Origin of the sequence: Pseudoalteromonas sp. SS15 (assembly GCF_049257195.1) — a bacterium.
GTDB lineage: Bacteria > Pseudomonadota > Gammaproteobacteria > Enterobacterales > Alteromonadaceae > Pseudoalteromonas.
Genome location: NZ_JBMMUD010000002.1, coordinates 354,155 through 584,840, shown reverse-complemented (window position 1 = coordinate 584,840; position 230,686 = coordinate 354,155). Strand labels below are relative to the sequence as shown.

Sequence of the window (230,686 nt, the reverse complement as noted above, 5' to 3'; positions counted from 1 at the left end):
CGCTGAATCATGCACAGGCGGAGGAGTGAGTTATGCGCTTACCGATACATCGGGCAGTTCACGATATATTGATCGCTGCTTTGTTACCTACAGTAATGAAGCGAAGCAAGCATTGCTGGGGGTAACTGAAAGTACTCTTCAGGAGTACGGTGCAGTCAGTGAACAAACCGTGTTAGAAATGTGTGCAGGCGCTGCAAAAGCTGCCAATGCAGACCTTGCTATTGCAATTTCGGGAGTCGCTGGGCCTACAGGGGGCAGTGATGAAAAACCAGTAGGTACTGTATGGTTTGGCCTATGTTTGTCGGGAAAACAGCACACTTATCATTGTGTTTTTACTGGAAATAGAGCTGAAGTTAGAGAGCAAGCTATTGTTTTTTCTTTAGAAAAGTCAATTGAGCTATTAAATTCATAAAAATATGCTTGATACTGTAATTTCATACAGTATACTTACTGGCATTACGCAAGATTGGAGAAGCAAATGAACGACAATAAACAAAAGGCACTAGATGCCGCGTTATCACAAATTGAACGCCAATTTGGTAAAGGTTCAATCATGAAACTAGGTGATAGCCAAGCGTTAGACATTGAAGCAATTTCTACAGGCTCACTAGGTATTGATATCGCATTAGGCATAGGTGGTTTACCAACTGGTCGTATTGTCGAGATTTATGGCCCTGAATCATCAGGTAAAACCACGCTTACTCTTCAAGTTATTGCAGAAGCGCAAAAGCAAGGCAAAACATGTGCATTCGTAGATGCTGAGCATGCATTAGATCCAGTCTATGCAGAAAAGCTGGGTGTTAACGTTGACGAGCTACTTGTTTCTCAGCCAGACACGGGTGAGCAAGCATTAGAAATCTGTGACATGCTAGTTCGTTCAGGTGCAGTAGATGTGGTGATTGTTGACTCGGTAGCAGCACTAACACCTAAAGCTGAAATTGAAGGTGATATGGGTGATGCACACGTAGGTCTTCAAGCGCGTCTAATGTCACAAGCTTTGCGTAAACTAACTGCAAATATCAAACGTTCAAATACGCTTTGTATCTTCATCAACCAAATTCGTATGAAGATTGGTGTAATGTTCGGTAACCCAGAAACAACGACGGGTGGTAATGCACTTAAGTTCTACTCATCAGTACGTATTGATATTCGTCGCATTGGCTCAGTGAAAGATGGCGATGAAGTAGTGGGTAACGAAACTCGAGTTAAAGTTGTTAAGAACAAAGTTGCACCGCCATTTAAGCAAGCTGAATTTATCATCATGTATGGTCAAGGTATCTCTAAAGAAGGTGAGTTAATTGACCTAGGTGTGAAGCACAAACTGGTTGAAAAATCAGGTGCATGGTACAGCTACAACGGCAGCAAAGTTGGTCAAGGTAAGTCTAACTCAATTAAATTCTTAAAAGAGAACGTTGAGATCGCTAACGAGATTGAAGGTAAGCTAAGAGATATGCTTTTACTTCAAGCGACTATCGAGCCTGAAGAAGGTGAAGATAAAGGTTTAGCGGAAGGCGCAGAGCTTTAACCACAACTAAATTCAGAATATCAAACAACATCTCCAAAGCCTGCTTAGCAGGCTTTTTTTGTTTTCATACCTCGTTGATTATCCTTACTACAGGTTGCTGGTGAATGTGCCATAGCTAAGCAACGTAAAGAAAAGTGCATAGGTAAACATCTACTCAGATTAAAGAAATTTAAAATTGGTGGTTTATCTTTTTTATAATCCCTTTAAACTTATCGTGTTTCTTATTTATAAATAAGGTTACCGTAAGTCTATGAAAGTACACCTTGGTCGTCGCGCATTTTCAGCTATGGAACTACATACTTTGTTCCATGGATATATTTACGGTGATGAAAAGCAAAAGCGTGAACAACCAAAGCATTGGCACTTCTGGTTGCCTCTGATTGCTTACTATACCGGTGCTTATAGCGATGAAATTGGCAATTTAACCCTTGATGATGTGGTAAAAATAGAGGGCGTGCATAGCTTTAAATTTGCGACACACCAGAAAATTCAATCCAGAGTGGTGCCTATTCATACTGCACTATGGCAGGCAGGATTAGAACCTTACCTAGAATTTGTGAAAAGCCAAAACGAACAGCGTTTGCTGTTTGATCTACCAGCTAAAACAGGACGTTACAGCGAAAAAGTGCGTATCTGGTTTTCTGGTGAAGGCAAGCGATTAGGATATCTACAAAAGTGCGATATCCCAAGTATCGATCAGCAAGGTCACAAAACGTCAGTGAGTAGCTTGCGTTTGAACTTCGAGCAGCAAATTCGTATTTCAGCCATTCAACACTTAAACAAACCTGCATTTCATTATTTGTTGGGCCTAAAAGATAACGACCTACTAAAAGAACCTTCACCACAGTTATTAAAGAAGATCATTGCACCCGTGCGCGTGATCAATTCATCAGTGCATTGGCAGCGCTTTTTAGAAAGGCATTGATTCCTGTTTATAGGTTAGTTTACATGTTTTAGAGATTTTCGGACCAAAGCCATGACCTACAGGTGAAAAGAGAGCTCCTTGGTGAAGGTCGTCTGATTTAAAGATTTTCGAGCTAAAGCCGTTACCAGCAGGTTAAAAGCGCTTTTGTGTAGGTCTTCACCTATGGCGACAATTTATTTAGCAATCAGGCCATCGCTAACTCTGACTTACCACCTAACCAGCGAGCTACCAGCGGCTTCACCGTTTCAGGCTGTTGCTGCATCAATGTAAAAGCCAGAGCGCGAACTTGAGGTAATAAGTGCTTATCACGAGTTAGGTCTGCCACTTTAAACTCGGCTAAGCCAGTTTGTTTAGTGCCAAGCACCTCACCTGGGCCGCGAATTTCTAAATCCCGCTCTGCAATCACAAAACCATCATTGCTGTCTCTCAGTACACCTAAGCGCTTTTGAGCCGTTACAGACAGTGGTGCATGATAGAGTAGTAGGCAATGTGATGCGATGGCACCTCGGCCAACACGGCCTCTTAGCTGGTGGAGTTGGGCTAATCCTAAGCGTTCAGGGTTTTCGATAATGATTAAACTGGCATTGGGGACGTCGACTCCAACTTCAATCACGGTTGTCGCAACTAACACATGATATTCACCAGCTTTAAAAGCTGCCATGATCTCTTGCTTTTCTTGTGGCTTCATTCGGCCATGCACTAGGGCTATTTTTAATTCTGGCAGTAATTCTTTTAATTGCGCAGCGGTGTCTTCTGCGGCTTGGCACTGTAAAACTTCAGATTCATCGATAAGCGTACAGACCCAATAAACTTGGCGCTGATCTTCTATACAGGCACTTTTCACCCTTTGTATAACTTGCTCGCGGCGTGTATCTGGCACCGCCACTGTGGTGATTGGCGTGCGCCCCGGAGGGAGTTCATCAATGACCGACGTTTCTAAGTCTGCGTAAGCGGTCATTGCTAATGTTCGCGGAATAGGCGTGGCGGTCATGACTAACTGATGCGGGTAGCAGTTATTAAATTTACCCTTTTCTCTGAGCGCTAAACGTTGATGCACACCAAAGCGGTGCTGCTCATCAATGATGATCAATGCCAGATTATGAAATTCGACTTGTTCTTGGAAAAGCGCGTGAGTACCGATCACCATCTGGGCTTTGCCAGAAGCGATATTTTCGAGTACTTGAGTACGCTCTTTGCCTTTGGTTTTGCCACCTAACCAAGCAGTTTCTACACCTAAGCTACTGAACCAATTTTTAAAACTAATGCCATGCTGCTCAGATAAAATTTCAGTTGGGGCCATTAACGCCACCTGATAACCCTTGGCAATTGCAGTTAAAGCACTGAGCGCGGCAACTAAGGTTTTACCAGAGCCCACATCACCTTGGACTAAACGCATCATAGGGTAAGGCTGCTGTAAGTCTTGTTTTATTTCTGCCACGACGCGACTTTGCGCATTGGTTGGACTAAACGGTAGCTGAGCTAAAAATTCAGGTTCGAGTTTATTCGTTGGTGGTAAGGACACCGCTTGCACCGCCTGACCTTTCTGACGAAGTTGCAATAAACTGAGGTTTTGCGCTAATAGCTCTTCAAATGCTAAACGCTGCTGCGCGGGATGCTCCCCCAATTCGAGTAAACTCAAGTCGGTATCTTGAGGTGGTCGATGAAGTTGCAATACCGCATCTTTTAAGCTCAGTTGATTAGGGCGATATTGCTGCGGTAAATATTCTTCTAAATCATATTTATCGAGTAAGTCGAGTGCTTTGTTGGCAATACTCCGAATGCTTAGCTGCTTTAACCCTTCGGTTGTAGGGTAAACCGCGGTTAGGGTTGCGAGGTTCGGATCTTGCGGCTCTGTTGGGCAACTGCGAATATTGTATTCTGGATGTGCCATTTCAAGCCCAGCACGTCCCCGTCTTACTTCTCCGAAACATCGGATGATCTTGCCGGGTGACATGGCATTCTTTTGTGCAGCATTAAAATTAAAGAATCGCAGCGTAAGCCTACCGGTTCCATCGTTAACGTGACAAACCAACATGCGACGTTTACCGAATGTAATATCACTGTGCTCAATTTCAGCTTCAATACTGACATGAGTATGGGGCATTAACTCATTAATTGTATAAGTGCGAGCGCGGTCTTCGTAGCGAAGCGGTAAATGAAATAGCATGTCTTGCACAGAGGCAATGCCTAATTTAGCTAAGCGTTCGGCAACTTTAGGCCCAACACCTTTGAGCTCAGTGATCGGGTAGTTGGCTAAATTAGGACTCGACATACTATTCCTTAATGATTTATATATGACTACTTTTGCTTGAACTTAAGCGTGTTCCAAAACGCTTCATCTGCGACAATTTCACCTTCATCATCGAGTGCAGGATAAGGTAAGCCTTTCTCCACACAACGATTCGCAATAATAGGATGGCAGCCTTCAAACAAGAGTTTGTGTTTAACCTCAGCATCTAACATATCGTTGCGATCGTAAAGGCCAGCTTCTTCACGCTGTCTTTGTGCTTCATATAAAATCAGTGCAGCAGCCACCGATACATTGAGTGATTGCACCATACCAGCCATTGGAATAACAATGTGCTTATCGGCATGGGCAAGTGCTTTGTCCGAGATGCCTAAACGTTCTTGACCCACGATCACAGCCGTTGGCTTGGTGTAATCAATTTCGCGGAAATCAACGGCTTCATCACTGAGGTTAGTTGCTAACAATTGAATGCCCGGGTTTTGTTCGCGGATCGCAGCAACCGCCTGATCAATATCATCATGCATGTGGGTCTCAACCCAGTTTTTACTGCCGCCAGAGGTGTTGTTCGTTAAGCGACGCTGATCTTGTGGCCATACAGCATGTACATGGTGGCAGCCTACAGCGTCAGCTGTGCGCACAATGGCAGATAAATTATGATGTTTATGCACTTCATCTAAACATACCGTTAAGTCGGTTTGGCGTCTGTCTAAAACCTGCTTTACGCGATGAAAACGTTTATTGTCCACGGTTACTACTCTAATTCTCAAAATTGCGTCGATTATACGTGTTTATCACGCTTAGGGCATTACTTCACGGCAAATTGGGTTTTGCAGTGAAATCAGTGTTTCTGTTGATTGAATGGCTTCTATGGTTTGTATTTTATTGATCAGCACATCTTGTAGGTGATCGATTGAACGCGCCATTACTTTAATAAAAATACTGTAGTTACCCGTGGTGTAATAAGCTTCTACAACTTCATTAAAGCCTCTTAACTGCTCAATGGTGCTCGGGTAGTCACCCGCATGTTTTAGGTTAACCCCAATAAAACAGCAAACGTCATAACCCAGTTGCTTTGGATCTATGGTGACTTGCGTACCAAGGATGATCCCCGCTTGTTTCATCTTCTCAATTCGAACATGAATGGTGCCCGAACTCACGGCAAATCGTTTTGCTAATTCGGCATAAGGTGTACGCGCATTATCCATTAATGCGTGCAAAATCGATTTATCGAGATTATCGATCTGATAATTTTCCATGCTTTTAAAGGCTCATAATTTATGAATCATTAAAATTTACCTGATTTTTTTAATGAAAAATATAGCGTAACGGTATTTTTGTTATTGGATCTTGTTTTTATGTTCAAATTTGTTGACGATGGATTTAACAGCACAGAGCGAGCTGGGTTGAGTATATCGATTCGCTTAACTAAAAAATTGAGTGTTATTGCGAAGCGGTATACCCGCCTGTGTCATCGAATATTGGGAATGAGGAACCAAATATGAAAACAAGTTATCTAGAAACACAAAAACAGATCAGTGCCGTGAAACGTTTTTTCTCGGAGCAACTAGAAAGTCAGCTTGGCTTGTTAGAAGTTCAAGCGCCTATTTTGGCTAAAGTAGGCGACGGCATTCAAGATAACTTGAGCGGTACAGAAAAAGCGGTTTCGGTGAAAGTAAAAACATTACCTGAAGCGAGTTTTGAAGTGGTGCATTCACTGGCTAAATGGAAACGCAAAACTTTAGGTGATCATGGCTTTTCTGTCGGTGAGGGGCTATACACACACATGAAAGCGCTGCGTCCTGATGAAGATAAACTATCGCCGATTCACTCTGTCTTTGTCGACCAATGGGATTGGGAAAAAATCATTTGTGCTGACAGTGAACGTTCCCTAACAAAACTAAAATCTACCGTTGAAACATTATTTTCAGCCATCAAAGCAACTGAGCAAATGGTGGCGAGCGAGTTTGGTTTAGCGCCATTCTTACCTGAAAAAATTACTTTTGTGCACAGTGAAGAATTACGTCAAATGTATCCTGACTTTACCGCTAAGCAACGCGAAAAGGCCATTGCTCAAGAATATGGTGCGGTATTCTTAATCGGCATTGGTGGTGCATTAGGTGACGGAGAAATTCATGATGTGCGTGCCCCTGACTATGATGACTGGTCTACAGCAACTTGTGATAAATATCAGGGTCTGAACGGCGATATCTTAGTTTGGAACCCAGTACTTGAAGATGCGTTTGAGATCTCCTCTATGGGTATTCGTGTTTGCCCTGAGTCGTTAAAGCGTCAGTTAGCCATCACTTCAGATGATGCGCGTTTAGAGCAAGATTGGCACCAGCAGTTGGTGGCGGGTGAGATGCCGCAAACCATAGGCGGTGGTATTGGGCAGTCGCGATTAGTGATGTTGATGCTACAAAAACAGCATATTGCACAGGTGCAAGTAGGCGTGTGGAGCGATGTATTAAAGCAGCAAGTTGAAGGTGTGTTGTAAGCTGAAAGTCACAAGCTGTAAGCTACAAGTTAGCGAATGATGAGAATTAGTCACCCTGAACTTGTTTCAGGGTCTATGACCTAAAAAATAAATTCCGAAACTAGTTCGGAATGACAAGGTTGAGCTAGTAGAGTTTCGCTTCGATTTGTAGGAGCCGGTTTATCCTGCGCTTTTTTGCGCGCAACATAAAGTCGACGCCTGCTGGTTTAGAATATATTTAAGAGTCTATTTTGAGTTAATTTGGTCGTAGTTACAGCGACATGTTTTAAAGATTGCTGGGCTAAAGCCGCGACCTACAGGTGTAAAAGGGTCGTTTGGTATGTCTTTATTAATGAACATAAGTTTATAAACCAACTAACAAAAACAAATAGAGTTTAAAACTCAATCTTTACTTCATTATCGATGAGCTTGGCTGTACACGGAGGATATTGTCTTTGTGTTTTATAAACGCGATCGAAGATATGTATCTCGACGTCACTGTTTAAGGCTTTATTAACCGTTAATTGGGTGTTGTCGAGTAAATCATGCAAGTGGTGATCTAATTCACTGAGCTGCTTTTCTAGTTGTTCAGCTTGTTGGCAATAATGTTGCTGAGTTGCCAAAATTTTCTGCATAATTTCTTTTTTCTTATCAGCATCTTTTAAATGGTCTGCTTTTTCTACCGCTTGCTGAAGAGCGTTTAGCTGCTCTTCAACGGCACTCAACTCTTTTACACATTCATCCGTTTTTTCAGTTAAATTCATTCCACTGCGGGCCAAGAAAATATTCATTTTGGTACCAGATGATGTGCCAATTTCTCCAGCAATCACTTTCTGTGCATCAATAATTTCACCACCGATTAATTTACCGTTTGGTTTGTCACCATCACCAATGGCAATAGTATCAATTGCTTTCAAGTCACAATGGTTGCTTTGTTTATGTACAATAATGTTATTTGCTTCAAGGTAAGCATATTGGCCATGAGAAATCTCAATATTCCCCCCAGCGATGAGCTTACAAGTAAGTTCTTCATCATTGTGTTGGTGATCAAGGTGACCAATAGCAGCCTGTTTTACCTCAATGTTTCCTTTTGTTTGTATTTCGGCTGATTCTACACTGCCAAGAATAGTGACATCACCTTTGGCGATAATTTTCATACCCGGCGCAACGCTTTTGCTGACGATCACACTGCCATCAAATTCAATATGGCCACTTTTAACACTGACTTCATCAATGGTAAAAACATCGTCCACTCTCAAGCCGTTATTGATTTCGCTCGGGCAACCCGACAGTGTTGCAATCAGTTGTAGAGGGTTTTTAGTTGAGATTTCGGTGCCTTCCCCGGCTGTTAATTGAAAAGTATCACCAGGCTTAGCTGGTAAGGTTTCTCCTAAAACGTTAAAACCATCAGCACCGTTTGTAGCGGGAATTTGTGTTGCTAATAGTGTTCCTTTTTCGACACTTGCTAAGGCGCCAAAGTCACGCATGTCGACGCTACCATCTTCACGAAGTTTGGGTTGTTTTAAGCGTTGCTTTAACGTGCATACATGCAGTTTTAACGTGGCAGGCTCGCCGTTGGTCGGCAATCTCCCCTGTGCAAGCATTTCTGAAACTTCATCTCCAGGCTGAGCTAGATGTTGTTTCTTGAGTAAACTCTCAAGGTAGACATTTTTGAAACCACGGGTAACGCCAGCGGCAATCAGTGCTTTTTTTGCCTCTTCGAGCGAAATGGCCTTACCGCCATAGGCGACTGTAATTGTACCAATTGCTTGCATTTTCTCTTCACAGACATCGACTTTAAATGTGGCGTCACGCTTAATGGCGACCGCTAAAATCTTTTCTGTTTGATCGCCTTTAAAATACGCCTTAATACTCTCGTGATCTACTTCACATTGCGCAAACGGCGACTGTTTTAAGGCATCAAGAATAAAGCCTTCGCTCGGAGGCGCGGCTTGAGCAATGTCCATTAAAATTTTGCCATTATGTGCAAGTTTAAACACGTTATCCACCTTATAAAGCGAAAACCTAATACTTTTGGTTAGTTAAATTTGTTTTAACTACCTCCAGATTGCTTAAAAGTAAGGCATTAGTCAAGTGTGTAAGATCAAAGGTTTGGGTGATAGCTAAACTAACAAGCAGGGAGGAAAATGAAGCTGGGGGAAAAGTAAAACTGTGGGCACAATGAAGGTGTTATGCCCACAGTCAAAGTGATTACAACGTGAAGCTAAGCTGTAAACCAGCGCCTATGTCGTTCTCACCAGATGTTTGTGCCATTAAGTCTAGGCGTACAACGCCAAATGGGCTTAATCCAAAGCCAACACTGTAGCTGTCTTCTTTATCGCCATTGAAATCGTGACGGTAACCAGCACGAATTTGTACCCAGTCAAACGCATTTAACTCTAAACCAAGACGTGCGAATTGGCTTTCTTCAGTTAGGTTTGAATGTTGAGGTGCAGTTAAATCAACATCAGCAGCAAGGGTAACGATGTCACCGTTGTAAGAGATACCTGCAATATACTCAGGCCCAACTTTGTAAGAAGGCGTGATACCTTGGCTTGTTACAGAGTCGTAGTCATTTTCGATGAGGTTTTTAGCCACAAAACCAACAGTGACTCTTTCAGTTAGCTCAGTTGCTAAGCCAATATCAAAGTTGAAGTTATTTTCTGTTTTCGTGTAATCGTTTGCATCAAAGTCGTCTTCGTCAAAGTCATTTACTTTTGATACGTAGTTAAATGAATCAACTTGTTGGAACTTAGGTGTGATACTCCAATATACTTGCTTATCAGAAACAGTAAACTGATTTGCATAGGCAAAACCTATTTCGCTAATTGCTGCACCGACAACTTGTAAGCGAGAGTTTAGCTCTTCAAGTTCTTCAGGCGTTTGTGCATTTGCAATTACATTTACATCATCACCAGAAATGAATAGGTTTGCAGTTGCATCAATATCTGTATTTGCATAAAGCGCAAAGCCACCAATGCGGCTAGGTGAAGCAAGAGCCAGCGCTAGGTTTGCTTCGATATTGATGCCACCGTTTAATTTATCTAAATCAGATGCTAGTTGTTTTCTAGCTCTATCTAATTGATCGACTGTAACATTACCGCCCGATTCAGCTAGCTCTAGTAAGTCTGAAAGTTCGTCAAAGCTATCTTGGAAAGTATCGATATGGTCACGTAATTCTTGCTCGTCTCGAACAAATACGTTAGCAGAAGGTAAGATTAAGCCGAAATCGTCAGTCTCATCAGAGTGGCGATTGATCAACGCAGGGTTAATTAACACTGAAGATAGGTAGTCTGCAGAAGCGACACCGACATTACCCATACCTTGAGAACGAGTATCAGCAGCTGAAACAGCTGCAGACGTTGCACTTGCTAAGAGTGCTAAAGCAATACGTTTTTTCATCTATGAAAACCTTGTTGTATTGAGCAGAAAAGTTACGCTTATTCTAGCAGCTTCAGCGGCATCGCATAAAAACTTTCAGTTAAAAAAATATGAAAGATTAATTGATATCAACTTTCTTAATAACTAGAGAGTAGATAGCTCAGGCTCGAACGCGAGACTGAGGGGCGGGTTGAGTTTAGCTGAAGACTTGCGAGAGCAAAGTTGGCGAGAGAAAAGTGAGCGAGATATGAGAATAAAGTTGATTGACTGCGCTGGTTTACTCAGCGCTTTTAGGCTCGGTCGCGAGATAGAATACACCGAGCCTAAAAAGCTATACGCTACCTCATGGTAACGAATTCCTCAGAACCAGTAGGGTGTATCGCCACTACAGAATCAAAATCAGCTTTCGTTGCGCCCATCTTCATTGCTACAGCAAAACCTTGGATCATTTCGTCAACCGCAAAACCAATACCGTGTAAACCAACAATTTTCTCGTCTTCGCCCACACAAACTAATTTCATTTTACAAGGCTGGCGATGTTGCGTCACAGCGGTGTACATAGCAGCAAACGTAGAAGTGTATACTTTCACATTTTCTTCACCGTGTTGCGCAATCGCTTGTGGCTCAGTTAAACCGATTGTGCCGATTGGCGGGTGGCTAAATACCACTGTTGGTACTAGTTCATAATCCATTTTGGCATTAGGCAATTCTGGGTTAAATAAACGCTCAGCCAACATACGACCTGCTTTTACGGCTACTGGCGTCAGTTCAATACCGCCTTCCATAATGTCGCCCAGTGCATAGATGCCAGGTACAGAGGTGTTTTGATATTCATCTGTTTTAATATAACCGCGTTCAGTGGTTTCAACATCAGTCGCTTGTAGATTGATTAAATCAGTCACTGGCTCGCGCCCAATCGCCCAAATAACTTGATCAACCGTATGAGTGTCGCCATTTTCTAACTGCAAGGTCACAGAGCCGTCAGCTTCTTTTGTCAGCGCTTTCGGCGTGGCATTGGTGTGGAGCGTTGGACCTTCTTTGTCCATTACCTCTGTCAGTGTTTCAACAACCAGTGGGTCGAAGTTACGAAGAGGCGCATGTTTACGAACAAATAGGTGAGTCTCAGTACCTAGACTGCTTAATACGCCTGCAAGTTCTACCGCAATGTAACCTGCGCCAATGACTGCAACGCGACGTGGCTGCTCGTCCAATTCGAAAAAGCCGTTTGAGTCGATACCGTATTCAGCGCCTGGAATATTCGGGATAGAAGGGCGACCGCCTACCGCGATAGAAATATGATCAGCCGTATAATGCTCGCCATTCACTTCGATGGTTTTGTTATCAACGAATTTAGCAAAACCGTTGATCACGGTTACGCCATTTTTTGCTAAATAACCTTCATAGCCCTTATGAATACGGCCAATATAGGCTTCGCGACTTTCTACTAACTTAGCCCAATCGAAGTTTTTAAGTTCAACATCAAAGCCATAGTCTGGTGCGTAAAGCTTAATTGCTTCAGCGACTTGCGCGCCGTGCCACATCACTTTTTTTGGTACACAACCGACGTTTACACACGTGCCGCCCATGTGTTTAGCTTCAATTAAAGCGACTTTTGCGCCACGCATTGCCGCACGGTTAGCCGATGCAATACCACCGCTACCACCGCCAATGGCAATATAATCAAAATGTTGAGCCATAAAAACTCCTTAAAAATTGGTTTTATGTTCTAAGCTTTCTGTAATAGAAAGGCGAAGTATCAAGAATATTTCAGTCTAACTTGTAATTGCGGCATTTGCCCCAATTTCAATGCTAATACGTTAAATATGTCATAAAAGAACATATTAATAGAGCAAGATTAAAGGAAAGAGTATTTATGAGTAACCCACTGATTGGTCTTGAAGGTTTGCCACCATTTTCGAAAATTCAACCAGAGCATGTAGTGCCTGCACTTAAAGCTGCAATAGAACATTGTCGTAAAACCATTGACGAAGTATTGGCAAAACAAGCATTCACTTGGCAAGGGCTGGTGGTGCCACTTGAAGAGGCAGATGACAAGCTTTCTCGTATGTGGTCGCCAGTTTCGCACATGCACTCAGTGGTTAACTCTGAAGATTTACGTAAAGCCTATGATGCGTGTTTACCGCTTATTTCAGAATACTCAACCTATGTGGGTCAGCATCAAGGTTTATATGAAGCCTATAAAGCGTTAAAAGACTCAGAAGAATTTGCATCACTGAGCATTGCTCAGCAGACCTCAATCGACAATGCATTACGCGATTTCACCTTGTCGGGCATTGCATTAGATAGCGATAAGCAAAAGCGTTATGGCGAAATTTCAGCGCGTTTATCAGAGCTTGCTGCAAAGTTTGGTAATAATGTCATGGATGCAACGCAAGCATGGCAAAAGCATATTACAGATGAAAGCGAACTTGCGGGCTTGCCTGAGTCGGCAATTGCGTTAGCGGCGCATACGGCACAAAGCAAAGAACTTGAAGGCTGGGTGTTTACTCTAGATATACCGTCTTACCTTCCTGTGATGACTTACGCTGATAACCGCGAGTTGCGTGAAGAAATGTACCGCGCATTTTGTACTCGCGCATCTGATCAAGGCCCAAATGCCGGTGAATTTGATAACTCAGAGATTATGGCTGAGGAGCTAAAGTTACGTCATGAATTAGCCCAGCTACTAGGTTTTGACAGCTTTGCAGATAAATCATTGGCAACAAAAATGGCTGAAAGTCCGGCGCAGGTTTTTGAGTTTTTAAATGATTTAGCGGCTAAGTCTAAACCACAAGCCGAGCAAGAGCTAAAAGAGCTACAAGCATTTGCCGAGTCTGAATATCAAATGACAGACTTACAAGCCTGGGATTACGGTTACTTTGGTGAGAAATTAAAGCAAGCTAAGTATGCCATTTCAGATGAGCAGCTACGTCCATACTTCCCAGCAGATACGGTATTAAAAGGCTTGTTCATCACAGTTAATAAGCTATTTGGCATTAAAGTTACTGAGCTTTCTGATTTTGATACTTATCATGAAGATGTTCGCTTCTTTGCTGTGCACGATAAAAACGATGAACTTCGCGGTCACTTTTACCTAGATTTATATGCGCGCGAACACAAACGCGGTGGCGCGTGGATGGATGACTGCATGGGTCGTAAAATTCGTGCCAATGGTGAGCTGCAAACACCGGTGGCATACTTAGTATGTAACTTCAATAAAGCCGTCGGCGACAAGCCTGCTTTATTCACTCACAACGAAGTGACCACTTTATTCCACGAGTTTGGTCATGGTATTCACCATATGTTGACGCAAATCGACGCTTCAGCGGTTGCGGGTATTAATGGTGTTGCTTGGGATGCCGTAGAATTACCAAGTCAGTTCTTAGAAAACTGGTGCTACGAAGAAGAGGCGCTGAGCTTTATCTCGGGTCACTTTGAAACTGGAGAGCCATTACCTAAAGAGTTACTTGATAAATTATTGGCTGCGAAAAACTTCCAGTCGGCCATGCAGATGTTACGTCAGTTAGAGTTTAGTTTATTCGACTTCCATATTCATGCTGATTATAAGGCCGAAGAAGGTTGTCAAATTCAGTCTACTTTAAATGAGGTGCGTAAGCGTACAGCCGTGGTTAAAGCGCCTGAGTTTAACCGTTTCCAACATGGCTTTAGTCATATTTTTGCAGGTGGCTATAGCGCGGGTTATTACTCTTACAAATGGGCGGAAGTTTTATCGGCAGACGCGTTTTCTCGTTTTGAAGAAGAAGGCGTGTTTAACCCGCAGACAGGGCAGGACTTTATGCAGAATATTCTCGAAAAAGGCGGTTCTGAAGCGCCAATGGAGCTATTCAAACGCTTTAGAGGTAGAGAACCACAAGTTGACGCATTACTCCGTCATAGTGGTATTGCGTAAAACCTTTATAGCGCGGGATAAGTCCCGCGCTCGTTTTATACCTGTTGTAGGCGGTGACTTTATGTCACGTTTGATTTTAAAAAGCGCAGGGTAAACCAGCGCCTACAATGTACCCGCAAACTTTCATCTCGTATCTCGCTAACTCAACAAAACCCGACTTAAAGTCGGTGCTACCGAAATCATAAGTGCAGGGTATAGCCTGCACAAAGATTGCAAATTTGCATAATAATTACTCAGAGTTTGATGTAGTTATAAAAATAAAAGCGTCTTCGGGCGCTTTTATGCTTTTTGGGGTTCGCAAAATTATCATCTCCAGCTATGCTATTTAAAGACATGATTTATTAAGGGAAATGGTATGAGCAGACTGGTGCTGGCTATCGATGACGACAAGTTAGTGCATAAGATCATCGAAGACGCGTTGGCTGAAAGCTGTAAATTGATCCGAGCTAAAAATGGTGATGAAGGATTGCGGTTAGCCCTTAAATATCAACCCGATATTATTCTTCTTGATGTAGAAATGCCTGGCATGAACGGCTTTGAAGTATGTGAAAAGCTAAAAAAAGCGTCACAAACCAAAGAAATTCCAGTGATGTTTCTTTCTTCTCGCACAGATATCTCTGAGCGTATGCGTGGTTATAACTCTGGTGCTGCAGACTACATAGTAAAACCTTTTAACAGAGAAGAGTTGCTTGCCAGAATCAATGTACTTGATGACTATCGTCAAGTGTCTCAGCGTCTTAAACAAGATATGGAGCAAGCGCAGATAACTGCTGAAATCGCCATGACAGACTCCGGCGATATGGGTCGGATTATGCGCTATGTTGGTCAGTCGTATCACGCCCATGATCTAGAAAGTTTATCGAGCTTTTTCTTCGAGTTCTTTGTGCCTTTACAGCTAGAAGTCGCGGTCGCATTTTGGCATCAACAAGGTGAGGTGTTTAAATCTGCTGAAGGTGCTATTCAGCCAATTGAGCAAGAGTTATTAGAGCAAAATCGTGAAGGTAGTCGTTTTGTCGACTTTGGCCGTCGTACTATCATTAATTACCCGAAGGTTTCCTTACTGATTAAGAATATGCCGACCGAAGATCCAGGCATGTACGGTCGTTACAAAGACTTGCTACCACATATTTTGGAGGCGACGAATGCCAAAATTCAAGATATGGAAGAGAGTGAGCAAGCAATCGAGCAAGTAGCGCACATAGGTCAGGTATGTGATGACATTGCACAACAATTGGTATTTTTAGATATGCATCACAGCACGCAATCTGAAAACTTTGAGCAGTTATTGCAGTCTGCACAAATCGAAAATACAGAGCAATTAAAAGCATTTTCACAACATTTTGCTTTTATGAACGAAGAGATTGATGTCATCAAACAAAAACTCGCTTTGATCACTGAAACGCGAGAAGCACTTCATACCAGTCTTAATAAGTTGAGTCAGCCTTGGAGTGAAGATCAAGTTGCCTCACAAGATGATATAGAGCTTTTTTAATTCACCTTCTTAATTAAGTATTATTGAGGATTGGTATAAATAAGCGTTTCAACGTTATAATGGGCAAGCTGTTCTATAAGGAGTTTGCCCTTGCTAATCCATACCCCCTATCCTGAAAATCGTCCTTATCTTGATGAAATCGAAAAACGCTTTGAATTAGCCAAATGGGCCGAGCAGTGTAATGCCAATGATGTGCCAAATAAAAGCTTGTTTAAGTTGCAATTTGATGAGCATGGATTGCAGTTATTCAAAAGTGATGAACCAAAATTAGGTGCCATTCGAGTTGACTTTGTAACTGGAGCCAGCGCACACCGACGCAAATTTGGCGGTGGCAAAGGTCAAGCAATTGCTAAAGCTGTGGGGCTAAATAAAGGTGCGATACCGCATGTACTTGATGCCACCGCAGGTTTAGGTCGAGATGCTTTTGTATTAGCTGCACTAGGTTGCAAAGTGACCATGCATGAGCGTCACCCTGTGGTTGCAGCATTACTCTATGATGGCCTACAGCGTGCTTACCAAGATACTGAAATAGGTGAGTGGATGAAAGCGCAAGTGGATATGGCGTTTGGTTCTAGTCATGACCTTTTAAATAGTACCTCGATTGAACCGGATGTGGTGTATCTTGATCCTATGTTTCCACATAGAGAAAAGTCGGCACTGGTGAAAAAAGAAATGCGTGTGTTCCAATCTTTAGTGGGAGACGATCACGATGCAGATGCATTACTATCCTTTGCTATGCAATTGGCGAGTAAACGCGTTGCCGTGAAACGCCCTGACTACGCGCCATTCCTCGATGAGCAAAAGCCGAGTATGCAAATCACCACTAAGAAAAACCGTTTTGATGTATACGTAAAAGCAGCAATGAAATAGAGTTTTTATTCTATATAGGAATAAGTAAAAAGTATGCTTTTTACTTAGTTCGCTCTCTTGTTGAACAAATTACATCAAACTGTCATAAAAGGGTAATACGCTAGCGCCGAAATTTGGAACAAAGGGGGTGTTATGCGTGTTTCTGTTTTTACTCGATGGCTGGCAATCTTGCTTACGTCGGCAAGTTTATTTTTGGCTGGCGTGTTGTTTTGGGCGTCGAATTTATTAAATACACTAGATCAGCAGAACACAGGATATAACCAACTCAAAAACACTGTGCTGGTGGAGTTATCAGGTAGCGTTGAAAGCTATCTTAGCAGCGGCGATAGTCAGTATTTAACTGAGTCTTCAGAGATTATCAACAAGCTCAAACAAGCATATATTGGTCAATTACCTGATGAATTAGCTTCGACCATGAGCAATAAGCTAGATGTATTAGATGCAGATATTAACGGAAAGTATCGTGCAATAGGTAAATTGTCTGGCAACGAGATGGCACTACTTGATAATGCCTTGAGGCAAATGAGTGGCTCAGCATCATCTTTAATTAGTTATGCATCTAAAGCAGATGACAGCCCTGTCAAAAAACAATATTACGCGTTAGCGTCTGATTACTTTCAAGCTGTGAACCAACTGAGTATTTTTACCTACCACTTATCAATCAACCCGGATGCGAATACGCAAACGAGCCTACAAAATACCATTTCGACTTTGCAATCTATCGCCAATAAAATCGAACGTTTAGAAAACCTAGGGGTTATGAGCGAAGTCGATGAAGATGCATTGTTTTTTGGCGAAGAAGCAGAAGACTTAGCCGATGAAATCAAATCAGAGCTTTCTAGTTGGGCGAATCGTTTTGGCAAAGACGTACAAAATACCTTTGCGCAATCACAATCTCGCCAAGCGGGTACAAAAGCACTTCGAGCAGATATTCAAACTATTATTGATATTGTGCTATCGGCTGAAAGTGACTTAAAAGTTAGCCAAGACGATTTAAAATTGAATGTTTTGGTTTTATTCAGTGTGGCAATCGGATTGTTGATTCTACTTGCTGCTGGTGTTTACTTTGTGCAGCTAAACCAAGTGCTTAATCCATTGCGACAACTCAGAGATGGTTTTGCTGATTTGATCAATTCAAATGAAATGAAACAAATTCATAGTAAAAACCCTGACACTGAAGTGGGTGAGATAGCTGGTTACTTTAATCAGCTCATTCAGCGCCAACAACTAGAAGCGCAAGAGCGCCAAGAAATGCTGACATTAGTAAATGAGTTTATGGCCCAGATGAGCGAAAGCCTGTCACAGATCAGTCAGCAATCTGAGAACACTTATAATCAAGTAGAGCAAACGCAAGGTCTGCTTCACAACATTAAAGACTTGGGCGAGCAAGCCAACGATATTAATACTCAGGTATCTGATAATGCCAATAGTACCTTTGAAGCCATGTCACACAGTGTGCAATTTGCCGATGCCATGCTAGAGGCGAGCTCTTCAACAGAGCAGCGTGTAGAGCAAGGGCAAGATAGCTTAAATGAATTATTAAAGGGTGTTTCAGACGTAGGTACTGTGGTTGAAATGATCCGTACCATTGCGGAGCAAACTAATTTATTAGCATTAAATGCAGCCATAGAATCGGCGCGAGCGGGTGAGCACGGCCGTGGGTTTGCCGTTGTTGCCGATGAAGTGAGAAAGCTAGCGCAACAAACGCAAGATTCATTGTCTGACATTCATCAGCAGTTAAACACCTTGGGTGAAAACTCTAAGAAAGTATCTGAGCAAATGGGCGCGTTATCACAAGATGCGCAAGCGCAGACTGAACATGCGCAAGAGTTAAAACGTAATTCTGAAGGGGTTGCAGAAAGTGCTCAGACAGCGAATCAAGTTGCAAGTCATGCCATGGAGCTTGCTCAACAACAAAGTGGTTTGGTGGATGATTTCAGTCAAGCTATGTTGAGTATGAAAGACCAAGTAAATAGTTCGAGCCAGCAAGTGAGTGAGATCCAGTCGAAGTTACAGCAACAAATGTTACAAGTGAGGCAAAGTCTCGGTTTGTCATAAAAAAGCGCGATGTAAAATCGCGCCTACAATCTGACTGTGTGAAGTAGGTCTCTGCTTTAGCCCGACGACATTAGCTCAGAGCAAAACCCTTGTCGCCATAAATGACGACCTACGTTGTGCATATTAATTTGGCCTGTAGGTCGGGGTTTTAGCCCGACAAAAGCAGCTCAGAGCAAAACCCTGTCGCCATAAATGACGACCTACATGTACATATTAATTTGACCTGTAGGTCGTGGCTTTAGCCCGACAAAAGCTGCTCAGAGCTAAATCTTGTCGCCATAAATGATGACCTAGACTAACTGCACTTTCTTCAGCATCACTCCTGATTTTTGCATGGTCTTTTCTATTTGCTCAATGGTCATAGGGTCACGACTCACGCCAGATTGAAACCAATTAAGTGTTTGCGCGCTATGTCTGAGTTTAGGCGTGTCATTCAATACACTATGCAAGTAGTTTTCAGCGAATAATTGATGGCTTGTAATATCATTTGAGATAGCCAGCATACCCGGATGAACATGATGCATGTGTACACCTGATTCAGGAGAATGCGCAATAAATCGAGAGGCATTGTAAGCGAGTAAACGTACCTTATTTGAAATGGTTTCTTGTATGTCGCGCATCGCAAATAAGTCATCAAGCCGATTACGATATTTCTCTAAAGACTGTGGTTCAAATAAAACGTTAGCTAATCCATTTTGCGGGGAATGTATCAATCCTTCTTTATCAGTAAGCTGATCTAAAAATAGAATATGATCGGCTTGCCTTGCCTGCGCCAGTACTTTTACATCTGGTAATGCTTTGGGCATAGTCAGAGTCGACCAGTTACTATTATTAGCAACATTCACAAGTTGCGCTTTATGAAACTGCTTATCTGTTTGAGGATCTGCAATCGCTTTAAGCAATGGCGAATTACTCGCAAGCCCCTCTGGCGCATGATAGGCAATAGTAATGTGTTTTCTGTTGATGCCTTTTGATTGTAAGCGTGTCAAACAAGCGCTGACTAATTTATGATCAACACTATAGGGGAATGCTTTTTCACTCACTTGCCCTAAGATAATGAGTACTTTATCTGTTTCAGAATGCTTGAAATTAAGCGCATCCGTTAGTTGGTTGAAGAGCATGTTGGTTTGTGCTTGCTCCAATAGTCCTGCATTTTTTAATTGTATGGTGGCAACCGCGCCATTGTGATTATTAAACACGTTGTCGAGTGCAAAGCTGGGCATACTGCTGGCTAACAATCCCATTCCTGCACCGGTGCCTTTTAAGAAAGCACGTCTTGATAGTCCTTTGTTATTTGATGGTTCCATAATATTTAAACCTTTTCGTAAATACTGAGATATTCCGGCAGCATAGTGCTTTCTTCGAGCGGAATAACCTTATGCACTTTGTAGCCATAGACCGCCATTTCTCTATGCCATGCATCTAAAGATTGCAGTCTATTTCTATGCGTTTGCGCGCTCTGCCATGAGCGACCATGTAGCAAGTTTTGCCAGTCATTAAATACCGAGACCAGATGTTTTTGTGCGGTGTGTTGCACGTCGAATATCGGCATTATGAGTTTGCCACCGGAGGGCATGTGCTGCTTTATATTGAGCATCAGGTGAGTAAACTCATTGCTTGAATAGCTGTGAGGGCCATTATAAATGGCGGCTAATTCAGCCTTAGGTGTATTTATATGATTTGCTTGAGTGAATAGCTCTGTTGGATGAATCACTCCAGTGAAATCTGCTCGTGGCAATGGTGTATATTGCTCGCTTAAGGTGTGCGTCATGGTATAAGTTGCACCATTAAAAAATGGCAAGTGATTGATTGGATCAAACTCACTATTGGGTAGACCAAAGCTGATATACCCAGAGAACCGTTGATGCTGAATTAACTCTGCCAAATATTGGCTGAAGCGCACTTGCTGATCTTGCAAACGATGCATATTAAGCAACTGTATATTGAGGTTACTGCTGGCTAAAATAGCCGACAAACGCTGGTATATCAGCGCTTCATCTTGCATGTTTGCCGCACACTTTAATGCTTGAGTGTGTATTTCAGCATCTTGATATAAGTGCAGTTGCTTTGCTAATAACGCAGTAAAATCATTAAATAAATACTTATTTAAATACAACGCATGGTAGCTATTTGATTCATTGAGCAAGGCCCTTATCCAAGGCGAAGCAAACGTATCAAGGCTGGTTAATCCGGCAGCAGCAAAACCGCTTTTTAAAAAAGCGCGTCGCGACAATGTCATCCTTTTACCCTTGTGTTAACGAGGCCGGTATGATGTTTTACCGGCCGGTTTTGATTAAATACCTAAAAAGGCACGGTTTTCAGCTGGGAGATCTTTCATTGGGATCTGCGCTGCGATCACACAAGGTTGATCATCGCGGGCATGTGCATGTTGCAGTGCACCAAGTAGATCTTCATAGGTGTTTACTCGAAGGCCAATACCGCCGTTGTATACATGCGGCATATTTTCGTACTTCCAACCATTGAGCATCACGTAATCTAATGGTGCTTTACCAGGCTCAGTAAAGAACGAACCGTCAATTAAGAACTGCTCTATCGCATATGATCCATTATCAACAATGACAATAATGGCTGGGATATTGTTTTGTACAAAGGATGAGAATGCCTGTGACACCATTTGGAATCCACCGTCACCAGTCACAATAAGCGGTCGTTTACCCGTTGCAAAATAACTACCAATGGCGGCGGGAGTGCCCTGACCAATTGAAAGCCAAATCGGGTTAGCTAAGAAGCATTGTGTATCGGTCACAGGTATATCCGCGCCCGGGAAGCTTGCCAAACAGGTATCTAAACTAATGTAATATGGCGCATGGGTGGTATTTAAGAAATCCCCGATGGCAGCAAAAATTCCATCATGCCCCAAAGTGCCTGAATATGGATCGCTGGCAAATTTGCTTTGCCATTGCTCTCGGCGTTGCTGATAACTTAATCCGGCGACACTGGGCACGGTGTTACCTTGTGAGTTAAGGGTTGGCAACGTATTGATGGCTTCTATTGCAGCGCCCAAAGAGAGTTTTGGTAGTACATGGCTGCCTACCATGGCTTTATTAAATGCCACACGGATCAGCTTCTCTTTCAGTGAGATAACCATATAACGGTGATCAATGCCAAACAAGCAACCAAGTGCAATCACACAGTCAGATGATTCAACACCTTGTGTTATGGTTGAGGGGGCTAAATCACTGTCATACACACCGCAAAACAGAGGGTGTGATTCACTTACTAAAGACTTAGACAGCAAGGTGGTATAGAAAGGCAGTCCCTGAGATTCAACAAATTGCATTGCCTCATCAATTAGACCAAATCTAACTAGTTCAGCACCCAATAACACCACAGGCTTTTGGGCATGCGCTAGTCTGTCTTCAAGGGCGCGGACAAACTGTTGCTTACCCGCAGTGTGGCGTTTTGCTGAATAGCTTAAGTTCGCAGAGAAGTGACCAATCGGCTTTTTCCACAAATCTTGAGGGATCTCGATATACACAGGACCAGATTGCTCTAACGCAGTGATCAGCAAAGCATCTATTCTATCTGCAGCACCGTCTAATTCACGGATCTCTTCAGCGGCGAGCGTCAGCTCTTTGAACACGTGTAAATCGGTTTTACCAAACCCCGTTGAGTGCGAGAATAACACATCGTATTCGGCCTCAAGGCTTAAGTCTTTATCGGTTGGACCGCCGTTGATAACCGCCAGAGGCACGCGCTCTGTTAATGCGCTGGCAATGCCGTTGGCCATACTTAACGTACCAACCCCATACGCAACTGAAACAGCACCTAAGGCGCCTTGTCGGCCATACCCGTCGGCGGCATAACCTGCTTCTAGTTCATTAACGGTATTGATGAAGTGCATGTCAGGATCGGCAACTAAGCTGTCGATAAAATCTGAACATGATGTACCCGGCACACCAAAAACATGGTGACACCCTAATTGTTTAAGTCTGAGTGTAATAAACTCAGCGACTGTATAAGACATGATATTTCCTTATTACCAAAACTTATCTTTGGCTTACTACTTTAATTGGTAAAAAATTTAAGCGTGTTTGTGAATGTATTGCACGGCCTCAAGCGCTGAGACTAACGCGCCTTGGATCCAAGAGTGATAGACAGAGCAATGCTCACCCGCGAAGCATAAGCGCTGCTCAGGTTCACGCATGAGTGCATAATAATCTTGATGATCTCTGGGGTTGAAAAAGGCATAGGCACCCGCTGAGTGAGTATGGTTACTCCAGCTCCATCGCAAGACACTTAAAATGTCATCTCGTGTGATATAGGGGTGTACTTTCTTCAGCTCGCTATAAATCAGCTCTTTAAGCTCGAAGTTATTGAGCGTATCAACACGGCGTGCGTGTTGACCCCAGGTATAAGAGGCGAGTAGGTAACTTGCCGAGTTTGATACCAAAGTATCTTTGGCGATGGCATTATCAGCTGGATACCAAGTGTGTCCTAGGCCGACATCATAGATGGTGCTACCACCATAGATCCCTTCTTTTAGCTCCCAAAAACGATTTTTTGTTCTGATCAATACTTTAGTGGCTGAATCATAGTGCACTTGTGCAAATGCACGCGCTTTCTTTGGGTTTATACTGTTATGAAAGTCGATTTTGCCCAAAACGCCAAAAGGCAGCGTACAAATAGCATAATCAGACTCTATGGTGTGTTTGTTTCTATCTCTCGACTGGTAACACACAGATACCTTATCGGCTTGATTGTTAATGTCGACGACTTTGGCTCCCGCCAGAAAATTAACTTTACCTGCAATATTTTGATAAAGACGTTGTGCGAGTAAATCCGTACCGCCGACGATTTCGTCAAAGCCTTCAAACCAAACTCGCTCAAGTTGCTCGCGCAAATGCTCTGAAAAAGCAGTATGTAGTAAGGTCGAAACCCCATAAATTGACGAGACATACTCCAGGGCTTCTGAGCTTAACCCCGCTTGTTTGAAGGCATCTTTTAGCGACATAGCATCGAGAGTTTTCAGTCTGTCAGTACTTAACTCTTTGTCATATAGGGACAGTTTTTCTTTATCCGATAAAGCATTGAGTACTTCAGTGACGGCAAGATCCCACATATCATCTACGCTCATGTTGCGCTCTTTAGGGGTCAGATCGAAGGCCTGCTTTAGGCGTTCAAAACCTTCAGCGCTCCGAGCGACTTTTTGGCCGCGGATCATCGCGTGGGCTCTGGCATTATCCTGTACAAATGGTCTTAGCTTTAAGCCCATTTCAGCGATGTAATGACGTGATAGCTGATGATGTGTTGGAATACGCATTGCGCCTAATTCGGCATAAAGCGTATCAGATTCTCGTAAGGTTCTAACGCGACCACCGATATGGCCAGGATCAGCCTCAATGATGGTCACTTTGGCACCGAGTCTTAGTAACTCGTAGGCGCTGGTTAATCCCGCAATACCACCTCCAACAATAGTAACAGAAGGCGTTTTCGGTAAACTTTGGGCAGCAAGTGCCCTGACACTTTTCAATAGCGCCATAGGCTTGCCACTATGGGCAAGAGTATTATTCATCATTAAAAAGTCCTTTTAACGATTGATTAAGTTTATTTAAAAATTAAAGTGTTAACGCTGATTTAATCGCATCTGCCAAAGCCACAGGTTGCGTGATCATAGGTAAATGACCAGACGTAATACTGTAGGTTTTTGTCGCACCTATAGATTGAGCAATCTTTTGTTGTGTCGCATAAGAGATGATTTTATCTTCTTTCGCAAACACATAGGCTTTTGGAATTGCGTCTAACTTAGTTTTGTTTAGATACACTTTGCCTTCGCCCGTGACAGCAGGTTCATCGACAGATTGTGACCAAATTTTTGCCTTAAGAGGTTGAGATTGGGTGTTGGTAAATGACGCGACATATTCAGCTTGGTTGGTGATTTTCATCCAGCCATCTTTATAGGTGACCCCTTTGAAGTAATTGTCTTCATCGTCTTTGTTTAGCAGTGCAAAAGGTTTAGCGCCTTCGATAGGCGCAACGGCACTGACATAGATTAAGTTACTGATCTCAGCCTTATTGCATGATGCGAGCGCTTCGTGAGCAACCGCGCCACCTTGGCTGTGCATAACCCAAACCTGAGGCTGGGGTAGTGCATTCGTTCGCTCACACAGTGCCTTTGCCGCGTGGTTTAAGGTAATGCTTGATGGCGTAACAGTATTATCACGTCCGGGTAAATCTAGAATATGTGATGCAATTTGTGCACTTTCCAGTTCAGTTGCAACAGGCTGCCAAGCAGAGCCTCGCAAATGTGCGCCATGAATAAATACCACAGTGGTAGCAGCTTGCTCAGCGCTTAGAGTGGCTGCAGAAAGCGGTGTTGAGTTTGACGAAATACTATTACAGGCCACTAAACTGGCTGTGGCACAAAAAGCGATAAAGGTATTTTTTAACTTCATCCTAAGTCCTTCCTAATTCTGTAAGTAAAAAACGCGGGCATCTTAGCAATAAAAAATACGAAAAATAACAGTATAAAAAATAGGGACTTTTGCTTTTTAACTGCGTTAATCGAAAAAACTCAAAAATCATTTAGGTTTGCCAAAACAGTTGAGAATTTTTATGCTAAACAGCAGGTTAACTATTCTATGACCGTGTGAAGTGAAGGTATTATACTTTTGTCGAATAAAAATAATTATTGTTTCTTGTAGTCGAACGGACTGTTTTCTTTTTACTCAAAAAGGCCTGCAATAATGTAAATATTGCGAGAGTAAGTGCACAGTTATGATTATTTATTATCTGTCAAATTAACCTTTATCTTTCTCCCACTATTGAAATATGCAGTCTTAACGAGTTTTCTTATTGGACACTGTTGAGGGGAGTTAAATAGTTTTTTTTATAAAATAATTTATTTTAAATCTCCCATTAGGTGGTATCTGAATGTAATTTTCAGTTTATTGCACACCGCAGGTATCTTTGCGTCTAATTTAGATAAGTGCTTATTTATTTTGACAGTTGCTTGAATTGACTTGGTGTTAATTGAGAGTATTTTTTGAATGCACTATAAAACGCTGATTTAGAATTAAAGCCTACTTGCATGGCAATATCTAAAACCGTTAGTTCTGACTCTAATAGCAGCTTTTGTGCAGCCACAATGCGTTTATGATTCACATAATCAAAAAAGTTTGTCGCTAAGGTTTCATTGAGTGTTTGTGAAATATAATTAGGCGACGTATGAATGAGTTTGGCAAGTTTTGGTAAAGAGAGGTTCGCATCTAAATAAAGCTGCTCCGAGGCCATCGCCGCTTCCATTTTCTGTGCGATGTTTTCTGCCATCTCAGCAGTGAGTGCTGAGCGTTTATATTTCTCAGAAGAAACATTTTCAGACTCTTTAACTTGGCTGTTTTCATTATCCACAGCTAAAGACACTTGATGTTCAACATCGACCGGCTCGGTAGAATATAGCTCTTCAAAGCCCGGTTTTTGTCTCAATCCCCAAGTGGCGATAAAGCACACCGTAATGAGCAAAACAAACTGAAAGGTATCTTGTGTAAATTCACTGGCGATAAACAAATTATCGAGTAATAAATTGATTGCAGCGAAAGCCCAAGCAATGCCTATAAACAGCAGTAAACCACTAAGCCACCTGATCTCTTTAGTTTCGGTCGAAGCAAATACCTGTTTCAATTGGTTTCTATAGTGCTGTAGACGCTTGATAATTTTAATCAGATAAAACGCTGACTGTGCAATCCAGCCCAACACCAGCACAAAAGTGGCAATCAGCAATCCGTAGATGAAGTTTCTAAACAGTGCCGATGTCTGTTCGAGTATCGCTATGTCACCCTTACCAAGCAGACTGTAATGAATCTCAGCGGGTAGCCAAAAGGTGACAAGGCTAATCAATAACCCAAGCCCAGGTAGAGCCAAATGCCTTATATCGGATTTTTCAAATCGCCAAAGTGTATTGTGTGTTAAGCCTTTTACATATAGCCAAAAGCAGGGCGCGATCAGTAATAAAGCAGGCAGTGCCAGCGTTAAGGTTGATAGCTGTAAAGCGGGTGCGAGTACTTTTAGACTTGGCTGGCAAATAACAATCGCGACGCCAATAAAACTCAAAGCGAGCGGAAAATAAGTGTGGTTTTTGTCGGTTCGAACAACCAGTAAGTTAGCGCTAAAGAATAAAACACTCAAAGTCGCAATATTAATTGCCAGTAAATTTAAATCAGCGGCTGGCATATAGTAATCCTTTTTTATCCTTACTTTACAGTTGGTTAGTTTTGTTCTTAAGGTGTTCTATTGATTTGGCGAAGTTCAAAAATGGTCTTAATCAATAGGCCAGAACGACACACTAACATTGATATTACAAGATTGTCTCAAGCAAAACGACAAACAAGGCAATGTTATGAACTTAATCACTGCAAATAAAAATCAACGAGACCCGCAGCTAGTAAACCCAAAATATCAGGCAGCGTCATCATCAGGTAAATCAAATGCAGTACACTGTGGTCAGAAAAAAAGTAATCACAAAACAAGTATTCACAAAGTAAGTCCAAGTAATTGGAAAGTAGTCAGCCTATTGTTCTTTTTAATTGGTCTGCCCGCTATACCAGCAGTTTTTATTGTCGCACTGGTCTTACTCGGCCCAGATGCAATTGCGGAGGCATCAGGTATGATTAATGCCCGTTACTTTGAACTCCCAACAGCAATTTTGGTACATGGGGTAAGCGGCATTGTTTTCTTCTTTTCATTACCTACTCAATTCTCAACTCGATTACGCATAACTCGACCTAAGATGCACAGCGTAATGGGGCGCTTTGCAGTTGTGTCTGCGTGCGTCATGGCAATATCTGGTGTGTGGATGCACCTCGTATTTTCACCAACAGATTTAGGTGCGCGTTTTATATCCTTGGTGATTGTGACCATCGCTATTTGTATTAGCTTCAGTACAGCTATTGTGTTTGCAATGAAGAAAAACATCGGCGCCCATAAAATCTGGATGACACGCGCCGTAGCCGTCACTTTAGCTGTGGTAACACCACTATTCTTGGGAGTGATTTTAAGTCTGTTTATCGATGTAAACAGCCCGATTGGAGAGCTTGCTGTCAGCATACTACACGACTACGACCGTCTAATTGGATTAGTTTTAAATCTGCTGGTGGTAGAGGTGTTAATGGCTAAAAATCGCCTTTTACCAGAGAAAAATGGAGTAAGTTAGCAATGGCATAGCTTTTGTTGATGGGTGTTAGCTTAATAAAGCGAGCATTTCCTTAATTGGCCAAATACAGTCTTTTTGTCCTTTAACCATGCAAGGTCGCTCCGCTAACCAAGCTGCTGTTCTATAAGGCGAGCAATCAATGATATTAATTTTATCGAACCAAAGTTGATGTTCTATATCGCCTTTCATTTGGTTCATCGTCCCTTGCACACTACGGTTATTGGCTTTGGTGATTGTTAGCGGGCCGAGTAATGAGGTTGCTTTTTGTAATTGCTGGTTATTTGCACCTACTTTTAGCAAGGTATTCATAAAGCTATCAGCAAAGAGAACATCTAACTTCGCAAAATCTGGTTTGGTGAGACCAATAATAAATACCGGAAAGCGGGTTTGATTATGCATCAAGAGCACACAGTTTCTGCGTTGTATGGTGAGCAAATTAGCATGCCAATCTGACAAAGGGTGAGCGCCTGGCGTGCTTAAATCAGTCAGTTTTGCATCAGAACAAGCGGATATTACTCCTTCATTGATAGGGAGCTTTGCAATGAGTTTTTGTGTACAGAACAGGTTAATCATGCGGTTGTCTTTTTGTTTCAATGACATTTGAAGTTTAGCGAAACTATGAAGGTTAATATACTCCATAAAATGTACTTAATCTGAGCCCAGGATAATAAATCTCTTAACCAAAGCTCAGGTTACTCAATAAAAAACCGCCAAAAGGCGGTTTTTCAAAGCTGGTAAAATATCAGCTTATTACTCGATATTCTGAATTTGCTCGCGCATCTGCTCAATCAATACCTTTAACTCAACCGCTGCATTGGTGATCTCTGTGTTGATTGACTTTGATGCTAGGGTGTTTGATTCACGGTTAAACTCTTGCATCATAAAGTCTAAGCGACGGCCACATGCGCCACCTTTCTTTAAGATTTTGTTTGTTTCTTTCACGTGAGACTTTAAACGGTCTAGCTCTTCAGCGACGTCTTGTTTTTGCGCAAGGTAAATAAGTTCTTGTTCAAGACGGCCTTCGTCGATGTCTGTTTTAAGTTCATCTAAACGGCTGGTTAGCTTGTCGCGTTGCCATTTAGCCACTTCTGGCATATGACCTTCAACAATCGCTACTTGCTCAATGATGGCATCAAGACGTGTTGTGATCATGGCTTCTAGGTTTTCACCTTCACTTGCACGCGCCGCTTTGAAATCTTCAACCAGTAAATCAAAACCAGCGAGTAGCTCGCTGTTTACTGTGTCTAAATCGATTTCTTCGGCTTCCATCACGCCCGGCCAGCGTAAAATATCAACTGGGTTAATAGTGCTTACTGCTTGGTCGCCATTGCTTTGTGACTGAACCCACTGGGCACTTTTAATTAACTGTTGTGCCAGAGTCTCGTTGATAGATAATTCGCCAACATGGGCTGGGTTGGCTGCAAACTTTAAGAATACTTCAACCTTGCCGCGTTGTAGGTGCTTGCGAAGGCGTTCGCGTATTACCGGCTCCATACCGCGAAATTGTTCAGGTGCTCGGATAAAGGTTTCTAGGTAACGCTGATTAACTGAGCGGATTTCCCAAACCCCTGTGCCCCATTCACCTTTAACTTCTCGGCGTGCGTAGGCGGTCATACTGTGGATCATGTAAAGATTCCTAAAATCATAAAATTAAAACCGATGGCATTATAGCTACAGGGCAGGCCAGTTTGAAGTGCAATTTCTGCCCAGTCACAAAATCATCATTTTTGTTGAGAGTAAGTTATAGCCCGAATTAACACAAATGTCCGTGGCAAGATAGCGCATGACCCTTTATAATATTGAAAATTTTGAATATAGGGGAACGTGGATGCGTCCAAGTGAAAGAACAGCAAATCAAATTAGGCCTGTGACCTTTACCCGTAACTATACTATGCACGCCGAAGGCTCTGTGCTGGTTGAGTTCGGAAACACAAAAGTACTTTGTACAGCAACGGTTGAAGCCGGTGTACCTCGCTTTATGAAAGGCCAAGGTAAAGGTTGGATCACAGCTGAATACGGTATGTTGCCACGTTCTACTCATACGCGTAATAACCGCGAAGCTGCAAAAGGCAAGCAAGGCGGCCGCACAATGGAAATTCAACGCTTAATCGCGCGTGCGCTTCGTGCTGCGGTTGATTTGAAAGCGCTTGGCGAAAACACCATTACAATTGATTGTGATGTGCTTCAGGCTGACGGTGGTACGCGTACGGCGTCTATCAGCGGTGCATGTGTTGCCTTGGTTGATGCACTGACTAACATGCGTGCGAAAGGCATGATCAACAATAACCCGCTGAAGTTTATGATTGCGGCGATTTCTGTAGGTGTTTACAAAGGCCAAGCGATTTCTGACCTTGAATACCTAGAAGATTCAGAAGCTGAAACTGATATGAATGTGATCATGACAGAAACAGGCAAGCTGATTGAAGTACAAGGTACAGCTGAGGGCGAACCGTTCTCATTTGAAGAATTAGATGAGCTGTTAGGTTTGGCGAAGCATTCAATCCGCGAAATCATCGATATTCAAAAACAAGCATTGGCATAATTTAAGTAGGGTTAAGTTGACATGAAAGCATATCAAAAAGAGTTTATTGAGTTTGCTCTAGAGAAGCAGGTGTTAAAGTTTGGTGAATTCACTTTAAAATCTGGCCGTACTAGCCCTTATTTTTTTAACGCGGGTCTGTTCAATACAGGTCGTGATCTGGCGCGTTTAGGTCGTTTTTATGCAGCAGCACTAGAAGATGCTGGCATTGAATACGATTTACTATTTGGCCCAGCGTACAAAGGTATTCCAATTGCGACAACGACAGCTGTAGCCCTTGCTGATCACTACAACAAAGACGTACCGTATTGCTTTAACCGTAAAGAAGCAAAAACCCACGGTGAAGGCGGTAGCTTAGTAGGTTCACCACTTGAAGGCCGTATCATGTTAGTTGATGACGTGATCACAGCGGGTACTGCAATTCGCGAATCAATGGAAATCATTGCTGCGGCAGGTGCTGACCTTTCAGGTGTTTTAATTGCCCTAGACCGTCAGGAAAAAGGTAAAGCTGAATTATCTGCAATTCAAGAAGTTGAACGTGATTTTGGTACACAAGTGGTATCAATCGTGAAACTTGCTGACCTAATTACTTACCTAGAAGAGCAAGGCTCAATGGGCGAGCATTTAGAAGCGGTTAAAGCGTACCGCGACCAGTACGGCGTAGCCTAATACTCGTCGTCTTTCGTCTCGTACGGGTGTTGGCTTCACATATATCGCCCAATCACATAGGAAACCTATGCTCATGGGTCTCATATGTTTGCCGCCTACGTACAATACGAAATACTTAGAGTTTGAACCTGTTCTATGTGCTGTTATAAATGCGTTTGTTTAAGAGAATAGGTACAAATATAAGATAGAAGATGCCAGTCTAAGACTGGCATTTTTTTTATTCATTTTGCCCACATTAAGTTTAAATAAAGTAATATGGCAAACCATATATTCTTCACCCAAGGTCTTGGTTTATGAGCAACAACAATAATAAACACATTCATATTTTAGGTATTTGCGGCACATTTATGGGCGGCATTGCGGCCATTGCTCAGTCTTTGGGTTATAAAGTGACAGGCTCAGACCAAAACGTTTATCCGCCTATGAGTACTCAGCTTGAAGAATTGGGTATTGAGCTCACTCAAGGTTACGATCCTAAACAGCTAGACCCTGCGCCTGATATGGTGGTGATTGGTAATGCTATGAGTCGTGGTAATGCATGCGTTGAGTATGTGTTAGAGCAAGGCTTAAATTACACCTCAGGTCCTGAGTGGCTAAAGAATCATTTACTGCGTTACAGCTGGGTATTGGCAGTGGCGGGCACACACGGTAAAACCACAACTGCGAGTATGCTGGCCTGGGTTTTAGAATATGCAGGTTTGCGCCCTGGTTTTTTAATTGGTGGCATAGTGCAAAATTTTGGGGTGTCGGCTCGCGTGAGTGACACGCCGTTTTTTGTGATTGAAGCAGATGAATACGACACAGCTTTTTTTGATAAGCGCAGCAAGTTTGTCCATTACCTGCCGCGAACGTTGATCATGAACAACCTTGAATTTGATCATGCCGATATCTTTGCTGATTTAAACGCCATTCAAACGCAGTTCCATCATCTTATTCGTACTTTACCGGGTAAAGGCAAAGCCATTTATCCGGCGGATGATATTGCCTTGCAAGAGGTGGTTGAGCGCGGCTTTTGGAGTGAACAAGAAACTTTAAAAGGCGATTGGGACTATCACTTACTCTCAGCTGACGGCTCGCAATTTGAAGTGCTTTTACATGGTGAAGTACAAGGGGTTGTGACCTGGGACGCAATTGGTGAGCACAATGTGAAAAATGCCATGATGACCATTGCAGCAGCGCGACATGTGGGCATTCCAGTTGAGGTGTCGATTGATGCCTTAGCTGAGTTTATATCACCAAAACGCCGCATGGAGTTGATCGGTGAAGTAGCAGGTATTCGTATTTACGACGACTTTGCACATCACCCAACGGCAATTAAAACCACTTTGGCAGGCTTAAAAGCCAAAGTAGGCAGTGATGAGGTCGTTGCAATTTTAGAGCCTCGTTCTAACACCATGAAAATGGGCGTACACAAACAAACCTTGTTGGCGTCACTTGAACAAGCTGATAAAGCGTATTTATTCGAACCTGAAGGGTTAGATTGGTCGTTGAAGGCCCAAGCCCAAGAAGCAGGGCGAGAGTGCGATAGCACGATTGAGTCTATTATTGAGAAGGTGTGTGCAAACGCACAGGCAGGCCAGCATATTCTTATCATGAGTAATGGTGGTTTTGCAGGTATCCATCAAAAATTATTGGCAGCGTTGCAGGCTAAATTTAGCTAGGTTGCCAACGTCGAGCTTAAAGGTTTAAAAATGAAACAGTATAAAGAGGCCATCACTCTGGCTTTTAGTGGCGCATCGGGCGCACCCTATGGTCTTCGTCTACTCGAAGTGCTGGTGGCAATGAACTACCAAGTCTATGTGCTTATTTCGAGCGCTGCGCGTGTGGTGCTTGATACCGAATCAAATATTAAGTTGTCGGGCAATGAGCAAAAATGCACTGAGCAGTTAAGTGAGCTGGTAAAAGCAGGGCCTGAGCAAGTAAAAGTATTTGGTAAAGATAACTGGTTTAGCCCAGTGGCTTCTGGTTCGGCGGCACCGAAAAAAATGGTGGTTTGTCCGTGTAGCGCAGGTTCTGTATCGGCGATTGCGGTAGGCGCATCAGATAACCTATTAGAGCGTGCGGCTGATGTGGTGATTAAAGAGCGTGGGCAACTGATTTTAGTGCCTCGCGAAACGCCATTTAGCTCAATTCACTTAGAGAATATGCACAAGCTGAGTCAGATGGGCGTGACCATCATGCCTGCGGCTCCGGGTTTTTATCATAAGCCTGAATCAATCGAAGATCTTGTCGATTTTATGGTGGCGCGAATTTTAGACCACCTTAATATCGAACATACACTCACTAAACGTTGGGGTTATGGAGACCACAAATAACATGACCATCGCATTAAATATTCAAGGCTTACGCAAAGTCTATAAAAATGGCGTCGAGGCGGTAAAAGGCATCGACTTGCAAGTAGAGCAGGGCGATTTTTTTGCGCTGCTTGGCCCTAATGGTGCAGGTAAATCAACCACCATTGGCGTCATCTCATCATTGGTAAATAAAACCGCAGGCACAGTTGAAGTCTTTGGTCATTCAATTGATACGAATTTAGAAGACGCGAAACAAGAGCTAGGTCTAGTGCCGCAAGAGTTTAACTTTTCTCAGTTCGAAACTCTGAACCAAATTTTAGTGAACCAAGCGGGTTACTATGGTGTGCCACGTAAACTTGCCCATGAGCGTGCCGAGAAATATTTAAAAAAGCTGGGTCTGTTTGATAAAAAAGACAAGCAAGCGCGTACGCTTTCGGGTGGTATGAAACGCCGCCTGATGATTGCGCGTGCATTAATGCACGAACCTAAGTTGCTTATTTTAGATGAACCAACCGCAGGTGTAGACATCGAACTACGTCGCTCAATGTGGGATTTCTTAAGGGAAATCAATGAGCAAGGGGTAACGATTATTCTGACAACTCACTACCTTGAAGAGGCGGAGTTACTGTGTAAAAACATCGCCATCATCGATCAAGGTACGATTGTTGAAAACACCACGATCAAAGCCTTACTTGCCAAGTTAGACAAAGAAACTTTTGTACTCGACTTACAGTCACCTGTGAAGCCCGTTACCTTAGAGGGTTATGAGTTCGTGATGACTGACGACCACACATTAGAGGTTGAAGTGGCAAAATCTCAGGGGTTAAATGAGGTGTTTTCACAGTTATCAGCGCAAGGTAATACCGTACTGAGTATGCGAAATAAAGCTAACCGATTAGAAGAGTTGTTTGTAAGTTTACTAGAGCAGGGGCGTGAAGCATGAGTTTAAGTCGTTATTCAGTCGCGTTAAAAAGTATTTGGATCAAAGAGTGTATTCGTTTTTTACGCATTTGGGTGCAAACTTTAGTGCCACCTGCAATCACTATGACCTTATATTTTGTGATCTTCGGTAGTTTAATCGGCTCGCGTATTGGTGAGATGGGCGGTTTTAGCTACATGGAGTTTATTGTTCCGGGTCTGATCATGATGTCGGTGATCACCAACTCTTATTCAAATGTGGCATCAAGCTTCTATTCGACTAAATTCCAAAAGAGCATTGAAGAGCTGTTAGTGGCGCCCGTTCCAAATTACATTATTGTGCTTGGTTACATGGGCGGCGGTATGGCTCGTGGCATGCTAGTAGGTTTAATCGTCACAATTGTGTCTTTGTTTTTTGTTGATATTCAAATTCATAATGTGTTTGTGATCATCGCCACTGTGGTACTGACATCGGCGGTTTTTGCGTTAGGTGGCCTTATCAACGCCGTTTATGCCAACAGCTTTGATGACATCAGTATTATCCCAACGTTTGTCCTGACGCCACTAACTTACTTAGGTGGAGTATTTTACTCTATCACGTTGTTGCCTGAGTTTTGGCAAGGTGTGTCGCAGGTAAATCCGATCATTTATATGGTGAACGCATTTAGATTTGGCTTTTTAGGTGTGTCTGATGTCAGCATTTACACCTCATTTGCGGTATTATTAGTGCTAATTACTGGTTTATTTATTACGGCACTGACATTAATTCGCCGTGGAATAGGGTTACGTCACTGATGAGTGAAGCAAATTCGAGAAGCATTGTTTCAAACCAACCTGGGCTTCATGAAAAGCTCGATGAAATAGTACAAAAGCACCTAGCGGCAGAGTTTAAAAAGCCCATTGCCGAACATACGCAAAAAGCGTTTGATGAGGTCAATGAAAAGGTTCAGGCTTTTAACGGGCCTTTGATTTTAGACTCATGCTGCGGAGTAGGTGAAAGCACTGCTAACTTAGCTAAGCTGCACCCAGATGCCTTGGTGATTGGTATCGACAAATCGTCGCACCGCTTAGATAAACATGATGTGGAATATAAGCAAACTGAATCAGGGCACTATATTTTAGTTCAGGCTGATTTAAACGACTTTTGGCGATTAGCGCTAGAAGCTGGTTGGCAGCCAACGCATCATTATTTGTTATATCCAAACCCTTGGCCTAAAGCCAAGCATATTGGTAGACGTTGGCATGGTGCCCCCGTCTTCCCATTTATTGTGAAGCTAGGCGGTATCTTAGAAGTGCGCTCTAATTGGGATATTTACGTTAAAGAGTTTGCACGTGCGCTAGAATTAGCAGGCCACCCAGTTGCCGTTGAAGCTTATGAAAGTGACACTGCCATCACGCCGTTTGAGCGTAAATACTGGGCAAGCGGGCAATCAAGTACGCGTTTAAAGTTAGATTTATCGCGCTAAGGTAATACCAATCCGCAATAACACTTAATCATTTTGAGGGATTAAACCTGATGATAGCTGCGTTAAAGATTTCTCATTTAGAACAACTAAATAACGAAATATTTGCCTTGCTACCAACAAGGTTTTCTTGCCTCAAAATAGACCACTTAGTTAAGCGGATTGGTATAGCCTATTTTCAAACTCATTAAAAAAGGGCTATCTAGCCCTTTTTTACATTGAGGCCCAAAGGTCTATGCACTTGCCTGATATGTCGCATGCTCTTCGGGGCATTTGATATGTGGCGTTGCCTTGCCAATATAACTCCCTTGTAAGTAAGTGACACCAGCTGAACTGAGTAGTTCGTACTGTATTTCGGTTTCTACATTACCGACGATCAAGTGCATTTCTCTATCTTTACATAAACGCGCTAAATGCTCGATAAAAGACAGGACTTGTTCATCACTTTCTAGGTGCGTTGAAATGGCGTCATCGAGCTTAATGGCATCAATGCTGAGTTTCATAACTCTGCTGACGGTCAATAAGCCGCTGCTCACTGAGTTCACCAAGATTTTCACGCCTTTGCTCTTTAATATATTGATGGCAACCGCCATAGCATTAAAGTTATCTAGAATATCTTGTTCATCAAGTTCGAAGGTGATTAAGCTTGGTTGCGGGTAGCGACGCAGCTCTTGTGTAATGAAATCAATTAATTGTGGATCAGAGGCATCTTGGTAGCTTAATCCAATCGACCAAGCGGTACGAGATTTTCTAAAGCGAGTTATACATTGAGAAAAAATATGTCGCGTGAGCTGCCCTTCCATGCGGGACTGTTTCATCACCTCAGAAAAAGCGTTGTCAGTAATGATACCGCCTTGCTCATCGAGTACACGGGCATTACATAAATACTGGCATATATTGTCATGATTCGGCGCGCAGCGCGGGGTAAAATAAACAACCACGCGATTTTGAGAAAAGGCATCATTAAGTGTTTTAGCCATTGCGAGGCGAGCATGTTGTAACTGTTTAGCTTCGTGCTTATCAATACTGTAAATACACACTAACTCTTTTTGCTGAACCGCTTGTCGACAAGCAACATAGGCGTTTTCTAACAGTAAAGATTTATTCCCTTCCGCTATGCCTGCATTAAGCTGAACATAAAGGTGGGGCCGATTTAATACGGGAGAACTGGCAGGAAACTGTTGTACTAAATTACTTAAAAAATGCTCGCCCCTTTCACTGTCACAAAATAACACTAACTTTGATGTTGCGAGTCGGTAAACATACACAGAGTTAGACTGAGTAGCAAAGTAACCCATTACTTTGTTCATGACCTGATCGCCCACATTCGCCCCGTAAAAACTGACGATATTTTCTAGCTCGTGTATTTCTACGATAGCGAGGCTTAAGTGCTGACTTTTGTGCTGCTTAATATCGTGCTCAAGGGCAATACGGTTGCCAAAACCTGTGCGAGGATCTGTGGTGAGTGACTTTCGATATAAGATAAAGTAAAAGCTGGCCACCAAAACAGCGATGAAAAAGAAAAAGCTGCCACTGAGAATGGCACGCGTGACGCTGGCATTGAGCTGCGCCTGAACAGAATCCATGGTTATGTCAGCACCCACCAGGTAAGTTTTACCTGTATTGCTCATATAGGGCACAAGAATTGTTTTAAAACGCCCCCACTGGTCTTCTGATATCTCAAATACGGGTTCGGTAGAGCGAAAAGCACTTTTATTTATGACTGTCGCTTCTGGGTAGGGGTCTAAAAAGCGAGTAAGCATGTTCGTTTGTACATCTTCTTTGGTGTAGCTTGATGAAGTAAAAAGTACAAAAGGCTGCTCATACACCATGCTATAGACGTACTCGACATTGAGCGTATCAGCCAAAAGCGAAAGTTGTTTGCTTAAACGTTGGTATTGTTCAGGTTGAGTTGCAGCTAAATCATCATGATATTGTTCGCCAATCAAAAGCTGTGCACTTTTAGCTGCATGTAGTAAGCGTTCATCAATATCACTAATAATGGCTGTACGTGTTGTTTCGTAGGTGTAATAAACGTAACCCACTAAGCAAGTTAGAAATATAAAAAAGCCTGCAAAGAGAATATTTGCTGGCGAGGTCCTTCTGATCATTGTTAGTCCTTATTCTAAAAAGCAAAAAAGCTTTGAAGAGTGATCATCATTTTCCACAAATATTAGGCAAATATCTGACTTAAGTCCACTTCAAGATTGCGTCTTTTACACTAGTATAGAAAGCGCGTTTAAGTTTTATAGGCGCAAAACGAGACTTTAATGAAAACTTAAAGTACAGTTAGCGGTTTAGTCATATAAGAATTATAAGGCCAATGGGGATATTTAAGTCCATCGTTGGTTTGTTTAACTAGGTAGAAACATGGGTCCTAAGCGTTGTGCTGTAGCTTCTGATGAAACTTTAATGCGTATATTTACGGTGCCGGAAGCGCCAGATTCAACTTTAAGCAAGATTGAACTGGAAATCTCCAATAATTTGGTGGGCTTTTTAAACGAGAATATTGCTGCAATTGAAAAACCTTTGCACGAAGTGGAAAAAGATTTTCAGTCGGCTGCTATTCCAGAACAGCCTATGTTTGTATCTGACTATGCTCAAGACATAATGGAGCAGCTTGTTGCGCATTCAGTGCATACGGCTTCCCCGAGTTTTATTGGGCATATGACCTCAGCACTTCCTCATTTTGTTTTACCTCTGTCAAAACTCATGGTGGGGTTAAACCAGAACCTAGTTAAAATCGAAACCTCGAAAGCATTTACGCCACTAGAACGCCAAGTATTGGGTATGATGCACCACCTTGCTTACGGTGCTGAAGAATCTTTTTATGGCAAATGGATGCACAGTGCAAAAACGTCGTTAGGTGCGTTTTGCTCAGGTGGAACCGTTGCCAATATTACCGCACTTTGGATCGCCCGAAATCGCTTATTAAAACCACAAGGTGATTTTAAAGGTATTAACAGCCAAGGCCTAGTGGCAGCTATGATGCATTATGGCTACAAAGGCTTGGCGGTTTTAGTGTCTGAACGCGGTCACTATTCACTGGGTAAAGCCGCAGATGTATTAGGCATTGGCCGCGACAATTTTATTGCCGTTAAGACCAGTGATAATAACAAGGTTGATGTTCAGGCCATGCGTGAGAAAGCGTTAGAGCTTGAAGCGCAAGGCATTAAGGTCATGGCATTAGTGGGGGTTGCTGGCACAACGGAGACAGGTAACATAGACCCATTATATGAGATGGCTGATCTAGCTCAAGAGCTAAACTGTCACTTCCATGTTGATGCAGCTTGGGGTGGCGCTACCTTATTGTCTAGCAATGCGCGTCCATTATTAGCAGGTATTGAGCGTGCGGATTCAATTACCATTGACGCACACAAACAAATGTATGTGCCTATGGGCGCAGGTATGGTGCTGTTTAAAGATCCGCATGCCACCGATGCCATCGAACATCACGCTGAATATATTCTTCGTAAGGGCTCTAAAGATTTAGGGAGTCATACGCTAGAGGGTAGCCGTCCTGGCATGGCGATGTTGGTACATGCGTGTTTACGTGTGATTGGTCGTAAAGGCTATGAAATGCTGATTGATAAAGGCATTGCGAAGGCAAAGTACTTTGCCGAGCTTATCAAACAAGATGAAGATTTTGAGCTGGTATCAGAGCCTGAGTTATGTTTATTAACTTACCGTTATGTACCTAAGGCAATTAAGCAGGCAATCGCCAATGCGAATGAAGACGAGAAAATCGACATTTATGCTGCATTAAACCGATTCACGGCAAGCATGCAAAAGCGTCAGCGTGAAGCTGGGCGCTCATTTGTCTCTCGTACACGCCTTACGCCAGCACAATACGATAATCAGCCTACGGTTGTTTTCAGAGTAGTATTAGCCAACCCATTAACTTCGGAAGCTATGCTTAAAGAAATTCTAGACGAGCAAAAGCAATTAGCGCAAACAGATCCTATCTTTAAAAAGTACTTGGCTAAGTATATTTAACTTTATATAACTGAATACTACTTATAAATTAAAGCCAACTGAATAAGTTGGCTTTTTTATACCAATACTCTTAATTTAGTGAGCTATTTTAAGGCAAGGAAAGCTTGTCGATAAGAAGGCAAAAATCTTGTAATTTAGTTACTCTAAATAAGAGATTTTTAACGCAGTTAGCGACAGCTTTAGTCACTGAAAATGATTAGGGTCTGTTGATCTTTCAAATTCAATTTTGCAGCAGTTTGATTGGTATTTAAACAAGGCAGAGCCTGTGTAGCATGGTTATTCCATGTGAATCAGGCGATAACGCAGTAGAAATACCAATCAAGCGCTGCCCGAAGGGCTCTTCTGAGCGAACTTTGTTCATTGTTGCTCGAATTGTACTTAGCCCACTAAGCATCAAACCGAGCGCCGTGATCAAAGCCCGCTCAAAAAGAGCAAAACTCGAAGAGCAAAGAACAACAGACCCTATGTATTATTGAGGATTGGTATTTTGCTGTTCAAATAGTATGCTTAGTTTAAGCGATTTTTTAACCTACTTCTGAACATGCAGTATTTAAAAACAATCATTTATGTCGACTCAGTTGAAGAGGCGTTAGATTTCTACTATCAAGCTTTTGGTTTTGCGACTACTGCGCTGACAGAAGCGGCTGATTATGGTGAGTTAGATACAGGTATGGTGACACTTGGCTTTGCCTCACACCCTTTGGCACAAGCGCAGTTTAAGCAAAGTTATATTCGTAGTCATCCAAAGCAGCCCGCACTGGGGTTTGAATTGTGTATTGAGTGTGAAAATGTGATTGAGAGTTATGATAAAGCGGTTGAAGCCGGCGCGGAGCCACTGATGCCACCAATTCACAGAGGAGAGCACACACAAGCTTATGTGCGTGCTATCGAAGGAACTTTGATTGCGTTAGTCACACAAAGCGCGTGCTAAGCCTGTAGGCTCAATTTCTACACACACGTTTTCATCGTTCCAGTTTAAGCCAAATAGTGCTTGGTCTTCGTTTAAATCTTCAACCCACTCGTCTAGTAACTCGTCTAAGTCGATAGCCATAGGCGAGTATGCTTGCCACTCGTCTTTACATTGTGCTTTTGCTTTTTCTTCACTGTCCCATAGCAAAAGGACGTCCGCATTTTCAAACTGGTTTGACTCGCAAACAACGACGCCACCATCTTCTGCGCCTAAAGCCCAAACTTGCGCTCCAAGGCGGGCTTGCTCAACAAATGTGACTAATTCTGATTCAATTTCGATTTCGCTCATCATCTTATCCTGTTTAAGCTATCAAGAATGTCTAGGATCAGTTTGTGCTACACCAGGCAAATTACTTTGTACTTGATGAAATGCCACCAAAGCTGCAAAGTCTTGCAAATTATAGAGATCACGAAACAAGATCCAATCTAGCAGGCAGTATAAACTGATCTTGAGATAACTGCTTTCTAAAAACGCTTCTTTCACACATTGTTCATTTAAATAGGCCAAAAGTGCAGCAATGCGTTCATATTGAAGGTTGAAGAAGAGTTTATTTTCAGAGGTATCAAAGCCTGAACGATGGCAAAGTAACAATTCAATTAATGAATCATTACAAGCATCGACTTGTACCAGTTGGTTCGCTTGCCACCAAGTCATTTCAGGTAGCTGCTGTTGCTCAGTTAAATAACGCATGATTAACCCCGAGTCCGCAATGTTTAATTCACCATCCGTTAGAAACGGGATTTTGCGAGTCGGATTGTGCTCAACCATGATTTGTCGATCTGCTTGCGCAAATATATCTAGACAAGTGTAAGGTAAATCAAATTGATGATACTGGGCAAACATACGAATGCGGCGTGCGTAGGGAGAGGTGTCAGAACCATACAAGTGCATAAATCGGCTCCTATCTTTTATGCTTATTGAAAAAATACCTTTGAAATAGGTATAAAAAAAGCCGCTAAAGCGGCTTTAGAATATATTGATGTTTACTCAGTTCGGCTTGTTACTTCTAGTAAATGGTAACCAAACTGAGTTTGCACAGGTCCTTGTACTTGATTAACCGGTGCAGAAAAAACTACTTTATCGAATTCTGGTACCATCATACCTGGTCCAAATTCGCCTAGCTCACCACCATCTTGGCCTGACGGACAGCTTGAGTGTTTTTTTGCAAGTTCTGCGAAGTCTGCACCTTGCTCTATTTCTGATTTCAATTCTAAGCAAAGCGCTTCGCTTTCAACTAAAATATGTCTTGCACTGGCAACTGTCATACATTCTCCATAATTCTAAATCTGAGCAATATTTACTCATAGTTTATTCTAGTATAGATAGAATTTTTTCTCGCGCAACGGTTATAGTGAATTTTCAATTGCTTGAGTTAAATTTGCCGAAAGCGGTTTAGTTCGGCTGTTAAAGCGTTGCACCGTTTTTCTGTCTGCTGAAACAAGATATTTATAGAAGTTCCACTTTGGTGAACTTGTCTCTGCATTTAGGTGCTTAAAAATAGGATTTGCATCATCACCACGAACCGCTGTGGTTGAGAGCATTGTGAATGTTACACCGTAGTTGACGTAACAGACTTCAGCGGTATCTGCTTCATCGTTTTCTTCTTGAAAGAAGTCATCGCTAGGAAAACCAATTACTACTAGGCCTTTGTCTTTATACTTTTGGTGAAGAGCCTCAAGTTCTTTAAATTGACCTGTAAAACCACAATTACTAGCCGTATTCACAATCAGCAGGGGTTTATCTTTAAATTCACAAAAATTTACTGACTCTTCAGAGTGCAGTTTTCGCATTGTGACATTCGTGAAGTCATCGCAGCTATTTGCCTGCACTGGCGTTGTTAGCAGCGCATAGCACAAAATCATTAAACTTAATAAATACTTACACATATGTTTTCCCATTTTTTATTAGACTAGTTTAAGATACGAATTCTTCGTTTACCACGATCATTGTAGAGTAAAAGTAATGAATATTCGCTATGCGCAAGCATCTGATTTAGAGGCGATAGTTGCCATTTACAACGAAACCATTGCCAGCCGTATGGTGACAGCTGACACCGAGCCCGTGACTGTTGAGTCTCGGATGGCTTGGTTTGAAAGTCATAATAAGTGCTCGCCTATTTTTGTTTGTTGCGATGGTGAAGATGTGCTTGGGTGGTTAAGTTATAAAGATTTTTATGGTCGACCGGCTTACCAGAATTGTAAAGAAATTAGTATTTATATTACTCACAAAGCTCGTGGTCAGGGGCTGGGTAAAAAACTGCTCGCATTTGCTGAAGAACATGGTCGAGAAATAGGCTTGAAAGTATTACTTGGTTTTGTATTTTCGCATAACACTCCAAGTATTAAGTTATTTAAGCAGCATAGCTATGCTGTATGGGGTGAGTTTCCTCAAGTGGCAGAAATGGATGATCAGACTTATAGTTTGACTATTCTAGGGAAGCATTTGTGAACAACACACGTATTCACAAATTTGCTCAAGTGTGAGTTTGCCCAGTCAATATGTGGTTGGCTGGAAAATAGAGTCTAAGAACAAGCTATGTCTAATAAAATACTGATAATTGATAGTAACAGTGTATTGGCCATGCGCCTTAAAGTGCTATTTGAGTTACTAGGTGGTGAAGTAGAGCATATTCATTATCGCATGTTAAATGAAGAGTTTGATTTCAACCAATATGACGTTGTTGCCATTGCGCATGGTATTCCCAGTGAATATTTAGATAGTCTATCTGTTCTTCGCGCACACCCTAAATTAATTTTACTCGCCCCTAAGCCTGACAATACAGAGCACTTGCAAGTTTTTAGTCAATTTAATCGCGCTTTACCTAATGGTATTGTGATTTATCCCTTCTTCGCTAATAAAGAAATTACCAACCTATTAGAGCGAGTCTTAGAGGTTGGCATTGATTCTCGGCTTGTATTACCAAAAGTGTTGTTGGTTGACCATTTTCACGAGCGACTTGAATCTTTGGCAACCAGTCTACGCGGCGCTCAACTCCAAGTGTTAACAGCGCATTGTAAAGAAGAAGCCTTAGAGCTTGCTAAAGACAATGATATTGACTTGCTGATCAGTGATTTTAACTTAGAGCAAGGCACAGGGCTTGAGGTATTTAATGCGCTTAAAATGGTATATCCACACTGCCGATGTCTATTGTTTACCTCTCGAGCAAATCAAGTCGATATGATGGAAGCCATTCGTCAAGGCGTTGAAGATGTGCTGATCAAACCTTTTGACGAAAGTGAACTACTGCAATCTTTGCATAAATTATGGCAAACCGAACTGCTCAAACGTCATAACCAAGAGCTGGTTGAAAGACTGCAAGACACCGTTGATGCCCTAATCGAAAGAGATAGCTTACTTCGAGTTATCTATAAACATACACCTGATCCTATCATGCTGTTTTCTCGAAATGGCAAAATCATTGAAGCGAATGATGCCTGTGGTGAACTATTAAAATTATCTCCTGAAGACTTACCAGAACATTCTATTTTCGAGCTATTTGATAAAGAGACTGCTTCAGGCCTTAAAACGGCGATCCAAGGTGTGGGGGCTCATAGACATTTTGATTTTGAGTTATTGTTACCCAGAGAAAGCGGCGCGGTGCCACTTATGGGCACTTTTACTGAGATTGACCATCATGGTGAAATGGCATTTGCGGTGATATTAAAAAATGTCACGCAACTGAAGAAAAAGCAACAATTACTAGAAGAAGCGAAAGAAGTATTAGAAGCTGAAGTACAGGCGCGTACTGCACAGTTGCAAAAAGCAAAAGATGACGCTGAAGCGGCTAACCAAAGTAAATCAGAGTTTTTAGCCAATATGTCACATGAGCTTCGTACTCCTATGCATTCCATTTTAAGTTTTGCACGCTTTGGGTTAGATAAGTTGGGTGCGGGAGAAACCCCCGTTGATAAATTAAAAAAATATTTATCTCGAATAGAAACCAGCGGTGAGCGTTTACTTTTATTACTCAATAATTTGTTAGACCTGTCAAAGCTCGATGCGGGTCATTTTCCATTTAACCCAAGTAACAATGATTTAATGGCGATCATTAAAACAGGCATCGAAGATGTCGCAGGCTCTGCAATGGAGAAGAATATTCAAATTAGAGTTAATTCTCCAGTAGATAAACTGCCGCTGTTTTGTGACCAAGAACAACTTAATCAGGTGATGCGAAACCTGCTAGGAAATGCACTTAAATTTAGCCCGAAAGACAGTGAGATAGGTGTTGCGATTACCTTAGTTGAAGAAAAGGTCAATATTGCAATCAGTGACAGTGGTGTCGGTATTCCTGAAGACGAGCTAGAGCAGGTCTTTTCTAAGTTTGTGCAAAGTAGTAAAACTAACAGTGGAGCTGGTGGAACAGGGCTTGGTTTGGCCATTTGTAAGGAGTTTATACTACTACATAAGGGTTATATTTGCGCTAAGAACAATAATAATGGCGGTGCAACTGTGATGATTGAGTTACCATTAACGAAACAAAACGAATTAATGGTTTAGCAAACTTGTTAAACCAAGACTATAACTATTCTATAGGTATCAAGAAAAGGAATAGATCATGGCATTACAAAGAATTTTAGCCGTTGATGACGAGCCGTTTAATTTAGAGATCATAGAAGAAATCTTAGAAGACTTAGACTTGCAACTGGTGACCGCAGAAAGCGGACCGGAATGTTTGGAAGTGCTGGAGTCGTTTTCCCCTCAAGTCGTTTTACTCGATGTAAGTATGCCGGGTATGGACGGCTATGAAGTCTGCCGTCAAATAAAAGCAAACCCAGCCACAAAAGATATAGTCGTTATGTTCGTCTCTGCTCGAGGCTCAGTTGAAGAGCGTATGGAAGGCTATTCTGTGGGTGCCGAAGACTACATTGTTAAGCCCTTTGCTCATGGTGAACTAAAGAGTAAACTGAGTAATTTGGGGCAGATTTTACTTGAAAAAGAAAGTCTTGAGCAACAAGTTGAGGATGCAACCAGCACTGCATTTAGCGCTATGGCGACCAGCAGCGAAATGGGGCAAATTGTTAATTACATCGAGCAAATCGGTCAAATAGACGATGTCTCTGAATTAGCACAAGCCTTGATCAGTTGTCTTTCAAGTTTTGGTCTGAATTGTAATATGGAGTTGAGAATTGACGACGATAGACAGCATTTTGCGTCATCAGGTTTATGTTCTCCGATTGTGCTGGAACTTTTCGAAATCCTCAAATCAAAAGGCCGATTACATGAGTTCCAAAACCGTATTCTGGTAAATTACGAAAATCTCAGCCTATTAATTTTGAATATGCCTGAAGATGACGAAGAAAAGCATGGCCGTATTCGAGATCATATTTGCTTTATTGTGAGTGTGACTGAGCAGCAACTTTTGTCAATTTTGACACGCAGAGAGTTACAAGAACAGCAACAAAACCTTTCAGAAGTGATTTCTATGGTGCACAGTAAGTTCACTGGGTTAATGTCGCTATTAGACGATAATCGTAAGCACAACGAAGAGGTATTTCGCTCACTGCAAGAGCAGTTTGAGAACCGTATCCCGACAATGGGCTTAGATGAAGACCAAGAAGTATTTATTTTCACTAACGTTGATGAGGCAATCCAAAACTCTGTTGCGCGTGAAGAGTCTATCACTAGAGTCAGAACGGCTTTTGCTGAAATTGAAGCAGATTTATCGTTAATTAATAAGAAGTAGTGGGGCAACCACTATTTGTTATACCAATCCTCTTAATTAAGCGATCTATTTTGAGGCAAGAAAAACGTGTCGGTAACGAGACGAAAATTTTGCTATTTAGTTGTTCTAAATAAGAAATTTTCAACGAAGTTAGCGGCAGTTTTAGTCCCTCAAAATGATTGAGTATTATTGAGGATTGGTATTAAGCATCGCGTGGTAGTCCCTTTTCAATAATGCGGATCAAGCGCAATTGTTTTCTATCTTCATTGCTCTGTTTATGCCTTTGTTGCTCTAAAGCCCATTCAATGTGCTCTTTGACCAAATCACTACTTTGATGAAGCGCAGATTCTAAAGCGTCAACGATGGTTTGATTAAATGGTGCATTACCCAAGCCAACAGCCAGGTTTCTCTGCCAACGTTCAAAACCTATTCGGCGAATTGGGCTACCTTCGGTGTTTTTCAAAAATGTATCTTCTGTCCAACTAAATAACGTCAGTAGTTCTTGATCTTTTAAGTTCTTACGTGGGGAAAAATCATCTTCTTGGGTGAGTTGTCCAAAGCGATTCCAAGGGCAAACCAGCTGACAGTCATCACACCCATATACGCGATTGCCCAGTAGAGTGCGATACTCCTCAGGAATGGGGCCTTGCAACTCGATGGTTAAATACGAAATGCACTTTCTAGCATCAACAACATAGGGTTCAACAATGGCACCAGTAGGACACAATGTTAAACAGGCGGTGCATTTTCCACAGCCTTCTTCTTCGTTTGGTTCATCAATAGGAAGGGGTAAGTCGACAAATAACTCCCCTAAAAAAAACCATGAACCAGCTTGTTTATTGATTAACAAGCTGTTTTTACCACGCCATCCAAGGCCTGCTTTTTCGGCGAGTTGGCGTTCTAATACTGGCGCTGAATCCACAAAGGGGCGAAAGCCAAACTGTCCAACTTCTTGTTCAATTTTTTGTCCAAGCTTCTTCAGTTTATTACGGATCACTTTATGGTAATCACGACCTAACGCATAGCGGCTAATATAGGCGGTTTCTTTATTTCCAAGCGCCTTTGCAAAGCTCGCTTCAGGTGGCAGATAATTCATTTTTACACTGATGATCCGCTGAGTGCCCGGGACAAGTTCAGCGGGTCTTGCCCGTTTCATTCCATGGGCGGCCATGTAACTCATTTCGCCATGATAGCCATTATCTAACCAGCGCTGCAGTTGAGCTTCGTGTTCTCTCAGATCAATGTCAGTGATCCCAACGTCGGCAAAGCCAAATTCTTTACCCCATTGCTTAATTTTTGCAGCAAGTTCAATATAATCAATCTTAGTGGCAGTCACGGAATCATAATCTTGGAAGCTAAATACACCGCTAATTTACCACAATACGCATACCTCGCCCAACAGGTACAAGCGTATGAAGCACAAGCTGCGCAAAAAATGGGACTGTCTTTATGGCAATTAATGCAACGAGCTGGTGAGGCGTTATTCAGTTTGTTTGACGTCGAGTTTGTTGATGCTGAACGAATCTTGATCTTGGCTGGAAAAGGCAATAACGCGGGAGACGCCTACTTGTTGGCCGCACATTTACAGCAAGCGGGCCGGCAGGTTGTCGTTTACAGTGTGTTTCCGACTAGTTTATTGCAAGGTGATGCGTTAAAAGCCTACCAGCATGCTAAATTATGTGAAGTAGAATTCAGTGCAGGTTGGCCTCAGCAGCAAACGTTTGATGTCATTGTGGATGGCGTATTTGGCACTGGGTTTAAAGGTGAGCTAAGTGCTCCGCTTATTTCTATTTTTGCTCAATGTGAAAAAAGCACTACAACTAAGGTGAGTATAGATGTCCCCAGCGGTGTGAATGCCAATTCATCAGAGGTTGCTATTGGCGCCTTTAAAGCAGATGTCACGCTGACCTTTATCGCGTTAAAGCAAGGCTTATTAACGGGTCAAGCGATGGCGTATTGTGGCCAACTCTATCTAGCTGAATTGGGGGTTGCAGAAGCTTTCAGCGAGCTTGTTCAGGCATCTGCAACGTATTTTAATCAACACGCGCACCTTTCGAACAGTCCAGCAAGAGCAATAGACACATACAAAAACCAATGTGGTCATGTGTTATTAATTGGTGGTGGGAAGGGGATGGCTGGTGCCATACGGCTGGCGGCAGAGGCCTGTTTACGCGCAGGGGCTGGCCTTGTCAGTGTCGCAACGCATCCAGATAATGTTGCCATGGTACTACAAGGGCGCTATGAGCTCATGGTGCATGGCGTTGAAAATAAAGCTGATTTATTGGCACTTATGGATAAAGCCGATGTCTTAGTGATAGGACCAGGACTAGGACAATCTAGTTGGGCAAAGGAGCTGTTTGATACTGCCATAGAGTTTGATGGTGAAATAGTCTTAGATGCCGATGGCTTAAACTTACTGGCAAAGCGACCAAAAAAATTACCAAGGTGCGTCATTACACCCCATGAAGGAGAGGCTAGGCGATTATTAGGTGAGCATTACAGTATGTCTGCTCGCTTCGAAGTGGCGAAATTACTCCATGAAGAATATATGGCTTCAGTGGTATTAAAGGGGCCTGGCAGTTTGATATATGATGGCAATTGCACAGCAATTAACCGCTCAGGAACGCCTGCAATGGCCAGTGCTGGGATGGGAGACGTTTTATCTGGTATGATTGCTGCTTTAATTGCACAAGGGTTAGCCCAAAACACCGCTGCTCAACTCGCGGTGTATATTCACGGATTCGCAGCGCAGATAGCTGCTAAAGACGGTGAAAAGGGGTTACTAGCCAGTGATTTATTCGTTTATATTCGACGTTTATTAGGATAAACATGCGTAATACGTTTACTTTATTGTTAGAGGATGAAACTGCAACCGTGAATATGGGTGGCAGGCTTGCTCAGGTTGTTCAACAAGGCGCGGTGATTTTTTTACATGGTGATCTCGGGGCAGGAAAAACCACTTTAACACGCGGCATTGTGCAGGGCTTAGGTCATACTGGTAAGGTTAAGAGTCCAACCTATACCCTAGTTGAGCCTTATGAATTAGCGAATTGTTCGGTATATCATTTTGACTTGTATCGTTTGGGTGACCCTGAAGAGTTGGAGTATATGGGGATCCGAGATTATTTTGCACCGACAGCGATTTGCGTGATTGAATGGCCTGAAAAGGGGCATGGGTTTATTCCAACTCCCGATTTAAATATTACTATGCAGTACCAAGGGGAGCAAAGACAGATCAGTATTGAAACTGAGTCTGAGCGAGGTATTGCGATACTAAACACACTACAAAACGATGAACAGTCTAAGAATAATTAAAATAATACAGTTAAGTCTCATCTTTTGCCTGTTACTGAGTGTATCAGCATGGGCAAAAAATAGCATTGAAGGGGTTCGGGTGTGGCCTTCACCTGAGAGTACCCGCGTTGTGCTTGATATGTCTGCCAAACCCGAATTTAGCTACTTTATGCTAAAGAACCCGCTTCGTTTAGTGGTTGATTTAGAAAACACAAAAAAGCATAACAAGCTGCCGGCAATTCCTAAAGAGCACCGTGTGTTATCTAAGCTGCGTTACAGCAAACCAAAAAGTGCGAAAAGTACCCGCCTAGTGTTCGATTTAACGCGTACTGCTCGACCTGTTATTTTTGCTTTGGCACCTACTGGGCCTTATAAAGATAGATTAGTGATAGATTTATATGGCAAGCAAAAAAGCCTAGAAGCGAACGATACAAAGAAAAAGCGGGAGCGCGTGACTGATCGAGACATTATTGTTGCGATTGATGCCGGTCACGGTGGCGAAGACCCAGGTTCTATTGGCCCTTCAGGGACCTATGAAAAAAATATAACACTCCCGATAGCTAAAAGGCTGGCGAGAATGATTGATGCAGAGCCAGGCATGCAAGCAAGGCTCACTCGCACAGGTGATTACTTTCTAAAGCTTAATACACGCACTTCAAAAGCCAGACAAAAACGTGCTGACTTTTTTGTGTCTATTCATGCCGACGCATTTACTCGACCAGAACCTAACGGCACCTCTGTATGGGTATTATCTTTAAGACGCGCGCAGTCAGAAACTGGTAAATGGCTAGAAGACCGAGAAAAGCACTCTCAATTACTAGGTGGTGCTGCTGATTTGATTAAAGACACGGCAAATGAGCGCTATCTAGCAAAAGCCTTATTAGATATGTCGATGGATCACTCTATGAAAACTGGTTTTACCGTTGCAGAAGAAGTGGTAAGAGAGCTGAAGAAAGTCTCTAAATTGCATAAGAAAACGCCTCAGTCTGCTAATTTTGGGGTTCTAAAGTCACCTGATATACCGTCTATTTTGGTTGAAACAGGATTTATCTCAAATCCAAAAGAAGAAAAAATGCTTAAAACGGCACGTCACCAAGAACGGTTAGCACGTGCAATTTTTAAGGCGATTCGCACTCATTATCAGCAAAATCCGCCAGATGACTCGCTGTTTGCCCGCTTGAAAGAAAATAAACCTATGCAACATAAAGTAAAGCGAGGTGAGTCGTTAAGCTTGTTAGCACAGCGTTATGGCACCACGGTATCGGCGCTGAAAAAAGCCAATAAACTGAGTAAAAATACCTTGTATATTGGCCAGGTATTAAAAATCCCTAAAGTGTAGACTAGCATGAGCATTGAAATTTTACCTGCCCGTTTAGCAAACCAAATTGCAGCGGGTGAAGTGGTTGAAAGGCCTGCCTCTGTTGTTAAAGAGTTAGTCGAAAATAGTATTGATGCGGGGGCGAACCGCATCACAATCGACATTGAACGCGGTGGTCACAAGCTGATCCGCATTCGTGATAATGGCCATGGTATTGTCAAAGATGAACTCACTTTGGCACTCTCTCGTCACGCAACCAGTAAATTAAAAAGCTTAGATGATCTCGAATGCATCTCATCTTTAGGATTTCGTGGAGAAGCGCTGGCTTCAATTAGTTCTGTATCGCGTCTTACTTTAAGCTCAAAGCCTGCTGAGCAAGAAACAGCTTGGCAAGCATTTGCTGAGGGGAGAGACATGGCTGTGCAAGTTCAGCCGACCGCTCACCCCAATGGCACCACCATCGAAGTTAAAGATTTATTTTTTAATACCCCAGCTCGACGTAAATTTTTACGCACCGAAAAAACCGAATTTAGTCATATTGATGAGCTGGTGAAACGCATTGCGTTAAGTCGTTTTGATGTGGCTATTACTCTGACTCACAATAAAAAAGTGGTTCGTCAATATCGTGCTCGAACGCCAGAGCAGGGGACCGACAGAGTTGCACAAGTGGCGGGTAAAGCGTTTGCAACCGACGCTGCATATATCGAATCCGGTGCAGAAGGCCTAAAATTATACGGTTGGGTATTACCGTGTGGAGATAATGGCAACTCACAATATACCTATGTAAATGGTCGTATGATGCGAGATAAACTCATTTTGCATGCGATACGCCAAGCATTTGAAGAGCAGATGGGGCAAATTGAATTGCCCGGCTTTGTGATTTATCTCGAATTAGATCCAAGACAAGTGGATGTGAATGTGCATCCGGCCAAGCATGAAGTGCGCTTTCATCAAGCGCGTTTAGTTCATGATTTTATTGTGCAAGCAGTGAAACAAGCGGTATTTATGCCAGAGCAAAGCAGCTTGAGTGCAGAGATACAACCAGGTTATGTCGAAGATGCTCAGCAGCAGAACTATCGCTCAGAGCTGACCTCCGCATCTGAGCCTCTTGTATCAGTCCCTTCAGGGTTTGATTTTACGCCTAAACCTAGCCAGTTTTCATCAAGTGCCGGGCAAAGTAGTAGGGCGAACTCAACTTCATACTCAGGGGGGCGTGCAACTGTAAACCAGAATACGACAGAGCAAACTCAGCATCAATATAATGCCAATGAGTTTTACCAAGCACTGACACCGCAAGCTCAAACTCCAGCATCTTCAGAGGCTTCTTCACTCGAAGACAATGTAGCAAATGCAGTTGGTGCAGAAGTCGACATTATGCCTTTATCAGAGGGAATGCTGTTCGTTAAAAAGCAAAATCATATTCTGTTAAGTCATTATAAGTATGCTTTATTACCTCTTTGGCTAGCTGATATTGAGCAAGATGCGGCATTGACTGGTAAAGCTTTATTGTTACCTGTTCGCGTAAATTTAGACTCTGTAAATAAACAAGCGCTCGAGAAAAACCAATCTTGGCTTACTTTGCTTGGATTTGATATTCAGCTTTTTGAAAAATGCATTATGGTTAAAAAACTGCCAATCAATGTGTATAGCATAGATGTGGCTGAGCTAATCAATCGCACGTTAGAGTGTTGTAATAAAGAATTTAGTGATATTCATCATTGGCTTGAGTGGTTGTATGAGCAAACGCCGAGTAGTTATTTTGTCAGTGATAGCTTTGCGAATTTGCAAATAAAAATACAAAACAATGCACAATGTCTTTCAGCAATACAGGCAAAAGCAGTTAAACTAGACAGTAATATGTTTAAAAAAATTTTAGAGCAAGGCGCACAGTGAGTAAGTTACCTGTCATTACCCTAATGGGGCCAACAGCTGCTGGTAAAACAGCACTGGCAATTGAGTTATGTCAGCATTTAGACACAGAAATAATTAGTGTCGATTCTGCGCTGGTATATAAAGGGATGGACATTGGTACCGCAAAACCCAATGCGCAAGAACTGGCACAAGCGCCACATAAATTGATTGATCTGATTGATCCCAAAGAGAGTTACTCGGTTGCAGAATTTAGACGTGACGCCATTGAATGTATCGATGCACTGCATGCGAAAGGTAAAGTGCCTATTTTAGTCGGTGGCACCATGATGTATTTTAAGGGATTAATAGAAGGCTTATCACCTTTGCCTGAAGCGGATGACCAAGTCCGTGCCCAGTTAGAAAAAGAAGCCAATGAGCTTGGTTGGCCTGCACTTCATGCACTTTTGACTGAGGTTGACCCAGAAGCTGCAGCCAAGATCAGCGAAAATGATTCTCAGCGAATTAATCGTGCATTAGAGGTGTATCGTTTAACAGGTAAAACCATGACAGAGTTGCAGCAACAAAAGCAGCCAGAGTTACCTTATACGTTTCATCAATTCGCCATCGCACCTTCTGACCGTAAAGTCTTACATGACAGAATCGAAAAAAGATTTAAAATAATGTTAGATCAGGGGTTTAAAAATGAAGTTTTGGCCCTATATCAGCGAGAAGACCTACATTTAGATTTACCGTCGATACGTTGTGTTGGATATCGACAAATGTGGGAACACTTAGCCGGCGAATACGATCACGATGAAATGTTATTTAAAGGAGTCGCGGCAACGAGACAACTCGCAAAGCGACAATTAACTTGGTTGAGGGGATGGCCAAATGTGACTTGGTTAGAGACTGATTCGCAAGAAAACTTGCAACGTGTTCTAACTTCGCTAAGCTATTAGTAGTTGATAAATCAAGCTGTTCGAGTTTTCTCAACAAAGAAAATATAATAACACCTAAAACGAAGGATAAGACAATGGCAAAAGGCCAATCTTTACAAGACCCATTTTTGAATGTATTACGTCGTGAACGCATTCCTGTTTCAATTTTTTTAGTTAACGGCATTAAATTACAAGGTAAGATCCAATCATTCGATCAATTCGTAATCTTACTTGAAAATACAGTGAACCAAATGGTTTACAAACACGCTATCTCAACGGTTGTGCCTGCTAGAGCAGTAAATTTCCAATCTGCACAAGGCGGTGATAACACAGATAATTCTGGTAGCGAAGAAGGTAATTATTAATTTTTTAGGAGCATAATGCTTGTTTGACCGTTATGAAGCCGGCGAACAGGCAATCTTAGTTCATATCGACTTTCAAAACGAAGGAGATCGAGAAGATCTCAGAGAGTTAGAAATGTTGGTATCTTCTGCTGGTGTTAGAAGTTTGGCGGTTGTGCAAGGCAGTCGCCAAGCACCGCATGCCAAACTGTTTGTCGGAACTGGTAAAGCAGAAGAAATTGCTGAGATTGTCAAAATCCACAATGCAGATGTCATCATCTTTAATCACCAACTCAGCCCCTCTCAAGAAAGAAACCTAGAGAGTATCTGTAAGTGTCGTGTATTAGACAGAACGACGCTGATTTTAGATATTTTTGCCCAGCGGGCACGTACTCACGAAGGTAAGCTACAAGTCGAGCTCGCCCAGCTTAGGCATATCTCAACTCGCCTGATCCGTGGTTGGACCCACTTAGAGCGCCAAAAAGGCGGAATTGGCTTACGGGGTCCGGGTGAAACTCAGCTGGAAACCGATCGCCGATTATTAAGAGAGCGTATAAAAAGTATACGTAAAAGGCTTGAGAAAGTCGCCACGGTTCGAGAGCAAGGCAGACGTGCGCGTAGTCGAAATGAAGTACCTACTGTGTCTTTAGTGGGATACACCAATGCGGGTAAATCTAGCTTATTTAATTTTGTTACTGATGCCGAGGTTTATGCCGCAGATCAGCTCTTTGCGACACTTGATCCAACGCTTAGAAAGTTAGAAATAGACGACATTGGTCCAGTTATTTTTGCTGATACGGTCGGGTTCATAAGACATTTACCACACGATTTAGTGGCCGCGTTTAAAGCGACACTGACTGAAACCCGTGAGGCAGATCTACAATTACATGTGATAGATGTTGCTGACAACAGAAGAAAAGAGAACATAGAAGAGGTACAATCGGTTCTTAAAGAGATTGAAGCAGATGAAATTCCTCAGCTTTTAGTCTATAACAAGATTGATCTCTTAGAAGATGTTAAGCCAAGAATTGATTTTAACGACGAAGGTGTGCCAATTCGAGTGTGGTTGTCAGCGCAAACTGGCGAGGGCACTGAATTACTACTAGAGGCTATCTCTAAGCTACTGGCAAAGAAAGTGTTTGCTCACACACTTTGCGTACCACCTGCGTCAGGTAAGTTACGTGGAGCGCTGTTTAATTTAAATGGCGTTAAACAAGAAAACTATGATGAGCAAGGCAATTGGCTGCTTGATGTACGTATCCCACAAGTTGATTGGGAAAGATTGAAAAAAGAACAAGGTGCAAATATCGAGCAGTTCATCGTTTCAGATTAAACAAAGACTGTTACGATTTTCTTCGCATAAAGATATAAGTCATGCGAGATATTTGTTAGATTTAACTTAATTCATTTTAGATAACAATGGAGTATAGCTATGGCCTGGAATGAGCCGGGTAAGAATGGCAATGATAACGATCCGTGGAAAAACCGCGGTGGTAAAGATCAAGGCCCACCCGATCTTGACGAAGTATTCCGTAAATTCGGCGATAAGTTTGGCGGTATTTTTGGCGGCAAACCTGGTGGTAGTAACGGTGGTTTAGGCGGTGCAGGTATTACCTTTGTATTGCTAATTGCTATCGTTGTTTGGGCTCTAAGTGGTATTTATACCGTGAAAGAAGCCGAGCGAGGCATTGTATTACAGTTCGGTAAATTCGATCGAATCGCTGAGCCAGGCTTACGCTGGAAGGCAACGTTTATTGAACAAGTGATCCCAATTGATATCGAAGCGGTTCGTTCGTTATCAGCGTCAGGTTTCATGCTGACTGAAGACGAAAACGTAGTGAGTGTTGAGTTTGAAGTTCAATATCGTGTTGTAGACCCAACTCTATATCGCTTCAGTGTGACTGATGCTGACCATAGCTTACAGCAAGCGCTTGATAGTGCACTTCGTTATGTTGTTGGTCATTCACGCATGGACCAAGTATTAACAACGGGTCGTGAAGTCGTTCGTCAACGTACATGGGACGAGCTAAATAAGATTATCGAACCATACAACCTAGGCTTAATCGTAACTGACGTGAACTTTAAAGATTCTCGTCCGCCGGCTGAAGTAAAAGATGCGTTCGATGATGCGATTGCTGCACAAGAAGATGAAGAGCGTTTTATTCGTGAAGCAGAAGCATACGAAAGAGAAATCGAGCCGCGTGCACGTGGTCAAGTTACTCGTATGACGCAAGAAGCTGAAGGTTACAAAGAGCGTATTATCCTTGAAGCACAGGGTGAAGTAGCACGGTTCGAGCAGCTTTTACCTGAGTATCAAGCGGCGAAAGAAGTTACTCGTCAGCGTCTTTATATCGATATGATGGAAGAAGTATTAGGCAACAGTAGTAAAGTGTTGGTTGATGTAAAAGGTGGTAACAACATGATGTATTTACCGCTCGATAAGATCATGCAGCGCAGTGGTCAACAAGGCGCCATGACTTTACCAAATGCGAACGACCTAAATCAATTACGCCAAACTTTAGGGCAGCAGTCACGTAATAATAGTACCGTGAATAGCGCTAGAGACCGTTTTTCAAATGACAGATATAACAACAGTGGGAGATAAGCGTTATGAGAAATTTTAGTTCTATCCTCTTAATTGTTGCCGTGTTGATGTCATTTTCATCGGTGTTTGTTGTTAAAGAAGGCCAAAGAGCGATTGTTTTACTATTCAGCAAAGTGCAAAAAGACAGTGAAGATACTGCAGTTGTATATGGCCCGGGTCTTCATTTCAAAGTGCCTTTCTTTAGCCAAGTAAAGCAGCTTGATGCGCGTATTCAAACGCTTGACGGTGCACCAGATCGTTTCGTAACAAGTGAGAAAAAAGACTTAATCGTTGACTCGTTTGTTAAATGGCGAGTGAATGATTTCAGCGCTTACTACCTGCGTGCGCGTGGTGATAAGCAATATGCTGAAACACTGCTTAAGCAAAAAGTGAATAACGGTCTGAGAACTAACTTTGGTAACCGTACAATCAAAGAGATTGTTTCTGGTGAGCGAAGTGAATTAATGGCAGAAGCATTGGTGCAAGCATCAGAGAGTGCAACTGAACTTGGTATTGAAGTCTTAGACGTTCGTGTAAAACAAATCAACCTACCTAATGAAGTCAGTGAATCAATCTTCCGTCGTATGCGTGCTGAGCGTACAGCGGTAGCTAAAGAGCACCGCTCTGAAGGTCAAGAGAAAGCTGAAACAATTCGTGCAGAAGTGGATCGTCGTGTGACGGTTATGCTTGCTGATGCTGAGCGTAATGCGCGCAGCGTACGAGGTGAAGGCGATGCAACAGCGGCTAAGATCTACGCTGATGCATACAATAAAGATGCGGAATTTTTTGGTTTCGTTCGTTCTTTAGAAGCATATAAGAAAACCTTCAATAGCAAAGGCGATGTTATGGTGCTATCACCAGACAGCGAGTTCTTTGACTATATGAAGGATGCGAAAGGCGCGAAGTAATTAAATAGCGAGAGTATTTCTTAATTAAAAAGCCCTGATTTTTTTCAGGGCTTTTTTGTTGCATTTCAAAACATTGTTTTATTCGTGTCCATAGTACAGAAAAAATACCACTTTTACGGTTATCTTCGTTGTCATTTTCTGGTAAAATCCTCGCCTAATTTTTTCTAAGTGATATTGCAATGGGTAAAAACGTCGTTGTACTAGGCACCCAATGGGGTGACGAAGGTAAAGGTAAAGTAGTTGATCTACTAACAGATAAAGCTTCTCTTGTTGTGCGTTATCAAGGTGGCCACAACGCGGGTCATACTTTGGTGATCAATGGTGAGAAAACAGTTCTACACTTAATCCCGTCAGGTATTTTACGTGACAACGTTAAGTGTGTAATTGGTAATGGTGTTGTATTAGCACCTGACGCGTTAATGAAAGAAGTAGGTATGCTTGAAGAGCGTGGCGTACCAGTTCGTGAACGTCTACTTATCAGTGAAGCATGTCCTCTGATCTTGCCTTACCACGTAGCATTAGACCAAGCGCGTGAGCTAGCGCGTGGTGAAAAAGCGATTGGTACAACTGGTCGTGGTATCGGTCCTGCATATGAAGACAAAGTGGCTCGCCGCGGTCTTCGTGTTGGTGATCTATTCAACCCAGAGCAGTTTGCTGCAAAACTTAAAGAAATTCTTGAGTACCATAACTTCACATTAGTTAACTACTACAAAGTAGACCCAGTTGACTTCCAGAAGACTTATGACGATGCAATGGCTGTTGCTGATATCCTAAAAGCAATGGTTGTAGATGTAACTGAGCTACTTGACCAAACGCGTGAAGCTGGCGACAACATCTTATTTGAAGGTGCTCAAGGTACACTTCTTGATATCGACCACGGTACATACCCATATGTAACGTCGTCAAACACAACAGCTGGTGGTGTTGCGACGGGTGCAGGTTTCGGTCCACTTAACCTAGATTACGTACTTGGTATCGTTAAAGCTTACACGACGCGTGTAGGTTCAGGTCCTTTCCCTACAGAGCTTTACGATGGTCTTGATAAGCAAGATCCAGTAGGTAAGCACTTAGGTGACAAAGGTCATGAGTTCGGCGCGACTACAGGTCGTTTACGTCGTACTGGTTGGTTTGATGCTGTTGCAATGCGTCGCGCTGTACAGATTAACTCAATTTCAGGCTTCTGTTTAACTAAACTAGACGTACTTGATGGTGTTGAAACAATCAAGATCTGTACTGGTTACCAGTTAGAAGATGGCACAGTAACAAACGTTACACCACTTGCAGCTGAAGGCTACGAGAAAGTAACTCCTGTTTACGAAGAAATGCCAGGTTGGTCTGAAAATACATTCGGTGCAACGTCAGTAGAGCAGCTTCCTGAAGCAGCTATCAACTACATCAAGCGTATCGAAGAAATCACAGGCGTACCAGTAGATATCATCTCTACAGGTCCTGACCGTATCGAAACAATGATTGTTCGTAACCCATTTGGTGCGTAATTCAATCTTGTTTAAAAAAAGCTGCTTTGGCAGCTTTTTTTGTGCCTGAATCTTTTCGTGCTGTTTAACTTTGGTATATTTATTGAATGATCTGAGCGTCATTTATATGGGTGAGTGTTTATGTTTCAAAAGCGTCATTTAATCGGCTTACTATTAGCCAGTATCAGTCAATTCTCTTTTGCACAGCCTGAAGAGCTAAAAGCCGTGCCGCTTTACACCCAAGCTGAATTAATTGAGTTAATTAAAAAGAACCAGCATTTAAAACGAGTCAAAGACGATGAATGTCAGCTCGTGCAAGATATCGAAGCACGTGCAGAAACCATGGCTTTGCCCTCGTATCAATTTTTGTATGGTGACATGCTGGCCTATGCAGTGTGTGTAGAGCGCGACGTTGAACTTGGCCTATATTATATGAAACAGGCTGCAGAGCAGGGCTTAGCGTCCGCTCTGGAGCAATTAGGCAGATATTACGATGTGGGACAGCTTGTACAAGCTGATAAGGCAATGGCCATTACTTATTTGCGTGAAGCTGCAGCGCAAGGTGATTTAAAAGCACAAATGCGTTTAGTGCGCTTATTCAATCAAGGTCATGGCAGCCCAAGAGATTATGAAGACGCTTATCGATGGTTATTTCACTCGGTAGTAGCTGACAAAAAAGTTCACAAGCAGATAGAAGTGGCATTGGCAGATCTTGCTAGTAAGATGCCTGCGAGCGTGGTTCGCAGGGCAAGGTTACCAATGTAAAATTGGTAACCTGACTCAATTTACTGTTAACTCACAGCCTCAGATTCATTTTGCAAGTATGAATCTTTCAGTACGCTCATCTTGGGTGGCTGCAGAGCAACGATTTTATCCCCGTCTTTTGGTACATACTTTTGTTCACTTACAAACGGACGAATTTCAATTTGTTCATCATCTTTGGCATTTTCTTCGATAATGAATAGGGGCAGAGCCTCTTTATTTACCTCTTGATATTTTTGCCAATCGAATTCTTCTGTGAGCTTAGTTGCGCTTATCTTGCCACCTTTTGAGATCAGACTACTGAGTTTGGCAAAGCTACCTTGTTCACCAAATAAAATTTGGCGAGATAAAAACGTTGCACTGTCCTTGTTTGCTTTGGCGTGGTTGGTTGAAGAGCGCAGTGAAAATACGCTCTGCTCATTCAATAAATGAGAAAAATACTGTACACCAAGCGCATTATGGTGACGGTTAGGCGATAGAGCTAGCACCTTATTGAGTTGCGTCATGGGTAAGTACCGTTCAGCATGCTCGGATTGTGGGTTGCCGTAATAACATTGTAGGCCGTCCATACGTGCCATTTTACAGTTTTCCCAGGCAGGATCTGATAAATGCACACTGATATTTTGTTCTTGCAAACCTTTACCTATTGCACGTGCAACATGATTAGCACCAATAATCAGCAGAGTGTTTGGACTTGGCTGGCGGACACCTAAAAACTTAGCGAAGGGGGTGGCAGTTAGGCTTTGCAGTACCACGGTGACTATGATGACAGTAAAGATCAGCGGCACGATTTTTTCGGCATCAGGAATGCCTTTTTCAATCATACTTAAAGCAAAAACAGAGCCCACTGCAGCGGCAACGATTCCTCGCGGGGCAATCCATGATAGCAGCACCCGAGATTTAAACGATAAGTCTGAATTAAACGTTGAAAGCGCAATACAAATTGGGCGTGCGACGAAAAGTACGATAGCGATAAAGACTAAGGTATTTAAACCTAGCAGCATAAGATCATTAATTTCTAGCCTTGCTGCGAGGAGGATAAACAGACTAGAGATTAAGATCATCGATAAGTCTTCTTTGAACTCTAGTACAGAATCAATTTCTAGGTCGTCTTGATTAGCCAACCAAATACCAAACACAGTGACCGCTAATAAGCCTGACTCATGGCTTAAATGGTTTGAAAGCGTAAAACTGAATAGAACGAGTGCTAAAATGCCAAACTTATGTAGTTCATAAGGCAACCACTCTTTTCTGATCAATAGGGTGGTGAGCCAACCACTGATAATACCAATGCCAAGTCCAACCCCGAGTGTTGAGAATAGGGCCCACATGGTGTGGCCAAATACCTCGCCACTGCCAACCAGACTGACAGCTTCAAAGACGAGTACCGCGAATAATGCGCCAATTGGGTCGATTACTATACCTTCCCATCTCAAGACACGGTCAATGTCTTGATTTGGTCGCATGGCATTAAGCATAGGCGCAATGACTGTTGGGCCTGTAACAACTAGCACAGCACCTAAAATAGCCGCGACGCGCCAATCTAGTTGTAAAACATAATAACCAGCTAAAGCAATAATGATAAAGGTCGCAAGCATACCTATTGAGCAGAGGTTACGAACAATTTTACCTATGCCTTTTAATTCGCGAAAATGCAGGGTAAGTGCGCCTTCAAAAAGAATAATTGCAACGGATAAAGACACGACAGGGAAGAGTAAATCACCCAGTAAAAGGTCAGGGTCGAGCTGGCCGGTAACTGGACCAAGTAATAGGCCAACTAATAAAAGAAAGAGAATAGCAGGAACTTTAAAGATCCAAGCTAACCATTGCGCAAAGACTGAAAAAACGGCAATTCCAGCAATATAAATAGCTGACATGCACTCTCCTATCATGTAGCCATACGTGAATATGACTATCTGGTTATTGTAATACCACTCCAAAAATAAAAAACTTATTAAAAGGAGCGTTATAAAACAAATATATAACGATTTACAAAGTAATTGTCAGTTAATTTTTTGGCTAAAGACACTCTGTGCTAACCAGCACAAAGCTATAAAGCCATTTAGTTAAACATAGACGTGATTAGGAGAATATGTACTTAAAATGAAGAAATAATGAAGGTGGAAAGTGGTGGAGCTAAGCAGGATCGAACTGCTGACCTCCTGCGTGCAAGGCAGGCGCTCTCCCAGCTGAGCTATAGCCCCACATTCCAGTTTGGATACGCTGAGAAATTTATATTTTTTTTATTTCTCCGTCAATACTGGTGGTAAAAAAATCACAAAGTTTTTGCACGCTTTGTTACACTGACAGTCAAAATAATAAGCATGTTAGTCAGTTTACTATGTTGAAACTCCCTTTTCTGTTCGTACTTATGACGATTTTTTTGTCTGGATGTGTAACAAAGCCTGATGAGCCTTTTAAGGTTGCAGAACAAACATTACACACACGCCTGGCTGATAACGGCTCAAAATTATTTGCCTTCATTGTGACCGTTGAGAAACAAGCTCGGGTGAAGTTAGATACTCGAAAAGAGATCTCACGTACTGAGTTTAAGATGTTTTTAAATGAAGAGCATATCGAAGACTCTCCGGCATTAAAGTTAGCCTTGGAAGAACGTGCGGTACAGCTTCTAAAAACGGCTCTAGACGAGCAGGATTATTGCCAGCAAGGTTATGATATTGAAGAGGTGTATTGGAAAGAGCGCAAGGTTCAGCTAAGAGGTCAGTGTCGTGACTGAAGTTAATAAGTTAACTGAGTTAGAGAGCTTATTTAAACAATTGAATCTCAATGCAATAAAATACCAACACCCGCCTTTAAACACGTGCCAAGATGCAGACGAACTTAATCTCAATCGGGCTGGTGAAAGAATAAAAAACCTATTTTTACGAGATAATTACGGTAAGCGACATTTTTTATTATTGGTGCCTGCTGATTACCTGGTGGACTTAAAAGCACTGTCTAAACAGCAACAGTTATCGCGACTGGGATTTGCATCATCCCAACGGTTAGCTAAATACCTAGGTGTTAAACCTGGCTGTGTTTCGGCATTAGCGGTTTTCAACGATACTGAACAAGTTGTCACTGTGTGGGTAGAATCAAGTTTATGGCAGGCAGAACAGTTTCAATGCCACCCATTTTTCAATGATCAGACTTGGGTGTTAAATAAAGCGGATTTAGAGTGCTTTTTTGAGTACACAGGTCATGCGCCTCAAGTCATAGATGTGCCTTGCTTGTAGTTTGCAAGGCATGCAATAAGCCCGAGTGAGCAACACACTAATAAACAAGCCAAAAACGCGATATAGCCATATTCTTCAAAGATAAACCCGGGTAAGAATGACCCAAGTGCGCCACCGCTGTAATAAAAAGACACATAGGCACCGTTAGTCACCGAAGCGGGTGCGGTACTAATTTTGTTTGCTAACGGCGCTGCAGTTGCGTGTATAACGAACATACAACCACAGAAAAGGGTAAAACTGATAATAAATAAGCTTAATATATGGCTTGTAAGCATGATGTGACTTACACAATATAAAATGAACATCAGGCTCAGTAGTGCCCAAGCGTTTTTAATTTTCTTATTAAGCCATGGCGTGCACGCAGATAAAATTGCTCCGACCAAATAGCCCGTGTAGATAAAACCGATTTCTTTACTATCCGTAATGCCGTATTGGCTTTGTACAATAAAGGGTAAAAAGTTCAGTAATGCGGCAAAGCAAAAAAACATGAAAAATACTGCGACGAATAGGCGTAAAAGAACAGTGTCTTTTAAATGTACTAAATGCAGCCAGAGCTTTATTTTTTGTTTAGTGCTTTCTTCTTTTTTGAGTTGTTTAGGAATGATTAACGCAAGGACAACTAAACTCACACTAACTAAGTAGAAAAAGTTCTGCCACTGCCAAAATGCGGCAAAGTTTGCAGCAAGCATCCTGCCTAAGTAACCCCCAATAATTGAACTACCAATATAAAGAGTCATATTTCTTTGTAATGCATCACCTTTAAAAGTGGTGCCGATATAACTAGTCATACCTATTAGCGCAGCAGGTAATGTAAGGCCTTGTATAAGTCTGCAAATTAATAGTCCTGAGAAGTAATCTGAATAGGCAAAAAGTAAGTTACTTGCGGCAAGGATCAATAAGGCGATACGCAAAATTGACAATGGATTGAACTGGCTCAGCATAACGCCGTAGCAAAGTGGTGCGATGGCAAGTGGCAGCATAGTCACTGTCATTAATGCGCCACTGTTTGCAATTGAAACATCATATAGCTCAGAAAAAATAGGTAACAGAGGTTGAGGGGCGTATAAGACTAAAAATGTACAGACAGAGCAAAGCAGTAATTTAAATAATGACATGGTGTCTGATACCCAAAACAGCGCAAATAAGAAACTATTGTGCTAAACCTTTATAGGCTAGTTAAATATAAAGTTAAATTGCAGAGCATGTTAATGCATGAAACGCGTTAAGTTTAAAGCTTTATCAATTAGTTGGTAATTTTTTGCGCTAAATCACACTTTATTTGCTTTACTTTAGTTAGATTGCAGTTGCACCTCTCTTTGTCGTGTCGTGCATCTGAGTTAATATATTGGGAATTGTATTTTCATGGAGTTGCAGCATGGGTTCTCTACAAGACCAATTACTAAAAGCAGGTTTAACGACTGAGCATAAAGCCAAAGTTGCTAAAACCGAAAAACGTAAAGCACAAAAGAAGAAAAAGAAAAAAGGCGCGACAAGTGATCAATCTGACTTACAAAAGCATATTGAACAAACAAAGCTTGAACAGCAGCGCAAAGCCGAAGAGCTAAATCAAGCTAAGCAAGCTGAGTTAAAAGAGCGCGAGCAAGTTGCCCGTGTTAAGCAAATTTTAGAGCACCACAACCAAGATGAAATTCGTGGTGAAGTGACATTCAACTTTACTTACGACAATAAAGTAAAAGAGTTGGATGTGAACGAGCAAACTAAACAAGCCCTATCAAAAGGCCGTTTAGCAATTTGTGTTCTTGAAGGTAAGTTTTATGTACTTCAAGACGAGCCAGCACGTAAGATCGCTGAAGTTGACGAAAAATACATTGTTTTCCATGTTGCTGACGATACAGCAGAAAGCGATGAAGACGACCCATATGCAGGTTATGAGATACCAGACGATCTAACTTGGTAAAGTCGTGATTGGGGCAAGTAAAGAATTCATATAGTCACACAAGAAGAGAAAATTATGAGTAAAGTAAAATATATGGTTTTAGGTGCAGGCATTGCGTTTACTGCATTTGCAAACAATGCAGAAGCTGCAGACGGTAAAGCGTTATACACGGCAAAAATGTGCCAAACATGTCACGGTGCTGAAGGTAAAGCGCCAATCATGGACGCTTATCCTAAAATCAATGGTCAAAACAAAACATACCTACTTAACCAAATGAAAGACATTAAATCTGGCGCGCGCGCTAATGGTATGTCTATGGCAATGAAGGCGATGGTTGCAAATGTATCTGACGCTGAGCTAGAAGCGATTGCTGATTATTTATCAAAAGTTAAGTAATCCACATTGGATTATGAAAAAACCACCGCATGTCGGTGGTTTTTATTTTATTGAACATCGAACAAGAGTCATTTAGACTTCTAAACTTCTAAATTGGCTGGTTGAGCCAAGTTAATATTTTAAGGCAAATTATGTTTGAACTACCAAAACTCAACTTAAAAGACAAAGTCAGCGAACAAGAGTGGCAACTTCGTGTTGATTTGGCTGCGTGTTATCGTCTAGTTGAGCATATGCGTTGGGGCGATTTAATTTACACGCATATGTCTGCGCGTTTACCGGGTACAGATCATTACTTGGTGAATGCATTTGGTTTGAGTTTTGATGAAGTGACAGCATCTAATTTAGTGAAGGTCGACTTACAAGGAAATATTTTGGATGACACGCCATTTGAAATAAATCCTGCTGGGTTCACCATTCACAGCGCTATTCACGAAGTAAGAGAAGATGCTCACTGTGTGATCCACTTACATACAAAAGAAACCATTGCTGTTGCCAGCCTTGAGTGTGGTCTATTGCCATTAAGCCAACATTCTATGTTCTCATTGCCCTCGCTGTCTTATCACGATTATGAGGGCTTAGCGGTGAATGAAGACGAAAAAGCGCGCCTACAGAATGATTTAGGCACTACCAATCATATGTTGTTAGTTAATCACGGTGGTTTGACCGTAGGTCCAACGGTGGGTGATGCCTTTATGCGTTTTTATGACTTACAGCGCGCTTGTGAAATTCAAGTTGCAATTCAAGCGATGGGCCAAAAAGCCGTGCCTGTGCCTCAACCAATCATTGACAATATTTATAATCAAGCAAATGTCGTTCATAGCGGTAGCACAGGTGGTCAGTTAGCCTGGCCTGCAATGCTGAGAAAAGCGTACCGCCTTGATCCTAGTTTTGCTGAATAGGAGCTAACATGAAAGTAACTCGCGTCGAAGTTTTTGATATCCATTGTCCAGACAGACCAGCTTGGACTCCAGTTTTTATTCGTATTCATACTGATGAAGGTATCAGTGGGGTAGGTGAAGCAGGTCTTGCTTATGACTTAGGTCACAGTGCGGCAGCGAGTATGATCAAAGAAATGGCAGAAGCTTTTCTTATTGGTCATGACCCATTTCAAACAGAAATGCTTTGGTCACGTATGCTACGTGAAAGTTTCTGGGGATTAGGTGGTGGCCCTGTAGTTTACGCTGCGATGAGTGCCATTGATACTGCACTTTGGGATATTAAAGGTAAAGCATTAAATCTGCCTGTTTATCAACTTCTCGGTGGTAAGGTAAACCCAGAGCTACGCACCTATGCGTCGCAACTACAGTTTGACTGGGATGATGAATTCAAAGCCCTTGTGCAACCTCATGAATATGCGGAAGCAGCTCACAAAGCAATTGCCGAAGGATACGACGCGGTTAAAGTTGACCCTATCATGTATGACAAAGACGGTAATACCTATTACGACCGTACTAAGCTTATCTCTCGCGCTGAAATGAAATTATACCGTGCACGTATGGCGGCTATTCGTGAAGCGGTAGGTGACGAAGTGGACATTATTTTTGAATGTCATAGCCTACCAGGGGCAACATCAGCTATTCAAATTGGTGAGATCGCAGAAGAGTTCGATTGTATGTATTACGAAGAGCCGGTGAATTACTTAAACCACTCTTTACATGCGAAAGTTGCCGATAAAGTGGCAGTGCCAATTGCTGGTGGTGAGCGTTTATATAACCGCTGGGGTGTACGTCCATATTTAGAAGACCAAAGTGTTGATGTATTACAGCCAGACATCGGTCTATGCGGTGGTTTTACTGAAACGAAGAAAGTGTGTGATTACGCGGATATCTTTGATGTGCGTATTCAAGCGCACGTATGTGGTGGTCCTGTTGCCACTGCGGCATCGCTTCATTTAGAAACGGCGATTCCTAACTTCTTAATTCATGAACACCATACTTATGCGATTAAGAAATGGAACCGTGAGTTATGTATTCAAGATCCACAGCCTAAGAATGGTGTATTCAAAGTATCAGAAGCGCCAGGTATCGGTATTGAGCTAAATGATGAAGTGGTTATGCGTTCTACACGTGTTGAAATTAAATAACGGCTTAAAAGTTTAAATTAAAAAAGGGTCACATTTGTGACCCTTTTTTAATGGCTTAAATTGATATGAATTAACTAAATTTCGCCATTTCATGTTCTAGATCTTTGGTTAGCCCTTTAATGCTATCGGTAGAGCTGTGCGCATGATGTGACACATTCGCTGTTTGTGCTGCGGTATCAGAAATGGTGACCACACGTTGTGCGGTATCTTCACCCGCTGCGAGCTGTTCTTTTGCTGCATGAGCTATTTGGTGGCTCATTTGTGATATTGCCCCGAGCGATTGCGCGACCATTTGCAATGCATCACTGGCGTCTTTTGACATGCTTACTGTTTTCTCAGAAGTTTCAACGCTCAAGCTTACCGAATTTTTTGCCTCTTGTGTTGCAGACTGAAGGTTGCCAATCATAGTATGAATTTCTTCGGTGCTAGACTGGGTGCGCTGGGCAAGTTGTCGCACCTCATCAGCAACAACTGCAAACCCTCGACCTTGTTCTCCAGCTCGGGCAGCTTCGATGGCCGCATTTAGAGCGAGTAGGTTAGTTTGCTCGGCAATGCTTTGAATAACACTGAGTACATTGGCAATATTTTTAACTTCATCGTCAAGGATACGAATGTTATTACCAGCGCTGTCAATTTGTTGCTCCAATAAAGCAATAGCTTGCGCTGCTTCTGATGTCTTCTTATCTGCATTTTGACCTTGCTGCTCAGCTTCTTGTACTGAGTATGCGGCTTGTTCTGCGTGTTCAACAACGGTCTGTGCTGATGCGGTTAGCTCGGTAATTGCTGAGGCAACCATTTGCGTTTCTTCACTTAAACTTCTGGTTAGTTTTTCTAGCTCTTCAGAGCGGGCTTCTCCGTCATGACTCTGAGATTGCAATTCATTACTCACATGTTGAATACCATCAACAACGCCTTTAAGGCCTTGTTGCATGTATTGCATTGCGGCGATAATGCTCTCTTCGTTTGCATTATTAGTTTTAATCTCAGTACTTAAATTGCCTCTGGACACTCGTTTAACGATTGCGAGTACTTGATCTAACTCAGCACCTAATTTATTTGAAAGTCCCAGACCGAATTTAGCTAGGGCAAATGAAATCGCTGTGGCAATAATCAATGAAATTGTTAACAGCCATTGCGCAGTATTCCAATAACGCGCTTCGGTTTCTTTTGAACTGATACCTGTGCCAATATACCAGCCAAACAAACGTGTTTTTTGCACCACTGAGGTAATATCAACAACTTCACCTCCTTCAATTCTATCCCAGTGATAGGTGATAATTTTACCTGTTTGATTGCCTACTTCTCGCTGTACTAATGAACCAATACTTTGATTTTTTGTATCTCTGAATTCATGAAAACTGGTCCCATGTAATTCGGGGTCATGAGGCGCGGCGAGAAAGTCTAAATTGTTGTCTACTACATAGACGTATTCAGAATCATGGTATTTATTTTCACGTAGCATTTCGGTGGCCAGCTTTTTAGCTTGGGCTTCATCTAATTCACCTTTTTCTACGTAATATTCAAATTGCTCTACGATGTTGACCGTGCTTTTCATGAGCTGATTGATGCGCGCAACATTATCGTTTTCACTAGCGTGTTTTAAGGCTTGTAAACCAAACACAGCAACAATTAAAAGCGATAAGAAGATAGCTGCAGTAAATAAAATTATTTTTATTCTTAAAGTAATACCTGACAGCACGACGGACTCCTAACAAAATTCAGTCTTTCATGTCTATCATGATTATAGGGTAGATGTTAAGCGGGGATTGCGAATAAGCAGGATTTATGAGGTGATATTTTTTCATAAACCCTGCATATTTATGTGGTTATCAGCCAATTAACTGAACTTCTTGTTCGCTTAATAAGCGGTATTCACCGGGTGAAAGCGTTTCATCTAACTCAATACCACCAATGTTTTCTCTATGCAATTCAACGACTTTATTGCCAACGGCAGCAAGCATTCGCTTCACTTGGTGGTACTTACCCTCACAAATTGAGAGTCTTAAGCTGTAAGTCGCTAAGCGCTCTGCTTTTGCAGGTAAAGTTGCATGTTTTTCACCATGTAGCATGACACCTTCCTCTAGCTGAGAAAGCATTTCATCACTGATAGGCTCTAGGGTTTCAACTAAATAGGTCTTAAATTTCTGCTGCTTAGGAGAAGTTACTTTATGAGACCAATCGCCATCATTAGTAATCAGCACTAAACCTGTGGTGTCTATATCTAAGCGACCCGCAACATGAAAGTTTTTTAAGTTAGGTTCATCAAGTAAGTCGAACACTGTTGCATGCATGTCATCATTATTGGCACAAATATAGTCTTGTGGTTTATTCAACATGTAATAGCGAAGGCCAAGATAAGCTATGTGTTCACCTTGCCATTCGACATGATCTTCAGCTTGCACTTGGTGATCAAATTTAGTGATTTGTACTCCGTTTACGACTGCATTACGTTTTTTTATACCCGCTTTGACTTTGGTGCGAGGAAGTTCAGTAATGTGACTAATAAATTTATCTAAACGACAAGGAAATTTCATGTTAAATCGCTCTGTAATGCATTGTAACCAGATTATACGCAAGCTCTCCGGCTAAATCAGTTCTTTCTATAAATCTCAGGCATTAAATCGTAGATATGAACGCTGAGCTGATAATCATCCCCTACTATATCCTCTAGTGCGTAAAGTAAGGTGTCACTTAGACGCTGCTTTTGCTCAATCTCGCGTCCTGTCATTATATGTGCCTGAATATGAACAAATCCTGCCTTACCATTGCCTAGTTGAAAATGTGAAAAGCTGTTCGCTCGGGTCTTTACCGTGGTTAAATCAAATAACGCTGTGCCAATTGCTGCTTGATGAATGGTTGCGACCAGTTCTTCGGTCTGTATATGTAAATTGTCTGAGTGCTCAATGATAAAGTGCGGCATAGATGACTTCAGTCCTTAATTGTGCGTAAATAACGCTATGTTATGTGAATATAGATGTATTGTCAGATGTTTTTAAAACGCAATCTCGGCGCTATTTTGATCACTGCGGGCTTAATGGGTTGTAGTGATGATGCTGCAAAAGTAAGTTTGGGCCTGTTTACTACCAAAGATGTGGTGGTTAAAGCGAAGCAAGATCCTATAGTGACAGGCGTTACTTGTCATATAAGTCATATAGAAGCGGATTTAGATTTTTCAGACCCTTCGGATATGTCCATCGCGTGCCGACAAACAGGCCCGATTACTGCTGAGCAATTAAAGCAAATAGATTTATCAAAAGATGGTGAAGTGGTTTTTAAGGCCTCTAAAAGTATTTTATTCAAATCTCTAAAAGTGCGTCGTATTTACGATGCTGATACGCAAACCTTATTGTATTTGTCTTATTCGACTAAAGAGACCAGTGGAAGTCACCATCATGCTTTATCGAGCGTGCCTTTATATAACACTCAGGCTTGGAATTGGACTAACAAAGAAAAATAAATATGTTGTCATTATTTAAAACAAAACCCCTTGTATCAAAAGAAGAAGAAAGTTGGTTAATCGATGCCTTTATTTGGGCATGCGATAACTTTGATGGTCAATATTTTTTAGAGCATACGCAAGTTATCGAGCCGACAGGGCAGTTTTTCCCAGATCAGGTTTCAAGTGTTGAGCAAATGGCGCAAACCGTGTTTAAGCGCGTGCGTGATTACGCAGGCTTACAAGTATGGCCTGTGCAATTGGTTAACCCCAATCAAATGATGCCTCAGCAAATTGCACCATTTAAATTTGTCGGCTCTAACCGTGGAGCCCAAGCGCAGATCGTTAACCCGCCTAGTATCCCAATGAGTTTGTCTTATAACCCAAACCAGATTAATCAGCCGCAAGACCTCGTTGCCAGTTTGGCAGGAAGTTTAGCTTTGATGATGGTTTATCAAAAAGGCGTTATGCCGCCGGGAGGGAAAGAGCAAATTCCTGCAGCCAGTGATGCATTAGCGTGTTATTTAGGCTTTGGGGTGATGATGAGCAATACCGTCTATCAATTTAAAGGTGGCTGTGGCTCATGTTATAACCCTTATGCCAATAGGCAGGCGGCACTTACCGAGCCTCAGACAGTGTTTATGCATGCCCTGATCTGTCATTTTAAGCCGCAAGTTGATGGTAAGAAGCATCTAAAATCTCATTTGCGTAGTATGTATAAACAGGCCCAAAAGCAAATTAAAGCTTTATTAAATGAATCAGCCAACCCGTACTTGTTAGCGTTAGAAGAGAAGCGCCATGCTCAGTTATCTTGATGAATTTTTGTTAATCGCCATTGCGCATTTTTTTGCGGTGGCAAGCCCAGGGCCTGATTTTGCCATTGTACTCAAACAGAGTATTCAACAAGGGCGTAATAACGCCTTATGGACTAGCGCAGGTGTTGGGTTGGGGATATTCGTGCATGTCGCATATTGTTTATTAGGTGTGGCTTTAGTGCTAGCAAACTCTCCTGAGTTATTTACTATTTTAAAGTATGTTGCTGGTGCGTATTTAGCTTATATGGGTGTGCAAGCGCTCAGAGCCAAGCCGGCATCTGGTGATGACAATATAGATACCGCGGAGCGTGTTCAAGTTGAATCAGCCTTTAAAGCATTCAAACGTGGTTTTTTGGTCAATGCATTGAACCCTAAAGCGACTTTATTCTTTATGTCATTATTCACACTTGTAATTGCGCCAACAACGCCGACTTCAGTGCAAGCGATATACGGTCTTTATATGGCGTTAGCTACTTGGGCATGGTTCTCATTTTTAAGTATGGTTTTGAGTAAGCAATCTGTGCGTGCCTTTTTTCATCGAGCAGGGCATTGGTTTGATAGAGGCATAGGTGTTGTGCTGATTGCCTTGGCAATTCGAGTGGTGGTGTAGCAATGACAAAGAAGCACATTAATTTTGCCTATGGCTCGAATATGTCTACCTCTAGGCTATTTGCGCGTTTACCCAATGCAGAATTACTCGGTGTGGGCACTTTACATGCGTATCAGTTGACGTTTGATATGCTTTCTACCGACGGCTCAGCAAAGTGCAATATTGTGCCTGCAAAGCAGCGCGAGGTGTTTGTCCACGGTGTACTGTATGCGTTAGATGACCAAGAGCTTGCGAGATTAGATGCAATTGAAGGTGAAAGATACGACCGTGAAGCGGTGGAGATTGTGCGTCCATGTGGTGAAATACTCATCGCTCAGAGTTATATTGCTAATACTTTTATAGATACGCACCTGCCTTTTGACTGGTATGTCGAGCACGTTCTAAAAGGCGCGCAAGAGCATCAATTCAACTCTGATTATATAACTCAAATCTCAGCACAAGCATCGCAAAGCGATAGTAATATTGATCGCGCTGCTAGAGAATGGGCCATCCACAAATTATAAAAGAACAACAACAAGGGACATTATGAAACTCAAGGCATTATTTTCAGCCATGTGTTTAGTGGCTGCGACAAGCGGCTTCAATGCATTTGCACAACAAGTTAAGCCACAAGAAGTGGAGCAAGCTGTCAACGACGCTATGTCGCAATTTAACATTCCGGGTATTGCCATTGCAGTGGTAGAGGATGACAAAGTTGTGTTAGCAAAAGGCTTTGGAGTACGTCACCTAGAGTCAAAAGCGCCGGTTAATGCGAATACGTTATTTGGTATCGCTTCTAACTCTAAAGCGTTTACTGCTGCGGCGTTGGCTATGCTGGTGGATGAGGGCAAAATTACTTGGGACGATAAAGTCATCAAGCATATTCCTGAGTTTAAATTACATGATTCATATGCCACTCGAGAAATGACCATTCGTGACTTATTAAGTCATCGCAGTGGTTTAGGGTTAGGTGCCGGTGATTTGATGATCTGGCCAGATACTAATAAATCAGTGCCTGAGCTAATTGAGGGGATCAGCCATTTAAAACCGGTTTCGAGCTTTCGTAGTCAATACGCTTATAACAACTTGATGTTTGTGATGGCCGGTGAAGTGGTAGCGCGTGTCAGTGGTTTAAGCTGGCAAGAGTTTGTTGAGCAAAAAATGATGAAACCGCTTGAGATGACCACGTCTCGCGCTGGTTTTTCTCGTATTGATAAAGCAAATCAAAACTGGGCTACAGGCCATATTCCAATGGATGGCGAGTTAACCCCTTTCTTTGTGAACTATTTAGAAGATTTTCGTGGTGCAGGTGCCATTGCATCTAACGTCAATGAAATGAGCCAGTGGTTATTAACACAGCTTGATGGCGGTAAAATGCCAAATGGTAAACAATTGTTTAGCCCTGAGCAGCAAGTACAAATGTGGCATCCACATATTATGCGTGTGGCGTCTAAAAATGCCTTTGAAGCGTATCGCCAGCAATTTAGAGGGTATGGTTTAGGTTGGTCGATTGAAGATTATAACGGCTTCAAAAAAGTCGGTCACGGTGGTGGTATTTTAGGTATGGTGTCGCAGGTTGCGATGATCCCAGAGAAAAAGCTAGGTGTTGTGGTTTTATCTAACCAGCAAGCTTATCCTGCATTAACGGCTATCATCAATGAAGTGTTTGAAGATGCATTAGGTCTTGAAGATCAAGACTATGTGACAAAAGCGGCTGAACGTTTCCACAAAGGTAAAAAAGAAGCCTATGCCAAAGCTGGAGCGGTGAAGCTTGAACAAGTACAACCAGCGTTACCTGTACAAAATTATACAGGTACGTTAACCAGCGATTGGTATGGTGATGTGATTGTCGAGTATGTGGCTAATGAACTACGTATTGATTTTACTCATACTAAAATGCTCAAAGGTAAATTAGAGCACCACACCGGCAATACTTTTATTGTGCGTTGGGATGACACACTATTAGAAGCAGATGCGTACATTCATTTTGAAATGGATAAAGCACAGCAAGTAAAGTCAGCGAGTATGGAATATGTGAACCCGCACATTACCGACTTTAGTTTTGATTTTCATAACTTGGGTTTAAAAGCGAAGCGCGCAGAATAGCTTTCAGCTTTCAGCTTTCTGCAGTTTAAGGCCCGATCAGGTTAACTTGGTCGGGCTTTTTTGTATTAGCATTGGTAAAGTTTAGAGCGTAGTCAGTTATATGTTCTAACTAGCACCAAAGTCGCAAAGGCGTTATAAGATAGTTTTGTTAAACTGAACGTGAATTTATCTTGGCAAGGACCCGTTATGCGTACCGCAGTTATCAGTCACCCACATTGTCGTAAACATAAAATGATCGAAGATCACCCCGAGTGCCCTGAGCGCCTTGATGCGGTATCTGACCGATTATTGGCATCTGGGCTGGATATTGCGGTGGCTCAAAAAAGTGCCCCTAAAGCAGAGTTAGAGCACATAGCATTGGTGCATGACAGAGCATTAATCGATAAAGTGCTGACTTTAATTCCGCAAGAAGGACTGAGAGAACTCGATGGTGACACTTGGTTGTGCCCGGATTCTATGAAGGCTGTTGAGCGTGCGGTTGGAGCCGGTATCTTAGCGGTGGATGAAATTCTAGCCGATAGTATTGATGCTGCATTTTGCAATGTCAGACCACCAGGTCACCATGCTAATCAGTCAACGTCTTCTGGCTTCTGTATTTTTAACAACGTTGCCATTGCTGCCGCTTATGCAAAACAGCAGGGTGTGAAACGTATCGCGATTTTAGATATTGACGTACACCATGGTAATGGCACCCAAGATATTTTTAGAGATGATGAAAGCGTACTTTTTTGCTCATTGTTTCAGTATCCGTTTTACCCTAATACCGCCATTGAAAATACTGACACTGTTATTAACTCACCATTGGCGATAGCCAGTGATGGGGTTGATTTGAAGGCGCTATATACACAGCAATGGGAGCCTACGTTAAGGGCGTTTAACCCCGAGCTAATCTTTATTAGTGCAGGCTTTGATGCCCATCTAGAAGATGATATGGGCAGCCTTAAATTCACTGAGGCGGATTATCAATGGCTAACGGAGCAGGTTGCTGAACTTGTTAAGCAAACAGAGTGCAAAGGGATTGTCTCTTACCTTGAAGGTGGTTATGCACTCTCTGCACTAGGTAGAAGTGCAGTGACGCACATTAAAGCCTTGGTTGAAGCTTAAGGCTTATTATTTAGAGCTCAGACTATTTAGTCTTGCCTGTAAATCTCACAGGTAAAATCATATAGATCTTGCAAAGAAGTGAAGGTAAGTTTCGCAATACAGCAATGACCGTCTTGCGCTAATTGCTGCTGCAGCTTTGTTGTTAACTTATCAAGATTCACGTCAATGTGCTGGCTTGACGCCAGGTTAAATGCCTCACCTCTATTTTGAACATACATCGATCCCCTTTTCTGTTCCTCTGAGAGATAGAAAAGCGCATCAGGCAGTGATGACTCACTTTCAATATACTCAATGCTTTGTTCTGTTATGAGCAATAAAGGGAATGCTTGAATAGTCAAAATTTGTCCTCAATCAAAGTTTGTTTCTTAGCCAATATTATACTGGCAAAGATTGACTCAATGCGAGGAGTGCTTAATGACATCTGAAAGTCGTCAACTAAAGGTCAAAGATATCTTTACCAACCAGCTGCTATCGTGTGATATCAGCACCTCATTATTTAGTGCGGTAACAAAAATGCGTGCGCATAAGGTTAGCTCTATTTTTGTTACGGAAGAAGATAAAATTGTAGGTATCTGGACCGAATCAGATTGCGTTAAACTCAACTTTTCACAGCAAGGCTTTCAGCAAACCCCTATTGGGGAATTGATGGCTACGCCAGTACAAAGCGTACAAATTGATAAAAGCCTCAGTGAAGCTACCATCAAATTTCACCAATTGGGTATTCGTCATCTACTGGTTAAAGATGAGCACTTTGAGCCGGTTGGGGTAGTGTCACTGTCAGATATTGTGCGTAATCAGGGATTAGATCATTACCTGCATTTTAGGCCAATAGACGATCACTACGAAAAGAAGGTGACTATTTTAGATAGTAATGATTGTATCTCTAAAGTCATTGATGTGATGAGAATTAAACAAGTCACGGCGGTGCTCATCAATAATAAGTCTCTCGGTGAATATGGCATTATTACGCAAAGAGACATAGCTTATATGGTGCTTAACCCTGATTGGCGTATGCCGTGTTGGGAGCTAGCCAGTTACCCAATGCAGTCAGTGGTTCCTAAAGACAGTTTGTTTGATGCTTACCGGTTAATGACAGCTAACTCAATTCGTCATTTAGTAGTTAAAGAGCCAACCACAGAGCAGGTAATTGGCTTGCTGGCATTAAAAAATGTCTTAACCGAAATCGAAACCGCATACTGCAGCGAACTCGAAAAAGTGCTCGCCCAACGTGACCTTGCACTGCAAAAATCAGAGAAGAACCTCTACCTAGCAAATCGCATCATAGATGCGTCTCTAGATGGCATTATGATCACCAGAAGTTCAGGCGAAATCATTCAGATAAACCCTGCTTTTAGTGCCCTGACAGGCTACAAAGATTACGAAGTTTTAGGTAAAACCCCCAACTTGTTGAGTTCAGGAATTCATCCGCCGGAATACTATAAGCAAATGTGGGCTGAATTAGATGAAAAAGGGGTGTGGCAGGGGGAGATTTGTAATCGTAAGAAAAATGGCGACATTTATGTAGAGTGGCTGACTATCATAGAAATCAATGAACCATACAGTGACGATGTGCTTTATGCCGCTATCTTTAGTGACATTACAGAGCGTAAAAATGCTGAAGAGAAAATAGTCCGTCTCGCCTATTTTGACGAATTAACAGGCCTGCCTAATCGTCGTTTGTTTAATGACCGGCTTTCGATGGCACTTGCTTCAGCGCACAGAGATAAGCAAAAGTTATCAGTCATGTTCATTGATTTAGACCGCTTCAAAGAGGTCAACGATACCCTTGGGCACAGTGCTGGCGATGAGTTACTTGTAAAAGTGAGCGAGCGTATTAAAGGACAGCTCCGAGAAGGCGATACATTAGCAAGGCTCGGTGGTGATGAATTTGTGGTGTTACTGACTGAAGTAAAAGATTTGGCCGATGTGGTGTCGTTTGCTAATGATATTCTAGATTTGCTCGGACAGCCATTTGAAATTAGCGGTATGAGTGTTGGGGCTACGGCATCTATAGGCGCGGCTGTGTATCCCGAAGATGGTTTAGACAGTGAGTCTTTGCTCAAGCATGCTGATGTTGCCATGTACCGCTCTAAAGAAGTGGGGCGTAACTCTTTTCAGCTCTATAAAGCCTCTATGAATGCGCGTTCGTTAGAGCGTTTGTCGATGTTAAGCCGTTTTCAAAGCGCTTTAGAATGTAATGAGTTTGAGCTTCACTACCAGCCAGTACAATGTTTAAATGAAGAGCATATTTCGAGTGTTGAGTGTTTACTTAGATGGCAAGATCCAAATTTAGGCATGATCTCACCAGCTCAATTTATTCCACTTGCTGAGGAGCTGGGTTTAATCACTAAATTGGACCAGTGGGTGATCAATCGGGCCTGCGAAAAAATGGCATTTTGGCGCCATAAAGGTATTCAACTACAACGCATTGCGATCAATATTTCGGCACAACATTTACATCAAGGTGAACTGGCTCTAACCGTTGCAAATGCCTTAGAGCGACACCAACTTCCAGGAAGCTGTTTAGAAATAGAATTAACTGAAAGCAGCTTTATCAGTAATTTACATGAAGCAAAGAGCGAGCTGAAAAAGCTAAAAGCGTTAGGCGTTTCGATTGCGCTAGATGATTTTGGCACTGGCTATTCAGCTTTAAGTTATTTAACTAAGTTACCTATTGATGTATTAAAAATCGATGCCAGCTTTACCGCGAAAGTCCCTGACGAATATGGCAATAGTGAGATTGTGACTGCCATTGTGGCGATGGCAAAGGCCTTAAAGTTGAAAGTAGTGGCTGAAGGGGTAGAGAAGCAAGTTCAAAAGGAGTTCTTAAAGCAGCTAGACTGCCATTACTTGCAAGGCTATTTGTTCTGTAGGCCTTTAAGTGAATCTCATTGGTTGAGTTTTTACCAAGAGCGTACAGGTTCAAATTTAGAAACACCGATGCATTAACTGCATCGGCGTTTTACTCAACTAGTTAACTTACAAGGCTTCGAAAGCCACTTCGTAAGAGGTGAATTTACGAATGTTGATAACGCCTTTATCAAAGATTAAGTACTGACCTTTAATGCCTTCAAGTACACCAGAGACTTCAGGATCCTTGTCGAAGTTAAACGAGCTGATCTTGGTCGGGTATTCTGTAATAGGGAAATCTAAATCAACCACATCTTCATCTAATTGTTCAATGGCGGTGGCACCAAACAATTCAGCCAGCTCATCTAATTTAGCTTGAATTTGTGGTATAAGCTTAGCAGCCGCGGCTTTTAAATCGACATCGACACTAACGCCTTTGAGCATATTGCGCCAATTGGTTTTATCGGCAATGAACTCGGCTAAAGCGACTTCTACGAGACCTGACTGCAAGCGTGTTTGCACCTTAAAAATAGGCAGAGCTTGCGTCGCACCTTGGTCAATCCAGCGTGTAGGAATTTGTGTATGACGAGTAATACCGACTTTTAACCCTGACGTATTAGCAAGGTAAACATAGTGCGGGATCATACAATTTGCTTCACCCCATTCAGGCTCGCGACAGGTACCTTGATCAAAATGACAAGTTTCAGGCTTCATAATACACATGTCACAGCTAGCCAGTTTTTTCATACACACAAAGCAATGACCTTGTGAGTAACTTTTTTTGGTTTTTTTACCACAGCTACAACAAAAAATATTACCTGTGAAAGTGAGCTTAATCGCTTTACCAAAATATTGGTTTAGATTAACCAATTCATCGCCTAGTGGTAGGTGATATTGAATCGGTTGAGTGTGATCTGCTTTTAGTTTACGCAGTGTACCTTGCATCTTTACGCCCCTAAAGATGTGAAAATTTAAGTGCGCAGTCTAGCAAAGCTGGTGGCTAGTTAAAAGAAAGGCCCTATAAAGGGCCTTTAATCATCTAAATAGATGTGAGATTACTGTTCTCGAGCAATGGCGCGATAAGCGATATCAGTACGGAACTCAACGCCGTCCCAATTGATTTCGTTTACCAGTGCATACGCGCGTTTTTGCGCTTCAGTCACAGTGTGACCAAGTGCAGTTGCACAAAGTACACGACCGCCCGCTGTTACAACGTTTTCGCCGTCTTGCTTAGTACCTGCGTGGAATACTTTCTCACCTTCAGCATAATCAACACGAAGACCTGAGATAGCATCACCTTTTGGATAGCTACCAGGGTAGCCTTTCGCTGCAAGTACGACGCCTACCGCTGCACGTGAATCGAACTTAATTTCAGTTTGATCTAGCTCTTCACGGTTTGCCGCTTGAATTAGCTCGACTAAGTCAGACTGTAAACGAAGCATGATAGGTTGCGTTTCAGGATCACCGAAACGACAGTTATACTCGATTACCTTAGGTGTACCCTCAGCGGTGATCATCAGACCTGCGTATAGGAAACCTGTGTAAGGTGCGCCTTCACTTGCCATACCTTCAACCGTTGGGTTGATCACTTCGTTCATGATGCGCTCATGAATGTCAGCGGTTACAACCGGTGCAGGAGAGTAAGCACCCATACCACCCGTGTTAGGACCTTGGTCGCCATTATATGCACGTTTGTGGTCTTGACTTGTCGCAAATGGCAGCACGTTTTTACCGTCAACCATGACGATGAAAGAAGCTTCTTCACCTTCAAGGAATTCTTCGATAACTACACGGCTACCCGCTTCACCGAATGCATTTCCAGCAAGCATATCGCGAATCGCTTCTTCCGCTTCTGCTTCTGTCATTGCAACAATTACACCTTTACCTGCAGCAAGGCCATCAGCCTTGACAACAATCGGAGCGCCTTTTTCTTTTAGATAAGCAAGTGCAGGTTCGATTTGTTCAAACGTTTGATAGTCCGCAGTTGGAATATCATGTCGTGCTAAGAAGTCTTTTGTGAACGACTTAGAGCCTTCTAGTTGTGCTGCTGCCGCTGTTGGGCCGAAGATAGCTAGACCTTCTTCACGGAAGCGGTCAACCACACCAATCACTAATGGTGCTTCAGGACCAACAATGGTTAGCTCGACGTTGTTGTCTTTTGCAAATGCAACAAGTGCATCTAGGTCTTCAACACCAATCGCTACATTTTCTAACTTAGGCTCTAGTGCTGTGCCTGCATTACCAGGTGCAACAAAAACGGTTCTTACAGAAGGGTTTTGAGCGGCTTTAAACGCAAGCGCGTGTTCACGGCCGCCACTGCCAATGACTAGTACATTCATGGCGTATTTATCCTATTATAACTTTTTGAATTTTAGGGTCATGCGATCGCTTTCCCCAATTGCCTTATACTGCTCAGCTTTTTCTTCACCTAAAGCTAAACGTGGTGGCAATGTCCAAACACCTTTCGGGTGATTAGCGCTATCAAGTGGGTTAGCGTTAATTTCGCTTGCTTCTACCAATTCAAAACCTGCTTTTTTAGCAACTTCGATAACATAGCTTTGCTTCATATACCCTGATGACTTTTGGTCTTCGTCGGCACGGTGTTCAGGTAAACGGTGTTCAACAACACCTAAGATACCACCTGTTTTAAGCGCTTTATTAAATGCTTTAAACGCACTTAAAGTGCTTTCTTCACCACCACGCATGTACCAGTTGTGTACATTACGGAACGTTAAAACCATGTCAGCAGAGCCAGCAGGGGCAATGTTTGAGTGAGTGACCGGTGCAAACTCGGTAATTTTTACTTCGCTAAAGCGTGTATCTTCAGCCACTTTCTGCTTAAAGCCAGCCAGTGAGCGCTGGTAATAACCTACTTTTGAATCTGCAGGAAAGTGCGCTGCATAGAAAGTACCTTGACCTTTAACAGCAGGTGCTAAGATCTCTGAATACCAACCACCACCAGGCGCAATTTCAACCACTGTCATATTTGGCTTAAGGCCAAAAAATTCAAGGGTTTGTGCTGGGCGACGGTATTGGTCACGGGCGCGGTTCTTATCAGAGCGAGCATTATCAGCCACAGCAGAGGTTAACTCAGCAGAGCTAGATGATGAAGATGAACCTGTTGCAGAACAACCAGCAATGGCAGTAACAATGCTAGCAGCGAGAAGTGTTTTTAAACCGAATTTCATTTTTTATGTCCTTCACTTTGAGTGTGTTTTAAGCAGACTACTTGAAATTGGGAGAAAGAAAAAGCGCGAAACGATGAATGTTTCGCGCCTATCGATTAGTGACGGAAGTGGCGCATGCCAGTAAATACCATCGCCATGCCAGCTTCATCAGCTGCCGCGATAACTTCTTCGTCACGCATTGAACCACCCGGTTGAATAACCGCAGTGATCCCCGCTTCAGCAGCGGCATCAATACCATCACGGAATGGGAAGAATGCGTCAGAAGCCATAACAGAACCTTTAACTTCTAGGTTCTCGTCAGCTGCTTTAATACCCGCAATCTTCGCAGAGTAAACGCGGCTCATTTGACCTGCGCCTACACCAATTGTCATACCGTCTTTTGCGTATACAATGGCGTTTGATTTAACGAACTTAGCTACTTTCCAGCAGAACATTAGATCTTTCAGTTCTTGCTCTGTTGGCTGGCGCTTAGACACCACTTTAAGGTCACCCATTTCAACCATGCCTTGGTCACGGTCTTGTACTAAGATACCACCATTAACACGTTTGATGTCAGCTTGCGTCGTTTTGCTTGACCATTCGCCACACTCAAGAAGACGAACGTTCTTCTTAGCAGCAACGATTTGCGTCGCTTCTGCAGAGATACTTGGTGCGATGATCACTTCAACGAATTGACGTGACACAATCGCTTCTGCTGTGTTTGCATCTAGCTCACGGTTGAATGCAATGATGCCACCAAATGCAGACGTAGGGTCTGTTTTGAAAGCACGGTCGTAAGCTGCAAGAATGTCTTCGTCTACCGCTACGCCACATGGGTTTGCGTGTTTAACGATAACACACGCTGGCTTGTCGAACTCTTTTACACACTCAAGTGCAGCGTCAGTGTCAGCGATGTTGTTGTAAGAAAGGGCTTTACCTTGTAGCTGCTTTGCAGTTGCAACTGATGCTTCTTCAAGGTTGTTTTCAACATAGAAAGCAGCATCTTGGTGAGAGTTTTCACCGTAACGCATATCTTGCTTCTTAGTGAATTGCATGTTGATAGTACGAGGGAATTTAGTCTCAACTGCGGCTTCTTCAGTGTAGTCAGGGACCATTTTACCGAAGTAGTTGGCAATCATACCGTCGTATTGTGCTGTGTGCTCGTATGCTGCAATCGCAAGGTCAAAACGTGTTTGGTACGTCGTAGAACCTTCGTTTGCTTGCATGTCTGCAATAACGCGCTCGTAATCTGATGCGTTTACAACAATTGTCACGTCTTTGTGGTTTTTCGCTGCTGCGCGCACCATAGTAGGGCCACCGATGTCGATGTTTTCAATCGCATCTTCTAAAGTACAACCTTCTTTTGCAACAGTTTGTGCAAACGGGTAAAGGTTAACAACAACCATATCGATAGCTGAAATGTTGTTTTCTTCCATCACGCCTTCGTCTTGGCCGCGACGACCTAAGATCCCGCCATGTACTTTCGGGTGAAGGGTTTTTACTCGGCCATCCATAATTTCTGGGTGACCTGTGTAGTCAGATACTTCCGTGGCAGCAATGCCGTTCTCTGTTAGTAGTTTAAACGTACCGCCAGTTGATAGTACTTCTACGCCTTGTGCACTAAGTGCGCGGGCAAATTCAACAATACCGGTTTTATCTGACACGCTTAGTAGCGCGCGACGAATTGGACGATGTATATCCATGATGGTTTGGGTTTCCTCAATGATTACTTAAGGGCTAGCTTAGAAGTGCGCTATTTTAGCCTAAAATGAATGAGAAAACGATTAAAAAGGCAGAGAAGAGGGTGAGAAAAACTGAATTTATGCTGTTGGTATTTTGCACAAAGTGTGTTTGTTTGAAATTTTAGTATTAGTTTCTTGAAGCGCTAAATTGTTAAAATTTAGGCAATAAAAAAGCACCCTAAGGCGCTTTTTTATTAATACCAATCCTCTTAATCGAGTGATTTATTTTGAGGCAAGTAAAATTAGTCGATAGCTAGGCAAAAATTTTGCAATTTAGTTGTTCTAAATAAGGAATTTTTAACGAAGCTAGCGTCAGTTTTAGTCCCTCAAAATAGTTAAGTATTATTGAGGATTGGTATAAGCATTAAGCAGAAACTGAAATTAGTTCATGCCGTACTTTTTAAGCTTCTTACGAAGAGTACCACGGTTGATACCTAGTAAGATCGCAGCACGAGTTTGGTTACCACGAGTATAAGTCATTACTTCTTCTAAAAGTGGTGCTTCAAGCTCAGAAAGAACAAGATCGTAAACGTCTTGTACGTCTTGACCGTTAAGCTGTTTTAAATAATGGTGTACAGCTTTTTTTACTGCATCGCGCAAAGGTTGCGGTTTCTCTTGTGACTGAACGTGAGCGTTAGTAATAAATGGAGAAGTCACATTTTGTTCGAACATCTTTATGTCTCTTTCTTAGTTAGCTGCTAGTGTTTTAAAGTATTGCTCTAATGCCTCGATTTGCTCATTTGGCGTTTCAAGGGCATTAAATACTCGCCTAAATTGACCTTCTTGGTCATGGGCCTGCAAATACCAAGATACATGTTTGCGTGCGATGCGCGCTCCCATCGGCTCCCCATAGAATTGATGAAGGTTTACTAAGTGCTCCATCAATATGCTTTGCACTTCAGATAATTCTGGTGCAGGCATATGCTCTCCGGTTCGCAAATAATGGTCTATCTCTCGGAAAATCCAAGGACGACCTTGGGCGGCTCGACCAATCATAATGGCATCTGCGCCCGTATATTCCAGTACCTGCTTCGCTTTCTCTGGAGAGGTAATGTCTCCATTGGCAACCACAGGAATTGATATTGAACGTTTAATATCCCGAATCGTGGCATATTCAGCTTCCCCTTTGTACATGCAAGCACGCGTGCGACCATGCACAGCCAAAGAAGCAATTCCATTACGTTCAGCTATCTTTGCAATCTCAACACCATTGCGGTTATCGGTATCCCAGCCAGTACGGATCTTTAATGTCACCGGTACATCAACGGCTGCGACAACTGCCTGAACAATTTCTTCAACCAGTTGTGGATACTGCAATAATGCAGAGCCTGCTAATTTCTTATTCACTTTCTTAGCGGGGCAGCCCATATTGATATCTATGATCTGCGCACCGTTATCTACATTGAACTGGGCTGCTTGTGCCATCAACTCAGGATCGGCACCTGCGATTTGTACAGAGCGAATGCCAGACTCACCAGAATGATCCATACGGTTCATCGATTTATCTGTTTTCCATACTTTTGGATTTGAAGACATCATTTCTGACACCGCAAGACCGGCACCCATTCGACGACATAATTGTCTGAATGGTCTATCAGTGATCCCAGCCATCGGGGCTACAATCAAGTTGTTTTCAAGTTGGTATGGACCTATACGCACTGCTATCCAAATCTGCCTCGTTTCAAGGGGCGCTAAGTTTACGGTTTTTTTTGAAAAAATCAAAGGCTAATAATTGAACATTATTGCTTTTTTTTTGAACTTTATATCTTGACTTTTGATAACAGTTTGAAGGGGCTTTCTTATTGGGGGATTTTTGAGCAAAAACAGCGTGTGTGAAGAAAAATAATTTAGGGCATGAAAGTGAAAAATTCGTAAAGCCTGTTAAACACAGGCTTTAGCTGTTACAAGTTACTAACTCTACAGACAGAGTGTTTTGCTTAACTAGCTTTCATTTGACCACTTACGCGCGTCCATTCGCCTTCTTGCGCAATGGCTTCAAGGTCAACAAATGGTGCATAAACATCGGCAACAGATTGTGCTTGCTCTTCTAAGATACCTGACATAGCAATCGCACCAGTTGGCTTTAAGAAGCCAAGAATGATCTCATGCAGTTCACGAAGAGGCTGAGCAAGAATATTTGCTACTACAATATCTGCATGAAACTCAGGTTGGTTTTCAGGTAGATATACTTCAAGTTGGTCGGCTACGCCGTTACGCTCTGCATTATCTTTAGAAGCTATCAATGCTTGCGGGTCAATATCAATACCAATCACGCGTTCAGCACCAAGTTTGATTGCAGCAATGCCCAAAATACCTGAGCCACAACCAAAATCGACCACTGTTTTACCCGTCAAATCTTGGCTTTCTAGCCATTTTAAACACAGGGCGGTTGTCGCATGCGTACCAGTACCAAATGCAAGGCCTGGATCTAGCAGTACGTTTACGGCATCCGGTTCTGGAATATCACGCCAGCTAGGACAGATCCAAAGTCGCTCACCAAACTTGATTGGGTGGAAGTTATCCATCCATTCGCGTTCCCAGTCTTTGTCTTCTAACTGCTCTATTTTATAAGTGAGCGTATCAGTAACATTGGCCTTTAGATAGGCTACAACCACGTCCATATCGTGTGCGGCATCGAATAAGCCAATCACCATGGTTTCAGGCCATAAGATGACCTCGCCCGGCTTAGGTTCGTATACCGGAGTATTACTGCCGTCCATAAAAGTGACAGATGGACAGCCTACGTCTAAAAGTAAATCACTGATTTGGTCAGCGCTTTCTTTGTTAGCGTGAATGCGAATTTGGATCCAAGCCATGGGTATTCCTAAATAATGAGTTAATAAAAAGGCCGCTTATAGCGGCCTTCAAAATAAGTTTTTTATTCTTAGCCTTTAACGTCTAAGAAGCTCTTTAATAAATCAGAGCGAGAAGGGTGGCGAAGCTTACGAAGCGCTTTAGCTTCAATCTGACGAATACGCTCACGTGTTACGTCAAATTGTTTACCTACCTCTTCTAATGTGTGGTCAGTATTCATATCGATACCGAAACGCATACGAAGTACTTTTGCTTCACGAGCTGTTAAGCCTGCTAACACTTCGTTCGTTGCGCCACGAAGACTTTCCATCGTTGCTGAATCAATCGGAGACTCAATTGTCGTGTCTTCGATGAAATCACCTAAGTGCGAATCTTCATCATCACCAATCGGTGTTTCCATTGAGATTGGCTCTTTCGCAATCTTCAATACCTTACGGATCTTGTCTTCTGGCATCATCATGCGCTCTGCCAGCTCTTCAGGACTTGGCTCGCGACCCATTTCTTGGAGCATCTGACGAGAAATACGATTTAGTTTGTTAATCGTTTCAATCATATGTACAGGAATACGGATTGTGCGTGCTTGGTCAGCGATAGAACGTGTAATTGCCTGACGGATCCACCAAGTCGCATAAGTTGAGAACTTATAACCACGGCGGTATTCGAACTTATCAACTGCTTTCATTAGACCAATGTTACCTTCTTGGATCAGATCCAAGAATTGTAGGCCTCGGTTGGTGTATTTTTTCGCAATTGAAATTACAAGACGTAAGTTCGCTTCAACCATTTCTTTTTTCGCACGGCGAGCTTTAGCTTCACCAATACTCATACGACGGTTGATGTCTTTGATACGCTCAATTGTTAAACCTGTGCTTTCTTCGATCGCTTTAAGTTTGTTGATACAGCGCTCTACTTCAGGCTTAACGTCTTGTAATTTGACTGAATACTTTTCGTTAGCCGCAATTTCTGCGTCAACCCAAGCCATATCAGTTTCGTTGTTAGCAAAATGCTTAACAAAAGTCTTCTTCGGTACCTTAGCGATTTGTACCACTTGCTTCATGACAATACGTTCTTGAACACGTACTTTGTCCATCATTTCACGCATGTTATTAACCATGCGGTCGAATTGCTTAGGTACTAGCTTGAAAGTACGGAAGTGGTCACCAATTTCAGTGATAGCAACTTGCGCATCAGGATGAGCACGACCTTTTGTTTCAAAGATAACGCGTGCAGCATTATAAAGCTCACGAAGCTTTTCGAAGTTTTCGCGTGCTTCTTCAGGATCTGGACCTGTATCTGCTTCTTCTTCGTCTTCGTCATCATCACCATCATCATCTTCATCAGCTAAGTCTTCGTCACTTAGTTCAGAACCGATGTGTGTGGCAGAGATTTGAGTTTCTTCAGCATCAGGATCAAAGAAACCAGAAATAATATCGCTAAGGCGAATTTCTTCAGCTTCAAATTTATCCCATTGCTCAAGCAGATAAGTGATGGCTTCTGGGTACTCAGCAACTGAGATTTGTACTTGGTTGATACCTTCTTCAATACGTTTAGCGATTTCGATTTCGCCTTCACGCGTAAGTAGTTCAACAGTACCCATTTCACGCATGTACATGCGTACCGGATCGGTAGTACGACCGATTTCTTTTTCCACAGTTGCAAGTGCGGCAGCGGCTGCTTCAGCAGCATCTTCGTCTGTCGTAGTTTCTTGCATCATTAGTTCATCGGCATCTGGTGCATTTTCAGCAACCTTGATACCCATGTCATTGATCATACTAATGATGTCTTCTACTTGATCTGAATCTATGATGTCCTGTGGAAGGTGATCGTTAACTTCTGCAAACGTTAAGTAACCTTGTTCTTTACCTTTCTGAATCAGAAGTTTGAGTTGTGACTGAGGAGATTGATCCATAGAGAATTATGCTTCCACTCTGATAAGTTGATACAACAGGCGCTAGCACTACAGCATTTTAAGCTAGACGCACGTGAATAGAACATTATAACAGCAATGATTAATGTTCGCTAGTCATTCTAACGTTTAAGTGCCTGAGTTAATAACGCAAGCTCGAGTTTTTCGTCTCTACTTAAACCGTCGGTCTTGTCTTTTATTAATAAGGTCTCGTGTCGGTAATTTAAACACTGGTTTTCAATAAACTGGAAAGAATCTTTAAAATAATCTTCCAGCTTTTCATCAGCGACACCATGTTGCCAAACAGCCAGTTTTTTCAATGCGTCAAACTCAGGTGTATCTCGGTATTGCTCGAGTAGCTGTGCCGTCGTTATGTCATTATTTTGCAAACATAGATGCTGTATGTTGAGTAGCAGTTTAATGCCGGGAATGGCCATTTCGGCAAGTTCAGGCATGTATTCAACACTAGCTGCGAGCTTTGGGTGCTGTAATAATAAACCAATAGCGCCACGCATAGGTGTTACTTTGAACTTTCTTTCTATTGAAAGTTGCTCGTTTGGGTTATCGACTTTTTTAGCGAGCTGTTCTTTGGTTCGACCGATCAGCTTTGCCAATGTTTCTAGCAGGTTTTCTTGATAGAACTCACTGGGGACTTTAGAAATAAGCGGTAATGCATCGCTCATTAACTTGGCTTTTCCAGAGTCGGAAGTGACATCGCAATTTTCTAGTAACTTGCGAAACAGTACTTTGGAAAAATCCTCAGCTTGATCTAAGCGGGATTCAAATGCATCTTTGCCTTCTTTTTGCACCAGTGAATCAGGGTCTTCTCCATCGGGCAAAAATACAAAGCGCAAAGACTTGCCGTCTTTCAAATTACTTAGCGCATTCTCGAGTGCTCGCCAAGCCGCATCGCGACCTGCTCTATCACCGTCATAACAACAAATGACTAAATCGGTTGTTCTGAATAGGGTCTGCATATGCTCTGGTGTTGTGGCTGTACCTAGAGCCGCTACTGCGTAACTTATGCCTTGTTCGGCTAATGCCACAACGTCCATATAGCCTTCAACAATGAGCATTTTTTCAAGCTTACTATTCGCTTGCTTTGCTTCATATAAGCCATACAATTCAAGACTTTTATGGAAAATGCGTGTTTCAGGCGAGTTCAAATACTTTGGACCTTGGTCATCGCCCATTACACGCCCGCCAAAAGCAACGACACGGCCACGCTTATCTCGAATAGGGAACATCAACCTATTACGGAAGAAGTCGAATTGTTTGCCTGGTGTTTTTTCGGATGCGAGTTTTAACTCGAGTAGTTGTTGCTTTTGTGCTGGATTGCGAGCAAGTTGATCACCTAATGCATTCCATTCGTCAGGGGCATAACCAATGAGATATTTTTGAACCGTCTCACCCGATAAACCTCGACCTTTGACATAGTCGATGACTTGCGTGGCATTTTTATGGTGCTTCAACTGGTGCTGAAAGAATTTTGCTGTTTGCAACATTAAGTCATAATCAGACTTTTTTTCTTGCATGCTGCGTTCAGGTTTACCTGAACCTTGCTCACGAGGTACTTCTAGATTTAAAAGTGCAGCGAGTTCTTCAATGGCATCAACAAACTCGAGTTTGTCGTAGTCCATCATAAATGAAATGGCGTTACCGTTAGCGCCACAACCAAAGCAGTGGTAAAACTGTTTATCTCTAGAGACAGTGAATGAGGGCGTTTTCTCGTTATGAAAAGGGCAGCATGCTTGGTAATCTTTGCCCGCTTTTTTTAGGCCAATACGATTATCAATCAGGTCAACAATATCGGTTCTATCGAGCAGTTCGTCGATAAATTGTCTGGGAATTTTTCCTGCCATAAATACTCTAGAGCTTATACGAAGAAACCGAGCGCATGGCTCGGTTTACTTAAACATACTATCAGTATGAGGGATTATGCGCTTAATCTTTGCTTAATTAAACCAGAAACTTTACCTAAATCGGCTTTACCTTCTGCTTTTGCTTTGATTAACCCCATAACTTTACCCATGTCTTGCATACCTGCTGCACCTGATTCGGCGATTGCAGCATCAATCAAAGCTAAGATTTCTTCTTCAGTCAAAGGCTGAGGTAAGAAAGCTTCAAGTGCTTCAATTTCATTGGCTTCAATTTCGGCTAAATCATCACGACCCGCATCTTTATACTGGGTGTATGAATCACGGCGCTGCTTAACTAACTTAACTAAAACAGAGGTAATACCTGCATCATCTAGTGTCGTTTTATTGTCAATTTCACGCTGCTTGATTTCAGCAAGAACCATACGAATTGCACCAAGGCGAACCTTGTCTTTTGCTTTCATCGATTCTTTTTGTGCGTCTTTTAGCTTTGTTAAAAGGCTCATTTATACAAGACCAAAAACAGATTAGTATAATTTAACGCGACGTGCGTTTTCGCGAGAAAGCTTCTTCATGTGACGCTTTACTGCAGCAGCTTTTTTACGCTTACGCTCAGCTGTTGGCTTTTCATAGTGCTCGCGACGACGAACTTCTGAAAGGATACCTGCTTTTTCACATGAACGCTTGAAACGACGAAGTGCTACGTCAAACGGTTCGTTCTCTCTTACTTTAATTACTGGCATTAAAAATTCACCTACCTAATTTATGAGCTAAGCTCATCTGATCAAATAATGACCACGTGGTTCAAAAATGGTGCGGTATTGTAAGCTGAAGCATTACCGCGTGTAAAGACTAAATTTTAGCAAATTACTTAGCATTTTCTTAATTTCGCTGATAAAGCCTGCAAAGTACTTGTCCTGCTTGTTTTTCTTTTAATACTTGCCAATTCTCAGGTGCATCAAAAGTACATTCTTTTTCGACTTCAACATAGATTAATGCCTCATCAGCAAGCCAGTCATTCTGTTCGAGTAAGTGGCAGCTTGGTTCGGCAAGCCCTTTTCTAAAAGGCGGATCAACGAAAACCAAATTAAACTTATCACCTTGATTTTCAATAGTTAAGTGCTCAATGGCACTCGTGTTTATTATGTTTGTGTTATCTAGTTTTAAGGTGCTAGCATTGTTTTCTAATTGTTCAGCGGCTTTCTTATTTAATTCGATAAAGGTTGCATGTGCTGCAAATCGTGATAAACATTCAAACCCCAAGCCGCCAGACCCTGCAAAGCAATCTAGTACATTGGCACCTCTGGTATCTTGCATTAACCAGTTAAACACCGTTTCTTTGACTCTGTCAGTGGTTGGGCGCAACCCTTCTAAATCATTAACAGGTAACTTTCGGCCGCGAAATTGGCCACTAATGATCCTAATGAAGCCATTATTGTTGGTTCGTTGAGGAGCTGATTTTTTTCTCATGCTTTTTGACATCAAACTGATTGTTATTTGGTGCTTAAATTAACCTAGGCAGCATTTTTACTACCTTGTGTTACGTGATACACTGGGCAAAGTTTTCAGTACAACTCTTATTGGCTAACTAAAAGCTTTGTTCTACCAGAGCGAGTTAGTTTATCAGACTTTATCTATATGGTATTTAGCGGGTATGGGAAAAAAGAATAAATTTCTGTCTTGGTTAGGCTTTGGCAAAAAAGATGAAGAGCAACAAAAGGCTCAACAAGCAGAAGAGCAGGCGCGATTAGAAGCTGAGAAGCTGGCGCAAGAAAAAGCTGAGCAAGAACGCATAGCTAAAGAGCAAGCTGAGCGTGAAGAAGCAGAACGTTTAGCGCGTGAAGCGGAAGTGGCTGAGCAGGCTCGATTAGAAGCTGAGAAGTTAGCAAAAGAAAAAGCTGAACAAGAGCGTATTGCTGAAGAGCAAGCTGAGCGTGAAGAAGCTGAACGCTTAGCACGTGAAGCAGAAGCTACTGAACAAGCACGCTTAGAAGCTGAGAAGCTGGCGCAAGAAAAAGCCGAGCAAGAACTCATCGCAAGAGAACAAGCCGAGCGTGAAGAGACAGAGCGTTTAGCTCGTGAAGCAGAAGCAGCTGAGCAAGCTCGTTTTGAAGCTGAAAGACTAGAACAAGAACGCATTGCTAAAGAACAAGCCGAACGTGAAGAATCAGAGCGTTTAGCACGTGAAGCAGAAGCGGCTGAGCAAGCACGTTTAGAAGCTGAAAGACTAGAACAAGAACGTATTGCTAAAGAACAAGTCGAACGTGAAGAAGCAGAGCGTTTAGCGCGTGAAGCAGAAGCAGCTGAGCAAGCGCGTTTAGAAGCTGAAAGGCTAGAGCAAGAACGCATTGCTAAAGAACAAGTCGAACGTGAAGAAGCAGAGCGTTTAGCGCGTGAAGCAGAAGCGGCTGAACAAGCACGTTTAGAAGCTGAAAGACTAGAACAAGAACGCATAGCTAAAGAAAAAGCTGATCGTGAAGAAGCAGAACGTTTAGCGCGTGAAGCAGAAGCGGCTGAGCAAGCGCGTTTAGAAGCTGAAAGATTAGAGCAAGAACGTATTGCAAAAGAACAAGCCGAACATGAAGAAGCAGAGCGCTTAGCGCGTGAAGCAGAAGCGGCTGAACAAGCACGTTTAGAAGCTGAAAGACTAGAACAAGAACGTATTGCTAAAGAACAAGCCGAACGTGAAGAAGCAGAGCGCTTGGCGCGTGAAGCAGAAGCGGCTGAACAAGCGCGTTTAGAAGCTGAAAGATTAGAACAAGAACGCATTGCTAAAGAAAAAGCTGAACGTGAAGAAGCAGAGCGCCTAGCTCGTGAAGCAGAAGAGGCTGAACAAGCACGTTTAGAAGCTGAAAGACTAGAACAAGAACGTATTGCTAAAGAACAAGCCGAACGTGAAGAAGCAGAGCGCTTGGCGCGTGAAGCAGAAGCGGCTGAACAAGCGCGTTTAGAAGCTGAAAGATTAGAACAAGAACGCATTGCTAAAGAACAAGCTGAACGTGAAGAAGCAGAGCGCCTAGCTCGTGAAGCAGAAGAGGCTGAACAAGCTCGTTTAGAAGCTGAAAAGCTAGCAGAAGAAAAAGCCAAAGCGGAAAAGCCTAAAAAAGAAGGTTTCTTCTCTCGTCTTAAAAAAGGTCTTTTAAAGACAAAAGCAAATATTGGTTCTGGTTTTGCGGCTATCTTTAAAGGTAAGAAAATTGATGATGAGCTTTTTGAAGATCTAGAAACGCAACTGCTTACCGCTGATTTAGGTGTCGATACCACCATGAAGCTGATCGACAACCTGACAGATGCCGCTGACAGAAAGCAACTCAAAGATGGTGAAGCACTTTACGACTTAATGAAGCAAGAAATGGCAGAAATGCTGAAAGTTGCAGAAAAACCATTAGAAATTAATGCGGATAAAAAACCATTTGTGATTTTAATGGTGGGCGTAAACGGTGTTGGTAAAACAACGACAATTGGTAAGCTTGCCAAGCAGTTCCAACAAGAAGGTAAGTCAGTGATGTTGGCGGCTGGTGATACTTTCCGTGCGGCAGCAGTTGAGCAGCTACAAGTTTGGGGTGAACGTAACGATATTCCAGTCATTGCTCAGCATACAGGCGCTGATAGTGCATCAGTGGTATTTGATGCTTTCCAAGCTGCAAAAGCACGTAATGTTGATGTGTTAATTGCCGATACTGCGGGTCGTCTTCAGAATAAAGACAACTTAATGCAAGAGCTTGAAAAAATTGCGCGCGTTATGAAAAAGTTAGACCCTGATGCGCCGCATGAAGTCATGCTGACCATTGATGCTGGTACTGGTCAAAATGCCATCAGCCAAGTTAACCTATTTAATAAAGCGGTCGGCTTAACAGGTATCACTTTAACTAAGCTAGATGGTACCGCGAAAGGTGGTGTTATCTTTGCTGTTGCCGATAAGTTCCAGATCCCTATTCGTTATATTGGCGTAGGTGAAGGCATTGATGACTTGAGAACTTTCAAGAGTGATGATTTTATCGAGGCGCTATTTAGCCAAGACGATTAACAAAGGAATAAAAGGGAGTGTTTACTCCCTTTTTGGTCTCAAAATAATAAAAGATAGTGAAGGCCTGACATGATCCGATTTGAAAATGTAAGTAAAACTTATCCTGGTGGTCATAGAGCGTTAGAAAAAGTCAGTTTTGAATTAGCTGATGGTGAGTTAGCGTTTTTAACTGGCCACAGTGGAGCTGGTAAAAGTACGCTGCTAAAGCTTATTAGCGTCATGGAAAGGCCTTCAGCGGGTCATGTATACATTAATGGCGTTAACTTAAACGTTGTGAAAAATCGACAAATACCCTACGTACGCCGTGATATTGGGATTATTTTTCAAAACCATCGACTGTTAGATAGATATAACGTGTTTGATAATGTGGCGCTGCCATTAGTGATAGAAGGGATGCACCACAAAAATATCACCAAACGTGTTCATGCTGCGTTAGATAAAGTGGGACTTTTAAATAAAGTAAAATGTCAGCCCAGTACTTTATCTGGCGGTGAGCAACAACGTGTCGGGATCGCGCGTGCTATTATAAACTCTCCGCCTTTATTACTTGCAGATGAGCCAACGGGCAACTTAGATCCAGAATTATCAATGGAAATTCTCAAGCTGTTCGAAGATTTCAATCGTCATGGCACTGCTGTATTAATCGCGACCCATGACTTGGGGTTAATCGCTAGAATGAAGTATAAGAGCCTCACTTTGGATCATGGTCGCTTAATCACAGATCCACTGGCGCAGGAGGTGCTATGAGTTTACTTTTTAAAAGCCGTAACTCTCAAGGTGGTAGCAATAACCGAAACGGCATTAGCGCACTGTATTTTTCTCTTCTGAACTTTATTCGCCAAGGCATAAATAGTTTAGGCGAAATGTGGCGAACGCCAATCGCCTCTTTAATGACTATTTTGGTATTAGGCCTGAGCTTAACCTTACCAGCGACTTTATATGTGGTCGTGAAAAACGTACAACAGGTGAGCAGTGGGTTTAGTGATGCTGCTGAGATATCTTTATTTGTAAAAGAAGAGCTTAATGATGCACAAACGCAGACATTGGTAAAACGTTTAGCACTTTACCCAGAGATTGAAAGCGTCAGCTATATTTCGAAGTCTCAAGCTCTAAAAGAATTTAAACAGGTTTCAGGCTTTGGGCAGGCGTTAGATTACTTAGATGAAAACCCATTGCCGAATGTGGTGCTAGTGACGCCGACCGTGCGCTATAGAAAACCTCAAGCAGCCCAGCAACTCCTGACTAAACTTGAAGCTGAAAGAGAGGTCGAATTCGGTAAGTTAGATATTGCCTGGTTAGAACGTTTAAACGCACTTTTAAGCCTATTAAAAGAAAGTGTGTTTACAGTGGGACTGTTATTACTCAGTGCAGTGATACTTATCATAGGTAATACAATTCGCTTATCTATTATGGATAAAAAGGAAGAGATCCAAGTACTAAAACTGGTTGGTGCAACAAATGCGTTCATTCATACGCCATTTATCTGGACTGGTATATGGTATGGCGTAATAGGTGGATTTGTTGCATTTATGAGTGTGGTCATGATGCTTTGGTGGTTAGAGTCTGCAGTGGCTATGGTTGCAGGCGTTTATCAAAGTAATTTTGTATTAGCCGGTTTAAATGGCAACGAGTTGTTGATTCTACTCTCGTTGGCGATTGGATTAGGTTTTAGTGGCTCTTATATTTCGGTCAGAAAATATATAAAAGACATAGAGCCAGATAAAGTTTAATTATTTGATTTTTGAGAGTGCTAAAATTAGCGCTCTCAGCAACTTTTATGAACTTAATTGTCATTTATCTGTCATATCATTGCGTTAGATTCACAACTTGAAACACTTTTAAATTTATTTCAATAATCACTTTTTCTATATTTTTCATTGGTTTATTTTTTAAATTCCAAAATTGAATAAAACTCCTTGCAATTAAGAACAGAAAAGTATTATATAGGTGTTAGCACTCTTGAGGTGAGAGTGCTAAAATCAGCTAAAATGTTTATCACTGAGGTGAAAAATGAGTAACGATATTTACGCAATGGCCCTGACAACAGGACAACAAAGCGCAAGTTTAGATGGCTACTTACAAACTGTAGGCCAAATTCCTATGCTTGATGCAGAGCAAGAGAAAGCACTAGCGACTCGCTTACATCAAGATGGTGATTTAGAAGCTGCTAAGCAACTTATTGTTTCTCACCTTCGCTTTGTAGCGCACATCGCTAAAAGCTATGCGGGTTATGGTCTGCCGCAAGCAGATTTAATCCAGGAAGGAAACATTGGTTTAATGAAAGCAGTAAAACGCTTTAACCCTGAAGTGGGTGTTCGCTTAGTTTCATTTGCTGTTCACTGGATTAAAGCTGAAATCCATGAATATGTATTAAAAAACTGGCGTATCGTTAAAGTTGCGACGACTAAAGCGCAACGTAAATTATTCTTCAATTTACGTAAGAATAAAAAGCGTCTAGGTTGGTTTAACCAAGACGAAGTAGCTACTGTTGCAAACGAGTTAGGTGTAAGTGAAAAAGAAGTACGTGAAATGGAGTCTCGTATGAGTGGCCAAGACATGGGCTTCGACTTAACATCGGATGATAATGATGATGCACCAGCAAGCAGCTTCTCACCGGTACAATACTTAACCGATCAAAGTGGCGATTTAGCTGATGTTGTTGAAGAAGAGCAATGGCAAGAGCAATCTCAAAATCGCTTATTTGCAGCATTAAAAACCTTGGATGAGCGCTCTCAAGATATCATTAGCTCACGTTGGTTAGCTGATGAAAAGGCTACCTTACAAGACTTAGCTGCTAAATATAATGTGTCAGCTGAACGAGTAAGACAGCTTGAAAAGTCAGCGATGAAGAAGCTGCAATCAGCAATGCACTAAAATAGAATAAATTTCATAAAATGCCGCTATCTTTAGCGGCATTTTTTATGCCCGTAATAAGGCATAAAGTTAGTCAGTGAACTTTGAAATGCTATAAAAGTACATTTGAGCTTACAAGTGTTCGCTAATTGATTATAATGCCGTGCTGATTTAAATAGGAGTATGGGTTTTGTTAGCTGTTTTACGTGTAATAGCTATGGCGCTATTTATTGTGTTGAGTTGTATTTTTGGTTTATTGCTCTCAATCATTAGGCCGTTTCATAGAAACAATGTGCATATTATTGCCAGCTGGTTTGGCAAAATGTCGACAGTGGTAGGGGTTAAGTTAGAAATTAATGTCGATCCCAGTGCCCAAAAAGTCGGCCCAGCCATTTATGTTGCAAACCACCAGAACAACTATGACCTATTTACTCTACCTGCGGCAGTCCCTGAAAATACAGTGAGTATGGGAAAACATAGCTTAAAGTGGATCCCATTCTTTGGTCAGCTTTATTGGCTATCGGGTAACATTTTAATTAATCGAGGTAACCGCTCTAAAGCAATGGGCACCTTGGGTAAGTCTGTAGCAAAGATAAAAGATAATGGCTTATCTGTTTGGATGTTTCCGGAAGGTACTCGAAGCTATGGACGAGGCTTGTTACCGTTTAAAACCGGCGCATTTCATACCGCAATGAATGCTGAGGTGCCTGTCGTACCGGTCTGTATGAATTCAACCCATGATAGTATTAAGCTAAATCGTTGGGACAATGGTACAATCTATATTGATGTATTGGCACCGATCACCCTTGATAAAGAAATCAGTGCCAGAGACCATGCTAGTGCAATTCATAAGCTAATGGCTGAACGTATTGCACAACTTGATGACAAGGTAAAAGAAGATAATGGAAAACTGGCGCGAAATTAGTGAAGACATCGTCGAGTCTTTAATTGAAGACGGTTCTTCAACTGAAAAACTTTACGAAGTTGAACATCACTTTGTAAGTGAAGATTTTAAGCAATTAGAAGAAGCAGCTTTAGCTGCATTTAAACTTGGCTATGACGTAGAAGACCCAGCAGAACTTGAGCTTGAAGATGGCAGTAAGATCTGGGGCTTTGATGTTGTTGTTGAAGCAGAGTTAGATGTTGATGTAATTATGGAAGACGTTGATAAGTTAGCTGCGCTTGCTATTGAATGCAGAGTTGAATATGACGGTTGGGGCACTTACTTCCAAGAGTAGGGTGAACTTACCAGAAATTACGAAAAGGAGCGAAAGCTCCTTTTTTAATGCACTTTTTATAAGATTTTTCTAGGGAGAATGTATTAAATTTAGTTTAAAAGATAGACGGGTTACGTTGAAAAATGATACAAACCATTCTTGTATCTAATTTGTTAAATTTATGTGCTTATGCTGGTTTCTTTGCCAATCTCTGAATTACAACCTGGGATGTTTGTAGATAGTGTATGCAAACAGCGCAGCGATGCCAAAATAAAAATAAAGTCCCGTGGTATGGTGCGGGATCAGGCGATTATTGCCCAGTTGCTTTCTAAAGGGGTAATGGAGCTAAAAATAGACTTTTCTCAAAGTGATATTGATGTTCCAGAAAAGTATCGGCCAGCACCAAAACAAGAAGAAAGCGAAACACCTAAAGAAGCCGCTCGTTCACCAATAAAGAAAGCAGTCAAACCTGCAGTTGCAGAAAAATCTTTAGAGCAGGAATTTGCTAAGGCAAGTCAACAATTTGATCAACATTCTCAGCAATTAAAAAATTTATATAACGACCTAACCATAGGTGCAAAGCTTGATGTTTCTCTGCTTAATCAAGTTAGCAATGAAATCGTAGACTCAGTCTTACGTAACAGTAATGCGATGGCTATTTTGAGCCGCTTAAAAGACAAAGATGGTTACAACTGGCGCCACATGATCAATTGCACCATTTTAATGAGTGTGTTTGCTAAATACCTAGGCATTAAAAATGAGCAAATTCAGCAGTTAGCACTAGGTGCTATGTTACATGATGTAGGCCATACAAAATTACCCCAAGGGATCATTAATAAAACCGAAAACCTCAATGAGTTAGAATTTAAAGCACTGAAGAAACATGTAGTGCAATCATTGGGGCTGGTAAAAGGGGAGTCAGGGATCAGCCCGCTGGTGATGGATATGATTTTAAACCATCATGAAAGAGTAGACGGCTCAGGCTACCCAAGAGGCTTATCAGGCCCAAAGATCAGCAAACCAGCCAGAATGATGGCGATTGTAGATGTCTATGATGCAATGACATCAGAACGCCCTCATCAAAACGGTGAAGAGCCCATTCACGCTTTGCGCTATTTACTGGCAAATAAGCATCAGTTTGATGCACAGTTAGTGCAAAAGTTTATAAAGTGCTTAGGGGTTCACCCTGTCGGTACCATTGTGCGATTAACGAATGATAGGTTGGCACTTGTGCTTGAAGGGAATAAACAATCACCTATGAAACCTAAGGTGAAGGTATTCTATAATACTAAGCACAAGCATCACATCACAGGAAAAGATCTTGATTTACATGCAGTTGAAGATGAAATTAAAGTCGTTGCCAGTGTCAGACCTAGTGATTATGAACTCAATTTATCCCGCCTGTTAAGGTCTCATCTTTTAGTTTAGGTGTTTCGGAGCGTGTTAGAGCTTGCCATTTTGCAGACAATACCGCACCGAGTTGACAGCTTGTCATCATAATAAGCCATAGAATAGTGCCCTGTTCAGTGTGAAGTGCAAAACAGCTAAAGGCCAAAGAAACGAGCGCAGCTAAAATTGTGCCTAACCAGAAAAGGTTGATAGGATTATCACATTGTCCTGCTTTATTACAGGCGCAGTAATTGGCTTTACAAAAGCAATAAACACTTAAGCCTGCAAACATCAAAGAGACTAGAATAAGCATGACGAACATGATGAAGGCTCCATTTTATGTTCCTTTAAAAGATAAGGCTTAGTTTAAAAAGGAGCCGAAAGATTGTCAATCTAAATGAGAATTAATATTATTTAATTCTAAAAACGGTAGCCTATATGAATGCCTCCAATAGATTTCACCTTTTCTGTGTCTGCTTGTTCACAGAAAATAAAACACTCACCATCTTCTTCTTTTACGCCAAAACTCGCGCCCACATAGAGGCCTTCTCTACCTTGATTACTGAAATAATAATTTGCTTTTGCGACTAAGAATCCGTCACTTGCATAGGCAGCTTGTTGCCCAAGTGTTAGTCCTAAATCAATATGATCATTTAAATGATATTCATAGCCAAATGCATAACCAATAAAGCCTATTGAAGCAAATGCGCTATGTTGTTCATTTATATCATATGTATATTTGGCACCAAGAGCACCACCATGTTCAAAGTGACCTGCACCGAAAGACCAAGATGAATTATCATTTGCATGACTTGAAAGGCTGACGATAGACAGTGTTGATATGAGTAAAAGTGGTTTAAGCATGGTAAATCCGTTTGTTATTTTTATTGTCGATGAGTGTATCAGTTTGTTGTTTTTTAGAAACAAAAACGCGAGCCGAGGCTCGCGTTTTCTATGGTGTTAGCAATGATTGGTATTACAAACTCTCAATCTTCGCTTTTTGCTCAAGTAATTTTGCTTTAGCATCAGAGTATTCGGCTAGCTTATCTTTCTCTTTAGCAAGTACCGCTTCTGGCGCGTTGTTAACGAATTTCTCGTTAGCTAACTTGTTTTGAACCTGTGCTAAGCCTTTCTCTGCTTTCTCAAGCTGCTTCGCGATACGAGCTAATTCAGCTTCAACATCGATTAGGCCAGCCATTGGGATCATGATCTCAAGATTACCAACATAAGATGTTGCACACGCTGGTGCATTGTCTTTATTATCAAGAAGCGTGAACGCTTCAAGCTTAGCAAGAGACGCTAAGAATGCTTTGTTATCCGCTAAGCGGCGCTTGTCTTCGTCAGACGCATTAGCAAGCAATACCGATAATGGTTTGCTTGGGCTGATATCCATTTCACCACGAATGTTACGAATAGCAAGAATGAACTGTTTAACCCATTCTAGGTCGTCCATCGCTTGGCTATCAACATTTGCTTCATTGTATACAGGGAAACCTTGAACCATGATGCTAGTGCCTGCGGTTTCGATACCTGCAAGCGGTGCAACACGTTGCCAAATCGTTTCTGTGATGTATGGCATTAACGGGTGCATTAAGCGAAGTAGGCTTTCTAATACCGTGATTAGGGTATGACGAGTACCACGTTGTTGTGCTTCGTTACCTTTAAACAATACTGGTTTAGTAAGTTCTAGGTACCAGTCACAGAATTGGTTCCAAGTGAACTCATAAATGGTGTTTGCAGCTAGGTCAAAACGGTAGTTTTCTAAATGCTCAGTATAAGTTTTAACAGTTGCTTCAAATTGGCCTAAGATCCAGCGATCAGCGAGTGAGTATTGTTTTTCAGCATCTGTAGCGAAGCCACAGTCTTGCTCTTCTGTATTCATTAATACGTAACGGCTTGCGTTCCATAGTTTGTTACAGAAGTTACGGTAACCTTCAAGGCGGTTCATATCCCAGTTGATATCACGACCTGTTGAAGCCATTGCAGCAAGGGTGAAACGCAGTGCGTCTGTACCGTGTGCTTCAATCCCGTTTTCGAATGTTTTACGGGTGTTCTTCTCAATCTTCTTCGCTAGCTGCGGCTGCATCATGTTACCAGTGCGCTTTTCAACTAGGCTTTCAAGATCGATACCGTCAATCATGTCGATAGGATCAAGTACGTTACCTTTCGACTTAGACATCTTATCGCCGTTTTCATCACGGATAAGGCCAGTGACGTAAACGGTTTTAAATGGTACTTGCGGCTTGCCGTCTTCATCTTTGATGAAGTGCATGGTCATCATGATCATACGCGCAACCCAGAAGAAGATGATGTCGAAACCTGTTACCAATACGTCAGACGGGTGGAAAGTTTTTAAATCATCAGTGTTTGCAGGCCAGCCTTGCGTTGAGAAAGTCCAAAGCGCAGACGAGAACCAGGTATCTAAAACGTCTTCATCTTGCTTAAGTGCAACATCATCTGCAAGGTTGTTATCGCGGCGTACTTCAGCTTCGTCACGACCAACGTATACGTTACCTTCGTTGTCGTACCAAGCAGGGATTCGGTGACCCCACCAAAGCTGACGTGAAATACACCAGTCCTGAACGTCGTTCATCCACGAGAAGTACATGTTCTCGTATTGTTGAGGCACGAACTTAATGTCGCCATTTTTAACCGCTTCTTTTGCAGGCTCAGCTAGTGGTGCTACGCGCACGTACCACTGATCAGTAAGAAGTGGCTCAATCACTACGCCAGAACGGTCACCGTAAGGTACAGTTAAGCTGTGATCTTCAATTTTTTCTAATAGGCCAAGTTCTTCAAATTCGCTCACAATCGCTTTACGTGCATCAAAGCGGTCAAGGCCGTGTAGGCGCGCAGGAATTGGCGCGTCTAATTCAAGCTCTTTACCGTCGAATGTGTAGCTTTCGCCTTCGCTTAGTACCGCAGCATCTTTGTTGAAGATGTTGATCATCGGTAGCTGGTGACGTTTACCTACTTCGTTATCGTTAAAGTCGTGGGCAGGCGTGATTTTCACACAACCTGTGCCTTTTTCCATGTCTGCATGCTCATCGGCAACAATTGGAATACGGCGGTTTACGATAGGCAGTAAAATTTCTTTACCGATTAAGTCTTGGTAGCGCTCATCATCAGGGTTGACTGCCACACCTGTGTCACCAAGCATAGTTTCAGGACGTGTTGTCGCAACAATGATGTAGTCTTTACCGTCTTTAGTTTTCACACCGTCAGCAAGTGGATAACGCAGGTTCCACATGTGACCTTGTTTGTCTTTGTTTTCAACTTCAAGATCAGAAATAGCAGTGTGTAGCTTAGGATCCCAGTTAACTAGGCGCTTACCACGGTAGATTAAGTCTTCTTTGTGCAGGCGTACGAACACTTCTTTAACCGCTTCAGAAAGGCCTTCGTCCATAGTGAAACGCTCACGGTCCCAATCTACAGAAGCGCCTAAACGACGTAATTGTTTAGTAATGGTGCCGCCAGAGTGGTTTTTCCACTCCCAAATTTTATCGATAAATGCATCGCGGCCTAAGTCGTGACGTGTTTTACCTTCTTCAGCAGCTAACTTACGCTCAACAAGCATTTGTGTTGCGATACCCGCATGGTCAGTACCTACTTGCCAAAGCGTGTTGTTACCTTGCATGCGCTTATAACGAGTCAGCGTATCCATGATGGTGTCTTGGAAAGCGTGGCCCATATGTAGGCTACCTGTGACGTTCGGTGGCGGGATCATAATTGAGTATGCTTCGCCTTTACCTGATGGCTTAAAGTAACCATTGTCTTCCCAGTCTTTATATAAAGACTGTTCTATATCTTGTGGATTATAGGTTTTATCCATTTCACAGAACCTTAATTAGTGCTTAATTTTCAATTTCTTGAGTTGAAATATTGGCGCCGAGCTGACGTAAGTGCACAAAGCGCTGACGCGCGGCTTGCTTGGCGTTTTGCTCCGTCGGTACAAAATCATATACCTGACTGAAGCGTCTTATAAAGTCGGGTAGGGTGGTGGCTAAATTAATTAGCACATTGCGTCTACCAACGGGAGGTGTTTGGCCAATCTCGACAGGGGCACCGCCTTTAGGGCCTTCGCCTTGCAGGTTGTGGGGTACAAAACTGTCGGGTTCGAAACACCATAATTGCTCATCAATCAGATGGGCGTCATCAATCGAATCGACGTAGATAAACACACGATGGCCTGCTCTAAACTGCTTAGCGGCAGCGCGAGCGGCAAGATCAAAATGAGCCGGGATAGATACTTCCGGCTCATTATTTTGTTTTAACACATAAAATCGTGCGTTGATGGTCATAAATTCGCTTCAAATTACATATTTTAACGGTTTTACAGGGTTAAAATAAGCGTTCAAAATAAACCCGCATTTTGACACAGAACGAACTGACCATCAATCACTCACAGCGGTTAATCTGCTTGGGTTTCAGTTGGTCCAACACGATTTAATAAGTATTGTGTCAACATAGGTACAGGTCGACCTGTCGCACCTTTGTTTTTACCGCTTTTCCAAGCCGTACCTGCAATGTCTAAGTGTGCCCAATTGTACTTTTTGGTGAACTTGGATAAGAAGCATGCTGCAGTGATAGTACCTGCTGCACGACCACCTAGGTTTGTGAAGTCAGCGAATGGACTCTCAAGTTGCTCATGGTAGTCATCCCACAGTGGTAGTTGCCATGCACGGTCGCCACTTTGCTCAGATGCTTTTAATAAATCATGAGCAAGCGGATTATGATTTGACAGTAAACCAGTAGCATGGGCACCTAATGCTACGATACAGGCACCCGTCAGAGTAGCTACATCCACCACGATTTCAGGCTCGAATGCCTCGACATAAGTAAGTGCGTCACATAATACTAAGCGACCTTCCGCATCTGTGTTTAATACTTCAACTGTTTGACCTGACATAGTCGTCAGGATATCGCCCGGGCGGTAGGCGTTTGAGCTTGGCATGTTTTCACAGCCTGCTAATACACCAATGACGTTAATTGGCAACTGGAGCTCTGCAACTGTGCGCATTAAACCCAGTACGCCTGCAGCGCCACCCATGTCGTATTTCATTTCATCCATGGCTTCGCCTGGTTTGATTGAAATACCACCTGAATCGAACGTCAGACCTTTACCGACAAAAACAACAGGCGCTTGCTCTTCAGGTGCGCCATTGTAGTGGATCACTGACATAACCGATTCGTTATCACTGCCACGGCCAACTGCTAGGTATGAGTGCATACCTAATTCTTCCATTTCTTTTTCACCGACTAGATTTACAGAAATGTTGTCAAAAGATTCTAATTCTTGAGCTTGCTCACCTAAATAACGAGGGTTACAGATGTTTGGTGGCATATTGGCTACGTCTTTACATAGTTTTGCACCTGCAGCAACGGCAAGACCATGCTCAATGGCGTTTTCACCAATGGTTAACTCGCGACGTGTTGGTACGTTGAATACGATTTTACGAAGCGGGCGACGTGGATCTGTTTTTTTGCTTTTTAACTGATTAAATGTATACAAGCAGTCTTGTGTTGTTTCTACTGCTTGACGAACTTTCCAGTAAGTATCACGGCCTTTAACATGTTGCTCGGTTAAGAAGCAAACCGCTTCCATCGAACCTGTTTCATTTAATGTGTTGATCGTTTTTGAGATGATTTGTTTATATTGTTTGTCATCTAGTTCACGTTCTTTACCGCAACCAACAAGTAGTACGCGCTCACTTAAGATATTTGGAACGTGATGAAGTAGTAATACTTGACCAGGCTTACCTTCTAAATCACCACGACGTAGTAAATTTGAAATGTAACCTTCACTGATCTTATCCAGCTGTTCACCGATTGGAGATAAACGACGCGGCTCATATACGCCAACTACAATACAGGCACTGCGTTGTTTTTCGGGACTACCACTTTTTACGCTGAATTCCATTGTGACTCCTGAGTCTAAATTATGTCTTTTTGAACTTTATCTGTCTTCGCTTATCCATATCATAAATGCATGATTATCTAATATGCTTAGTATGATATTTGGTTTTGATGACATATAATAAACTGACTAAAATAATCAGTTTACTCAATTTTTCCTACTATTCCAGTGAAACACGATGTTTTATAGGGGCATATTTTGCTAATTTTTCGCTACCTAACAGCTGAAGTCTTGAAGTCGCAAATTGCTGTCTTTCTCACTTTAATGACTATTTTTGTCTCACAAAAGTTTGTCAGAATACTAAGTGATGCAAGTGATGGTGGCACACCAAGCAATTTAATTCTTTCTTATTTGGCGCTTAAACTCCCGCAATTGGCGGTTTATATACTCCCTTTAAGTTTGTTTTTAGGGATTATATTGGCCTACAGCCGTATTTATGCCGACAGCGAGATGACCGTGCTTAAAGCCTGTGGTGTGAGTGAATGGTATGTGGTGCGTGTAACGCTGGTATCAAGTGTGGTGTTTGCTTTATTAGCTGGGGCGCTAAGTATGTATGTGGCACCTTGGGCGAATGAAAAAGAATATCAATTAAAAGAACAAGCTGAAGCAGATGCGGGATTGTCGAGTTTAAGAGCCGGGCGCTTCCAACAAACTGGCAACGAAAAAGCCGTGGTGTTTATCCATGATATCAACCAGCAAGGTAGAGAATTAAACAAAGTATTTGTTGCTCAGTTACCTGATAAAGAGTCCTCACAAGCCGCACGCTTAGTATATGCACAAACAGGGCGTGTTATTGAACAAGAAACTGGCGAGCAGCAATTACAACTTGATAATGGCTTTCGTTTTGAAACTGACGGTCAAAGCCAGGCCTTGAGTAAAACAGAGTTTGGCACTTATCAAGTACAGATCCAAGAGCAAGAAATTGAGCATCAGCGTCGCAAGCTAGAAGCTATCCCGTCAATGCAATTACTTGAACTGGGCACACCTGAAGCCATTGCACAATTTCAACTTCGCCTTTCGACACCTATCTCTATTATTTTACTCACGCTTATGGCTGTTCCTTTGAGTGTGGTAAACCCAAGACAGGGTAAGTTTGCTAAGTTGGTACCTGCTATTGGTTTATATCTAGGTTATTTTATTCTTCTCAATGCGGGTAAGTTTTTAGTGGCAGAAGGAAAAGTACCCACTGCGGTAGGGCTTTGGTGGATACATCTTAGCGCACTGTTCATCGGTGCTTATTTAATAGCAAAAGGCCGTCCATTTGGCGTCTGGTTGCGTTCAATATTTGCTAAGCGAGCACAAACAGCATGATGAAAACGTTAGATTGGTATTTAGGCCGCAGTATCTTACAAACAACCAGTTTTGCATTGTTGGTTTTTGTTGGTATCAATACACTGATTAAGTTTATTGAGCAATTAAAGTCAGTAGGCCGTGGTACTTATGATATTGCTGCTGCTTTACTTTACACCTTATATAGCATGCCTTCTGACATTGTTGTGTTTTTCCCTATGGCCGCACTGATAGGTGGTTTGATGGGGTTAGGTGCGCTGGCATCGAGTAGTGAGCTGGTTGTTATGCAAGCTGCTGGCTGGTCAAGACTACAAATTATTGGCTCGGTCATGAAAACGGCGATCATTCTGGCGCTCTGTATGATGGCATTAGGTGAATGGGGGGTGCCACAGTCAGAAAAAATGGCGAAGCAGATCCGAAATCATGCGATATATGGTGGAGAAGTCTTTAATGCGCAACAAGGCGTGTGGGCTAAAGATGGAAATAACTTTATAAATATTGGAAATGTTGAACAAACAGGCGATCTGAAAGACGTCAGTATTTATCATTTTGATGACTCATTGGCATTAACAAAAGTCACGCGTGTGGAGATTGCAAAAAGTGTTCCTCAAGGCTGGCAGTTTCAAGGCGTGGAAGAAATGACGGTAGCGGATGAGCAAATTACCACTGAATATAGTGAATCAATGCTCTATGCGTCTCAGCTCACAGCCGAGAAGCTAGACGTCGTTTCTGTAGACCCAGAATCATTGTCTTTTAAAGGCTTGATGTCGTACTTATCGTATTTAGCTCAGAATGATCAAGATACCAGTACCTATGATTTGGCGCTTTGGCGAAAAGTGATGCAGCCTCTAACAATTGCAGTGATGTTGCTGGTTGCGCTGTCATTTATTTTTGGTCCTCTACGTTCTGTTAGTATGGGCGCGCGCATTATCATGGGGGTAGTAACAGGCTTAGCATTTCATTTAAGCAATGAGATTTTTGGCCCCATTGTTATGGTTTATAACGTCCCTGCATTTATTGGCGCTGCGATGCCGGCCGTACTGTTTGTATTAGTGGCAACCGTTTTACTGAAACGTCAACAATAGAAAGGTGAATCGAATCAATAAGTGTAAAAAAAAGCCAGCATCTGCTGGCTTTTTTCATTTAAGAGACTTTTGATTAGTGGTCTCTAGAAACTGATAAGTTAGCTAAAGCTATGAGCGCTTGTTTGTAATCAGAGTCAGGTAAAATACTTAAATAGTTGATTGCTTTTTGTGCTTCATCACGCGCTTTATCCATCGCAAAATCAAGCGCTTTGGTGTCAGCTAAGGTTGCTAAAATGTCATCTAAAAACTGCATGCCATTACCTGTTTCAATGGCTTCTCTAATTTGTGCTACCTGTTGCTCAGAGCCTTTTTGCATCGCATAAATAAGCGGTAATGTAGGTTTACCTTCAGCTAAGTCGTCACCTAAATTTTTACCCATTTGATCAGCATTTGCGCTGTAATCTAAAACATCATCGACAAGTTGGAAGGCTGTGCCCAAGTGCATACCATACAACTTTAAGGCGTCCTGTACTTCAATACTTTGCTCAAGTACAACAGCCGGCAACTGAGTGGCTGCTTCAAACAGTTTTGCAGTCTTACTGTAAATAACCTGCATGTAACTCTGCTCAGTGGTATCCGGGTCATTACAGTTCATTAACTGCAACACTTCACCTTCTGCGATGACATTGGTTGCATCTGCTAAAATTTGCATTACCTGCATGTTCTGTAAGCCGACCATAAGCTGGAACGAACGCGTGTAAATAAAATCGCCAACTAAAACACTTGCCGCATTTCCAAACTCAGCATTTGCTGTAGGTTCGCCTCTTCTTAGAGCCGACTCATCTACTACATCATCATGAAGTAGGGTTGCGGTATGAATAAACTCGACGATTGTTGAGAGAGTTATATGCTTGTTGTCATTACAACCGAGCGCACGTGCTGCAAGTAAGGTAAGCATTGGTCTAATGCGCTTTCCGCCACTATTCACGATGTATAAGCCTAGTTGATTTACTAGTGCTACATCAGATTGCATTTGTGCATGAATAAGTTGATTGACGTCTTGCATGTCATCTGCAATTAACGTCTGGATAGCTTTGATATCCATCTTGCTCCGAGCCAAGTTTGGTAATGATAAAACGCGCGAATTGTACTACAAAAATTACGTAAGCTCGATAATTAGTCGTGAATGAGATCAAAAAAACTATTAAATTAATGGTTTGCCTATTTATCGAGCTGAAATAAAGGTGTTTTGTTACTGTTTTAGGGAGCACGATTTAGGTTATTTAAAAGCCGATAAATCAACGAAAAATAACTTTGGTTTATAGGGATTTTTAGATAGACTGTCACAAAATAGTAATTCGCCCTCGTCGTAGCTAATTTTTATGCAAAATCTACAAAAATAGGGTTGCGTGAAGTTTAACATTAGCGTAAACTTCGCGCCCTATTGAAGAATATTAAGTTGCGTCGATTTGAGGGCGCACAACGGAGTTAAATATGTACGCGGTTTTCCAAAGTGGTGGTAAACAGCACCGTGTGACTGAAGGTCAAACAATTCGTCTAGAAAAACTAGACGTTGAGACTGGTGCAGCAGTTGAGTTCGATTCAGTACTTTTAGTTGCTGATGGTGAGAAAATCGAGATCGGTGCACCGTTCGTAAACGGTGGTAAAGTGACAGCTGAAGTTGTTTCACACGGTCGCGGTGAGAAAGTTAAGATCGTTAAATTTAGACGTCGTAAGCATTCTCGTAAGCAGATGGGCCACCGTCAGTGGTTCACTGAAGTTAAAATCACTGGCATTAGCGCTTAATTTTTAGAGGTACAGAAAGATGGCACATAAGAAGGCAGCTGGTAGTACTCGTAACGGTCGCGATTCAGAAAGTAAACGCCTAGGTGTTAAACGTTTCGGCGGCGAATCAGTTTTAGCGGGTAGCATCATTGTTCGTCAACGTGGTACTAAGTTCCACGCTGGTTCTAACGCAGGTATCGGTAAAGACCACACTATCTTTGCAAAAGCAGATGGTAAAGTAGTTTTCGAAACTAAAGGTCCTTTAAACCGTAAATACGTTAGCATCGTTGCTGAGTAATCGGTAAAGATTCAGAAAAACCCCGCTACGGCGGGGTTTTTTTTTGTATGTAAATTATTTTAGGTCTTTATCTAGCAACGCAACTCTAGTGAGCAGGAAGCAATTGCTTGAGTTATAATTTGCTATCAGACCTCCCAAAACAGAGAGAAACCATGAAGTTTGTCGATGAAGTTGTAATTAGAGCTGAAGCTGGCGACGGCGGCAGTGGCATAGTGTCATTTCGCCGTGAGAAATATGTTCCTGATGGTGGTCCTGATGGCGGTGATGGTGGTGATGGTGGTAGTGTTTATCTCGTTGCTGATGAAAACTGGAATACATTAATTGATTATCAGTTTGAGCGATTTCATCGTGCAGAGCGAGGTACCAATGGACAATCTCGTAACTGTACAGGTAAGAAAGGTGAAGACCTCTTTTTGAAAGTCCCTGTTGGTACACGTGTAACTGACGAAGACACTGAAGAGTGTTTAGGTGACTTAACACAACACGGTCAAAAGTTGCTTGTTGCTAAAGGCGGCTTCCATGGTTTAGGTAATACGCGCTTTAAGTCGAGTGTAAACCGAGCACCAAGACAAAAAACATTGGGGACACCTGGTGAGGTTCGTAACCTTAAGTTGGAACTTATGTTACTTGCTGATGTTGGACTGCTAGGTCTGCCAAATGCAGGTAAGTCTACGTTTATCAGAAGCGTTTCAGCAGCTAAACCAAAAGTTGCCGACTACCCGTTTACAACGCTAGTACCAAATCTTGGTGTGGTTCGCCCTGAAGCGAGTAAATCGTTTGTGATTGCGGATATTCCAGGTCTGATTGAAGGCGCTTCAGATGGCGCTGGCCTTGGTATTCGTTTCTTAAAGCACCTAGAGCGTTGTCGTGTACTACTGCATGTTGTTGATGTGATGCCAATTGATGGTACAGATCCGGTTGATAATGCTTTTTCTATCATTAACGAATTACATCAGTACAGTCCAAAATTAGCTGATAAACCTCGTTGGTTAGTGCTAAATAAGATTGATCTACTGCCAGAAGATGAAGTAGAAGAAACTTGTGAGCGCATCGCAGAAGAGCTAGGTGCCGAAGTTGTATATCGCATCTCAGCTGCAAACAAAAAGAATACTCAACCCCTGTGCTATGACATTATGGCGTTACTTGAGAGTATGCCTAAAGATAAGTTTGAAGAAGAGCAAGCGGAAGAAGAAGTTGAGTTCAAGTGGGATACTTATCATCGCGAAGCGAAGAAAAATGCGCAGGACGATGACTGGGATGACGACTGGGATGAAGATGATTATGATGTGGAAGTTATCTACGAGAGATAACTTTTAATAAAAAGGGCTTTTAAAGCCCTTTTTTAATACTAAATACTTAGGGAGCGACAATGATTATTTCTATGATTGCAGCAATGGCGAATGATCGTATTATTGGCGATGATAATCAGATGCCATGGCATCTACCTGCTGATCTGCAACATTTTAAGCGTGTCACCATGGCTAAGCCAGTGGTCATGGGGCGAAAAACATTTGAATCAATAGGTCGTCCATTACCTGGGCGCCGCAATATTGTGATAACCAGAAATGCAACTTATAAAGCAGAAGGAATAGAGGTTGTGTCAAGCCCAGAAGAAGCTTTGACGCTGTTAGAAGGGACTGAAGAGGTGATGGTTATAGGTGGTGGCAATATCTACAGTCAGTTCTTACCATTAGCAGAACGCTTATATTTGACCTTTATTGATCTAACAGTTGCTGGTGATACACAATTTCCTGATTATGAAAAAGACTATCAGTGGACAGAAGTAGAGTCTGAGACTCACCAGCCAGATGAAAGAAATAAGTATGGCTATACCTTTGTAACTTTACATAAAAAGTTATGAGTTTGTTGCGGTAGATTATATTGATTGCTACAATTATATACGTATTCTGTTACGAACAAAGTATTAAAGGGTCGACGAAATGAAATTATCTACCGCACTTGTATCAGCTTCGCTGGTTGTTGCGTCTTTTTCTTTTAGCTTTTCAGCAAAAGCAGATGAACAGTTAGCTGCTTCATTATGTGAATATGTTGCTGCAAACGATAAAGGTGGTTTGCGTAAAAAGCTTAAGAGCTCTCGTCTAAAAATAAGGAACATTTTTGATGGCGTGTTATGTAATGGTAATAACCTGTTACGTCACGCGATTGCTAGTAATGCGGTAGATGCCGGCGAGTATATTGTAAAGAACTTACCAAAAAGCAAATTAGCTGATGGTGCTGACATATCTTGGGCTGAGGGCAACGGTCATGGTGGTTCAGCTTTAATAGGTACAATTAAAGCGCGTGCTGGTTTATAAGCATAGTCCGCTCTTGTAGTTCTAAAAAGCCAGAAGATATTTCTTCTGGCTTTTTTGTTTTTACAAAAATTAAAGCACATTTAGCTATTTTTTCAGTGTGCTTTTCAATCAGTTAGTTTAAAAGATAAACATAAGTTAGATGGATTGAGCTAAGCTGCATATTCTATGAGCATTTGACAATAATTTACTATAAAAGTGTTTGACTTATTTTCGTAAGCCTTTATTATACGCATCCACAAGACGGAGAGGTGGCCGAGTGGCTGAAGGCGCTCCCCTGCTAAGGGAGTATAGGGTTTGTAGCCCTATCGAGGGTTCGAATCCCTCCTTCTCCGCCATTTTTAAATGGTCTCTTGTAATTACGGACGGCGTAGTTCAGCTAGATAGTTTATTTAGCAATAATGGCTACGAACAGTGTTCGCATCGTAGATGTTAAGATGTAAAACAAACTCAAATATGGACGCGTAGCTCAGCTGGATAGAGTACCTGGCTACGAACCAGGCGGTCGGAGGTTCGAATCCTCCCGCGTCCGCCACTTTCTCAAAGTGGTAAAATATATGGGTATCCTTAGGTTGGGATATGAAATCAAATCTAATATGGACGCGTAGCTCAGCTGGATAGAGTACCTGGCTACGAACCAGGCGGTCGGAGGTTCGAATCCTCCCGCGTCCGCCACTTTCTCAAAGTGGTGAAATATATGAGTATCTTAGATTGGGATATAAAACTTAATCAAAAACGGACGCGTAGCTCAGCTGGATAGAGTACCTGGCTACGAACCAGGCGGTCGGAGGTTCGAATCCTCCCGCGTCCGCCATCTTTCTCAGATGGTAAAACTAGAGAATTTGATATACGGACGCGTAGCTCAGCTGGATAGAGTACCTGGCTACGAACCAGGCGGTCGGAGGTTCGAATCCTCCCGCGTCCGCCACATCAAACACAATTGATGTGAGAAATAACCGACGAAAGTCGGTTTTTTTATGCCTGAAATTTAGAACTTACTCTGTTTTAGCTAACCAGCCTGTCGTAGGTTCACTCTTCATAAAGCAAGTCCCGCGTCCGCCACATCAAACCAATTGATGTGAGAAATAACCATTGAGCGTCGGTTTTTTATGCCTAAAATTTAGATCTTGCTCCGTTTTAGCTAACCAGGCTGTCGTAGGTTCACTCTCCATAAAGCAAGTCCCGTGTCCGCCACATCAAAACAATTGATGTGAGAATTAACCATTGAGCGTCGGTTTTTTTATGCCTAAAATTTAGATCTTGCTCCGTTTTAGCTAACCAGGCTGTCGTAGGTTCACTCTTCATAAAGCAAGTCCCGCGTCCGCCACATCAAACTAACTGATGTGAGTAATAACCATTGAGCGTCGTTTTTTTATGCCTGAAATTTAGATCTTGCTCCGTTTTAGTTAATCAGGCTATCGAAGGTTCACTCTCCATAAAGCAAGTCCCGCGACCGCCACATCAAAACAATTGATGTGAGAATTAACCATTGAGCGTCGGTTTTTTTATGCCTAAAATTTAGAGCTAGCTCCGTTTTAGCTAACCAGGCTGTCGTAGGTTCACTCTTCATAAAGCAAGTCCCGCGTCCGCCACATCAAACTAACTGATGTGAGTAATAACCATTGAGCGTCGTTTTTTATGCCTGAAATTTAGATCTTGCTCCGTTTTAGCTAACCAGGCTGTCGTAGGTTCACTCTGAATCATGTATTCCACCTCAGCCCTAACCAATTTGCTTCTCGTCGGAGAGCTTACAACTCTTTCGAGTAAAGCACAGCGCAGTGCTGACCTTGCTCATCTTGATGAATAAAGTGCTTTACATAGTGCATACCAAGCTTCTTCATAATATTGATAGAGCCTAAGTTGCCTTCAAGGGCCTCAGCAGAAAATGAGGTATATGCTTTGTCAGTCGCAAGGTTGTTGGCAATATGTTGGGCGGCTTCCGTTGCATAGCCCTTGCCCCAACTCATTTGCTTAAAGCGCCAGCCTAGCTCTAAATTGTTGTCGTTACGTTGACCTGTAAAAAAGCCCATCGGTCGAACTAATATCCAACCAATGAATTGATTCTCTTTTAAGGTATTCACTTGCCATAAACCCCAACCTTTTTCTAAATTTGTGAACTGCTCTAAGCGAGGAATGAAAATATCTCTAATCGTCTGCATTGAATTAGGCTTACCATGCGTTAAATATTTCATGACTGCAGGATCTTGGTCTAATTCGAATAGTAAATCGGCATCATTTTTATCCATAAGTCGATAACCTAATCTTTGCGAGTTTTGTATCTTCATTTGAATTCCTTACTGCTTTTATGGACTTAGTTGATTACAATATGAGGCTTATAACCTAAGGGGCATTAGTGAAAAATTCAGTATTAATTCTACGTCAAAAGCAAATTGCTGCGGCCAAGCGAGAGTTTAAAGCGCGTGGTTCGAAATTATCCCGCTGTGAAGCTTGTTTGCTTTCTGAGCATTTGTGTATCTGTGACAACCTTCAAGTTGCCGAAGATTGTCAAAGTGCAGTGTGCCTATTAATGTATCACAATGAAAGCTTCAAGCCCTCAAATACAGGTCGTTTAATCGCAGATGTGGTTCCTGATAATCATGCTTTTCGTTGGGATAGGACTGAGCCAGATGAAGCATTGCTATCGCTTCTAAAAGATCCAAGCTATCAACCTATTGTTGTTTTTCCCGCTGATAGCGCAGAGCCTGAACGTGTTATTACTAAGGTTGAACGAATTGAATCTAAAAAGCCATTATTTATTTTTTTAGATGGCACATGGCGCGAAGCGAAGAAAATGTTCAGAAAAAGTGAGTATTTAGATACTTTCCCGGTGCTTTCTGTATCCCCTGACTCTTTATCTGATTATAAACTTAGGGTTGCACCCCATGCCCATCAGCTAGGTACTGCAGAAGTCGCCTGTGTTGTCTTGGCTGAAGCAGGAGAGTGCTCAGCTGCAGAAAAACTAACAGCCCACTTTATTGACTTTAGAGATGCTTATTTAAAAGGAAAAAGAAGTTTAAGTTAAATTTAGAGCCCTTAAACGAAGAAACGCGGCTCTATGAGCCGCGTTGACGGAATCTTCTAAGCGTCCTGCTTTGGTTTTGAGCTGATCAACTCCATACAATCAATGTCCTTTCACCCGCTCTTTATGATTTAGCGAGTACTACTTCCTGTAGTGTCCTTCAGTGGCTTTATGCCAAACTTCCATATGCCCTTATCCGAGCTTCCTGCCGTTATCCATAACAAATTTGGCCACCATGGCTCCATTAAATCCTATATACATCCTGTATGGCTCACCTTGAGCGCTCATCCTGTTGTTCCATAAAGTAATTAAACCGTATTTGGCAATAATTAACTATTACAGTCCATTACACATCATGTGATTTTCGGCCATCACTGGCTTCCTAAAGATGTAATAAGTTTAATGGAGTGGTGCAGTAATAAAAGGTAAAAAATTAAATCGTCTGAAGAGCTGAATTGAGAATAAGGATTCAAGCTTATGATTAATAATGACTAATTTTCTAGTTGTTGTTTTGTTGAGCTGCATTTTACTTTAAAGCGACACCTAAAGTAAGAGATCTCTTACATAATCAATTGCTAATTAGGCGTTAATAGAAAATCAAGTTACAGTTTTTAATCAGTAAAAGGGTGTACTTTGAAACTAGAATAGTTAAAATTAGTTGATAATAATTATTGTTTGGCTTTGGAGGCCTTATGAAAAAAGCATTGGCTATTCTACTCTCAACTGTCACGTGTTTGCCTGCTATGGCAGCCGAAAAAATCAACATTTATTCTTTCCGTCAGCCTTTTCTAATTCAACCTATTCTTGATGATTTTACTAAGCAAACTGGTATTAAAACGAATGTGGTTTTTGCAAAAAAAGGGTTAATTGAAAGAGTTAAGCGTGAAGGTAAGCATAGCCGTGCTGATGTTGTTTTAACATCTAACTTCAGTGCTTTAATGCAGTTAGAGTCGATGGATCTAACGCAGCCGATTAAGAGCGATGTCGTAACCAAAAACATTCCTGCAAACTTTCGTGATCCAGAAGGTCAGTGGGTTGCACTGACTAAGCGTGTTCGTAACGTATATTCGTCAAAAGAGCGTTTAGGAAAATTAGATGCGTTAACTTATGAAGAATTGGCTGATGTAAAGTATAAAGGCAAAATTTGTACTCGCTCTGGTAAGCACCCTTATAATCTAGGGCTAGTTGCATCTATGGTCGCGCATCATGGTGAAGCGGAGACTAAATCATGGCTTGAAGGGGTTAAAGCAAATTTAGCAAGAAAACCACAAGGTAATGACAGAGCGCAAGTTAAAGCAGTGAAAGAGGGCTTATGTGATCTTGCATTGGGGAATAGCTATTACTTTGGCAAGATGCTGCAAGATGAAAAGCAAAAGCCATGGGCTGATTCTGTTTATATCAACTTCCCGAACCAAACAAATCGAGGCGCTCACTTAAATGTTTCTGGTGTTGTCCTAACGAAATATTCGAAAAATAAAGAAAACGCCTTGAAACTTATCGAGTTTATGACGGACAATAAGGCGCAAAATATGTATGCGTCAATGAATATGGAATATCCAGTTAAACCAGGTGTGGCGCTTTCTGAACTTGTGGCATCTTGGGGTGAGTTTAAGGAAGACAACTTACCATTGTCAGAAATTAGTAAATACCGTCCTTTAGCACTTAAGCTAATCGATGAGGTAAAATTTGATCTTTAATGCAATCATTATCTTCTCTGTCTAAATGGCAGGTTTTTGCTTGGCTGATAGGCGCTTGCTTATCAGCACCACTGGCATTTTTAATCTTCGAGTCGCTGCAAGGCGACTCTGATGTTTTTACCCACCTGTGGGATACCGTGCTTTGGGATTATATTTATAACACCCTAGTACTCATTGCCGGCGTGCTCCTCTTAAGTTGCTTAATTGCATTACCGCTCGGCTGGCTTACCGCTTATTGCAAATTTCCCGGTAAAAAATACTTCGAATGGGCGTTGATGTTACCGTTAGCAATGCCAACCTATATTATTGCCTACGTCTATACCGATTTATTTGATTACGCAGGGCCTGTACAAATTGCCTTAAGAGAGTGGTTTGGTTGGCAATCGCCGGATGATTATTGGTTCTTTGATATTCGTACATTAGGCGGTGCGATCGTGATGATTGCACTGGTGCTTTACCCTTATCTTTACCTTATTTTTAAAACTGCTTTGCGCGAGCAGTCATTTAAGTTATTGCAAGCTAGCCAGCTAATGGGTATGAGCCCACTTCAAAGCTTCTTCAAGGTGAGTTTGCCTCTTGCTAGAGGCGCGATTGTTGCAGCGCTTGCGTTGATCAGCATGGAAACCATGGCAGACTTTGCCACAGTGCATTATTTTGCTGTCAGCACACTTACAACGGCCGTTTATGATACTTGGCTCGGCTATTACTCTCTAACAGCGGCTGCGAAAATTTCTGGGATCATGTTATTGTTCTTATTTGTGGCCATCACACTAGAAAAAATCAGCCGTAAAAACACCACAGTGCATGAAAGACAAAGCGCAGTAAACGACACGCATTTATATATGCTATCAGGTAAGCACGCTTGGCTTGCCAGTATTTATTGTATTGTGGTGTTGTTTTTTGCTTTCGCCTTACCGGTTGGTGTACTCGTCAGTTATTCAATAGATTATTTTGACCAAGCATGGAACGCTGAGTTTTTCTTATATGCTTGGCAAAGCTTGAAGATCTCTTTGTGGGTAAGCGTTATCGCAATCGCTTTAAGTATTATCGTGTTGTTTTATCAGCGCATTGGTGAACAAAAGTCAAAGGCCTTGCCAGGGCGTGTATCAAGCACAGGTTATGCATTACCTGGAACAGTATTAGCGATTGCGGTTTTACTGCCGCTTACTTTGCTTGATACTAAGCTAAATGAGTGGTTAGAAGGCACTGCATTTGAACCTGGGCTGCTTTTTAGCGGTACTATTTTTGCCATGGTATTTGCGTATGTGGTGCGTTTTTATGCCATTGCTCAAGGCGCTGTTGAAGCGAGCTATGTACGAATTAGTCCGTCGCTTGATATGGCAAGCCAAAGTATGGGTAAGAATTTTGCGCAAATGCTAAGTAGTGTGCATATCCCACTCTTACGCGGGGGCATTTTAACTGCTGGGTTATTGGTGTTTATCGAATGTATGAAAGAGCTTCCTGCCGCTTTATTACTTCGTCCTTTCAATTTTGAAACCTTGGCAACCCATGTATTCCAATATGTGAGTGACGAGCAGCTAGAGCTTGCGTCCATTTCTGCATTATTTATTGTTCTTGTTGGCTTAGTGCCTTTGTATTTTGTTAATCGCTCAATGGAGCAGCACAATTCATGAGTAGTTTGTCTTTAAAAAACTTAAGCTATCAATACGATGGCCAAAAAGTGATTGAAAATTTAGATTTAGAAGTCGCCGAAAATGAAATTGTTTGCTTATTGGGGGCCAGTGGCTGTGGAAAAACAACCACTTTAAAAGCCGTGGCAGGTTTATTAACGCCTCAGCAAGGTCAAATTGTTATTCATGGTAAAACCATGAGTGACAACACGCAGTTTACAGCGCCGCAGCATCGTAATATTGGTATGATGTTTCAGGATTATGCGTTATTTCCTCACTTGACGGTTGCTCAAAATATCGCGTTTGGCCTAAGTAAATTTAATAAGGCTGACAAACAAGCACGTGTTAATGAAATGCTGGAGCTTGTGCATTTATCTGAATTTTCTGAGCGTTACCCTCATGAGCTTTCAGGTGGTCAGCAACAACGTGTCGCCATTGCGAGAGCGCTTGCTTATAAACCTAACTTGTTACTGCTTGACGAGCCTTTTTCGAATATTGATGCGCAAGTGCGCTTCCAACTGATCAATGACATTAGACAGATCATAAAAGATCAAAAGGTCTCAGCTATCTTTGTCAGTCATTCAAAAGAAGAGGCCTTTGCTTTTGCAGATAAACTGGCTGTGATGCATCAAGGTAAAATCGCCCAATTAGGCGATGCTAAAACGTTGTTTGAGCAGCCAGCTTGTAAAGAAGTGGCAGAATTCTTGGGGCAGGGTATTTATATTCCAGCCCAAGCTGAAGATAAACGCGAATTTACTACTTCATTTGGTAGATTCACTTCGACAAAAGCGTGTGAAAATGCGCAAGGTAGTGGGCAAATTTATATTCGACCAGCTCATATACAGCTAGAAAATGGCGAGACAAATGACGTCGAAATTCTGCAATCGCGCTTTATCGGGACTGAGTTTATTTATCAAATAAAAGTGGCAGAGCAAGTCATAGAAGTGCCCGTCGAAAGTGAACATGCCCTGAATATTAATGAGCCAGTGACTTTTAAAATTAAGCCACATGCGGTAAATTTCTTTTCATAGTCATTACTTATTATAACTTGGGGTGCCATGGCTCAGCCGCAGTCAGGAGTGTGTGCAGAGGCAAATCTGCATGGATTACATTTGTTTTTTAATGTGCTCGACGGTCAAGACGAAGCCGTTAGAGCAGCATTAGGGCAATGTGAACGCTTACAATCAGAATTGAGTGACCGCTTCTCTGAATCTATGGTATCTAGCTTTGTGGCTATTGGTGCGCAGTATTGGCCACATATATATCCCGAGTGTATTCCTAAAGAGTTAAAAAGCTTCCCGCATATTCGCTCTCACGAGCACCTTATGCACACTCAGCCATTTGATTTACTCTATGTGATCCGCTCTGACAGAGAAGATGTGAATCACCTATTTGCACAAAGTGTTAGGCATATGTTGGCGGGTAAAGTGGAATTGGTCGCACATATCCGTACTTTCCGATTCTTAGACGGTCGAAACTTTAACGGCTTTATTTATGGTGCTAATACGCCACATGGACGTTTTAAGCGCCAAGTGGCTTTAGTTCATGACCCTGAAAGCTTTGAAGATCAAGGTAGCTACATTCATGTACAGCGAGTGAAGTTTGATCTAAACCGTTGGCAACAATTAAGCCTGAACGATCAAGAAGCCATTATGGGCCGCTCTCGTTTAGAGAACAAAAAGCTAGAAAACGTCTTAGCAAATAACCATGCCGCATTAACTGAGCTTAAAAGTCCAGACAACTTACCTTTATTGCTTGAGCAAAGTATGCCGTTTGGAGATGTCTTTGAGCAAGGATCTTTATGGGTGAGTTGTGCCGCAAAGGGGGATGCTTTCGAGCAGCTGTTAACGACACGAGTAGGGAACGAACAGCATTACGATGCATGGTTAGATTATTGTCAGGCCGATATGGGAGCTGCGTTTTTTGCGCCATCCGTGCAGTTTTTGCAAAACATGGCGCAAATAGCCGAAAGTTAAACGTTGTCGAATAAGGTTTTTACTTTCTCAAGCGTTACATCTATCTCTGAGATTTTAGCTGGTGCAATAAAAATAGTATCGTCACCGGCAATGGTACCTAATACGCCATCAGCAGTACCTAATGAGTCTAGTAAGCGGGCAATCAGTTGAGCTGCACCAGGGCTTGTACGGATGATGATCATCATTTCATTGTGCATGATATCAATCACTAATTGTCTTAATGGGCTTTTTGCCGTTGGTACGCCCATTTCTGCCGGTAAGCAGTAAACCATTTCTTGTTTTGCGTTACGAGTTCTTACCGCACCAAACTTACTTAGCATACGTGACACTTTGCTTTGACTTACATTATCAAAGCCTTGATCTTTCAGGGCATCGACAATTTCACCCTGCGAGCCAAAGTTTTCTTCTTTTAATAGTGCTTTGAATGCTTTTATCAGCGCTTCTTGCTTCTCGTTTGCTTGCATAATTGAACTCGTTTATTAAATATTACTTAGATTTTACACAATTCTGAATCCAGACCCAACTTTGCAATTAAAAAACAAAGTGAATTGATTGCAAGATTTGCTTAAGTGGCAGGGCATTTTTAGAAACAGAAAAATGAATATTTTGAAGTGTAAAGCGAGCTTGCACGCTGAAAGCAATATTTTACAACTATAGTCGAAAAAAACCTTAAAATAGCGCCGATAAATTTGTTTTTACCTGCACTTTTCATTATCTTTACAGCACACACAATTCCACCTTCAAATTATGGAGAATTCCACATGAAAGTTGCTGTATTAGGTGCCGCTGGCGGTATCGGTCAAGCTCTATCTTTACTTCTTAAAAATGGCCTTCCTGCAGGTTCTGAGCTATCTCTATACGACGTAGCGCCAGTTGTTCCTGGTGTTGCTGTAGACCTATCTCACATCCCAACTGCAGTTAAAGTTGCAGGTTTTGGTGCAGATGATCTTGACGCAGCGCTAGCGGGTGCTGACATTGTTCTTATCCCAGCTGGTATGCCTCGTAAGCCTGGTATGGACCGTGCTGACCTTTTCAATGTTAACGCTGGTATCATCAAGACACTTGCTGAAGGTATCGTACGTAACTGTCCTAAAGCTCTAGTTGGTGTTATCACTAACCCAGTAAACGGCACTGTACCAATCGTTGCTGAAGTATTCAAAAAAGCGGGTACTTATGAAGCATCACGTGTATTCGGTGTAACTACACTAGACGTTATCCGTTCAGAAGCATTCGTTGCTGAACTGAAAGGTGTTGACGTATCTGAAGTTAAAGTACCAGTTATTGGTGGTCACTCAGGTACTACTATTCTTCCTCTACTTTCTCAAGTTGAAGGTGTTGAGTTCACTGAAGAAGAAGTTGCAGCACTTACTCCACGTATCCAAAACGCGGGTACTGAAGTTGTTAACGCTAAAGCAGGTGGCGGTTCAGCGACACTTTCAATGGGTGCAGCAGCAGCACGTTTCTGCTTCTCACTAGTTAAGGGTCTTCAAGGCGAGCAAAACGTTGTTGACTATGCATACGTTGCAGTTGAGAACGGTGACGCAGCATACTTCGCACACCCAGTACGTTTAGGTACTAACGGTGTTGAAGAAATTCTTTCTTACGGCGAGCTAAGCGCGTTCGAAGAGAAAGCGAAGAACGACATGCTAGAAACATTAAACAAAGATATCCAAGAAGGTATCGACTTCATGGCTGCGCAATAATCGCAATCTGAAAGTTTTAAAAACCCGCTACGGCGGGTTTTTTTATGCCTGAACCTTTTTGCTAGGCATCTTTTATGTTTAACCTTGGTAGCTAACAGCTAACAGCTAACAGCTAAGGCATTAAAAAAGCAGCTACGACGCTGCTTTTTTAATTCGGTAAAGATATAAAGAGTTAGTTATTCAGTGCTAACCTAAGCTCTCTTGAGCGCTCTAGCTGGGCAAGTAAGTCTTTAGCGACCGGTTTGAACTTCGCCAGTTCGGTTTTCGGTAGCGGTTCAGACTTAGGTAATTTTACGGTTTTCGGGTTGCGGTGAACGCCATTTACTAAAAACTCATAGTGTAAATGCGCACCAGTTACACGACCAGTAGCACCAACAGTACCAATTTTTTGACCCTGCTTTACTTTCTGGCCTGTTTTAACCATACGCTTGTTCAGGTGTAGGTACTTAGTGACATATTGACTACCATGTTGGATAAACACATAGTTACCATTGAGTTTGTTATATCCGGATTTAGTCACCTTACCATTACCTGATGAAACAACAGGTGTACCAACACGTGCTGCATAATCGATGCCTCTGTGTGCTGATACTCTACCTGTGACAGGGTGCTTACGGCGCGGGTTAAAGTTAGAGCTGATATATTTAAAGTTAACAGGGGCGCGTAAGAAGGCTTTACGCATACTGCGGCCTTCTGGTGTGTAGAAATTACCGTCGGTGTGACGAATTGCGCTAAAACGTTCACCTTGGTTAATAAACTCTGCGGCGATGATTTTACCATTGCCGATCAGCTCACCATCGACATAATGGGTCTCGTAAACCAGAGAAAAGGAATCGTCTTTGCGAATGTCATTGGCAAAATCGATATCCCAACCAAAAATGTCTGCAAAGTTCATAATTTGACGTTCAGATAAGCCTGCCGAAATACCGGCCGTCCAGAAGCTCGACTTAATTTTACCGCCAGCACTTTGATTAACTGTTTCGATTTCTTTGCTGTGGATCGCTGTTTGATATTTTTGTTCTTCATCTAAAGACACCAACAAGGTGTCAGTTTTCGAAAGTACATACTTAAGGTGCGTTAACTCACCTTCGGCATTTTTTGCAAAACTCAACACTTCACCAGGGTGGATTTTAGTCAGTTTGCGTGTTTCAGCATTGGTGTTAACTAATTTATGTAGAGTCTGCGCTGAAAAGCCAGCACGTTTGAAAAGTACCGCAAGGCTATCGCCATGCTTTACTTCAAAGTCATTGAATTCAAGGGTATCAATTGTGGTTTTTTCTGGCGCTTGAACTTTTTCGGGGGCGCTTAAAGTTGTAAGTTGCTCTTCATTTTCAGAAACTTTTACGGGTAATTCGTAACGCTTGCCAACTTCGAGTGCTTTTTTGTCACTGTCTCTTGATGCAGTTGCCTTTTCTGACGGCCATAAAGCAATTATCAGCATGACAGAAATGCAGGTAAGAATAAGCAGTTTGTGTTTTTTAGGAAGCTTATGAACAACGTGAACCATAACGCGCCTTTTCTGCTGTCAAGATAAATCGGTAATAATATTGCAGGATATACGCAATAAAGCGTGAATACCAGTGTTTTGTGCATTTAAACTGATCTGAATATAGGCTAGAATCGTGCGATAAACTGTATATTTTGGAGCGACGAATGGTGGACTTTGAAACTGCATTAGCCGAGATTAAGCGCGGTGCAGAAGAGATTCTTATTGAAGATGAATTAAAGGAAAGATTGAAATCTGGTAAAAAGCTAAAAATTAAAGCGGGTTTCGATCCAACAGCACCAGATTTGCATTTAGGTCACACTGTTCTAATTAATAAAATGAAAACCTTCCAAGACTTAGGTCATGAGGTTATTTTCTTAATTGGTGATTTCACCGGTATGATTGGTGATCCAACGGGTAAAAACGTCACTCGTAAACCACTAACACGTGAAGACGTGTTAGCAAATGCTGAAACTTATAAAGAGCAAGTTTTCAAAATCCTAGATCCTGCAAAGACCACAGTGGCATTTAACTCTACTTGGATGGAACAGCTAGGCAGTGCTGGCATGATCAAACTAGCTGCACGCCAAACGGTTGCGCGTATGCTAGAGCGTGATGACTTTAAAAAGCGTTACGCTGGTGGTCAAGCGATTGCAATTCATGAGTTCTTATATCCTTTAGTTCAAGGTTGGGATTCTGTTGCACTAGAAGCTGACGTAGAACTAGGTGGTACTGATCAGCGCTTCAACCTACTAATGGGTCGTGAGCTGCAAAAAGATGAAGGTCAGAAGCCACAAACAGTATTGATGATGCCTTTACTTGAAGGGACAGATGGCGTTCAAAAAATGTCTAAGTCATTAGGCAACTACATTGGTATTACTGATGCACCAAACGACATGTTTGGTAAAGTCATGTCAATTTCAGATGAATTAATGTGGCGTTATTACGAGTTATTAAGCGCACTTTCAATTGAAGAAATTGAAGGCCTTAAGCAAGAGGTTGTAAATGGCCGTAACCCGCGTGACATTAAGATTGATTTTGCCAAAGAAATGATTGCACGCTTCCACAGTGAAGCTGATGCTGAAGCTGCACATCAAGATTTCATTAAGCGTTTCCAGAAAAATGCTTTACCTGATGAGATCCCAGAAGTGACTATCACAATTGATGAAGACTCTACGATGATCTCTCAGCTGCTTAAAGAAGCAGGTCTTGTAGCTAGTACTTCAGAAGCCATGCGTATGATTAAGCAAGGCGCTGTTAAGTTAAACGGTGAAGAGAAAGTAACTGATAGTAAGCTTGTGATTGAGAAAGGCTCTACGCAGATTTACCAAGTTGGTAAGCGTAAGTTTGCAAAAGTGACAGTAAGCTAAACACTCGTTATTTCCAATATTAAAAAGCTGGTTTTAAACCAGCTTTTTTTATGTTTGTTTTTCACGCCTATTTGCTTAAGTATTTAAATAAAGCGTAACAAACCAATCTAAAAGCCAAATCAGTGCGATCAAAGAGAAAGTAAACCACTTAATTCTTTCTAAAAATGTTAAACACTGCTTAATATCTTCAGGCTCAGGGTGACGTTCAGCGCCAATACGCATTTTCGCAAAGCGTTCACCTTGATATTTACACGGACCGCCTAACTGGACTGATAGGTTTGCGGCAAATAGAGATAAGATCCAGCCCGTATTCGTTTGATAGCAGTGCCTTGCATAGTGTTTGAAGTAATGAAAAGTTTTCTTTCCTTGTAAAAACAAGGCCAGTAAAAAGATAAAGCCTCTAAGCGGTAAAAATTCAATATAAAAAATGGCTGTCTGTAATGGTTTTATAAAAGCGCTGTTAGGCGGCACACGCTTGCGCCAAGCATGATCACATACCAGTAGTAATTTAAAAAAGAATGCAGCGAGCGGGCCGAGTAATAAGTAAAAAAAGATCACAAGATAGTAGTGGCGTACCGTTCTTAAGGCTGTGCTATCTATGCAGGCTTTAGCAATGCCTATGCTTGATAACTCATTGACTTCACGGACTACGTTTTGTGCTAGCAATTGCCTCGCCGTTGCTTTTTGTTTTTGTTGTAGAAGTGCAGCTATGCGTTTGGCTCTTTGTAACACGCGGGTATCTAGACAAAAGTAGAGCACTAATCCGCCGAGCCAAGCTGGGTAAAATGCAAACTGACTGATCAGTGCTGCAATAAGTACAATGGTAAAAATGGGGAGAAAGAAACCTAATACACCGGCTATTTTTTGTAATGAGGCACTCCGCTCAGGTTTAAAGACTCGAGCGCCTATGCGTTCAAAAATAAGCGAAAAGAAAGTAATTGGGTTGTAGCTATTCAGCAGCGGTAATGAGTGAGCCGCTGCTATCGCGCAGATAAAAATAATGAGGCTTTGAAAAGCCTCAAACTGCTGACTTTCTACCATTACAAGCTAGTGTTGTTTAGCTGCTCAAGAAGTTCAGTCACTAGTTTAGAAGAGTTTACAGAAGCAACCTCTAGGTATTCTTCAAAAGATTGTGGTGACTCTTTACCTGCAATATCTGATAAAGAACGGATCACAACAAATGGCGTATTAAGTACATGACATGCCTGAGCAATTGCTGCGCCTTCCATTTCTACAGCTAGCATTGATGGGAAATCTTGACGCGTTTTGTCAATGCGAACAGGATCACACATAAAAGAATCACCAGTACAAATTAAGCCAACTTTTGTTTGTGTGTCTTCAAGGATAGCAACACTCGCTTTAGCAGCATCAATTAATGCTGTATGTGCCGCAAAGCCTGCAGGCATTTGTGGGACTTGACCAATCTCGTAGCCAAATGCAGTTACATCAACATCGTGGTGGCGAACTTCGTCAGAGATAACTACATCTCCGACGTTTAATTCAGGGTCAAAGCCGCCAGCAGAACCGGTATTAATGACGCAGTCGGGGTTGAAATTATCAATTAAAAGTGTTGTCGCAACGGTTGCTGCCACTTTACCAATGCCAGATTGAACTAAAGTCACAGTATGCCCAGCAAGTTCGCCAGTATAAAAAGTGAAGCCGCCTTTAGTTAGTTCTTCTTTGTTTTGTAAAGCCTCACGTAAAATTGCAACTTCAGGCTCCATTGCACCGATAATACCTACTTTCATAATTTCTATTCCTCAAAAAATTTTCGCTAGTATAGCCTATCGCACTTTTATAAAAAACTTGTTCATATCAGTGATGATATAAAGCTTTATCATCATAGTATTGATTGCAAAGTGTCCATTTAGAAAGAAAAAAGCCCTTTGAATATTCAAAGGGCTTATGTGACATATGGAAACTGTTAAATTTCAGCAAGCTGGGTCTGCGTTGAATGCGCCTTTGCTTGCGAAGGAGAAAGCACAGCAGGCTTCTCTGTACGTGTTCTGGGTTTGCGAACTGGTTGCGGTTGTTGGCCAATTTTATACAAAATGGCGCTACGTACTTCATTGGCTTTATAGCCTGTTTTAACTTTCATACGAATATGCGGAATATTCGCTGACTCTAAAGCACCGGTTACAAACCAATCTTTTTGCGCTTTATGGCCGCTCTTGTTCGAATTATTGACAAGGTCGACAGCCGCAACAATGTTTAGTGTGGTTTTATCAATCAGCACGTAATCGAGTTGTTTATTTTTAGCTTTAGCCAAAGCAGCTCTGCGTGCCTTTTTTGACAAACCTGGTTTGCACTCGATTAAATCAATCAACTTAACACGGCTGACAATCTTAAATTTATCGCCAACAGCGCGCTCTAGTAGACTTAGGAAAGTAGCTTCAACAGTGCTGAAGACAGATTCTTTACGATTGAAAGGGTATGGATTGCCACCTGCATCGGTATATTTTGCAATGACGATCGACGCGCCAGCTACCAATGCAAAAACTAATAATAAAGCGAACTCCATATAACACTCCACAACAACAATTTGACTTTGATGTTTATAAGCAAAGTTCTTGCCAATTGTGGAGTGAAAGCAGGCTTAAGCTGAATAACCGCCAGCTAAGCCTTTGAATGCATAGGCCACAGCGTCGTGAGCATGTAGAGATTCGTAGTGGTTAATCTTGATATAGTAGTCGGCAAACCCTGCGTTTTCGAACAGTGCTTTGAGCTTTCTTGCCGCATCTTCACAAAACATCAGGTTTTGGCCGTTCAAACGAGCGAACTCTTGCTCATCTTCACGTTTCACTGCCGCTTGAACGGGTGTTTTAAGTTCATCTTCAACTAAGTTAACTAACCCTACAATGTCGAATTCTTGACAGTTATCATCAAGTTTAATCTTAATGTTTGAAATACTACGTTGCGAATGCGGTGTTGCCAATACGCCCTCGGTAGTGCCAAGCCAAGCATGCACTTCTTCGTGAGAAATGTCTTTATCTTTAAACTTTGCTGCGAAAGCGTCTTGAATAAGTTGACGCGCTAACGCTGCAGAGCAAGGGCAAGTAGAAGAGTAGGTAACATCTAATGCCAGCTCTATAGAAAACGTTTGGTTAACCAATGAGGCTGTAATGCTAACAGGGTAGCTCTTCCAACCTTGTTTTTTGCTTAGTAAAGAAGGTCGGCGTAGTGGTAATTCAAAGTTAATAACCACTTTTGCCGCATCGCTGATGTCTTGATGAGTAGTTACAAATTCATCGAGAAGTTGTTTTAGTGTGTTTGGCGACAGGGCTTGCTCACAAGATAGCGTATCTAGGGCTAAGAATAGGCGAGACATATGAATGCCTTTAGCATCTTCTTTATGCAGGTTTACAAATGCGTCTGCTTTTGCTGTTACAGGCTGTTCTGGCAAGCCTTTTGTTGCAAGCATTAAAGGTAGCTCGATGTTACCCATTCCTACCCAATCTAATTTACCGGTTTGTAGTGCATCGGCTGAATGAGCAATATCTGGCATTGTAGTCTGCATGTTAACCCTCTTTTTCACGACATTTTCGAGTCGCGCATATTACACTATTTAACGCTTTAATGCGTATATGTTCGCATTATCAATTAGCGCGTTTATTAAGAACTGTTAAGAACTTTATACGTCTATTGTGGCTTTTTGGACTTTTAATGCTTTGGGATTAATCACTTGCTTGCGTATAATGAAACAGTTAACGGAGCAAATTGATTAATATGATAGATTCTTCATTTGGATCATGGCTAAAAGTCCTTGCCAATGTGATTAATAAATATGGTGAAAAGCAAGCTGGAGTGCTGTGTTATTGCCTGATATTACTCGCCTCACTAATTTTGTCATGCATGTTCTACTATGTGGCGTTAGGCGAGATTGTCATTGTTGATGTATTGGCAATTATGTTTTTTGCCGCCGTTACGTCTCCTGCCTTACTGGTTATTTGCATTCAAGCACTCAAAGAACTTGAGGCTTCTAGAGCTTATTTAGATACCGCAACTCAACAAGAAAAGCTTTTAAATCAGAGCTTAAAAGACAATATTACTCGGCTAAATAGCGAAATTGACGAACGTAAAATCGCTTTACATGCTAAGCATCGAGCCATTGAAGAGTTACGTCGTGAAATCGCAGAGCGTAAGAAAACGCAGCAAGAACTTGCGCAACAAAGTATGCTGCTTCGTTCAATTGTCGATTCTTCTCCCGATTTATTCTATTACCGCGACGAGCAAGGTATTTTTGCTGGTTGCAACAAGATGTTTGAAAAAGTCATGGGTAAGCATAGTGATGAGCTTATCGGTAAAAGTGTTTTTGATATTTACCCTGAAAGCTACATTCCTGAAGTGCTTAAAACCGATGAGCAAGTTGCGAAAACGCATCAAGCGCTTACGTTGGACGTTGAGTATCCGGTCAATGATGAAAACCGCTGGTTTGAGATGCGTAAGCTGCCATTTATCAATGAGCAGGGCGAGTATATTGGTTTACTTGCGTTTGGCCGTGACATTACTTCGCGCAAAGAGGCTGAGCAGGAGCTTGAAACAGCCTATAAAGATAAAGGTAAGTTTATTGCTACCTTAAGCCATGAGCTTCGCACACCGCTGAATGGCATTGTTGGCTTAACCCGTATGATGCTAGACACAGAACTGAGCAAGCAACAAAAGAGCTGGTGCAATACCATTTTCTCTAGTGCAGAAACCTTAGGTAATATTTTCAATGACATCATAGATCTCGATAAAATCGACAGAGAGCAGTTGGATATAGCTGCTGACAGTATCAATGTCTCAGATTTTATTAATGATGTGGTGAATTTTGCTGGGCTTATTGCAGAGCAAAAGGGCTTAGAGTTCAATATTAACAGGCAAGGGATCTTAGATGTCTACGCTTTATTAGACCCAACTCGCTTAAGACAAGTACTTTGGAATTTAATTAACAATGCCGTGAAATTCACCCACAGAGGCAGTGTGACACTTGAGTGTAAGCGTGAAAATCGTGATGGCGAAGTGTGGCTCGTTATGAGCATTACTGATACGGGCTCAGGTATTGCACAAGATCAGCTCGCTAGAATTTTCGAAATGTATTACAAGGCACCAAGTGCAAACGGTTCGAATGCCATAGGTTCAGGCATTGGGCTAGCAGTGACTAAAGCGCTTGTTGAAGCAATGCAGGGCAGCATTCAAGTGAGCAGTATTGTTGGTCAAGGAAGTCGCTTTGAGGTTGAAATTCCACTAACCCTTACAGCAGCGCCAAAAGAGCAAAGCTATGCCGGTCGTAGCCTTTACATTCTGTTAGTTGAAGATGTGCCTTTGAATGCAGAAATCGCGACAAACCTACTTGAGCAGCGAGGACATGAAGTCATTTGGGCTGAAACTGGTGAAGATGCGCTTTCGTTTGTAGCAACTGAAGATGAGCTGGATTTGGTCTTACTCGATATGCAATTACCAGATATCAACGGTGATGAAGTCGCTCGGGAGATTAGAGCAGACAGTCATTTCGATAAATTACCTATCGTCGCCTTAACAGCTAATGTTCGTAGCGCAGAAGAAGAACTAGAAGGGATCAGCATTCAAGGCGCACTAGCGAAGCCAATCAATACTATTAAGCTTGATAAAATGCTTGCAGAGTTATTCGGTATTAATGCCAGAGCGACTAAACCTAAACTCATAGAAACTAAAGCCAATTGTGCTGATAAACAAGCTGAGTTCACCTTATTGGAAATGGAAACTATCTGTGATTTTATCGACTCAATGGGCGTTGAAGCGTTTAAACGAAGTTCAGATCTATTTGCTAAGTTAAGTCCTAAGTATTGTGAAGAATTACAGCAATCTATCGATAGTAGTGACTTCGATGAATACAGTTCTGTGGCTCATAAACTTAAAGGCGCATCTGGTTCAGTTGGCTTAAAGCAAGTTCAAGAGCATGCTAAAAAGATGGAAAAAGAAGTGGCTGAAGTTGGATCTGAAGTTGCTCAAACCTGGTTAGACGAATTATATGATTTGCTTGAAGCGGGACAACAAGAACTTAAAACGGTTGTTGATAGTTGGAACGGGTAACTGTTAAAGAGTAAGTTAGCATAGTATGAGTGAGGGGGGGTCATATTGAGGTTATTCAAAATACTTTTGAGCCCTCAGTTTAGAAATAATACTTTAAAACAATGAATTTTAGTCGTTAAAAAAGGGCCGAGAGGCCCTTTTTTACTAGTTTATACTTGTAAAATTGATTAGCTATCAATCTTACCGATGAAGCGGTAACCTTCACCGTGAATAGTACTAATTAGCTCAGAAGTGTTTGTATCACTCTCAAAGTGCTTACGTATACGACGAATCGTTACGTCAACTGTTCTGTCATTTGCGCGAAGTTCACGACCAGTCATATGCTTAATCAATTGCTCACGGCTGAAAATACGGCCCGGTGAATCAAGCATTAAACGTAAAGCACGGTACTCGCCTTTAGGTAAGCGCTTAGCTTCACCTGCAGGAGATGTTAAACAACGGCTATTTTCATCAAGTTCCCAACCGTTGAACGTAATTACACCACTGCTTTCAACAGATGCATCTTCAGGGCTGTTACCTGTACGAGAGATTAAGTTACGAGCACGAATAGTCAGCTCTCTTGGGTTGAAAGGTTTTGTGATGTAATCATCAGCACCAATTTCTAAACCAAGAATACGGTCAACATCATTGTCGCGGCCAGTTAAGAAAATTAAGCCAACGTTTTTCTTCTGACGAAGTTCGCGAGCTAAGATTAAGCCATTCTTGCCTGGTAAGTTAATGTCCATAATAACCAGGTTGACATCATCATGAGTCGTTAGCTTGTCGTGCATATCATCGCCATCAATGGCTTCAATTACTTTGTAACCTTCTGCCTCAAATAAACTAACGAGGTTCAAGCGAGTTACGTCTTCATCCTCAACAATCAGAATGACTGGCGTTTGCATTATCATTTAACCTTTTAGGAATATGTTATTTACATTTTATTCGGTACTAGAAGAAAAAACCGAATATTTAAGATTATAGGAGTATATCTAAATGTTAACAAGTAAAATCAGTTAGGGTGAAACTTTGCTACGGCGAGTAACCGAGAAAGTACTTTAAAATTATGTTTTGCAATCTGTTGCTTATTAACATAAAGCCTGATTTTATTGCCCTCCTGAACAAGCGCCGCCATTCCTTCATTGTCTAAAAAACTGAGGTTATCACTAACCATTAACATATCTAGGGGCGTATTCTTGTCATAAGATGACAGTATATCATTGCCAAGAGCTCCATCAAAGTATGTGATTTCACATTGACTGGAAAGTTCCAAAATAGCGGTGTTTTTTTCTACTTTTTTTATGCTAATTGGTAAACCTTTAACTTTCAGACTTTTATTTTTAGTGAGTATTGCGCCGGGTCCTGATTTCAGATCATAAAAACAAAAACGGATACCGCTATCGCCCATTGATGGAAATTCAATAAAATTTGCCATTTGGTATAAAAAAGCAGAGCGAATTTGTTCTGGTGTTTTGGCCATAACACCGAAAGAGCAAATTATCAGAAAGCAGGTTAACCAAAACCTCATGATGTTAATTCGCCTAATGGTAAAGAAATAACAAATCGAGTGCCTTCGCTATAGTCTTCGTCTAGAGTAATAGAGCCATCTAAAGCCTGAGTGACTAGGTTGTAAACTAAGTGCATACCTAGACCACTGCCACCTTCACCCCGTTTGGTTGTTACAAATGGATCGAAGATCCTCTTTTTAATAGAGGTTGGTACACCACTACCATTATCCACATATGTAATCTCTAGGTTACTTCCCTTGCTTTCAGCACCAATTTTGATCTGATTATTTTGCTCATCTTCAAAACCATGAATAAGAGAATTCGAGATAAGTTGTTCGAATATTTGCTGAAGAGGGCCTGTCTTACTCGAAATCGTTAAATTTTCTGGTAGGCTTAATTCAATCTCTGGTGACTTTATAGAAATCTCAGCATTCATTGCCATTAAGATATTACTTAGTAAAGACTTCACGTTAACGTCGGCGCTAATTTCAGTATCTTGACTCACTGCCACACGCTTAAAGTTAGAGATAAGATCAGCGGCACGGTTTAAATTTCGATAGATAAGATCAAGGTTTTCAACCCCATCGTTAATAAATCTTTCTAGTTGTTTAGATGTGAGCGTCTTTTGCTCAAATGCCGACTGTATATCAGCGAGCTTATCTCTTAAAAGCGTTGAACCTGTAACACCAAGGCCAATTGGCGTATTAACTTCATGGGCAACCCCAGCAACCATTTGACCCAAAGATGCCATTTTTTCACTTTCGACAATCTGGTTTTGGTATTGGTGCATGCGTTCTAAGGTATTAAGCAACTCTTGGTTTGCTTCACGAAGCGCAATGGTTCTTTGGTTTACTTTTTCTTCTAAGCTTTGGTTAAGTTGATTAATTTCTTGTTTATCAGCTTCATGACGTTCAATTTGATTTTGTGTACGTGAAAGCATGATATTAAGGTTGTTTGACAGGGTATTTAACTCTTCAATGTGGCTGCTCGATGCTCGCGTGCTGTAATTATGATTTTTTGATACATCCTGCAGTAATAAAGATAAATCTTCAATTGGCGCGGCTATGCGCTTTTGAATACTACGAGCAACGAGAAGTACCAATAATAAGACGAATAAAGTCAGTAAAATATCAACTAAGATTTTGTTGTTGATGTACTTATTCAGCCTCTCAAGAGAGCCCCTAATATAAACATAACCCTCAATTTTCCCTTCATACTCAACGGGCTTTATTAGCTCTATATGATCGTCAGTGATGCGAGGTATTTTGAGATCATCAATACTGCCCACCTTCAACGGTACTGGAGGTGTTTTACTGGCGTTATAGCTGGTAAAGAAAACGGGCTTTTTAGTGACGTCGTCTATGTCGTAAATATGTATGTTTTTGACAAGTTCAACTTTACTGAATGACTTTAAACGCTTTTCTTCGGTTTTTCTGTCTTCGAAAATCAGCGTGATTTGCGCATTAAAAGCAATGATATCGGCTATCATATCAAGCTTATTAATGATCAGCTGCTTTTGCTCTTTAACGTCAAGATAAGTAGAAATAGAAATAGACAGCGATAGGCAAAGAGCTGTTACTAGCATAACTGCGCTGATCAATACCTTTCTAATGCTTGTTTTTGTTATTTGTTTAGCCATTCGCTAGCCTTTGCAACCTACATGCTTACCAATATGGTTTGAGTAGTAGACATAAACTTCAAATTTTTGAAAAGTTTACAAAAATAAAACGTTATTTATAACTTTAATAAACTTAGTGTAGCAAAGGGAAAAAATAAAAATAACTAAAAATTGCGATGGAGCTTATGCTATTTTTCTCTAAGTATGAATTAATTCATTCTTTGTTCTTAGAAATGAAAGTTAGGTTGTTTGGTTGAAAAGCAGTCTGGCAACTTAGGTAAGTTTTAAGCAAGGGTCATTAAGCGTTAATACAGCTGAATGACCCATTATGCAAAACGGTTAAGATTTTTGTGCGTGGTACACCGCAAACTTATTATTTTTCGCAATGGTTTCATATTCGCCAAACTGTGCTTCTAAGATTGGCTGATATTTTAAGAAACTATTAGCAACTATGGTGAGCTTGCCTTTAGGTTTTAAGAATTGCTTAGAAAGCGCTAAAAAGTCTTCAGCAATTTGATAATCTGTTGAAATACCCGTATGGAATGGCGGGTTACTGATGATTAAATCAAACTGACCCGACACTGCTTGCATGCCATCACTCAAAATCACATTACCTTCGAGGTTGTTGAGTTTTAGCGTCTGTTCGGTAGCATATACAGCTAAAGCGCTGACATCTAAACAGTTCAGTCTCAATTCTGGTGTTTTTAGTCCTAGGTAAGTGACGATAATCCCAGCACCACAGCCAAAATCGAGTACTTTGCCTTTATAAGGCACGGCAATTTGCTCGAGCAACAGACGAGTACCATCATCTAATTTACCGTGATTGAAAACGCCAGGCACACTTGCTACTTCAAAGCTCTGGTCGTTCACACTCACAGTGAATGTTGTTTGGTAGCTGCTGATATCAAAACGCTCTATTAAAGTTAAATCAGCAAATTCAAACAATACGCAGTGTTTCGCGCTTTCTAATTTATAAAATTCACCTGCAAAAGGTTTAAACTGCTTTTCAGCAGATTTAACGCCCCCTTTGTTGTCTCCAACAATTAATACACGTGTTTTAGGTGAAGCGATGGCCCGGATATTATCAAGCATCATTAATGCTTCAGGCTTTGATTTCGGGTAGTAATAGATAACTAAATCGAGCTCTTCGAGAACAGGCAAACTATGACCAACATGACTAGTTATGCCTTGGTGTTTTTGTGAGTCTTGATGATCAGCCACGTTGTAGCTAAAAGCGTGAATATCGCTATTTGGGTTTAATTGCTTTAACTCGCGAAGAAAGCCGTCGCGCATGGTGTTAATCACTAAAATGCGCTGACCTGTAAGTTCTTCTTCGTTGCGAAGAAGCAATAAACTTGGGTTTGCTAATCGACTCATAAATACTCTATTTAAAATCTCAACTTAATTTTGCGCAAAGGTAAAACTATACCAATACTGTTCATTAAAAACTATTGAGGATAGGTCTTAACCTAATACCATTAAGATAAAAGAGCCATTAGGCTCTTTTATCTAACTAAAAAATAAATGTAAAAATTAAATTTACTTTTAGTTGCTACGTTTGAACATTAAGTCCCAAACGCCGTGACCTAGACGATGGCCGCGTTGCTCAAACTTAGTCAGTGGACGATTGTCTGGGCGAGGCACATAATCTTGTGTCTCAGAGATATTTTCGTAACCAGGTGCAGCAGTCATTACTTCTAGCATATGCTCTGCGTAGTTTTCCCAGTCAGTAGCCATGTGGAATACGCCGCCAATTTTTAGTTTTTGGCGAAGGCTTTCAACAAATTCTGGCTGCACAATACGGCGCTTGTGGTGACGCTTCTTGTGCCAAGGATCAGGGAAGAATAACTGCATGGTTGTTAGGCTGCCATCGGCGATGCAATCAGCAAGTACTTCAACAGCATCATGTTCAAATACGCGCAGGTTAGTTAAACCTGCTTCGTCGGCTTCCATTAAGCATGCACCAACACCCGGGCGGTGTACTTCAATACCGATGAAGTTTAAATGCGGCGCATTTTTCGCCATTTCAACTAACGATTTACCCATGCCAAAACCGATTTCAAGTACGACGTCGTTGTCGTTGCCGAATACTTGAGAGAAATCTAGTAAGCCTTGGCTATGCTCTAAGCCCATGCTTGACCAACATTTTTCAATGGCAGCAGCTTGTCCTTTTGTTAAACGGCCTTCGCGCTTTACAAAACTACGGACTTTGCGGATGTATTTACCTTCATTTAGAGCTTCTTCTAAATTGGCTTTACTCGATTCGTTCATAATCAATTCTGTGCAGTAAAAATGGGCGCATATTATCCCTGTTCCACGGCCGAAGTACAATACTTGACTGGATATAAAAGGCCTCTACACTGTGCGCCGAGTAAAGTAATCATAGTCGTGGTGATATGCAGGTTTCAAAACAGCAAGCCAAATGGTTTGCCGAGCAAGTAGTAGAGTGGTACCACCTTCATGGTCGTAAGACCTTACCTTGGCAATTGGGCAAAACGCCTTACAAGGTTTGGGTGTCGGAAGTGATGTTGCAGCAAACACAAGTTGTTACTGTAATCCCTTATTTTGAGCGTTTTATGGCGCGCTTTCCGACGATTGTCGATTTAGCTGATGCACCAGAAGATGAAGTGCTGCACCACTGGACGGGGCTTGGCTATTACGCCCGAGCACGTAATTTGCACAAGACAGCAAAAATTGTTCGAGACCAATATGCGGGTAAGTTTCCTGAAACTTTTGAACAAGTTGTCGATTTACCGGGTATAGGGCGCTCGACCGCTGGCGCGATTCTGTCGTTGTCACTAGGTCAGCCGCATCCGATTTTGGATGGTAATGTAAAGCGTGTTCTAGCTCGATTCTTTATGGTTGAAGGTTGGTACGGGGTTAAAAAAGTAGAAAATTTACTTTGGTCCTTAAGCGATACCATCACGCCAAAAGACAATGTCACTGAGTTTAACCAAGCCATGATGGATTTAGGTGCTAGCCTTTGTTCACGCAGTAATTTTAATTGTGAAGCGTGTCCGTTAGTAAGTCAGTGCCAAGCTTATGCAAACAACCAAGTTAAAGCTTTCCCGAACTCTAAACCGAAGAAAGAAAAGCCAAAAAAGCAGGCGTATCATTTGATAATTAACGCAGATAACAAGGTGCTAATGGAAAAGCGCCCAAGCTCGGGCATTTGGGGCGGATTGTTTGGCTTCTTTGAGTTTGAGTCATTGCAAGAAGTAGAGACTTTTATTGCTCAGCAGGGGCTAAACGGAAAAGTACAATCCATAGAATCATTTGTGCATATTTTTACTCACTTTGAACTGACGATACATCCGCAAATTTTAAAGTTAGATACTATTCCAGATTGTGTTCATGACAATCCGCTTATCTGGTTTGACTTAGCAGAGCATCCAGAGGTTGGGCTTGCAGCACCAACGAAAAAGTTAGTTAAACTCCTAGGCACAATGGGGTAGACTAACGTCATTAATCGAGCATTTAATTAGGTGATGAATTATGGCACGCACAGTGTTTTGTCAGAAATTACAAAAAGAGGCTGAAGGCCTTGCTTTTCAACTTTACCCTGGTGAAGTGGGTGAAAAGATTTTCAATAATATCTCTAAAGAAGCTTGGCAACAGTGGCAGCATAAGCAAACTATGCTGATCAATGAAAAGCACCTAAACATGATGGACCCAGATCACCGTCAGTTGCTAGAAGAGCAAATGGTCGGTTTCTTATTTGAGGGTAAAGAAGTAGAAATCGAAGGCTATCGCCCGCCTGAGAAATAATCTTCGTAATCTTTATCTAAATTTAAAAAGCCCCGCAAACTTGAGTTTGCGGGGCTTTTTATTTGTTTCTTACTTTTGATGCTTTTTGCAATTAGTGAAGAATACGCGCTCTGATTGTGCCTTCAACTGCACTTAGCTCTTTTAGGGCCACTTCAGAATGGTCGGTATCTACATCAATAACGACGTAACCAATTTTGTCGTCGGTTTGTAGGTACTGAGCAGCAATGTTGATGCCGTGTTGAGCAAATGCTTGGTTAATTTGCGTAAGTACACCCGGGCGGTTGACGTGAACGTGCAATAAGCGGCTACGATTAGCAAGCTCAGGTAGCGATACTTCAGGGAAGTTAACAGCGCTTAATGTAGAGCCGTTATCTGAGTATTTAGCCAGTTTACCCGCGACTTCAATACCAATATTTTCTTGCGCTTCTTGTGTCGAACCACCAACGTGTGGGGTTAATATCACATTATCAAATTCGCGCAGTGGAGAAACAAACTCTTCGTCGTTAGATTTTGGCTCTACCGGGAATACGTCGATTGCAGCACCAGCTAGCTTTTTATCTCTTAGAGATTCTGATAGTGCATCGATGTCGACCACCGTACCGCGAGAAGCGTTAATTAAAATCGCACCTTGCTTCATCACTTCAAGCTCAGCCATGCCGATAAGATTCTTAGTCGATGGTGTTTCAGGAACGTGCAAGCTTACTACATCGGCGCGCTGTAAAAGTTGCGTTAGGTTTTGAATTTGTTGTGCATTACCTAAGGTAAGTTTGTCTTCTATGTCGTAAAACTCGACTTTCATGCCGATGTTTTCGGCCATAATACCAAGCTGAGTGCCGATGTGACCGTAACCAATAATACCTAAGGTTTTACCACGGGCTTCATAAGAGCCAACTGCTGATTTAAACCACTCACCACGGTGAGCCATGGCGTTACGCTGCGGAATACCACGTAGTAATAAAAGAATTTCACCTAGTACGAGCTCTGCTACTGAACGTGTATTTGAGAAAGGCGCGTTAAATACCGCAATACCACGCTCTTTAGTCGCTTGCAGGTCAACTTGGTTTGTACCAATACAAAAGCAACCTACCGCAACTAGTTTTTCTGCAGCTTCAATGACGCGCTGATTAAGATGGGTACGCGAGCGAATACCCACAAAGTGAACGTCTGAAATACGTTCGATGAGTTCATCTTCAGGTAAGGAAGTCTTAACATAATCAATGTTGCTATACCCATTACGCTTAAGAGTTTCAACAGCGCTTTGGTGTACGCCCTCTAACAACAGTATTTTGATCTTTTCTTTTGCTAAAGAAACCTTACTCATGACTCATTCCTATTTTACAATTTTAGGACCTTCTGGTGTCCCTGTGATAACGATGTCTGCGCCGCGCTCAGCAAATAAGCCGTTAGTAACTACGCCGACGATTTGGTTAATTTGTTGTTCAAGCTGCTTTGCATCGTTGATCTCTAAACCATGAACATCCAAGATCACATTACCGTTGTCAGTGATCACGCCCTGACGGTAAACCGGATCGCCACCTAGTTTAAGAAGTTCTCTTGCCACATAACTGCGTGCCATAGGGATAACCTCAACTGGCAGTGGGAATGCACCCAAAGTCTCTACATGTTTGGTGTTATCAACAATACAAATAAACTTATCAGCTACTGCCGCTACAATTTTTTCACGGGTTAATGCTGCGCCACCGCCTTTGATCATGTCATTTTGTGCATTGATCTCATCAGCGCCGTCAACATACACGTCTAGCTTAGCCACATCGTTTAACTCGTAAACTTCAATGCCTAGTGCTTTTAACTTTTCAGTAGAAGCCTCTGAGCTAGATACTGCGCCTTTAATGTCATCTTTAATGCTGCCTAACGCATCAATAAAATGATTTACCGTAGAGCCTGTACCAACACCTACAATCGTGCCTTCTTCTACAAACTCTAGTGCAGCCCACGCCGCTGCTTTTTTCATTTCGTCTTGAGTCATTTCAGTTCCAAGGTTGTTGTCAAAAGTTGTCAACGCAAGTATACCGAAAACGTAGGCAAAGTGACGTGTTTTAAGCGTTTAACGTTGAAGTTTTACCACTGGTAAAACTTCGTCGGTGTTAAAATCTGCTGTAAAGGCACATCCCATGCTTCTATTGGTAAGCTTTCTACTTTCTGACAATCATGAGCAAGGCCTATTAACTTAGGCTTCTCACGTTGTTCAGCATAGTGCTTTGCCAATGTTCTATCGTAGTAGCCGCCGCCCATTCCAAGTCGATTACCTTGCTCATCAAATGCAACTAAGGGCATTAGCAAAATATCTAATTCAGGAAGCGGGCAAATTTGGCTGCAATTCAGCTTAGGTTCCAAGATAGCATAGCGATTAGCCACCATGGGTGAGTTTTCTTCATATTGCTGAAATAGCAATGAGGCGCCGTTGAAAGGGTGAATTATAGGTAGGTAAACTTGATGTTTTTTAACTCTAAGCTCTTGAATTAGCTTGTTTGTTTTGAGTTCGCCATCATTACTTAGATAGAGCCCTATTTTGGCCTTTTGAGGGAGGGTGATGTGTTGAGAAAAATTAATAGTTAAATTTTCTTCAGCTTGATTTTGAAATGATGAGGTTAGATTTCTTCTAGCTTCGCGCACTTTTTTTCTAATTTCGGTGCGCGATATTTTTGAATCGTGAATTTTACTCATGTTAAAAAGCGACTAGTTCAGGGAAAGCAAGTGCGATAGCTAATATAATCAACAGAATGATGAGCACAACACCAAGACCATATTGCACTTTTTTACTGCGTTTAGGGGGAGGAGTAAGCTCAAGTTCATCAAAAAGGTCGTCTTCTTGCCAATCATCTTCGACTTTATTTTCTTTCACGATCTCTTGTGAAGGTAAACGTTGCTCTAATTCTTCTAAGCGTTCTTCGATTCGAATAAGGCTAGACGTAATGTAATCAAGGGCTTCTAGAATACGTTCATCTTTAGAATTTTGAATTGAGCTGGCGCTATTTGCATTGCTCTCAGCTGATTGCAGCTTGGCATGCAAACCGAAGCTGGCCAATAACTTTACTTGTTTAAGGCATTTGGCTTTTTCGCTGGGGGCAAATAAAGATTTGCCTTGCGTGAACGCTGTGATTTTTTGCGGCGTTGTTTTAAGTTTTAAGCTGAGCTGCTCGATGGCGGCTGATTCACTCACGCTGCTATCGAAGCCGGCAAATACAACACGGTATTTGTCAGTCATGGAAACATCCTTAAATTCGCTAATGCTTTGAGTATACCCAAATTTTAAAGACATGCGAATGAAGGTATGGCTTTATGATGGCCTTATAAGCAAGATATAAGGCCATGGTATAAGTTTTTAATACTTAGCTGATTTGCCATTCGGTAGGGCGTTTTGAATAAATTCACGTAAGTCTTGATTTGATTGTTCTAAATCAGCACGACGTAAATACATCATATGACCTGAGCGATAACCTTTAAAGCTTAAACGGTCGCGCATTTTTGCACTTGGGTCGAGTTGCCACATCGTATATTTTGCATCGAAATAATTGGTTGCACCGTCATAGTATCCTGCTTGCACTAACACATTAAGGTATGGGTTTTGCGCCATGGCTAAACGTAGTTGCTCACCGGTGTTGTTATTACTGCGATCCCATGGATGAACCGAGCCAAACATATTGTATTTAATGTCGGTTTTGTAGTTTAGCTCTTCACGTAGATAGTAATTAATGGCTGGTGTGAAAGAATGCAACCATGAGGTTAGCTCCGGCCAGTAATCAGGTCTGCTGCCCGCATCACGTTTGTCGATACCTAAATAACGAGAGTCTAAGCGGCCAAGTGTTTGACCTCTGTCTCTTAGCAGCTCTTTCCAAAAAGCGCTGGTTGGAATATCTAAATTGTTCTGAGCGACAAAGGTTTCTGATAAACCACTAAACTTAGCAACTTGCTTAATTGCTTGTTGCTTTTCAGCATCGCTGATAAATGCACCTTTTGCCAATGCTGGTAGGTATTGGTTAATGGTGTAAGTTTCAACTTCGTCTAATACATCTAATAAGTCTTTATTTTGTAGCTCAGGTGCTAAAGCTTTGTGGTACCAAGCCGCCGCCGCATAGTAAGGTAAGCGATTTGCAGCTTTTACAGGGCCTTGGCGTTTAATACCAATGTCGGTAGGCGAAACCAGTACTACGCCATTTAAGTACATCCATTGGCTATTTTGTAGCTCATGAGCAAGGCCTGATACACGTGTAGTACCATAGCTTTCACCTATTAAAAACTTAGGCGATAAAAAGCGGTTGTTGCGATTCACAAAAGTGTTTAGCCATTCAGCGAGGTATTTGATATCAGCATTAACGCCAAAGAAACGTTTTTTCTGCTCTGCCTTACTAGGCATTTTTCCATCTTTGTTTGGTAAAACGCGCGAATAGCCTGTATTCACAGGGTTTACGAAAACGATGTCAGCGACGTCTAAAACTGAGTAAGGGTTAGTTTGTACACCGTACGGTTGAACCGGGTAGCCTTCAGTATCGATATTTAAAGTTTTAGGGCCAGTGTAAGCAATATGCATCCACACTGACGCAGAACCAGGACCACCATTGAATGAGATTAGTAGTGGGCGCTTACTCAAGTCTTTAACATCGCTTTTCTTGTAGTAGGTGTAATGCAAAGTGGCGATCGGGTGACCTTCCTCATCCCATACTGGCTGAGTCCCTGTGGTCGCAGTGTAATTAATTCTCTCACCAAGAATTTTAGTTTTATGTTTTGTGACAACTTGGTTGTCTATGTCGATTTGGCGGCTATGTTCACTTGCATTAACCGTTTGACCGATCAGCAATGCTGCACTGATGATGATGGTTTTTAGTTTCATTAGTTTATCTCCTCCGAAGCTAAATAATGTTCTGCTCTTACTGAATATGCAAAGTTTATGAGTCCAAGTATGGGCAAATTGAGATGGGTGTAAAAATGATTGAAATTTATGCACCAGCTCAGTTCAATTTGCATAACTACGCACTTAATTGGTGCATTTTATCTAATTTTAAATGTTCTTAAATTGTTAACTTTATGTATTTTTTAAAGTTTTAATTTTGGTATAGAGCTTGATTATTCATTGCCAACATAACGCATCACAATGTCGAAGGGGGCAATATGAAAATGATCAGCGCTATCATCAAGCCATTCAAACTTGATGAAGTCAGAGAAGCATTATCGGAGCTAGGTGTAGAAGGCATGACTGTTGTTGACGTAAAGGGTTTTGGTCGTCAACGCGGTCACACTGAGCTTTACCGAGGTGCAGAATATCAAGTTGATTTTATTCCAAAAATCAAAGTTGAAATCGCAACACAAAGCGAAAACGCAGAGCGTATTGTTAACACCTTAAGTGAAGTCGCTCGCACCGGAAAAATCGGTGACGGTAAGATTTTTGTGTATGACCTAGACCAAATTGTACGTATCCGTACTGGTGAATTCGACGAAGAAGCGATTTAGGAGCAATAACAATGGAAAACAGCATCATAGAACTCAAGTTCTCTTTAAATACTTTTTACTTTCTGATCTCTGGCGTATTGGTTATGTGGATGGCTGCGGGCTTTGCCATGCTTGAAGCGGGTTTAGTTCGCTCAAAAAACACCACTGAAATTCTAACAAAAAACATCGCGCTCTATGCCATCGCTTGTACTATGTTCTTGCTGGTGGGTTACAACATTATGTACGTCGATAATACAGCCGGTGGCATAGTGCCGAATTTTGGCGCGCTCATTGGTAGTGCCGCAGATGATGCAACTCATGCATTAGAAGCTGATTTCTTCTTCCAAGTTGTCTTTGTGGCAACGGCAATGTCAATTGTATCGGGTGCAGTTGCGGAGCGAATGAAGCTTTGGGCTTTCTTAGCATTCACTGTTGTTTTAACTGGTTTAATTTACCCAATTGAAGGCTTCTGGACTTGGGGTGGTGGCTTCTTATCTGAAATGGGCTTTGTGGATTTTGCAGGTTCTGCGATTGTTCATGGTGCTGGTGCGGCAGCGGCATTAGCGGGCGTATTACTTCTAGGTGCTCGTAAAGGTAAATATGGTAAGAACGGTGAAGTTTATCCAATTCCTGGTTCAAATATGCCACTTGCAACACTAGGTACATTTATTTTGTGGATGGGCTGGTTTGGTTTTAATGGTGGTTCGCAACTATTCATTGCAGATAAAGCAAATGCGGTTGCTGTGAGTCAAATTTTAGTGAATACCAATGCTGCGGCAGCGGCTGGTGCGATTGCTGCACTACTAGTTTGTAAAGTGCTTTGGGGTAAAGCAGATCTCACTATGATTTTAAATGGTGCTTTAGCAGGTCTAGTTGTAATCACAGCAGAGCCAGCTTCGCCATCACCGACTCTGGCAGTACTGCTGGGTGCATTAGGTGGGTCACTGGTGGTATTCAGTATCGTGTTCCTTGATAAGGCAAAGATTGATGACCCGGTAGGTGCGATTTCTGTACACGGCACCTGTGGCGCATTAGGTATCATGTTAGTACCACTTTCAAATGGTGATGCGAACTTTGTTACACAGTTAATTGGTTTAGTCAGTATCTTTGCTTTTGTATTCATCGCTTCTTACATTGTATGGGCCATCTTAAAGTCAACAATGGGTATTCGAGTTGGCGAAGAAGAAGAATTGTCAGGTATGGACCAACATGACTGTGGCGTTGATGCTTACCCTGAGTTTGTTACGGTTCGCGGTCAATAGTTGTCAAAGTTTCAATTTGCACACAGTGAGTGAAGAACAAATATCAGAAGTATCGAGTTAAGATTTACTGAGTGGTGTTCATGTGATGAGAGTTACTCACTGTGTGCATTTTGAAAACTGAATAAAATCAAGCCTAACTTAGCAATGAGTTAGGCTTTCAGGTCTTGTTAATCTAAGGTAATCTATGGTGATTAAATTGGCATTAACCATTCGTGAATAAAGGCATGGCCGAAAAAAAGACTCCTACCCAAAAATCGTCTACAAAAAAAGCAACACCGAAAAAAAGCGCTGCGCCTAAATCGAAAAGCACAAAAAAAACAACGAATAAAACTACAAAACAATCAAAAGGTAAATTTGCTCAATTCAAACAAAGAACCTTGCTAGGACTTTGGCGTTTATTTTGGAAAGGTAGTATCGCAGTTATTGCGGTGTTAGCGTTTTATGTGATTTACCTTGATGCCAAAGTGACTAAGCAGTTTGAAGGGAATAAATGGCAGTTGCCAGTGCAGGTCTATGCCCGAACTATGGATTTTCGTCCAGATCAATATTTGTCAGAAAAAGAAGTGCTTTGGGAATTAAAGCGCTTAAATTATTCAGAAGTAAATCAGCTTAGCCGCACAGGTCAGTATGTCGTTGAAGGGCGAACTATCCGTATTTATCGACGCGCTTTTGAGTTTTATGATGGGGTTGAGCAAGGCAAAGTATTTACCTTAAATTTTGCCGGTAAAAAATTAGCCAGTATAGTTAATGAGTCTGGTCGACGAGTGCCTAAAGCTCGATTAGAGCCCGTACAAATAGCTCGTATTGGTAATGACTCAAAGCAAGACAGAGAGTTTGTTCCACTCGATAAGTTTCCCACTATTTTAAAAGATGCGCTATTGGTTGTGGAAGATAGAAACTTCTATGAACATCATGGTGTATCTGTCATGTCTATTCTTAGAGCGCTTTATACCAATATTAAAGCAGGAAGAACGGTGCAAGGCGGCAGTACATTGACGCAGCAGTTAGCTAAAAACTTCTACCTAACCCGAGAACGCACTCTTACGCGTAAGATCAATGAAGCCTTAATCGCGATGATCTTAGACTTCAGATATAGCAAAGATGCTATCTTAGAAGCCTATTTAAACGAGGTGTATTTAGGGCAGGCATATAATCAAGGTGTGCATGGTATGGGACTGGCAGCAGAGTTTTACTTTGCAAAACCTGTTGATGAGCTTGAGTTTGACCAAATCGCGTTATTAGTGGCTATGGTCAAAGGGCCTTCTTATTATAATCCGAGACGTTACCCAGAACGCGCCCAAGAACGTCGTGATCTGGTACTCAGACTGCTAGCTGAAAATGGTTACTTAAGTACCAATGAATATCGTCAGTCACTTGAAAGGCCTATTAAAGTTGAGCCTTTAAGCCGTGACCGACAACAAAATTATCCAGGTTACCTAGAGTTGGTAAATCGAGAGCTAAAAGAATTATTACCTGATCAGCAAGTCATTAATGCTGGTGTGAGGATATTTACGTATTTCGATTTACAAAAACAAGCTGCAATGGAGGAGTCTATCCGCAAAGGCTTACCTTATTTAGAGCGCAAATATAAAACTGAAAAACTTGAAACCGCGATGATTTCAGTCAACCTTGAGAAAGCGGGGGTGTCTGCTTTGGTTGCTGGCCGAGATATGCGCTTTAGTGGTTTAAACCGCGCACTCGATACCAAGCGACAAGTGGGGTCATTAGTGAAGCCTGCAATATATCTTTCGGCCTTTGAGCAAAATACTCACAACCTTGGCACATTATTAGACGATGGGCCGCTAGAGGTTAAAGATAGTTCTGGAGATGTATGGACCCCTGAAAACTTTGACCATAAATTTAGAGGTGAGATGCCGCTTTATGAGGCGTTTAGTAAAAGCATTAATATTCCAGCGGTAAACCTAGGTTTAGATATTGGGGTACATAGAGTCGCTGAAACGCTTAATCAATTAGGCATTCAGCAGCAGGTTGAGCAGTATCCATCGTTACTTCTTGGCGCTCTTGAGCTTTCTTCATTCGATGTGGCACAGATGTATAGCACCATTGCCAGAAAAGGTCGCTATCAGCCACTTACCAGTATTGCAGCGATGACCAACTCGGTTGGGCGAGTCTTGTATGAACATCGCACGCGTTCAGAACAGCGTTTTGCTGAAGAATCAATTTATATGACCAATTACGGCTTAAAAAGAGTCACCAAAGATGGCACTGCAAAGCGTATTAATCTCCACTTTCCGTCTATCCAGCTTGCAGGCAAAACAGGCACCAGTAATGATTTAAGGGATAGCTGGTTTGCAGGATTCGATCACAATACAGTGACGGTTACTTGGCTCGGACGAGATGATAACAAGCCAACAGGTTTGACTGGGTCTAGTGGTGCGCTTGAGTTATACATTCGCTATCTGAAACCACTTAACCCACAGGCTATCGCTGATCAAAGACCGGACGGTGTGCGCTGGGCGTTTGTAAACCCAAAAACAGGCCGTCAGGCTGCACCAAGTTGCGGTAAGGTTATACAATTGCCTATTAGGCGAGAGCTGTTTAACCCAACGCCAACGTGTTCATAAATTGGTGTTACCTATTATAAAAGGACTAAACAGCACCACTAAAACAGGAATTTCTTAACTGCACCCTCAAACTGAGAGCTCATGCGTGCAAGTGTATGGGCATCATACTATAAGGTTGCAATCACTGACTCTGTTGTATGTCGGTTATACTTTTAAAACCTAAACTGTTTAACGGCTCCATTTAGCTGAGAGCTCATAGCTGCAAGCGTATGGGCATCATCTTGAGTGGCAATTGCTGATTCAAGGGTGTGTTGAGCAACATTATTAATGGTAGTCGCATCACTCAAAGCTTGTTGAGTGGCCAGAGATTGCTGTTGAACAAGCACACTAATATGCTGGCCCTGATTATCTATGTCGACCATGCTGGTTTGGGCTTCTTGTAAAACCTGATTGGTTTTTTCTGCTGCAAGTACGCCTTGCTCCATTTGCTCGACACTTCGACGCATTTTTTCTTGTGTGGTATTTGAAGCCTGTTGTAGTGCATTAATGATGGTGTGAATTTCTTCAGTTTGCTGCTGAGTACGTTTAGCCAAAGTTCTGACCTCATCAGCAACAACGGCAAAGCCTCGGCCTTGCTCACCAGCACGAGCTGCCTCAATAGCAGCATTAAGCGCGAGTAAATTGGTTTGTTCGGCAATTTCACTGATTGCGACACTGACCTTACTAATATCTTGGCTGTCTTGTGCGAGCTTATCAAGTGCTTGTCGACTCTCTTCAAACTCTTGTTGTAACATGGTCATATGCTGAGCAAGTTCTGTGGTGTTCTGACTGCCTTGCTTTACATGACTTGCCGCTGTGCTTGCTAATTGTGTTGCCTCTTGGGCTGAATGCTCAACAGAGGTGGCGGCATGATTCATTGCTTCTAACGCTTCTACAATGGTACCGATATTTTGCTGCTGCTGACTGACATCTTCACGGGTACTTTGACTAATTTCATTGAGTTTGCTGGTGGCATTTTGTAGGTTGCCACTGGTGCTTTTTACATCGCCAAGTAGATTAACCATAGCATCGAGCACTTGATTGTATTCGTAAGCAATAATACTCATCTCGTCATTACCAATCGCCGTTGCTTTGGCACTTAAATCACCTTGTGCAGCTTTACTTGCGTTGTATTCAAATGCGCGAATATTGTCTACCACAGCAAAGTAAAAGCCGAACATAAGGTAACTTGCAAGCAGCAGTGACACTACTGCAGCAAGCACGACACTGTTTCTGATAATTTGTTGAGATGATAAGCGTTCATTTAGCAATGCTTTTAAAAGCGGAGTTGCCGTATTGATGAGCATACTTACCTGTTCAAGCGTATCACTTTTTAAACTATTGAATTGGCTTTGTGATAATTGTAATTCATCAGGGTCAAGCAGATTGTTTTGAATGCTATTTTTAAAAGCCTGTACGGAACGTGTCACCTTATCTAGTTGCTGTGATAGCGATGATTTTACAGTTTGGTTATCTGCGATAGCCACCGCCAGTTTACCTTCTAAACGCTCAGCGTAACTGGGCAATGATTTATTGTAATTCGAGAGTGCAATAAAGGTGTCTGGGGTAAATGAGCCCGCTTGGATCACCAATGATGCTTGCTCCGAAGTGAGATTTATTTGTTCAATCAAGCTCGGAACAGACTCAACCAAAGAGCGGTTTATATAAGAGCGGGCAATATCACCATCAATGGCGAGTTTTGATTGAATAGAGACCTGTTCGAGGGCGTGTTGTTGCGCGCTATCTGTGATATCAAAGCCGTTGCTTCTGGCTAATTGACGATTTGCCTGTTTATTTTCAGACATAATATTTTGTAAAAGAGTAGGGTAAAGCGCTAAACCACTTTGTTGCTGCTGTGTGAGTGCAATATTTTGGCTGAGAATAGAGCTTAAGAAGAATAAGCTGACACTGAGTGGAACAAGTAAAATACCAAAAATTAGACTGATTTTGCTTTTGTATTTCAAGTTGGCCATTAAAGAAATAGCGGGTGAGAAAAGCGTTTTTGATCCTTGCATATGCGTCACTTATTAATTGTGTGTATTAGATAGACCGAGCAAGTTTCAATTTTAGTTCAAAAATAATTTTTTTCTTTAAAAAACAAAAAGCCCACAAACGTGGGCTTCTATCTAAAAGCTATAAACGCTTATTGTTTATAGCTTTTTAAATACTTTTGCAGCGGCAGCAATTGTCTCTACAATATCTGCATCTGTGTGCATCGAGCTTACAAAGCCAGCTTCAAAAGCAGAAGGCGCTAGGTAGACGCCTTCTTCAAGCATTAAATGGAAGAACTTTTTAAAGCGCTCTAGGTCACATTCAGTTGCTTGCTGGTAGCTATTTACAGACTCAGCAGTTGTGAAGAAGAAACCAAACATGCCACCCACATAATTTGTAGTCAGTGGAATACCCGCTTCATCAGCAGCTTGTTGAAAACCTTCGCACAGTGCTTTGCTTTTTGCTTCAAGCCCTTGGTGTAAGTTACCTTGGCTTAATAGCTCAAGTGCTTTTAGACCAGCGGCCATCGCGATTGGGTTACCTGATAGCGTACCAGCTTGATACACTGGACCTACTGGCGCGATGAAATCCATGATTTCTTTTTTACCACCGAAAGCACCCACTGGCATACCGCCGCCGATCACTTTACCAAGACAGGTTAGATCAGGCTGAATGTTGTAATAAGCCTGTGCGCCGCCTAGTGCCACGCGGAAGCCTGTCATTACTTCGTCAAAAATAAGTACTGATTTGTGCTCATCACATACTGAACGAAGTCCTTCAAGGAAACCTTCAACTGGCGGAATACAGTTCATGTTGCCCGCAACCGGCTCTACGATAATACAAGCAATTTCGTCTTTGTATTCATTGAAGATAGCTTTAACTTGTTCAATGTCGTTGAACGCTACCGTTAATGTGTGCTTAGCGAAATCAGCAGGAATACCCGGAGAGTTAGGCACACCCATAGTTAAGGCACCAGAGCCTGCTTTAACTAATAGTGAATCAGCGTGACCGTGGTAACAGCCTTCAAACTTTAGAATTTTGTCACGGCCTGTGAAACCACGAGCAAGACGAATAGCACTCATTGTCGCTTCAGTACCAGAGCTTACCATGCGTACTTTTTCGATTGATGGCACTAGCTCTTTTACTTTCTCAGCCATCAAGATTTCAGTTTCAGTTGGGGCACCGTAACTAAGGCCGCGCTCAACAGCTTCTAAAACGGCTTGCTTAATCTCAGGGTGGTTGTGACCTAAGATCATAGGACCCCAAGAGCCCACATAATCGATGTATTTTTTATCGTCAGCGTCGTAAGTATGAGGACCTTCAGCATTGGTGATGAATAGTGGCGTGCCACCTACACCATTGAATGCACGCACTGGTGAGTTAACGCCACCAGGAATTGATTCTTGAGCACGAGAAAATAAATCTTGGCTAATTGTCATGTATATAGTCCTATTTTAACTGTTACGTTTACGGCTGAACCAAGGTACTTCTACTTCATAGTTTTGTACTTGGTTTTCAACGCCTAAAGTTAACGCGAATAACGCCATACGGATCAATACGCCATTTTGTACTTGGCGGAAGATTGCTAAGTTGTCGTTATTGTTTAAATCATTGTCTAGCTCGTTCGCATCACTGCGGCTATCGCGAGGCAGTGGATGCATAAGCACAGAAGTAGGTTTGCAGTGGGCATTATAAATTGCTTGGCTAATTCTAAAGCCACCACGGTATTTGTTGGCTTCTTCTTGAGATGGGAAGCGTTCTTCTTGTATACGTGTTTGATAAACGATATCAGCGGCTAGGTTGCCTTCCATCTTAGAAACAAGTTCGATTTGATGACCCGCGTTCGATACATTATCAAGAATATAGTCAGGCATTTGTAAGCCATCAGGTGCAACCATAGTGAATTTAACATCTTTATAGTGACACAAAAGCTTTGATAAAGAGTGCACGGTACGACCATATTTTAAGTCACCTACAAGCGCAATGTGCATGCCATCGATGCCACGCTCAAAGCGGTGTAGTTCTTTATCTATGGTTAAAAGGTCAAGTAATGCCTGAGTAGGGTGCTCATTTGGACCGTCACCACCGTTGATAACTGGCACGTCAGAGCCTGTTGCAAATTCAGCTACTGAACCTGCATCTGGATGACGCATTGCGACCGCATCAGCATAAGCTGAAATAACGCGCGCGGTATCGTATAAAGATTCACCTTTTGCAAGGGCTGAGCTTTGCATGCCCGTCGTTTCACGAACCAAACCACCGAGTAAATTGAACGCAGTACCAAAACTGACACGTGTACGTGTACTTGGCTCAAAAAATAGGTTAGCTAGAACAGCACCTTCAAGCACATTGGTACGTTTTTGCTTTTTAGCATATGGTTCCATTTTCTTTGCTACAGCAAAGATCTGTTCAATGGCATCTCTGTTTAATTGATTTACAGAGAGAATATTTTCACCTTGGAAACTTAACATGAGGCGATCCCTAATCAGAAAATGACGAGCGATTAAAAGCGAGGCTTTCAACCAATATATTTAGCAGGCCAAGACTGGCTAACTTGGCGCCGCATAATAGCACAATAAAGCCGAGTTTTAGACAATTAAAAGCTAGGTTTGAGTATTGCGAGCATGATTATCGCTAAAAGCAATAACACCGGAAATTCATTAAAGATCCGATAAAAGCGGTCACTGCGTGTGTTTCTATCATGCTTGAAATCAGCAAGCAGTTTAAAGCAGTAGCCGTGGTAAATATAAAGGATGATCACTAAAACAAGTTTGTAATGTAGCCAGAGGTTATATTTAAACCACTCTCGACCATACTCGAAAATCATTAGCAGGCCAAAAACCAAAGTTAGTACAGCAAAAGGCGTCACAAAGAACAGTAATCTGCGCTCCATCACTTTTAACATGGCACTACAAGGTGGTTCTTGGTTGATAGCGTGATATACAAATAAGCGGGGCAGGTAAAAAATACCGGCAAACCATGCCACCATAAAGAAAATATGCAGTGCTTTATATACGAGTAATGCTGTCATTTAGCCTCCAGTTTAACTGGTTCTTATTGTTAGAATTTGACGGATCTGATCCCAGCGGACCACACCCATAACATGGTGTTCATCTTTTTGATTAAACACATATACGGCGCCACTTCGTTTATCGTTTAATAAATCAAAAGCGTCTGACATGGTTGCTTGGCTACTTAAGCCTTGCATCGGAATGTAAGAAATATTCATAGAGTCGTCAGACATCAAACTTAAATCGTATTCTGCCAGTCGATAGCCACTTTGTTCATCAAATACGATAAGTGGCGTGTGGCTATTAACCGCTGACAGCGACTCTTTAATTTGCTCTTTGTCATCAGAGTAGAGTAGTTTGAATTGCTCATTCATCTCTTCCACTATGCCCACCTTTTGCAGTACTTCACTGGCGGGTGAGACTTGATAAGCCAAGCCTTGGAAATCAAGTTGTTGTAAGAAGATTGAACGATTTCCAAATACCTGTAATGCCGTCACGTATGCGGTTGAAATCACTAACATAGCTGGGACGATAATTTGAGGACTGGCAGTCAACTCCATTACGGCTGTTAGGGCTGCTAGAGGGGCGTGTAAAGTTGCAGCTAGCAGACCCGCCATACCTAGTACGCTGTAGGTACCGGCAATATGTTGATCTGGGCTAATAAATTGTCCGAAATAAGACATTAAGGTGCCCATTACAACACCTAAACCAATGACAGGGCCGATTAACCCTCCTGGAATACCTAAACCGATTGCAAATAAAGTTGCTAGTAACTTGGCTATTAAAATAGTCGTGAGTAATTGAATATTTTCAGGTGATGTCACAGCCAGCGTGATGGCACTCATACCTGAACCCATAGCTTGAGGTACGAGATTACCGATTAAACCGGCAATTAACCCTGCTAGCATCAAGCGTGGGAACATGCTTAAAGGTTTAAATGTACGAATTATCATCATTAGGTTTTGGTTAAATGCAAAGGCGACAGCTCCCAAAATAACACCACAAATTACCAAATACGGATAATGCCAAAAGCTCAAAGGCGTGACACTGATAAGGGCGAGCTCGGTATCATGACCAAATACAAATTGTGTGGCTAACGCCCCCGTGACAGCTGCAAGCATAATCGGCACGAATATATGTACTTTATATTCACGCAATACGACTTCCATTACAAAGATAACGGCAGCTAGAGGTGTATTGAATGAGGCGGCAATGCCAGCAGCAACACCGCACCCTGATAGTGTTCTTGCAGCATTCCAAGGCAAGTGTAGTCGCTCAGATAACACACTTGCACCGGTTGCACCCATATGTACAGAAGGGCCTTCTCGACCAACCGAAAAACCGCTAATAAGTGCCAGAGCACCGCCAAAAAATTGGTTTGCAGTGTTCCAAATCGGCATTTGCCCATAGTGGTGTTTAATGCGATGAATAACAAAAGGTATACCAAGGCGGTAATGCTTGAAGCCAGTCATAGCAGCAAACAAAGCAATCAAAAAAGCCGCTAAAACGGGTAGGCTAACTCTTAAGTGCTCTGGTAGTTGTGTAAAGTCATCTGGGGAGTCGAGAAATAAACTTTGCACGCCATAAATCGTAAGCCTAAATAAGATAATTAAAATTGCAGCGATTAAACCCGCAGCGACACCTAGTAAGCATAACTGAACAGAGGTTTTTGGCTTGGCTAATTGGCGCCTAAGGGCGTCCAGAGACATGGCTTTATTCCGACAAAAAACAGACCCCTAAGTCTATCAAATAAATTGGTTTTCGTCTTGTTTTAGCGCAAAGAAGATGGCTTTTCTAGCAAGTTGTCACTGAGTATTCTACAAACGGATTACTTGATTAAAATACTCGGGTATTAGATAATCGCGCCATTATCAGAATTAAGGGTCGAGAGCATGTCTGATCAGTTACCAATTCAATTTAGCGACGCTGCAGCAAAGCGTGTGAAAGAGCTTGTTGCAGAAGAAGAAAACCCAGATTTAAAACTACGTGTATACGTGACAGGTGGTGGTTGCTCTGGTTTCCAATATGGTTTCACGTTCGATGAGAAGGTGAATCCGGGCGATTTGGAAATTGAGAAAAATGGTGTATCTATGGTTGTTGACCCTATGAGTATTCAATATCTTGTAGATGGTATTGTTGATTACACAGAAGGGCTAGAAGGCGCGCGCTTTTTTGTTAATAACCCAAATGCGACGACAACTTGTGGTTGTGGTGCAAGCTTCAGTGTCTAAACACAACAAAGAATTTAAAAAGCCACGCAGTCGCGTGGCTTTTTTTATGTGCTTTGCGTAACCCAAATCATGAGCGCGAAGAAGCTCAACACAAATACGCTAAATGAAAGAATATAAATAAACCCTTTCTTCCCTTGCTTAATAGGCACCCCTTGGCTTTTCAAAAACCAATACCAAAGTATGCATAGCACAATGGGTAGTAAAAAAAGTACTCTAATCATAGTTTTCCTTTTAGCGAAAATTTAATTTAGCTTTAGTCAATAATCTTCTAAGAAAATTTATTTATTCATCTTTTTAGAATAAAAAGTTAATTAGTTTGTATTAAGTGTAAAGTTAATGCTCTAATATTTATCATTAAATTTATTATTTTTATTAGTGTAGACGCAAAATATAGTCTATACCTATTTTGGGACATGGGTACAAACTCTGGATTTACCATGTCGCACTGTGATATACAGTACATGTTAAGTTGAGACGGGCATATTTCAACTTAAAGAAACAATAAAATCATCGAGTAGGAGATGTAACATTATGATGGGTAAAACGGTTTCTTCTGAAGAAAACGGTAAGTTAACTAAGTGGCTTAAAAGCAAGCGTCATGAGAAAGGCCATACAATGCGTAGCCTTGCGCAAGTTTTAGGAACTCCACATTCATTTATTGGCAAAATTGAAAACCAAGAACGTCGTTTAGACGTGATTGAGTTTCTTCGTTACTGTGAAGCACTAGAAGTGGATCCGTATGAAGGCTTAAGCTTACTTAATAAAGAAGAAGCATAAGTTTTAACACCTAAAGGTGCGTAGTGTTACGCACCTTTAGTTGCAGTTGAGTTTTTATGAAACTGCTTTTCTATGGCATATAGTTTATGTCTAATCATGTAAAGAAACAGTAAAGAAGGGACCACCATCATTGCTGTAACTGCAAAAAATAACGCCCAATTACCTTCTAACCAGTCATCGATTACCACACCACTATAAGCTGATAATAAAGTACGACTTAAGCTACTTAAAGAAGCCAATAACGCATAATGGGTCGCACTAAAGGCGCGATCGCATAGCATTGAAATAAAGGCTACCATAGCAACTAAGGACCACGCTTGGGTGAAGCCGTCTACAACGATAGCCAGTGCATATAAATGCTCTTTTGGGCCTGCTATGGCAATCCAAGAAAACATTAAATTAGAGGCAGCCATGGCGATACCGCTGACAAACAAGCCTTTTACTATGCCGTATTTGTGGTTAAAAATACTGCCTAAAAAAGCAAACACTATGGTAATGAGCCCGGTACCAAGCTTTGAATACTGACCGATTTGTGTATTACTAAAACCAATTTCTTTATAGAAAACGATAGACATGCGAGCTAAAAAAGCTTCGCCAACTTTAAATAAGAAAATAAAGGCGAGTAAAGCAAATGCGGTTTTTACGCCATTTTTAGTGAAGAAACTTTTGAAAGGTTCAACTAATGTTACAGCTAACCAAGCTAACAGGCGTTGCCATACGGAATTGCCGTTTGCAAATAACTTACTTTGATACTCTTTTTCTAATTGAGCGTGAGTGAGCTCACGATGTGATTTGGGCTCTTTTGCAAACAAGGTAACCAGCATCAACAATAAAACAATGCCAGCGAGTACAAAATAAATTTGTGACCAATCAAAACTGGGTAAATCAGCTAAAAAGAAGGGCAGTGCACCTAAAAGTGCATAACCTGACCACCAACCTGAGGTTGCCATTGCCGCTGCTGCAGTGGCTTTTTCACTTTCAGTTGTATCTAGTGAGTCAATACGAAAAGCGTCTATGGCAATATCATGAGTTGCGCTGGCTAGGGCTATTAAAAAGCACAACAAGGCAGCGAGGAATAGCTGATCTTTGAGGGTAATAAAGCCAAGGCTCAGTGTTGCGACGAAAGTGACTATCTGGCCAAGTAAAATCCAGCTACGTCTCTGACCTAACAAATTGCCCAACAGGGGGAGTTTTACACGGTCGAGTAACGGAGACCAGAGAAAGTTGATGGTATAGGCGCTGAATACCACACCAAATAAACCAATCATACTGCGGCTTAAGCCTTCATCTTTCAGCCAAGCAGACATCACAGAGCCAATGAGTACCCATGGAAACCCGCTGCTTAGGCCAAATAAAAAGATGGTGAGAAGGCGTTTGTCTTTGTAGTAGCCTAAGTATTCACTTAGGCTAGAGTTGATTTGCATGACTATCCCGTCAATTAAAGAGCTTCGGCTTTTAGGATCTCAACTTGATAGATCATCACAGGCTTTTTAGGCACGAAATCGTAGCCGATTTTTTCATTAAATCCGGTTTCTACTTGTGTGATTTTATCTAGCGTTTCATAGCCTTCCATAACATTACCAAACACAGCAAACCCCCAGCCTCTGCCTGGGTTTAAATGGTCGTTGTCTTTCATGTTGAAAAAAAACTGACGAGTAGCGGTATGAGGCTCGTTATCTTGATACGCCATGGCAATGGTATACATGTCATTCTTTAAACCATTACCACTTTCGTTGAAAATAGGCTTACGTTGGAACAAACCATCATAGTCTTTGTCATAGCCACCGCCTTGGATCACAAAAAATTCGTCGATCTCTGAGTATTGATCTTTTTCAATACGGTGAAAGACAGAGTTTTTGTAATCACCATTGACTACATAAGTCAGGAAGTTATTTACAGTAAGCGGTGAGCGTGATCTGTCTAGTTCGACAATAATATCCCCTTCACTGGTAATTATTTTTACTCGTGGAAACAGGTTATTCTTTTGAACAAATCTGCCTTCTTTATTACTCGCAAAGGCATGACTACTCATGCAGATAATGAATAGGGTGATAAGTAACTTTTTCATGATTATCCTTTGAAGAAGTTAATTAAAGCAGGATCTGAGACAATACGGGTAATCACTTGCTCACTCAGTTCATTAAGTTGGCCTTCAACTTTAGCTTGCTCATGCTTTAGTGGACCTGTCATTTGAGCCTTACCTGAATAAGTTTTTTCGAATGTACGCGTACCTTGCGTTGCTAACACTTTAATTTTAGCAACGGCATTACTTTCATGTTGTGTATAAGATTCTGTTACTTTTGAATGAAAAGAATCAATGTGTAGTGTTAACGTGTTACTACCCATTGAAGTGAGCTGTGCGCCATTGGTTTTAAGGGCTTGCTCAAACGCCATTTTTACCCGTTTGCTTAACTCGGCATCTGGTAGGTACTCAGCAGGCTCTTGATCGATCACCTTAATTGTGAATTTACTGATCCTATGGTCTTCGACCGCTAAGGTTACTGGTACATTAAAGTCGGCTACTTTGCCTGCTTTGTATACCGGATTTAAGATCACAGATTTTGGTTGGCTGGCACAACCTGCCAGCAACATGCCACACAATACAAGTGCAATTTTTTTCATTTTTAGCCTCTCTTTGTGGTGCTTAGCACAGTAAATTTTTTATTGTTACCAATGACTTTACAGTTTCCGAACAAGCGGAGCAATTTTTCTTGATAATCTAAATGGCGATTACCAATAATACGTAATTCACCGCCGGGTCTGAGCGTTTGCTTTGCCTGTACAAACATCTGCCACGCAATATGATCTGTGATTGCTTGTGCTTGGTGAAATGGCGGGTTACACAAAACCAAGTCTGCACTGTTGGGTGCAAAATCAGTCAAACAATCATCTTGAACAAACTCACAATCTTGCAAGCGCTCAGGTAAGTTGTTCTCGATATTTGCTTTGGCACTAGCCACAGCCATGGCCGACTCATCAACAAAAGTGATTTTAGCATTTGGCATTTTTGCTAATGTTTGTAAGCCGATAACACCATTTCCACAGCCTAAATCAATCACCCTTAACGGTTTCTTACCCTGAGGTAAATAATTGCTAAAAAAACGCGCGCCAATATCGAGGGAATCGCGAGAAAATACGTTGGCGTGATTTAAAATAGTGAAATCAGTTTTTTCCAAAGGCCAACTCACTGGAAACTTACAAGTCTGCTTTTTATGTTTGGTTTGGCTAAAAATTAGGCGTGATTTTTTAACCGCTAAACTGGTCGAAGGCTCAGCAATAAAATGGCTGAAGCTTTTTAATGTAGATGTATGGATTTCTTTCGCTTTACCGGCAGCGATCACTTGCACATCATTCTCAAACTGACTGAGTAAGCTTAATTGGTACTGCAAAAAGCCAGCATTTTTTGGGATTTTGATAAGAATAAGGTCAACGTCGCTCGGTAAATCTGAGAGACTATCGAGTAATACAGTTTGACGACTTTCTAACTCGTTTTCTTCAAGATTATAAAGGCATGCTTGCTGACTGACATAAGAGTCATTAAAACTGGTCACTTTGCGAGAATTTTGCGTATCTAAAGCATGTAATGCACAGCTTAAGGCGCCAAAGCCATCGTTTAATACCAAAATATGTTGCGCGTTGACATATTCGTTTTGAATATGTTCGATTAAATACTCATCGGCTGAGTCCCACGCTTGTAGGCTTCTGTTTTTTTGATCTAGGGGAAATCGATGTAAAGTTAGCGAGTGGCCGCCCAATACAGCTTCAGTCGTCATAGTTTTTTATAAGTAGTCATTTTATGAGGTGAATAATAGCATGACATCAAAACTCACTAAACCAGAGTTACCCGTGGGGTTTGCTTATTTTCCAAATTTGATTTCATTTCAAAAAGGGCTCGACTTGTATGAACACCTAACTGGTGATTTGCAGTGGCAACAACCCAGTATTCAAGTTTTTGGTAAGTGTCATCCTATTCCTCGTTTGCAGAGCTTTGTGGCAGATGAAGGGGTACATTATGCCTACTCAAACCATACATTAGCTAATCAATGCTGGACGAAACCTTTGGCTGCGATGCGCAGTAAACTACAGAGCCACTATAATCAGCCATTTAATGCCTTATTGTTGAATTGGTATCGAGATGGTCATGACACTATGGGGTGGCATAGTGATGATGAGGTTGAGTTAGGCGCTGAGCCTTTAATCATTTCAATTTCTTTAGGTGCTGCACGTAAATTTAAGATCAAACATAAAACGACAGGTCAGCAATGGGAGTTAATGCTTGAGCACGGTAGTTGTTTAGTGATGTCGGGTAACAGTCAGCAACTTTTTCAACACTCATTACCTAAACAAAGCAAAGTAAAAGGTGGTCGTATCAACCTGACATTTAGAAGTATTGTTAAATAATCCTATCTCGGTATAGTAGCCACAATTGAAAAATGCAGAGTTTATATTCATGTCAATGCAATCTCAGATCGAAGAAAAAATCGCTGCGGCAATCGCTTGCAAGCATTTAAATGTCATAAATGAAAGCCATATGCACAGCCGTGGCGAAGAGTCTCATTTTAAAGTAATTGTGGTCAGTGAAGAGTTTGCGGGTAAGCGCCTATTACCGCGCCATAGACAAATCAATGAAATTCTAAAAGTTGAATTAGCAGAACATATTCACGCTTTGTCTATCCATGCCTATACACCTGATGAGTATTCAGAACAGCATGGGCAAATACCTGAGTCACCAAAGTGTTTAGGTGGCTCGAAATTCGATAAATAGTCAAAATTAGGTTTAAGCAAGGCTTTTATCATCGAATTAAGTCTAATTTTATAGCTGATCAGACCTGTATTTTTAAGATCAGCCTTTAAACTACGCTCCGTAAATTTAAATAAAGATAGGAATCATCATGGTCATTAAGCCGAAAATTCGTGGTTTTATTTGTACCAATGCACATCCAGCTGGTTGTGCCGCTCACGTTCAAGAGCAAATCGATTATGTAAAAGCACAAGGGCAATTAGAAAACGGCCCTAAAAACGTACTTGTAATTGGTGCATCAACGGGTTACGGCCTCGCTTCTCGTATTACAGCAGCGTTTGGCTCTGGTGCAAAAACTCTGGGTGTTTTCTTCGAAAAAGAAGGTACTGAGAAAAAGCCAGCTTCAGCAGGTTGGTATAACACGGCAGCTTTCCAAAACGCAGCAGAAGCGGCGGGCCTTTGGTCTAAGAATATCAACGGCGATGCGTTCTCTGATGAGCTTAAAGCTAAAACTGTTGAAACGATTAAAGCTGAAATGGGCAAAGTGGATTTAGTAATTTACAGCCTTGCATCTCCGCGTCGTACTGATCCTAAAACAGGTGAAACGCATTCATCGGTGCTTAAGCCTATCGGTCAAGACATCACAACGAAGAACTTAAATACCTCTAAGCGTATTATCGATTCTGTAAGCGTAGAAGCTGCGAATGAAGATGAAATCGCTAACACAGTTAAAGTGATGGGCGGTGAAGATTGGGAACTTTGGATCAATGCATTAAAAGATGCGGACGTATTAGCTGAAGGTTTTAAAACAAGTGCTTACACCTATATTGGTAAAGAACTAACTTGGCCAATCTATGGTCACGCTACAATCGGCAAAGCAAAAGAAGACTTAGATCGCGCAACGGTAGCAATCCGTGAAGCGACAGCTGATCTAAAAGGTGAAGCGTATGTTTCTTCTCTTAACGCTGTTGTGACACAAGCAAGCTCTGCTATTCCAATCATGCCGCTATATATCTCAGCTTTATTTAAAGTGACTAAGGCTGATGGTACTTACGAAGGTACAATTGAGCAGATCCATGGTCTATTTAACGAAAACCTTTACGGTGCAACACCACGCTTTGACGATGGTGGCCACCTATTCCAAAACTACAAAGAGCTAGAAGACGACGTACAGGCGCGTATTCAGCATATTTGGGATACGGTTGATACGGACACCATTGATGAGTTAACAGACTATGTTGGCTACCACAATGAATTCTTAAAACTGTTTGGTTTCGGTGTAGATGGTGTTGACTACGAGCAAGACGTAGACACAGTTGTTGAAATTAACAACTTAGTTTAATCACTCCAACTCAATTCTTTCTAAAGGCCAGCTTTGCTGGCCTTTGTCGTTTTATAAGTCTCTTTTAACAAGTTTGCTTAACAACTTTGTTGAAAATAGAAAAACTTTCAGAGTTTTTTTCAGCAACTGGACTTTGGTCTAAATTGAACTAAATTCAATCTATTTTATGGCCGAAAACACCTTGTAAATATAGATTAATTTCATAATTCCACTCGCATAGTGGGGGTTATTAATGTTAAAATCACAGAAATATGTGAGGACTCGTCCGCAAGGTGTTAGTTATGGATTGTTTTACTGTTTGGGTTCGCCAAATGTTTAATGGTCTCGTTCTAGATCTTGTGGCAAAAAAAGATTTTTCAATTTCTTTCCGTTAATGTAATGCAAGTGCGTATGATCAACATAAAAAAAGGTCTGGACTTACCAATAGAGGGCGCACCTCAGCAAGTAATTCATGATGGCGTAGCTGTCAAACGAGTTGCCGTGCTAGGTGAAGAATATATCGGTATGCGTCCAACCATGCATGTTCGCGTGGATGACCAAGTCAAAAAAGGCCAAGTTCTTTTTGAAGACAAAAAGAACCCAGGCGTCAAGTTCACTGCACCAGCTTCTGGTGTAGTTAAAGAAATTAACCGTGGTGCTAAGCGTGTTCTTCAATCTATCGTGATTGAAGTACAAGGCAACGAGCAGGTTACTTTTGAAAAGGTGGCGGCTGCTGATTTAAGCAACCTAGACCGTGAAAAAGTAAAAGAAGTGCTTGTTGAATCTGGTCAATGGCCAGCGCTACGTGCTCGTCCATTCAGCCGAGTGGCAGCACTAGATGCAACTGCAAGTTCAATCTTTGTGACTGCAATCGACACAAATCCATTAGCTGCAGATCCAGCTGTGATCATTGCTGAAAACGTTGAAGCGTTTGAAGCGGGTCTTGCTGTAGTATCTCGCTTAACTGATGGCAAAGTGTTTGTATGTAAGCAAGCAGGAAGCACTGTTCCAAGTTCTTCACTTTCTCAAGTTGAAGTTCATGAGTTCGGTGGTAAACACCCTGCAGGTTTAGTAGGTACTCACATCCATCACCTAGATCCAGTATCTGAAAACAAGCAGGTATGGCATTTAGGTTACCAAGATGTGATTGCATTCGGTAAGTTATTCCTTACTGGTGAAATCTACTCTGACCGTGTAGTTGCTTTAGCGGGTCCTCGCGTTAAGAATCCTCGCTTAGTTAAAACACAAGTTGGCGCTTCTCTAACTGATTTAGTTGCAGGTGAGCTTGAAGACGGTGATAACCGAGTCATTTCTGGCTCTGTGTTAGCTGGTAAAACAGCAACCGGCCCTCACGCTTTCCTAGGTCGCTACCATACTCAAGTATCAGTATTACTTGAAGGTCGCGAGAAAGAACTATTTGGTTGGATTGCTCCAGGTAGCAACAAATTCTCTGTAACACGTACATTTATCTCACACTTAGCACCGAGCCGTTTGTTCAATATGACAACGTCTACAGGTGGTTCTAAGCGTGCAATGGTACCAATCGGTAACTATGAGCGTGTTATGCCACTCGACATTCTACCTACACCACTACTTCGTGACTTAATTGCACGTGATTTAGATAGTGCGATTGCGTTAGGTGCATTAGAGCTAGATGAAGAAGATTTAGCACTGTGTACTTTCGTATGTCCAGGTAAGTATGAGTACGGCGCAATCTTACGTGATTGCCTGACTACTATCGAGAAGGAAGGTTAATCCCATGGCCTTAAAGAAATTTCTAGAAGATATCGAGCCGCATTTTGAACCTGGCGGTAAGCATGAAAAATGGTATGCCCTGTATGAAGCAGTCGCAACCGTTTTCTACACTCCAGGTTATGTAAACAAAGGTGGCACGCACGTTCGTGATAACATCGACCTAAAACGTATTATGATTTTAGTGTGGATGGCGACATTCCCTGCAATGTTCTTTGGTATGTTCAACATCGGTCACCAAGCTGCACTAGCAATTGGTAATGGTTTTGAAATTGCTAACACTTGGCAGGCAGCTATTTTCCAAGCATTAGGTGGTGAACTAACAGCACAATCAGGTATTGGTGCTAAGTTCTTCTACGGTGCATGTTTCTTCCTACCAATCTATGCGACGGTATTTATCGTTGGTGGTTTCTGGGAAGTATTATTCGCTTCAATCCGTAAGCACGAAGTTAACGAAGGTTTCTTCGTAACGTCTGTATTATTTGCATTGATCCTTCCTTCTACTATTCCATTATGGCAAGCCGCGTTAGGTATTACTTTTGGTGTTGTAGTTGCAAAAGAAGTATTCGGTGGTACAGGTCGTAACTTCCTTAACCCAGCATTAGCAGGCCGTGCGTTCTTATTCTTCGCATACCCAGCTGATATCTCGGGTGATACGGTTTGGACTGCAGTTGATTCATTCACAGGCGCAACAAACCTAGGCCTAGCGGCGCAAGGTGCACTTGATTACAACAACATGGCACTTTGGTGGGATGCTTTCTATGGCTTCGTACAAGGTTCTATGGGTGAAGTTTCAACGCTAGCACTAATGATTGGTGGTTTGTTCCTAATTTATGTTCGTATTGCGTCATGGCGTATCGTGCTAGGTGTATTCCTAGGTATGGTAGTGATGTCTCTACTTCTTAACATGATTGGTTCTGAAACTAACCCTGCATTTGCTATGCCTTGGCACTGGCACTTAGTACTAGGTGGTTTTGCATTCGGTATGTTCTTTATGGCGACTGACCCAGTTTCTGCGTCTTTCACAAATAAAGGTAAATTCGCATACGGTGCACTTATCGGTGTAATGGTTGTTCTGGTTCGTGTAGTTAACCCTGCATACCCAGAAGGTATGATGTTAGCAATTCTATTCGCTAACCTATTTGCACCATTATTCGACCACTTCGTTGTACAGTCTAACGTTAAGAGGAGATTGGCACGTGTCTAGTAACAATGAAACTATTGGCAAAACGCTAGGCGTTGTTGTTGGCCTATGTTTAGTATGTGCAGTTGTTGTTTCTATGGCATCTGTTCAATTACGCCCACTACAACAAGCAAACAAAACTCAAGACGTGCAACGCAACATTCTTGCTGCAGCAGGTATTGAAAGTTCAGCAGATGTTTTCAAAACTTTCAACGAAAACATCGAAGCACGCGTTGTTGATATGAAAACGGGTGAGTTTGTTGATACAGATCCAAACTCTTTCGACTTCGAATCAACTAAGTTCGATGCAAAGCGCAGTGTGAAGCTTGAAAAAGCGCAAGATAAAGCCGGTGTTCAGCGTATGACGACTGAATCTCCAGTTTACTTCGCTAAAGATGCTAACGGTAAAGTAGACACTATCATTCTACCAATCCAAGGTTACGGCCTTTGGGGTATTATGTATGGTTTCTTAGCACTAGATGCTGATACTAAGACTGTTAAAGCAATTAACTTCTACAAGCACAATGAAACACCGGGTCTTGGTGGTGAAATCCAAAACCCACGTTGGACGTCTATGTTCGAAGGTAAAAAGCTACCTCTTGATATCGTAAAAGGTACTGCTGGTAACAACGAACACAAAGTAGATGGTCTTTCTGGTGCGACATTAACATCTGTAGGTGTTGATAACACGGTTGACTTCTGGACAGGCGACAAAGCGTTCGGTCCATTCCTTGCGAACGTACGTAAAGGAGCATTGAACTAATGGCAAATGCAAAAGAAATGAAAGAAGTCTTGTTTGGCCCTGTTTTTGCGAACAACCCAATTGCGCTTCAAGTACTTGGTATTTGTTCTGCACTAGCAGTGACATCAAGCCTTAAGAATGCACTTATCATGTCAATCGCTCTGACATTAGTATGTGCTTTCTCAAGCTTATTTATCTCTATGATCCGTAACCACATCCCATCAAGCGTTCGTATCATCGTTCAGATGACTATCATCGCTTCATTGGTAATTGTGGTAGACCAAACGCTTCAAGCGTTTGTATATGCAACAGCGAAAGAGCTTTCGGTATTCGTTGGTCTAATCATTACTAACTGTATCGTAATGGGTCGCGCAGAAGCATACGCAATGAAGACACCTCCACTGATGTCATTCCTTGATGGTATCGGTAACGGTTTAGGTTACTCAGTAGTGCTTCTAACTGTTGCGTTCATTCGTGAGCTAGGTGGTTCAGGTACATTATTTGGTATCGAAATTTTACCACTTATTTCTGAAGGTGGTTGGTACCAGCCTATGGGTCTATTAATCCTACCGCCAAGCTCGTTCTTCATCATTGGTTTCTTCATCTGGGTACTTCGTACTTATAAGAAAGACCAAGTAGAAGCGAAGGCATAAGGAGAGAGAGATGGAACAATATATCAATTTATTCGTTAAAGCGGTTTTCATTGAAAACTTAGCGTTATCTTTCTTCCTAGGTATGTGTACTTTCCTTGCTGTATCTAAGAAAGTAACTACATCAATGGGTCTAGGTGTTGCAGTAATCTTCGTTCTTGGTGTTGCTGTTCCAGTAAACCAACTAGTTTACTCTGCAATCTTAGCGCCAGGTGCACTAGAGTGGTTAGGCTTCCCTGAAGCTGACTTAAGCTTCCTTAAGTTCCTAACTTTCATCGGTGTAATCGCAGCACTTGTACAGATCCTTGAGATGACTCTAGACAAGTTCTTCCCTGCGCTTTACAACGCACTAGGCATCTTCTTACCACTAATCACTGTAAACTGTGCGATTTTCGGTGCAGTAGCATTCATGGTTGAGCGTAACCTGAACTTTGGTGAGTCAGTGGTATTTGGTTTAGGCTCAGGTGTAGGTTGGGCACTAGCAATCGTATTACTTGCTGGTATCCGTGAGAAGATGAAGTATTCAGACGTACCAGATGGTCTTCGTGGTTTAGGTATTACCTTCATCACTGTAGGTCTAATGGGTCTTGGCTTCATGTCATTCTCTGGTATTTCACTTTAATTTAGCGAGGAAAAATCATGCTTGAGGTATATTTAGGCGTAGGGATGTTCATCGCTATCGTTGTAATGCTTGTATTGATCATCATTGCAGCGAAGTCGAAGCTTGTACCAAGCGGTGACATCACAATCAGCATTAACGGTGACCCTGAAAAGGCAGTTACTTCAGCACCAGGTGGTAAACTACTAGGTGCACTAGCAGACGCTGGTATCTTCATTTCATCTGCTTGTGGCGGTGGTGGTTCTTGTGGCCAGTGTACCGTTCACGTTAAAGCGGGTGGTGGTGATATCCTGCCAACTGAGCTTGACCATATTTCAAAAGGTGAAGCGCGTGAAGGTTGTCGTCTAGCGTGTCAGGTTGCAGTTAAAACTGACATGGAAATCGAAGTAGAAGAAGAAATCTTCGGTGTTAAGAAGTGGGAATGTACAGTTATCTCTAACGATAACAAAGCGACATTCATCAAAGAGCTTAAGCTTGCTATCCCTGATGGTGAGGTTGTACCTTTCCGTGCAGGTGGTTATATCCAAATCGAAGCGCCAGCTCACCACGTTAAATACGCTGACTTCGATATTCCTGAAGAATATCGTGCAGATTGGGAGCGTTTTGGCTTCTTCAATCTTGAGTCTAAAGTTGACGACGAAACGATCCGTGCATACTCAATGGCTAACTACCCAGAAGAGTATGGCATCATCATGCTTAACGTACGTATCGCGACTCCGCCGCCAAACAACCTAAGCCTACCATGTGGTAAGATGTCATCGTTCATCTGGTCACTTAAAGAAGGTGATAAAGTGACTATTTCTGGTCCATTCGGTGAATTCTTCGCGAAAGACACTGATGCAGAAATGGTATTCGTAGGTGGTGGTGCTGGTATGGCGCCAATGCGTTCACACATCTTCGATCAGCTTAAGCGTCTTAACTCAGACCGTAAGATGTCTTTCTGGTACGGTGCACGTTCTAAGCGTGAGATGTTCTATGTTGAAGATTTCGATGGCCTAGCAGCTGAAAACGAAAACTTTGAGTGGCACGTAGCACTTTCTGATCCTCAACCAGAGGACAACTGGGAAGGTTACACGGGCTTCATCCATAATGTTCTTTTAGAAAACTACCTGAAAGACCATGAAGCGCCAGAAGATTGTGAGTTCTACATGTGTGGTCCTCCAATGATGAACGCGGCTGTAATCAATATGCTTAAAGATTTAGGTGTTGAAGACGAAAACATCTTACTAGATGACTTCGGTGGCTAAATCAGCGTTATCTCAGTGAACACTTCACTGAAATAAGATAGACTTAAACCCCAAGCAATAAGCTTGGGGTTTTTTTTGGGATAGAGAAAAGTATGAAGAAACTAGTAGGCATTTTTGTATTACTGTTAACAGTTATTTTAAGTGGCTGTTTTGACAATAAGGAAGATATTCAACCTATTGTGATCCACGGGAAAACAATGGGGACCACTTATACAATAAAAACTTTTCCAACAGAAACGTCATTGACGGCTGAGGCGCTAAAAGCAGACGTAGACACTCTTTTAGTAGCTGTGAATCAGTCTATGTCGCCTTGGGTTAAAAATTCTGAAATCAATCAGTTTAATGCCTTAGCTGCAAATACATTTATGCCAATCAGTGACGACTTTAAAGCTGTTGTAATTGAATCTGTTCGTTTAGGCAGATCAACAGAAACTCTTGATGTTACTATGGGACCTCTTATTGATCTTTGGGGCTTTGGTATTGATAAAAGACCTACAAAGACACCAACTTCAGAACAAATTAATGAAGTAAAACAAACCATAGGCGTTGATAAACTAATTTTAACTGATGAAGGGCTAGCTAAAACCATCGAAGGGTTAGAATTGTCATTTTCTGCAACTGCAAAAGGTTATGGTATCGATAAAGTTGCAGAATTACTCGAGAGTAAAGGGATGACCAATTATATGGTTGAAATTGGTGGAGAACTCAGAATTGCTGGACGAAAAGCACTAGATCAACCATGGCGTATAGCTATTGAACAACCTGATGCACCGATTGGTAAACGTGAAGTTCATCGGTTACTTGCTGAGCTAGGTAATATGGGCATGGCAACTTCAGGCGATTACCGTATTTTCTATGAAATGGATGGCGAGACTTATACGCACTTGATTGATCCTGCGACAGGTAAACCAGTTAAGCACGATTTAGTATCAGTGACGGTTTTACATCCTTCTGCAATGACTGCTGATGGCTTGGCCACAGCACTGACTGTCATGGGCACAGAACGAGCAAAAGCTTACGCAGAAGAGCACAATTTAGCTGTATATTTAATTAGTAAAAGTAATGAAGGGTTAGTGACCTATTCAAGCCCGGCTTTTGCGCCTTATTTGTAAATAAGGCAATTTTGATTAATTAGTCGAAATAGTACACTAAGCGCGTTATAATGACGGCTGTTTAAATGCCGTCATTTGGTTCAGATATACTGAGCCGTTAAACTGTTTTTAAGGGGCCTGTGCATGTCACTATTTTTCCTAACTTTTGGGTTACTTATTTTAATTGTTGCAGCCATGGCTGTCGGTGTAATCGTGCAAAAGAAATCTATGGCAAGCAGCTGTGGCGGTTTAGGCGCGGTTGGTATTGAAAAGTCATGTGATTGCGATGATCCCTGTGACCGACGTAAAAAGCGTATGGCAAAAGAACAAGCTTGGAAAGAGAATCAGATTCTTTAAGTTAAACTAAGCAAGTTTTCTAGAATTAAATGCGAGCAAAAGCTCGCATTTTTGATCTGAGGCTAAAATGACTAAAACTTGGTATTTCCTAAGGCACGGGAAACCAGTTACTACTGGCATTCTAACTGGTTCTCAAACTGACGTTGCAGTGTCTGAGCTAGGGTTAGCAGCAATGGAATCTGCTTTACCAAAAACAGTTCAATTTGATACCTGTATTTCTTCCCCAATGCAGCGTTGTCTGAGTTTTGCGAAAAAGCAATCTAGGCAAGCAAGCTTACCACTAGTAATAGCAAAGCAGCTTCAAGAAATGGATTTTGGGTATTGGGATGGTCGAACTTATGAGTGGCTTTGGGAGAACACAAAGAATCCAAGTATAGGTGAATTTTGGCAGGCACCTTGGCAACATACGCCGCCAAATGGAGAGTCCCTTTACGCGTTTAGGTATCGTGTCAGACAATGGTGGGAGACAGAACTATCAACCCGGCATACAACACACAACCTAGTGGTGACTCATGCCGGTGTGATCAAACAAATTTTAGCTGAAGTCCTTAACTTACCTTTAGATTCTCTGTCCTCTATTAATAGTTTAGAAGTTGGCTATGCTACATTGGTGAAGATAGAAGTTTACTTTGATGAAGCACATAAGCCGTGGCCTAAAGTTGTGTTTTAGCCATCTAGACTTCATAATACGGTTTTTCTGATTAATCTTGGGAATAAGCTGAAACTGCTTAACTGTCCCCGCAACTGTGAAGTGCATTAAAATGCACAAAGTCAGATACCAAGGTCAGAAAAATCCTCTTGAGCGGGCGTACTCAAGAGCACACAATTTTAGCCGTAATTCGGTTAGGACTGTGCGTTTGTGTCTGCCCAACAGTTAGTAAGGGTACGAATGCAATCAGCTTGTCAGCACTCTGAATTTGCTCTGCAAGTTTCAAACTTAGATTTGGTGCTAGATAACCATCAAATATTACAAAACATCTCTTTCGATGTAACTGAAGGGCAGTTTATTGGTTTATTGGGTCCTAATGGGGCTGGTAAATCATCGCTGCTTCGTTGCCTTTACCGTTTTTTTATCCCTTCAAACGGACAAATAACCCTTTTTAACAAAGCGATTTCAAGCTTCTCGCATAACGAATATGCCCAGCAAGTTGCAGTGGTTCTGCAAGAAATGCCTGAGCATTTTAATCTATCGCTTTATGATGTGGTTGCAATGGGTGTAACACCTCATAAAAGTTTATTTTCACCATTAAATAAAGCCGATCATGAACTAATCGCAAAGTCTATTGAACAGGTTGGTCTGGCACACAAAATCAACGAGGCATTTGCTCACCTTTCTGGTGGTGAAAAACAAAGGGCATTGATCGCTAAAGCCATGGCACAAAAACCTAGGCTATTGATCATGGATGAACCAACCAGTCACTTGGATGTGAAATACCAAATACAAATTATGGAGCTTGCCAAAGCAATGGGGATCACAGTGATCGCTTCTTTCCATGATTTAAATCTTGCGGCAGCTATGAGTGATAGCCTGCTGGTGCTACAACAGGGTGAGTTATATAAAAGTGGAGCGCCAAGCGATGTGCTAGATGCGCAACTGCTCAGTGATGTATTTGATGTCTGTGCTGAGGTCTCGCAAGTACCTTGCCCGTATAGAGACAAAACCCATATTCCTCATATCCGCTACCACTTTGGGTATCAACTATGAAGCCGCTTATGTCGCTGTTAATTTTGCTTTTAAGCTGCTTTTTTAGTGCTTTAGTTGCTATTAAGCATGGCGCGATTGATATTAATGCGAGTGCTGTTTGGCAAACTTTATTTGCTTATGATGCTAATGCCTTTGAGCAAAAAATTGTTATGGAACTGCGTATTCCCAGAGTGATTTTGGCATTTGTTGCTGGCAGTGGTTTGGCGTTGGCGGGCATTATTTTGCAAACAGTGACCCGTAATCCTTTGGCAGATCCCTATCTATTTGGTATTTCATCAGGCGCGTCATTTGGCGTCGTGTTACTCATTACATTTACTGGCATCACAGCTGGCTGGGCGATGTCAGGGGCGGCGTTTTTAGGCAGTGCGTTGGCAATGACCTTATTGTTGCTGATTGCCTATGGACAAAGGGCGAGGCAGGTAGAAGCGATGTTACTCGCCGGTGTCGCCTTGTCTTTCTTATTTAGTGCATTTACCAGTTTGCTGTTGTATTGGAGTGATCCACAAGCAGTGAGTGCCATTATGTTTTGGAACTTAGGTAGCTTTAGTCGTGCTGATTGGCAATGGTTGTGGTTGCCCTGTTCAATTGTATTACTGTGTATGGCTTGTATGCTGTTGTTTAGGCGAGGTTTAAACGCATTATTACTGGGTGACGAAAGCGCTGCGACCTTAGGTATTCAGGTGGCTAAGTTACGTTTAGGCATGTTGCTATTGAGCTCATTGCTGACCGCTGTATTGGTTGCTATGTGCGGTGGCATTGGCTTTGTCGGGTTAATGATCCCGCATTTGGTACGTTTTTTCATTTCACAGGCAACTTCAATTGGCCTGTTGTGTACTGCTTTAAGTGGTGGGTTGATGATGATATGGGTAGATCTATTTGCCCGTACTATTCTTGATAATCAAGAGCTTCCGATTGGTGTTATCACTGCTGCGATAGGCAGTGTGTTCTTTTTAACTTTACTGACTCTCAAACAAAAAAGGCCTTAGCGTATGTTCTCAGTTAAAGCACTTGATACGCGTTCTCGCGAATTTATCGAAAAAAAAATAGACCTGAAAACTAAGCCTTTGGGTGCGTTAGGTGAGCTAGAGACATTGGCTAAACAGCTGGTGACTATTTTCTCTCAAGGTATCGAGCCTGAGCAGCTTTTAGTATTTAGGCCACAAATCAGCAAACCGACTCTAACAGTCTTTGCAGGCGATCACGGTATTGCTGCTAAAGGTGTCTCTATCGCGCCTAGTGAAGTAACAGGCCAAATGGTAGCGAATTTCGCGTCAGGAGGCGCAGCAATTAATGTTTTCAGCAAACAATTAGGGTGGCAACTCGAGATAGTAGATTGCGGTATTCTAGGTGAACCCGATCAGGCCTTAGGTGTTATGTCACAGCGTTTGGGATCAGTCACGCGTTCATTTGATGAATGTGAAGCGCTAACCCAAGCTCAAGAAGCGCAAGGTTTTGAGTTTGCTAAGAAGCTTGTTTATAAACAATATCAACAAGGCTGTAATACTTTTGCATTTGGTGAGATGGGCATTGGCAATACCAGTGTAGCATCGGCTATTTTTAGTGCGTTGAGTGGGCTCTCTGCTGAATACACGGTTGGGCTTGGCACGGGTGTATCAAACGAAGTGGTAGATAAAAAAGTTGAGTTGATTAATACCGCGCTTAACTTACATCGAGATAAACTTAACGACCCGCATGCAATCTTACGTTGTTTGGGTGGGTTTGAGATCTGTCAAATGGTCGGCGCCATGTTGGCTGTTGCTGAGTTACAGCAGGTTATTGTTGTCGATGGCTTTATTGCAACGGCCGCGGCATTACTGGCTATTCGTATTGAGCCAAACTGTCAAAGCTATATGGTGTTTGCCCATTGCTCTTCTGAGCAAGCACACCTGCAAATGTTAAATTCAATTAATGCTAAGCCGTTATTGAATCTAGGTCTTAGACTGGGCGAAGGGACAGGGGCGGCATTGAGCTTACCTTTGCTACAAAGTGCTCTGGCGTTTTATAACGACATGAATAGTTTTGATGACGCAAATGTCACGAAAGTTGTTTAACATGAATAAGCAACACTTTTTATTGGCGGTGAGCTTTTTAACTCGCGTGCCTGTGCATTTTAAACAAGAGATTGAAGACAATGCACTCAGTGAAGCCAGTGGCTATTTTGCCTTAGTTGGTTTGTTGTTGGGTTTTGCCTTGGCTGTTGTATATGGCGTTGCGTCTTGGATTTTTCCGCCAAGCGTTGCTGTGATCCTCACCCTTGCTCTGGGTATTTTAATTACTGGCGCATTTCATGAAGATGGTTTTGCCGATGTTTGGGACGGTTTTGGTGGCGGTTGGACTGTCTCGCAAAAATTGTCGATTATGAAAGACAGTCGCCTAGGTACATATGGTGCCAGCGCACTTATTTTATTACTGTTATTAAAGTTTCAACTACTGAGCCTACTTAGTACTAGCTTTACACAAGTATTGTGTGCACTGGTTTTAGGCCATACTCTAGGTCGTGCAGTGGCGACGAGCATCATTGGTAAGCTTGCTTATGTGCAAGAAGATGCCCAATCAAAAGTAAAGCCAGTCGCCATGTCGCTCTCTTCTAACGCAAAAGATCACCTCGCTTTAACCTCATTGTGTACTTTATTTCTGCTTTGGCTTTTTACACCATTGTCATTCATTGACGTGGTTATTTTAGTCGTCGCCTTATTTGTCACTCGTCAATTGTGTATAAGCTGGTTTAAGCAGCAACTCGGTGGGTATACAGGAGATTGCTTAGGCGCTGCACAACAATGCTGTGAAATCATGATTTATTTAACTTTAGTGGCGCTCTGGGTGTAATGAAGGCAAGTGATTAGCTATGACTCAAAATAACATTCATCTCATTTTAGGTGGCGCGCGTTCTGGCAAAAGTAGTTTCGCCGAACAAACGGCGTTGGATTTATATACTTCAGGCAAAGTCAGCAAACTTGTATATATCGCCACGGCAGAAGTTAAAGATACTGAAATGGCTCAGCGCGTATCACATCATCGCGACACAAGAGATAAACGCTGGCAAGTGATTGAAGAGCCATGGCACCTAGCCGACACATTACAAAAATTTGGTGGCGACACCTGCGTATTAATCGACTGTTTAACCTTATGGCTCACACATGGGTTATGTGAAAAATCAGAGTCTGAATTACAAGTACAAAAGCAGCGTTTGCTCGAGGCATTACAACATACACGAGCATCTGTTTTGCTAGTCAGCAATGAAGTAGGTCATGGCATAGTGCCCCTCGGCGAGTTAAGCCGAGTGTTTGTCGACCAGTCTGGCTGGTTAAATCAAGATATCGCTAAAGTTGCGCAGCGTGTTGACTTTATCATGGCTGGCTGCCCGTTAAGGATTAAATAAGTGACGAAGATAAAAACATTAATGGTGCAGGGCACCACATCTGATGCGGGTAAAAGTACCTTGGTTGCGGGGTTATGCCGCGTGCTTGCTAGGCAAGGGGTTAAGGTTGCGCCGTTTAAACCTCAGAATATGGCACTCAATAGTGCGGTGACGCCTTGTGGCGGCGAAATAGGCCGTGCTCAAGCGCTACAAGCCATCGCTGCGAAACAGCCTTTAAGTACTGATTTTAATCCTATTTTACTCAAGCCCAATAGTGATACCGGTGCGCAAGTTATTATTCATGGCCGCGCCATAAGCAATATGGAAGCGGCAAAATACCATGACTATAAAAAAGTTGCGATGCAGGCTGTGCTCGAATCGCATCAAAGATTAGCGTCTGATTTTGATGCCATTATGGTGGAAGGCGCGGGAAGTCCTGCGGAAATTAATCTGCGAGAGAACGATATCGCTAACATGGGGTTTGCTTGTGAAGTAGATTGCCCTGTGATCATCATTGCTGACATTGATAAAGGCGGAGTGTTCGCACACCTTGTCGGTACTTTAATGTTACTCAGTGAATATGAGCAGTCATTAGTGCGAGGCTTTGTGATCAACCGTTTTCGTGGCGATATTGCTTTGTTGCAATCGGGTCTTGATTGGCTCGAAGAAAAAACGGGAAAACCTGTGTTAGGTGTGTTGCCCTACATGCATGGCTTAAACATCGACGCTGAAGATGCCGTCGCAATGGATAACGTCGTGACTGACAAACAACTCACGGTCAGTGTGTTGTTACTGCCACACATTAGTAACCACACTGACTTTGATAGCCTGCGGTTAAACCCTCAAATCGATTTGCGTTATGTAAAACATACCGAGCAAATCGGACAAACTGATCTGATTATTATCCCGGGCAGTAAAAACGTCATCAACGACTTGGCTTTCTTACAGACGCAAACATGGCAAACCGAAATACAGCATCACTTACGTTATGGCGGTAAGGTACTTGGCGTGTGCGGCGGTTTACAAATGTTGGGTCAACGAATTTGTGACCCCGATGCCATAGAAAGTTCACAATCTGAAATTGCAGGGTTGGGGTTAGCTGAGTTTGAAACTCAGCTTACGCAAACCAAAACCCTGACTCAAGTGCAGGGTAAGTGCGTTATCAACCAGCAAAGCGTGGACATTAAAGGCTATGAAATTCACTGCGGACAAAGTCGCGGTCCCGCCCTTGAAAAGCCATTTATGTATTTTACTGACCATCCACAGGGCTTCTTGCAAGATGGTTTTATATCTGAGGATAATCAAGTTGTTGGTACTTACTTACATGGTTTGTTCGATGAGCCGAAAGCGGCTGAAGCCATTTTAAACTGGGCGAGTAATGGCAAGCTAACAGAAACGAATTTTAGTCTAGATGAGCATCGTGAAAAACAGCTAGAGTGGCTGGCTGATGAATGTGAAGCGCATTTAGATATGAACAAAATTAAAGCATTAATCAATTTATAGGGTGTGAATTATGAGCGAACAAGATAGACATCAACAGAGGCAACAAAAAGTCAAAGAGAAGGTTGATGAAAAGGTTGCCGCTGCCAATATCGAAAAGGGCATTTTTCAGGTCATCACAGGTAATGGCAAGGGGAAATCGACGTCTGGTTTTGGGGTTGTGACGCGTTGTGTCGGTCACGGTCAAAATGCTGCGGTAGCTCAGTTTATTAAAGGTATGTGGGACTGCGGTGAGCGTAACTTACTTGAGAAAGTAGGTGTACCTTTTGCAGTAATGAAAACCGGCTTTACCTGGGAAACACAAAACCGTGAAACAGACACAGCAGCAGCGATTGAGACATGGCAGCAAGCTAAAAAGTGGTTAGCAGACGAAAGCATAGATTTAGTGTTACTAGACGAGTTGACCTACATGGTGAGCTATGATTATTTAGATTTAGATGAAGTGATCAGCGCCATCGAAAATCGTCCAAAAATGCAGTCTGTGATCGTGACAGGTCGAGGTGCACACCGTCGTTTAACCGAGCTTGCTGACACAGTGAGTGAAGTGCGAAACGTGAAGCATGCTTTTGAATCAGGCGTTAAAGCACTGAAAGGATTCGATTACTGATGTGGCTAAAAAGGACTTTATTCATCATCTTTTTGCTGCTCACAAGTCAATATGTAGCAGCAAATCAATCACAAAATGCGTCTCAACCAGATACTCAACATAAGGCACAACGCATTGTGGCTTTAGCGCCACACATCGTTGAAAACTTATTTGCCATAGGTGCGGGCGATAAAATTGTCGGCACTGTTGAATATGCAGATTATCCAGAGCAAGCCCTTGATATCCCAAGAATTGGTGGTTATCACGGTATTCAACTTGAGAAGTTATTAGCTTTAAAACCAGATTTGGTGATCGCATGGCAAACAGGTAATAAAAAAGCCGATCTTGAAAAGCTCGAGCAGCTAGGTATTAAAGTGGTTTATAGCGAAACCAATGACCTCACTAAAGTATCAGAGCAACTGACAGAGTTTGGTGAGCTAACAGGTCATCAAGCACAGGCCAAGAGAGTGGCTAAGGAGTTTGATGCGCGTTTAGCTAAGTTACAAAGCCAATATCAAGACGCAAAGTCGCTGGATGTATTCTATCAACTTTGGCCTGAGCCTATGATGAGTGTGAATAAAAACACCATGATCCATCAGGTATTATCAATTTGCCAAGTGAATAATGTGTTTGCTCACAGTCGAGCTGATTACCCGCAAATTAGTATCGAAAATGTGCTTAAGTTTAAACCACAAATAATCGTATTACCTGAAGAGAAAACAAAGAAAGACGTGCAGCATACTAATTGGCAAAACTGGCCTCAGATCCCAGCTGTCGAACATCAGCAGTTTATTAGAGTCAATGCCGATCTATTACACCGTTTTAGTGTGCGAGCGCTCGATGGGGTTGCTGACTTATGTGGTAAACTGTCACAATCTCGCCGTTACTATCAAGAGCAATCATAATGAAGACTTGGTCAGACTTTATCGCTGAACAAAGCCAGCAAACCTACCTTAAAGATACACTAGAATATGTCGCTCAAAAGCGCACTGAAGGCGTGACGATATTTCCTCCCGAGCAACAGGTATTTTCAGCATTCGATGCCACGCCATTTGAGCAGATCAAAGTGGTCATTTTAGGGCAAGACCCTTATCACGGGCCAGATCAAGCTCATGGCTTATGCTTTTCTGTGTTACCAGGTATTAAGCCACCTCCATCATTGGCAAATATGTATAAAGAGCTAGTGCAGGACATAGAAGGGTTTAGTATCCCTGATCATGGTTATTTAATGCCATGGGCAGAGCAAGGTGTGTTATTACTTAATACCGTATTGACGGTTGAACAAGGACAAGCACATTCTCACAAACATCTAGGTTGGGAAAAGTTCACCGATAAGGTGATTGACGAAATTAACCAACATAGCGAAGGTGTGGTGTTTTTATTATGGGGGGCTCACGCCCAGAAGAAGGGTAAGAACATTGATAAAACGCGTCATCATGTTTTGCATGCGCCGCATCCATCTCCCCTGTCAGCGCACAGAGGATTCTTTGGCTGTAAGCACTTTTCAAAGACTAATGAGTTACTGACTAGTTTGGGTAAAACGCCTATCAACTGGCAAGTATAAATGCTCTTTAATAACGAAAAATGGCTCCCGAAGGAGCCATTTTTTTAAATTAAATCTAGTTCTTCTAGATCTAAGTTGTCTGCAAAATAATCGAGATCTTGTAGCTCTTTACGAAGACGTTGTTTGTCTTTAAAGGCTTCAATTTCGCGCCATTTTCGTTTTTGTTTTTTTGAAGAGGTGCGTTTTGTTGTTTCAGGACTTTCTAATACTGCAATGATATCGTCTAGGCTATCCATGATGTTCTCCCATTGATTATTGACCTCAAATGACGGTTTTACGTCAGCTCTGTATATTTGATATACGTTCCGAGCAACTTCGGTATATCATAACTCGCTTAAAAATAAAACAACTATGTGTTGCTTTTGTTACAGTAAGGTAACAGTTTGATGAAGATGAAACGCGGGGGAACATAGGGCGTGCTTATCTTTGAGGTATGAATTTTGTTCAAATCAAAGGCTTTCAATACGCGAAATGAGCTACGAAGCATAATGGGTTATGTAAGTGGCGAATGACAAAGTAGTGGAAGCCTTTGGTTGAACTCTTCGAGCAGCGTGAGTTGAACATTTATTCGTCGTTATCGGCTAACTTACATAGAATAACTATGCTACGCAGCCTCTGCCTGGCCTAAATATCCAACTCACAGCTGCAAAAGCATACAACAAAGGTCAGCACGCCCTCGCTTCAGGCATAAAAAAACGCCGCATAATGCGGCGTTTATATTGAATATGTTTATTAATTATAGCGCTTTAAAACGCGCTTCTAGCGTTTCTTGCGCTTCAGCAAAAGCACGAATACCTTCAGCAAGCTTTTCAGTGGCCATCGCATCTTGATTATGCTGCCAGCGGAATTGCGCTTCGGTTAATGGCGCAGGCTTAGCTTGTACTTCATAGTCGTTTTCAAGTAAGTACTCTTGTGCGTCAGTCAGCTCACCAAGCTCTTCAAGCAGTGCAGGGCTAATGGTTAGCTTGTCACAACCCGTTAAAGCAATGATTTCACCAGTATTTCTGAAGCTTGCACCCATTACCACAGTGTTATAACCGTGCTGCTTGTAGAACGAGTAGATGCTGCGAACAGATTGCACACCAGGGTCTTGTAGTGGATCAGTTGGTTTTTCTAAGCCGTTAGCAACGTGCCAGTCAAGAATACGACCCACAAATGGTGAGATAAGGAAAACATTGGCATCAGCACATGCTCGGGCTTGTGCACTGCTAAATAATAGCGTTAGGTTACACTTAATACCTTCTTTCTCTAACTGTTCAGCTGCTTTGATACCTTCCCAAGTTGATGCAATCTTAATTAAGATTTTGTCTTGGCTGATACCTTGCTCTTTATACAGTGCAAGTAAGGTTTTAGCTTTTGCAATTGTCGCTTCGGTATCAAAAGATAAACGCGCATCAACTTCAGTTGAAATGTAACCTGGGACAATATTGGCAATCTCTTTACCAATTAATACGGCAAAGTAATCACACGCTAATTCGACTTGTTTGTCTGCGTCAGACTCGTTCGCTTTTGCGTAATCCCAAGCTTGCGTTAAATAGGCTTGATAGGCTGGCATTTCAGCTGCTTTTAAAAGCAGTGAAGGGTTAGTGGTTGCATCTTCTGGTTGATGTTTACGAATGGCTTCAATGTCGCCCGTGTCGGCAACGATTGATGAATGCTGTTTTAGCCTATCTAGTGCTGATGTCATTATGTTTCCTCATTCCTCTTACAGCTTATGGGCAAACTCTACTTCTCCTATGTTGCAATAGCGTGAATGGCATGAATAGGTCAATTGTCCTTATTTGACACTCACAAGTTGAGAATTAAAAAATAATCAAAGGAAGAAGAAGAGCACATATCCCGCTTTACTTGCTACTTCACAATCTTCACTTGCAGTAACAAAGGGATAGTGTTGAAATTGACACTAATTAATTTTTAAGTCAATAGGTAAGCCATGATCACAGTGATCTCTCCAGCGAAAAACTTAGATTACGATACGCCAGCGCATATCAACACTTTCACGCAGCCTGAGTTACTAGAACACTCAGAAGAGTTAATGACCGTGTGTCGTGAATTATCACCGCAACAAATTGGCAGCTTGATGAAAATTAGTGACAAGCTTTCGGGCTTAAATGCTGCACGCTTTAGCGAGTGGGCACAGCCTTTTACACCTGATAATGCGAAACAGGCGGTGCTGGCATTCAACGGCGATGTGTACACTGGGTTAGACGCAGCATCATTAGATGAAAGTACGTTAAACTACGCGCAATCTCATTTACGCATTCTTTCAGGTTTATATGGCGTACTAAAGCCACTAGATCTGATGCAAGCTTACCGTTTAGAAATGGGCACTAAGCTTGAAAATACCCGAGGTAAGAATCTCTATGAGTTTTGGGGCACAGTGATCGCCGAAAAACTGAATGAAGCGTTAGCCGCAGAAGGTGCGACACAATTAGTGAACCTTGCTTCAAACGAGTATTTTAAAGCTGTTAATAAAAAAGCGCTTAAAGCAGACATCATCACCCCAGTCTTTAAAGACTGCAAAAATGGTCAATACAAGGTGATCAGCTTTTATGCGAAGAAGGCCCGCGGCATGATGGCACGGTACATTATGGAAAACCAAGTGACATCACTTGAAGCGTTAAAAGCATTTGATGTGGCGGGTTACTATTTCAGTGCAGAAGCCTCTCAAAAAGAAAATGAGCCAGTTTTCTTACGCGCTGAACAAAACTAGCGAGCAACTCATAATGTACTGAACAGTGCGAGTTTTAGGCTGCTTGCACTGTAATCCTTTTTTACAGACTCACCTTTTTCATAATGTAGAGTAATAATGAATAGAAACGTCCTTTTCTTGGCTATCTGTCAGGGCTTAATGACCACAGGTAATATCTTATTAGTGACGATTTCTGCGCTGGTGGGTCAAGCATTAAGCCCATCGAGTGCACTCACAACTTTACCGGTCGCAACACAAATGCTGGGGTTATTACTGACAACGGTTCCTGCCTCATTACTGATGGCGAAAATAGGCCGTAAAAAAGGCTTTAGTTTGGGAAACCTAATCGGTATCAGCGGTACAGTTTTAGGGTTTTATTCATTATTGAATAGTCAGTTTTGGCTATTTGCGTTAGCCACTTTCTTAATCGGGGTCGGTATTGGCTTCGCAACTCTATATCGTTTTGCTGCCATTGAAGCGAGTGATAACCCAGCCACTGCGATTTCAGCGGTGATGGCCAGCGGTGTGGTGGCGGCGGTGTTAGGCCCAAATTTAGCGGTGTGGGTGAATAATCATTACCCTGAAATTAATTATGCCAATGCTTTTGTTGCCTTGATGGGGCTTTATATTTTGGCTTTGTGTTTATTACAGCTTGTGAAGTTTAATGAACTCAGCCAAGCAAGTTCAGATAAACCACAACGGCCTTTATCTGAGATTATGACGCAGCCTAAGTTTTTGCTTGCCGTATTGATTGCGATGATCAGCTACACCACAATGAACTTGTTGATGACCGCCACACCTTTGGCGATGCATCGTCATGGTTATGATCTTGCTGAGTCAGCGCTTGTGATTGAATGGCATGTTTTGGGAATGTTTGTACCCTCATTTTTTACTGGTAAGCTGATTAATCGCTTTGGTCAAAGTAACATCATGCAAGCAGGTGTCGTCATTGTATTGCTATGTTGTTTGGTGAATTTAATGGGCCTGAGTCACTGGCACTTTTTAGTCGCCTTGTGTTTGTTAGGGGTTGGTTGGAACTTTATGTTTATTGCCGCTACTCAAATGGTCAGCGAGAGCTATTTGCCCCATGAGCGGGCTAAGTCACAAGCCAGTAATGAATTCCTCGTTTTTAGTATGGTGACGGTTTCTTCATTGGGCGCAGGCTGGCTTGAGGCTGAAATAGGCTGGCAGATATTAAATATGCTGACTATCCCTGTGATGCTTTTGGCCGCGGGTATTATCTGGCGATTAAAGCCTAGGTTAAAAGTAGCTTTAGAGACATAAAATGAAAAAGGGTCTGAAAGACCCTTTTAACTTCAACTAAGCTTGATAGTTACTTTTTCTTTTTAACTTTGGCTTTTGCCTTTTTCTTAGCTTTGATTTTAGCCGGATCTTTTTTCTTCTTAGGTAATTTCGCTGGTTTATTCTTCGGTTCTAACCCTTTAATAACACGAGACTTTAGTTGTTGTTCAGTGTAGCGCTGAACCTTGCCTAAAATCGCCATGTCATGGGCTTCAACTAAAGAGATTGCCGTGCCTTTTTTACCTGCGCGACCTGTACGGCCTATACGGTGTACATAAATGTCTGCTGTACGCGGCATATCGAAGTTGAATACATGGGTAATGTCTTGAACATCAATACCACGCGCGGCAACGTCAGTCGCAACTAGAATGCGTGTACGGCCCGCTTGGAAGTTGGCCATGGCTGTCATACGCTTGTCTTGCGGCATCTCACCACGTAGCCAAGTAGTTTTAATATCGTGAGAGTAAAGCTCGCCAACTAACTTTTCTAGTCGTTCACGGGTTTTAACGAAGACAATCGCTTTTTGTACTTCTTCTTCGTTCTTAAGTAACTCAACAAGTAGCTTTAGCTTGTGATTATAGTCATCAGCTAAGTGCACCCATTGATGAATTTTTCCTTTTTCTTTGCGTGATGGCTCAGCTTCAAGTAAGGCTGGATCATTAAGAATGCGATCTGCGAATAACTCAACGCTGTCGCCTTCAAGGGTGGCAGAGAACAAGAAACACTGACGACGATTTTTAGCTTCATCACAAATACGTAGCATTTCTTTTTTGAAACCCATGTCTAGCATGCGGTCGGCTTCATCTAGAATAAGTAGCTCTACGTTTTCTGCGTGGAAGTTTTCAGTTTCAAGATATTCCATCAAACGACCCGGCGTCGCGATTAAAATATCGTTGTTCTTTTCGAAAATTTCTTTGTGACTGCCGTAGTTAATACCACCGGTTACCACACCTATTTTAAGGTGGGTATTTGCCGCGAGTAACTGACATTGTTCATGTACTTGGTACGCAAGCTCACGGGTAGGCGTCATAATTAATACACGCGCAAAGCCTGGATCGCGACGTGGGAAGTCTAACAAGTATTGGATTGCAGGAATTAAAAACGCAGCTGTTTTACCCGTGCCTGTCGGTGCTGAGGCAAGAATATCTCGACCCATCAGACCTTCAGGAATAGAAAGTTGTTGAATGCTGGTGGCGGTTTTGAATCCCATTTTATCAATAGCTGAGAGGACTTTACCGTCTAGATCAAATTCAGAAAATTGCATAGTGCATCATAAATAAAGGACAATGTGCTCAATTATACGCGTGATAGTGAATTTGGAAAAGCGAGATTATGGCAGGCTTTGCGTTTAAGCAGTTTTGTATTGAGCAAGAGAACACCGCAATGAAGGTCTCAACCGATGGAATTTTGCTTGGTGCTTGGGTGAATTTGTCAGGAGTAAGCAGTCTTTTAGATATTGGTGCAGGCACGGGGCTGTTGTCTTTGATGTGCAAGCAACGTGCTGAATGTTTAGCTGTGACAGCCGTTGAAATTGAATCTGGCGCGTTTCAAGATGCAAGTTTGAATATTCAAAACAGCCCATGGCAGGGCGAAATAATTTTACACCAATCTGCCATTCAAGATTTTCAAACTGAAACTAAATTCGATTTAGTGATCAGTAATCCACCCTATTTTAACGACAGTTTAAAAGGCCCTTCTGCATCTCGAAATTTAGCGCGCCATACAGATTCATTGAGCTTCAGTGCGTTACTGAATGAGTTTAAGCGGTTATCTCATTCTAAAAGTCGCTTAGCAGTGGTGCTACCTTACAAAGAAGGATTAGAGTTTATTGCGCTAGCGCAACAACAAGATTTGCATCTTGTGCGTAAATGCGAGGTGAAAACGACAGAGCGCAAAACGATAAGCCGTTTATTGCTGGAGTTTGCGTATGCTACAAATAGTGGTCTGATTGAGCCAGAGAATAGTTTGTTATGTATTCATGAAAATGGGCAATACAGCGAAGACTTTACTGCACTTTGTCGTGACTTTTACTTAAAAATGTAAAGGTGTTCCTTAATTGGGTAGTTTGCGCATTTTTGATTTAGATGCGCTAGAATACAAGGTTATATCCGGTTGTTTATATGTGCTGGATACCTTTTCTTTTTATAAATATTTCACGGGGTTTGTATGTCAGATAAGTGCTATATCACAGCACAGCAGTTGCTTGAGGATTCTTTTCGTTTAGCCGCGCAAGTTTATGATGATGGTTTCCGTCCTGACTTCATCATTGGTATTTGGCGAGGTGGAGCACCTATCGGTATCGCTGTTCAAGAGTATTATGATTACAAAGGCATAGAGACAGATCACATTGCTGTACGTACATCTTCTTACTATGGTATCGGCAAACAATCAAAAGAAATCAAAGTACACGGTCTTCATTACATCATCGAAAACGCCAATGCAGATGACTCACTATTAATTGTGGACGATGTATTTGATTCAGGTCGTAGTATTTTCGCATTAAAAGAAAAGCTTTCTGAGCTAATGCGATTAAACTTGCCTAAAGACATTCGTACTGCGTGCCCTTACTACAAGCCAAAGAATACCAAAGTACCAATGAAGCCTGATTATTTCATTCATGAATCAGATGAGTGGTTAGTTTTCCCGCATGAGTTGTCAGGTTTAACGCCAGATGAAATTGCAGAAGGTAAATCAGATTTAAGTAATATCAGCGAGTTATTTACTAAATAATCTTGCAGAGGAAAATAAAAAACCGCATTGAGAAATGCGGTTTTTTTTTGAAAATTATTAAGTTGTACTAAGCCCAACCGTCGTAACGCTTTCTGCGCGATAAAAATAGCGTAAGTACAACACCTATTAATAAACCACCCACACCAACACCACCGCCGTAGGTAAGCATTAAATGTTGCTCTGCTTGTTCAAAAGAGAGCGTTTTTTGTTTTTCATCCGTTATTGATTTTTCTAAGCGCTGAATTGTCTGCTGTAAATTTTCATTTTCAGCTTGTAAATCTTGATTAAGTTGTTGCAAGCGAGGTAAGTCTGTTTGTGCATCATTGAGTGCTTGCTGTGTTTGTTGTAATTGCTGACCTAGTTCATCTAGTTGGTGCGCAAGTCCTGGTTGGCTTGAGACAAACTGGGTTTCAACCCACACTTCACGACCTTTATCATCGGTGATTTGCTGAAAACCATTTTCATTACCCGCCATAATGGCCACTTGGCTACCAGCATCTACAGAGCCAACAATACGATAGTTTTTTCCTGGTCCAGAATGTACATAAACGAATAAGCTATCTGAGATATAGGCCGTATTTTCGCTGCTGTTACTATTTTCTGTTGTTTGAATATCTTCAGCGAGAGAATAGTGTGAGAAAAGTGCGAAAATTGTTGGCACTAATATACGTTTTAACATCCGTGACCCTTATAGAGAGTTGTTTCTTGAGATAGTATGAATTTCAAGGAGTAATATCAAGTGAAGCGCTAAACTTCCTTGAACTTGCTGCAAAAAGATTGCAAATAACCGCTGCTTTGTATATTTTTACCGTTCTACAATTATATAGGTAATCACTTGCCCTAATGGACACTGAAATAGAACTGAAGTTTTTACTTTCAGACAATGAGGTTCCTCTAATTCCAGGACTCATCATGCAGTTTGCAAAAACTGTGAAAAATAAACCCGCCAAGAATCTAAAAAACGCCTACTTTGATACTCCGAATCGTGAGTTAAGAGCATTAGATATCGGTCTAAGAACACGTTGTTGTGATGAGCAATGTGAGCAAACCATTAAATTGGCAGGGCAAGTCGTTGGTGGTCTTCATCAGCGTCCTGAATACAATTTACCTATTGATACGCCGCGTCCAAATATTTTGGCATTTAAGCAAGATATTTGGCCACATGGCATGCAGATCACAGCTATTAGTGACAATCTATTTCCAATTTTCAGTACTAATTTTATTCGCCGAACTTGGTTGATTGAAACTGAGCAAGGCTCAAAAATTGAAGTGGTGCTTGATAAAGGTGAAATTGTCGCACAAGGTCAGGTGGAAGCCATTTCTGAATTAGAGATTGAGCTCGTTGAAGGTCAGCGTAGCGATCTATTTTTACTTGCTGAGCACCTAATTAGCTTAGGAGGTTTGCGTTTAGGCTTATATTCAAAAGCAGCAAGAGGTTATCGCCTTGCTGATGATAAGCCATTAAAACCAAATAAATATATTGGTGTTGTGAAGTTAAATCGTCACGCAACTCAAGAGCATGCACTTGTACAGTGTGTGAACTATGGTATCGAGTTCGTGCAAAAGCATGAGCAGTGCTATTTTAATAAACCAAGTTTAAAGACGCTTAAACGTGTTATTGATGGGATTAACCTGATTAAACATGCGTTTAAGTTATTCGAGCCTATTGTTGAAGGCAATGCGACTGAGCGCTTACTTAGTGAAATGAATTGGTTATTAAGTGAGTTAGATTGGGTTGAAGATGCGATCCATTTGAAAACATACACGTCAAAGCGTCATGCTTATTATAAGAAAATTAATAATGCTGTTGAATTAGCAACACTTATTGATGCTTTAAAAGCAGAGCAGCCTAGCATCACTGATATAGAAGACTTATTCCACAGTCCACGCTATAACAAACTATTATTAACGTTAACGCGTTGGTTGGTTGACAAAGGCTGGCGTCAAGAATGGAGTCAGCATGCGGTATCAGCGGCTGAGTTACCTATCAAAGAGGTGGCGACTGCAGCTTTTGAGAAAGACTGGCAAAAGTTACAATCTGATTTACCTGAGGGCAAAGATTTATGTACGCAAGATTACCTTGCGCTTCGTTCTTTGCTAGATTGCGCTTTGCTGAGTGGTAATTGCCTAGGCTCTTTATACGACAAAGACACAAGACAATCATTCCGAACGCCTTGGATCGATATTGCTTATGGGATCTATGAGTTAGAAACGCTGGCTTATTTAAAAACCCTATGTGAGCAGCAAAACCTGCCGGAGCTTGAAGAAATAGAGTTATGGCTTTCTAAAAAAGCAGACTTTCTAGTTCAGGCGATGGAGCAAAGCCGCAGAGCCTCGCTCAATAGCATGCCATATTGGCGTTAATCATGAAAAAGCTCTGTAAATATCTTTTATGGAGCTTGCTCGTATTACCTTTCTCACAAGTCTATGCCAATTGGCAAAGTTGGTATAGTAAAGACAATCTATTTATTAGTTATCAAAAACAGGCATCAGGCTTAATTTCAATTAAAGCGCAAGCCAATTTTGATAACGTAAATCGTCAAGCCTTCTTAAACCTTTTAAATGATACACAAAGTGCACCTGAGTGGCTCAGTAACGTCAGAAGTGTCAAATCCCTGCCTTGGCACATTAAAGGTGAAAATATCGTTGTTACTGTTCTAAATGCGCCTTGGCCTGTAAAAGATAGAGTGATGCTCACTCATTCATGTCATCGGCTTGTTTCGGAGGCCACATCTAGGTTATTAATCAAATCTATCGATGAATCAAAAAGAGCTGAATTTTTGTCACTTGAGCAATTTAAGAAATATATCTTTGTTGCTCCCATAGAGGGCAGTTGGTTACTTGAAGAAACTTCAAACACCTTGCTCATAACTCATCAAATTTATGCCGATCCTCAAGGTAAAATCCCCACTTGGTTGAGCAATAAAACCGCACTTAAAGGGGTAAAGAAGACCTTTCAAAATATGGCTCAGCAAATTTATAAAAAAGAGTATCAGGCTGACAATAACTTTATCACTTCTTCTTGTTCGACTTTTGAGTAATCACTTTTCCTCTACTACACTCAGCTAACCAAAAGTGAAAAAGTATCCGGCCTATGATCGACATTGATGACAAGGTGTTGGCAGATCTGAAATCTGGTTTTAGTTTGCCTTCAAAGCCTGAAGTACTACAAAACTTACAAAATGAATTGAACAGTGATGAGCCTGAGCTTGGAAATATTGCAGAAATCATCAGTGAAGATGTGGGCACCGCGGCTGCGGTTTTAAAAGTCATTAACTCTCCTGCATATGGTATGTCTCGAACCATTACAGATATTCGCCAGGCCGTGATGTTTTTAGGTGTAAATTGCATCACACAATTAGTGACAGGTCACTTGCTTAAAAATGCTTTTAAACAAGAAGACTGTTGTATTTCGTTACAGCGGTTTTGGGACAATGCCACCGATATGTCGCAATTAGCAATGGCGATAGGTAAACAAATTAAAACCACTGTTCCATTAGAAAACCTTCAATTATTGGGTTTATTCCATGACTCAGGGATACCCGCAATGGCTATGCGCTTTGATAACTATAATGACTTGATGACTCGAGCCTATCAGAGAGGTGAGCAAAGTCTGCTTTATTATGAAGAGCAGATATATCCCGTAAATCATACCATTGTCGGTTATTACTTGGCGTCTTCTTGGCATTTACCTAAGCCTATTTGTCAGATGATTTTACGCCATCATGATGAAACCTATTTAAAAGAAGAGGCTGATCAAACACTAAAAGCGACTTTTGCAACCATGAAACTGGCAGAGAATTTAGCCTTTGAAGCAAAACATTTTAGACCCTGTGGTGATTGGTATGCATTTAAAGATTTGGTGATGGTTGCACTTGAGCTAAGTGATGATGATTATGTTGATTTAAAAGAAGACGTAGAAGAGTATTTTATACATTGACCCCATTCATTAACTAGAGGTATTAAAAAAGGCGCTCCTTTTCAGGTAAGCGCCTTTTTAACAGATGGCTTAATTATAGGCCAGCAGCAGCTCTTAGTGCGTCTGCTTTGTCTGTTTTTTCCCAGCTAAATGCTGTGAAAGTGTCATCACCAACCGTCATTTCAAACGGCTCACGACCGAAGTGACCGTACGCAGCAGTCATTTGGTACATTGGGTGAAGTAGGTCTAGCATCTTAGTAATGCCGTAAGGGCGTAGGTCGAAGTGTTCACGAACTAGCTCAACTAGCTGCTCTTCTGATACTTTACCAGTGCCGAATGTATCAATTGTGATTGATGTCGGCTCAGCTACACCGATAGCGTAAGAAACTTGGATTTCACACTTATCAGCAAGGCCTGCCGCAACAATGTTCTTAGCAACATAACGACCAGCGTATGCTGCACTGCGGTCAACCTTTGATGGATCTTTGCCAGAGAAAGCACCACCACCGTGACGTGCCATACCACCGTATGTGTCAACAATGATTTTACGGCCTGTTAGACCACAGTCACCTACTGGGCCACCGATCACGAAACGACCAGTTGGGTTGATGAAGTATTTAGTATCTTCAGTTAATAACTCTGCAGGTAGCGTGTGCTTGATGATGTTTTCCATAACAGCATCTACTAGTGCATCTTGTTCGATGTCTGGGTTGTGTTGAGTTGAAAGTACAACAGCATCGATAGCAACAGGCTTGCCGTCTTCATATACGAAAGTTACCTGAGACTTAGCATCTGGACGTAACCAAGGTAGGATACCTGATTTACGTGCTTCAGCTTGACGCTCTACTAACAAGTGTGAGTAGTAAAGAGGCGCAGGCATAAGCGTTGGTGTTTCGTTAGTTGCATAACCAAACATTAGACCTTGGTCACCCGCACCTTGCTCTTCAGGCTTAGAGCGGTCTACACCTTGTGCAATTTCAGGTGATTGTTGACCGATAAGGTTCATGATGCCACATGTGTCGCCGTCAAAACCTACATCAGAAGACGTGTAACCGATATCTGTGATTACTTTACGCGTGATTGACTCTAGGTCTACCCAAGCATCTGTTGAAATTTCACCAGAGATGATCGCAACGCCTGTTTTAACCATAGTTTCACAAGCAACACGTGCGTGTTTATCTTGCGTAATGATTGCATCTAGTACCGCGTCAGAGATCTGATCAGCGATTTTATCCGGATGACCTTCAGAAACAGACTCAGAAGTAAATAAGTGTTTTGCCATTGTATCTATGCTCACAAATATTGCGCTTCACGAACATCGGGGATAGCGCGAAAAAATAAGGGGCGTATTCTATCTAAAACAAATTAACTTGCCTAGTTTTTTTACGCCTAGACGTCTGAATTAGATTTTTTCAATTGCAGATCCTGAAATATGCAGGTTTAGCCCTCGTTTTCTCAGGTATTTACGTTGCAGTAAGTACCATAAATGAGTCAGAATGAAGGCACTGACATTTCAGCGCAACACAATTAAAGGTAGGAGAATTCATGCCGTCACGCAAAGAACTTGCAAATGCCATTCGCGTTCTGTCTATGGACGCAGTACAAAAAGCTAAGTCTGGTCACCCGGGAGCACCTATGGGTATGGCTGATATCGCAGAAGTGCTATGGCGCGATTATTTAAAGCACAACCCAAGCAACCCAGAGTGGGCTGACAGAGACCGCTTTATTCTGTCAAACGGCCACGGCTCTATGCTTATTTATTCTTTGTTGCACCTGAGCGGTTATGATCTTTCTATCGATGATCTGAAAAACTTCCGTCAAATGCATTCTAAAACACCGGGTCACCCAGAGTACGGCTATGCACCAGGTGTAGAAACAACAACTGGCCCACTTGGTCAGGGTATTACTAATGCGGTAGGTATGGCGATTGCTGAAAAAGCACTTGCAGCGCAATTCAACCGTGACGAATTTGATATTGTAAACCACTACACTTACACCTTCTTAGGCGATGGCTGTTTAATGGAAGGTATTTCACATGAAGCTTGTTCACTAGCTGGTACGCTAGGTCTTGGTAAGCTTATCGCATTCTGGGATGACAATGGCATCTCAATCGATGGTGAAGTCGAAGGCTGGTTCAGCGATGATACACCTAAGCGTTTTGAATCTTACGGCTGGCATGTAATCGCTGACGTAGACGGTCACGATAGCGATGCAATTAAAGCGGCAATTGAAGCGGCACGTGCAGAAACTGACAAGCCAACTCTTATTTGTTGTAAGACAGTCATAGGTTACGGTTCACCAAACAAATCAGGTAGCCATGATTGTCACGGCGCACCATTAGGTGATGAAGAAATTAAAGCAGCACGTGAATTCCTTGGTTGGGATCACGATGCATTTGAAATCCCTGAAGACATCTACGCGAAGTGGGATGCTTCTTCTCGTGGTCAACAAGCACAAAGCCACTGGTTAGTGAAATTCACAGAGTACCAAATGGCGTATCCTGAGCTTGCAGCTGAGTTTGAGCGTCGTATGAAAGGCGAATTACCTGCAAACTGGCAAGCTGAAACTGAAAAGTACATTGCAGAGCTTCAAGCAAACCCGGCTAACCCTGCGACACGTAAAGCATCACAAAATGCACTGAATGCATTTGGTCCAATTCTTCCTGAATTTATGGGTGGCTCGGCTGACCTTGCTGGTTCTAACCTGACTCTATGGGAAGGCTCAAAAGGCTTAACGGCAGATGATGCTTCAGGTAACTACATCTTCTACGGTGTACGTGAATTTGGTATGTCTGCAATCATGAACGGTATTGCACTACACAAAGGCTTCGTACCTTACGGTGCAACTTTCTTAATGTTCATGGAATACGCGCGTAACGCGGTACGTATGGCAGCATTAATGAAGCAGCCAAGCATCTTTGTTTATACTCACGATTCAATCGGTCTGGGTGAAGATGGTCCTACGCACCAGCCGGTTGAGCAAATTGCCAGCATGCGTTTAACACCTAACCTAGTAAACTGGCGTCCATGTGACCAAGTTGAGTCAGCTGTTGCTTGGCAGCAAGCGATTGAGCGTAAAGATGGCCCAACATCACTTATTTTTACTCGCCAAGGCTTAGAGCAACAAGCTCGTGACGAAGCACAAGTTGCTGCGATTAAGCAAGGTGGTTATGTACTTAGCTGTGACGGTAACCCTGAGCTTATCTTGATTGCTACGGGCTCAGAAGTTCAGTTAGCAGTAGATGCAGCGAAAGAATTACGCTTACAAGGCAAGAAAGTACGTGTTGTGTCTATGCCTTCTACTGATGTATTTGATGCACAGTCAGCTGAATATAAAGAAAGCGTTTTACCAGCTGCAGTAACACGTCGTGTTGCCGTTGAAGCGGGTATTGCCGACTATTGGTTCAAGTATGTCGGCTTAAACGGTGCTGTGGTTGGTATGTCAACATTTGGTGAGTCAGCACCAGCAGGTGAGCTATTTGAGCACTTCGGCTTCACAGTTGATAATGTGGTAGCACAAGCTAACCGTTTATTTGCTTAATCCATAAGTAAATTAAATGATTTTAAACCCGCACTTGTTGCGGGTTTTTTTATACCAACCCTCTTAATAGAGAGAGCTATTTTGAGGCAAGGGAAACTAGTCGATAGCGAGGCTAAAATTTTGCAATTTAGTTGTTCTAAATAAGAAATTTTTAACGAAGCTAGCGTCAGTTTTAGTCCTTCAAAATGATTTGAGTATTATTGGGGATTGGTATTTAGGAAAAATGATGTCACAGCTGAACATAAAACTTTTTGCTACTCATGAAGCGCATTTAGATGATTTGGTAGCGTGGGAGCAGCAGTCTGACGTGGGTGAATATATCTTAGCCAATTCTAAAGAGCAGCACTTGGTCAGTATGCAAGATCCTACAATTCAATACCTGTCAGTTTTTCAGAATGAACAGTTGATGGGCTTTATTATCCTTGCTTTGGAGCCCAATAACACGATTGAGTTTAGGCGCATAGTGATAGGTCATCGCGGTGCTGGAATAGGGCAGTTGGCTATTCGAGCGATGGAGCAATATTGCCTTGATCACTTCGTTTGTCAGCGTATTTGGTTAGATGTGTTTGACTTCAATGAGCGAGGGCAACACATCTACCGTAAACTTGGCTATCAAGAATTTAAACGTTGTCAGCATGGGGTGCATCAGTTGCTATTCTTCGAAAAGTATTTTTAATTTGCTTTGGCATAATCACTCGGTGAAATGCCAAAGTAGCGAGTAAATTCGCGACTAAACTGGGTGGCGCTTTCATAACCTACTTGCGCAGCGGCTTGTTTTACTTTGATCCCTTGATCTTGTAACAAGTCTTTGGCTTTAGATAAACGAAGCTTCTTTACGTATTGAATGGGAGAGGATGCGGTTATCTGTTTAAAATTACGGTGAAACGTCGAGGCGCTCATATTTGCCATACTCGCGAGTTGTTCAACATCTAGCTTGTCATCATAGTGATTATGCAGGTGTTTAAGTGTGCGCTCCATTTTAGACATATGCGTATTATGTGAGACGAGATCAAATAAAGGCGACGCTTGTGGGCCTTGTAATACGTGATAAAAGACTTCCCGAACCAAGCCTTTCCCAATTATGTCAGATTGTAACTTTGAGCCTAAACAATCAACTAATCGAGTGAGTGTGCAAGATAAAGCATCTGTATTTTCACTGACGAATAGGCCTTTTGCATTGCTCATTTTATCGCTGCTATTTAGCTTACCATGTTCATCGAATACCCTTACTAACTCCCCAAGTACAGGCATGTCAAAGTCGATGATTAATGACAATAAAGGATTGTTGTTTGTAAGCTGTGTTTCACATTCTGCAGGCAAAGGCACAGTGAGTACCAAATAATTGTCGGGGTTATAGGTATAAATTTGCTCATCGAAAAAGACTCTTTTTTGCCCTTGAAGAACGAAAATAATACCTTGGCTGTAACACAGTGGGGTTCTTTGTGCGCTTTCACTGCTTTTATAGATACCAACGCCGTTAATAAATGTCTGGTTGTAACCTTCAGAGGGCGCTAATAGTTCAAGTTGTTTAATGAGTGATTGCATCGTTCGTCACCAAATTATGTCATGAAGTAAGTATATCAAGGGTAAAAGCGTTTTTGAGTTGTTTTCTTATGAGTGAGAGTTTTAGGCATGAAATTGATGGTTTAAGTCATTTTAATAAAGCTATGAGTTGCTATTCTGTACTTAACAAAACACATAGGGGCACATTATGCAAAACTTTGATTTTTATAATCCGACTCGAATCGTATTTGGTCAAGATAGACTGGGTGAACTAGATAAACTTATCCCAGCATCGGCAAAAGTACTGGTTTTATATGGTGGTGGTAGCGTTAAGCGCTTTGGCACCCTAGAAAAAGTGGTTAGCAATTTAGGTGATCGCGAAGTAATTGAGTTTGGTGGTATTGAGCCAAATCCACAATTTGAAACCTTAATGAAAGCGGTAAAAGTGGTGAAAGAGAACAACATCGACTTTTTACTGGCTGTTGGTGGTGGCTCAGTGATGGATGGTACAAAATTTATCGCCTTAGCAGCGAATGCTGATAAAGATCATCATACTTTATTGTTCCACGGCTTTAACCCTGTGCCAGTTGAAAAAGCAGTGCCACTTGGTTGTATTGCGACGTTGCCTGCGACGGGCTCTGAAATGAATGCATTTTCAGTGGTGACCTACAATGAGCAAAAATACCCAATTACATCGCCACTAGTGTATCCACAGTTTTCAGTGCTAGATCCAGACTTTACTTTCTCTTTACCAAAAGAGCAGGTGGCGAATGGTGTAGCAGATGCATTTGTGCATGTAGTTGAGCAGTACCTAACTCAGCCTGTCGGTGCAAAAGTGCAAGATAGATTCTCTGAGGGGATTCTAAAAACCTTAATTGAAGATGGCCCGGTAACTTACCAAAGTGATGATTTAGCGGCGCGTAAGAACTTTATGTGGTCAGCTACATCTGCTCTGAATGGCATTATCGGTGTTGGGGTACCACAAGATTGGTCAACTCACATGATTGGTCATGAGCTGACAGCGATGTTCGGTATTGCTCACGGTCGTACACTTGCGATTGTTCTTCCTAGCTTATTAAGAGCACGTAAAGCGCAAAAGCATGACAAGCTAGTACAATTTGCTGAGCGTGTATGGGACATCACAGACGGCACTGAAGATGAGAAAATTAATCAGGCGATAGATAAGACAGAAGCGTTCTTCAACTCGTTAGACATTGTGACTGCACTGTCTCACTATGGTATTGATAATGACGGTATTGATACGGTAGTAGCTAATATGGAAAAAATGGGATTAACTCAATTAAGTGAAACCGGTGATCTAACCTTAGATATCGTTAAAGAGATATTGTTAGCAGCGAAGTAAACTTATCTAATTTAACCTGAGCTTTGGTTAATTTATCTTATAAAAAAAGGAGCCGTTTGGCTCCTTTCTCGTTTAAGTATTCACTCTGTACTTTGAATAAAAGTTAAGCTAAATCTTCTTTATCGCCTAACCCTGCAGTGAGTTCTTCAAGTAGTTCTTTAATTTCTTCTGTGATTAAGATGAAGTCGGCATCTAACTTAATTGCCATATCTTCTTTTGGAATATCGGCATTTTGCTCTTTTAGCGCATCGGCATAGCTTAAGCGTTTTAGTGTACCGTCATTTTGCAAAATAAACTTCACACGTTCACGCCAATCAAGCGCAAGTTTAGTAACACGCTTACCATTTTCTAAGTGAGTTTTAATTTCATCGCTGGCTAAATCATGTTGCTTTAATTTAACTTGTGCACCGTTATCGTCAGGCTCTTGAAGTTCTGCATCTGAGCCAATCGCGAAACCATCAGGAGCATTAAAGTGAGTTAACCAGTCAGTTAAAAACACATCTAAATCATAGTTAGCAAATGCAGGTACCACAGGCAGTGTGCCTAATGACTTTCTTAGTAATGCGAGTAACTCTTCAGCTTTATTAAAGCTTGCACTGTTTACAATAACCCAGCCACTTACTTGATCAATAAAAGCAAATTGTAGGCTCGATTTTTTAAACGCTTGAGGAAGCAATGTACTTAAGATGTTCTCTTTAAGCTCATCTTTTTCTTTTTTCTTAACCGGGCGGTTTTCTTCACGTTCAATTAATTCAATTTTTTCAGCCAACATGTCATTGATAACTGAAGCTGGAAGCACCTTCTCTTCACGTTTTGCACACACTAAAATACTTTTTTCAGAGAAGTGCGATAAAGTTTGCCCGTGTTTACCAAATGCTTTTGTCCAGCCAAAGGTATTCATTTCTTGACTACCACAAGGGCGGAATACGTCTTGCTCTAAGGCCTTTTCAAAGTCTTCTTGATTATATGAAACGTCTTGTTTGAATCTGTAACAGATCAGGTTGCTGAACCACATATTGTTATTATCCACTGATTTTAATGTTGGTTATGATAGCAATATTTATTTTGCTTGGGGGATAAAATTAAGCCCCGAATAATCAGGGCTTAACTCAGTTAATTAAAGCTGTACTTTAATCGAACATATTGGTCGGTTGCTGCAGTGTTTTCGGGAATCGGATCATATAGCTCAACCCTTTGCCTTCTTCACTACTTACTTCAATTTCACCGTTTAAGGTTTGTTTCACCAAGTTTAAGGTGATGTGTGTGCCTAAGCCACTGCCACCTTGATCACGTTTAGTGGTAAAGAAAGGGTCGAATAGCTTTTCAAGTTGAGTTTGACTGACACCACGACCATTGTCCTTGTAATGAATAACCACATCGTCGTTATCATTTTTAATTTCAATATTAATCTCACCCTGATCAATACCTTCAAAACCATGAATAAGAGAGTTCATAATCAAATTGGTAAAAATCTGGCTAATTGCACCAGCAGGTAAATTCAATTGTAGATCTTCAGGACACTCAACATTAATCGCATGTTTGGTTTTCTTTAATTTAGGGTGTAACGAGCGAATAACCTCAGCAAGATACTGCTTCAAATTGATATTACGCACAGCCTCACTTGCTTGATCTACTGCAATCTGCTTGAAGCTCGCGACTAGTTCAGAGGCTCTATCTAAATTGGTAGTCAGTAAGCTGGTGCTTTGCTTAGCGTCGTTAATAAACTCTTCAAGTGCTTTTGGAGAAAGCGTTTTGTCTTTATAGGCCGCTTCAATTTGTTCTAAACGCTCTTGTAAAAATGAGGTTGCTGTAACACCAATACCAACAGGTGTGTTGATATCGTGCGTTATACCCGCAACTAAACCACCAAGAGCTGCCATTTTTTCAGAGCCAACAAGACGTTCTTGGGCCATGTTTAATTCATCTAAGTAACGCTCAAGTTCTTTTTGTTTGGTTAGCAACTCTTGCTCAGTTTGACGACGTAAGTCGATTTCTTCTGTGAGCGTGAGCTTTTGTTTTTCAAGCTCGTATTTTTGCTGCTGCAAATCCATCATGGCTTGGCTGAGGTTTGATGTTTTACGCGCAACTTCTTGCTCTAGCTGTAAATTATGTTGATCTAACTTTTCGTTACTGATTAATAATTCTTTTTGCGTGTCATCGAGTTGATTTCGATAGTCACTGACTTTGTCAATCAGTTTATTGAATGCTTCCTCCATGACTTTTAACTCATTGCGTTCCGTTGTACCAATGTCAATGCGTTGGCCGTCAATGTCGTCGTTTAATTCAAATGCTTCTATCTGTTCGGTTAAGTCAGTAAGTGGCTCGGTCAGTAATTTTCTAAACGCAATTAAGAATAAGATGATTAAGAAAGTAGTTTTAACGACTGCATTTCCAAGCAAGAAATAAATCGATAACATAATGCGGCTGAGCACAACTTCTCGGCTTGAAAAAAGTGTGACATCACCAACTTGTGTCGCTCGACCAGAAAACTCAAAAATTAAGGGAAAAGTATAACCAAACAGTCCTGAGGGCGTATCTTCAATGATGGCTTCTTCTTGAACGAGTTGTTGGCTGTATAACTCATGAATATCTAGAGAGCGGCCCAGTTGAGAGATAATCTCACCACTGTCGTCACGTACGATAATGCCTTCAATCATAGGGATTGCTAGCAGGCCCTCTGCGGTGGTAACAGTTTGCTTGGTGTTTAATTCCCAAATAGCACGCGTTAAACTACGGCTAAAGGTCTTTTGCAACATGGTTAGCTCATTCTGAATATAGTTTTTAGTATTTATATACTCAGTAATAACCTGACCACATGTGACAAGGAAAGTTAACAAAAAGTAAACCGATAGCACATTCGTAAGTAGCTTTTTTGATAGGCTTTTTTGCAGCATGAATGAAGCTAGGCTCCCTGATTTTGTTTAAAGCGATACGTCTGTAGTTAAACTTAGCTAATAAAGGCGTAAAAATAAATATTTATCTGGCATTATTGTTTACAATGCCTTTGTTTGGTTAGATATTATATCGAACTTATTTAGTGCTTTAAGATGAATATGTTATAAGACATCTTAAATAGAGTGCTAGTAGTAGGTTAATTTCGAGTGAATGAGTTTAAAATATGAGCTTTACTATTTTGGTTTGTGATGATTCTGTGGTTGCCCGAAAACAGGTGGTTCGCTGCTTGTCATCAGCGTTTGATGCAACAATCTTGCAAGCGAAAAATGGTGTAGAAGCGTTAGAGGTTTTAAATAATCACCAGGTTGATTTACTTTGCCTTGATTTAACCATGCCAGAATTAGATGGTGTAGGTGTATTACAAGCCGTGAAATCTCAAGTTATCGAAACTTTTGTTGTAGTCATATCTGCGGATATTCAACCAGAAATGAAAGCGCGAGTGGAGCAACTTGGTGCAATCTCTTTTATCGAAAAGCCCGTTAAATCTGATGTTTTATTAGACGTTTTGCATACTTATGGCCTTAGGTAACTCGGTCTTTTAGGCTAGCCTTTTTGCTTCCTAGTTTTCTCTATTTAACTTATAAAAGTTATACCAAGGTCTAATTTTTCCTTTCTTTAAATCAAACTTGAGTTTTTTGCATAATAATTTCATAAAAAGACGGTTGCATGGTGTCTGATTTTCGGGCAGTCTAATAATTATGAAAACAATGAATTTAATTACGACCATTATTACAACCACCATCCTAACTGGATAGTGGCATAGGTCGTTGCGCATTAGAAAAAGGCCTGTGTTCACTACGAACACAGGCCTTTTTTCGTTTTTGGAATGAGGAAAAATTATGCGAGTTTTAAAATTTGGCGGCTCTTCGCTCGCCGACTTTGATTGTCTCAAACGGGTCAAGCAATTGATCGAGTCTCAAGCCGGCGAGCAAGCCTTAATTGTGCTTTCGGCCCCAGGTGGCATGACAGACCAACTTGTTGAGTTAGCCAAGCTTGCTGAACAAGGTGCTGATTACAGTGCTCAGTGGCAGACTTTGCTAAATCGCGCAGACAGTTTGAAGCGTGATGTGGAGCAGTTAGACTCTGTTGTCGCTCATTGGCCAAGCTTTGCTGAGCTAAGTGATAAGCTAGAAGGGGTTAAATTACTAAAGCACTGTCCTGAGCAAGTTAATGCCTTCGTGATCAGTTTTGGAGAGCGAGTGAGTGTTGCACTTATGGTTGCTTTACTAGGCCAAAGAGCTGCTTATCTAGAGGCGACGCAGTGTATTGAAACGCAAGGCGGCTACCTTGATGCAGAAGTGAACCTAGTCGCGAGCGAGCAACGTTTTGCTGAAGTTTTAAAATCGCAACCCGCTGACTTTTATATTATGCCGGGGTTTACTGGGGTAAATAATCAAGGCGAACTAACAACCCTAGGCCGCAATGGTTCAGATTATTCTGCTGCTGTAGCTGCTGCCTGTTTAAAAGCCGAAGTCTGTCAAATTTGGACTGATGTAGATGGTGTTTATAATGCCGATCCGCGCTTTATCAAAAAGGCCAGGAAGGTAGATAGCCTATCTTATAAAGAAGCGATGGAGCTGTCATACTTTGGCGCTAAAGTCCTTCACCCAAAAACGATTTTACCGTGCGCGAAAGTTGGCGTGCCATGTGAAATTAAAAATACCCATAATCCTGATGTGCCAGGTTCTGTGATCTCAAATGAATGCCAAAGCGACGAAACCGTTAAAGCCATTTCATCATTAGAGAACTTGGCGATGTTGACGGTGTCAGGCCCCGGCATGAAAGGCAAAGTCGGGATGGCTGCACGTGTTTTTAGTGCACTTGCCAATGATAATGTTTCTATTGTTTTGATCACGCAATCATCGTGCGAGTTCAGTATCAGTTTCTGTGTGCATGAAGAAGATCTAAATTTAGCTTTAAGTGCCTTAGAGCAAGCATTTGAACTTGAGTCGCAAGCTGGATTAATTGAGCCTGTTCAAGTGCAGCGTGAACTTGCCATTGTGACTTTGGTAGGTGATAACATGAAAGCACATAAAGGACTTGCAGCTAAGTTCTTTGATTCACTGGCACAAGCGCAAGTTAATATCGTGGCCATTGCGCAAGACTCCACTGAAAGTGCGATCTCAGCTGTGGTTGATGGTGCACTGTGCAATGATGCGGTAAAAGTCTGTCACGAAAACTTCTTCACTCATGTACCTTCAATTGATGTGTTTTTATTAGGCTGTGGCTTAGTTGGTCAAGAACTGGTTAAGCAGCTTGAAAAACAGCAAGATTGGCTAGCAAAGCGTAATGTAAAGCTTAACCTTTATGGTGTGGCTAATTCACGCAAGTTTTTACTAGATGCAAACGGCATCGAATTTGGTGCATGGCAAGCTCAATTAGAGCAACAAACATCAGGTTTCGAACTGGCTAAAGTAGAGCAGTTTGTTAGAGAAAATCACCTTATTAACCCTGTGCTGGTGGATTGTAGCTCGTCACAACAACTAGCAGATCAATACTATGACTTTTTAGATGCGGGCTTCCATGTGGTTGCTGCAAATAAAAAAGCCAACACAGGTAGTTTTGAATACTATCAGTCTTTAAAAAGCGCAGCGCAAAAACGTCAGCGCAAATTCTTATATGAAACAAATGTTGGTGCAGGCCTGCCGGTACTAGATAACTTACAACTGCTTTTTGGGGCAGGTGATGAGTTATTGTCATTTAACGGTATTCTTTCTGGTTCACTCTCGTACATGTTCGGTGTACTTGAAGATGGCTTAAGTTTGTCAGAAGCGACTGCAAAGGCGAAAGCGAATGGTTTTACAGAACCCGATCCGCGAGATGATTTATCGGGTACTGATGTTGCGCGTAAGCTTTTGATCATTGCCCGTGAGTCAGGTCTTGAATTAGAGCTATCTGATATTGAAGTTGAAGCAGTTGTTCCTGAGTCGTTTGCGCCAGGGACAAGTGTTGATGAGTTTATGACTAAGCTACCTGAACTTGATGCGCCATTTGCTGACAAAATTCAAAGTGCCGCAAGTGAAGGCAAGGTGTTGCGCTATGTCGGCAGCATCGAAAACGGTAAATGCAAAGTGGGTATAGAAGCAGTTGATAAACAACATGCACTTTATGATATCCGTGATGGTGAAAATGCTTTGGCAATTTTGAGTCAGTACTATCAACCACGCCCATTTGTCATTCGCGGTTATGGTGCGGGTGCAGAAGTGACATCGGCGGGTGTTTTTGCTGACATCTTAAAAACACAGTCGCGTTAAGGAGTCGTTATGATAAGTTTTTATGCACCCGCGTCTATCGGCAACTTTTGTGTTGGCTTTGATTCTTTAGGGGCTGCGCTGGCGCCAATAAACGGTGAGCTACTGGGTGATGTGGTGAATGTTAAAGCGGCAGAGCAAGACACGTTTGTTTGTTCAGGTCCTTATGCCGATAAATTACCGGGAGAGGCTCACGAAAACTTGGCCTATCAGTGCCTAGTTCACTTTCGTGAACATGTTGCGCCAAGTATGCAGCCGGTTTATCTAGAGCTTGAAAAGCGGTTACCAATTGGTTCAGGTCTAGGCTCGAGCGCGTGCTCTGTGGTAGCGACTTTTGCTGCATTAAATGAGTTCGCACAAACGAAATTAAGCCAAATCGAGATGATTGAATTGATGGCTGATTTTGAAGCGAAAGTCAGTGGTGCACGTCACTATGACAACATCACGCCTTGTTATTTAGGCGGTTTACAATTAACTGCTGATCTTGTGCCTAACAAAGCTTTATCTGTGCCAGTTAACTCTGACTGGTATTATGTCGCGGCATACCCAGGTTTTGCATTGAATACAGCAAAAGCGCGTGCAGTATTACCAAAACAAAGAAGCAGCTCCGAAGCCATTGAATTTGCGCAGCGTTTGTCGAGCTTTTGCCTTCTTATGCAAACTGAGCAATTCGATTTAGCGCTCTCTCTGATGAAAGATGATATGGCAGAGCCTTATCGCCGCTCTTTAATCGCTGGGTTTGAACAAGCTAAAACAGCGCTACCTGAACTTGGCGCTGAGCTGGTAAGTATTTCAGGCGCAGGTCCCACACTCTTTACGATTTGTAAAACCAAACAAGCGGCAGAGCAATGCCAAGCCTGGTTAAACGAACACTATATTAATGAACACGGTTTTAGTCATATTTGTAAGTTAGACCAGCAAGGCACGCGTGCCATTTCACAAGGAGAATAATCAATGCAACTTGTAAACTTAAAAGGTGCCACGCAGCAAGTGTCTTTCACTACGGCAGTTAAAACAGGTCTTGGCCGTAATCAAGGTGTGTTTTTTCCAGAGCAACTGAGCAAATTAGAAAATATCGATGCTTTACTTGAAAAGCCATTCGTTGAAAGAAGCGTCGAAGTATTGAGCCACTTAATTGGTGATGAACTGCCAAAAGATACGTTAGCCGAAATGGTCGCACGAGCTTTTAACTTTCCGGCGCCGCTTAAGCAAATTGGCGACAAGCAATATTGCCTAGAGTTGTTCCATGGCCCAACCTTGGCGTTTAAAGATTTTGGCGGACGCTTTATGGCTGAATGTATTGGTTTATTTAATCAAGGTGAGCGTGTCACAATTTTAACTGCGACCAGTGGTGACACAGGTGCAGCGGTAGCACATGCTTTCTATAACAAGCCAAATGTTGATGTAGTTATACTTTATCCAGAAGGTAAGATCTCGCTCGCCCAACAAAAGCTCTTCACGACGTTAGGCGGGAATATTCATTGCTATGCGGTTGAAGGCAGCTTTGATGATTGCCAAGCGTTGGTTAAGCAGGCGTTTTTAGATGATGAAATGAAAGAAAAGCTGGGTTTAAACTCTGCTAACTCTATCAATATCAGCCGTCTAGTTGCACAAGTATGTTATTACTTTGAAGCAATCGCACAATTACCTGCAGAGCAAAGGGGTAAAGTGCATGTTTCTGTACCAAGTGGTAACTTTGGCAATGTGTGTGCAGCTATGATAGCCGCAGCGCTGGGTTTACCTATTGCAAACTTGTCTGCAACCACCAATCAAAATGACACTGTACCACGTTACATGACATCAGGTGAGTGGTCGCCAAATGCCACATTAGAGTCGTTATCTAATGCAATGGATGTGAGTAAACCTAATAATTGGCCTCGCGTTGAAACAATGCTAGAACGTGGTGATTTCGATAAACATGAGTTTTATTCAAGAAGCGTCTCAGAAAGTCGCACGCAAGTGGTAATGAAAGAGATTGCTGCAACGGGTTACGTGATGGAGCCGCATACCGCCATTGCACTTGAAGGTCTGACTTTAGATAAAGCTGAAGATGCTGTGGGGATCTGTTTAGCTACGGCGCACCCTGCAAAGTTTAAATCTTCAGTAGAAGAAGTGCTTGAGCAAGAGATTGCAATGCCTAGCGTGTTACAAGATGCCTTAGATAAAAAGTGTTTAGCTGAGCCAATGCAAGCCGATTATACACAATTGAAAGCGGCTGTTTTTGCTAAATTACTGTAATTATTAATCGCCAAGGGTGAGCCTTTGTAGACTTAAAAAGTTGACCAAACTCACCCTATATAAATAACGCTTATTTATTCCCTTCTTATTTATTTGTTTTTTTAATGTTTAAATAAAAAAATATCATTACATAAACACTGTGAAATAAATTCAATCCCTGTTTAAATATGCTCAAGCCGAAATTATAGGCATCGGACGCATAACTGCGTACAATACAGCTTTTACTACCCTAAACGTGTACCTAGGAGACCCCATGTTAGAACGTAACATGAACATTGCAGATTTTGACCCTGAATTAGCAAATGCGATTGCACTTGAAACGACTCGTCAAGAAGAGCACATCGAGCTTATCGCTTCTGAAAACTACTGTAGCCCACGTGTTTTAGAAGCTCAGGGTTCTCAATTAACTAACAAATATGCTGAAGGTTACCCAGGTAAGCGTTACTACGGCGGTTGTGAGCACGTTGACGTTGTTGAGCAGCTGGCTATTGACCGTGCTAACGAGCTTTTCGGTTCAACTTATGCAAACGTACAACCACACGCTGGTTCACAAGCAAACGCGGCAGTATTCCAAGCGCTTCTTCAGCCACATGACACTGTATTAGGTATGAGCCTTGCACATGGTGGTCACTTAACACACGGTTCTCACGTAAACTTCTCTGGTAAAACGTACAACGCTATCCAGTACGGCCTTAACGAAGAAACGGGTGAGATCGATTACGCACAGGTTGAAGCATTAGCACTTGAGCACAAGCCAAAAATGATCATCGGTGGTTTCTCAGCATACTCAGGTATCGTTGATTGGGCTAAATTCCGTGAAATCGCAGATAAAGTAGGTGCTTACCTATTAGTTGATATGGCACACGTTGCAGGTCTTGTTGCTGCTGGTGTTTACCCAAGCCCAGTACCTCACGCACACGTTGTAACGACTACGACGCACAAAACTCTAGCGGGTCCTCGTGGTGGTCTTATCATCTCAGCTTGTGATGATGAAGAGATCTACAAGAAGCTAAACAGCGCAGTATTCCCTGGTGGTCAAGGTGGTCCTCTATGTCACGTTATCGCTGGTAAAGCGGTAGCTTTCAAAGAAGCACTACAGCCAGAGTTCAAAACTTACCAAGAGCAAGTTGTTAAGAATGCACAGGCAATGGTTGCTGTTCTTCAAGAGCGTGGTTATAAAGTTGTTTCTGGTAAAACAGACAACCACTTATTCTTATTAGACCTAATCGACAAAGACATCACAGGTAAAGATGCTGATGCGGCACTTGGTCGTGCAAACATCACTGTGAACAAGAACTCAGTACCAAACGACCCACGCTCACCATTTGTAACGTCTGGTCTTCGTATTGGTTCTCCTGCTATCACGCGTCGTGGCTTCAAAGAAGCTGAGTCAGCAGAGCTTGCAGGTTGGATCTGTGACGTACTAGACAACATCAACGATGAGTCAGTACAAGCAGAAGTAAAAGAGAAAGTAAAAGCTATCTGCGCTAAATTACCAGTTTACGCGTAATTTCGCTCACAAAATCAAAGAATTTTGTTATGATTAAGGCCGCATTTGCGGCCTTTTTTATATTTTTCACAAGTGATTATCTATGCATTGTCCATTTTGCACCGCTAAAGAAACAAAAGTCATTGATTCCCGTTTAGTCGGCTCAGGCCATCAAGTCCGTCGCCGCAGAGAATGTGTGTTATGTCATGAGCGCTTTACGACGTTTGAAGGTGCTGAATTAGTCATGCCGCGGGTAATTAAACAAGATGGTTCTCGAGAGCCATTCAATGAAGACAAATTACTAAATGGTCTGCACCGTGCATTAGAGAAACGTCCAGTTAGCACTGAGCAAATTGAAGAAGTCGTACATCAAATTAAATCGCAAATTCGTGCTACGGGTGAGCGTGAAGTGGCAAGCCATATGATTGGTGAATGCATTATGGAAGCGCTGAAAAAGCTCGATAAAGTGGCCTATGTCCGCTTTGCTTCCGTATACCGCTCATTTGAAGATATTAGAGAGTTTGGCGAGGAAATCGCGAGGCTTGGAGATTGATGTTTAGCGAGCAAGATAAAGAGTTTATGCAGCAGGCCATCGCACTTGCTGCAAAAGGCCGTTTTACCACCTCACCTAACCCTAATGTGGGCTGTGTCATCGTAAAAGATGGCAATATTGTCGGTCATGGCTATCACCAAAAAGCCGGTGAAGGTCATGCCGAAGTACACGCATTAAAGATGGCTGGAGACAAGGCAAGAGGTTCAACCGCCTATGTCACCTTAGAGCCATGTAGCCATTATGGTAGAACACCGCCTTGTGCTAAAGGTTTAATTGACGCTGGCGTTAGCCGCGTTGTTGCCGCCATGGTCGATCCTAACCCAGAAGTCGCAGGTCGCGGCTTACTTATGTTAGAAGAGGCAGGAATTGAAACTGCAGCAGGTTTATTTGAGCAAGCTGCAAGAGCACTGAATCCAGGTTTTTTAACTCGCATGGAAACGGGCTTGCCATATATCAGTTGTAAACTGGCAGCGAGTTTAGATGGTAAAACCGCATTAAAAAATGGTGAGAGTAAGTGGATCACCTCAAGTGCAGCTCGTCAAGATGTGCAGTTGTTACGTGCTGAGCACTGCGCCGTGTTATCGGGGGCTGATACTGTGCTGTTTGATGATGCTAAATTGAACGTACGACTTTCGGCAGAGCAGCTTGAGCTTGCGGAAGGGTTGTTGGTTCGCCAGCCTATTCGAGTGATCATCGATTCTCAAAATCGTTTGTCTCCAGACTTAGCATTATTCTCAATTAATAGTCCTATTATAATTTTAAGAACAAAAGCAGATACAACGCACCAGTGGCCAGAGCATGTCACAGAGCTGGTGGTTGACTCTATAAATGGTAAGGTTGATATCAAAAAAGCGTTAAAGCAATTAACTGCGCATGGTATCAACAGTGTATTCGTTGAAGCAGGCGCGACGCTTGCTGGTAAGTTTCACGAATTAAATCTTATCGATAATTATATTCTTTATTTAGCACCTAAAATTATGGGTCAAGACGCGCGAGGTTTATTTAACGTGCCAGAGTTGACGCAGATGGCAGATGTACAGAGCCTTCAATGGCACGATATTAAGCAAGTTGGCGATGATATTCGTTTAACAGCACGCAAAGTAGCGCAAAAAGGTTAAGTTTTATGTTTACAGGTATCATTGAAGCAACCGGTAAGTTGACTGAGTTGACACAAAATCAAGGCGACCTAACGGTTCGTGTAAGTAGCCCAAATTTAGACATGGGCGACGTACAGTTAGGCGATAGCATTGCCACAAATGGTGTGTGTTTAACGGTTGTTGAAAAATTTTCTGATGGTTTTCGTGCCGATGTTTCAAATGAGACCTTGAAATTGACGCAATTTGCTCAATATAAGCTAGGGCAAACAGTTAATTTAGAAAAAGCATTACAGCCTATTTCTCGTTTAGGTGGTCATTTAGTCTCAGGCCACATTGATGGCATTGCGACAGTCGTGGCGATTTCACCTAATGCCCGCGCAACCGAATATTGGTTAGAAGCGCCCAGTGAGCTGATGAAATATATTCCATATAAAGGCTCAGTAGCCATCGATGGTATCAGCTTAACTGTAAATGAAATTAAAGACTGTCAGTTTAAGCTGACAATTGTGCCGCATACAGCACAAGAGACAACCATTGCTGAATTTAAAGTGGGCAGTAAAATTAACTTAGAAGTGGATCAAATTGCACGTTATTTGGAACGCTTAGTACTTGGAGCTCAAGAGCCTGCACAAAGCTCTACTCTCACAATTAACTTATTGGCAAACGCAGGCTTTATTAAGTAGCGAATTAATTAAACAGGTAAATTATGAACTTGAACAGCGCACAAGAGATCATCGAAGACATTAAAGCCGGTAAAATGGTTATCTTGATGGATGATGAAGACCGAGAAAATGAAGGTGACTTAATCATCGCAGCCGAGCATATTTCAGCGGACGCCATAAACTTCATGGCAACCCACGGCCGTGGTTTAATTTGTTTAACTATGACTCAAGAGCGTTGTCAGCAGCTTGATTTGCCATTAATGGTGAGAAATAACGGCGCGCAATTCTCAACTAACTTTACGATGTCTATTGAAGCAGCAAAAGGTGTAACTACCGGTATTTCTGCCGCTGACCGTGCGCGTACAGTACAGGCAGCTGTTGCTAAAGGTGCAGTGCCAACAGACATCGTGCAGCCAGGTCATATCTTCCCAATTATGGCACAACCTGGTGGGGTATTAACGCGTGCTGGTCATACAGAAGCTGGCTGTGATTTAGCGCGTTTAGCAGGTTTAGAACCCGCTTCGGTGATTGTTGAGATCTTAAACCCTGACGGTACTATGGCTCGCCGCCCTCAGTTAGAAGTGTTTGCTAAAGAGCATGGTTTAAAAATTGGTACTATCGCCGATTTAATTGAATACCGTAACTTAAACGAAACGACCATAGAAAAAGTTGCGCAGTGTAAATTGCCAACTGAATATGGTGAATTCGATTTAGTTACTTATAAAGACACCATTGATAACCAGCTTCATTATGCTTTACTAAAAGGTGAAGTTTCAGAGTGTGATGCAACGCTCGTGCGTGTTCACTTACAAAGCACTTTCAATGATGTATTGCTATCAGACAGAGGCGCTGATAGAAGCTGGAGTTTACACGGTGCGATGAAGCACATCAGCGAAAATAATGGTGTGCTGGTTATTCTGGGTAAACAGGAACAACCTGAAGACATCGAGCACATGGTAAAAGCATTTGCTGCTCAAGATGCAGGCGAAACTGTGAATCAGCGTAAATTCCAAGGTACGTCTCGTACCGTTGGTGTTGGCTCGCAGATCTTAGCTGATTTAGGCATTCAAAAAATGCGCCTAATGAGTATGCCGAAAAAATATCATGCACTTTCAGGTTTCCACCTAGAAGTGGTTGAATACGTAGAGCCTAAATAATTGAATGAAAAAGCCCGTTGATGACAGCGGGTTTTGTTATTTGGGGTTAACCAAAACTGTGCTATTATGCGCGCCAATTTGGCAATTGCTTATTGCGTACTCGGCGCACTTTGATTGCAAAGTACGAAACATTAAGAAGATTAGGACCATCTAATGAAGATTATTGAAGGTAACAAATACGCTCCTGGCAAAAAATTTGCCATTGTTATTTCACGTTTTAATGATTTTATCGGTAGCAGCTTACTTGAAGGTGCTGTTGACGAGCTAAAGCGTGTTGGTGGTGTTAAAGAAGAAGACATCACTGTGGTATATGTACCAGGTGCCGTTGAGTTACCATTAGCAGCTAAGCGTTTAGCGATGAAGAAAGAGCATGATGCAATCATTGCATTAGGCGTTATCATCCGTGGTGGTACACCACATTTCGACCTAGTTGCTAACGAGTCTAATAAAGGACTTGCAAGCGTTTCATTAGACTATGATATTCCGGTAGCATTTGGTGTATTAACCACGGAAAGCATTGAGCAAGCCATTGAACGTGCGGGCACTAAGATGGGCAACAAAGGCGGCGAAGCAGCCCTTGGTGCACTAGAAATGGTGAACGTGCTAGAGCAAATTTAAGAGGATCCTCAGTGAAACCAGCAGCAAGACGTAAAGCACGTATATTAGCGCTTCAAGCCGTATACTCTTGGCAATTAAGTGGCAACCCGATTGCCGATATTGAGCAACAAATGTTGATCGAGAATGATGTATCTAAAGTAGACGTAGAATACTTTAAAGATCTTGCTCGCGGTGTTGCAGTAAACGTAAAACAATTAGATGAGCTTGTTAAGCCACATCTTTCTCGCCCATTTGAAGACTTAGATGAAGTTGAGCGTGCAGTTTTACGTTTAAGTGCATACGAACTTAAGTTCCGTGAAGATGTACCTTACAAAGTAGCAATCAATGAAGGCATTGAGCTTGCGAAAATCTTTGGTGCAGAAGACAGCCATAAGTTTGTGAACGGTGTTTTAGACAAAGCAGTTAAAGCAGTTCGCAAATAAAGGCAAACAATTTGGAGAGCCGGCTTAGGCCGGCTTTTTTATGTATGAAGGAATTTGAGTTAATCAATCGATTTTTCACCGGCCGTGGCATTACTCGACGTGATGTAGACTTAGGCATAGGTGATGATTGTGCCCTAGTTACTATCCCTGAAGGCTGCCAATTAGCGGTCACCACAGATACGCTGGTTGAAGGCGTTCATTTCTTTTCTGATATTTCACCCAAAGCCTTAGGACACCGAATTTTAGCGGTAAACTTAAGTGATTTAGCTGCAATGGGGGCAGAGCCTGCTTGGATATCAATAGGCTTAACGCTACCTAATGTTGATGAAACCTGGCTAGAACAGTTCACGGAAGGTATGCACGATATTGCTGAATACTATAACGTGCAACTAATTGGTGGTGACACCACGCAAGGTCCATTAACGATTACCGTGTGCGCTAAAGGTATCGTGCCAAAAGGCAAAGCACTGACACGCAGTGGCGCAAAAGTGGGCGACTGGCTGTATGTAACGGGCGACCTTGGTGATGCCGCTTTAGCAATTGAAGCGCGTAAACAGGGCTGGGAGCTAAGTGAAGCGCACCGAGCTTATGTGCAGAAAAAGTTTGATTATCCAGCCCCCCAAGTCGCAGCAGGCCAGGTTTTACGTGGTTTGGCGAATTCAGCCATTGATATTTCTGACGGTTTGCTGGCTGATTTGAATCATATCCTGACGCACTCAGGTGTTGGTGCGACTATTCATGCTGATAAAGTACCACTTTCAAATGCGCTTAAAAACTTGCCAGATGAAGAAGTACGTTTAATGCTGGCAATGGCCTATGGCGATGATTATCAGCTGTTGTTTACAGTGCCTGATAGTAATAGAGTAGCAGTAGAAAAGCGCTTGGCAGAATATGGGGTGACACCTACCTGTATCGGGCAAATTAACGCAAATGCTGGCGATGTATCGCTACTTTATAAAGATAAACCTTGGCCATTTCCCGCAACTGGCTTTGAACATTTTAGTTAGGAGTCAGTTTGGCTAAGCAGTACAAGTTTGATATTCGTAAACCTCACCAATTCTTTGGTTTGGGTTTTGGTTTAGGTCTCGCCCCGTTTGCCCCAGGCACATTTGGTACCTTAGGTGCGTTACCGCTTATTTTCATTACAGCTAGTTACCCATTATGGCTGCAATGTGTTTTTGCAGTTGTGATTAGTGTATTTGGTATTTGGGTGTGTGGACAAACGGCTAAAGATGTTCAAGTTCATGATCATCCAGCAATTGTTTGGGATGAAGTAGCTGGCTTTTACATTACCATGATAGGCGCAGCATTATCTTGGAAAGCGCTTCTAGTTGGCTTTTTATTATTCCGATTTTTCGATATTGCCAAACCAGGTCCAATCAGAATGTTAGACAAAAAGCTGCATGGTGGCTTTGGGATCATGGCGGATGACATTTTAGCGGGTATTTTTTCGTTGCTTTGTGTACAAGCTTTGTTTAAAACTGGTTTCTTAGTAGCTTAATCAATAAAAGATTGTGAGTGTATGATCAAAAAAACCTTGCTAGTGTCTTGGCTGTTTATACTGATGAGTTTTTCAGTCTCGGCTGCCATCAATGACTATATTGTGAAGCAATGGAATGTACAAAATGGCTTACCCTCACAATCAATTAAAAGTTTGATTCAAGACCAGCAGGGTTATGTATGGCTTGGCACTCAATTTGGCCTCAGTCGATTTGATGGCTATCAATTTCGAAATTTTACAACACAAAACACGCAATTCTTACAAACCAATGCCATTCATAAGTTACTGTTAGATAGACATGGTAAGTTATGGATAGGTACCAAGCGCGGTCTTCATCGCTTAAATCCCCACACGCTTGATGTTCAGTCATTTAATATCAAAGGACCTATTCTCGATATTGTTGAGGACAAGCAAGGTGACATCTGGGTTGCAGGTAATGGCCTATTTTACATCGGCAATGACCAACAAGCACAGCGTGCATTTGATTCAGCAGAAGATAAGAAAAAGTTTCCTGTTAACCGCATTAATCAGATTGTAGGTAGTGTGTCTAAAATCGCCCAAGGCACCGATGGTTTATGGTTGGTAAATGAGCGTAACCTTCTAAAAATAACCAAGTCAGCTACCAATCGTAGAGATGTATTTCGTCTTGAGCTTGGTTTTAGGTTAGCGCTACCAGAGCAATTAGCACAAACAATTGTGCATGATTTGGCATGGATTGAAGGGCGCTTGTATCTAGCGTCTGAACTCGGTGCTTACTTCTTAGATATAGACCAAGTGCTGAGACGTTATACCGAGCTTGGCAATGGCGCTGTTTACAAATTTATGTATGACTCAGATACAGGGTTATGGGCGTCTACTTCAACTCGCTTGATGTTCAGAGAGGGGATCTCTGATTGGCGTTATGTCGAACCAATTCATGCGGATCAGTCAATTTGGTTTTCAGACATGTTTAAAGACGCAGAAGGAAACATTTGGTTAGCCAGTCTGAACGAAGGGCTTTGGTTTGCGCACACAGGTAATATTGCGCGACATATGATTGATGGTAACAGTCAGCAAGGTATAACGGCAACGACCATAGATAACCAAGGTCGAACTTGGATGGCATCAAGAAGTGGTGTCGGTTACTTGAATAATGATGAATCATTACAAGTGGTTATTACCCCTGAAGAGTTAAAAAATAGCACAATATATGAGCTTGAATTTAGTGGTAATAGCTTGTTCATAGGAACTGAACGAGGTGCCATGATTTATGAGCAAGGGGTGCTACAGCTGTTACCGTTTCGAGAGTTACGACAAACGCCAGTCTTAGCCATAACACCGTCGCAGCGTGGCGGAATGTGGATAGGTACGGGTAGTGGTATGTACCGTCTTGAGTACTCGGGTTTAACACCGTTTGCTTACAATGCATTTTTAGGCAGTCAGTTTGTCACGTATATCAATGATCAGCCAAATGTCGGGTTCATAGGTACTAACAAAGGAGCCTATCAATTTAATCAAAAAGGCATTGAAAAGCTTGGTGGTCAAACGTCTCTAGAGTCCGCTTATGTTACCAGTATTTTATACATCCAAGGTGTGGCGACTTTAGTTGGTTCTTGGAATGATGGGTTATTTTATCGAACAGCAAAGGGGGATTGGTACCAACTAGATGCCTCAAATGGCTTACCACATGGCTCAATTTCTTCGCTTTATTATGATCAGCAACAGGCGCTTATTTGGGTCAGTACTCGAAAAGGTGTGTACCGTTTGCCCGCTGCGCAATTTACGCACCCAATAAACAATTTAAAAGTTGAGCAGGTTATTAGTCAATTTGACCGCCAGCTCGATGGCAAAGTCGGTCGTTGCTGCTCTGGTTTCGGTGGTGATGCAGTATTAGAAAAGCAAGGCGCTATTTGGTATCCAAGCTCTCAAGGGGCAGTTGAAATTCCCAAGAATGTTGAATTATTTGGTTCTAAAGATTTATCACCAAAACTGGAAGAGGTGATCACACAAGATCGAGCGATAGTCGCAAGTAAATTTGCTGAGCTACTTAAACTTGATACCAGTGAGCGAGATATCACGATTAACTACACCGCCATAGACTTTTATGCGCCAGCGAGTATCGAGTTTAGATATCGTTTAACTGGCAAAGAAAACACTGAATGGCGAGAAGTATTTAATCGTCGAGAAGCGATATATACGAACTTAGAGCCGGGTGTATATAACTTTGAACTACAAGTTAAGCGTAAAGGTGAAGGCTGGCAACAAGCTCGAAGCATTACACAGCGTATTGAGATCCCTAGGCGTTTTGATGAAACTGTGTACTTTAGGCTGTTAATTACGCTAGGGTTTGTTCTACTGTTTTACGTATTCTTTTGGATTTTTAGAGCCCAAGAGCGACGTAAGCAGCAGGCCCTTGAATCTTTAGTGGCAGAGCGCACCATGGCACTTCGTCAAGCGAACGACAAGCTTAACCAAGTGAATACTCAGATGAAACTAGTTAGCCATACAGATGAGCTCACAGGCCTCAAAAGCCGTCGTTTCTTATTCGATCAACTCCCTAAAGATGTTGAACACTACCAGCGTAACTCGAAGTCATTACAGCAACAGAATAAGCGCCTGGTACTGCTTATTATCAATGTCGATAATTTTAGTAAAGTGAATGATGCCTATGGCCCGATTGGCGGTGATAGTTGTTTACAGCAACTTGCTACTTTATTGAACACCAGAACGCAAGGCTCAGATTATGTGGCTCGTTGGAGTGGTGATGAGTTCTTATTATTGCTTCGCGACTTTAAGCGTGACGCAATTGAAACTTACATAAAAGAACTTTGCCGCGGTATTGCTGAGTGTGACTTCCAATTACCCAATGGTAAGTCGATTAATATGACAGTGTCTATGGGCTGGTCATTTTACCCACTGCCTCTGCTAGGTGGGCAAGTGATAAGCTGGGAGGCCTCTGTGAATTTGGCGGATGTCGCACTTCATCAAGTAAAACAACGTGGCGGTGATGGTGCTGCAACCATCACATTTGATGATCAGTTGGATGCGTTTGAATTTGAGCAAACAAGTAATGTTGAGTCACAATTACAAACCTTACAGGCAAATGGGCTTGCAGATGTGAAAATTTGGATGCGTTAGTTAGTTGTCAAGTACAGGCTAGTCATTAATAACTTTAAAGCGTAAAAAAAGGAGCCAAAGCTCCTTTTTTTAAAACTTCAGTGTTTATTACAATAACGCTTTAATTCGCTGCTCGATTGAATCAGCACATAAGCCCATTTCAGCGTGCATTTCGTCTTGTGTACCATGCTTGATAAATTCATCAGGTATACCAAATAATGACACAGGAGTATGAATACCTTTTGAACCAAGGAACTCCATCACAGCACTGCCAGCCCCACCGGCAATGGCATTATCTTCAAGACAAACAAAGCGATCATGGGTTTTGCTCAGCTCAACAAGTAATGCTTCATCAAGTGGCTTAACAAATCGCATATCAACGAGAGTTGCATTTAAGTTTTCAGCGGCTTGCTTGGCATTATGAAGTAGTGTGCCGAAACTTAAGATGGCCACTTTCTCACCTTCACGGATCACATTGCCTTTACCAATTTCAAACGCTTGCATCTGCGTTTGTACATCACTATCACCGGCACTACCACGAGGGTAACGCACTGCAACAGGTTGGTTACACTGGTAACCAGTGTAAAGCATTTGACGGCATTCGTTGGTATCACTTGGTGCCATGATGATCATATTTGGAATACAGCGCATAAAGCTTAAATCATATGCACCTTGGTGAGTTTCACCATCCGCGCCAACAATACCTGCGCGGTCAATTGCAAACAGCACTGGTAAGTTTTGTAGCGCGACATCGTGGATCAGTTGGTCATAAGCGCGTTGTAAGAAGCTTGAGTAGATAGCAACTACAGGCTTAAGGCCTTCACATGCGAAACCTGCACCTAGGGTTACAGCGTGTTGTTCAGCAATGGCAACGTCAAAGTATTGGTCAGGAAACTCTTTCGAGAAACGCACCATACCTGAACCTTCACGCATCGCTGGCGTAATCGCCATAAGCTTAGAGTCTTGCGCTGCCATATCGCATAACCAATCACCAAATACTTTTGAAAAAGTAGGGGCGCTAGGTTTAGATTTTGGCAAGCTATGGATGCTTGGGTCGAATTTTGGCACACCGTGGTAACCAATAGGATCGGCTTCAGCTGGTTTGTAACCTTTACCTTTTTGCGTCTTGATGTGCAGGATCTGAGGGCCTTTCAGGTTACGCATATTTCTTAGCGTATCTACCAGCATATTGACGTCATGACCATCAATTGGACCAATGTAATTTAAACCAAGCTCTTCGAAGAAGGTGCCAGGAATAACCATGCCCTTTAGATGCTCTTCCATACGGCTGGCAAGCTCTTTTACAGTCGGTACACCAGAAAGAATTTTCTTACTGCCTTCGCGAATATTAGTGTAAAAGCTACCAGAAAGAATGCGTGCAAAGTGGTTGTTTAGTGCGCCTACATTTTCAGAGATAGACATCTCATTATCATTTAAGATAATCAGCATGTCGGATTTAATATCTCCGGCGTGGTTCATGGCTTCAAACGCCATACCAGCGGTGATCGCTCCATCACCTATAACAGCAACGGTTTTACGGCCTTTACCTTCTTTCTGTGCAGCGATAGACATACCTAATGCAGCGGAAATAGAGGTACTTGAATGACCCACGCTGAAGGTGTCGTATTCACTTTCTTCACGATAAGGGAAAGGGTGCAACCCATCTTTTTGACGGATCGTGTGCATCGCATCACGACGTCCCGTTAAGATTTTATGCGGGTAAGCTTGATGGCCCACATCCCAGATTAATCTATCTTCAGGTGTGTCATACACGTAATGTAAAGCCACAGTCAATTCGACGGTGCCTAAACCTGAAGCCAAGTGACCACTGCTCTGCGAAACCGAATTAAGTAAGTAATCTCTTAATTCGTCGCTCAGCTTACCCAGTTGGGGCTGTGGTAATTGACGTAATTGCGCCGGTTCATCAACCAAGGCGAGTAATGGGTACTTGCTACTGTCCAGTTTCATTCTTTCAACATGTGTCCTACGCAAACCTTGTCCGATTATATACAAAGGTTTACTTAATTTTTATAAATTTTGTTCTATTCGTCATCAATACGTCATGAAAGCGTATTAGTGATCACGCTCAATTATATATTTCGCAAGCTCTGCCAATACATCGGTATTATGAGGTATTGTATCAAGTGCAGACAGAGCATCTTCGACCAATAGATGTGCTTTTTGTTTTGCACCATCTAGTCCAAGCAAAGCCGGATAAGTTGACTTGTGATTACCTAAGTCTGAGCCTTGCGGCTTTCCTAATACGGCGGTATCACCTTCGATATCTAAAATATCATCTTGTACCTGAAAAGCGAGGCCAAGATTTTTACCATATATATCGAGGGCAGTAATTATTTCTGACTCGACATCCGTAGCGCACAAGGCGCCCAACTTAATTGCACAATTTAACAATGCGCCGGTTTTAAGTCGATGAATACGTTCAAGCTCTGCAAGGGTAATTGACTTTTCTGTCGCTGAAATATCAAGGGCTTGTCCGCCCACCATACCCTGCAATCCAGATGCAACGGCAAGCGTGTTAATCATCTTGATTTGTTGCTTTGCCGGTACTGAAAATTCATGTTCACTTAAAAATTCAAACGCTAAGGTTTGTAGCGCATCGCCTGCTAAAATTGCCTGTGCTTCATCATAAGCAATATGACAAGTCGGTTTGCCTCGACGCAAGTCATCATCGTCCATAGCCGGTAAGTCATCGTGGACCAATGAGTAGCTATGAATGCATTCAATCGCAGCAGCGGCGACATCAAGGTCAGCTTCTTTAGCACCTAACAGTTTGCCTACAGTGTAAACCAAAAAGGGCCTTAATCTTTTACCGCCATTATTGATGCTGTAGAAAGTTGCTGATTTTACGGTTTCATCGGTATCTAATGGCAAAGAGAAGTAATTACTGATGTAACTATCTAAACGGTTTTGTGCCGTATTTATATGCTCGAATAAGTTCACTGCGGGGTCTTAATCTAATTGATTTGGCATTGGTGTTACTGGTGTCTCAGGGTCATTGCCCATCAGGATTGAGACTTTTTGCTCAGCACTGCTTAACTTTTCATTAGACGCATTGGCTAATTGAACACCACGTTCAAATTGCTTTAAAGATTGTTCTAAAGTCAGACTACCTTGTTCCATAGCCTGTACAATGCCTTCTAATTCGGCCATTGCTTCTTCAAAACTTAGATTTTCAGGTTTTTTTGCAGCCATAGTACATCTTGCCCAGCAATTTATTATAGAGGTAGCAATTTTAGGAGGATTAGCGACTCAGGTCAAAGCTTGTTACTGGCAATCGTGGTGGATCGGTTTATTTTTTGCCTTATGTGGGCTTTAATCGAATTTTAACAACGTAATTGAGTTAAGATATTCAAGATGTTGCCGATAAAAGTCTTACTGAAAGCTAGGCTTTTCACTGTAACATAGGCACAAGGTTTGCAAATATTCGAATTAAGCATGATATTTGTAGTTGCCACTCAAAAAATTGACTTCGAGTGTCATAATAAAAAAGTAATGATAAGTATTCTCTGGAGGGGATAGTGGATTTAGCAACCGTTATCGGAATAGTAGGTGCAATAGGTTTGGTCATCATGGCGATGTTCATGAGTAGTAATGGTGACTTGGCCATGTTTGGTGATGGCCCATCTACCGTCATTGTATTCGGTGGCTCTATTTTCATCGTACTCTCGAACTTCACCATGAGCCAATTCTTAGGCATTGGTAAAGTTGTTGGCAAAGCCTTTATGTTCAAGATTGAATCTCCAGAAGAGCTTATTGAGAAAGCAGTTGAATTGGCTGACTCGGCTCGTAAAGGTGGCTTTTTGGCTTTGGAAGAAGCCGAAATACCCAATGCTTTTATGCGCAAGGGCGTAGATATGTTAGTAGACGGTCATGATGCTGACGTTGTACGCGCCACTTTATTAAAAGATATTTCACTCACTACCTCTCGACACGAATTAGGCGCTAACTTATTTAAATCTTTGGCAGACATCGCCCCTGCGATGGGTATGATCGGGACGCTAATTGGTCTAGTAGCCATGTTATCAAACATGGATGACCCAAAAGCGATTGGTCCTGCAATGGCGGTAGCACTACTTACAACGTTATATGGTGCGTTCCTTGCGAACGTAGTTGCTATTCCTATTCAGGCGAAACTTGAATTGCGTAAAGATGAAGAAGAACAAAATCAACGCTTAATCTTGGATGCAATTTTGGGTATTCAAGATGGTCAAAACCCGAAAGTAATCGAAGGTATTCTGAAGAACTACCTACCTGAGTCGAAACGCGGCAGCGACAAGGAGGAGTAGTATGTCAGACGAACAAGAATGTAAATGTCCCCCCCCCGGGCTACCCGCTTGGATGGGAACATTTGCTGATCTAATGTCACTCTTGATGTGTTTCTTCGTTCTGCTGTTGGCTTTCTCTGAAATGGACGTGTTGAAATTCAAACAAATAGCAGGTTCTATGAAGTTTGCTTTTGGTGTGCAAAATAAAATCGAAGTAAAAGACATCCCCAAGGGTACCAGTGTGATAGCTATGGAGTTCACACCTGGTAAACCTGAGCCAACTCCCATCGAAACTATCCAACAGCAGACGGTAGAGATGACGCAGCAAATGTTGGAGTTCCAGGCAGGTGATGAGGCCTCAGCAGGTGGTCGTCAAGAGCAACGCGGTAATAAGCGCGGTGGCGAATCGCAAAGTACTTCACAAGAGCAATCTATGGAGCAGGCCATTTCGGCAGCCGATCAAGAGCAGGTGAATGAATTGGTGAAGAAAATTGCTCAGCAAATGGAAAAGCAAATCATGGATGGCGCAATAGAACTTGAATCTCTTGGACAACAGATCATTATTCGCATTCAAGAAAATGGTGCTTTCCCTTCTGGTAGTGCATTTTTACAGCCAAAGTTTAAACCGATCATTCGTGAAATCGCTGAGCTTTTAAAAGATGTGCCAGGAGAAATTACTGTATCAGGTCATACTGATGATTTTCAGGTGACCAATGAGCTTTATTCTAATAATTGGGATTTATCTGCAACCCGTGCGGTTGCCGTGGCAAGTGAAATGGTGAAAGCCCCTGGGTTTGATAAAAATAGAATGGTTGTTGTTGGTCATGCTGATACACGCCCACTTGTGCCGAATGAGAATGACACAGATAGACGTCGTAATCGCCGTGTCGAAATCTCTATTCTACAAGGTAAAGCGAAAGAATCTGATCCTATCGAATTGCGTGGTAATTAATTTTTTCATTCTTAAGTATTGTATTCTTGATAGATGGTTGGAATTCAGCTAATTTGAAGGTGAACCATCTATCAAGGAGAAAATACGATGTCTATTCTAAGTAAATACGCTTACATGCCTGGTAATAACGGCGATGGTGCTGATGACAATGATGAGCCACCAAAGTCTGAAGAAAAATCGTTAGATTAATCATCTGAAGATTAACTGCCAAATATGTCATTCGATTTAAACAGCACTTACTTTAATCAGTTTTTGTTATTGGTAAGAGATCATGCGACTTTACTGACGTTTGTTTCTGTTGCTCTGTTTGCATTATTAAGAGATGACAAAGCCCTTAGGTATGCGGCACTGTGTGCCGCATTTTATGTGATTGGTTACTTTTCTTTTCCTTTGGTCAAAAAAGTTGATGCCGATCTATATGTCATTCGTTACATTTATTGGGCGTTGAGTGACATCGTTTTTATGGCTATCTTGGCTGTCTGGGCATTGAAAGACAAAGTGTATTTGTGGCAAAGCGTATTGGCACAACTCATCGTGCTTCCTGCACCTATCATGCAGTTATTTAGATTGGTAGATAGGCATTATCTTGATTTAAGTTACTCGACCTACCTTTATAAAAGTATCTTACCTTTAGTGAATATTCTCACCGTCATCTTGTGTTTTCTGCCCGTGATGTACCTGTTAAAAAACCGAGTAAACCAACTGCAAGTGAAGGGATAGTGTTTCACCATTTTAAGCGCCTAGCTAACCCTGCAAACTGGTTTAGATATTACTATCCTTAAATTAATTTATATCAATATCAGTGATTGCAACATTAATCCCCGTATCTGATCCAGCAGAAGTTTGAGCTGCTAACTTAACAAATGTTTTATTTCCTTGGGCGTTTGGAATAACAATATCTGTCATAGCAAACTCACAGTTTTGGATTAATCTTTCTTGAGGCAAGTTGGCACTTAAACACATTGTTTTTGTAATGTTATTACTGCGTGTCTCTTCACAATAGGCGGGGTTTAAACTGCTGCTTAACTGATCATCAACCTCAATTAAAGAAAGTAAAATAGTAAAGTCAGTATCATTGCATGCTAACGGTACGACTCTTTGATTATTTGATAAGTCACCTTGTATAAACCTTTGTTCATCTGAATTCTGGTACCAGATGGTCAGTGCGCTTTGCAAAAGGTTTGTGGGCATTGAGTTGGGACTGCCTTTAGCACGCCAATCATTTAAAGAGTTCACTTCAGGCAGTGCAAATGAGACGCTAAGTTCTGGTATATATTTGAATTGTTGACCAACTTTGATTGTATTATTCTCAGCGCCTTGCCATGTATCTGTAACGTCTGCACCAAAAATATTCGCTACTTGCTCACACAGTGGTTCAGAGCCTTTGTATGATGTTTCTGCTAGGCTACTTGAGCGGTTTGTAAAGTAAGTTACTTGTGGCTTAGTTTGGAGCGTATCCCCCTCTATTTGCCAATAAGCAATGTTTGTTTCTTGCTTATTGAAATGCCTTTGCGCTGAGAAATTACTGCCACATTGGGCGTTTTCATTGACGGTAGGTGCTGTATTATCTTTTGATAGTGGTTCGCTGCCTCCGCCACCGCACGCGGTTAAAAAAGAGCAGGAAAGCAAGATTAGGGGGTATTTCATAAGACTTCCTTGAATTTGGGTTATCAGGCTTGCGCGATAACCCAAACTTTTTACCGTTAACCTAGCGCAGGAATAACGCCAAACATTTGCAAGCCTTGTGCTGCTATTATGACAACACCACAACAAGCTGCAAGGCTTAACCCAAATCGACCGCCTCTAACCTGATAGCCTTGTTCATTTGTTTGTTGCGCTCTTTGTACCCAGACCATAGCAACAGGCAAGAATATCGCTAAAACAACCAGTGCAATTGCCGCATACCCTAATGCGGTAATAAACCCTTGCGGATAGAATAAAGCGAAGCCAAGCGGGGGCACAAAGGTAATTAATGCCGTCTTCAATCGGGCGCTTTTGTTATCACCTTGTTTGAAAGCATCAGCAAAGAAATCAAATAGCCCAAGGCTTACACCTAAGAAAGAAGTCGCCAATGCTAGATCTGCAAAAATCGTGATCGACGTACTGACTTGTGAGCTGTTCACTAAACTAGAGACGCTGCCAATGAAGCCTTGCAGGCCTTCAGATTGTAAAAGTTGTGACTGGCTCATCATACCTTGGCTAATTAATTGCCAGAAGACATAAATAATTAAAGGGACGGAGGCACCGAAAATCATGACTTTTCTGAGTGAACGAATATCAACACCGACGTATTTTACAATTGATGGAATTGAACCATGAAAACCAAATGAAGTGAAAATCACAGGTATGGCTGAAATAAGTAGCCCTTGCTCTAGCGGCATTTCGAGCAAGTGCTGACCTTGTACATAAGGGGTCAGAACAAAGAATAGACTGCCCAGCACGATTACTTTAATGGCAAATAAAACACGGTTTAGTTTATCAACCGTTGAGGTACCCATGGTGACAATGGCTGCGACTAGTACAGCCACGAGTATAGAGCCGACTTGCGGGGCCACATCGACATCAAGCGCTGCATTTATTTTTGACTGTAACTGTGCGCCTCCACCTGCGATATATGCTGCACATAGCGCATAAAACAAAAAGACCATTGCAAAATTAGCGATATATTGCCCACGTTTGCCCAGTAGTGTCTTGGCAAGCGTATTGAGTGTGGCATCGGAGCTGGCGAATTGATGAAGCTCTAGCATTAATAATGCGGTATAGGTCATTAATAGCCATGTTAATAAAATCAGGATTAAAGATGCACTAAAGCCAATACCTGCAGAAGCGATAGGCAGTGCTAACATGCCCGCGCCTATGGTTGTGCCTGCGACAATTAGCATACTGCCGAGGGTTTTATTCTTTATCACATTATGCCCCTTTAAGTGTGAGAGAGCAGGCAAGATATAACGCAGAGCAAAAAATTGAAACTCCTTTGTTATAAATCAAGATACGTGTTTGTAATATATGTTTTACATTCTGCTGCACAGTATTGAGATTTAGACATAAAAAAACGCGATGACTCTGCATCGCGTTTTTTTCAAAAGTGGTGATTACTTCACTTCTTTACCTGCAGCTTGTTGGTCAGCATGATAGCTAGAGCGAACAAACGGACCACACGCTGCGTGGGTGAAGCCAATTTCGTCAGCGTAATCTTTTAATGCATCAAACTCTGCTGGTGGCACATAGCGTTTAACCGGTAAGTGGTGTTTTGAAGGTTGTAAATATTGACCTACAGTTAGCATGTCAACATTATGCTCTCGAAGGTCACGCAATACCTCTTCGATTTCAGATATTTCTTCGCCTAAACCCACCATTAAGCCTGATTTAGTTTTAACATTTGGATGCGCTTCTTTGAAACGGCGAAGTAGTTCTAAAGACCACTTATAATCTGCACCTGGGCGAGCCAGCTTATACAGGCGAGGTGCAGTCTCTAAGTTATGGTTGAATACGTCAGGTGGCGTTTCAGTTAAGATCTCTAACGCTTTTTCCATACGACCACGGAAATCTGGCACTAAGATTTCAATGGTGATCTCAGGATTGTGCTTACGAATAGCTTTAATACAGTCAGCAAAATGTTGTGCACCACCATCACGTAAGTCATCACGGTCTACAGACGTGATTACCACATATTTAAGCTTCATATCTTTGATGGTTAAAGCGAGTTTTTCCGGCTCTTGTGCGTCTGGCTTTAACGGACGGCCGTGCGCTACATCACAGAAAGGGCAACGACGAGTACAAATAGCACCTAAGATCATGAATGTCGCTGTGCCGTGGTTAAAGCACTCAGATAGGTTAGGGCATGATGCCTCTTCACATACTGAGTGTAACCCGTGGTTTCGCATTGCTTGCTTAATGCCTTCAATACGCTCACTTGATTTCGGTAAACGGATTTTAAGCCATTCAGGCTTTCTCAGCATTTCATCGCGTTCAGTTGGCATTACCTTAACTGGGATCAATGCCATTTTCTCAGCATCGCGAAGCTTTACCCCTGGCTCCATTTTTACTGGTTTACTCATTCGTTCTCGAACCCTTCTTTGTGTTCAACATGCTCAGCGTTAAGACGTTTGAGCATATGTTTAACAAGACCTTGCGCAACTTCATCAAGTTGCGACGGGCCATTTAATTCACTTGTTTGCACCATGTTCATACCCGCATAGCCACATGGATTTATGCGCATAAACGGGCTCATATCCATGTTTACATTCAATGCTAGGCCATGAAATGAACAGCCGCGACGAACGCGCAAGCCTAAAGATGCAATTTTACTGTCGTTGACGTAGACACCTGGTGCATCTGGTTTGGCGTAAGCATTAATGTCGTATTCTTTTAGCATATCGACAATGCACTTTTCTAGCCAAGTTACCAGCTCTCTTACGCCGATTTTAAGACGACGGAGATTAAACAGTACATACATCATTTGCTGACCAGGACCGTGATAAGTCACTTGACCACCGCGGTCAACTTGAATAACAGGAATGTCGCCCGGTGCTAAAACATGCTCTGCTTTACCTGCTTGCCCCTGAGTAAAAACAGGCTCATGTTCAACAAACCAGATCTCATCGGGACTGTTATCGTCTCGGGTATCAGTGAAGTCTTGCATTTTTTGCCAAATAGGCAGGTAACTTTGTAAGCCTAATTGGCGAACTATCACGGTACTTTGAGTCATGGTTAGCCTTTACAGTACGTAACGTACGTCTTCGATATTGCCAATTTCTGTATAGATTTGCTCAATATGCTCTTTTGAAGTGACGGTCGCGACCAGTGTCACCGACTCGTAAGTGCCTTTACTACTCGGTTTTACTTTAGGCGCATAGTCACCTGGTGCAATTGTTTGCAACTTTGCAAGGATCTGATCAGTCAGATTGACATTTGCTAGGCCCATAATTTTAAACGTGAATGGGCAAGGGAACTCTAAGTATTCGTCAAACTTAGTATTTTTAACTGGTTGAACCATGAAGGTGTCCTCATCGCAAATGGTGTGTAGTGTTTTTATTTCACACACGCTCAATAATGGCGGGCATTCTATCATTTTTGCGGCAAAAAAAAACGCCTCACTCAGGAGGCGCGCTGTATTGTTTAAATGTCTTATTTTAAGGATTGTAAAGAATTCTTGTGTTTGCTAACAAGATTGAGAAGTTCGAGCTAGATAGTTAAATGGAACTTCTCTTTAGATTAGCAATACAATTAATAACATTTATAAAAGCTACCAATAGAAAGATATGCATAGCTGCTAAATTTTTAAAGCTATCCCCTAAAAAGGCACTAGTAATCATAGTAAATGTAGCTACTAAGTAAATGCCAATAGTCGTGATTTTATGACTTTTTAAAATACTAACTAAAGATAGTGTTTCGCTTTGTTTCTGTAAGATCAAAATAAGCTTGCTCATATGATGAGCAATTAGTGGTATTAGTAATATATTTAACAGCACAAGCAGGTAATTATTCGAGATAACACCAAGCGTAATGATAATAATTAAAAAAGGTGTTAGCAGTATAGTAAGTTTATTTTTATCAAAATATATACTGACAGTTTTATGTAGTGCCATCCTATTGCTAGTGGCGATGATGTTTAAAGAGCAATAGGTAAGTATAACGATACCTGAGTAAAAACCGACAATTAGCAGAGCTCCTGACTCATAAAAGATAGACACAACTAAAGACAAAAAACTACATATGAGAAGGGCTGTTTTAAAGCTTCCCCTAAAATAATAATCAATGAAGTTCATTATATGATCCTAATTTCAAAATATTTAATAATTGTTTGATTCGCTGTATCAGCGAACCAAACATACCAGAGTCAGCTAACAAGGTACGACTTCATACCAATAATTGCAGCCACCTCCAGTGCAGACTGCATGACGGATTGTTTCTGAGCAAAATTCACTGCTACCTCCTCCAGCAGAGCCATTTCCGGTAGAACCACCACTTGAATTTCCATCTGAATTATTAGGATTGTTATTAATTTCGCACTGTTTAAGAGCTGCTTTAGATTCTAGGTAGCTCTCATAGCACTTCTTTTCTTGATTCATGAAAGCAACAAAGGTAGACATATATCCTGTCCAAGCAGCTGCAACAGATAGTTTAGATGGTTCACCAAGGGCTAATGCTGCTAATCCAAGTGATGCAGCTGCAACACCAAGCTTTGTATCTAAACTGCATGAAAACATTGAGCTAGTGCCATCATAAGCACGATTTTGCAACTCAGCTCTCTCTGCACTACAGTTATTTGTTGAATATGAAAATTGGCTAGAGTTTTTGATGAGTTCAAAGCCAGAGGAAAAATCACCTAGGCAAGGAATAGAAATTTCTCCATCATAGCAGTTTTGGTAGGGCATATTAGGTGTTTCATCAAAGTATTGGAGTTGTTTAAATGCAGCCCTTACATTTGCTGATACATTCCAAGGAGATGTATTTATATTGTTTATAGTGAGAACCTCTTTTTTAAAAGTTTTCTTACTATATCTTGTAACTGTAGCTGTTTTAGAGTTTATCTGAATATAACTTCCATCTTTGAAGTTATAACGGATCCCATCGGGTGATGGTTTAAGTGTTACGGTGTGTATGCCTCCTTCGAAGCGAAGTGTACTGCTTGATTCAGGCGTATACATCTTTCCATATGTATTTTCTTTAATTATGGAAGCATTTGCTACACCACAAAAAAAAAATAAACAGACAATATAGAAGGTTAACTTTTTTCATAACTTAATCCTTAAGTTTAAAAATTATAGAATTATGAAACTTAGTTGGCTTTTTTTTTATGTCAAGGTGGTCTTTAGAGTCTAATAACCTTATTCAGTATGATTTGATAACTTAATAAGGTTATTAGGGAGTTATGTGCTTAATTTGGAAGGCTAATTTATTGTGATATTTGTAATCTTAAATAGTCATAGATCTTGCTAAAGAAGCTACCTTCTTCAATCTCTTCGAGCGTAACTAATGGGTATCGAGAGATTTCTTCACCATCTAGCTCTAGGAATAGTGTGCCTACTTTAGTGCCTTTGGCTAATGGCGCTTCTAAAGTTTTATCTAACTCAAAGTTCGCTTTTAAATTTTTGCGTTGACCACGAGGGATAGTAATGGGTGTGTCTTCTAGAATACCTAAAGAAACCGTCTCTTTATTACCCATCCAAATACGCTGATCTGCAAAGCTATCGCCCGCTTTATATGGTGTGATTGTTTCGAAGAAACGGAAGCCATAGTTGAGTAGTTTTTTGCTTTCGACTTTACGAGCACGCTCACTGTCTGTTCCCATCACAACTGCAATTAAGCGCATGTCGTCTTTAGTTGCTGATGTCACTAGGCTGTAACCAGCCTCTGATGTGTGACCTGTTTTAATACCATCAACGTCAAGGCTTGCATCCCATAACAGTGAGTTACGGTTGTATTGCTTGATACCATTGAAAGTAAAAGACTTTTCTTTGTAAAGTGCATACTCTTCAGGTACGTCACGAATAAGCGCGGCACCTAGCGTCGCCATATCACGTGGTGTTGTGTAATGCTCGTCTGTATCAAGGCCGTGACTGTTAATGAAATGCGTGTTAGCCATGCCCAGTTTTTCAGCATGTGCATTCATCAGATCAGCAAATGCACTCTCACTGCCAGCAATGTGTTCAGCCATTGCCACACATGCATCATTGCCTGATTGAATAATAATACCGTGGTTAAGATCGTCGACACTGACTTGCTTGCCAACTTCAATGAACATGACCGATGAGCCAGGGAAATTCTTCGCCCATGCTTTTTCACTGATGGTAACCATATCAGTTGGTGAGATATTACCGGCTTCAATTTCGACACCAATCACGTAACTGGTCATCATTTTGGTTAGGCTAGCAGGTGCCAGCTTAGTATCTGCTTCACCTTCCGCAATGACTTTGCCAGTTGTGTAATCCACCAAGAAATAACCTTTCGCATTGATCTGAGGTGCAGAAGGTAAGATCTGTGCGGAAGCTGAAAAAATGGTTGCTGAGCATACCAGCCCGCAAATTTTGGTAAGTAGTTTGGTTTTTAGTAAAGTCATTATGTTCTTTTATCGATAAAATTAAAATTAGTCAGCTTTTTCTATTCTAAAGTCGTTGTTCACTGTAAAGCAAGAAAGCCTGACGAAATTCACCTGCTTGTAAATTTTCTAGCAGGGATTGAGCATGGGAATCATCTTCTAGCGGGCCTAAGCGAAGTTTATGTAAACCGCCTTCTTCTGCAATGTTGGTATCAATTGCAAATTGACCAGCGAGCTTATTTGCCAAGTGCTCAATATTGGTTTTATTACTACTCGCAGCGACTTGAATATAGGTTAATCTTGGTGCAATGCGATCGAGTGTAATCGCTTCAATCTGAACCTTTGCTGTACCTTGGTTATGGTAGCCCAGCTTGTAGGCTGCGGCATAAGATAAGTCGATGATCCTATCATCGTGGAATGGCCCGCGATCATTGACTCTGACAATGGCCGATTTGCCATTTTCTAAATTGGTTACTTTAACAAAACTCGGAAGTGGCAGAGTTTTGTGGGCTGCAGTCATGTCATACATGTTAAAGATCTCACCGTTTGAGGTGTAGTACCCGTGGAACTTTTGCCCATACCATGAAGCGGTGCCTTGCGCTTTGTAGCCTTTTTCATCTGACATAGGATGATATTGCTTACCGAGCACCACATAAGGGCGTCCGGCGCTGACACTTTTTGGCTCAACTTTTACTTTCGCATCACGCATTTCATACTCAGTTGGAATGCGCATAGGTGCAGTGTCTTGGCGTGTGTGATAGCGAGAGCTACACCCACTCACAAAAATGACAACAAGGGCTAGCAAGTAAGCCTTATACAACTTAGTCATGATTTAAGTAACATCCTCTTGTCTGTCGCAATTGACATAATGATACCGAACCCTGCCATCAGCGTAACCATGGATGTGCCACCATAGCTAATAAGGGGAAGGGGGACACCTACAACTGGTAATAGGCCCGATACCATGCCAATATTCACAAATACATATACAAAGAAAGTCAGTGTTAAAGCACCAGCTAATAGTTTGCTAAATGCATCTTGAGCACGCACTGCAATCAATAAGCCTCTGCCTATGATAAATAAATAGACGCTGAGTAATAACACCACGCCCATTAAACCAAATTCTTCGCTCAATACCGAGAAGATAAAATCTGTGTGTCGCTCAGGTAAAAACTCTAATTGTGATTGCGTGCCATGCAACCAACCTTTTCCCTCGACACCGCCTGAACCTATGGCGATTTTCGATTGAATAATGTGGTAGCCTGCACCTAGAGGGTCACTTTCTGGATCAAGTAGTGTCATAACGCGCTGTTTTTGGTAAGCGCGCATACCGTAATGCCAAAAAGCGAATACAGCGGGCACCATTAATAACAGCGCACCACCAATGAGGCGCCAGCTTAACCCCGCTAGAAACAAAACGAAAATGCCAGAACTGGCAATAAGCAGTGAGGTGCCTAAATCCGGTTGTTCTTTAATTAAGAAAGTGGGCACACACAATAATATAAAACCGATAAACAAATTAATAAACTTTGGAGGCATGCGGTGTTGAGAGATATACCAAGCAACCATCATAGGCACTGCGAGCTTCATGACTTCTGACGGTTGAAAGTTAGTCACGCCAAGGTTTAACCAGCGTTTTGCACCATTAATAGTAATACCAAAGAAAAACACCGCGACCAGCATAGCCAAACCCACTAAGTAAAGTGGGATCACCAAGCGTTTGAGAGTGATAGGAGGAATTTGAGCAAACACCAATAATGCGATGACCGCGCCGCCCATGCGTACACCGTGTCTTAACATCATATCCATGTTTTGACCGCTGGCACTATACACAATCGCCAAGCTGCCAAACATCATACATACAAGCGCTAATAGCAAAGGCACATCTAAATGTATTTTCTGCCATAGCGTACGTTTATGACCGAGCACCATTAATTAGCTCCTTGCTTAAGTGGGTTTGCAGTAAAGTAGTAATCCATCAATTGACGTGCGATAGGGGCTGCGATTTTACTACCACCACCTTGGTTCTCCACTACCACAGTTACAACAACACGCGGGTCATTATAGGGGGCAAAGCCTGTGTAAATTGCATTGTCTCTATGACGCTCGTCTAGCTTTTCTGCATCATATTTCTCACCTTGCGCGATGCTGACAATTTGCGCAGTACCAGTTTTACCTGCAGGGTCATAATCCGCCCCTTTAAATGCTTTATGCGCAGTACCTGTGACCTTAGTGACAGTGTTATGCATGGCTTCAAGGGCGACGCGCCAATGGTCATGATTCTTGAGCACAATAGGCGGGCGTTCTTCGGTGTACATAGGCGTGATTTCATCAAACTGCTTTTTTACTTGTACAAGATGGGGTTGGTAATGTTCACCTTTGTTAACCATGATGGTTACAGCGTTGGCTATTTGCATTGGCGTCGCAGTCCAATAACCTTGTCCAATCCCGACAGAGATGGTGTCGCCTGGCCACCAGTTTTCTTTAAAACGTTCTTTTTTCCAAGCTACGGTTGGTAAAATAGCGGTTGTTTCTTCATGAATATCAATGCCAGATAAATCACCAAAGCCAAACTTATTCATAAAATTGCTGATTTTGGTAATACCAGACTTATAGGCAATCTCGTAATAGAAGGTATCACAAGACTCCTCAATGGCTTTATACACATCAACATGACCATGCCCCCAGCGTTGCCAATCACGCCAACGGTGATCTACATTCGGAATTTGAAAAAAGCCCGGGTCCCACATGCGAGTTTGTTCAGTAATAATGCCTTCTTCTAAGCCGAGAATAGCTAAATGCGGTTTGACCGTGGAGGCCGGTGCATAGCGACCTTGAGTCGTTCTATTGATTAAAGGTCGATCTGGATTTAGTAAGGCGCGATAATCTTTACCACTGATCCCATGTACGAATAAGTTTGGGTCGTAACTTGGGTTTGAATAAAGCGCGAGAATACCGCCGTCTTTAGGATCCATAACAACGATCGCACCACGCATGCCTTCAAGTGCTTTTTTAGCGACTTGCTGTAAGCCTATATCTAACGTAAGAACTAAATCTTGCCCAGGTGTGGGCGCGTCGACGCTTAAAGTACGGATCACTCTGCCTCGGTTATTCACTTCAACACGTTGTGAGCCAACGATGCCGTGCAGTTCTTTTTCGTAGAATTTCTCTATGCCAAGCTTACCAATGTCGTGGGTTGCACGATAATTTTTGGCTTCACCAGCAAGCTCAAGAGAAGTGAGCTCTTTTTTATTTAATTTGGCAACATAACCAAGCGCATGGGTGAGTGTTTCACCGTAGGGGTAATATCTGGCAAGGCGAGCTTCAATATTAAAGCCCGGAAATTTATGCTGATTAACCGAAAATAAGGCGACTTCTTGCTCGTTTAAACGCGCTTTAATAACACGGCTTTTAAAGCGCTGCTTACGACGAATATTCTTTAAAAAGTTTTCTTGGTCTTCTACAGAAATGTTTAATAAAGCGCCGACTTCAGCAAGTTGCTTGGCGATATCGTCTACTTGTTCAGGGATCACTTCTAAATTATAAACAGGGCGGTTCTCGGCCAATAACACCCCGTTTCGGTCGTAGATTAAGCCTCGATTTGGGGCAACAGGGATCACTTTAATACGGTTATCATTAGAGCGTGTTTTA

At 41.9% G+C, this 230,686-nt stretch carries 215 protein-coding genes, 6 tRNA genes and 1 riboswitch (2 of these 222 cut by a window edge); of the genes, 128 read left to right on the top strand and 93 right to left on the bottom strand.

Going from position 1 to position 230,686, the window contains the following annotated elements; all coding sequences use genetic code 11:
* The 3 genes from AAEU28_RS06980 to AAEU28_RS06970 all read left to right on the top strand — a co-directional run.
* A protein-coding gene (locus AAEU28_RS06980; RefSeq protein WP_421963490.1) for a CinA family protein crosses the window boundary here: on the top strand, positions 1–412 show its 3' portion. It extends 80 nt beyond the left edge of the window; the window shows 412 of its 492 coding nt (coding positions 81–492); the start codon falls outside the window, past its left edge; it ends in the stop codon at positions 410–412.
* A gap of 66 nt (positions 413–478) precedes the next feature.
* A complete protein-coding gene (gene recA / locus AAEU28_RS06975; RefSeq protein ID WP_058031021.1) occupies positions 479–1,525 on the top strand; it encodes a recombinase RecA in 1,047 nt (348 codons plus the stop codon).
* A gap of 250 nt (positions 1,526–1,775) precedes the next feature.
* Complete coding sequence (locus AAEU28_RS06970) at positions 1,776–2,450, top strand: hypothetical protein (protein ID WP_421963466.1); 675 nt, start codon at positions 1,776–1,778, stop codon at positions 2,448–2,450.
* A gap of 184 nt (positions 2,451–2,634) precedes the next feature.
* Here the strand turns inward: AAEU28_RS06970 and recG are convergent, their stop codons facing one another.
* From recG to asnC, 3 genes are read right to left on the bottom strand one after another with little or no spacing between them, the layout of a single operon-like run.
* Positions 2,635–4,722, bottom strand: coding sequence for an ATP-dependent DNA helicase RecG (recG, locus tag AAEU28_RS06965; protein WP_421963465.1), 2,088 nt, complete (start codon positions 4,720–4,722; stop codon positions 2,635–2,637).
* 26 nt (positions 4,723–4,748) lie between these two features.
* On the bottom strand, positions 4,749–5,444 hold the full coding sequence (gene trmH / locus AAEU28_RS06960) for a tRNA (guanosine(18)-2'-O)-methyltransferase TrmH (RefSeq protein ID WP_058031018.1): 696 nt from the start codon (positions 5,442–5,444) through the stop codon (positions 4,749–4,751).
* 51 nt (positions 5,445–5,495) lie between these two features.
* Positions 5,496–5,954 (bottom strand): transcriptional regulator AsnC, encoded by a 459-nt coding sequence (asnC, locus tag AAEU28_RS06955; RefSeq protein WP_421963464.1) that lies wholly within the window; start codon positions 5,952–5,954, stop codon positions 5,496–5,498.
* 242 nt (positions 5,955–6,196) lie between these two features.
* Here asnC and asnA point away from each other — a divergent pair, with 242 nt between their 5' ends.
* Positions 6,197–7,192 (top strand): aspartate--ammonia ligase, encoded by a 996-nt coding sequence (gene asnA / locus AAEU28_RS06950; RefSeq protein WP_421963463.1) that lies wholly within the window; start codon positions 6,197–6,199, stop codon positions 7,190–7,192.
* Between the two features lie 374 nt (positions 7,193–7,566).
* On the opposite strand, the gene AAEU28_RS06945 is transcribed toward asnA, so the two are convergent.
* The 3 genes from AAEU28_RS06945 to gorA all read right to left on the bottom strand — a co-directional run bounded on the left by AAEU28_RS06945 (position 7,567) and on the right by gorA (position 12,249).
* Complete coding sequence (locus tag AAEU28_RS06945) at positions 7,567–9,171, bottom strand: DUF342 domain-containing protein (RefSeq protein WP_421963462.1); 1,605 nt, start codon at positions 9,169–9,171, stop codon at positions 7,567–7,569.
* Positions 9,172–9,382: 211 nt separating this feature from the next.
* Positions 9,383–10,573 (bottom strand): conjugal transfer protein TraF, encoded by a 1,191-nt coding sequence (locus AAEU28_RS06940; RefSeq protein ID WP_421963461.1) that lies wholly within the window; start codon positions 10,571–10,573, stop codon positions 9,383–9,385.
* 317 nt (positions 10,574–10,890) lie between these two features.
* Positions 10,891–12,249 (bottom strand): glutathione-disulfide reductase, encoded by a 1,359-nt coding sequence (gorA, locus tag AAEU28_RS06935; RefSeq protein ID WP_421963460.1) that lies wholly within the window; start codon positions 12,247–12,249, stop codon positions 10,891–10,893.
* Positions 12,250–12,425: 176 nt separating this feature from the next.
* On the opposite strand from gorA, the gene prlC reads away from it, so the two are divergent.
* The 4 genes from prlC to AAEU28_RS06915 all read left to right on the top strand — a co-directional run bounded on the left by prlC (position 12,426) and on the right by AAEU28_RS06915 (position 18,882).
* Positions 12,426–14,462, top strand: a complete 2,037-nt coding sequence (gene prlC / locus AAEU28_RS06930; protein ID WP_421963459.1) for an oligopeptidase A — start codon at positions 12,426–12,428, stop codon at positions 14,460–14,462.
* 355 nt (positions 14,463–14,817) lie between these two features.
* Complete coding sequence (locus AAEU28_RS06925; protein WP_138477946.1) at positions 14,818–15,954, top strand: response regulator; 1,137 nt, start codon at positions 14,818–14,820, stop codon at positions 15,952–15,954.
* A 90-nt stretch (positions 15,955–16,044) separates the two neighbouring features.
* The gene (locus AAEU28_RS06920; protein ID WP_421963458.1) at positions 16,045–16,824 is read left to right on the top strand and encodes a class I SAM-dependent methyltransferase; all 780 of its coding nucleotides are present in this window, start codon (positions 16,045–16,047) and stop codon (positions 16,822–16,824) included.
* A gap of 132 nt (positions 16,825–16,956) precedes the next feature.
* Positions 16,957–18,882 (top strand): methyl-accepting chemotaxis protein, encoded by a 1,926-nt coding sequence (locus AAEU28_RS06915; protein WP_421963457.1) that lies wholly within the window; start codon positions 16,957–16,959, stop codon positions 18,880–18,882.
* Positions 18,883–19,172: 290 nt separating this feature from the next.
* Here AAEU28_RS06915 and AAEU28_RS06910 read toward each other — a convergent pair whose 3' ends face one another.
* The 6 genes from AAEU28_RS06910 to AAEU28_RS06885 form a co-directional block, all read right to left on the bottom strand.
* Positions 19,173–20,189, bottom strand: a complete 1,017-nt coding sequence (locus tag AAEU28_RS06910; RefSeq protein ID WP_421963456.1) for a hypothetical protein — start codon at positions 20,187–20,189, stop codon at positions 19,173–19,175.
* Between the two features lie 5 nt (positions 20,190–20,194).
* Positions 20,195–21,121, bottom strand: coding sequence for a hypothetical protein (locus tag AAEU28_RS06905; RefSeq protein WP_421963455.1), 927 nt, complete (start codon positions 21,119–21,121; stop codon positions 20,195–20,197).
* Positions 21,122–21,175: 54 nt separating this feature from the next.
* Positions 21,176–22,870, bottom strand: coding sequence for a thiamine pyrophosphate-binding protein (locus tag AAEU28_RS06900; RefSeq protein ID WP_421963454.1), 1,695 nt, complete (start codon positions 22,868–22,870; stop codon positions 21,176–21,178).
* A 57-nt stretch (positions 22,871–22,927) separates the two neighbouring features.
* On the bottom strand, positions 22,928–24,421 hold the full coding sequence (locus AAEU28_RS06895; protein WP_421963453.1) for a flavin monoamine oxidase family protein: 1,494 nt from the start codon (positions 24,419–24,421) through the stop codon (positions 22,928–22,930).
* 40 nt (positions 24,422–24,461) lie between these two features.
* Complete coding sequence (locus tag AAEU28_RS06890; RefSeq protein ID WP_421963452.1) at positions 24,462–25,298, bottom strand: alpha/beta hydrolase; 837 nt, start codon at positions 25,296–25,298, stop codon at positions 24,462–24,464.
* A gap of 541 nt (positions 25,299–25,839) precedes the next feature.
* Positions 25,840–27,072 carry a helix-turn-helix transcriptional regulator gene (locus AAEU28_RS06885; protein ID WP_421963451.1) on the bottom strand — a complete coding sequence of 411 codons (1,233 nt, stop codon included), beginning with the start codon at positions 27,070–27,072 and terminating at the stop codon, positions 25,840–25,842.
* A gap of 166 nt (positions 27,073–27,238) precedes the next feature.
* On the opposite strand from AAEU28_RS06885, the gene AAEU28_RS06880 reads away from it, so the two are divergent.
* On the top strand, positions 27,239–28,051 hold the full coding sequence (locus AAEU28_RS06880) for a DUF2306 domain-containing protein (RefSeq protein WP_421963450.1): 813 nt from the start codon (positions 27,239–27,241) through the stop codon (positions 28,049–28,051).
* A gap of 27 nt (positions 28,052–28,078) precedes the next feature.
* Here the strand turns inward: AAEU28_RS06880 and AAEU28_RS06875 are convergent, their stop codons facing one another.
* The gene (locus tag AAEU28_RS06875; protein ID WP_421963449.1) at positions 28,079–28,690 is read right to left on the bottom strand and encodes a DUF6933 domain-containing protein; all 612 of its coding nucleotides are present in this window, start codon (positions 28,688–28,690) and stop codon (positions 28,079–28,081) included.
* Between the two features lie 111 nt (positions 28,691–28,801).
* Complete coding sequence (locus tag AAEU28_RS06870) at positions 28,802–29,677, bottom strand: YicC/YloC family endoribonuclease (RefSeq protein WP_138477970.1); 876 nt, start codon at positions 29,675–29,677, stop codon at positions 28,802–28,804.
* 202 nt (positions 29,678–29,879) lie between these two features.
* Between AAEU28_RS06870 and rph the strand changes: the two genes are divergently transcribed.
* The 7 genes from rph (at position 29,880) to trmB (AAEU28_RS06835) (ending at position 35,937) form a co-directional block, all read left to right on the top strand.
* Complete coding sequence (rph, locus tag AAEU28_RS06865) at positions 29,880–30,593, top strand: ribonuclease PH (RefSeq protein WP_058031002.1); 714 nt, start codon at positions 29,880–29,882, stop codon at positions 30,591–30,593.
* Between the two features lie 21 nt (positions 30,594–30,614).
* Positions 30,615–31,259 (top strand): orotate phosphoribosyltransferase, encoded by a 645-nt coding sequence (pyrE, locus tag AAEU28_RS06860; RefSeq protein WP_058031001.1) that lies wholly within the window; start codon positions 30,615–30,617, stop codon positions 31,257–31,259.
* Positions 31,260–31,552: 293 nt separating this feature from the next.
* Complete coding sequence (gene mpl / locus AAEU28_RS06855; RefSeq protein ID WP_421963448.1) at positions 31,553–32,920, top strand: UDP-N-acetylmuramate:L-alanyl-gamma-D-glutamyl-meso-diaminopimelate ligase; 1,368 nt, start codon at positions 31,553–31,555, stop codon at positions 32,918–32,920.
* Between the two features lie 30 nt (positions 32,921–32,950).
* Positions 32,951–33,574 carry a flavin prenyltransferase UbiX gene (locus tag AAEU28_RS06850; protein WP_390442281.1) on the top strand — a complete coding sequence of 208 codons (624 nt, stop codon included), beginning with the start codon at positions 32,951–32,953 and terminating at the stop codon, positions 33,572–33,574.
* Position 33,575: 1 nt separating this feature from the next.
* The gene (locus tag AAEU28_RS06845; protein ID WP_421963447.1) at positions 33,576–34,496 is read left to right on the top strand and encodes an ATP-binding cassette domain-containing protein; all 921 of its coding nucleotides are present in this window, start codon (positions 33,576–33,578) and stop codon (positions 34,494–34,496) included.
* Positions 34,493–35,266 (top strand): ABC transporter permease, encoded by a 774-nt coding sequence (locus AAEU28_RS06840; RefSeq protein ID WP_058030997.1) that lies wholly within the window; start codon positions 34,493–34,495, stop codon positions 35,264–35,266. Before AAEU28_RS06845 ends, AAEU28_RS06840 begins: the two co-directional genes overlap by 4 nt.
* Positions 35,266–35,937 (top strand): tRNA (guanine(46)-N(7))-methyltransferase TrmB, encoded by a 672-nt coding sequence (gene trmB, locus AAEU28_RS06835; RefSeq protein ID WP_404393304.1) that lies wholly within the window; start codon positions 35,266–35,268, stop codon positions 35,935–35,937. Before AAEU28_RS06840 ends, trmB (AAEU28_RS06835) begins: the two co-directional genes overlap by 1 nt.
* A gap of 230 nt (positions 35,938–36,167) precedes the next feature.
* On the opposite strand, the gene AAEU28_RS06830 is transcribed toward trmB (AAEU28_RS06835), so the two are convergent.
* Entirely contained in the window at positions 36,168–38,045 is a 1,878-nt protein-coding gene (locus AAEU28_RS06830) for an EAL domain-containing protein (protein WP_421963446.1), read from the bottom strand.
* Between the two features lie 259 nt (positions 38,046–38,304).
* Here AAEU28_RS06830 and panP point away from each other — a divergent pair, with 259 nt between their 5' ends.
* The 3 genes from panP (at position 38,305) to AAEU28_RS06815 (ending at position 40,861) form a co-directional block, all read left to right on the top strand.
* On the top strand, positions 38,305–39,930 hold the full coding sequence (gene panP / locus AAEU28_RS06825; protein ID WP_421963445.1) for a pyridoxal-dependent aspartate 1-decarboxylase PanP: 1,626 nt from the start codon (positions 38,305–38,307) through the stop codon (positions 39,928–39,930).
* 272 nt (positions 39,931–40,202) lie between these two features.
* Positions 40,203–40,406 (top strand): hypothetical protein, encoded by a 204-nt coding sequence (locus AAEU28_RS06820; RefSeq protein ID WP_421963444.1) that lies wholly within the window; start codon positions 40,203–40,205, stop codon positions 40,404–40,406.
* Positions 40,407–40,471: 65 nt separating this feature from the next.
* On the top strand, positions 40,472–40,861 hold the full coding sequence (locus AAEU28_RS06815; protein WP_138477985.1) for a VOC family protein: 390 nt from the start codon (positions 40,472–40,474) through the stop codon (positions 40,859–40,861).
* Here the strand turns inward: AAEU28_RS06815 and AAEU28_RS06810 are convergent.
* The 4 genes from AAEU28_RS06810 to AAEU28_RS06795 all read right to left on the bottom strand — a co-directional run bounded on the left by AAEU28_RS06810 (position 40,838) and on the right by AAEU28_RS06795 (position 42,786).
* Positions 40,838–41,188 carry a DUF2750 domain-containing protein gene (locus tag AAEU28_RS06810; RefSeq protein ID WP_058030992.1) on the bottom strand — a complete coding sequence of 117 codons (351 nt, stop codon included), beginning with the start codon at positions 41,186–41,188 and terminating at the stop codon, positions 40,838–40,840. The two genes, AAEU28_RS06815 and AAEU28_RS06810, sit on opposite strands and share 24 nt — an antisense overlap.
* Positions 41,189–41,209: 21 nt before the next feature.
* Positions 41,210–41,791, bottom strand: a complete 582-nt coding sequence (locus AAEU28_RS06805) for a glutathione S-transferase family protein (protein WP_421963443.1) — start codon at positions 41,789–41,791, stop codon at positions 41,210–41,212.
* Positions 41,792–41,883: 92 nt separating this feature from the next.
* On the bottom strand, positions 41,884–42,165 hold the full coding sequence (locus AAEU28_RS06800) for a peptidylprolyl isomerase (protein WP_349285420.1): 282 nt from the start codon (positions 42,163–42,165) through the stop codon (positions 41,884–41,886).
* Between the two features lie 81 nt (positions 42,166–42,246).
* Complete coding sequence (locus AAEU28_RS06795) at positions 42,247–42,786, bottom strand: glutathione peroxidase (protein WP_421963442.1); 540 nt, start codon at positions 42,784–42,786, stop codon at positions 42,247–42,249.
* Between the two features lie 76 nt (positions 42,787–42,862).
* Here AAEU28_RS06795 and AAEU28_RS06790 point away from each other — a divergent pair, with 76 nt between their 5' ends.
* The 3 genes from AAEU28_RS06790 to AAEU28_RS06780 all read left to right on the top strand — a co-directional run bounded on the left by AAEU28_RS06790 (position 42,863) and on the right by AAEU28_RS06780 (position 46,583).
* Positions 42,863–43,348 carry a GNAT family N-acetyltransferase gene (locus tag AAEU28_RS06790; RefSeq protein ID WP_421963441.1) on the top strand — a complete coding sequence of 162 codons (486 nt, stop codon included), beginning with the start codon at positions 42,863–42,865 and terminating at the stop codon, positions 43,346–43,348.
* Positions 43,349–43,435: 87 nt separating this feature from the next.
* Positions 43,436–45,397 carry an ATP-binding protein gene (locus AAEU28_RS06785; RefSeq protein ID WP_421963440.1) on the top strand — a complete coding sequence of 654 codons (1,962 nt, stop codon included), beginning with the start codon at positions 43,436–43,438 and terminating at the stop codon, positions 45,395–45,397.
* A gap of 58 nt (positions 45,398–45,455) precedes the next feature.
* Positions 45,456–46,583, top strand: a complete 1,128-nt coding sequence (locus AAEU28_RS06780) for a response regulator (protein WP_138477996.1) — start codon at positions 45,456–45,458, stop codon at positions 46,581–46,583.
* A gap of 181 nt (positions 46,584–46,764) precedes the next feature.
* Here the strand turns inward: AAEU28_RS06780 and queG are convergent, their stop codons facing one another.
* Positions 46,765–47,898, bottom strand: coding sequence for a tRNA epoxyqueuosine(34) reductase QueG (gene queG / locus AAEU28_RS06775; protein WP_421963439.1), 1,134 nt, complete (start codon positions 47,896–47,898; stop codon positions 46,765–46,767).
* Positions 47,899–47,910: 12 nt separating this feature from the next.
* Here queG and AAEU28_RS06770 point away from each other — a divergent pair, with 12 nt between their 5' ends.
* The 11 genes from AAEU28_RS06770 (at position 47,911) to AAEU28_RS06720 (ending at position 60,036) form a co-directional block, all read left to right on the top strand.
* Positions 47,911–49,389, top strand: a complete 1,479-nt coding sequence (locus tag AAEU28_RS06770) for an NAD(P)H-hydrate dehydratase (RefSeq protein ID WP_421963438.1) — start codon at positions 47,911–47,913, stop codon at positions 49,387–49,389.
* 2 nt (positions 49,390–49,391) lie between these two features.
* Entirely contained in the window at positions 49,392–49,877 is a 486-nt protein-coding gene (gene tsaE / locus AAEU28_RS06765) for a tRNA (adenosine(37)-N6)-threonylcarbamoyltransferase complex ATPase subunit type 1 TsaE (RefSeq protein ID WP_421963437.1), read from the top strand.
* On the top strand, positions 49,855–51,195 hold the full coding sequence (locus AAEU28_RS06760) for an N-acetylmuramoyl-L-alanine amidase (RefSeq protein WP_421963436.1): 1,341 nt from the start codon (positions 49,855–49,857) through the stop codon (positions 51,193–51,195). The genes tsaE and AAEU28_RS06760 overlap by 23 nt, the downstream gene beginning before the upstream one ends.
* 6 nt (positions 51,196–51,201) lie before the next feature.
* Complete coding sequence (gene mutL / locus AAEU28_RS06755; RefSeq protein WP_421963435.1) at positions 51,202–53,067, top strand: DNA mismatch repair endonuclease MutL; 1,866 nt, start codon at positions 51,202–51,204, stop codon at positions 53,065–53,067.
* A 23-nt stretch (positions 53,068–53,090) separates the two neighbouring features.
* Positions 53,091–53,984, top strand: a complete 894-nt coding sequence (gene miaA / locus AAEU28_RS06750) for a tRNA (adenosine(37)-N6)-dimethylallyltransferase MiaA (RefSeq protein WP_421963489.1) — start codon at positions 53,091–53,093, stop codon at positions 53,982–53,984.
* Between the two features lie 74 nt (positions 53,985–54,058).
* Positions 54,059–54,328 (top strand): RNA chaperone Hfq, encoded by a 270-nt coding sequence (hfq, locus tag AAEU28_RS06745; RefSeq protein WP_138478010.1) that lies wholly within the window; start codon positions 54,059–54,061, stop codon positions 54,326–54,328.
* A gap of 19 nt (positions 54,329–54,347) precedes the next feature.
* The gene (gene hflX / locus AAEU28_RS06740; protein ID WP_421963434.1) at positions 54,348–55,637 is read left to right on the top strand and encodes a ribosome rescue GTPase HflX; all 1,290 of its coding nucleotides are present in this window, start codon (positions 54,348–54,350) and stop codon (positions 55,635–55,637) included.
* Between the two features lie 99 nt (positions 55,638–55,736).
* Positions 55,737–56,909, top strand: coding sequence for an FtsH protease activity modulator HflK (gene hflK / locus AAEU28_RS06735; protein WP_421963433.1), 1,173 nt, complete (start codon positions 55,737–55,739; stop codon positions 56,907–56,909).
* Between the two features lie 5 nt (positions 56,910–56,914).
* The gene (hflC, locus tag AAEU28_RS06730; RefSeq protein ID WP_421963432.1) at positions 56,915–57,796 is read left to right on the top strand and encodes a protease modulator HflC; all 882 of its coding nucleotides are present in this window, start codon (positions 56,915–56,917) and stop codon (positions 57,794–57,796) included.
* 179 nt (positions 57,797–57,975) lie between these two features.
* Positions 57,976–59,292 carry an adenylosuccinate synthase gene (locus tag AAEU28_RS06725; protein ID WP_058030976.1) on the top strand — a complete coding sequence of 439 codons (1,317 nt, stop codon included), beginning with the start codon at positions 57,976–57,978 and terminating at the stop codon, positions 59,290–59,292.
* A gap of 120 nt (positions 59,293–59,412) precedes the next feature.
* Positions 59,413–60,036, top strand: coding sequence for a tetratricopeptide repeat protein (locus AAEU28_RS06720; RefSeq protein WP_421963431.1), 624 nt, complete (start codon positions 59,413–59,415; stop codon positions 60,034–60,036).
* A 26-nt stretch (positions 60,037–60,062) separates the two neighbouring features.
* Here the strand turns inward: AAEU28_RS06720 and AAEU28_RS06715 are convergent, their stop codons facing one another.
* Together AAEU28_RS06715 and AAEU28_RS06710 are read right to left on the bottom strand one after the other, a co-directional pair.
* Positions 60,063–61,910, bottom strand: coding sequence for a cation:proton antiporter (locus AAEU28_RS06715; protein WP_421963430.1), 1,848 nt, complete (start codon positions 61,908–61,910; stop codon positions 60,063–60,065).
* Positions 61,911–62,161: 251 nt separating this feature from the next.
* Positions 62,162–62,237: transfer RNA gene (locus AAEU28_RS06710), tRNA-Ala, on the bottom strand.
* Positions 62,238–62,374: 137 nt separating this feature from the next.
* Between AAEU28_RS06710 and AAEU28_RS06705 the strand changes: the two genes are divergently transcribed.
* Positions 62,375–62,770 (top strand): hypothetical protein, encoded by a 396-nt coding sequence (locus AAEU28_RS06705; RefSeq protein ID WP_421963429.1) that lies wholly within the window; start codon positions 62,375–62,377, stop codon positions 62,768–62,770.
* Entirely contained in the window at positions 62,763–63,269 is a 507-nt protein-coding gene (locus tag AAEU28_RS06700; protein ID WP_421963428.1) for a prolyl-tRNA synthetase associated domain-containing protein, read from the top strand. The genes AAEU28_RS06705 and AAEU28_RS06700 overlap by 8 nt, the downstream gene beginning before the upstream one ends.
* On the opposite strand, the gene AAEU28_RS06695 is transcribed toward AAEU28_RS06700, so the two are convergent.
* Positions 63,242–64,384: an MFS transporter gene (locus AAEU28_RS06695; protein WP_421963427.1), complete on the bottom strand. Its 1,143-nt coding sequence runs from the start codon at positions 64,382–64,384 to the stop codon at positions 63,242–63,244. The two genes, AAEU28_RS06700 and AAEU28_RS06695, sit on opposite strands and share 28 nt — an antisense overlap.
* A 260-nt stretch (positions 64,385–64,644) precedes the next feature.
* Here AAEU28_RS06695 and AAEU28_RS06690 point away from each other — a divergent pair, with 260 nt between their 5' ends.
* The 4 genes from AAEU28_RS06690 to AAEU28_RS06675 all read left to right on the top strand — a co-directional run bounded on the left by AAEU28_RS06690 (position 64,645) and on the right by AAEU28_RS06675 (position 67,645).
* Positions 64,645–65,187: a DUF2058 domain-containing protein gene (locus AAEU28_RS06690; RefSeq protein WP_058030972.1), complete on the top strand. Its 543-nt coding sequence runs from the start codon at positions 64,645–64,647 to the stop codon at positions 65,185–65,187.
* A 54-nt stretch (positions 65,188–65,241) separates the two neighbouring features.
* Positions 65,242–65,562: a c-type cytochrome gene (locus tag AAEU28_RS06685; RefSeq protein WP_421963426.1), complete on the top strand. Its 321-nt coding sequence runs from the start codon at positions 65,242–65,244 to the stop codon at positions 65,560–65,562.
* A 131-nt stretch (positions 65,563–65,693) separates the two neighbouring features.
* The gene (locus AAEU28_RS06680; protein ID WP_421963425.1) at positions 65,694–66,461 is read left to right on the top strand and encodes a class II aldolase/adducin family protein; all 768 of its coding nucleotides are present in this window, start codon (positions 65,694–65,696) and stop codon (positions 66,459–66,461) included.
* A gap of 8 nt (positions 66,462–66,469) precedes the next feature.
* On the top strand, positions 66,470–67,645 hold the full coding sequence (locus tag AAEU28_RS06675) for a mandelate racemase/muconate lactonizing enzyme family protein (protein ID WP_421963424.1): 1,176 nt from the start codon (positions 66,470–66,472) through the stop codon (positions 67,643–67,645).
* Positions 67,646–67,715: 70 nt separating this feature from the next.
* On the opposite strand, the gene AAEU28_RS06670 is transcribed toward AAEU28_RS06675, so the two are convergent.
* From AAEU28_RS06670 to AAEU28_RS06660, 3 genes are all read right to left on the bottom strand, one after another.
* Positions 67,716–69,344 (bottom strand): methyl-accepting chemotaxis protein, encoded by a 1,629-nt coding sequence (locus AAEU28_RS06670; RefSeq protein ID WP_421963423.1) that lies wholly within the window; start codon positions 69,342–69,344, stop codon positions 67,716–67,718.
* Positions 69,345–69,474: 130 nt separating this feature from the next.
* The gene (locus tag AAEU28_RS06665) at positions 69,475–70,179 is read right to left on the bottom strand and encodes a pseudouridine synthase (RefSeq protein ID WP_421963422.1); all 705 of its coding nucleotides are present in this window, start codon (positions 70,177–70,179) and stop codon (positions 69,475–69,477) included.
* Between the two features lie 56 nt (positions 70,180–70,235).
* Complete coding sequence (locus AAEU28_RS06660) at positions 70,236–70,565, bottom strand: 5-carboxymethyl-2-hydroxymuconate Delta-isomerase (protein WP_421963421.1); 330 nt, start codon at positions 70,563–70,565, stop codon at positions 70,236–70,238.
* A gap of 66 nt (positions 70,566–70,631) precedes the next feature.
* Here AAEU28_RS06660 and AAEU28_RS06655 point away from each other — a divergent pair, with 66 nt between their 5' ends.
* The 6 genes from AAEU28_RS06655 (at position 70,632) to AAEU28_RS06630 (ending at position 75,695) form a co-directional block, all read left to right on the top strand.
* On the top strand, positions 70,632–71,102 hold the full coding sequence (locus tag AAEU28_RS06655; protein ID WP_421963420.1) for a CreA family protein: 471 nt from the start codon (positions 70,632–70,634) through the stop codon (positions 71,100–71,102).
* Positions 71,103–71,104: 2 nt separating this feature from the next.
* A complete protein-coding gene (locus AAEU28_RS06650) occupies positions 71,105–71,896 on the top strand; it encodes a hypothetical protein (RefSeq protein WP_421963419.1) in 792 nt (263 codons plus the stop codon).
* Positions 71,880–72,506: a LysE family translocator gene (locus AAEU28_RS06645; RefSeq protein ID WP_421963418.1), complete on the top strand. Its 627-nt coding sequence runs from the start codon at positions 71,880–71,882 to the stop codon at positions 72,504–72,506. The genes AAEU28_RS06650 and AAEU28_RS06645 overlap by 17 nt, the downstream gene beginning before the upstream one ends.
* Positions 72,507–72,508: 2 nt before the next feature.
* Positions 72,509–73,009 carry a gamma-glutamylcyclotransferase family protein gene (locus tag AAEU28_RS06640; protein WP_421963417.1) on the top strand — a complete coding sequence of 167 codons (501 nt, stop codon included), beginning with the start codon at positions 72,509–72,511 and terminating at the stop codon, positions 73,007–73,009.
* A gap of 22 nt (positions 73,010–73,031) precedes the next feature.
* Entirely contained in the window at positions 73,032–74,591 is a 1,560-nt protein-coding gene (locus AAEU28_RS06635) for a serine hydrolase (RefSeq protein WP_421963416.1), read from the top strand.
* 186 nt (positions 74,592–74,777) lie between these two features.
* On the top strand, positions 74,778–75,695 hold the full coding sequence (locus AAEU28_RS06630) for a histone deacetylase family protein (RefSeq protein WP_421963415.1): 918 nt from the start codon (positions 74,778–74,780) through the stop codon (positions 75,693–75,695).
* A gap of 26 nt (positions 75,696–75,721) precedes the next feature.
* Here the strand turns inward: AAEU28_RS06630 and AAEU28_RS06625 are convergent, their stop codons facing one another.
* Positions 75,722–76,033 (bottom strand): hypothetical protein, encoded by a 312-nt coding sequence (locus AAEU28_RS06625; protein WP_421963414.1) that lies wholly within the window; start codon positions 76,031–76,033, stop codon positions 75,722–75,724.
* A 76-nt stretch (positions 76,034–76,109) separates the two neighbouring features.
* Here AAEU28_RS06625 and AAEU28_RS06620 point away from each other — a divergent pair, with 76 nt between their 5' ends.
* A complete protein-coding gene (locus AAEU28_RS06620; protein WP_421963413.1) occupies positions 76,110–78,644 on the top strand; it encodes an EAL domain-containing protein in 2,535 nt (844 codons plus the stop codon).
* Positions 78,645–78,674: 30 nt separating this feature from the next.
* On the opposite strand, the gene AAEU28_RS06615 is transcribed toward AAEU28_RS06620, so the two are convergent.
* The 12 genes from AAEU28_RS06615 to rsmD all read right to left on the bottom strand — a co-directional run bounded on the left by AAEU28_RS06615 (position 78,675) and on the right by rsmD (position 91,521).
* Positions 78,675–79,490, bottom strand: a complete 816-nt coding sequence (locus AAEU28_RS06615; protein ID WP_421963412.1) for a DUF2797 domain-containing protein — start codon at positions 79,488–79,490, stop codon at positions 78,675–78,677.
* A 110-nt stretch (positions 79,491–79,600) separates the two neighbouring features.
* Entirely contained in the window at positions 79,601–80,884 is a 1,284-nt protein-coding gene (purD, locus tag AAEU28_RS06610; protein ID WP_421963411.1) for a phosphoribosylamine--glycine ligase, read from the bottom strand.
* Between the two features lie 15 nt (positions 80,885–80,899).
* Positions 80,900–81,733: a class I SAM-dependent methyltransferase gene (locus AAEU28_RS06605; protein WP_421963410.1), complete on the bottom strand. Its 834-nt coding sequence runs from the start codon at positions 81,731–81,733 to the stop codon at positions 80,900–80,902.
* A gap of 95 nt (positions 81,734–81,828) precedes the next feature.
* On the bottom strand, positions 81,829–83,415 hold the full coding sequence (purH, locus tag AAEU28_RS06600; RefSeq protein ID WP_421963409.1) for a bifunctional phosphoribosylaminoimidazolecarboxamide formyltransferase/IMP cyclohydrolase: 1,587 nt from the start codon (positions 83,413–83,415) through the stop codon (positions 81,829–81,831).
* Positions 83,416–83,835: 420 nt separating this feature from the next.
* A complete protein-coding gene (gene fis / locus AAEU28_RS06595; RefSeq protein WP_005491017.1) occupies positions 83,836–84,126 on the bottom strand; it encodes a DNA-binding transcriptional regulator Fis in 291 nt (96 codons plus the stop codon).
* Between the two features lie 15 nt (positions 84,127–84,141).
* On the bottom strand, positions 84,142–85,113 hold the full coding sequence (dusB, locus tag AAEU28_RS06590; RefSeq protein ID WP_421963408.1) for a tRNA dihydrouridine synthase DusB: 972 nt from the start codon (positions 85,111–85,113) through the stop codon (positions 84,142–84,144).
* 278 nt (positions 85,114–85,391) lie between these two features.
* Positions 85,392–86,270 carry a 50S ribosomal protein L11 methyltransferase gene (gene prmA / locus AAEU28_RS06585; protein ID WP_421963407.1) on the bottom strand — a complete coding sequence of 293 codons (879 nt, stop codon included), beginning with the start codon at positions 86,268–86,270 and terminating at the stop codon, positions 85,392–85,394.
* Between the two features lie 68 nt (positions 86,271–86,338).
* Positions 86,339–88,177, bottom strand: coding sequence for an RNA polymerase sigma factor RpoD (rpoD, locus tag AAEU28_RS06580; RefSeq protein WP_421963406.1), 1,839 nt, complete (start codon positions 88,175–88,177; stop codon positions 86,339–86,341).
* 119 nt (positions 88,178–88,296) lie between these two features.
* A complete protein-coding gene (gene dnaG, locus AAEU28_RS06575) occupies positions 88,297–90,036 on the bottom strand; it encodes a DNA primase (protein ID WP_421963405.1) in 1,740 nt (579 codons plus the stop codon).
* Between the two features lie 74 nt (positions 90,037–90,110).
* Positions 90,111–90,557, bottom strand: coding sequence for a GatB/YqeY domain-containing protein (locus tag AAEU28_RS06570; protein WP_138632092.1), 447 nt, complete (start codon positions 90,555–90,557; stop codon positions 90,111–90,113).
* A 21-nt stretch (positions 90,558–90,578) separates the two neighbouring features.
* Positions 90,579–90,794: a 30S ribosomal protein S21 gene (rpsU, locus tag AAEU28_RS06565; RefSeq protein WP_010362466.1), complete on the bottom strand. Its 216-nt coding sequence runs from the start codon at positions 90,792–90,794 to the stop codon at positions 90,579–90,581.
* A gap of 139 nt (positions 90,795–90,933) precedes the next feature.
* A complete protein-coding gene (gene rsmD, locus AAEU28_RS06560) occupies positions 90,934–91,521 on the bottom strand; it encodes a 16S rRNA (guanine(966)-N(2))-methyltransferase RsmD (RefSeq protein WP_421963404.1) in 588 nt (195 codons plus the stop codon).
* Positions 91,522–91,705: 184 nt separating this feature from the next.
* Between rsmD and ftsY the strand changes: the two genes are divergently transcribed.
* From ftsY to AAEU28_RS06525, 7 genes are all read left to right on the top strand, one after another.
* Complete coding sequence (gene ftsY, locus AAEU28_RS06555; RefSeq protein WP_421963403.1) at positions 91,706–94,078, top strand: signal recognition particle-docking protein FtsY; 2,373 nt, start codon at positions 91,706–91,708, stop codon at positions 94,076–94,078.
* A gap of 69 nt (positions 94,079–94,147) precedes the next feature.
* Positions 94,148–94,825: a cell division ATP-binding protein FtsE gene (gene ftsE, locus AAEU28_RS06550; RefSeq protein ID WP_421963402.1), complete on the top strand. Its 678-nt coding sequence runs from the start codon at positions 94,148–94,150 to the stop codon at positions 94,823–94,825.
* A complete protein-coding gene (gene ftsX, locus AAEU28_RS06545; RefSeq protein WP_421963401.1) occupies positions 94,822–95,808 on the top strand; it encodes a permease-like cell division protein FtsX in 987 nt (328 codons plus the stop codon). Before ftsE ends, ftsX begins: the two co-directional genes overlap by 4 nt.
* Before the next feature lie 280 nt (positions 95,809–96,088).
* Positions 96,089–96,952 carry an RNA polymerase sigma factor RpoH gene (gene rpoH / locus AAEU28_RS06540; protein ID WP_058030946.1) on the top strand — a complete coding sequence of 288 codons (864 nt, stop codon included), beginning with the start codon at positions 96,089–96,091 and terminating at the stop codon, positions 96,950–96,952.
* Between the two features lie 169 nt (positions 96,953–97,121).
* Complete coding sequence (locus tag AAEU28_RS06535; protein ID WP_421963400.1) at positions 97,122–97,856, top strand: 1-acylglycerol-3-phosphate O-acyltransferase; 735 nt, start codon at positions 97,122–97,124, stop codon at positions 97,854–97,856.
* Positions 97,834–98,169: a ribonuclease E inhibitor RraB gene (rraB, locus tag AAEU28_RS06530; RefSeq protein WP_130254004.1), complete on the top strand. Its 336-nt coding sequence runs from the start codon at positions 97,834–97,836 to the stop codon at positions 98,167–98,169. The genes AAEU28_RS06535 and rraB overlap by 23 nt, the downstream gene beginning before the upstream one ends.
* A 168-nt stretch (positions 98,170–98,337) precedes the next feature.
* On the top strand, positions 98,338–99,576 hold the full coding sequence (locus tag AAEU28_RS06525) for an HD-GYP domain-containing protein (RefSeq protein WP_421963399.1): 1,239 nt from the start codon (positions 98,338–98,340) through the stop codon (positions 99,574–99,576).
* On the opposite strand, the gene AAEU28_RS06520 is transcribed toward AAEU28_RS06525, so the two are convergent.
* From AAEU28_RS06520 to pepA, 5 genes are all read right to left on the bottom strand, one after another.
* Positions 99,536–99,859 (bottom strand): hypothetical protein, encoded by a 324-nt coding sequence (locus AAEU28_RS06520; protein WP_138567353.1) that lies wholly within the window; start codon positions 99,857–99,859, stop codon positions 99,536–99,538. The genes AAEU28_RS06525 and AAEU28_RS06520 overlap by 41 nt on opposite strands.
* A gap of 98 nt (positions 99,860–99,957) precedes the next feature.
* Positions 99,958–100,401 carry a hypothetical protein gene (locus AAEU28_RS06515; protein WP_421963398.1) on the bottom strand — a complete coding sequence of 148 codons (444 nt, stop codon included), beginning with the start codon at positions 100,399–100,401 and terminating at the stop codon, positions 99,958–99,960.
* Positions 100,402–100,513: 112 nt separating this feature from the next.
* Entirely contained in the window at positions 100,514–103,369 is a 2,856-nt protein-coding gene (locus AAEU28_RS06510; protein ID WP_421963397.1) for a valine--tRNA ligase, read from the bottom strand.
* A 22-nt stretch (positions 103,370–103,391) separates the two neighbouring features.
* On the bottom strand, positions 103,392–103,838 hold the full coding sequence (locus AAEU28_RS06505) for a DNA polymerase III subunit chi (protein ID WP_130257318.1): 447 nt from the start codon (positions 103,836–103,838) through the stop codon (positions 103,392–103,394).
* Between the two features lie 110 nt (positions 103,839–103,948).
* On the bottom strand, positions 103,949–105,457 hold the full coding sequence (pepA, locus tag AAEU28_RS06500; RefSeq protein WP_058030939.1) for a leucyl aminopeptidase: 1,509 nt from the start codon (positions 105,455–105,457) through the stop codon (positions 103,949–103,951).
* Positions 105,458–105,652: 195 nt separating this feature from the next.
* Here pepA and lptF point away from each other — a divergent pair, with 195 nt between their 5' ends.
* Complete coding sequence (gene lptF / locus AAEU28_RS06495) at positions 105,653–106,765, top strand: LPS export ABC transporter permease LptF (protein WP_421963396.1); 1,113 nt, start codon at positions 105,653–105,655, stop codon at positions 106,763–106,765.
* Positions 106,762–107,829, top strand: a complete 1,068-nt coding sequence (lptG, locus tag AAEU28_RS06490; RefSeq protein ID WP_421963395.1) for an LPS export ABC transporter permease LptG — start codon at positions 106,762–106,764, stop codon at positions 107,827–107,829. The genes lptF and lptG overlap by 4 nt, the downstream gene beginning before the upstream one ends.
* Before the next feature lie 73 nt (positions 107,830–107,902).
* Here the strand turns inward: lptG and ispB are convergent, their stop codons facing one another.
* Positions 107,903–108,874, bottom strand: a complete 972-nt coding sequence (gene ispB / locus AAEU28_RS06485) for an octaprenyl diphosphate synthase (RefSeq protein WP_421963394.1) — start codon at positions 108,872–108,874, stop codon at positions 107,903–107,905.
* 389 nt (positions 108,875–109,263) lie between these two features.
* On the opposite strand from ispB, the gene rplU reads away from it, so the two are divergent.
* The 10 genes from rplU to AAEU28_RS06435 all read left to right on the top strand — a co-directional run bounded on the left by rplU (position 109,264) and on the right by AAEU28_RS06435 (position 113,092).
* Positions 109,264–109,575: a 50S ribosomal protein L21 gene (rplU, locus tag AAEU28_RS06480; RefSeq protein ID WP_058030935.1), complete on the top strand. Its 312-nt coding sequence runs from the start codon at positions 109,264–109,266 to the stop codon at positions 109,573–109,575.
* Between the two features lie 19 nt (positions 109,576–109,594).
* Positions 109,595–109,852, top strand: a complete 258-nt coding sequence (gene rpmA / locus AAEU28_RS06475) for a 50S ribosomal protein L27 (RefSeq protein ID WP_058030934.1) — start codon at positions 109,595–109,597, stop codon at positions 109,850–109,852.
* 152 nt (positions 109,853–110,004) lie between these two features.
* A complete protein-coding gene (gene cgtA / locus AAEU28_RS06470) occupies positions 110,005–111,162 on the top strand; it encodes an Obg family GTPase CgtA (RefSeq protein ID WP_421963393.1) in 1,158 nt (385 codons plus the stop codon).
* 59 nt (positions 111,163–111,221) lie between these two features.
* Positions 111,222–111,713, top strand: a complete 492-nt coding sequence (gene folA, locus AAEU28_RS06465) for a type 3 dihydrofolate reductase (RefSeq protein ID WP_421963392.1) — start codon at positions 111,222–111,224, stop codon at positions 111,711–111,713.
* A gap of 79 nt (positions 111,714–111,792) precedes the next feature.
* Positions 111,793–112,167: a DUF3718 domain-containing protein gene (locus AAEU28_RS06460; RefSeq protein WP_421963391.1), complete on the top strand. Its 375-nt coding sequence runs from the start codon at positions 111,793–111,795 to the stop codon at positions 112,165–112,167.
* 242 nt (positions 112,168–112,409) lie between these two features.
* Positions 112,410–112,502 (top strand) — tRNA-Ser (locus AAEU28_RS06455).
* 120 nt (positions 112,503–112,622) lie between these two features.
* Positions 112,623–112,699: transfer RNA gene (locus AAEU28_RS06450), tRNA-Arg, on the top strand.
* 63 nt (positions 112,700–112,762) lie between these two features.
* Positions 112,763–112,839: transfer RNA gene (locus AAEU28_RS06445), tRNA-Arg, on the top strand.
* Between the two features lie 62 nt (positions 112,840–112,901).
* Positions 112,902–112,978 (top strand) — tRNA-Arg (locus AAEU28_RS06440).
* Between the two features lie 37 nt (positions 112,979–113,015).
* Positions 113,016–113,092, top strand: a tRNA-Arg gene (locus AAEU28_RS06435).
* A gap of 820 nt (positions 113,093–113,912) precedes the next feature.
* On the opposite strand, the gene AAEU28_RS06430 is transcribed toward AAEU28_RS06435, so the two are convergent.
* The gene (locus tag AAEU28_RS06430; protein ID WP_421963390.1) at positions 113,913–114,449 is read right to left on the bottom strand and encodes a GNAT family N-acetyltransferase; all 537 of its coding nucleotides are present in this window, start codon (positions 114,447–114,449) and stop codon (positions 113,913–113,915) included.
* 68 nt (positions 114,450–114,517) lie between these two features.
* Between AAEU28_RS06430 and AAEU28_RS06425 the strand changes: the two genes are divergently transcribed.
* From AAEU28_RS06425 to AAEU28_RS06405, 5 genes are all read left to right on the top strand, one after another.
* Complete coding sequence (locus AAEU28_RS06425; protein WP_421963389.1) at positions 114,518–115,186, top strand: tRNA-uridine aminocarboxypropyltransferase; 669 nt, start codon at positions 114,518–114,520, stop codon at positions 115,184–115,186.
* Positions 115,187–115,875: 689 nt separating this feature from the next.
* Positions 115,876–116,880, top strand: a complete 1,005-nt coding sequence (locus tag AAEU28_RS06420) for a Fe(3+) ABC transporter substrate-binding protein (protein ID WP_421963388.1) — start codon at positions 115,876–115,878, stop codon at positions 116,878–116,880.
* Positions 116,880–118,514: an ABC transporter permease gene (locus tag AAEU28_RS06415; protein ID WP_421963387.1), complete on the top strand. Its 1,635-nt coding sequence runs from the start codon at positions 116,880–116,882 to the stop codon at positions 118,512–118,514. The genes AAEU28_RS06420 and AAEU28_RS06415 overlap by 1 nt, the downstream gene beginning before the upstream one ends.
* Entirely contained in the window at positions 118,511–119,542 is a 1,032-nt protein-coding gene (locus AAEU28_RS06410; RefSeq protein WP_421963386.1) for an ABC transporter ATP-binding protein, read from the top strand. The genes AAEU28_RS06415 and AAEU28_RS06410 overlap by 4 nt, the downstream gene beginning before the upstream one ends.
* 27 nt (positions 119,543–119,569) lie before the next feature.
* On the top strand, positions 119,570–120,487 hold the full coding sequence (locus AAEU28_RS06405) for a Dyp-type peroxidase (protein WP_421963385.1): 918 nt from the start codon (positions 119,570–119,572) through the stop codon (positions 120,485–120,487).
* On the opposite strand, the gene argR is transcribed toward AAEU28_RS06405, so the two are convergent.
* Complete coding sequence (gene argR, locus AAEU28_RS06400) at positions 120,484–120,951, bottom strand: transcriptional regulator ArgR (protein ID WP_058030925.1); 468 nt, start codon at positions 120,949–120,951, stop codon at positions 120,484–120,486. The two genes, AAEU28_RS06405 and argR, sit on opposite strands and share 4 nt — an antisense overlap.
* Positions 120,952–121,248: 297 nt before the next feature.
* Here argR and mdh point away from each other — a divergent pair, with 297 nt between their 5' ends.
* Positions 121,249–122,190, top strand: a complete 942-nt coding sequence (gene mdh / locus AAEU28_RS06395) for a malate dehydrogenase (protein WP_058030924.1) — start codon at positions 121,249–121,251, stop codon at positions 122,188–122,190.
* 172 nt (positions 122,191–122,362) lie between these two features.
* Here the strand turns inward: mdh and AAEU28_RS06390 are convergent, their stop codons facing one another.
* Positions 122,363–123,697: a peptidoglycan DD-metalloendopeptidase family protein gene (locus AAEU28_RS06390; RefSeq protein WP_421963384.1), complete on the bottom strand. Its 1,335-nt coding sequence runs from the start codon at positions 123,695–123,697 to the stop codon at positions 122,363–122,365.
* A 149-nt stretch (positions 123,698–123,846) separates the two neighbouring features.
* Here AAEU28_RS06390 and tyrS point away from each other — a divergent pair, with 149 nt between their 5' ends.
* Entirely contained in the window at positions 123,847–125,046 is a 1,200-nt protein-coding gene (gene tyrS / locus AAEU28_RS06385; protein WP_421963488.1) for a tyrosine--tRNA ligase, read from the top strand.
* A 75-nt stretch (positions 125,047–125,121) separates the two neighbouring features.
* Here tyrS and AAEU28_RS06380 read toward each other — a convergent pair whose 3' ends face one another.
* The 4 genes from AAEU28_RS06380 to folE2 all read right to left on the bottom strand — a co-directional run bounded on the left by AAEU28_RS06380 (position 125,122) and on the right by folE2 (position 128,563).
* On the bottom strand, positions 125,122–126,087 hold the full coding sequence (locus AAEU28_RS06380) for a cobalamin biosynthesis protein CobD/CbiB (protein ID WP_421963383.1): 966 nt from the start codon (positions 126,085–126,087) through the stop codon (positions 125,122–125,124).
* The gene (mtnN, locus tag AAEU28_RS06375; RefSeq protein ID WP_404393448.1) at positions 126,087–126,794 is read right to left on the bottom strand and encodes a 5'-methylthioadenosine/S-adenosylhomocysteine nucleosidase; all 708 of its coding nucleotides are present in this window, start codon (positions 126,792–126,794) and stop codon (positions 126,087–126,089) included. Before mtnN ends, AAEU28_RS06380 begins: the two co-directional genes overlap by 1 nt.
* A gap of 176 nt (positions 126,795–126,970) precedes the next feature.
* Positions 126,971–127,567, bottom strand: coding sequence for a DUF2726 domain-containing protein (locus tag AAEU28_RS06370; RefSeq protein ID WP_390442092.1), 597 nt, complete (start codon positions 127,565–127,567; stop codon positions 126,971–126,973).
* 75 nt (positions 127,568–127,642) lie between these two features.
* A complete protein-coding gene (folE2, locus tag AAEU28_RS06365) occupies positions 127,643–128,563 on the bottom strand; it encodes a GTP cyclohydrolase FolE2 (RefSeq protein ID WP_421963382.1) in 921 nt (306 codons plus the stop codon).
* Positions 128,564–128,772: 209 nt separating this feature from the next.
* Between folE2 and arcB the strand changes: the two genes are divergently transcribed.
* A complete protein-coding gene (gene arcB / locus AAEU28_RS06360; RefSeq protein ID WP_421963381.1) occupies positions 128,773–131,097 on the top strand; it encodes an aerobic respiration two-component sensor histidine kinase ArcB in 2,325 nt (774 codons plus the stop codon).
* Positions 131,098–131,264: 167 nt separating this feature from the next.
* Here arcB and arcA read toward each other — a convergent pair whose 3' ends face one another.
* The 5 genes from arcA to trmB (AAEU28_RS06335) all read right to left on the bottom strand — a co-directional run bounded on the left by arcA (position 131,265) and on the right by trmB (AAEU28_RS06335) (position 136,473).
* Positions 131,265–131,981 (bottom strand): two-component system response regulator ArcA, encoded by a 717-nt coding sequence (gene arcA / locus AAEU28_RS06355; protein ID WP_138480158.1) that lies wholly within the window; start codon positions 131,979–131,981, stop codon positions 131,265–131,267.
* Between the two features lie 107 nt (positions 131,982–132,088).
* On the bottom strand, positions 132,089–132,556 hold the full coding sequence (locus tag AAEU28_RS06350) for a YfiR family protein (RefSeq protein ID WP_421963380.1): 468 nt from the start codon (positions 132,554–132,556) through the stop codon (positions 132,089–132,091).
* Positions 132,557–132,600: 44 nt separating this feature from the next.
* Positions 132,601–134,223: an ATP-binding protein gene (locus tag AAEU28_RS06345; protein ID WP_390442080.1), complete on the bottom strand. Its 1,623-nt coding sequence runs from the start codon at positions 134,221–134,223 to the stop codon at positions 132,601–132,603.
* Positions 134,224–134,541: 318 nt separating this feature from the next.
* Entirely contained in the window at positions 134,542–135,579 is a 1,038-nt protein-coding gene (locus AAEU28_RS06340) for a methyltransferase (protein WP_421963379.1), read from the bottom strand.
* Positions 135,580–135,747: 168 nt separating this feature from the next.
* On the bottom strand, positions 135,748–136,473 hold the full coding sequence (gene trmB, locus AAEU28_RS06335) for a tRNA (guanosine(46)-N7)-methyltransferase TrmB (RefSeq protein WP_138629563.1): 726 nt from the start codon (positions 136,471–136,473) through the stop codon (positions 135,748–135,750).
* Between the two features lie 125 nt (positions 136,474–136,598).
* Here trmB (AAEU28_RS06335) and mutY point away from each other — a divergent pair, with 125 nt between their 5' ends.
* The gene (mutY, locus tag AAEU28_RS06330) at positions 136,599–137,657 is read left to right on the top strand and encodes an A/G-specific adenine glycosylase (RefSeq protein ID WP_421963378.1); all 1,059 of its coding nucleotides are present in this window, start codon (positions 136,599–136,601) and stop codon (positions 137,655–137,657) included.
* Between the two features lie 40 nt (positions 137,658–137,697).
* Complete coding sequence (locus AAEU28_RS06325) at positions 137,698–137,970, top strand: oxidative damage protection protein (RefSeq protein ID WP_058030911.1); 273 nt, start codon at positions 137,698–137,700, stop codon at positions 137,968–137,970.
* Positions 137,971–138,061: 91 nt separating this feature from the next.
* On the opposite strand, the gene serA is transcribed toward AAEU28_RS06325, so the two are convergent.
* From serA to AAEU28_RS06300, 5 genes are all read right to left on the bottom strand, one after another.
* Entirely contained in the window at positions 138,062–139,291 is a 1,230-nt protein-coding gene (gene serA, locus AAEU28_RS06320) for a phosphoglycerate dehydrogenase (protein ID WP_421963377.1), read from the bottom strand.
* Positions 139,292–139,300: 9 nt separating this feature from the next.
* Positions 139,301–139,957, bottom strand: coding sequence for a ribose-5-phosphate isomerase RpiA (gene rpiA / locus AAEU28_RS06315; protein ID WP_138480172.1), 657 nt, complete (start codon positions 139,955–139,957; stop codon positions 139,301–139,303).
* A 92-nt stretch (positions 139,958–140,049) separates the two neighbouring features.
* Positions 140,050–140,655: a 5-formyltetrahydrofolate cyclo-ligase gene (locus AAEU28_RS06310; protein ID WP_421963376.1), complete on the bottom strand. Its 606-nt coding sequence runs from the start codon at positions 140,653–140,655 to the stop codon at positions 140,050–140,052.
* A 1-nt stretch (position 140,656) separates the two neighbouring features.
* On the bottom strand, positions 140,657–141,196 hold the full coding sequence (locus tag AAEU28_RS06305; RefSeq protein WP_421963375.1) for a hypothetical protein: 540 nt from the start codon (positions 141,194–141,196) through the stop codon (positions 140,657–140,659).
* Positions 141,197–141,313: 117 nt separating this feature from the next.
* Positions 141,314–142,819, bottom strand: coding sequence for a S10 family peptidase (locus tag AAEU28_RS06300; RefSeq protein WP_421963374.1), 1,506 nt, complete (start codon positions 142,817–142,819; stop codon positions 141,314–141,316).
* 278 nt (positions 142,820–143,097) lie between these two features.
* On the opposite strand from AAEU28_RS06300, the gene AAEU28_RS06295 reads away from it, so the two are divergent.
* From AAEU28_RS06295 to mrcB, 3 genes are all read left to right on the top strand, one after another.
* Complete coding sequence (locus AAEU28_RS06295) at positions 143,098–143,436, top strand: P-II family nitrogen regulator (RefSeq protein ID WP_130254678.1); 339 nt, start codon at positions 143,098–143,100, stop codon at positions 143,434–143,436.
* An 11-nt stretch (positions 143,437–143,447) separates the two neighbouring features.
* Positions 143,448–144,677 carry an ammonium transporter gene (locus AAEU28_RS06290; RefSeq protein WP_138480180.1) on the top strand — a complete coding sequence of 410 codons (1,230 nt, stop codon included), beginning with the start codon at positions 143,448–143,450 and terminating at the stop codon, positions 144,675–144,677.
* 224 nt (positions 144,678–144,901) lie between these two features.
* Positions 144,902–147,262: a penicillin-binding protein 1B gene (gene mrcB, locus AAEU28_RS06285; RefSeq protein WP_421963373.1), complete on the top strand. Its 2,361-nt coding sequence runs from the start codon at positions 144,902–144,904 to the stop codon at positions 147,260–147,262.
* A 152-nt stretch (positions 147,263–147,414) separates the two neighbouring features.
* Here the strand turns inward: mrcB and AAEU28_RS06280 are convergent, their stop codons facing one another.
* The 5 genes from AAEU28_RS06280 to AAEU28_RS06260 form a co-directional block, all read right to left on the bottom strand.
* Positions 147,415–149,256 (bottom strand): methyl-accepting chemotaxis protein, encoded by a 1,842-nt coding sequence (locus AAEU28_RS06280; protein WP_421963372.1) that lies wholly within the window; start codon positions 149,254–149,256, stop codon positions 147,415–147,417.
* 135 nt (positions 149,257–149,391) lie between these two features.
* Positions 149,392–150,672, bottom strand: coding sequence for a glutamate-1-semialdehyde 2,1-aminomutase (hemL, locus tag AAEU28_RS06275; protein ID WP_421963371.1), 1,281 nt, complete (start codon positions 150,670–150,672; stop codon positions 149,392–149,394).
* Positions 150,673–150,687: 15 nt separating this feature from the next.
* Entirely contained in the window at positions 150,688–151,704 is a 1,017-nt protein-coding gene (locus tag AAEU28_RS06270; protein ID WP_421963370.1) for an aspartate carbamoyltransferase, read from the bottom strand.
* A gap of 125 nt (positions 151,705–151,829) precedes the next feature.
* The gene (locus AAEU28_RS06265; protein WP_421963369.1) at positions 151,830–152,264 is read right to left on the bottom strand and encodes a CopD family protein; all 435 of its coding nucleotides are present in this window, start codon (positions 152,262–152,264) and stop codon (positions 151,830–151,832) included.
* Positions 152,265–152,276: 12 nt separating this feature from the next.
* Positions 152,277–153,953 (bottom strand): chloride channel protein, encoded by a 1,677-nt coding sequence (locus AAEU28_RS06260; RefSeq protein ID WP_421963368.1) that lies wholly within the window; start codon positions 153,951–153,953, stop codon positions 152,277–152,279.
* A 183-nt stretch (positions 153,954–154,136) separates the two neighbouring features.
* On the opposite strand from AAEU28_RS06260, the gene erpA reads away from it, so the two are divergent.
* Positions 154,137–154,475: an iron-sulfur cluster insertion protein ErpA gene (erpA, locus tag AAEU28_RS06255; RefSeq protein WP_058030898.1), complete on the top strand. Its 339-nt coding sequence runs from the start codon at positions 154,137–154,139 to the stop codon at positions 154,473–154,475.
* Between the two features lie 531 nt (positions 154,476–155,006).
* A complete protein-coding gene (locus tag AAEU28_RS06250; RefSeq protein WP_058030897.1) occupies positions 155,007–155,252 on the top strand; it encodes a helix-turn-helix domain-containing protein in 246 nt (81 codons plus the stop codon).
* A 26-nt stretch (positions 155,253–155,278) separates the two neighbouring features.
* Here the strand turns inward: AAEU28_RS06250 and AAEU28_RS06245 are convergent, their stop codons facing one another.
* The 4 genes from AAEU28_RS06245 to AAEU28_RS06230 are packed head-to-tail and all read right to left on the bottom strand — an operon-like array spanning position 155,279 to position 159,025.
* Positions 155,279–156,676, bottom strand: coding sequence for an AmpG family muropeptide MFS transporter (locus tag AAEU28_RS06245; RefSeq protein WP_421963367.1), 1,398 nt, complete (start codon positions 156,674–156,676; stop codon positions 155,279–155,281).
* Positions 156,677–156,690: 14 nt separating this feature from the next.
* On the bottom strand, positions 156,691–157,320 hold the full coding sequence (locus tag AAEU28_RS06240) for a peptidylprolyl isomerase (protein WP_349285495.1): 630 nt from the start codon (positions 157,318–157,320) through the stop codon (positions 156,691–156,693).
* A 2-nt stretch (positions 157,321–157,322) separates the two neighbouring features.
* Positions 157,323–157,874, bottom strand: a complete 552-nt coding sequence (locus tag AAEU28_RS06235; RefSeq protein WP_421963366.1) for a YajG family lipoprotein — start codon at positions 157,872–157,874, stop codon at positions 157,323–157,325.
* A gap of 2 nt (positions 157,875–157,876) precedes the next feature.
* Positions 157,877–159,025 carry a methyltransferase gene (locus AAEU28_RS06230; protein WP_421963365.1) on the bottom strand — a complete coding sequence of 383 codons (1,149 nt, stop codon included), beginning with the start codon at positions 159,023–159,025 and terminating at the stop codon, positions 157,877–157,879.
* 40 nt (positions 159,026–159,065) lie between these two features.
* Between AAEU28_RS06230 and AAEU28_RS06225 the strand changes: the two genes are divergently transcribed.
* The 21 genes from AAEU28_RS06225 to ung all read left to right on the top strand — a co-directional run bounded on the left by AAEU28_RS06225 (position 159,066) and on the right by ung (position 177,668).
* The gene (locus AAEU28_RS06225; RefSeq protein ID WP_421963364.1) at positions 159,066–159,653 is read left to right on the top strand and encodes an alpha-ketoglutarate-dependent dioxygenase AlkB family protein; all 588 of its coding nucleotides are present in this window, start codon (positions 159,066–159,068) and stop codon (positions 159,651–159,653) included.
* A gap of 49 nt (positions 159,654–159,702) precedes the next feature.
* A complete protein-coding gene (locus AAEU28_RS06220) occupies positions 159,703–160,017 on the top strand; it encodes a BolA family protein (RefSeq protein ID WP_421963363.1) in 315 nt (104 codons plus the stop codon).
* A gap of 127 nt (positions 160,018–160,144) precedes the next feature.
* Positions 160,145–161,335: an enoyl-ACP reductase FabV gene (gene fabV, locus AAEU28_RS06215; RefSeq protein WP_421963362.1), complete on the top strand. Its 1,191-nt coding sequence runs from the start codon at positions 160,145–160,147 to the stop codon at positions 161,333–161,335.
* A gap of 390 nt (positions 161,336–161,725) precedes the next feature.
* Positions 161,726–163,069, top strand: coding sequence for a Na(+)-translocating NADH-quinone reductase subunit A (locus AAEU28_RS06210; protein ID WP_058031652.1), 1,344 nt, complete (start codon positions 161,726–161,728; stop codon positions 163,067–163,069).
* Positions 163,070–163,073: 4 nt separating this feature from the next.
* Positions 163,074–164,273, top strand: coding sequence for an NADH:ubiquinone reductase (Na(+)-transporting) subunit B (locus tag AAEU28_RS06205; protein ID WP_058030889.1), 1,200 nt, complete (start codon positions 163,074–163,076; stop codon positions 164,271–164,273).
* Positions 164,266–165,012, top strand: a complete 747-nt coding sequence (locus AAEU28_RS06200; RefSeq protein ID WP_421963361.1) for a Na(+)-translocating NADH-quinone reductase subunit C — start codon at positions 164,266–164,268, stop codon at positions 165,010–165,012. Before AAEU28_RS06205 ends, AAEU28_RS06200 begins: the two co-directional genes overlap by 8 nt.
* Positions 165,012–165,644 (top strand): NADH:ubiquinone reductase (Na(+)-transporting) subunit D, encoded by a 633-nt coding sequence (locus tag AAEU28_RS06195; RefSeq protein ID WP_058030887.1) that lies wholly within the window; start codon positions 165,012–165,014, stop codon positions 165,642–165,644. Before AAEU28_RS06200 ends, AAEU28_RS06195 begins: the two co-directional genes overlap by 1 nt.
* A 10-nt stretch (positions 165,645–165,654) precedes the next feature.
* A complete protein-coding gene (gene nqrE, locus AAEU28_RS06190) occupies positions 165,655–166,263 on the top strand; it encodes an NADH:ubiquinone reductase (Na(+)-transporting) subunit E (protein WP_058030886.1) in 609 nt (202 codons plus the stop codon).
* A 17-nt stretch (positions 166,264–166,280) separates the two neighbouring features.
* Positions 166,281–167,507 (top strand): NADH:ubiquinone reductase (Na(+)-transporting) subunit F, encoded by a 1,227-nt coding sequence (gene nqrF / locus AAEU28_RS06185; RefSeq protein ID WP_421963360.1) that lies wholly within the window; start codon positions 166,281–166,283, stop codon positions 167,505–167,507.
* A 92-nt stretch (positions 167,508–167,599) separates the two neighbouring features.
* The gene (locus AAEU28_RS06180; RefSeq protein ID WP_421963359.1) at positions 167,600–168,619 is read left to right on the top strand and encodes an FAD:protein FMN transferase; all 1,020 of its coding nucleotides are present in this window, start codon (positions 167,600–167,602) and stop codon (positions 168,617–168,619) included.
* A gap of 123 nt (positions 168,620–168,742) precedes the next feature.
* Complete coding sequence (gene nqrM, locus AAEU28_RS06175) at positions 168,743–168,955, top strand: (Na+)-NQR maturation NqrM (RefSeq protein WP_058030883.1); 213 nt, start codon at positions 168,743–168,745, stop codon at positions 168,953–168,955.
* A gap of 67 nt (positions 168,956–169,022) precedes the next feature.
* A complete protein-coding gene (locus AAEU28_RS06170; RefSeq protein ID WP_421963358.1) occupies positions 169,023–169,625 on the top strand; it encodes a histidine phosphatase family protein in 603 nt (200 codons plus the stop codon).
* A gap of 11 nt (positions 169,626–169,636) precedes the next feature.
* A riboswitch (cobalamin riboswitch) is annotated at positions 169,637–169,758 on the top strand.
* Positions 169,759–169,844: 86 nt separating this feature from the next.
* Positions 169,845–170,660, top strand: coding sequence for an ABC transporter ATP-binding protein (locus AAEU28_RS06165; RefSeq protein ID WP_421963357.1), 816 nt, complete (start codon positions 169,845–169,847; stop codon positions 170,658–170,660).
* Positions 170,661–170,668: 8 nt separating this feature from the next.
* Positions 170,669–171,646, top strand: coding sequence for a FecCD family ABC transporter permease (locus AAEU28_RS06160; protein ID WP_421963356.1), 978 nt, complete (start codon positions 170,669–170,671; stop codon positions 171,644–171,646).
* A 3-nt stretch (positions 171,647–171,649) separates the two neighbouring features.
* The gene (cobT, locus tag AAEU28_RS06155) at positions 171,650–172,711 is read left to right on the top strand and encodes a nicotinate-nucleotide--dimethylbenzimidazole phosphoribosyltransferase (RefSeq protein WP_421963355.1); all 1,062 of its coding nucleotides are present in this window, start codon (positions 171,650–171,652) and stop codon (positions 172,709–172,711) included.
* A 1-nt stretch (position 172,712) separates the two neighbouring features.
* The gene (locus AAEU28_RS06150) at positions 172,713–173,486 is read left to right on the top strand and encodes an adenosylcobinamide-GDP ribazoletransferase (protein ID WP_421963354.1); all 774 of its coding nucleotides are present in this window, start codon (positions 172,713–172,715) and stop codon (positions 173,484–173,486) included.
* 19 nt (positions 173,487–173,505) lie between these two features.
* A complete protein-coding gene (gene cobU, locus AAEU28_RS06145; protein WP_421963353.1) occupies positions 173,506–174,039 on the top strand; it encodes a bifunctional adenosylcobinamide kinase/adenosylcobinamide-phosphate guanylyltransferase in 534 nt (177 codons plus the stop codon).
* Positions 174,040–174,048: 9 nt separating this feature from the next.
* The gene (locus tag AAEU28_RS06140; RefSeq protein WP_421963487.1) at positions 174,049–175,521 is read left to right on the top strand and encodes a cobyric acid synthase; all 1,473 of its coding nucleotides are present in this window, start codon (positions 174,049–174,051) and stop codon (positions 175,519–175,521) included.
* A 10-nt stretch (positions 175,522–175,531) separates the two neighbouring features.
* On the top strand, positions 175,532–176,125 hold the full coding sequence (cobO, locus tag AAEU28_RS06135) for a cob(I)yrinic acid a,c-diamide adenosyltransferase (RefSeq protein ID WP_421963352.1): 594 nt from the start codon (positions 175,532–175,534) through the stop codon (positions 176,123–176,125).
* Positions 176,125–177,009 (top strand): cobalamin-binding protein, encoded by an 885-nt coding sequence (locus tag AAEU28_RS06130; RefSeq protein WP_421963351.1) that lies wholly within the window; start codon positions 176,125–176,127, stop codon positions 177,007–177,009. The genes cobO and AAEU28_RS06130 overlap by 1 nt, the downstream gene beginning before the upstream one ends.
* Positions 177,009–177,668: a uracil-DNA glycosylase gene (gene ung / locus AAEU28_RS06125; RefSeq protein ID WP_421963350.1), complete on the top strand. Its 660-nt coding sequence runs from the start codon at positions 177,009–177,011 to the stop codon at positions 177,666–177,668. The genes AAEU28_RS06130 and ung overlap by 1 nt, the downstream gene beginning before the upstream one ends.
* A 44-nt stretch (positions 177,669–177,712) precedes the next feature.
* Here the strand turns inward: ung and AAEU28_RS06120 are convergent, their stop codons facing one another.
* Both AAEU28_RS06120 and tal read right to left on the bottom strand, forming a co-directional pair.
* Positions 177,713–177,904, bottom strand: coding sequence for a DUF3545 family protein (locus AAEU28_RS06120; RefSeq protein ID WP_058030874.1), 192 nt, complete (start codon positions 177,902–177,904; stop codon positions 177,713–177,715).
* Positions 177,905–178,404: 500 nt separating this feature from the next.
* Positions 178,405–179,355 (bottom strand): transaldolase, encoded by a 951-nt coding sequence (gene tal / locus AAEU28_RS06115; RefSeq protein ID WP_421963349.1) that lies wholly within the window; start codon positions 179,353–179,355, stop codon positions 178,405–178,407.
* Positions 179,356–179,601: 246 nt separating this feature from the next.
* On the opposite strand from tal, the gene yaaA reads away from it, so the two are divergent.
* Positions 179,602–180,381 carry a peroxide stress protein YaaA gene (gene yaaA, locus AAEU28_RS06110; protein WP_421963348.1) on the top strand — a complete coding sequence of 260 codons (780 nt, stop codon included), beginning with the start codon at positions 179,602–179,604 and terminating at the stop codon, positions 180,379–180,381.
* A 96-nt stretch (positions 180,382–180,477) separates the two neighbouring features.
* Positions 180,478–181,644 (top strand): MFS transporter, encoded by a 1,167-nt coding sequence (locus AAEU28_RS06105; protein ID WP_421963347.1) that lies wholly within the window; start codon positions 180,478–180,480, stop codon positions 181,642–181,644.
* A 49-nt stretch (positions 181,645–181,693) separates the two neighbouring features.
* On the opposite strand, the gene srmB is transcribed toward AAEU28_RS06105, so the two are convergent.
* On the bottom strand, positions 181,694–182,926 hold the full coding sequence (gene srmB / locus AAEU28_RS06100; RefSeq protein ID WP_058030869.1) for an ATP-dependent RNA helicase SrmB: 1,233 nt from the start codon (positions 182,924–182,926) through the stop codon (positions 181,694–181,696).
* A 68-nt stretch (positions 182,927–182,994) separates the two neighbouring features.
* Between srmB and AAEU28_RS06095 the strand changes: the two genes are divergently transcribed.
* Complete coding sequence (locus AAEU28_RS06095) at positions 182,995–183,705, top strand: tRNA1(Val) (adenine(37)-N6)-methyltransferase (RefSeq protein WP_421963346.1); 711 nt, start codon at positions 182,995–182,997, stop codon at positions 183,703–183,705.
* 123 nt (positions 183,706–183,828) lie between these two features.
* Entirely contained in the window at positions 183,829–184,392 is a 564-nt protein-coding gene (locus tag AAEU28_RS06090) for a phosphoribosyltransferase (protein ID WP_058030867.1), read from the top strand.
* A 67-nt stretch (positions 184,393–184,459) separates the two neighbouring features.
* Here AAEU28_RS06090 and AAEU28_RS06085 read toward each other — a convergent pair whose 3' ends face one another.
* Positions 184,460–185,071, bottom strand: coding sequence for a TIGR04211 family SH3 domain-containing protein (locus tag AAEU28_RS06085; protein WP_421963345.1), 612 nt, complete (start codon positions 185,069–185,071; stop codon positions 184,460–184,462).
* Positions 185,072–185,235: 164 nt separating this feature from the next.
* Here AAEU28_RS06085 and AAEU28_RS06080 point away from each other — a divergent pair, with 164 nt between their 5' ends.
* The 3 genes from AAEU28_RS06080 to AAEU28_RS06070 are packed head-to-tail and all read left to right on the top strand — an operon-like array spanning position 185,236 to position 188,332.
* The gene (locus AAEU28_RS06080; protein ID WP_421963344.1) at positions 185,236–186,756 is read left to right on the top strand and encodes a CYTH domain-containing protein; all 1,521 of its coding nucleotides are present in this window, start codon (positions 185,236–185,238) and stop codon (positions 186,754–186,756) included.
* Positions 186,757–186,758: 2 nt separating this feature from the next.
* The gene (locus AAEU28_RS06075) at positions 186,759–187,433 is read left to right on the top strand and encodes a hypothetical protein (RefSeq protein WP_421963343.1); all 675 of its coding nucleotides are present in this window, start codon (positions 186,759–186,761) and stop codon (positions 187,431–187,433) included.
* A 53-nt stretch (positions 187,434–187,486) separates the two neighbouring features.
* Positions 187,487–188,332, top strand: a complete 846-nt coding sequence (locus AAEU28_RS06070; protein WP_421963342.1) for an HDOD domain-containing protein — start codon at positions 187,487–187,489, stop codon at positions 188,330–188,332.
* Positions 188,333–188,405: 73 nt separating this feature from the next.
* Here the strand turns inward: AAEU28_RS06070 and metK are convergent, their stop codons facing one another.
* Positions 188,406–189,593: a methionine adenosyltransferase gene (metK, locus tag AAEU28_RS06065; protein WP_421963341.1), complete on the bottom strand. Its 1,188-nt coding sequence runs from the start codon at positions 189,591–189,593 to the stop codon at positions 188,406–188,408.
* 263 nt (positions 189,594–189,856) lie between these two features.
* On the opposite strand from metK, the gene tkt reads away from it, so the two are divergent.
* Both tkt and AAEU28_RS06055 read left to right on the top strand, forming a co-directional pair.
* Positions 189,857–191,851 (top strand): transketolase, encoded by a 1,995-nt coding sequence (gene tkt, locus AAEU28_RS06060; RefSeq protein WP_421963340.1) that lies wholly within the window; start codon positions 189,857–189,859, stop codon positions 191,849–191,851.
* 226 nt (positions 191,852–192,077) lie between these two features.
* The gene (locus AAEU28_RS06055) at positions 192,078–192,527 is read left to right on the top strand and encodes a GNAT family N-acetyltransferase (protein WP_421963339.1); all 450 of its coding nucleotides are present in this window, start codon (positions 192,078–192,080) and stop codon (positions 192,525–192,527) included.
* Here AAEU28_RS06055 and AAEU28_RS06050 read toward each other — a convergent pair.
* The gene (locus AAEU28_RS06050) at positions 192,524–193,396 is read right to left on the bottom strand and encodes an AraC family transcriptional regulator N-terminal domain-containing protein (RefSeq protein ID WP_421963338.1); all 873 of its coding nucleotides are present in this window, start codon (positions 193,394–193,396) and stop codon (positions 192,524–192,526) included. The two genes, AAEU28_RS06055 and AAEU28_RS06050, sit on opposite strands and share 4 nt — an antisense overlap.
* 166 nt (positions 193,397–193,562) lie before the next feature.
* Between AAEU28_RS06050 and AAEU28_RS06045 the strand changes: the two genes are divergently transcribed.
* On the top strand, positions 193,563–194,717 hold the full coding sequence (locus AAEU28_RS06045; RefSeq protein ID WP_421963337.1) for an iron-containing alcohol dehydrogenase: 1,155 nt from the start codon (positions 193,563–193,565) through the stop codon (positions 194,715–194,717).
* 103 nt (positions 194,718–194,820) lie between these two features.
* On the opposite strand, the gene rdgC is transcribed toward AAEU28_RS06045, so the two are convergent.
* Both rdgC and AAEU28_RS06035 read right to left on the bottom strand, forming a co-directional pair.
* Complete coding sequence (gene rdgC, locus AAEU28_RS06040) at positions 194,821–195,732, bottom strand: recombination-associated protein RdgC (protein WP_421963336.1); 912 nt, start codon at positions 195,730–195,732, stop codon at positions 194,821–194,823.
* A 115-nt stretch (positions 195,733–195,847) separates the two neighbouring features.
* Positions 195,848–197,611, bottom strand: a complete 1,764-nt coding sequence (locus AAEU28_RS06035; protein ID WP_421963335.1) for a sensor histidine kinase — start codon at positions 197,609–197,611, stop codon at positions 195,848–195,850.
* 224 nt (positions 197,612–197,835) lie between these two features.
* On the opposite strand from AAEU28_RS06035, the gene AAEU28_RS06030 reads away from it, so the two are divergent.
* The 14 genes from AAEU28_RS06030 to AAEU28_RS05965 all read left to right on the top strand — a co-directional run bounded on the left by AAEU28_RS06030 (position 197,836) and on the right by AAEU28_RS05965 (position 213,777).
* Entirely contained in the window at positions 197,836–198,201 is a 366-nt protein-coding gene (locus tag AAEU28_RS06030) for a response regulator (protein WP_138480264.1), read from the top strand.
* A 310-nt stretch (positions 198,202–198,511) separates the two neighbouring features.
* Positions 198,512–200,926 carry a bifunctional aspartate kinase/homoserine dehydrogenase I gene (thrA, locus tag AAEU28_RS06025; protein WP_421963334.1) on the top strand — a complete coding sequence of 805 codons (2,415 nt, stop codon included), beginning with the start codon at positions 198,512–198,514 and terminating at the stop codon, positions 200,924–200,926.
* Between the two features lie 9 nt (positions 200,927–200,935).
* Positions 200,936–201,874 carry a homoserine kinase gene (gene thrB, locus AAEU28_RS06020; protein ID WP_421963333.1) on the top strand — a complete coding sequence of 313 codons (939 nt, stop codon included), beginning with the start codon at positions 200,936–200,938 and terminating at the stop codon, positions 201,872–201,874.
* 3 nt (positions 201,875–201,877) lie between these two features.
* On the top strand, positions 201,878–203,161 hold the full coding sequence (gene thrC / locus AAEU28_RS06015; protein ID WP_421963332.1) for a threonine synthase: 1,284 nt from the start codon (positions 201,878–201,880) through the stop codon (positions 203,159–203,161).
* Positions 203,162–203,414: 253 nt separating this feature from the next.
* Entirely contained in the window at positions 203,415–204,671 is a 1,257-nt protein-coding gene (gene glyA / locus AAEU28_RS06010; RefSeq protein WP_390441979.1) for a serine hydroxymethyltransferase, read from the top strand.
* A gap of 82 nt (positions 204,672–204,753) precedes the next feature.
* Complete coding sequence (nrdR, locus tag AAEU28_RS06005) at positions 204,754–205,203, top strand: transcriptional regulator NrdR (RefSeq protein WP_058030850.1); 450 nt, start codon at positions 204,754–204,756, stop codon at positions 205,201–205,203.
* A complete protein-coding gene (gene ribD / locus AAEU28_RS06000) occupies positions 205,203–206,321 on the top strand; it encodes a bifunctional diaminohydroxyphosphoribosylaminopyrimidine deaminase/5-amino-6-(5-phosphoribosylamino)uracil reductase RibD (protein WP_421963331.1) in 1,119 nt (372 codons plus the stop codon). The genes nrdR and ribD overlap by 1 nt, the downstream gene beginning before the upstream one ends.
* Positions 206,322–206,326: 5 nt before the next feature.
* Positions 206,327–206,983, top strand: a complete 657-nt coding sequence (locus tag AAEU28_RS05995; RefSeq protein ID WP_421963330.1) for a riboflavin synthase — start codon at positions 206,327–206,329, stop codon at positions 206,981–206,983.
* Positions 206,984–207,006: 23 nt separating this feature from the next.
* Positions 207,007–208,119 carry a bifunctional 3,4-dihydroxy-2-butanone-4-phosphate synthase/GTP cyclohydrolase II gene (gene ribBA / locus AAEU28_RS05990; RefSeq protein ID WP_421963329.1) on the top strand — a complete coding sequence of 371 codons (1,113 nt, stop codon included), beginning with the start codon at positions 207,007–207,009 and terminating at the stop codon, positions 208,117–208,119.
* 153 nt (positions 208,120–208,272) lie between these two features.
* Positions 208,273–208,737, top strand: a complete 465-nt coding sequence (gene ribE / locus AAEU28_RS05985; protein WP_138480280.1) for a 6,7-dimethyl-8-ribityllumazine synthase — start codon at positions 208,273–208,275, stop codon at positions 208,735–208,737.
* Between the two features lie 11 nt (positions 208,738–208,748).
* Complete coding sequence (gene nusB / locus AAEU28_RS05980; RefSeq protein WP_058030845.1) at positions 208,749–209,159, top strand: transcription antitermination factor NusB; 411 nt, start codon at positions 208,749–208,751, stop codon at positions 209,157–209,159.
* Between the two features lie 44 nt (positions 209,160–209,203).
* The gene (gene thiL / locus AAEU28_RS05975; RefSeq protein WP_421963328.1) at positions 209,204–210,166 is read left to right on the top strand and encodes a thiamine-phosphate kinase; all 963 of its coding nucleotides are present in this window, start codon (positions 209,204–209,206) and stop codon (positions 210,164–210,166) included.
* 8 nt (positions 210,167–210,174) lie between these two features.
* A complete protein-coding gene (locus AAEU28_RS05970; RefSeq protein WP_421963327.1) occupies positions 210,175–210,660 on the top strand; it encodes a phosphatidylglycerophosphatase A in 486 nt (161 codons plus the stop codon).
* A gap of 24 nt (positions 210,661–210,684) precedes the next feature.
* Positions 210,685–213,777: a diguanylate cyclase domain-containing protein gene (locus AAEU28_RS05965; RefSeq protein WP_421963486.1), complete on the top strand. Its 3,093-nt coding sequence runs from the start codon at positions 210,685–210,687 to the stop codon at positions 213,775–213,777.
* A gap of 87 nt (positions 213,778–213,864) precedes the next feature.
* Here AAEU28_RS05965 and dxs read toward each other — a convergent pair whose 3' ends face one another.
* The 3 genes from dxs to AAEU28_RS05950 all read right to left on the bottom strand — a co-directional run bounded on the left by dxs (position 213,865) and on the right by AAEU28_RS05950 (position 216,969).
* Positions 213,865–215,724, bottom strand: a complete 1,860-nt coding sequence (gene dxs, locus AAEU28_RS05960) for a 1-deoxy-D-xylulose-5-phosphate synthase (RefSeq protein ID WP_421963326.1) — start codon at positions 215,722–215,724, stop codon at positions 213,865–213,867.
* A gap of 105 nt (positions 215,725–215,829) precedes the next feature.
* Positions 215,830–216,717: a (2E,6E)-farnesyl diphosphate synthase gene (gene ispA, locus AAEU28_RS05955; protein ID WP_421963325.1), complete on the bottom strand. Its 888-nt coding sequence runs from the start codon at positions 216,715–216,717 to the stop codon at positions 215,830–215,832.
* A gap of 9 nt (positions 216,718–216,726) precedes the next feature.
* On the bottom strand, positions 216,727–216,969 hold the full coding sequence (locus tag AAEU28_RS05950) for an exodeoxyribonuclease VII small subunit (RefSeq protein ID WP_138480290.1): 243 nt from the start codon (positions 216,967–216,969) through the stop codon (positions 216,727–216,729).
* A 326-nt stretch (positions 216,970–217,295) separates the two neighbouring features.
* On the opposite strand from AAEU28_RS05950, the gene pomA reads away from it, so the two are divergent.
* From pomA to AAEU28_RS05935, 3 genes are all read left to right on the top strand, one after another.
* A complete protein-coding gene (gene pomA, locus AAEU28_RS05945; RefSeq protein ID WP_058030839.1) occupies positions 217,296–218,063 on the top strand; it encodes a flagellar motor protein PomA in 768 nt (255 codons plus the stop codon).
* A gap of 1 nt (position 218,064) precedes the next feature.
* A complete protein-coding gene (locus AAEU28_RS05940) occupies positions 218,065–218,994 on the top strand; it encodes a flagellar motor protein MotB (protein ID WP_138480292.1) in 930 nt (309 codons plus the stop codon).
* Positions 218,995–219,207: 213 nt separating this feature from the next.
* Positions 219,208–219,714, top strand: a complete 507-nt coding sequence (locus AAEU28_RS05935) for a hypothetical protein (RefSeq protein WP_421963324.1) — start codon at positions 219,208–219,210, stop codon at positions 219,712–219,714.
* A 63-nt stretch (positions 219,715–219,777) separates the two neighbouring features.
* Here the strand turns inward: AAEU28_RS05935 and AAEU28_RS05930 are convergent, their stop codons facing one another.
* From AAEU28_RS05930 to mrdA, 11 genes are all read right to left on the bottom strand, one after another.
* Entirely contained in the window at positions 219,778–220,641 is an 864-nt protein-coding gene (locus tag AAEU28_RS05930; protein WP_421963323.1) for a hypothetical protein, read from the bottom strand.
* A gap of 56 nt (positions 220,642–220,697) precedes the next feature.
* Positions 220,698–221,903 (bottom strand): aromatic amino acid transport family protein, encoded by a 1,206-nt coding sequence (locus tag AAEU28_RS05925; RefSeq protein ID WP_421963322.1) that lies wholly within the window; start codon positions 221,901–221,903, stop codon positions 220,698–220,700.
* Between the two features lie 183 nt (positions 221,904–222,086).
* Positions 222,087–223,052 (bottom strand): lipoyl synthase, encoded by a 966-nt coding sequence (lipA, locus tag AAEU28_RS05920; RefSeq protein ID WP_421963321.1) that lies wholly within the window; start codon positions 223,050–223,052, stop codon positions 222,087–222,089.
* On the bottom strand, positions 223,049–223,702 hold the full coding sequence (lipB, locus tag AAEU28_RS05915) for a lipoyl(octanoyl) transferase LipB (protein ID WP_421963320.1): 654 nt from the start codon (positions 223,700–223,702) through the stop codon (positions 223,049–223,051). Before lipB ends, lipA begins: the two co-directional genes overlap by 4 nt.
* Before the next feature lie 9 nt (positions 223,703–223,711).
* Positions 223,712–223,990 (bottom strand): DUF493 family protein YbeD, encoded by a 279-nt coding sequence (gene ybeD / locus AAEU28_RS05910; RefSeq protein WP_058030832.1) that lies wholly within the window; start codon positions 223,988–223,990, stop codon positions 223,712–223,714.
* 196 nt (positions 223,991–224,186) lie between these two features.
* Positions 224,187–224,762, bottom strand: coding sequence for a hypothetical protein (locus AAEU28_RS05905; protein ID WP_421963319.1), 576 nt, complete (start codon positions 224,760–224,762; stop codon positions 224,187–224,189).
* A gap of 75 nt (positions 224,763–224,837) precedes the next feature.
* Positions 224,838–225,644 (bottom strand): hypothetical protein, encoded by an 807-nt coding sequence (locus tag AAEU28_RS05900; RefSeq protein ID WP_421963318.1) that lies wholly within the window; start codon positions 225,642–225,644, stop codon positions 224,838–224,840.
* Positions 225,645–225,892: 248 nt separating this feature from the next.
* Positions 225,893–227,056: a serine hydrolase gene (locus AAEU28_RS05895; RefSeq protein ID WP_421963317.1), complete on the bottom strand. Its 1,164-nt coding sequence runs from the start codon at positions 227,054–227,056 to the stop codon at positions 225,893–225,895.
* Between the two features lie 46 nt (positions 227,057–227,102).
* A complete protein-coding gene (locus tag AAEU28_RS05890) occupies positions 227,103–227,864 on the bottom strand; it encodes a septal ring lytic transglycosylase RlpA family protein (RefSeq protein ID WP_421963316.1) in 762 nt (253 codons plus the stop codon).
* Positions 227,861–228,967: a rod shape-determining protein RodA gene (gene rodA / locus AAEU28_RS05885; protein ID WP_421963315.1), complete on the bottom strand. Its 1,107-nt coding sequence runs from the start codon at positions 228,965–228,967 to the stop codon at positions 227,861–227,863. Before rodA ends, AAEU28_RS05890 begins: the two co-directional genes overlap by 4 nt.
* On the bottom strand, positions 228,967–230,686 hold the 3' portion of the coding sequence (mrdA, locus tag AAEU28_RS05880) for a penicillin-binding protein 2 (protein ID WP_421963314.1). Its footprint extends 152 nt past the window's final position; 1,720 of the gene's 1,872 nt are visible here — the last part of the coding sequence; the start codon falls outside the window, past its right edge — the gene reads right to left on this strand; the stop codon is at positions 228,967–228,969. The genes rodA and mrdA overlap by 1 nt, the downstream gene beginning before the upstream one ends.

What these genes read in the sequence shown, in the direction of transcription:
- recA (WP_058031021.1), top strand. Translation starts at nt 479, where the DNA reads ATGAACGACAATAAACAAAAGGCACTAGATGCCGCGTTATCACAAATT.
- AAEU28_RS06970 (WP_421963466.1), top strand. Translation starts at nt 1,776, where the DNA reads ATGAAAGTACACCTTGGTCGTCGCGCATTTTCAGCTATGGAACTACAT.
- recG (WP_421963465.1), bottom strand. Translation starts at nt 4,722, where the DNA reads ATGTCGAGTCCTAATTTAGCCAACTACCCGATCACTGAGCTCAAAGGT.
- asnC (WP_421963464.1), bottom strand. Translation starts at nt 5,954, where the DNA reads ATGGAAAATTATCAGATCGATAATCTCGATAAATCGATTTTGCACGCA.
- asnA (WP_421963463.1), top strand. Translation starts at nt 6,197, where the DNA reads ATGAAAACAAGTTATCTAGAAACACAAAAACAGATCAGTGCCGTGAAA.
- AAEU28_RS06940 (WP_421963461.1), bottom strand. Translation starts at nt 10,573, where the DNA reads ATGAAAAAACGTATTGCTTTAGCACTCTTAGCAAGTGCAACGTCTGCA.
- gorA (WP_421963460.1), bottom strand. Translation starts at nt 12,249, where the DNA reads ATGGCTCAACATTTTGATTATATTGCCATTGGCGGTGGTAGCGGTGGT.
- prlC (WP_421963459.1), top strand. Translation starts at nt 12,426, where the DNA reads ATGAGTAACCCACTGATTGGTCTTGAAGGTTTGCCACCATTTTCGAAA.
- AAEU28_RS06925 (WP_138477946.1), top strand. Translation starts at nt 14,818, where the DNA reads ATGAGCAGACTGGTGCTGGCTATCGATGACGACAAGTTAGTGCATAAG.
- AAEU28_RS06915 (WP_421963457.1), top strand. Translation starts at nt 16,957, where the DNA reads ATGCGTGTTTCTGTTTTTACTCGATGGCTGGCAATCTTGCTTACGTCG.
- AAEU28_RS06910 (WP_421963456.1), bottom strand. Translation starts at nt 20,189, where the DNA reads ATGGAACCATCAAATAACAAAGGACTATCAAGACGTGCTTTCTTAAAA.
- AAEU28_RS06905 (WP_421963455.1), bottom strand. Translation starts at nt 21,121, where the DNA reads ATGACATTGTCGCGACGCGCTTTTTTAAAAAGCGGTTTTGCTGCTGCC.
- AAEU28_RS06900 (WP_421963454.1), bottom strand. Translation starts at nt 22,870, where the DNA reads ATGTCTTATACAGTCGCTGAGTTTATTACACTCAGACTTAAACAATTA.
- AAEU28_RS06895 (WP_421963453.1), bottom strand. Translation starts at nt 24,421, where the DNA reads ATGATGAATAATACTCTTGCCCATAGTGGCAAGCCTATGGCGCTATTG.
- AAEU28_RS06890 (WP_421963452.1), bottom strand. Translation starts at nt 25,298, where the DNA reads ATGAAGTTAAAAAATACCTTTATCGCTTTTTGTGCCACAGCCAGTTTA.
- AAEU28_RS06885 (WP_421963451.1), bottom strand. Translation starts at nt 27,072, where the DNA reads ATGCCAGCCGCTGATTTAAATTTACTGGCAATTAATATTGCGACTTTG.
- AAEU28_RS06880 (WP_421963450.1), top strand. Translation starts at nt 27,239, where the DNA reads ATGAACTTAATCACTGCAAATAAAAATCAACGAGACCCGCAGCTAGTA.
- AAEU28_RS06875 (WP_421963449.1), bottom strand. Translation starts at nt 28,690, where the DNA reads ATGGAGTATATTAACCTTCATAGTTTCGCTAAACTTCAAATGTCATTG.
- AAEU28_RS06870 (WP_138477970.1), bottom strand. Translation starts at nt 29,677, where the DNA reads ATGATCCACAGTATGACCGCCTACGCACGCCGAGAAGTTAAAGGTGAA.
- rph (WP_058031002.1), top strand. Translation starts at nt 29,880, where the DNA reads ATGCGTCCAAGTGAAAGAACAGCAAATCAAATTAGGCCTGTGACCTTT.
- pyrE (WP_058031001.1), top strand. Translation starts at nt 30,615, where the DNA reads ATGAAAGCATATCAAAAAGAGTTTATTGAGTTTGCTCTAGAGAAGCAG.
- mpl (WP_421963448.1), top strand. Translation starts at nt 31,553, where the DNA reads ATGAGCAACAACAATAATAAACACATTCATATTTTAGGTATTTGCGGC.
- AAEU28_RS06850 (WP_390442281.1), top strand. Translation starts at nt 32,951, where the DNA reads ATGAAACAGTATAAAGAGGCCATCACTCTGGCTTTTAGTGGCGCATCG.
- AAEU28_RS06845 (WP_421963447.1), top strand. Translation starts at nt 33,576, where the DNA reads ATGACCATCGCATTAAATATTCAAGGCTTACGCAAAGTCTATAAAAAT.
- AAEU28_RS06840 (WP_058030997.1), top strand. Translation starts at nt 34,493, where the DNA reads ATGAGTTTAAGTCGTTATTCAGTCGCGTTAAAAAGTATTTGGATCAAA.
- trmB (WP_404393304.1), top strand. Translation starts at nt 35,266, where the DNA reads ATGAGTGAAGCAAATTCGAGAAGCATTGTTTCAAACCAACCTGGGCTT.
- AAEU28_RS06830 (WP_421963446.1), bottom strand. Translation starts at nt 38,045, where the DNA reads ATGATCAGAAGGACCTCGCCAGCAAATATTCTCTTTGCAGGCTTTTTT.
- panP (WP_421963445.1), top strand. Translation starts at nt 38,305, where the DNA reads ATGGGTCCTAAGCGTTGTGCTGTAGCTTCTGATGAAACTTTAATGCGT.
- AAEU28_RS06820 (WP_421963444.1), top strand. Translation starts at nt 40,203, where the DNA reads ATGGTTATTCCATGTGAATCAGGCGATAACGCAGTAGAAATACCAATC.
- AAEU28_RS06815 (WP_138477985.1), top strand. Translation starts at nt 40,472, where the DNA reads ATGCAGTATTTAAAAACAATCATTTATGTCGACTCAGTTGAAGAGGCG.
- AAEU28_RS06810 (WP_058030992.1), bottom strand. Translation starts at nt 41,188, where the DNA reads ATGAGCGAAATCGAAATTGAATCAGAATTAGTCACATTTGTTGAGCAA.
- AAEU28_RS06805 (WP_421963443.1), bottom strand. Translation starts at nt 41,791, where the DNA reads ATGCACTTGTATGGTTCTGACACCTCTCCCTACGCACGCCGCATTCGT.
- AAEU28_RS06800 (WP_349285420.1), bottom strand. Translation starts at nt 42,165, where the DNA reads ATGACAGTTGCCAGTGCAAGACATATTTTAGTTGAAAGCGAAGCGCTT.
- AAEU28_RS06795 (WP_421963442.1), bottom strand. Translation starts at nt 42,786, where the DNA reads ATGTGTAAGTATTTATTAAGTTTAATGATTTTGTGCTATGCGCTGCTA.
- AAEU28_RS06790 (WP_421963441.1), top strand. Translation starts at nt 42,863, where the DNA reads ATGAATATTCGCTATGCGCAAGCATCTGATTTAGAGGCGATAGTTGCC.
- AAEU28_RS06785 (WP_421963440.1), top strand. Translation starts at nt 43,436, where the DNA reads ATGTCTAATAAAATACTGATAATTGATAGTAACAGTGTATTGGCCATG.
- AAEU28_RS06780 (WP_138477996.1), top strand. Translation starts at nt 45,456, where the DNA reads ATGGCATTACAAAGAATTTTAGCCGTTGATGACGAGCCGTTTAATTTA.
- tsaE (WP_421963437.1), top strand. Translation starts at nt 49,392, where the DNA reads ATGCGTAATACGTTTACTTTATTGTTAGAGGATGAAACTGCAACCGTG.
- AAEU28_RS06760 (WP_421963436.1), top strand. Translation starts at nt 49,855, where the DNA reads ATGAACAGTCTAAGAATAATTAAAATAATACAGTTAAGTCTCATCTTT.
- mutL (WP_421963435.1), top strand. Translation starts at nt 51,202, where the DNA reads ATGAGCATTGAAATTTTACCTGCCCGTTTAGCAAACCAAATTGCAGCG.
- miaA (WP_421963489.1), top strand. Translation starts at nt 53,091, where the DNA reads ATGGGGCCAACAGCTGCTGGTAAAACAGCACTGGCAATTGAGTTATGT.
- hfq (WP_138478010.1), top strand. Translation starts at nt 54,059, where the DNA reads ATGGCAAAAGGCCAATCTTTACAAGACCCATTTTTGAATGTATTACGT.
- hflK (WP_421963433.1), top strand. Translation starts at nt 55,737, where the DNA reads ATGGCCTGGAATGAGCCGGGTAAGAATGGCAATGATAACGATCCGTGG.
- hflC (WP_421963432.1), top strand. Translation starts at nt 56,915, where the DNA reads ATGAGAAATTTTAGTTCTATCCTCTTAATTGTTGCCGTGTTGATGTCA.
- AAEU28_RS06725 (WP_058030976.1), top strand. Translation starts at nt 57,976, where the DNA reads ATGGGTAAAAACGTCGTTGTACTAGGCACCCAATGGGGTGACGAAGGT.
- AAEU28_RS06720 (WP_421963431.1), top strand. Translation starts at nt 59,413, where the DNA reads ATGTTTCAAAAGCGTCATTTAATCGGCTTACTATTAGCCAGTATCAGT.
- AAEU28_RS06715 (WP_421963430.1), bottom strand. Translation starts at nt 61,910, where the DNA reads ATGTCAGCTATTTATATTGCTGGAATTGCCGTTTTTTCAGTCTTTGCG.
- AAEU28_RS06705 (WP_421963429.1), top strand. Translation starts at nt 62,375, where the DNA reads ATGTTGAAACTCCCTTTTCTGTTCGTACTTATGACGATTTTTTTGTCT.
- AAEU28_RS06695 (WP_421963427.1), bottom strand. Translation starts at nt 64,384, where the DNA reads ATGTCATTATTTAAATTACTGCTTTGCTCTGTCTGTACATTTTTAGTC.
- AAEU28_RS06690 (WP_058030972.1), top strand. Translation starts at nt 64,645, where the DNA reads ATGGGTTCTCTACAAGACCAATTACTAAAAGCAGGTTTAACGACTGAG.
- AAEU28_RS06685 (WP_421963426.1), top strand. Translation starts at nt 65,242, where the DNA reads ATGAGTAAAGTAAAATATATGGTTTTAGGTGCAGGCATTGCGTTTACT.
- AAEU28_RS06680 (WP_421963425.1), top strand. Translation starts at nt 65,694, where the DNA reads ATGTTTGAACTACCAAAACTCAACTTAAAAGACAAAGTCAGCGAACAA.
- AAEU28_RS06675 (WP_421963424.1), top strand. Translation starts at nt 66,470, where the DNA reads ATGAAAGTAACTCGCGTCGAAGTTTTTGATATCCATTGTCCAGACAGA.
- AAEU28_RS06665 (WP_421963422.1), bottom strand. Translation starts at nt 70,179, where the DNA reads ATGAAATTTCCTTGTCGTTTAGATAAATTTATTAGTCACATTACTGAA.
- AAEU28_RS06660 (WP_421963421.1), bottom strand. Translation starts at nt 70,565, where the DNA reads ATGCCGCACTTTATCATTGAGCACTCAGACAATTTACATATACAGACC.
- AAEU28_RS06655 (WP_421963420.1), top strand. Translation starts at nt 70,632, where the DNA reads ATGTTTTTAAAACGCAATCTCGGCGCTATTTTGATCACTGCGGGCTTA.
- AAEU28_RS06650 (WP_421963419.1), top strand. Translation starts at nt 71,105, where the DNA reads ATGTTGTCATTATTTAAAACAAAACCCCTTGTATCAAAAGAAGAAGAA.
- AAEU28_RS06645 (WP_421963418.1), top strand. Translation starts at nt 71,880, where the DNA reads ATGCTCAGTTATCTTGATGAATTTTTGTTAATCGCCATTGCGCATTTT.
- AAEU28_RS06640 (WP_421963417.1), top strand. Translation starts at nt 72,509, where the DNA reads ATGACAAAGAAGCACATTAATTTTGCCTATGGCTCGAATATGTCTACC.
- AAEU28_RS06635 (WP_421963416.1), top strand. Translation starts at nt 73,032, where the DNA reads ATGAAACTCAAGGCATTATTTTCAGCCATGTGTTTAGTGGCTGCGACA.
- AAEU28_RS06630 (WP_421963415.1), top strand. Translation starts at nt 74,778, where the DNA reads ATGCGTACCGCAGTTATCAGTCACCCACATTGTCGTAAACATAAAATG.
- AAEU28_RS06620 (WP_421963413.1), top strand. Translation starts at nt 76,110, where the DNA reads ATGACATCTGAAAGTCGTCAACTAAAGGTCAAAGATATCTTTACCAAC.
- AAEU28_RS06615 (WP_421963412.1), bottom strand. Translation starts at nt 79,490, where the DNA reads ATGCAAGGTACACTGCGTAAACTAAAAGCAGATCACACTCAACCGATT.
- purD (WP_421963411.1), bottom strand. Translation starts at nt 80,884, where the DNA reads ATGAATGTACTAGTCATTGGCAGTGGCGGCCGTGAACACGCGCTTGCG.
- AAEU28_RS06605 (WP_421963410.1), bottom strand. Translation starts at nt 81,733, where the DNA reads ATGAAATTCGGTTTAAAAACACTTCTCGCTGCTAGCATTGTTACTGCC.
- purH (WP_421963409.1), bottom strand. Translation starts at nt 83,415, where the DNA reads ATGGATATACATCGTCCAATTCGTCGCGCGCTACTAAGCGTGTCAGAT.
- fis (WP_005491017.1), bottom strand. Translation starts at nt 84,126, where the DNA reads ATGTTCGAACAAAATGTGACTTCTCCATTTATTACTAACGCTCACGTT.
- prmA (WP_421963407.1), bottom strand. Translation starts at nt 86,270, where the DNA reads ATGGCTTGGATCCAAATTCGCATTCACGCTAACAAAGAAAGCGCTGAC.
- rpoD (WP_421963406.1), bottom strand. Translation starts at nt 88,177, where the DNA reads ATGGATCAATCTCCTCAGTCACAACTCAAACTTCTGATTCAGAAAGGT.
- dnaG (WP_421963405.1), bottom strand. Translation starts at nt 90,036, where the DNA reads ATGGCAGGAAAAATTCCCAGACAATTTATCGACGAACTGCTCGATAGA.
- AAEU28_RS06570 (WP_138632092.1), bottom strand. Translation starts at nt 90,557, where the DNA reads ATGAGCCTTTTAACAAAGCTAAAAGACGCACAAAAAGAATCGATGAAA.
- rpsU (WP_010362466.1), bottom strand. Translation starts at nt 90,794, where the DNA reads ATGCCAGTAATTAAAGTAAGAGAGAACGAACCGTTTGACGTAGCACTT.
- rsmD (WP_421963404.1), bottom strand. Translation starts at nt 91,521, where the DNA reads ATGAGAAAAAAATCAGCTCCTCAACGAACCAACAATAATGGCTTCATT.
- ftsY (WP_421963403.1), top strand. Translation starts at nt 91,706, where the DNA reads ATGGGAAAAAAGAATAAATTTCTGTCTTGGTTAGGCTTTGGCAAAAAA.
- ftsE (WP_421963402.1), top strand. Translation starts at nt 94,148, where the DNA reads ATGATCCGATTTGAAAATGTAAGTAAAACTTATCCTGGTGGTCATAGA.
- ftsX (WP_421963401.1), top strand. Translation starts at nt 94,822, where the DNA reads ATGAGTTTACTTTTTAAAAGCCGTAACTCTCAAGGTGGTAGCAATAAC.
- rpoH (WP_058030946.1), top strand. Translation starts at nt 96,089, where the DNA reads ATGAGTAACGATATTTACGCAATGGCCCTGACAACAGGACAACAAAGC.
- rraB (WP_130254004.1), top strand. Translation starts at nt 97,834, where the DNA reads ATGGAAAACTGGCGCGAAATTAGTGAAGACATCGTCGAGTCTTTAATT.
- AAEU28_RS06525 (WP_421963399.1), top strand. Translation starts at nt 98,338, where the DNA reads ATGCTGGTTTCTTTGCCAATCTCTGAATTACAACCTGGGATGTTTGTA.
- AAEU28_RS06520 (WP_138567353.1), bottom strand. Translation starts at nt 99,859, where the DNA reads ATGTTCGTCATGCTTATTCTAGTCTCTTTGATGTTTGCAGGCTTAAGT.
- AAEU28_RS06515 (WP_421963398.1), bottom strand. Translation starts at nt 100,401, where the DNA reads ATGCTTAAACCACTTTTACTCATATCAACACTGTCTATCGTCAGCCTT.
- AAEU28_RS06510 (WP_421963397.1), bottom strand. Translation starts at nt 103,369, where the DNA reads ATGGATAAAACCTATAATCCACAAGATATAGAACAGTCTTTATATAAA.
- AAEU28_RS06505 (WP_130257318.1), bottom strand. Translation starts at nt 103,838, where the DNA reads ATGACCATCAACGCACGATTTTATGTGTTAAAACAAAATAATGAGCCG.
- pepA (WP_058030939.1), bottom strand. Translation starts at nt 105,457, where the DNA reads ATGGAATTCAGCGTAAAAAGTGGTAGTCCCGAAAAACAACGCAGTGCC.
- lptG (WP_421963395.1), top strand. Translation starts at nt 106,762, where the DNA reads ATGATGAAAACGTTAGATTGGTATTTAGGCCGCAGTATCTTACAAACA.
- ispB (WP_421963394.1), bottom strand. Translation starts at nt 108,874, where the DNA reads ATGGATATCAAAGCTATCCAGACGTTAATTGCAGATGACATGCAAGAC.
- rplU (WP_058030935.1), top strand. Translation starts at nt 109,264, where the DNA reads ATGTACGCGGTTTTCCAAAGTGGTGGTAAACAGCACCGTGTGACTGAA.
- rpmA (WP_058030934.1), top strand. Translation starts at nt 109,595, where the DNA reads ATGGCACATAAGAAGGCAGCTGGTAGTACTCGTAACGGTCGCGATTCA.
- cgtA (WP_421963393.1), top strand. Translation starts at nt 110,005, where the DNA reads ATGAAGTTTGTCGATGAAGTTGTAATTAGAGCTGAAGCTGGCGACGGC.
- folA (WP_421963392.1), top strand. Translation starts at nt 111,222, where the DNA reads ATGATTATTTCTATGATTGCAGCAATGGCGAATGATCGTATTATTGGC.
- AAEU28_RS06460 (WP_421963391.1), top strand. Translation starts at nt 111,793, where the DNA reads ATGAAATTATCTACCGCACTTGTATCAGCTTCGCTGGTTGTTGCGTCT.
- AAEU28_RS06430 (WP_421963390.1), bottom strand. Translation starts at nt 114,449, where the DNA reads ATGAAGATACAAAACTCGCAAAGATTAGGTTATCGACTTATGGATAAA.
- AAEU28_RS06420 (WP_421963388.1), top strand. Translation starts at nt 115,876, where the DNA reads ATGAAAAAAGCATTGGCTATTCTACTCTCAACTGTCACGTGTTTGCCT.
- AAEU28_RS06415 (WP_421963387.1), top strand. Translation starts at nt 116,880, where the DNA reads ATGCAATCATTATCTTCTCTGTCTAAATGGCAGGTTTTTGCTTGGCTG.
- AAEU28_RS06410 (WP_421963386.1), top strand. Translation starts at nt 118,511, where the DNA reads ATGAGTAGTTTGTCTTTAAAAAACTTAAGCTATCAATACGATGGCCAA.
- AAEU28_RS06405 (WP_421963385.1), top strand. Translation starts at nt 119,570, where the DNA reads ATGGCTCAGCCGCAGTCAGGAGTGTGTGCAGAGGCAAATCTGCATGGA.
- argR (WP_058030925.1), bottom strand. Translation starts at nt 120,951, where the DNA reads ATGCAAGCAAACGAGAAGCAAGAAGCGCTGATAAAAGCATTCAAAGCA.
- mdh (WP_058030924.1), top strand. Translation starts at nt 121,249, where the DNA reads ATGAAAGTTGCTGTATTAGGTGCCGCTGGCGGTATCGGTCAAGCTCTA.
- AAEU28_RS06390 (WP_421963384.1), bottom strand. Translation starts at nt 123,697, where the DNA reads ATGGTTCACGTTGTTCATAAGCTTCCTAAAAAACACAAACTGCTTATT.
- AAEU28_RS06380 (WP_421963383.1), bottom strand. Translation starts at nt 126,087, where the DNA reads ATGGTAGAAAGTCAGCAGTTTGAGGCTTTTCAAAGCCTCATTATTTTT.
- mtnN (WP_404393448.1), bottom strand. Translation starts at nt 126,794, where the DNA reads ATGAAAGTAGGTATTATCGGTGCAATGGAGCCTGAAGTTGCAATTTTA.
- AAEU28_RS06370 (WP_390442092.1), bottom strand. Translation starts at nt 127,567, where the DNA reads ATGGAGTTCGCTTTATTATTAGTTTTTGCATTGGTAGCTGGCGCGTCG.
- folE2 (WP_421963382.1), bottom strand. Translation starts at nt 128,563, where the DNA reads ATGCAGACTACAATGCCAGATATTGCTCATTCAGCCGATGCACTACAA.
- arcB (WP_421963381.1), top strand. Translation starts at nt 128,773, where the DNA reads ATGATAGATTCTTCATTTGGATCATGGCTAAAAGTCCTTGCCAATGTG.
- arcA (WP_138480158.1), bottom strand. Translation starts at nt 131,981, where the DNA reads ATGCAAACGCCAGTCATTCTGATTGTTGAGGATGAAGACGTAACTCGC.
- AAEU28_RS06350 (WP_421963380.1), bottom strand. Translation starts at nt 132,556, where the DNA reads ATGGCCAAAACACCAGAACAAATTCGCTCTGCTTTTTTATACCAAATG.
- AAEU28_RS06345 (WP_390442080.1), bottom strand. Translation starts at nt 134,223, where the DNA reads ATGGCTAAACAAATAACAAAAACAAGCATTAGAAAGGTATTGATCAGC.
- AAEU28_RS06340 (WP_421963379.1), bottom strand. Translation starts at nt 135,579, where the DNA reads ATGAGTCGATTAGCAAACCCAAGTTTATTGCTTCTTCGCAACGAAGAA.
- trmB (WP_138629563.1), bottom strand. Translation starts at nt 136,473, where the DNA reads ATGAACGAATCGAGTAAAGCCAATTTAGAAGAAGCTCTAAATGAAGGT.
- mutY (WP_421963378.1), top strand. Translation starts at nt 136,599, where the DNA reads ATGCAGGTTTCAAAACAGCAAGCCAAATGGTTTGCCGAGCAAGTAGTA.
- AAEU28_RS06325 (WP_058030911.1), top strand. Translation starts at nt 137,698, where the DNA reads ATGGCACGCACAGTGTTTTGTCAGAAATTACAAAAAGAGGCTGAAGGC.
- serA (WP_421963377.1), bottom strand. Translation starts at nt 139,291, where the DNA reads ATGAGTAAGGTTTCTTTAGCAAAAGAAAAGATCAAAATACTGTTGTTA.
- rpiA (WP_138480172.1), bottom strand. Translation starts at nt 139,957, where the DNA reads ATGACTCAAGACGAAATGAAAAAAGCAGCGGCGTGGGCTGCACTAGAG.
- AAEU28_RS06310 (WP_421963376.1), bottom strand. Translation starts at nt 140,655, where the DNA reads ATGAGTAAAATTCACGATTCAAAAATATCGCGCACCGAAATTAGAAAA.
- AAEU28_RS06305 (WP_421963375.1), bottom strand. Translation starts at nt 141,196, where the DNA reads ATGACTGACAAATACCGTGTTGTATTTGCCGGCTTCGATAGCAGCGTG.
- AAEU28_RS06300 (WP_421963374.1), bottom strand. Translation starts at nt 142,819, where the DNA reads ATGAAACTAAAAACCATCATCATCAGTGCAGCATTGCTGATCGGTCAA.
- AAEU28_RS06295 (WP_130254678.1), top strand. Translation starts at nt 143,098, where the DNA reads ATGAAAATGATCAGCGCTATCATCAAGCCATTCAAACTTGATGAAGTC.
- AAEU28_RS06290 (WP_138480180.1), top strand. Translation starts at nt 143,448, where the DNA reads ATGGAAAACAGCATCATAGAACTCAAGTTCTCTTTAAATACTTTTTAC.
- mrcB (WP_421963373.1), top strand. Translation starts at nt 144,902, where the DNA reads ATGGCCGAAAAAAAGACTCCTACCCAAAAATCGTCTACAAAAAAAGCA.
- AAEU28_RS06280 (WP_421963372.1), bottom strand. Translation starts at nt 149,256, where the DNA reads ATGCAAGGATCAAAAACGCTTTTCTCACCCGCTATTTCTTTAATGGCC.
- hemL (WP_421963371.1), bottom strand. Translation starts at nt 150,672, where the DNA reads ATGACAATTAGCCAAGATTTATTTTCTCGTGCTCAAGAATCAATTCCT.
- AAEU28_RS06270 (WP_421963370.1), bottom strand. Translation starts at nt 151,704, where the DNA reads ATGTTAAGTTTCCAAGGTGAAAATATTCTCTCTGTAAATCAATTAAAC.
- AAEU28_RS06265 (WP_421963369.1), bottom strand. Translation starts at nt 152,264, where the DNA reads ATGACAGCATTACTCGTATATAAAGCACTGCATATTTTCTTTATGGTG.
- AAEU28_RS06260 (WP_421963368.1), bottom strand. Translation starts at nt 153,953, where the DNA reads ATGTCTCTGGACGCCCTTAGGCGCCAATTAGCCAAGCCAAAAACCTCT.
- erpA (WP_058030898.1), top strand. Translation starts at nt 154,137, where the DNA reads ATGTCTGATCAGTTACCAATTCAATTTAGCGACGCTGCAGCAAAGCGT.
- AAEU28_RS06250 (WP_058030897.1), top strand. Translation starts at nt 155,007, where the DNA reads ATGATGGGTAAAACGGTTTCTTCTGAAGAAAACGGTAAGTTAACTAAG.
- AAEU28_RS06245 (WP_421963367.1), bottom strand. Translation starts at nt 156,676, where the DNA reads ATGCAAATCAACTCTAGCCTAAGTGAATACTTAGGCTACTACAAAGAC.
- AAEU28_RS06240 (WP_349285495.1), bottom strand. Translation starts at nt 157,320, where the DNA reads ATGAAAAAGTTACTTATCACCCTATTCATTATCTGCATGAGTAGTCAT.
- AAEU28_RS06235 (WP_421963366.1), bottom strand. Translation starts at nt 157,874, where the DNA reads ATGAAAAAAATTGCACTTGTATTGTGTGGCATGTTGCTGGCAGGTTGT.
- AAEU28_RS06230 (WP_421963365.1), bottom strand. Translation starts at nt 159,025, where the DNA reads ATGACGACTGAAGCTGTATTGGGCGGCCACTCGCTAACTTTACATCGA.
- AAEU28_RS06225 (WP_421963364.1), top strand. Translation starts at nt 159,066, where the DNA reads ATGACATCAAAACTCACTAAACCAGAGTTACCCGTGGGGTTTGCTTAT.
- AAEU28_RS06220 (WP_421963363.1), top strand. Translation starts at nt 159,703, where the DNA reads ATGTCAATGCAATCTCAGATCGAAGAAAAAATCGCTGCGGCAATCGCT.
- fabV (WP_421963362.1), top strand. Translation starts at nt 160,145, where the DNA reads ATGGTCATTAAGCCGAAAATTCGTGGTTTTATTTGTACCAATGCACAT.
- AAEU28_RS06210 (WP_058031652.1), top strand. Translation starts at nt 161,726, where the DNA reads ATGATCAACATAAAAAAAGGTCTGGACTTACCAATAGAGGGCGCACCT.
- AAEU28_RS06205 (WP_058030889.1), top strand. Translation starts at nt 163,074, where the DNA reads ATGGCCTTAAAGAAATTTCTAGAAGATATCGAGCCGCATTTTGAACCT.
- AAEU28_RS06195 (WP_058030887.1), top strand. Translation starts at nt 165,012, where the DNA reads ATGGCAAATGCAAAAGAAATGAAAGAAGTCTTGTTTGGCCCTGTTTTT.
- nqrE (WP_058030886.1), top strand. Translation starts at nt 165,655, where the DNA reads ATGGAACAATATATCAATTTATTCGTTAAAGCGGTTTTCATTGAAAAC.
- nqrF (WP_421963360.1), top strand. Translation starts at nt 166,281, where the DNA reads ATGCTTGAGGTATATTTAGGCGTAGGGATGTTCATCGCTATCGTTGTA.
- AAEU28_RS06180 (WP_421963359.1), top strand. Translation starts at nt 167,600, where the DNA reads ATGAAGAAACTAGTAGGCATTTTTGTATTACTGTTAACAGTTATTTTA.
- nqrM (WP_058030883.1), top strand. Translation starts at nt 168,743, where the DNA reads ATGTCACTATTTTTCCTAACTTTTGGGTTACTTATTTTAATTGTTGCA.
- AAEU28_RS06170 (WP_421963358.1), top strand. Translation starts at nt 169,023, where the DNA reads ATGACTAAAACTTGGTATTTCCTAAGGCACGGGAAACCAGTTACTACT.
- AAEU28_RS06165 (WP_421963357.1), top strand. Translation starts at nt 169,845, where the DNA reads ATGCAATCAGCTTGTCAGCACTCTGAATTTGCTCTGCAAGTTTCAAAC.
- AAEU28_RS06160 (WP_421963356.1), top strand. Translation starts at nt 170,669, where the DNA reads ATGTCGCTGTTAATTTTGCTTTTAAGCTGCTTTTTTAGTGCTTTAGTT.
- cobT (WP_421963355.1), top strand. Translation starts at nt 171,650, where the DNA reads ATGTTCTCAGTTAAAGCACTTGATACGCGTTCTCGCGAATTTATCGAA.
- AAEU28_RS06150 (WP_421963354.1), top strand. Translation starts at nt 172,713, where the DNA reads ATGAATAAGCAACACTTTTTATTGGCGGTGAGCTTTTTAACTCGCGTG.
- cobU (WP_421963353.1), top strand. Translation starts at nt 173,506, where the DNA reads ATGACTCAAAATAACATTCATCTCATTTTAGGTGGCGCGCGTTCTGGC.
- cobO (WP_421963352.1), top strand. Translation starts at nt 175,532, where the DNA reads ATGAGCGAACAAGATAGACATCAACAGAGGCAACAAAAAGTCAAAGAG.
- AAEU28_RS06130 (WP_421963351.1), top strand. Translation starts at nt 176,125, where the DNA reads ATGTGGCTAAAAAGGACTTTATTCATCATCTTTTTGCTGCTCACAAGT.
- ung (WP_421963350.1), top strand. Translation starts at nt 177,009, where the DNA reads ATGAAGACTTGGTCAGACTTTATCGCTGAACAAAGCCAGCAAACCTAC.
- AAEU28_RS06120 (WP_058030874.1), bottom strand. Translation starts at nt 177,904, where the DNA reads ATGGATAGCCTAGACGATATCATTGCAGTATTAGAAAGTCCTGAAACA.
- tal (WP_421963349.1), bottom strand. Translation starts at nt 179,355, where the DNA reads ATGACATCAGCACTAGATAGGCTAAAACAGCATTCATCAATCGTTGCC.
- yaaA (WP_421963348.1), top strand. Translation starts at nt 179,602, where the DNA reads ATGATCACAGTGATCTCTCCAGCGAAAAACTTAGATTACGATACGCCA.
- AAEU28_RS06105 (WP_421963347.1), top strand. Translation starts at nt 180,478, where the DNA reads ATGAATAGAAACGTCCTTTTCTTGGCTATCTGTCAGGGCTTAATGACC.
- srmB (WP_058030869.1), bottom strand. Translation starts at nt 182,926, where the DNA reads ATGCAATTTTCTGAATTTGATCTAGACGGTAAAGTCCTCTCAGCTATT.
- AAEU28_RS06095 (WP_421963346.1), top strand. Translation starts at nt 182,995, where the DNA reads ATGGCAGGCTTTGCGTTTAAGCAGTTTTGTATTGAGCAAGAGAACACC.
- AAEU28_RS06090 (WP_058030867.1), top strand. Translation starts at nt 183,829, where the DNA reads ATGTCAGATAAGTGCTATATCACAGCACAGCAGTTGCTTGAGGATTCT.
- AAEU28_RS06085 (WP_421963345.1), bottom strand. Translation starts at nt 185,071, where the DNA reads ATGTTAAAACGTATATTAGTGCCAACAATTTTCGCACTTTTCTCACAC.
- AAEU28_RS06080 (WP_421963344.1), top strand. Translation starts at nt 185,236, where the DNA reads ATGGACACTGAAATAGAACTGAAGTTTTTACTTTCAGACAATGAGGTT.
- AAEU28_RS06075 (WP_421963343.1), top strand. Translation starts at nt 186,759, where the DNA reads ATGAAAAAGCTCTGTAAATATCTTTTATGGAGCTTGCTCGTATTACCT.
- AAEU28_RS06070 (WP_421963342.1), top strand. Translation starts at nt 187,487, where the DNA reads ATGATCGACATTGATGACAAGGTGTTGGCAGATCTGAAATCTGGTTTT.
- metK (WP_421963341.1), bottom strand. Translation starts at nt 189,593, where the DNA reads ATGGCAAAACACTTATTTACTTCTGAGTCTGTTTCTGAAGGTCATCCG.
- tkt (WP_421963340.1), top strand. Translation starts at nt 189,857, where the DNA reads ATGCCGTCACGCAAAGAACTTGCAAATGCCATTCGCGTTCTGTCTATG.
- AAEU28_RS06055 (WP_421963339.1), top strand. Translation starts at nt 192,078, where the DNA reads ATGTCACAGCTGAACATAAAACTTTTTGCTACTCATGAAGCGCATTTA.
- AAEU28_RS06050 (WP_421963338.1), bottom strand. Translation starts at nt 193,396, where the DNA reads ATGCAATCACTCATTAAACAACTTGAACTATTAGCGCCCTCTGAAGGT.
- AAEU28_RS06045 (WP_421963337.1), top strand. Translation starts at nt 193,563, where the DNA reads ATGCAAAACTTTGATTTTTATAATCCGACTCGAATCGTATTTGGTCAA.
- rdgC (WP_421963336.1), bottom strand. Translation starts at nt 195,732, where the DNA reads ATGTGGTTCAGCAACCTGATCTGTTACAGATTCAAACAAGACGTTTCA.
- AAEU28_RS06035 (WP_421963335.1), bottom strand. Translation starts at nt 197,611, where the DNA reads ATGCTGCAAAAAAGCCTATCAAAAAAGCTACTTACGAATGTGCTATCG.
- AAEU28_RS06030 (WP_138480264.1), top strand. Translation starts at nt 197,836, where the DNA reads ATGAGCTTTACTATTTTGGTTTGTGATGATTCTGTGGTTGCCCGAAAA.
- thrA (WP_421963334.1), top strand. Translation starts at nt 198,512, where the DNA reads ATGCGAGTTTTAAAATTTGGCGGCTCTTCGCTCGCCGACTTTGATTGT.
- thrB (WP_421963333.1), top strand. Translation starts at nt 200,936, where the DNA reads ATGATAAGTTTTTATGCACCCGCGTCTATCGGCAACTTTTGTGTTGGC.
- thrC (WP_421963332.1), top strand. Translation starts at nt 201,878, where the DNA reads ATGCAACTTGTAAACTTAAAAGGTGCCACGCAGCAAGTGTCTTTCACT.
- glyA (WP_390441979.1), top strand. Translation starts at nt 203,415, where the DNA reads ATGTTAGAACGTAACATGAACATTGCAGATTTTGACCCTGAATTAGCA.
- nrdR (WP_058030850.1), top strand. Translation starts at nt 204,754, where the DNA reads ATGCATTGTCCATTTTGCACCGCTAAAGAAACAAAAGTCATTGATTCC.
- ribD (WP_421963331.1), top strand. Translation starts at nt 205,203, where the DNA reads ATGTTTAGCGAGCAAGATAAAGAGTTTATGCAGCAGGCCATCGCACTT.
- AAEU28_RS05995 (WP_421963330.1), top strand. Translation starts at nt 206,327, where the DNA reads ATGTTTACAGGTATCATTGAAGCAACCGGTAAGTTGACTGAGTTGACA.
- ribBA (WP_421963329.1), top strand. Translation starts at nt 207,007, where the DNA reads ATGAACTTGAACAGCGCACAAGAGATCATCGAAGACATTAAAGCCGGT.
- ribE (WP_138480280.1), top strand. Translation starts at nt 208,273, where the DNA reads ATGAAGATTATTGAAGGTAACAAATACGCTCCTGGCAAAAAATTTGCC.
- thiL (WP_421963328.1), top strand. Translation starts at nt 209,204, where the DNA reads ATGAAGGAATTTGAGTTAATCAATCGATTTTTCACCGGCCGTGGCATT.
- dxs (WP_421963326.1), bottom strand. Translation starts at nt 215,724, where the DNA reads ATGAAACTGGACAGTAGCAAGTACCCATTACTCGCCTTGGTTGATGAA.
- AAEU28_RS05950 (WP_138480290.1), bottom strand. Translation starts at nt 216,969, where the DNA reads ATGGCTGCAAAAAAACCTGAAAATCTAAGTTTTGAAGAAGCAATGGCC.
- AAEU28_RS05940 (WP_138480292.1), top strand. Translation starts at nt 218,065, where the DNA reads ATGTCAGACGAACAAGAATGTAAATGTCCCCCCCCCGGGCTACCCGCT.
- AAEU28_RS05935 (WP_421963324.1), top strand. Translation starts at nt 219,208, where the DNA reads ATGTCATTCGATTTAAACAGCACTTACTTTAATCAGTTTTTGTTATTG.
- AAEU28_RS05930 (WP_421963323.1), bottom strand. Translation starts at nt 220,641, where the DNA reads ATGAAATACCCCCTAATCTTGCTTTCCTGCTCTTTTTTAACCGCGTGC.
- lipA (WP_421963321.1), bottom strand. Translation starts at nt 223,052, where the DNA reads ATGAGTAAACCAGTAAAAATGGAGCCAGGGGTAAAGCTTCGCGATGCT.
- lipB (WP_421963320.1), bottom strand. Translation starts at nt 223,702, where the DNA reads ATGACTCAAAGTACCGTGATAGTTCGCCAATTAGGCTTACAAAGTTAC.
- ybeD (WP_058030832.1), bottom strand. Translation starts at nt 223,990, where the DNA reads ATGGTTCAACCAGTTAAAAATACTAAGTTTGACGAATACTTAGAGTTC.
- AAEU28_RS05905 (WP_421963319.1), bottom strand. Translation starts at nt 224,762, where the DNA reads ATGAACTTCATTGATTATTATTTTAGGGGAAGCTTTAAAACAGCCCTT.
- AAEU28_RS05900 (WP_421963318.1), bottom strand. Translation starts at nt 225,644, where the DNA reads ATGTATACGCCTGAATCAAGCAGTACACTTCGCTTCGAAGGAGGCATA.
- AAEU28_RS05895 (WP_421963317.1), bottom strand. Translation starts at nt 227,056, where the DNA reads ATGACTTTACTAAAAACCAAACTACTTACCAAAATTTGCGGGCTGGTA.
- AAEU28_RS05890 (WP_421963316.1), bottom strand. Translation starts at nt 227,864, where the DNA reads ATGACTAAGTTGTATAAGGCTTACTTGCTAGCCCTTGTTGTCATTTTT.
- rodA (WP_421963315.1), bottom strand. Translation starts at nt 228,967, where the DNA reads ATGGTGCTCGGTCATAAACGTACGCTATGGCAGAAAATACATTTAGAT.